General features: G+C 63.7%; 169 protein-coding genes, 1 rRNA gene, 5 pseudogenes and 1 CRISPR repeat array. Of the genes and pseudogenes, 93 read left to right on the forward strand and 82 right to left on the reverse strand.

The features are described 5' to 3' along the window. A partial coding sequence (locus tag IL252_RS13890; protein WP_208628624.1) for an integrase core domain-containing protein occupies positions 1-119 on the forward strand: 119 nt, incomplete at its 5' end. 552 nt (positions 120-671) lie between these two features. Here the strand turns inward: IL252_RS13890 and IL252_RS13895 are convergent. The 4 genes from IL252_RS13895 to IL252_RS13910 all read right to left on the reverse strand — a co-directional run bounded on the left by IL252_RS13895 (position 672) and on the right by IL252_RS13910 (position 3,456). Next, the gene (locus IL252_RS13895) at positions 672-1,229 is read right to left on the reverse strand and encodes a hypothetical protein (RefSeq protein ID WP_208628483.1); all 558 of its coding nucleotides are present in this window, start codon (positions 1,227-1,229) and stop codon (positions 672-674) included. Between the two features lie 151 nt (positions 1,230-1,380). Further along, positions 1,381-1,833: a universal stress protein gene (locus IL252_RS13900; RefSeq protein ID WP_153555049.1), complete on the reverse strand. Its 453-nt coding sequence runs from the start codon at positions 1,831-1,833 to the stop codon at positions 1,381-1,383. Between the two features lie 59 nt (positions 1,834-1,892). After that, entirely contained in the window at positions 1,893-2,501 is a 609-nt protein-coding gene (locus tag IL252_RS13905; RefSeq protein ID WP_194287007.1) for a metal-dependent hydrolase, read from the reverse strand. A 49-nt stretch (positions 2,502-2,550) separates the two neighbouring features. Further along, positions 2,551-3,456 carry a universal stress protein gene (locus IL252_RS13910; protein ID WP_208628484.1) on the reverse strand — a complete coding sequence of 302 codons (906 nt, stop codon included), beginning with the start codon at positions 3,454-3,456 and terminating at the stop codon, positions 2,551-2,553. A 214-nt stretch (positions 3,457-3,670) separates the two neighbouring features. On the opposite strand from IL252_RS13910, the gene IL252_RS13915 reads away from it, so the two are divergent. Continuing rightward, positions 3,671-4,105, forward strand: coding sequence for a pyridoxamine 5'-phosphate oxidase family protein (locus IL252_RS13915; RefSeq protein ID WP_208628485.1), 435 nt, complete (start codon positions 3,671-3,673; stop codon positions 4,103-4,105). A gap of 121 nt (positions 4,106-4,226) precedes the next feature. Here the strand turns inward: IL252_RS13915 and IL252_RS13920 are convergent, their stop codons facing one another. The 3 genes from IL252_RS13920 to IL252_RS13930 all read right to left on the reverse strand — a co-directional run bounded on the left by IL252_RS13920 (position 4,227) and on the right by IL252_RS13930 (position 7,872). Beyond that, positions 4,227-4,481, reverse strand: coding sequence for a hypothetical protein (locus IL252_RS13920; protein ID WP_244257182.1), 255 nt, complete (start codon positions 4,479-4,481; stop codon positions 4,227-4,229). A 10-nt stretch (positions 4,482-4,491) separates the two neighbouring features. Next, on the reverse strand, positions 4,492-5,946 hold the full coding sequence (locus IL252_RS13925; protein WP_208628486.1) for a DUF6498-containing protein: 1,455 nt from the start codon (positions 5,944-5,946) through the stop codon (positions 4,492-4,494). Between the two features lie 756 nt (positions 5,947-6,702). Then, on the reverse strand, positions 6,703-7,872 hold the full coding sequence (locus IL252_RS13930) for a hypothetical protein (RefSeq protein ID WP_208628487.1): 1,170 nt from the start codon (positions 7,870-7,872) through the stop codon (positions 6,703-6,705). A gap of 280 nt (positions 7,873-8,152) precedes the next feature. On the opposite strand from IL252_RS13930, the gene IL252_RS13935 reads away from it, so the two are divergent. Beyond that, the gene (locus tag IL252_RS13935) at positions 8,153-8,773 is read left to right on the forward strand and encodes a TetR/AcrR family transcriptional regulator (RefSeq protein WP_208628488.1); all 621 of its coding nucleotides are present in this window, start codon (positions 8,153-8,155) and stop codon (positions 8,771-8,773) included. A 48-nt stretch (positions 8,774-8,821) separates the two neighbouring features. On the opposite strand, the gene IL252_RS13940 is transcribed toward IL252_RS13935, so the two are convergent. Continuing rightward, positions 8,822-9,889, reverse strand: a complete 1,068-nt coding sequence (locus IL252_RS13940; protein ID WP_208628489.1) for a phytoene/squalene synthase family protein — start codon at positions 9,887-9,889, stop codon at positions 8,822-8,824. Positions 9,890-10,043: 154 nt separating this feature from the next. Here IL252_RS13940 and IL252_RS13945 point away from each other — a divergent pair, with 154 nt between their 5' ends. Then, positions 10,044-10,793, forward strand: a complete 750-nt coding sequence (locus tag IL252_RS13945) for an SDR family NAD(P)-dependent oxidoreductase (RefSeq protein WP_208628490.1) — start codon at positions 10,044-10,046, stop codon at positions 10,791-10,793. Positions 10,794-11,098: 305 nt separating this feature from the next. On the opposite strand, the gene IL252_RS13950 is transcribed toward IL252_RS13945, so the two are convergent. The 21 genes from IL252_RS13950 to IL252_RS14050 form a co-directional block, all read right to left on the reverse strand. Beyond that, complete coding sequence (locus IL252_RS13950) at positions 11,099-12,124, reverse strand: ABC transporter ATP-binding protein (protein ID WP_208628491.1); 1,026 nt, start codon at positions 12,122-12,124, stop codon at positions 11,099-11,101. Positions 12,125-12,157: 33 nt separating this feature from the next. Next, the gene (locus tag IL252_RS13955) at positions 12,158-12,976 is read right to left on the reverse strand and encodes an ABC transporter permease (protein ID WP_208628492.1); all 819 of its coding nucleotides are present in this window, start codon (positions 12,974-12,976) and stop codon (positions 12,158-12,160) included. Then, complete coding sequence (locus IL252_RS13960; RefSeq protein ID WP_208628493.1) at positions 12,973-13,875, reverse strand: ABC transporter permease; 903 nt, start codon at positions 13,873-13,875, stop codon at positions 12,973-12,975. Before IL252_RS13960 ends, IL252_RS13955 begins: the two co-directional genes overlap by 4 nt. Positions 13,876-13,888: 13 nt before the next feature. Continuing rightward, positions 13,889-15,034 carry an extracellular solute-binding protein gene (locus tag IL252_RS13965; RefSeq protein WP_208628494.1) on the reverse strand — a complete coding sequence of 382 codons (1,146 nt, stop codon included), beginning with the start codon at positions 15,032-15,034 and terminating at the stop codon, positions 13,889-13,891. Between the two features lie 164 nt (positions 15,035-15,198). Further along, positions 15,199-16,530, reverse strand: coding sequence for a glutamate-5-semialdehyde dehydrogenase (locus IL252_RS13970; protein WP_208628495.1), 1,332 nt, complete (start codon positions 16,528-16,530; stop codon positions 15,199-15,201). After that, positions 16,523-17,371, reverse strand: a complete 849-nt coding sequence (proB, locus tag IL252_RS13975; protein ID WP_208628496.1) for a glutamate 5-kinase — start codon at positions 17,369-17,371, stop codon at positions 16,523-16,525. Before proB ends, IL252_RS13970 begins: the two co-directional genes overlap by 8 nt. Further along, entirely contained in the window at positions 17,364-18,140 is a 777-nt protein-coding gene (gene proC / locus IL252_RS13980; RefSeq protein WP_208628497.1) for a pyrroline-5-carboxylate reductase, read from the reverse strand. The genes proB and proC overlap by 8 nt, the downstream gene beginning before the upstream one ends. A 90-nt stretch (positions 18,141-18,230) precedes the next feature. Further along, positions 18,231-18,584, reverse strand: coding sequence for a thioredoxin (trxA, locus tag IL252_RS13985; RefSeq protein WP_208628498.1), 354 nt, complete (start codon positions 18,582-18,584; stop codon positions 18,231-18,233). 202 nt (positions 18,585-18,786) lie between these two features. Next, complete coding sequence (locus tag IL252_RS13990) at positions 18,787-19,191, reverse strand: helix-turn-helix domain-containing protein (protein WP_170092890.1); 405 nt, start codon at positions 19,189-19,191, stop codon at positions 18,787-18,789. A 199-nt stretch (positions 19,192-19,390) separates the two neighbouring features. Beyond that, positions 19,391-20,509, reverse strand: a complete 1,119-nt coding sequence (locus tag IL252_RS13995; protein WP_208628499.1) for an aminotransferase class V-fold PLP-dependent enzyme — start codon at positions 20,507-20,509, stop codon at positions 19,391-19,393. A gap of 15 nt (positions 20,510-20,524) precedes the next feature. Beyond that, the gene (locus IL252_RS14000) at positions 20,525-20,863 is read right to left on the reverse strand and encodes a co-chaperone YbbN (RefSeq protein ID WP_244257184.1); all 339 of its coding nucleotides are present in this window, start codon (positions 20,861-20,863) and stop codon (positions 20,525-20,527) included. 107 nt (positions 20,864-20,970) lie between these two features. Continuing rightward, positions 20,971-21,597 (reverse strand): DUF1641 domain-containing protein, encoded by a 627-nt coding sequence (locus IL252_RS14005; protein WP_208628500.1) that lies wholly within the window; start codon positions 21,595-21,597, stop codon positions 20,971-20,973. A 2-nt stretch (positions 21,598-21,599) separates the two neighbouring features. Further along, a complete protein-coding gene (locus IL252_RS14010) occupies positions 21,600-22,745 on the reverse strand; it encodes an NAD(P)/FAD-dependent oxidoreductase (protein WP_208628501.1) in 1,146 nt (381 codons plus the stop codon). After that, positions 22,742-22,978: a sulfurtransferase TusA family protein gene (locus IL252_RS14015; RefSeq protein WP_208628502.1), complete on the reverse strand. Its 237-nt coding sequence runs from the start codon at positions 22,976-22,978 to the stop codon at positions 22,742-22,744. Before IL252_RS14015 ends, IL252_RS14010 begins: the two co-directional genes overlap by 4 nt. A 133-nt stretch (positions 22,979-23,111) precedes the next feature. Then, on the reverse strand, positions 23,112-24,362 hold the full coding sequence (locus IL252_RS14020; RefSeq protein WP_208628503.1) for a M20 family metallopeptidase: 1,251 nt from the start codon (positions 24,360-24,362) through the stop codon (positions 23,112-23,114). Between the two features lie 34 nt (positions 24,363-24,396). Further along, positions 24,397-25,455 (reverse strand): sulfite exporter TauE/SafE family protein, encoded by a 1,059-nt coding sequence (locus tag IL252_RS14025; protein WP_208628504.1) that lies wholly within the window; start codon positions 25,453-25,455, stop codon positions 24,397-24,399. Beyond that, positions 25,445-25,609: a hypothetical protein gene (locus IL252_RS14030; protein ID WP_208628505.1), complete on the reverse strand. Its 165-nt coding sequence runs from the start codon at positions 25,607-25,609 to the stop codon at positions 25,445-25,447. Before IL252_RS14030 ends, IL252_RS14025 begins: the two co-directional genes overlap by 11 nt. 366 nt (positions 25,610-25,975) lie before the next feature. Then, entirely contained in the window at positions 25,976-27,151 is a 1,176-nt protein-coding gene (locus tag IL252_RS14035) for an inorganic phosphate transporter (RefSeq protein WP_208628506.1), read from the reverse strand. 8 nt (positions 27,152-27,159) lie between these two features. After that, a complete protein-coding gene (locus tag IL252_RS14040) occupies positions 27,160-27,621 on the reverse strand; it encodes a YeeE/YedE family protein (RefSeq protein ID WP_208628626.1) in 462 nt (153 codons plus the stop codon). A 199-nt stretch (positions 27,622-27,820) separates the two neighbouring features. After that, a complete protein-coding gene (locus IL252_RS14045; protein ID WP_208628507.1) occupies positions 27,821-28,378 on the reverse strand; it encodes a YeeE/YedE family protein in 558 nt (185 codons plus the stop codon). Positions 28,379-28,386: 8 nt separating this feature from the next. Then, positions 28,387-29,676 carry an MBL fold metallo-hydrolase gene (locus tag IL252_RS14050; RefSeq protein WP_208628508.1) on the reverse strand — a complete coding sequence of 430 codons (1,290 nt, stop codon included), beginning with the start codon at positions 29,674-29,676 and terminating at the stop codon, positions 28,387-28,389. Between the two features lie 248 nt (positions 29,677-29,924). Between IL252_RS14050 and IL252_RS14055 the strand changes: the two genes are divergently transcribed. The 6 genes from IL252_RS14055 (at position 29,925) to gdhB (ending at position 36,673) form a co-directional block, all read left to right on the forward strand. Continuing rightward, on the forward strand, positions 29,925-30,170 hold the full coding sequence (locus IL252_RS14055) for a sulfurtransferase TusA family protein (protein ID WP_208628509.1): 246 nt from the start codon (positions 29,925-29,927) through the stop codon (positions 30,168-30,170). Positions 30,171-30,172: 2 nt separating this feature from the next. Beyond that, positions 30,173-30,745 (forward strand): DsrE/DsrF/DrsH-like family protein, encoded by a 573-nt coding sequence (locus tag IL252_RS14060; RefSeq protein WP_208628510.1) that lies wholly within the window; start codon positions 30,173-30,175, stop codon positions 30,743-30,745. 68 nt (positions 30,746-30,813) lie between these two features. Beyond that, on the forward strand, positions 30,814-32,001 hold the full coding sequence (locus IL252_RS14065; RefSeq protein ID WP_208628511.1) for an ABC transporter substrate-binding protein: 1,188 nt from the start codon (positions 30,814-30,816) through the stop codon (positions 31,999-32,001). Between the two features lie 273 nt (positions 32,002-32,274). Further along, entirely contained in the window at positions 32,275-35,133 is a 2,859-nt protein-coding gene (locus tag IL252_RS14070) for a bacterio-opsin activator domain-containing protein (RefSeq protein ID WP_208628512.1), read from the forward strand. Positions 35,134-35,234: 101 nt separating this feature from the next. Then, a complete protein-coding gene (locus IL252_RS14075; protein ID WP_208628513.1) occupies positions 35,235-35,378 on the forward strand; it encodes a rubrerythrin-like domain-containing protein in 144 nt (47 codons plus the stop codon). Continuing rightward, the gene (gene gdhB, locus IL252_RS14080; protein WP_208628514.1) at positions 35,378-36,673 is read left to right on the forward strand and encodes a glutamate dehydrogenase GdhB; all 1,296 of its coding nucleotides are present in this window, start codon (positions 35,378-35,380) and stop codon (positions 36,671-36,673) included. The genes IL252_RS14075 and gdhB overlap by 1 nt, the downstream gene beginning before the upstream one ends. A gap of 25 nt (positions 36,674-36,698) precedes the next feature. Here the strand turns inward: gdhB and IL252_RS14085 are convergent, their stop codons facing one another. Further along, on the reverse strand, positions 36,699-38,861 hold the full coding sequence (locus IL252_RS14085; RefSeq protein ID WP_208628515.1) for a PAS domain-containing protein: 2,163 nt from the start codon (positions 38,859-38,861) through the stop codon (positions 36,699-36,701). A gap of 153 nt (positions 38,862-39,014) precedes the next feature. Beyond that, a complete protein-coding gene (locus tag IL252_RS14090; protein ID WP_208628516.1) occupies positions 39,015-40,568 on the reverse strand; it encodes a globin-coupled sensor protein in 1,554 nt (517 codons plus the stop codon). 169 nt (positions 40,569-40,737) lie between these two features. Here IL252_RS14090 and IL252_RS14095 point away from each other — a divergent pair, with 169 nt between their 5' ends. The 6 genes from IL252_RS14095 (at position 40,738) to IL252_RS14120 (ending at position 46,779) form a co-directional block, all read left to right on the forward strand. After that, entirely contained in the window at positions 40,738-40,926 is a 189-nt protein-coding gene (locus tag IL252_RS14095; protein ID WP_170092880.1) for a hypothetical protein, read from the forward strand. Positions 40,927-40,930: 4 nt separating this feature from the next. Next, complete coding sequence (locus IL252_RS14100; RefSeq protein ID WP_208628517.1) at positions 40,931-41,704, forward strand: sulfite exporter TauE/SafE family protein; 774 nt, start codon at positions 40,931-40,933, stop codon at positions 41,702-41,704. Between the two features lie 2 nt (positions 41,705-41,706). Then, a complete protein-coding gene (locus IL252_RS14105) occupies positions 41,707-44,046 on the forward strand; it encodes a cation-translocating P-type ATPase (RefSeq protein WP_208628518.1) in 2,340 nt (779 codons plus the stop codon). A 143-nt stretch (positions 44,047-44,189) separates the two neighbouring features. Then, positions 44,190-44,507, forward strand: coding sequence for a halocyanin (locus IL252_RS17790; RefSeq protein ID WP_153555112.1), 318 nt, complete (start codon positions 44,190-44,192; stop codon positions 44,505-44,507). A 2-nt stretch (positions 44,508-44,509) separates the two neighbouring features. After that, positions 44,510-45,028: a cytochrome C oxidase subunit II gene (locus IL252_RS14115; RefSeq protein WP_208628519.1), complete on the forward strand. Its 519-nt coding sequence runs from the start codon at positions 44,510-44,512 to the stop codon at positions 45,026-45,028. A gap of 2 nt (positions 45,029-45,030) precedes the next feature. Next, positions 45,031-46,779: a b(o/a)3-type cytochrome-c oxidase subunit 1 gene (locus IL252_RS14120; RefSeq protein ID WP_244257199.1), complete on the forward strand. Its 1,749-nt coding sequence runs from the start codon at positions 45,031-45,033 to the stop codon at positions 46,777-46,779. Positions 46,780-46,806: 27 nt separating this feature from the next. Here the strand turns inward: IL252_RS14120 and IL252_RS14125 are convergent, their stop codons facing one another. Further along, positions 46,807-47,523, reverse strand: coding sequence for a helix-turn-helix domain-containing protein (locus IL252_RS14125; protein ID WP_208628520.1), 717 nt, complete (start codon positions 47,521-47,523; stop codon positions 46,807-46,809). 109 nt (positions 47,524-47,632) lie between these two features. Between IL252_RS14125 and IL252_RS17760 the strand changes: the two genes are divergently transcribed. The 3 genes from IL252_RS17760 to IL252_RS14135 all read left to right on the forward strand — a co-directional run bounded on the left by IL252_RS17760 (position 47,633) and on the right by IL252_RS14135 (position 50,414). Then, complete coding sequence (locus IL252_RS17760; protein ID WP_018258893.1) at positions 47,633-47,758, forward strand: hypothetical protein; 126 nt, start codon at positions 47,633-47,635, stop codon at positions 47,756-47,758. Between the two features lie 102 nt (positions 47,759-47,860). Then, on the forward strand, positions 47,861-49,435 hold the full coding sequence (locus IL252_RS14130; RefSeq protein WP_208628521.1) for a cryptochrome/deoxyribodipyrimidine photo-lyase family protein: 1,575 nt from the start codon (positions 47,861-47,863) through the stop codon (positions 49,433-49,435). Between the two features lie 214 nt (positions 49,436-49,649). Next, positions 49,650-50,414 carry a hypothetical protein gene (locus tag IL252_RS14135; protein ID WP_244257202.1) on the forward strand — a complete coding sequence of 255 codons (765 nt, stop codon included), beginning with the start codon at positions 49,650-49,652 and terminating at the stop codon, positions 50,412-50,414. A gap of 177 nt (positions 50,415-50,591) precedes the next feature. Here IL252_RS14135 and IL252_RS14140 read toward each other — a convergent pair whose 3' ends face one another. Next, positions 50,592-50,918, reverse strand: coding sequence for a hypothetical protein (locus IL252_RS14140; RefSeq protein WP_153555091.1), 327 nt, complete (start codon positions 50,916-50,918; stop codon positions 50,592-50,594). A gap of 1 nt (position 50,919) precedes the next feature. Next, entirely contained in the window at positions 50,920-51,267 is a 348-nt protein-coding gene (locus IL252_RS14145) for a helix-turn-helix domain-containing protein (protein ID WP_208628522.1), read from the reverse strand. Between the two features lie 204 nt (positions 51,268-51,471). On the opposite strand from IL252_RS14145, the gene IL252_RS14150 reads away from it, so the two are divergent. The 11 genes from IL252_RS14150 (at position 51,472) to IL252_RS14200 (ending at position 65,514) form a co-directional block, all read left to right on the forward strand. Next, on the forward strand, positions 51,472-52,419 hold the full coding sequence (locus IL252_RS14150; protein ID WP_208628523.1) for a hypothetical protein: 948 nt from the start codon (positions 51,472-51,474) through the stop codon (positions 52,417-52,419). Between the two features lie 346 nt (positions 52,420-52,765). Next, the gene (locus IL252_RS14155) at positions 52,766-53,206 is read left to right on the forward strand and encodes a DUF302 domain-containing protein (protein WP_170092875.1); all 441 of its coding nucleotides are present in this window, start codon (positions 52,766-52,768) and stop codon (positions 53,204-53,206) included. Position 53,207: 1 nt separating this feature from the next. Next, a complete protein-coding gene (locus IL252_RS14160; RefSeq protein WP_208628524.1) occupies positions 53,208-53,768 on the forward strand; it encodes a class I SAM-dependent methyltransferase in 561 nt (186 codons plus the stop codon). Between the two features lie 352 nt (positions 53,769-54,120). Beyond that, a complete protein-coding gene (locus tag IL252_RS14165; RefSeq protein WP_208628525.1) occupies positions 54,121-55,224 on the forward strand; it encodes a PQQ-binding-like beta-propeller repeat protein in 1,104 nt (367 codons plus the stop codon). 119 nt (positions 55,225-55,343) lie between these two features. After that, a complete protein-coding gene (locus IL252_RS14170; protein WP_208628526.1) occupies positions 55,344-56,588 on the forward strand; it encodes an ABC transporter substrate-binding protein in 1,245 nt (414 codons plus the stop codon). A gap of 154 nt (positions 56,589-56,742) precedes the next feature. Continuing rightward, positions 56,743-58,587: an IucA/IucC family siderophore biosynthesis protein gene (locus tag IL252_RS14175; RefSeq protein ID WP_208628629.1), complete on the forward strand. Its 1,845-nt coding sequence runs from the start codon at positions 56,743-56,745 to the stop codon at positions 58,585-58,587. Positions 58,588-58,868: 281 nt separating this feature from the next. Further along, entirely contained in the window at positions 58,869-60,239 is a 1,371-nt protein-coding gene (locus tag IL252_RS14180) for a diaminobutyrate--2-oxoglutarate transaminase (protein WP_208628527.1), read from the forward strand. Beyond that, a complete protein-coding gene (locus IL252_RS14185) occupies positions 60,236-61,747 on the forward strand; it encodes an aspartate aminotransferase family protein (protein ID WP_208628528.1) in 1,512 nt (503 codons plus the stop codon). The genes IL252_RS14180 and IL252_RS14185 overlap by 4 nt, the downstream gene beginning before the upstream one ends. Further along, positions 61,744-63,549, forward strand: coding sequence for an IucA/IucC family siderophore biosynthesis protein (locus IL252_RS14190; protein ID WP_208628529.1), 1,806 nt, complete (start codon positions 61,744-61,746; stop codon positions 63,547-63,549). The genes IL252_RS14185 and IL252_RS14190 overlap by 4 nt, the downstream gene beginning before the upstream one ends. After that, entirely contained in the window at positions 63,546-64,172 is a 627-nt protein-coding gene (locus IL252_RS14195) for a GNAT family N-acetyltransferase (protein ID WP_208628530.1), read from the forward strand. Before IL252_RS14190 ends, IL252_RS14195 begins: the two co-directional genes overlap by 4 nt. Next, positions 64,165-65,514 carry a lysine N(6)-hydroxylase/L-ornithine N(5)-oxygenase family protein gene (locus tag IL252_RS14200; RefSeq protein WP_208628531.1) on the forward strand — a complete coding sequence of 450 codons (1,350 nt, stop codon included), beginning with the start codon at positions 64,165-64,167 and terminating at the stop codon, positions 65,512-65,514. The genes IL252_RS14195 and IL252_RS14200 overlap by 8 nt, the downstream gene beginning before the upstream one ends. A 65-nt stretch (positions 65,515-65,579) precedes the next feature. Here the strand turns inward: IL252_RS14200 and glnA2 are convergent, their stop codons facing one another. After that, on the reverse strand, positions 65,580-66,917 hold the full coding sequence (gene glnA2, locus IL252_RS14205; RefSeq protein WP_208628532.1) for a gamma-glutamylputrescine synthetase: 1,338 nt from the start codon (positions 66,915-66,917) through the stop codon (positions 65,580-65,582). Positions 66,918-67,040: 123 nt separating this feature from the next. Here glnA2 and IL252_RS14210 point away from each other — a divergent pair, with 123 nt between their 5' ends. Together IL252_RS14210 and IL252_RS14215 are read left to right on the forward strand one after the other, a co-directional pair. Further along, a complete protein-coding gene (locus tag IL252_RS14210; protein ID WP_208628533.1) occupies positions 67,041-67,865 on the forward strand; it encodes an HpcH/HpaI aldolase/citrate lyase family protein in 825 nt (274 codons plus the stop codon). Beyond that, positions 67,838-68,125 (forward strand): hypothetical protein, encoded by a 288-nt coding sequence (locus tag IL252_RS14215; protein WP_208628534.1) that lies wholly within the window; start codon positions 67,838-67,840, stop codon positions 68,123-68,125. The genes IL252_RS14210 and IL252_RS14215 overlap by 28 nt, the downstream gene beginning before the upstream one ends. Before the next feature lie 69 nt (positions 68,126-68,194). Here IL252_RS14215 and IL252_RS14220 read toward each other — a convergent pair whose 3' ends face one another. The 7 genes from IL252_RS14220 to arsD form a co-directional block, all read right to left on the reverse strand. After that, complete coding sequence (locus tag IL252_RS14220; RefSeq protein ID WP_208628535.1) at positions 68,195-68,443, reverse strand: hypothetical protein; 249 nt, start codon at positions 68,441-68,443, stop codon at positions 68,195-68,197. Between the two features lie 150 nt (positions 68,444-68,593). Next, positions 68,594-68,950 carry a four-helix bundle copper-binding protein gene (locus tag IL252_RS14225; RefSeq protein ID WP_208628536.1) on the reverse strand — a complete coding sequence of 119 codons (357 nt, stop codon included), beginning with the start codon at positions 68,948-68,950 and terminating at the stop codon, positions 68,594-68,596. 495 nt (positions 68,951-69,445) lie between these two features. After that, positions 69,446-71,122, reverse strand: coding sequence for a transposase (locus IL252_RS14230; protein WP_208628537.1), 1,677 nt, complete (start codon positions 71,120-71,122; stop codon positions 69,446-69,448). Between the two features lie 32 nt (positions 71,123-71,154). Further along, a complete protein-coding gene (hcsS, locus tag IL252_RS14235) occupies positions 71,155-71,346 on the reverse strand; it encodes a halo-CC-star protein HcsS (RefSeq protein WP_208628538.1) in 192 nt (63 codons plus the stop codon). Continuing rightward, the gene (hcsL, locus tag IL252_RS14240) at positions 71,337-71,705 is read right to left on the reverse strand and encodes a halo-CC-star protein HcsL (RefSeq protein WP_208628539.1); all 369 of its coding nucleotides are present in this window, start codon (positions 71,703-71,705) and stop codon (positions 71,337-71,339) included. Before hcsL ends, hcsS begins: the two co-directional genes overlap by 10 nt. Beyond that, positions 71,702-73,633, reverse strand: a complete 1,932-nt coding sequence (gene arsA, locus IL252_RS14245; protein WP_208628540.1) for an arsenical pump-driving ATPase — start codon at positions 73,631-73,633, stop codon at positions 71,702-71,704. Before arsA ends, hcsL begins: the two co-directional genes overlap by 4 nt. Further along, on the reverse strand, positions 73,634-73,960 hold the full coding sequence (gene arsD / locus IL252_RS14250) for an arsenite efflux transporter metallochaperone ArsD (RefSeq protein WP_208628541.1): 327 nt from the start codon (positions 73,958-73,960) through the stop codon (positions 73,634-73,636). A gap of 333 nt (positions 73,961-74,293) precedes the next feature. Here arsD and IL252_RS14255 point away from each other — a divergent pair, with 333 nt between their 5' ends. The 12 genes and pseudogenes from IL252_RS14255 (at position 74,294) to IL252_RS14305 (ending at position 86,235) form a co-directional block, all read left to right on the forward strand. Further along, entirely contained in the window at positions 74,294-74,683 is a 390-nt protein-coding gene (locus IL252_RS14255; protein WP_208628542.1) for a metalloregulator ArsR/SmtB family transcription factor, read from the forward strand. A 102-nt stretch (positions 74,684-74,785) separates the two neighbouring features. Then, positions 74,786-75,211 carry a low molecular weight phosphatase family protein gene (locus IL252_RS14260; protein ID WP_208628543.1) on the forward strand — a complete coding sequence of 142 codons (426 nt, stop codon included), beginning with the start codon at positions 74,786-74,788 and terminating at the stop codon, positions 75,209-75,211. A 147-nt stretch (positions 75,212-75,358) separates the two neighbouring features. Further along, positions 75,359-76,591: pseudogene (locus IL252_RS17630) on the forward strand (VWA domain-containing protein); the annotation flags it as partial. A 997-nt stretch (positions 76,592-77,588) separates the two neighbouring features. Further along, complete coding sequence (locus tag IL252_RS17635; RefSeq protein ID WP_244257218.1) at positions 77,589-78,878, forward strand: ComEC/Rec2 family competence protein; 1,290 nt, start codon at positions 77,589-77,591, stop codon at positions 78,876-78,878. Positions 78,879-79,267: 389 nt separating this feature from the next. Next, a complete protein-coding gene (locus IL252_RS14270) occupies positions 79,268-79,903 on the forward strand; it encodes an IS6 family transposase (RefSeq protein WP_208628545.1) in 636 nt (211 codons plus the stop codon). Positions 79,904-79,911: 8 nt separating this feature from the next. Next, positions 79,912-80,463, forward strand: coding sequence for a hypothetical protein (locus tag IL252_RS14275; protein WP_208628546.1), 552 nt, complete (start codon positions 79,912-79,914; stop codon positions 80,461-80,463). A gap of 73 nt (positions 80,464-80,536) precedes the next feature. Then, a complete protein-coding gene (locus tag IL252_RS14280) occupies positions 80,537-81,226 on the forward strand; it encodes a hypothetical protein (protein WP_208628547.1) in 690 nt (229 codons plus the stop codon). 156 nt (positions 81,227-81,382) lie between these two features. Then, on the forward strand, positions 81,383-82,231 hold the full coding sequence (locus tag IL252_RS14285) for a hypothetical protein (RefSeq protein WP_208628548.1): 849 nt from the start codon (positions 81,383-81,385) through the stop codon (positions 82,229-82,231). Between the two features lie 357 nt (positions 82,232-82,588). Further along, positions 82,589-83,449, forward strand: a complete 861-nt coding sequence (locus tag IL252_RS14290; RefSeq protein WP_208628549.1) for a hypothetical protein — start codon at positions 82,589-82,591, stop codon at positions 83,447-83,449. A 104-nt stretch (positions 83,450-83,553) separates the two neighbouring features. After that, positions 83,554-84,558, forward strand: coding sequence for a PQQ-binding-like beta-propeller repeat protein (locus IL252_RS14295; RefSeq protein WP_208628550.1), 1,005 nt, complete (start codon positions 83,554-83,556; stop codon positions 84,556-84,558). Next, on the forward strand, positions 84,500-85,516 hold the full coding sequence (locus IL252_RS14300; protein WP_208628551.1) for a hypothetical protein: 1,017 nt from the start codon (positions 84,500-84,502) through the stop codon (positions 85,514-85,516). The genes IL252_RS14295 and IL252_RS14300 overlap by 59 nt, the downstream gene beginning before the upstream one ends. Before the next feature lie 278 nt (positions 85,517-85,794). After that, positions 85,795-86,235 carry a hypothetical protein gene (locus IL252_RS14305; protein WP_208628552.1) on the forward strand — a complete coding sequence of 147 codons (441 nt, stop codon included), beginning with the start codon at positions 85,795-85,797 and terminating at the stop codon, positions 86,233-86,235. 149 nt (positions 86,236-86,384) lie between these two features. Here the strand turns inward: IL252_RS14305 and IL252_RS14310 are convergent. Together IL252_RS14310 and IL252_RS14315 are read right to left on the reverse strand one after the other, a co-directional pair. Beyond that, positions 86,385-87,659, reverse strand: a pseudogene (locus IL252_RS14310) (IS4 family transposase). A gap of 310 nt (positions 87,660-87,969) precedes the next feature. Then, positions 87,970-88,803, reverse strand: a complete 834-nt coding sequence (locus tag IL252_RS14315; RefSeq protein ID WP_208628553.1) for an IS5 family transposase — start codon at positions 88,801-88,803, stop codon at positions 87,970-87,972. Positions 88,804-89,543: 740 nt separating this feature from the next. Here IL252_RS14315 and IL252_RS14320 point away from each other — a divergent pair. Both IL252_RS14320 and IL252_RS14325 read left to right on the forward strand, forming a co-directional pair. Further along, on the forward strand, positions 89,544-90,227 hold the full coding sequence (locus IL252_RS14320) for a hypothetical protein (RefSeq protein WP_208628554.1): 684 nt from the start codon (positions 89,544-89,546) through the stop codon (positions 90,225-90,227). Between the two features lie 40 nt (positions 90,228-90,267). Continuing rightward, a complete protein-coding gene (locus IL252_RS14325) occupies positions 90,268-90,624 on the forward strand; it encodes a hypothetical protein (protein ID WP_208628555.1) in 357 nt (118 codons plus the stop codon). A gap of 41 nt (positions 90,625-90,665) precedes the next feature. Here IL252_RS14325 and IL252_RS14330 read toward each other — a convergent pair whose 3' ends face one another. Both IL252_RS14330 and rnz read right to left on the reverse strand, forming a co-directional pair. Beyond that, positions 90,666-91,175, reverse strand: coding sequence for a macro domain-containing protein (locus IL252_RS14330; RefSeq protein ID WP_208628556.1), 510 nt, complete (start codon positions 91,173-91,175; stop codon positions 90,666-90,668). Positions 91,176-91,377: 202 nt separating this feature from the next. Then, positions 91,378-92,310: a ribonuclease Z gene (gene rnz / locus IL252_RS14335; RefSeq protein WP_208628557.1), complete on the reverse strand. Its 933-nt coding sequence runs from the start codon at positions 92,308-92,310 to the stop codon at positions 91,378-91,380. 456 nt (positions 92,311-92,766) lie between these two features. Between rnz and IL252_RS14340 the strand changes: the two genes are divergently transcribed. From IL252_RS14340 to IL252_RS14350, 3 genes and pseudogenes are all read left to right on the forward strand, one after another. Beyond that, positions 92,767-93,084, forward strand: a complete 318-nt coding sequence (locus IL252_RS14340) for an RPA12/RPB9/RPC11 RNA polymerase family protein (protein ID WP_208628558.1) — start codon at positions 92,767-92,769, stop codon at positions 93,082-93,084. A gap of 413 nt (positions 93,085-93,497) precedes the next feature. Continuing rightward, on the forward strand, positions 93,498-94,838 hold the full coding sequence (locus IL252_RS14345; RefSeq protein WP_208628559.1) for an RNase J family beta-CASP ribonuclease: 1,341 nt from the start codon (positions 93,498-93,500) through the stop codon (positions 94,836-94,838). A 51-nt stretch (positions 94,839-94,889) separates the two neighbouring features. Beyond that, positions 94,890-95,141 (forward strand): annotated as a pseudogene (locus IL252_RS14350) (phosphoribosyl-AMP cyclohydrolase); the annotation flags it as partial. Between the two features lie 82 nt (positions 95,142-95,223). Here IL252_RS14350 and IL252_RS14360 read toward each other — a convergent pair. Both IL252_RS14360 and IL252_RS14365 read right to left on the reverse strand, forming a co-directional pair. Next, positions 95,224-96,063: a DUF6036 family nucleotidyltransferase gene (locus IL252_RS14360; protein WP_244257220.1), complete on the reverse strand. Its 840-nt coding sequence runs from the start codon at positions 96,061-96,063 to the stop codon at positions 95,224-95,226. Beyond that, entirely contained in the window at positions 96,063-96,986 is a 924-nt protein-coding gene (locus IL252_RS14365; RefSeq protein WP_208628561.1) for a helix-turn-helix domain-containing protein, read from the reverse strand. Before IL252_RS14365 ends, IL252_RS14360 begins: the two co-directional genes overlap by 1 nt. 138 nt (positions 96,987-97,124) lie before the next feature. Here IL252_RS14365 and IL252_RS14370 point away from each other — a divergent pair, with 138 nt between their 5' ends. Both IL252_RS14370 and IL252_RS14375 read left to right on the forward strand, forming a co-directional pair. Continuing rightward, on the forward strand, positions 97,125-97,448 hold the full coding sequence (locus tag IL252_RS14370) for a hypothetical protein (protein WP_208628562.1): 324 nt from the start codon (positions 97,125-97,127) through the stop codon (positions 97,446-97,448). Between the two features lie 343 nt (positions 97,449-97,791). Then, positions 97,792-98,964 carry a Fic family protein gene (locus IL252_RS14375; protein WP_208628563.1) on the forward strand — a complete coding sequence of 391 codons (1,173 nt, stop codon included), beginning with the start codon at positions 97,792-97,794 and terminating at the stop codon, positions 98,962-98,964. A 403-nt stretch (positions 98,965-99,367) separates the two neighbouring features. On the opposite strand, the gene IL252_RS14380 is transcribed toward IL252_RS14375, so the two are convergent. From IL252_RS14380 to IL252_RS14395, 4 genes are all read right to left on the reverse strand, one after another. Then, positions 99,368-100,558 carry an ABC transporter substrate-binding protein gene (locus IL252_RS14380; RefSeq protein ID WP_208628564.1) on the reverse strand — a complete coding sequence of 397 codons (1,191 nt, stop codon included), beginning with the start codon at positions 100,556-100,558 and terminating at the stop codon, positions 99,368-99,370. 239 nt (positions 100,559-100,797) lie between these two features. Next, positions 100,798-101,826, reverse strand: coding sequence for a metal ABC transporter permease (locus tag IL252_RS14385; RefSeq protein ID WP_170095385.1), 1,029 nt, complete (start codon positions 101,824-101,826; stop codon positions 100,798-100,800). Further along, positions 101,823-102,611: a metal ABC transporter ATP-binding protein gene (locus IL252_RS14390; protein WP_208628565.1), complete on the reverse strand. Its 789-nt coding sequence runs from the start codon at positions 102,609-102,611 to the stop codon at positions 101,823-101,825. The genes IL252_RS14385 and IL252_RS14390 overlap by 4 nt, the downstream gene beginning before the upstream one ends. Before the next feature lie 7 nt (positions 102,612-102,618). After that, entirely contained in the window at positions 102,619-103,707 is a 1,089-nt protein-coding gene (locus tag IL252_RS14395) for a metal ABC transporter substrate-binding protein (protein ID WP_208628566.1), read from the reverse strand. Between the two features lie 342 nt (positions 103,708-104,049). Between IL252_RS14395 and IL252_RS14400 the strand changes: the two genes are divergently transcribed. The 3 genes from IL252_RS14400 (at position 104,050) to IL252_RS14410 (ending at position 110,827) form a co-directional block, all read left to right on the forward strand. Then, positions 104,050-105,216 carry an ABC transporter substrate-binding protein gene (locus IL252_RS14400; RefSeq protein WP_208628567.1) on the forward strand — a complete coding sequence of 389 codons (1,167 nt, stop codon included), beginning with the start codon at positions 104,050-104,052 and terminating at the stop codon, positions 105,214-105,216. 192 nt (positions 105,217-105,408) lie between these two features. After that, entirely contained in the window at positions 105,409-109,311 is a 3,903-nt protein-coding gene (locus tag IL252_RS14405; protein WP_208628568.1) for a PAS domain S-box protein, read from the forward strand. A gap of 259 nt (positions 109,312-109,570) precedes the next feature. After that, positions 109,571-110,827, forward strand: coding sequence for an ABC transporter substrate-binding protein (locus tag IL252_RS14410; RefSeq protein ID WP_208628569.1), 1,257 nt, complete (start codon positions 109,571-109,573; stop codon positions 110,825-110,827). Between the two features lie 22 nt (positions 110,828-110,849). Here the strand turns inward: IL252_RS14410 and IL252_RS14415 are convergent, their stop codons facing one another. The 3 genes from IL252_RS14415 to IL252_RS14425 form a co-directional block, all read right to left on the reverse strand. After that, positions 110,850-114,278 (reverse strand): UvrD-helicase domain-containing protein, encoded by a 3,429-nt coding sequence (locus tag IL252_RS14415; RefSeq protein ID WP_208628570.1) that lies wholly within the window; start codon positions 114,276-114,278, stop codon positions 110,850-110,852. After that, positions 114,275-116,344 carry a hypothetical protein gene (locus IL252_RS14420; RefSeq protein WP_208628571.1) on the reverse strand — a complete coding sequence of 690 codons (2,070 nt, stop codon included), beginning with the start codon at positions 116,342-116,344 and terminating at the stop codon, positions 114,275-114,277. The genes IL252_RS14415 and IL252_RS14420 overlap by 4 nt, the downstream gene beginning before the upstream one ends. A gap of 64 nt (positions 116,345-116,408) precedes the next feature. Further along, positions 116,409-117,653: a phage integrase SAM-like domain-containing protein gene (locus tag IL252_RS14425; RefSeq protein WP_208628572.1), complete on the reverse strand. Its 1,245-nt coding sequence runs from the start codon at positions 117,651-117,653 to the stop codon at positions 116,409-116,411. 231 nt (positions 117,654-117,884) lie between these two features. On the opposite strand from IL252_RS14425, the gene IL252_RS14430 reads away from it, so the two are divergent. Both IL252_RS14430 and IL252_RS14435 read left to right on the forward strand, forming a co-directional pair. Then, positions 117,885-118,565 carry a hypothetical protein gene (locus IL252_RS14430; RefSeq protein ID WP_208628573.1) on the forward strand — a complete coding sequence of 227 codons (681 nt, stop codon included), beginning with the start codon at positions 117,885-117,887 and terminating at the stop codon, positions 118,563-118,565. Continuing rightward, positions 118,565-119,869 (forward strand): hypothetical protein, encoded by a 1,305-nt coding sequence (locus IL252_RS14435; RefSeq protein WP_208628574.1) that lies wholly within the window; start codon positions 118,565-118,567, stop codon positions 119,867-119,869. Before IL252_RS14430 ends, IL252_RS14435 begins: the two co-directional genes overlap by 1 nt. A 66-nt stretch (positions 119,870-119,935) precedes the next feature. Here IL252_RS14435 and IL252_RS14440 read toward each other — a convergent pair whose 3' ends face one another. The 6 genes from IL252_RS14440 to IL252_RS14460 all read right to left on the reverse strand — a co-directional run bounded on the left by IL252_RS14440 (position 119,936) and on the right by IL252_RS14460 (position 124,047). Further along, positions 119,936-120,394, reverse strand: coding sequence for a hypothetical protein (locus IL252_RS14440; protein WP_208628575.1), 459 nt, complete (start codon positions 120,392-120,394; stop codon positions 119,936-119,938). Then, positions 120,391-121,230 (reverse strand): ParA family protein, encoded by an 840-nt coding sequence (locus tag IL252_RS14445; RefSeq protein ID WP_208628576.1) that lies wholly within the window; start codon positions 121,228-121,230, stop codon positions 120,391-120,393. Before IL252_RS14445 ends, IL252_RS14440 begins: the two co-directional genes overlap by 4 nt. A 132-nt stretch (positions 121,231-121,362) precedes the next feature. Beyond that, on the reverse strand, positions 121,363-121,494 hold the full coding sequence (locus IL252_RS17765) for a hypothetical protein (RefSeq protein ID WP_279634292.1): 132 nt from the start codon (positions 121,492-121,494) through the stop codon (positions 121,363-121,365). 53 nt (positions 121,495-121,547) lie between these two features. Further along, entirely contained in the window at positions 121,548-122,435 is an 888-nt protein-coding gene (locus IL252_RS14450) for a serine/threonine-protein kinase (protein ID WP_208628577.1), read from the reverse strand. Next, entirely contained in the window at positions 122,422-122,850 is a 429-nt protein-coding gene (locus IL252_RS14455) for a hypothetical protein (protein WP_208628578.1), read from the reverse strand. The genes IL252_RS14450 and IL252_RS14455 overlap by 14 nt, the downstream gene beginning before the upstream one ends. Before the next feature lie 156 nt (positions 122,851-123,006). Further along, entirely contained in the window at positions 123,007-124,047 is a 1,041-nt protein-coding gene (locus IL252_RS14460) for a restriction endonuclease (protein ID WP_208628579.1), read from the reverse strand. 319 nt (positions 124,048-124,366) lie between these two features. On the opposite strand from IL252_RS14460, the gene IL252_RS14465 reads away from it, so the two are divergent. Beyond that, the gene (locus IL252_RS14465) at positions 124,367-124,765 is read left to right on the forward strand and encodes an SHOCT domain-containing protein (protein WP_208628580.1); all 399 of its coding nucleotides are present in this window, start codon (positions 124,367-124,369) and stop codon (positions 124,763-124,765) included. Positions 124,766-124,885: 120 nt separating this feature from the next. Here the strand turns inward: IL252_RS14465 and IL252_RS14470 are convergent, their stop codons facing one another. Continuing rightward, complete coding sequence (locus IL252_RS14470) at positions 124,886-125,323, reverse strand: DUF1810 domain-containing protein (protein WP_170095403.1); 438 nt, start codon at positions 125,321-125,323, stop codon at positions 124,886-124,888. A 121-nt stretch (positions 125,324-125,444) separates the two neighbouring features. Here IL252_RS14470 and IL252_RS14475 point away from each other — a divergent pair, with 121 nt between their 5' ends. Continuing rightward, complete coding sequence (locus IL252_RS14475; protein WP_153554979.1) at positions 125,445-126,281, forward strand: TCP-1/cpn60 chaperonin family protein; 837 nt, start codon at positions 125,445-125,447, stop codon at positions 126,279-126,281. Here the strand turns inward: IL252_RS14475 and IL252_RS14480 are convergent. The 3 genes from IL252_RS14480 to IL252_RS14490 all read right to left on the reverse strand — a co-directional run bounded on the left by IL252_RS14480 (position 126,275) and on the right by IL252_RS14490 (position 131,227). Beyond that, entirely contained in the window at positions 126,275-127,903 is a 1,629-nt protein-coding gene (locus IL252_RS14480) for a serine/threonine-protein kinase (RefSeq protein ID WP_208628581.1), read from the reverse strand. The genes IL252_RS14475 and IL252_RS14480 overlap by 7 nt on opposite strands. 56 nt (positions 127,904-127,959) lie before the next feature. After that, positions 127,960-130,860 (reverse strand): PQQ-binding-like beta-propeller repeat protein, encoded by a 2,901-nt coding sequence (locus IL252_RS14485; RefSeq protein WP_208628582.1) that lies wholly within the window; start codon positions 130,858-130,860, stop codon positions 127,960-127,962. A gap of 82 nt (positions 130,861-130,942) precedes the next feature. Then, complete coding sequence (locus IL252_RS14490) at positions 130,943-131,227, reverse strand: hypothetical protein (RefSeq protein WP_244257223.1); 285 nt, start codon at positions 131,225-131,227, stop codon at positions 130,943-130,945. A 204-nt stretch (positions 131,228-131,431) separates the two neighbouring features. On the opposite strand from IL252_RS14490, the gene IL252_RS14495 reads away from it, so the two are divergent. Further along, the gene (locus tag IL252_RS14495; RefSeq protein ID WP_208628583.1) at positions 131,432-132,880 is read left to right on the forward strand and encodes a protein kinase; all 1,449 of its coding nucleotides are present in this window, start codon (positions 131,432-131,434) and stop codon (positions 132,878-132,880) included. Between the two features lies 1 nt (position 132,881). Here IL252_RS14495 and IL252_RS14500 read toward each other — a convergent pair whose 3' ends face one another. Further along, positions 132,882-135,704: a HEAT repeat domain-containing protein gene (locus IL252_RS14500; protein ID WP_208628584.1), complete on the reverse strand. Its 2,823-nt coding sequence runs from the start codon at positions 135,702-135,704 to the stop codon at positions 132,882-132,884. Positions 135,705-136,081: 377 nt separating this feature from the next. On the opposite strand from IL252_RS14500, the gene IL252_RS14505 reads away from it, so the two are divergent. From IL252_RS14505 to IL252_RS14520, 4 genes are all read left to right on the forward strand, one after another. After that, positions 136,082-137,224, forward strand: a complete 1,143-nt coding sequence (locus IL252_RS14505; protein ID WP_208628585.1) for a serine/threonine-protein kinase — start codon at positions 136,082-136,084, stop codon at positions 137,222-137,224. 5 nt (positions 137,225-137,229) lie between these two features. After that, positions 137,230-137,382, forward strand: coding sequence for a hypothetical protein (locus IL252_RS14510; protein ID WP_208628586.1), 153 nt, complete (start codon positions 137,230-137,232; stop codon positions 137,380-137,382). 218 nt (positions 137,383-137,600) lie between these two features. Beyond that, positions 137,601-138,143, forward strand: a complete 543-nt coding sequence (locus IL252_RS14515; protein WP_244257225.1) for a hypothetical protein — start codon at positions 137,601-137,603, stop codon at positions 138,141-138,143. A gap of 2 nt (positions 138,144-138,145) precedes the next feature. Next, a complete protein-coding gene (locus tag IL252_RS14520; protein WP_208628587.1) occupies positions 138,146-140,215 on the forward strand; it encodes a hypothetical protein in 2,070 nt (689 codons plus the stop codon). Between the two features lie 199 nt (positions 140,216-140,414). Here IL252_RS14520 and IL252_RS14525 read toward each other — a convergent pair whose 3' ends face one another. After that, a complete protein-coding gene (locus IL252_RS14525; RefSeq protein ID WP_208628588.1) occupies positions 140,415-141,137 on the reverse strand; it encodes a PP2C family serine/threonine-protein phosphatase in 723 nt (240 codons plus the stop codon). A gap of 137 nt (positions 141,138-141,274) precedes the next feature. Between IL252_RS14525 and IL252_RS14530 the strand changes: the two genes are divergently transcribed. After that, positions 141,275-141,520 carry a glutaredoxin family protein gene (locus IL252_RS14530; RefSeq protein WP_208628589.1) on the forward strand — a complete coding sequence of 82 codons (246 nt, stop codon included), beginning with the start codon at positions 141,275-141,277 and terminating at the stop codon, positions 141,518-141,520. Positions 141,521-142,402: 882 nt separating this feature from the next. Here IL252_RS14530 and IL252_RS14535 read toward each other — a convergent pair. Then, positions 142,403-142,759 (reverse strand): hypothetical protein, encoded by a 357-nt coding sequence (locus IL252_RS14535; RefSeq protein WP_208628590.1) that lies wholly within the window; start codon positions 142,757-142,759, stop codon positions 142,403-142,405. Between the two features lie 224 nt (positions 142,760-142,983). Between IL252_RS14535 and IL252_RS14540 the strand changes: the two genes are divergently transcribed. The 16 genes from IL252_RS14540 to IL252_RS14615 all read left to right on the forward strand — a co-directional run bounded on the left by IL252_RS14540 (position 142,984) and on the right by IL252_RS14615 (position 158,436). After that, a complete protein-coding gene (locus tag IL252_RS14540; RefSeq protein ID WP_208628591.1) occupies positions 142,984-143,184 on the forward strand; it encodes a ribbon-helix-helix protein, CopG family in 201 nt (66 codons plus the stop codon). 192 nt (positions 143,185-143,376) lie between these two features. Further along, complete coding sequence (locus IL252_RS14545; protein ID WP_208628592.1) at positions 143,377-144,012, forward strand: IS6 family transposase; 636 nt, start codon at positions 143,377-143,379, stop codon at positions 144,010-144,012. A 184-nt stretch (positions 144,013-144,196) separates the two neighbouring features. Next, on the forward strand, positions 144,197-144,559 hold the full coding sequence (locus IL252_RS14550) for a hypothetical protein (protein WP_208628593.1): 363 nt from the start codon (positions 144,197-144,199) through the stop codon (positions 144,557-144,559). A gap of 105 nt (positions 144,560-144,664) precedes the next feature. Beyond that, positions 144,665-146,455 carry a hypothetical protein gene (locus tag IL252_RS14555; RefSeq protein WP_208628594.1) on the forward strand — a complete coding sequence of 597 codons (1,791 nt, stop codon included), beginning with the start codon at positions 144,665-144,667 and terminating at the stop codon, positions 146,453-146,455. 82 nt (positions 146,456-146,537) lie between these two features. Beyond that, positions 146,538-147,512 carry a PLP-dependent cysteine synthase family protein gene (locus tag IL252_RS14560; protein ID WP_208628595.1) on the forward strand — a complete coding sequence of 325 codons (975 nt, stop codon included), beginning with the start codon at positions 146,538-146,540 and terminating at the stop codon, positions 147,510-147,512. A 113-nt stretch (positions 147,513-147,625) separates the two neighbouring features. After that, entirely contained in the window at positions 147,626-148,015 is a 390-nt protein-coding gene (locus IL252_RS14565; protein ID WP_208628596.1) for a hypothetical protein, read from the forward strand. Between the two features lie 36 nt (positions 148,016-148,051). Beyond that, complete coding sequence (moaA, locus tag IL252_RS14570; RefSeq protein ID WP_208628597.1) at positions 148,052-149,053, forward strand: GTP 3',8-cyclase MoaA; 1,002 nt, start codon at positions 148,052-148,054, stop codon at positions 149,051-149,053. Between the two features lie 166 nt (positions 149,054-149,219). Then, positions 149,220-149,888: a helix-turn-helix domain-containing protein gene (locus IL252_RS14575; RefSeq protein ID WP_153555002.1), complete on the forward strand. Its 669-nt coding sequence runs from the start codon at positions 149,220-149,222 to the stop codon at positions 149,886-149,888. Positions 149,889-150,193: 305 nt separating this feature from the next. Further along, the gene (locus IL252_RS14580) at positions 150,194-150,433 is read left to right on the forward strand and encodes a 4Fe-4S ferredoxin N-terminal domain-containing protein (protein ID WP_153555106.1); all 240 of its coding nucleotides are present in this window, start codon (positions 150,194-150,196) and stop codon (positions 150,431-150,433) included. After that, positions 150,426-152,936 carry a molybdopterin-dependent oxidoreductase gene (locus tag IL252_RS14585; protein WP_208628598.1) on the forward strand — a complete coding sequence of 837 codons (2,511 nt, stop codon included), beginning with the start codon at positions 150,426-150,428 and terminating at the stop codon, positions 152,934-152,936. Before IL252_RS14580 ends, IL252_RS14585 begins: the two co-directional genes overlap by 8 nt. Positions 152,937-152,938: 2 nt before the next feature. Beyond that, on the forward strand, positions 152,939-153,712 hold the full coding sequence (dsrO, locus tag IL252_RS14590; protein ID WP_208628599.1) for a sulfate reduction electron transfer complex DsrMKJOP subunit DsrO: 774 nt from the start codon (positions 152,939-152,941) through the stop codon (positions 153,710-153,712). Further along, positions 153,712-155,040 (forward strand): NrfD/PsrC family molybdoenzyme membrane anchor subunit, encoded by a 1,329-nt coding sequence (nrfD, locus tag IL252_RS14595; RefSeq protein WP_208628600.1) that lies wholly within the window; start codon positions 153,712-153,714, stop codon positions 155,038-155,040. The genes dsrO and nrfD overlap by 1 nt, the downstream gene beginning before the upstream one ends. After that, entirely contained in the window at positions 155,033-155,602 is a 570-nt protein-coding gene (locus IL252_RS14600) for a molecular chaperone (protein ID WP_208628601.1), read from the forward strand. Before nrfD ends, IL252_RS14600 begins: the two co-directional genes overlap by 8 nt. Before the next feature lie 188 nt (positions 155,603-155,790). Next, positions 155,791-156,459, forward strand: coding sequence for a hypothetical protein (locus tag IL252_RS14605; protein WP_170095261.1), 669 nt, complete (start codon positions 155,791-155,793; stop codon positions 156,457-156,459). Positions 156,460-156,538: 79 nt separating this feature from the next. After that, positions 156,539-157,159: an Atg14 domain-containing protein gene (locus IL252_RS14610; protein ID WP_240936982.1), complete on the forward strand. Its 621-nt coding sequence runs from the start codon at positions 156,539-156,541 to the stop codon at positions 157,157-157,159. A 38-nt stretch (positions 157,160-157,197) separates the two neighbouring features. Then, positions 157,198-158,436 (forward strand): 26S protease regulatory subunit, encoded by a 1,239-nt coding sequence (locus tag IL252_RS14615; protein ID WP_208628602.1) that lies wholly within the window; start codon positions 157,198-157,200, stop codon positions 158,434-158,436. 82 nt (positions 158,437-158,518) lie between these two features. Here the strand turns inward: IL252_RS14615 and IL252_RS14620 are convergent, their stop codons facing one another. Beyond that, entirely contained in the window at positions 158,519-159,175 is a 657-nt protein-coding gene (locus IL252_RS14620; protein WP_208628603.1) for a hypothetical protein, read from the reverse strand. A gap of 113 nt (positions 159,176-159,288) precedes the next feature. Here IL252_RS14620 and IL252_RS17640 point away from each other — a divergent pair. The 3 genes and pseudogenes from IL252_RS17640 to IL252_RS14630 all read left to right on the forward strand — a co-directional run. Continuing rightward, positions 159,289-160,146: pseudogene (locus IL252_RS17640) on the forward strand (serine/threonine-protein kinase); the annotation flags it as partial. Positions 160,147-160,899: 753 nt separating this feature from the next. Then, positions 160,900-161,304, forward strand: coding sequence for a ferredoxin Fer (gene fer, locus IL252_RS17645; protein WP_244257239.1), 405 nt, complete (start codon positions 160,900-160,902; stop codon positions 161,302-161,304). A gap of 166 nt (positions 161,305-161,470) precedes the next feature. After that, positions 161,471-162,715 (forward strand): inorganic phosphate transporter, encoded by a 1,245-nt coding sequence (locus IL252_RS14630; RefSeq protein WP_208628605.1) that lies wholly within the window; start codon positions 161,471-161,473, stop codon positions 162,713-162,715. A 34-nt stretch (positions 162,716-162,749) separates the two neighbouring features. Here IL252_RS14630 and IL252_RS14635 read toward each other — a convergent pair whose 3' ends face one another. The 4 genes from IL252_RS14635 to IL252_RS14650 all read right to left on the reverse strand — a co-directional run bounded on the left by IL252_RS14635 (position 162,750) and on the right by IL252_RS14650 (position 172,790). After that, complete coding sequence (locus tag IL252_RS14635) at positions 162,750-167,216, reverse strand: HEAT repeat domain-containing protein (protein WP_208628606.1); 4,467 nt, start codon at positions 167,214-167,216, stop codon at positions 162,750-162,752. A 2-nt stretch (positions 167,217-167,218) separates the two neighbouring features. After that, positions 167,219-169,120: a vWA domain-containing protein gene (locus IL252_RS14640; protein WP_208628607.1), complete on the reverse strand. Its 1,902-nt coding sequence runs from the start codon at positions 169,118-169,120 to the stop codon at positions 167,219-167,221. Then, the gene (locus IL252_RS14645; RefSeq protein ID WP_208628608.1) at positions 169,121-170,056 is read right to left on the reverse strand and encodes an AAA family ATPase; all 936 of its coding nucleotides are present in this window, start codon (positions 170,054-170,056) and stop codon (positions 169,121-169,123) included. It abuts the gene before it with no gap. A 175-nt stretch (positions 170,057-170,231) separates the two neighbouring features. Next, positions 170,232-172,790, reverse strand: a complete 2,559-nt coding sequence (locus tag IL252_RS14650) for a PQQ-binding-like beta-propeller repeat protein (protein ID WP_208628609.1) — start codon at positions 172,788-172,790, stop codon at positions 170,232-170,234. A 140-nt stretch (positions 172,791-172,930) separates the two neighbouring features. Here IL252_RS14650 and IL252_RS14655 point away from each other — a divergent pair, with 140 nt between their 5' ends. Next, positions 172,931-175,765, forward strand: a complete 2,835-nt coding sequence (locus IL252_RS14655) for a protein kinase (protein ID WP_208628610.1) — start codon at positions 172,931-172,933, stop codon at positions 175,763-175,765. Between the two features lie 1,400 nt (positions 175,766-177,165). Then, positions 177,166-178,509, forward strand: coding sequence for a Cdc6/Cdc18 family protein (locus IL252_RS14660; RefSeq protein WP_170095272.1), 1,344 nt, complete (start codon positions 177,166-177,168; stop codon positions 178,507-178,509). Positions 178,510-178,971: 462 nt separating this feature from the next. On the opposite strand, the gene IL252_RS14665 is transcribed toward IL252_RS14660, so the two are convergent. The 5 genes and pseudogenes from IL252_RS14665 to IL252_RS14685 all read right to left on the reverse strand — a co-directional run bounded on the left by IL252_RS14665 (position 178,972) and on the right by IL252_RS14685 (position 185,873). Continuing rightward, positions 178,972-179,316 (reverse strand): hypothetical protein, encoded by a 345-nt coding sequence (locus tag IL252_RS14665; protein WP_208628611.1) that lies wholly within the window; start codon positions 179,314-179,316, stop codon positions 178,972-178,974. 236 nt (positions 179,317-179,552) lie between these two features. Beyond that, a CRISPR array of direct repeats spans positions 179,553-179,909; the repeat unit is 31 nt; unit sequence GGTTTCAGACGGACCCTTGTGGGATCGAAGC. A 125-nt stretch (positions 179,910-180,034) separates the two neighbouring features. Beyond that, positions 180,035-183,394: pseudogene (grpE, locus tag IL252_RS14670) on the reverse strand (nucleotide exchange factor GrpE); the annotation flags it as partial. Between the two features lie 67 nt (positions 183,395-183,461). After that, a complete protein-coding gene (locus tag IL252_RS14675; RefSeq protein ID WP_208628612.1) occupies positions 183,462-184,484 on the reverse strand; it encodes a threonine/serine dehydratase in 1,023 nt (340 codons plus the stop codon). A 169-nt stretch (positions 184,485-184,653) separates the two neighbouring features. After that, on the reverse strand, positions 184,654-185,211 hold the full coding sequence (locus tag IL252_RS14680) for a MarR family transcriptional regulator (protein ID WP_208628613.1): 558 nt from the start codon (positions 185,209-185,211) through the stop codon (positions 184,654-184,656). Next, a complete protein-coding gene (locus IL252_RS14685; RefSeq protein ID WP_208628614.1) occupies positions 185,208-185,873 on the reverse strand; it encodes a hypothetical protein in 666 nt (221 codons plus the stop codon). The genes IL252_RS14680 and IL252_RS14685 overlap by 4 nt, the downstream gene beginning before the upstream one ends. A 300-nt stretch (positions 185,874-186,173) precedes the next feature. Between IL252_RS14685 and IL252_RS14690 the strand changes: the two genes are divergently transcribed. Beyond that, the gene (locus IL252_RS14690; protein WP_208628615.1) at positions 186,174-187,142 is read left to right on the forward strand and encodes a hypothetical protein; all 969 of its coding nucleotides are present in this window, start codon (positions 186,174-186,176) and stop codon (positions 187,140-187,142) included. A gap of 39 nt (positions 187,143-187,181) precedes the next feature. On the opposite strand, the gene IL252_RS14695 is transcribed toward IL252_RS14690, so the two are convergent. The 4 genes from IL252_RS14695 to IL252_RS14710 form a co-directional block, all read right to left on the reverse strand. Then, positions 187,182-187,469: a hypothetical protein gene (locus tag IL252_RS14695; RefSeq protein WP_208628616.1), complete on the reverse strand. Its 288-nt coding sequence runs from the start codon at positions 187,467-187,469 to the stop codon at positions 187,182-187,184. 167 nt (positions 187,470-187,636) lie between these two features. Continuing rightward, complete coding sequence (sod, locus tag IL252_RS14700; protein WP_170095279.1) at positions 187,637-188,239, reverse strand: superoxide dismutase; 603 nt, start codon at positions 188,237-188,239, stop codon at positions 187,637-187,639. 73 nt (positions 188,240-188,312) lie between these two features. Continuing rightward, positions 188,313-190,670: a cation-translocating P-type ATPase gene (locus IL252_RS14705; RefSeq protein WP_208628617.1), complete on the reverse strand. Its 2,358-nt coding sequence runs from the start codon at positions 190,668-190,670 to the stop codon at positions 188,313-188,315. A gap of 239 nt (positions 190,671-190,909) precedes the next feature. Beyond that, positions 190,910-191,653, reverse strand: a complete 744-nt coding sequence (locus IL252_RS14710; protein ID WP_208628618.1) for a helix-turn-helix domain-containing protein — start codon at positions 191,651-191,653, stop codon at positions 190,910-190,912. A gap of 255 nt (positions 191,654-191,908) precedes the next feature. Between IL252_RS14710 and sufB the strand changes: the two genes are divergently transcribed. From sufB to IL252_RS14745, 7 genes are all read left to right on the forward strand, one after another. Beyond that, positions 191,909-193,336 carry a Fe-S cluster assembly protein SufB gene (gene sufB / locus IL252_RS14715; protein WP_208628619.1) on the forward strand — a complete coding sequence of 476 codons (1,428 nt, stop codon included), beginning with the start codon at positions 191,909-191,911 and terminating at the stop codon, positions 193,334-193,336. 68 nt (positions 193,337-193,404) lie between these two features. Continuing rightward, complete coding sequence (locus tag IL252_RS14720) at positions 193,405-194,271, forward strand: winged helix-turn-helix domain-containing protein (RefSeq protein ID WP_244257227.1); 867 nt, start codon at positions 193,405-193,407, stop codon at positions 194,269-194,271. Positions 194,272-194,382: 111 nt separating this feature from the next. Beyond that, complete coding sequence (locus IL252_RS14725; RefSeq protein ID WP_208628620.1) at positions 194,383-195,567, forward strand: ABC transporter substrate-binding protein; 1,185 nt, start codon at positions 194,383-194,385, stop codon at positions 195,565-195,567. Between the two features lie 6 nt (positions 195,568-195,573). Beyond that, positions 195,574-196,686 (forward strand): iron ABC transporter permease, encoded by a 1,113-nt coding sequence (locus tag IL252_RS14730; protein WP_208628621.1) that lies wholly within the window; start codon positions 195,574-195,576, stop codon positions 196,684-196,686. Continuing rightward, the gene (locus tag IL252_RS14735) at positions 196,686-197,561 is read left to right on the forward strand and encodes an ABC transporter ATP-binding protein (protein ID WP_208628622.1); all 876 of its coding nucleotides are present in this window, start codon (positions 196,686-196,688) and stop codon (positions 197,559-197,561) included. The genes IL252_RS14730 and IL252_RS14735 overlap by 1 nt, the downstream gene beginning before the upstream one ends. Before the next feature lie 107 nt (positions 197,562-197,668). Further along, positions 197,669-198,619 (forward strand): hypothetical protein, encoded by a 951-nt coding sequence (locus IL252_RS14740; RefSeq protein WP_208628623.1) that lies wholly within the window; start codon positions 197,669-197,671, stop codon positions 198,617-198,619. A gap of 532 nt (positions 198,620-199,151) precedes the next feature. Further along, a 16S ribosomal RNA gene (locus IL252_RS14745) occupies positions 199,152-200,623 on the forward strand. Positions 200,624-201,004: the final 381 nt, after the last annotated feature.

The raw sequence follows: 201,004 nt of genomic DNA on the forward strand, positions 1-201,004 counted from the left end.
GGCGGGGCAGTCAGTCGAGCGCCAGACAGTGGTTACAACGCTTCAGACACCATTACAACCACGAACGACCCAACCAAGCACTCGACGGTCGAACGCCAGCTCAGGAGGTCCAGAACTAGACAGTGCCGTGTATACACAAACCTCGTCCAGCTAGCTACCGTCGTCGAGTCTGCCACTGCGGGCCGCTCTCGACGGGAGCACACCCTGCCCAGTGTCCTCGCTCGTCCGTGCTGTCGGTCACCCGCCGCAGAGCTTTACAGCACTAAGTGTGTAAAGCAAACCGTCGGCCGGTGACGATCAGTGCGGGACGTTGCCTCGCCATCTCGGCAACTCCGGTGTTCGTTCTTTTCCCATTACGATCCAGCATTGCTGGACTATCGTGCTGTCGTCCGGTATCGATCACTGTTCGTCGAGCGATGCTCGACCCTCGTCCGCTCGCTTCTCTAATACGGAACGAGATTCGTCTCTGTACGAGTCCTGTCTTGTATGGCCCGATGCCTATCACTGATGCTGTACAGGCGCTAGATAGCATCACTCGGTACGAAAGACTACCCAACACGTGCCGTCCGTCGCCGCCTCCAAGAGTCTCACCAGCCAAATGTCACTTTCGAGTCGTGTCTGCACGCACTCTCTCTACAGATCGCCGTTTTCTCCCAGCTTTTTCTGACTCGTCAGGCGTCCGTCGTCGCCAGATCCCCGAGAACGCGATCACCGAGTACGAGGACGAGCGCTGCGCCGACGAGGTCGAACAGCAGATCGAGCAGCGTATCGCGCTTGCCGTAGTTCACGAGGATCGGCTCGACGCCGATCTGATCGGCTCCGACGTGGATGGCGTACTCGACGAGTTCCCACAGCAGGCCGCCACAGGCGACGGCGGCGACGACTCTCGGACCGGGATCGCGGCCCGTCCGCCGACAGATCGCGAAGACGGCCCCGCCGAGAATCGTCGCCGAGTGGGTGTGGGTGACGTGGTCCCACCACCGAATGTCGTCGTACGGCCCCAGCATTCCCACGGCGTGAGTGATCATTGCGGTGTCGACGTACAGGTGGTGCCACGGCTGCAGTGTCACGCCACACGTTCGCTCGACGAACTCGGTCAGGTAGGTGCCGACCACGCCGACGGCGGCGTTGACGACCGTGCCGGGGTCGCGACGACGGAGCCCCAGGACGAACACCGCAACTAACCCGTATCTGATGGTCCGCTCGATCGCTCGTTCGTCCGGTGGCATCGTTCGTGGTCGTACTGCTCGGGCGACACACATAGCGGTGTCGTGTGCCACCGCCGCGTTCGTCGACGTGCTCATACTGCCGGCTGTCAGTCTGGAAAAATTCTTCGACCCCGTGGTCGCACATCTCTTGCAACAGTGACGGCCGGCAGTATCAGGACGATTCGACCGGCGTCTTCACGACCGTCACGGGCCGTTCCGACAGTCGAGCGACCCGTTCCGCGACGCTGCCGAGCAACCGACGGTACTCGCCGGCTCGGTTCTTCGACCCGACGACAGTCAGGTCGATGTCGGCCTCGTCGCCGTACGCGAGGATCTCCTCGTGTGGGACGCCGTGGCGGATCTCGCTCACCGTGTCGATCCCGGCGTCGGCCGCCGTGGCGGTGATCGCTTCGACCGCGTCGCGGCCGGCCTCTTCGAGCGCGTGTTCCAGCCCCTCGAACTCGTGGACGTACTCGTCGCCGGGGTAGGAGCTGTAGGCGTCGGCGTCGACGACGTACAGCACGTGGAGGGCGGCGTCGTACCGCTCGGCGGCGTCGATCGCGTGCTCGATCGCTCGGTCGACACCGGGGCTCATGTCTGTCGGGAGGAGGATTCGGTCGTACATCACCGCGGTGTTCGCCCAGCAGTCAGATAAATCGGTGGCATCGTTCCCGATCGCAGGGACTACCGACTCTCGCGGTAGCGTTCGGGGACGTACGACACGACGGGTGTCGGGAGCAGGCCGACGAGGCGCTCGGCCAGCGTCGCCAGCGGCTTGCGCACCAGGACGTACACGGCCGAGACCGCCAGCAGCGCGACGGCGACCGCGGTGACGGCACTGCCGGCGACCGCGGCGAGTGACACGGTCGCGATGCCGGCGACGGCGAGATCCTCGGGGGCACCGTCGTAGCGGACCCACCGCCGGGGCCGGATCCAGCGGCCGTGATAGTGGCTGTAGACGGCCCGGTCCGAGTCGGCGAGCCACGGCCGGAGTTCGAGGCCACCGCCCGCGGCGTCGGTGACGGCGTGGAGCGCCATCGCGGTGAGGCCCACGGCGACCCCGACCGTCACCGTCGAGGGCGTGGCAATCGCGAGTGCGACCGCCGGGACGGCGGCCAGCGGCGCGTACACCGGATAGTGCAGCGTCTTCCGGTGGCCGGCGTAGAGATCGAGGTCGGGAAGCAGACCGCCCACGAGTCCCGCTCCGAAGGCGACCGGCGCGAGTGTCGGCTCGCCCGCCAGGACCGGCAATGCGACCGCCATCCCCCAGAGCGCGTGCGTCGTCGCCATCATCGTGACCGCTCGTAGCCGACGGAACGGTAAATAGTTCTCGGCGGGGGGCTCACAGCTCCGTCATCGGGACACAGTAGACCGGCACGTCGGCGTTGCGAACGACTGTCTCGGTCACGCTGCCGATGAGGTACCGGTCGATACCGGAGCGGCCGTGGGTCCCCATCACGATCAGATCGATGTCGTGGTCGCCGCTCTCGGCGAGGATCACGCGCGCGGCCGGTCCGCTCCCAACGTTGCCCGCGACGCTGACGCCGGTCGCCCGAGCACGCCGTCGGACCGCATCGAGCGCGTCTCGGCCGACCTGTTCCAGCGCTCCGTGGATCTCGCTCGCTCTCTCGGAGCCGGCCAACAGGCTCGTATCGACCGAGTAGATGGTGTATACCATCGCACCGTACAGCGTCGCCAGCGTCATCCCCCAGTCGATCGCGACCGACGCGCCGTCGCTGTTGTCCGTCGGCAGCAGGACGTTCTCGTAGGTTCCGCCGCCGGGCTCGATCTCGTCGACGGTCGACGGGACTGCAACGACCGGAACGTTCGCGGTCCGAAGGACCTTCTCGGCGACGCTGCCAAGCAGGAGTCGCTGGAGACCGGTCCGTCCGTGGGTTCCCATCGCGATCACGTCGATATCGTGTGCCTCGACGTACTCGTTGATCGCCTGGAACGGCACCCCTCGTTCGACTGTTCCGGTGACTCGACCCGAGAGGTGTGTCTGTGCGAGCCCGGTGACGCTATCGACCGCACGCCTGGCCTCGTCTTCGAACAGCTGTTCTCGGTCTGAACGGTCCTTGCCACCGAACCGCGACAGCGACGGCTCGATCTCGCGGGTGTCGACCACTGACAGCACGTGTACGTCCGCGTCGGCCGTCGCCGCCAGGTCGATCCCGCGCTGTGCGCCGACTGTGGCTCCCTCGCTCCCGTCGGTCGGCACGAGAATCGAATCGATCGCTGGGCTCATACCGACTATTCGCTCCGCTGGGGTTTATACTGTTGGCTGTCACTTCGCGGCGATACTCACCACCCAGGGGTGGGAAATCGTTCGCAGATGGACAGCCGACAGTAGGGCTCTGGTCCGATCCCGCTGTGGCGACCCATTGCTCGGCGCTCGTCGTATGCGACGGCGACTCCCCACCGACAGTGGACTTATTGTGTTCCCCGCCATCCTGTCAACTATGTCGAAAAAGACCCCGGTCAATATGTCGGCCGCGGAGCGCGACGAGATCCTCGACAGCGGCGGGACGGGCGTCCTCTCGCTCGCTGCCGGGGACGAGCCACCGCACTCGATCCCGGTGTCGTACGGGTACGACGCGGCGGCCAGTACGTTCTACTTCCGACTGGCCGTGGGCGTCGACACCGCGAAGGGCGACCTCAACGACCGGCCGGCGTCGTTCGTCACGTATCGGGAGGAGTCGGGTGGCTGGCAGAGCGTCGTCGCCCGCGGCAGACTCGAAGACGTCGAGCGCGAGGGTATCGAGACCGAGACGCTAGCAGGGCTCGAACACGTCGACATCCCGCTGGTGGACATCTTCGACCGACCGCTCCGAGAAGTGTCGTTCGAGTTCTACCGGCTGGTTCCCGACGAACTGACCGGACGAACGGAAGTCTAACGATGACCTGAGAACAAAGGGAGAGATCGAACGAAAAACTCGATTATACAGATTCAAATATCACTATCTGTACAGAACACCTCTGGTATGTAGTTAGAAACTACGAAACCGTTGCTATCTGTCACTGTTCTCTGTCTACCTGGCAGTCATCACGGGGATCGACCGCCGCGTTCGCGGCGTCGCTGCCGTCGGTCGGGATCAGCACGTCTTCGAAGGGCGTCGGGCGCTCGTCGGCGTCCTCCACGAGCACCTCGTGTGCCGCGTGCTGACTCTCGTCGCCGACGGTGTGGTCCTCGCGCGCATCGACCACGGACAGGAGATGAATCGTCGCTCCGTATCGCTTCGCCGCCACGACGTTGCGAGCCGGTCGAGTCACACCGCTGTCGCTACACGTCGCTCTCGGCCGCTGTGCTCTCCTCCGGATACGCTCGCTTCCAGAGGCCCCGCAGCGGGAGGGTGGCGAACGGCAGCACGAACACCCCGTACAGCAGCGCCGTCGACGAGGACAGCGCCGGCACGAGCACGACGGCCACCGGAGCGAGGACGATCACGCCGACACAGCCCGCGACGACAGCGGCCACCCGCCGATCGATGGGCGCGAGTGCCGTCGTTCTGACGTGCAGGTCGAACGCCCTCACGAGGGCCTCGGCGTCGGCGACGGGTCCGAGCGAGCGCCGCGGATCGTCGCCCCAGCCCGCTGCCAGCGAGATCGTGCGCGTCCCCAGCAGCCGGTCGGGGAGCCGATCGGACACGACCTCGGCGTCGCGCAGCGACCCGATCGAGGCCCACCACTGGGGCTCGTCGAGCAGGCTGTCGTACGCGACCAGTCGGTCGTCGTACCGACGGTATTCGAGCGTCCCGTACCTGAGGTAGAACGTCCCGACACGCGCCGCCAGGAGTGCGACGAACAGACAGACCAGGACGAGACCGGAGCCGAGCGCGACTGCCCGAGAGGGCTCCTCTCCGCCGAGGATCACGAGCGAGAAGAGCCAGACGATGACGAAGGACGTCGCGTAGACGGGCGCACGCTCACTCAGCGCCTGGAGTGCGCCGGTGGACAGCACCGCGCGGCCGTCCGTCCGAACGCGCGCGTCCGGTTCGCCCGCGGGCACGTCGTCGACCGCTGGCGTACGGCCCGACTCGTCGGGTCCGGAGAGCCACCCGGTGAGTCGCCCGCCGTCGCCGTGGGTCGCCCGATAGCCCGACCACTCCACGAGGAGCTTGACGACGACGAACACGCCGAGCGTCGCAGCCGTGCCGGCCACGGCCGTCACCGGGACGACGAACAGGACGAACGCCAGGAAAAACGCCTGTCGGGCCGGCGTCTCGATCACGGCGTACGGCGTGGTCGTCTCGTGGTGTCCGTCCCGCAAGTCCCGCCAGGTCTCGACGGTCTGGCCGACGACCAGCGTGCCGACGCTCAACAGGACCTCCGGCTGGCTGACGACTGCCGCCACCGGGATCGGCCTACTGACCACGACGCCGATGGCCATTCCGAACCACGCGGCGACACCGCCGACGGCGAGGGCGAAGGGCACGTTTCGCGGGTAGACCGGCGGCAGCCACGGGACCACCGTGACGCTCCCGCGCTTTCTGGTCAGCTCGTCCGAGACGCTGACGACGGTCGACCCCTCGTGGTCGGTGCGTGGCGGTTGCTGTGCGAACAGCGCCTTCACGCCCGCCAGCGGGAACGCGAACAGCACTTCGAGCGTGTAGACGACCACCAGCGTCTCTGGCTCCCAGCCCAGTCGGACGACGCCGACCAGCGGGACCAGATTCGCGAGGACGACCGGCACGAACCCCGCCGCTGTCGGCAGGCGCTCACTGCTCGTGGAGGGCATCGCCAGGGAGTTACGGACAGTGGCTCATAAGCGTACTGACCGGGGAGAGCGTCGACGACACGGGAACGGGCGACGATCGCGACCGCGCCGCCAGCCACCGACAGAGCGAAGCAAACTGCTGGCAAGGCAAACCCAGCCAACCACCAGCAACCAACGACGACAGCAAAACCGGGATCATACTGCCGGCTGTACCTTCGTGACGATCTTCGCCACCCCGGGGTGGCGAAATCGTTCACAGACGTACAGCCGGTAGTATCAAAAAAGTAGAAAACGCAGGACCAAACTCAGACGAAACAAACATCCTCGCACTGAGACTACCGGAAAACAGAGACTGGGGAGACAACAACAAAGCATTAGGCAGAGACCACTACACCTGCAACTTCGGACTCCAACAACAAATCACAAGCTCAGACTACAAACCCACAGTCGACGACGTATTCACAAGCACCGGCAGCCTCATCGGAGAAGTCACAGACTGCGACTCCGGAACATGCTACATCGTCGCCGGCAGCAACTCAATCAAACCAATCACAGTAAAAACAAACGAAAAACAACCCACCGACAACATACAAACAACACTAGAAAAAGCAAACACAAACACCCAAACTAACATACCCACAAACAACATCTTCGGAACATTCCCAACAGGAGGCGGACTTGCAGGAACTGATTCTAGAGATCCTTTAGATGTATGCCAGCGATTCCATGGTTGTCCTACTTACGAGTGATGTATATTAAGAAGAAAGAGTGGAATAGTTATGAGGCTGTTGCTGGGTAGCCTTGTTCCCAGTTCCAGTCTGGTTTTTCTCTTAGTTCGAAGTCCCATCCATCAGCTGTTTTTTTCAACTCATCAATGACTACTGGGTTATCTACTTCGTCGTATCCTTCGTTCATGTATCTCTCGTTGATGGCCAATTGAAGATCCATTCTGCCATGTGTCCCCAATGGGTTACCTTCTTCATCATCCACTCTGTCTCCCTGCTCATAACCAATCTCATCAATCTTCTCATGGATATCCTTTGAAGCAGGAACGAGCATCTCATCTGGTCTGTACTCAAAACCGTCACTAGTACTGTGTCCCCCGGCAAATAACTGATAACCCATTAGAGGGGCACCAGACTCTGGAACATTCTCAGCCATATCAGAATCTCTTTCTCTCTCTTCTAATGCTTCTACGTCGTGTGGTGGGAGATCTGCATTGTTGTCGCTTTCTCGGACGCCGCTCATTGTTCTTTTGTATCCTGCGTTGCCTTTGTCTTCGCCTGGTGTGTGGGTGGTGTGGTTCATTGTTTCGTTGAGTGCGGCGTTGATGATTGCGTATTCGTTTTCTCCGGTGTCTGTTTTTTCTCCTGTCTGGACTTTGATTTCTGAGTATTGGAGTGTGGCTCCGACGGTTTGTGTGTAGTTCATGTTGGAGAAAATTTCGAAGTCCCATTGGCTGCCTTCTTTTTGTTCGAGTGTTTGGTGGAGTGCGGAGAGGATGTGGGTGTGGCGGTCTTCGTAGTTGTTGTTTTCTTGGTATTGTTCTGAGGCGGTTTCGAGTGCGTTTGCTATTGCTTGGTTTCTGCCGCCGTTTTCGATTCCTTCTTCGAGTGCGTTGTCGATGGCTTCGAAGCTTATGCTGGTGTTTTGTTGTGTGCCTTGTACTTCTTCGAGTATTTGGTCGTCTTCTCCGTGGATCCAGTTGAAGTAGTGTTCTCGCCCGGTCAGGTCCGGTTCGGGTGTCTCGGTCTGGGTCGCTTCGTCGGTTGTCTCGGTCGGTTCGGGCGTCGCCGTGTTCGTCGGCGTCGTCGTGTCCGTCTGCGTCGGCGTCGCCGTCGACTCCGGCGGTTCGCTCTCTGACCCCGAACACCCGGCGAGTGATCCCGCGCCAGCCAGCGACGCCGCGCCAGCGAGGAATCGCCGACGGTCCCAGTCTGCAGTCATGTTCTCCTCTATGTACAAACGGGCTAAAAAACATCCCGCCGGGCGTCGTTCATACTGCCGGCTGTAACTTCGTGACGATCTTCGCCACCCCGGGGTGGCGAAATCGTTCACAGATTTACAGCTGGTAGTATCATACTGCCGGCTGTATCAGGAACGCCGTGTTGCGAGGCTGTCGGGTTCGTCCCGCGTCGTCTGTCGAGTCCGCTCCGTTTCACGAGTGTGTCGCGTACGTCTTCCCGGAATCAAAAGCAACAGGCCACTCGCAGGGCAAATCCCTCCAATGAGCTTCGAAGGCTACGGTGAGGACATGGAGCCCGGCAAGCGGGACATCATGGAAGCCACCCACAGGGCCGTCAGGGAACACGGCTACAGCGACCTCACGATCCAGCGCATCGCCGACGAGTTCGGTCGCAGCAAGGCGTTGCTCTACTACCACTACGACGGCCGAGACGACCTCCTGATCGACTTTCTCGACTACATCCTCGGGGGCTTTCTCGCGAATCTCCCCGAGGGAGGAACGGCACCGCGCGAGGAACTCGACGCCCTCGTCGATCGCCTCCTCCCGACGACGGTCGACGAGGAACCTCATCGACTGATGCTGGCGATGTTCGAACTCCGCATGAACGCGCCCCACGACGACGCCGTGCGCGAGCAATACGTCGAGGTCGAAGCACAGCTGCGGGACATCCTCGAAGACATTCTCCGGCGGGGGATCGAGGCGAACGACTTCGTCGACGTCGACGTCGACGCCGAGGCGGAGGCGCTGCTCTCGCTGCTCGTCGGCACTCGTGCCCGCCGTCTCACGGTCTACGAGCCGGACACGTCCATCGAACCGCTGAAGCGAGCGATCGACGCCCACGTCGCCCGCATCTCGACGGCGGACGCCGACAGCGACGACTGACCCTCGCTCCGATCGGGCCGTCGTCGTGTGCTTGGCTACACCGATCCGTCAGTGAGAGAGTCGCTGCGGGACTGCTTCGAGCGGGCTCGCAGCAACCGTCTCGCGCAGCAGAGCGAGCCGCTGGCGATCGGTCGCCGACACCGCGCTCACGATCGTTCGCACCTCTTTCCGAGACACCTTCACCGCCTCCTCGGCGAACGCCGCTCCGGGGTTCGCGCGCAGTTCTCGCAGCGTCCCGACCGCCAGCAGGTACGGCACGGCCCACGCGACGACGGTGTTCCCGCCGCCCAGTGGCATCTCCTCGATGTACGACTGGGCGGGATCGAGATGCTGCTGTGCCCGGTCGAGTGTCCGTGACAGCACCACGACGGCCTCCGAGCGGAGGTCTTCGTCGACGACCCGATCCTGTGGCACTCCCTCGGCGGCCAGCCACTCCGCGGGGAGGTACACGTTGTTCTCGGCGACGTAGTCGTCGTGTACGTCCTTCGCGATGTTAACCAGCTGGAGGAGCCGGCCGAAGTGTTCGCCGTTGTGCCGCAGCGCCGTCTCCCGAGCCTCGGAGAGGGACTGCTCTGCGAGGAGGTTCGTGATCAGGGTCCCGACGGTGCCCGCGACGTAGTGACAGTAGCTGCGTAGCTCGGTGCCCGTCTGGATGCGAATCCCCGGCTCGTCGGCGTACCGCTCGACGAACCGAGCCATTCCCGTGGTCATCTCGCGGACCGGCGGCAGCATCGCCTCCCGCGTGGGTCGGTCGAACTGCTCGAATGCCCCCATCACGGTCGGTGCGTTCCCGACGAGTTCCCAGTCCGGTGAGGGGTTCTGGGCCGGTATCCACTCTCGGGCCTGCCGAGTGAACGACTCGATCGACGTCGACGAACCGGGCTGGAGGACCTCGCGATACGTCGCCAGGAGGTCCTGCTGTGTCGCCGCCGGGACGTGGTTCGCGTCCTCGACCGTGTCCGGAATCCGACAGAGCAGGTAGCCGACACAGATCTGGTCGGCCAGCGGCGAGTCGAGCGCGTCGATCGTCAGTGCGAACGTGCGCGAGACGCCCTGGACAGCCTCGTGACAGTACGCGAGGGGGGACTCGGACGGACCGGTGTGGTGGTGGGTCATTGTCGACGGGTGGCTTCGTCCGTTACGAAGAAATAGTCAATACTTATAGCTGCCGCCTTCGGAAAACGGCGAATCACTCGACAGGACTGGTCGTGTTCCCGCCTGAGGCCCGATACCAGAAACTACTTGACTAAATTTTCAATATAAGTATCTGATGTACGACTTCGAGAACACCGTCGCACTCGTCACCGGTGCAGGATCGGGGATCGGTCGCGCAACTGCCACGCGGTTCGCCGCCGAGGGGGCAACCGTCGTCGTCGCCGACATCGACACGACGGGCGGTCCAGCGACCGTCGAACAGATCGCAGCCGACGACGGCGACGCGACCTTCGTCGAGGTCGACACCAGTGAGAGCGAATCGATCGCCGCGCTCGTCGAGGCCACGCTCGACGAGTACGGTCGACTCGACTACGCGGTCAACAACGCCGCGATCGGGAACACGCCGGCCCCGCTCCCGGAGATCGACGAAGACGAGTGGGAGCGCGTCCTCGACGTGAACCAGACCGGCGTCTGGGCCGGCATGAAACACGAGATTCCCGCACTCTCGGACTCCGGCGGCGGCGCGATCGTCAACGTGTCCTCGAAGGCCGGACTCCGTGGCAGTCCCGGCCGGTCACCGTACGCCGCCAGCAAACACGGCGTCGTCGGCCTGACCCGGACGGCCGCCCTCGAAACCGCGACGGAGGGCGTTCGCGTCAATGCGGTCTGTCCGACGATCGTCGAGACGCCCGCGCTGGCGTCGATGTCCGAGGCGGAACGCACCGCGGCCGTCGAGGAGGTCCCGATGGGGCGGGCCGCTTCCCCGGACGAAGTGGCGAGCGCCGTCGTCTGGCTGTGCTCCGACGAGGCGTCGTTCGTCACCGGCCACGCCCTCCCGGTCGACGGCGGCGAGACCCAGCAGTAGACGGCGGACTCTCGCGTCCCAGAACGCTCGGCACCCCCTCGCTCCGGCGGCATAGCGTCGCCGTACAGCAACGGGCGTCCGCGATCGACGACTCGCCAGAATACAGCATAGCTCAGCTGCTAAGCTAATCTGAGATGTCCGCTGCTTCCGCCCTCACGACAGCAGAGCATATGCCCCAGGCGGGCGTCGCTCGGCCCATGACACGAGACGAGGAAGACTCCGAGACGGACGACGGGAAAATCGAGTGGCTGGATCGGCTCGTGAACTTCCTCGCGACCTACCTGCCCTGACCGAGTGTCCGTACGTCAGGCGGTGTCGACGACAGCGACGCCGTCGGGGTCGATCGCGACCGAAACTGTGGTCCCGACGGTCGTCTCCTCGGCGGTGCCGTTCAGGCGCAAGCGCAACTGCCGTCCGTCGGGCAACTCCCCGACGGCGCTGGTCGTCTCACCGAGATACTGGTACTCCCGGATCGTCACCGGGATCGAACCGCTGCCGACCGCGATGTCGTCGGGTCGGACGACGACCGTCGCGTCCCCGCTCGTGTCGTCCGCGACCGCGTCCAGTCGCGCAAATCCCAGGTCGACCGTGCCGTCGTCCAGCTGTGCGTCGAGCAGGTTCGCCGAGCCGACGAATCCGGCGACGAACTCGTTTGCGGGCGACTCGTAGATCTCGCGAGGCGTGCCGACCTGTTCGAGGCGGCCGTCGTTCAGCACCGCGATCCGGTCACACATCGCCATCGCCTCCTCCTGGTCGTGGGTCACGTACAGCGCGGTGACGCCCAGCTCGTCGAGCAGGCTCCCGATCTCGCGCCGGAGCCGATCCTTGAGCTTGGCGTCCAGTCCCGTCATGGGTTCGTCCAGCAGGAGGATGTTCGGCTCGATCGCGAGCGCACGCGCCAGGCCGACCCGCTGTTGTTGCCCGCCCGAGAGGGTCTCGGGCGCTCTGTCGGCGAGTTCGGCGATGTCGAGCAGCTCCAGCAGCTCCGTGGCGCGGTCCCGTCGCTCGGACTTCTCGACGCCCTGCATCTTCGGACCGAACGCGACGTTCGCGAGGACGCTCATGTTGTCGAACAGCGCGTACGACTGGAACACGAGCCCGACGTTTCGCCGCTCTGGGGGGACGTGGGTTACGTCCTCGTCGGCGAACCGGACCCGGCCGGCCGTCGGCGTCTCGAAGCCGGCGATCGTCCGCAGCGTCGTCGTCTTGCCACAACCCGACGGCCCGACGACGCCGAGGATCTCGCCGTCGGCGACGGTCAGGTCGAGCGCCTCGACCGCGACCTCGTCGCCGTAGGTCTTGCGAACGCCGTCGAGTTCAACGGCGACCATGCGTCTGCCTCCCGTGAGTGTGTGTTCGAGTGTTCATGTCGTAGTGAATCCGTGTCGACCGACGGTCTGTAGCACGAGGATGGCGGCGACGACGAGACAGAAGTACATCGAGATGGCCGCCGCCGACTGCAGGAACGGAGCGCGACTGATGTTCTCGTAGAGAAACAGCGAGAAGGGCTTTGGCCCGCGGGTGTACACCATGTAGGTGAAGTTGAACTCCGCAGCGGCCAGCGTCCACGTGATGATCGAGCCCGCGAGGATCCCGCCCCTGGCGTTGGGGACGATGACGGTGACGAACGTCCGTGGCCACGACGCCCCCAGCGAGCGGGCGCTCTCTTCGAGCTGGCGGAGATCCATCGACTGGAACGCGCTCTGGACGGTCAACACCATGTACGGCGACTTCAACAGCGCGTAGCCGACGACGAGTCCGAAGGCCGTTCCGGCGTTGTCGGGATAGGTCCGCAGGAACGCGATCCCGAGGATGATCCCCGGCACGAGCGGCAGGACCGCGAGCGTGTTCAGCCACTCTCGGCCCCGAAACTCGTAGCGGGTCAGCGCGTAGGCGATCGGCACGCCGACGACGAGGTTGACGACCATCCCGCCGGTCGCCAGGAGGACGCTGAACCACAGGCCGGAGCCGATCCCCCTGCGCGCGCCCACGTCGGTCAGGCCCAGCGCCGTCCGCCAGTGTTCGAAGGTGACGAAGCCGGTGGGAACGACACCGGTAGCCGACTGTGCGAACGAGGAGACGAACGTCAGCGCGATCGGGACCACGAGCACCGCGAGCACCAGTCCCGTCACCAGCGTGACCGCGGTCTTCCCGAGCGATCGGGGCGTCCGGAGCGTCGTCATCGCCGGATCACGTCCGCTTCCGTGTAGCGCAGGCCGACGAACGTGACCGCGAGGATGAACGCGAAGTACACCAGCCCGATGCCGGCGGCGATCTGGCTCTCGTAGCCGACCGAGATCACCTGACTGAGCTGGAGCGTCGCGACGTTCAACCCCTGCAAGACCAGGACCGTGCCGAAGATCGCCAGTGCCGTCCGGAACGTGAGCAACAACGCGGCGACGATCCCGGGACGGATCTCGGGCAGCGTGACGTAGTAGAACGTCCGGAGCGGATCGGCACCGAGCGCTCTGGCCGCCTGCTCGGCGTCGGTGTTGACCTCGGCGTAGGTCCCGCGCAGGACCATCGTCGCCCGCGGGAGCAGCGAGTAGACGTACCCCACGAACAGCCCCGTCACGGTCGTCGCGGTCGCCAGGTCGATCGGCCCCTGGCCGCTGAAGAACGCGACCGCGTTCGTCACCAGTCCCTGCCGGCCCAGCAGGGCGACGACCATGAACGCGACGACGATCCCGGGGAGTGCGATGGGGAACGAGACCACCGAGACGAGCACGCGTTCGAAGGGCAGCGAGTACTTCGCGAACGCGTGTGACACCGCGACGCCAAGCGCGACGCTGACGGCACTCGTCGCGGCCGCGAACCAGAGCGTGTTCACGGCGACCTGTCGATACAGCGGGTCCGTCGCCAGCGTCCGCCAGGCCGACGCCGAGAACCCGACGTTCGCAAACCGGTCCGCGGAGACGCTCATCCGGACCATCGTCGCCAGCGGGACGAACGCGGCCACCGCGGCCAGGACGAGGAAGGGCGCACACAGGACGAGAATGCGTCGCCGTCGCCGGTCGCGCTCGGTCTCGGGTGTGAGGGTGTCTCTGGCAGCCGACAGTTCGAACCAGGTGGAGGTGCTCATAGCTGCGCCCGAGTTACCCCTGGATGCCGGGGATGTCCGACTCCGAGGTCACCTGATCGATGATGGGCTCCTGTCGCTCGACGAGATCCAGCTGGTCGACGGTGAACTCCGCCGCCTCGTAGGTCGCCTGGTCGGGGAACTCGTCGGGCATCTCCAGCTCGCCGGCCCGGATCGGTCGGACGAACGCGTCGAAGAACAGCCGCTGGCCCTCCAGCGAGAGAACGAAGTCCATGAACAGCTTCGCCGTCTCCGGGTTCGGTGCGCCCTCCAGCATGCCGTAGCCGTACGGGATGTTCATCGCTCCGGCGTCGCCCTCGGGGCCGGGCAGGATCGCGACGCCGACGTTCTCCGCGGGCACCTCCTCGTGGTTGTACTTCATCTCCAGGGCGGTGTAGTCGTACTGGGCGACCGCCGAGACCTCGCCGCTAGTGAAGTCGCCGGTGATGTTGCGACGCACGTCTGCCCCCTCCTGGGCGATGTCGTTGTAGTACTCGACGACAGGTCCCAGATCGTCCATCGTCCCGCCGTAGGCGTTGTTGATCGACAGCGCCGTCGCCAGCCCGTTGGCCGAGTGTGGCGGAGTCACGCAGAAGTCCTTGGCGGCGTCGGGGTGTTTGAAGTCCTCCCAGCTCTCGGGCTCGCCCAGCCCGCGCTCCTCGTAGATGTCCTTGCGGTAGGTGACCGCCGTCGTCATCTGCCGGGTCGCCGTGAGGTGGCCGTTGTCCGTCTTCAGATCCGACGGGACGGCGTCCCAGTTGGCCGGCTTGTAGTCCGTGGTAAACCCCTCCTCCATGGCGGTGATGCCGAACGAGTAGCCGCCGTTGTACGCCGAGTGGGTGGGGTTCTCGGCGTTCGATCGGATGTGCGTGAGCGCCTCGCCGGAGGTGCGCTGGTCGTCGTTCAACTTGACGCCGTAGCGCTCGTCGAAGGCGTCCATGACGGCACCCCAGTTCGACCACCCCGTCTGGACGGCGTAGATGTAGAGTCTGTCCGAGGGGAAGTCGCTCTCGCTGACGGTCGTCTGGTAGTCGCCGTGGCCGACCTCGTAGGTCTCGCCGCCACCGCCGCCGATGGCTTCGGTGCCGCTACACCCTGCGACTGTGGCAGCCGCCGCCGAGCCCGCCACGGTCAGGAACCCGCGTCGTGTGTGATCAGTCACACGCGGTGGTCCGGCAATCCGGCTAAAGGTGTTTTATATTACACCTCTATACCGCGATCACCGGGTAGGGACGGTACGTCGTGGTACCGACCGGGCGTGAGGGCTATATAGACCCGGACCCCTGGGCCGGCCGAGGCGACGCCGCCGTCAGATCGACTGTCTCGCTACTCGTCGGCGAGACGGCCGGGCGTCCACTCGCCGTCGAAGTCCTCGTGGGTGAAGGCTCTGGCGTCGTCGCCCGCGTAGGTGGCCACGAGCTGGCCGTCGCCTTCGAGGTAGTACTTGTAGGTCGTCAACCCGGCCAGACCGACCGGGCCGCGAGCGTGGATCTTCCCCGTCGAGATGCCGACCTCCGCGCCGAGGCCGTAGCGGTAGCCGTCGGCGAAGCGCGTCGAGGCGTTGTGGAAGACGCTCGCGGCGTCGATGCCGGTCATGAACAACTCGGCGGTCTCGGCGTCCTCGGTGACGATCGACTCGGTGTGTTTCGAGCCGTGAGCGTTGACGTGCTCGACGGCCTCGTACACGTCCGAGACGACCTTGATCGACAGTTCGAGGTCGCCGTACTCGCTGTCCCAGTCGTCGTCGGTCGCCTCGCCCACGTCGACGATCTCGCGGGTCGCCTCGTCACCGCGGAGTTCGACGCCGACCGCCTCGTAGCGCTCGACGATGGCCGGCAGGAACGTCTCTGCGACGCTGTCGTCGACCAGCAGCGTCTCGACGGCGTTACAGACCGCCGGGTACTGGACCTTGGCGTCGAAGGCGATCTCTTCGGCCTGTTCGAGGTCTGCGGCCTCGTCGACGTAGACGTGACAGATCCCTTCGGTGTGGCCCAGCACGGGGATCTGGGTGTTGTTCTGGATGTAGGAGACGAACTCCGAGGAGCCACGGGGCATCAGCAGGTCCACCTTGTCGTCCATCTCCAGCAGCGCGTCGACCTCCTCGTGGGCTTCGATGAGCTGGACCCAGCCGTCGGGCAGCTCGGCGGTCGCCTCGCGGATGAGTTCGTAGAGGACGCGGTTGGACTCGCTGGCCTCGCTGCCGCCCTTGAGGATGACGGCGTTGCCGGACTTGAGCGCGAGGGCGGCGATCTGGACCAGCGCGTCCGGCCGCGACTCGAAGATGGTGCCGACGACGCCGATCGGCACGGCGACCTTGTACAGTTCGAGGTCCGCGTCCAGCTCTCGGGCCGCGAGCGTCTCGCCGAGGGGATCGTCCTGTTGGGCGACGCTCTCGACCATCTCGGCGATGCTCTCCAGTTTCGCGTCGTTGAGCTTCAGGCGATCGACGAGCGCCTGGGTGTACTCGCCGCGTTCGAGCATGGCCTCTGCCTCCTGTACGTCGGTCGCGTTGGCCTCGCGGATCTCTCCCTCGTGGTCGCGAATGGCGTCGGCGATCGACTCCAGCGCAGCGTCGCGGGTCGCCTCGTCGACGTTTGCCAGCCGCAGTGCGGCGTGCTGTGCGTCGGTCACCTGGGATTCGGTGTCGTACTCAGTCATCTGTGGCTCCGTTTATCGGGACGAATAGCGTGCCTACCGATTTGGCAGTAGCGATCCGTTCCAGCACGTCGCGGTCCGCCGAGCCGGCGATGATCGCCGGTGTGCCGTGTTCGCTCACGTCGCGCGCGCCCTCGACTTTCGTCTGGATGCCGCCGAACTCGGCGGTGGTGCTGTCGTCGACGAGCGACTGGACGGCGTCGTAGTTCGTGCCGACGGCCTCGATCAGCTCCGCGTCGTCGTCGTCTTTCGGGTTGCCCGTGTAGACGCCGCCGACGTCGGTCAGGGTCACCAGGAGGTCGACGTTGACGCCGATGGCCACCGACGCCGAGAGCATGTCGTTGTCGCCGATCTGGATCTCCTCGGTCGCGATCGCGTCGTTCTCGTTGATGATCGGCACGATCCCCCAGTCGAACAGGGTCTCGATGGTGTTGCGGACGTTCGTGAACCGTTCGGGGTTGGACAGATCGTGCTCGGTCAGCAGGATCTGTGCGACCGTCTGGTCGTAGCGGTCGAAGCTCTGGGTGTAGTGGCGCATCAGGTGGCTCTGTCCGACCGTCGAGAGGGCCTGGCTCTCCTCGACGGTCTCGGTCTCCTCGTCGATCAGCCCCTTGCCCGCACCGACCGCGCCCGACGAGACCAGCAGCACGTCCTTGCCCCGCTTCCGGAGGTCCATGATGTCGCTGACCAGCTTGTCGAGTTTCACGCGATCGAGCTGGGAGTCGGCGTCGGTCAGCGAGTTCGTCCCCGCCTTGACGATCACGCGCTGGGCGTCGGCGGCCTGCTCGCGGGCCTGCTCGACGGTCGCCTCGTCGACGGTCGCGATCGCCGACTGCTCACTCATCGTCGAACGCCTCGGCGAGTTCTCGGGACCGCTGCTCGGCGGCTTCGACGGCCTCGACGACGGCCGTGTCGGCGTCGCTGTCCCACAGGACTTCCATCCCCTCGATGGTCGTCCCGTTGGGCGAGCAGACGGCGTCGATGAGCTCGGAGACGCTCCGGTCGTCTCGGAGGACCGTCTCGGCTGCGCCCTTGAACGTCTGGGCCGCCAGCGTTTCGGCCTGCTCGGGGTCGAGACCGCCGTCGATGCCGGCCTCCTTCATCGCGTCGATGAGGTAGAAGGCGAAGGCCGGGCCGCTGCCGTTGACTGCCGTCGACACGTCCATCAGTTCCTCGTCGATCTCGACGAATTCGCCGACCGCGTCCAGCAGTTCCCGCACGTCGTCGTCGATCCCCGTTCGGGTGGCCGCCGCGGCCATGTCGCCGGTCTCGGCCGCCAGGTTCGGCATGATCCGGACGACTGTCGCGTCGGTCTCGCCCGCGACGAACGACCGCGGGACGCCCGCTGCGATGGTGAGAAGCGACTGGTCCGGTCGGAGATCGAGATCAGCGAGGACTGCCGAGACTGCCTTCGGTTTGACTGCCAACACGACGATCTCTGCTTCCCGAGCCGCGTCGACGTCGTCGGTCGTCTCGTCGGCGTCGTCGGCGACCGACGCCAGCGCCTCGGGATCGAGGTCGATCGCTGTCACTTCGTAGGCTCCGGTCTGGGCGAGCCCTTTCACGAAGGCCCCACCCATGTTACCACAGCCGATAACGCTCACGTGTGTCATCCTATCTCCACAGGGGAGACTGAGGTACATACCAACTACGGCTTCGTCCGAGCAGCGCGACGCTGCCGGGTCGAGCACACGTACCCGAACTCACGCGGTGTACTGTTCGACGAGCGACCGTAGCTCGTCTTCGCCCTGGACGCCGACGATCTCCTCGACCTGCTCGCCGTCGGCGAAGAGGACGAGCGTGGGCACGCCGCGGACGCCGTAGGCGGTCGCGAGCTGCTGGTTCTCGTCGACGTCGACTTTCGCCACGGCGGCGTCCGTCTCGGCCGCGAGGGCCTCGACGACCGGTTCGAGCATCTGGCAGGGGCCACACCAGTCGGCGTAGAAGTCCGCCAGGACGACGTCGTAGTCGGCGACTGCGTCGTCCAGCTCGGACTGTCCGTCGACGTGTACTGGCTCCGTCGGCGCGCTGGCTTCCGTTTCGATATCGGTTGTCATCACTCCATCGTAGGTGGCTCTCGTAGTTAAGAGTTTTGGACGTACTAAACAATACTACTGGCAGGCCCAGTCAGTCCTCGACGGGCTGTCGCACTCTCTCCAGCACGTGCGACTCGGGAGCACGAATACGGTGAAAATCCACAGCGGGCAGTCTCGGCGGGACTGGCGTCGTGTGGCGGGATCGAGGCTGTCGAACCGGAGCTCAGCTCTCGACTGATGGTGCCGTCGCGTCGCGATCTTCGTACTTCGTCTCGAACTCCTGGATGAGCTGGCCCATCTTCGCGTACCAGTCGTTGAGGAGCCGCTGCATGTCGTCTGCGATGTTCGCCGGGTCGGTCGGCTTGTAGACGTGGTAGTAACCACCCTGGTCGTAGTTGACCTGTTCTTTCTGGATGAATCCGGCCTGGAGGAGCCGCTGTACGGCCCGGTAGGCGGTCGATCGTTCACGGTCGACGGCGTCTGCGATCTCGTCGACGGTGAGCGCGTCCTCGGTGTCGACGAGCGACTGGAAGACCTCTCGATCGAGCTGTTTGAGTCCGTGGAAACACTCCAGAAGCCCCTCACACTCCATGTCCCGCTGAAGCTGTTCAGACATCGAATCTGGCATCGGTATCGAGTACACGTACGGTCTACCGCGTTAAAAGACTTGTGTGCGAATTCCACAATGCCGCACGAACTCCTGCCGGCAGATCGACGGCGTGAGCCAGTGGCGGACACCGTTGCTCGTCCGGCCGTCGATCTTGTCTCTTTCGCGAACTATCACCCGGCGGACGGGACCCTCCAGTCTGCACGACGGCCGGCAGGAATCAGGTCCACTCTGGTTCGAGCGCGTCGAGCAGGCTGTCGATCTCGCTGCGGGTGTTGACCGCGTGGACCGACGCGCGGACTGCGTTCGGTGTCGGCAGAGCGCGAACGACGATCCCTCGCGAGGCGAGGCGATCGACCGTCGCTTCGGGGTCGTCGACGTCGATCGTGACGAGTCCCGACTCCGGTTCCGCCGGACTGTGGAGTCGTTCGTTCGGGACGCCGTCGGTCAACTGCCCGGCCAACTCCTGAATCTGGCTCTCGATGCGGTCGACGCCGACCTCCTCGATCACGTCGATCGCCTCGGCCAGCGCGACGTGTGGCGCGGGGTTCGACGAGCCGACCTCGAATCGCCCCGCGCCGGGTACGAACTCGTATGGATCTGCCGTCGGTGTCTCGACGCTTCGGTAGCCGACTGTCGCGGGCCTGAGCGATTCTGCCGACGCCCGGTCGACGTAGAGGAAACCACCGCCCCACAGCCCAAGCAGCCACTTGTGACCGGCCGCCGCGACGGCGTCTGCGCCCCACTGGGCGACGTTCATCGGGAGCTGACCCGGCACCTGTACGGCGTCGACGAGCGCGAACGCGCCGGCCTCGTGGGTGATCTCGACGAGGTCCGCGACGGGCAGGCGAGTGCCGTGCGTCCACGTCACGGCACTGAAACACGCGAGCCGCGCGCCGTCGACGGCCGCGGCGAAGGCGTCGCGGTCGACCCGTCCGTCCTCGGTCTCGACGACGCGAACCTCGACGCCTTCCCGTTCCAGGCGTTGCCACGGGAGCGTCCCGGCCGGATGTTCGAGATCGGTCCGAACGACCACGTCACCGGACTGCCAGTCGATCGCGTTCGCGACGGCGTTGATCCCGGCAGTCGTACTCTCCGTGAGCGCGATCTCGGGGGGCGCTGCACCGACGAAGTCAGCGACCCGTTCTCGGGTCCGGTCGTAGGCGTCGAACGCCACGTCGTACGGATCGTTTCGAGCGCTCGTCTCGTACTCGTGTCTCCGGACGAACTCGTCGGCCGCTTCGACGACGTACCGCGGACTCGGCCCGTGAGCGCCGAAGTTCAGGTAGATGTCCTCGTGCAGGGCGGGCGTGTCGGCGCGAAGTTCTCTGGGATTCATGTCGTTTTCGATGAATCAGTCGCTATACCGGGCGATCAGGTCGCGAAGTGACTGTTCGCTCTGGCCGCCACGAAGCTGTTTCACCGGCTGCCCGTCGGCGAACAGGACGAACGTGGGTGTGCTCTGGGCACCGAACTCGATCGCGGTTTCGAGGTTCGATTCGATGTCGATCGTCAGGATCGTCGCATCAGTGTCGTTCGCGAGTGCTTCCAGAACCGGCTTCATTCGCTTGCAGGTGCCACACCACTCCGTGTAGAATTCCGCGAGCGCGACGCTACTGTCTTCGAGGACCGTGCCGATGTCGTCATCACCGAGTGAAACCACGCTGTCCGTCTCCGCTGTCTGTGTCGACATTACCGGGTACTACGCGCTGGCTGTTTAATAGTCTTGGGCCAACTATACAATACAATTGCGCGCAGTCCCCCTCTCGCCGGTGCCAAGAGCGACCGCATCGGTGTTCTCTAGCGTGACTCTCCGGTGGCGTGTTCGCGACCGATCGCGCCTGCAAGCGCCAACAGGTAGCCCAGTCCGTACTGGACATCCGGATCGCGCAGCCCGCGAAGCAATCCGAGGAGACCGACGCGTTCAGCCGGTTCTCGTTCCGCGCTACCGACACTCTCCAGTAGCGTCTCGATTCCGTCACGAGTATCGTCGTCAGCGGCCGTCTGTGCGACCTCGCCGAGCCCGGTGCCGGTGGCGGCCAGCGATCTGACCATCTCGTCGTCGAGCGCCGCGGTCGCCAGCGATCCGACCTCCGCCAGTTCCGCCAGTTCGTCGAGCGTTCCGCTCTCTTGCAGCGCGAGCAGGGTTTCGAGCGCGTCCTGTAGCTCGTCGCCGTTGTCGCCGACGGTCTCGGCCAGCGCGACGGTCTCGTCGGTCGCGAGCCCGTCTGCGGACTCGACGAGCGTCGATCCCGTCGACGAGAGCTCCCGTACCATCTCGTCGTCGAGGGCGCTCTCACCGAGCGAGAGCACGTCGAGCAGTTCGTTGACGGCGTCGAGACGTGCCACGAACTCGGCGACTGCCTCTGGATTTTCCTCGATCGCTGCTTCGAGCTCGGGTTGCTCAGCAGCGCGCTCTCCGGACATCGTCAGAGCAACCCCCGTGCGGTGAGCCAGTACGCCTCGTTGTACGCTAGCTTCGACCAGTGGAGCTTCTCCGACGGCGGTGCGGGCGCGGGCGGCGTCTCGTAGTCGAACTCGACGAACGACGCCGCGTCCATCCCCGTTTCGATGAAACACAGCGTCTTGCCGTCGTAGGTCGCCGTCGCCGGCCGACCGCGGGTCTCGCTTGCGAGGCGCTGGCCGACGACGCCGGCCTGGTAGTGGGCGACGCTGCCCGCGTTCGGGACGCCGGTGTCGGCGGTGTCGCCGAGCGCGTAGACGTTCTCGGCGGCCTCGGCTTCCAGCGTGTGCTTGTCGACATCGACCCAGCCGTCGTCGCCCAGCCCCGCCTCCTCGATGAGGTCGACGCCGCCGTGGGGCGGAATCGTCACGAGGAGGTCGTAGTCGAGTTCGGTCCCCTCCATGGACGTGATCGTCTCCGCCTCCGGGTCGACCGACTCGGCGTTGAAGAACGTCTCGACGTCGATGTCCCGTTCTTCCATGATCGGACGTGCCCACTCGGCGATGTGGGGATTGCCGTGGACGCGCTGGATCGGATACGTGTACGTGATCTCGACATCCTCGCGGAGGCCTCGCTCCCGGAGCCAGTCGTCGGCCATGAAGACGAACTCCAGCGGTGCCGCCGGGCACATGTGGGGCGTCCCGATGACGCTCAACACGAGCCTGCCCTCGGTCAGCGACAGCAGTTCGTCGCGCAGATCGACCGCGCCGGACTCGCTGTAGTAGTCGTGGCCGCCGTCGACGAGGCCCGGAATCTCCTCCGGTACGAGCGTCGATCCCGTCGCGAGGACGAGGTGGTCGTACTCGATGGTGTCGTCGCCTTCCATGCTCTCCAGGCGCTCGGCGTCGGTGTCGATCTCGGTCACGCGATCGATCCGGATGTCGACCCGGTCGTCCACGAGGTCTTCGAGCGGCCGCCGGCCGTCGTCGGGCTCGCGCTGGCCGAATGGGACGTACAGCCAGACCGGCTTGTAGACGTGGTCGGCGTCGTCGTTGATCAGTGTGATCCGCACGTCTCCAGCGTCGAGTTCGGGTTCGAGGCGGTCGGCGAGATCGTTCGCGAGGACGGACCCACCGGTCCCGCCGCCGACGATGACGACGTGCTCGGTCATGCTTTCTCCACGTAGAACTCGTGGTAGTCGTCCAGTTCTTCGACGGCGCGCAGTTCGTTGCCGGCTTCCTCGGCCCACTCGGGAACGTCGGACAGTGACTGCTCGTTGTCGCTCAGCAGGCGGATCACCTCGCCGGAGTCGGCGCTCCGAATGGCTCCGATGAGGTCCATCAGTGGGCCGGGGCAGGCTGCGCCCCTGGCGTCGACGGTTTCGTCGGGTTCGATGTCGGTCATAGATCGCTCACAGGTATTCGTTGGGTCTCGACCGTATTAGTATTGCACACCAATTCCAAGACTCTGGGAATCCAGAGTTCGGACGGACCCATCATGAGGAAGTCCGGCGACAGCGTGAACGAGCTGTCAACTGTCACTCGTTGGTCTGGGAGTGCCACGTCGCCGGCAGCTGCGTGTAGACGACCGCGTTGTCGACGAGCACGTCGACGGGCACGTACTCGTCGGGCGCGTGGACGGTGTCTGTGCCGAGCGCGAACTCGACGGTCGGAATGCCCGCGTGTCGGAGTTTCTTGGCGTCGCCACCGCCCGTCGCACTCCGTCGAAAGATCCGCGTTTCCGTCACGTCCGCCGCCGTCGACGCGACTGCTTCGACGAGCGGGCTGTCGGGTGCCTCGGCGGTGCCGACGCTCCAGGAGACGTCGGCGATCGTGATACCGTCGCAGCCGGCGACACACTCCCGAATGCCCGCCAGTACGTCGGGCGTGTGGACGCCCGCCGTCAGCCGCACGTCGATCTCGGCGCGGGCGGACTGTGGGACGCTGTTTATCGCGTCACCGCCCTCCAGGACGCCGAGATTGATCGAGGGGTACCAGAACAGTTCCCGAGCGACGCCTTCGCCCATCGAGGGGGCGTAGTACTCGACGGACTCTTCGACGATGGCTGCCACGTCCGGATCGATTTCGAGGCGTTGGGTTCCGAACCGCTCGCGCACGGTCTCGACGGCCTCGTAGAGCCGCTCGATCGCGTTGACGCCGACGACTGGCCGGGAGCCGTGGGCACCCTCGCCCGCTGCTTCGAGCGTCAGCCAGATGCTCCCTCGATCTGCGACCGTGACGGAGTGGCGGCCTTCCGCACAGGTCGGTTCGCCGATCACGCAGGCGTCGGCGTCGAGCATCTCTGCGTCCAGTAGCGCAGGCAGTCCGGCGTCGCCGCCGACTTCCTCGTCGCTCACGAACGCGAACTGGAGGTCGACGGGCGGGGTCGTGTCGGTGGTCACGAACGCCTGTATCGTGAACAGCATCGACGCCACGGCACCCTTCATGTCGGTCGCACCGCGACCGTAGACCCGATCGTCGGCGCGTTCGCCGAGTGGGTCCCGCGTCCACGCGTCGGCGTCGAACGGGACCGTATCGAGGTGGCCGTTGTACAGCAGCGTGCGGTCGGACTCGCCCGGAACTTCGACGAGCAGATTCGGTTTCGCTGGATCGACCGCGAACCGCTCGCTGTCGACCGAAAGCGGGTCGAGGAACCGCTCGATCTCGGCGACGATCTCGCGCGTGTCGCCGGGCGGGTTCGACGTGTCGACCGCGAGCAGATCGAGGGCGATCTCGCTCAGCTCCTCGCGATGTGCCCGAACGAACGTCGCGGGTGTCGTGTCGGTCATGTGTCTGTCTTGGTGTGGTCACCACAAAAACCGGCTAGTCGGCTGTCGACGTCTGCTGACGACGTGTCACGCGCAGCGACGACAGCGCCGTATAGATGATCGCCACGGCGACGACGACCGCCGCGCCGACGACGAGCACCAGTCCGAGCAGTTCGAGCGTCGGGCTCCCGACGTAGGACCCGATCTCGCCGACGCCGACGGCAACGGCACCGACCAGCAACATGCCGCCGAAGTAGATCTTGATGCCGTCGGCGTCGACGACGGCGGTCGCCGCCGAACCGATACGCGCACCGAGTGCGCTCCCGAACAGCAGCGGTGCGACGATACCGAGGTCGACGCCGCCACCCTGTCCGTAGAGGTAACTCCCGAGACCGCCGGAGAAGACGATCTCGAAGAGGTCCGTCCCGACGGCGACGGGCACGGGAACACCGATCGCGTAGATCATCGCCGGCATCCGGATGAACCCGCCACCGACGCCGAGAAAGCCCGACAGGAGACCGGTCGCGAAGGCGACGGCCGTGATGACCCACACGGACACGCGGATGTCGCCTCGGAGCGTCACCATCGGCGGAATCCGAACGGTTCGTTGAATCGTTTTGGCGACGTCGGGGATCTCGTACTCGTCGAGGTCCTTGTCAGTAGCCTCGTGATCGATGCTATCCCCGCCGTCGCCGCCCAGGGCGTCACGGGTCACCATCGCCCCGACGCCGCCAAGCAAGACGACGTACGCGACGCTGATGATCCCACCAGCCAGTCCCAGCGATTCGAGGTAGTAGACGCTGGCGCGCCCGGCCTCGATACCGATGGTCGTGCCGGTAATCATGATCACGCCCAGCTTGTAGTCGACCTGTCCGAGGTCGTGGTGCTTCAGGGTCGCGATGACGGCCGTCCCGAAGACGAACGCCATCCCGCTCCCGACTGCGACGGGGGCAGGGTAATCGAGCATCAGCAGGGCGGGGGTGACGAGGAACGACCCGCCCATGCCGAAGAATCCGAACAGGACGCCCACGACGAGGCCGAATCCGACGAACAGCGCGAGCATTTCGGGGCTCGTCCCCAGGATCCCGGACCCGCCGAGCAGGCTATCGAGCATTCGTCTCACCTCCGACCAGGAGTTCCATCAGATGGGGACCAAAGAGTCGTTCGAGACTCCCATAGCCCACGTACAGCACGATCGCCTCCAAGAGGATCGTGCCGATGAGCACTGCCGTTTCGGGGTCCCACGTGGGTATCTCTAGTCCAGCCATCGATTCTCCCTCTGACGTCCGACCGCGGAAATTCGTTGTCGGCACATTTCTGCTCACCTCTCTCTATCCGGTTCGTCCCTATAACGGTTTTGGGAATACTATACAATACTATATTCGAGTAACCTTCGCTGGAGTACCGATAACGTATAGAGAACGTATCCCCCTCTCGGCGGCGTTCCAAGCGCAACTCGTCGCCTGGACTGTGGCTGTCGCTGTCACACGTTGGAGTGCTCGACCGAGAGCTATCGTAACAATTGAAACGATTGACACACCGATCGCACTGCTGTCGTGCGATCGGGTATGCATTGACTTTCAATGGCTACTATACTGGGGTGTCTGTCACCGAGGGATATTGTGTCGGCCCTGCTACAGCAGCAGGTCCGCGGCGGCGTACGCGAGCACGAACGAGAGGCCGAACGACCCTGCCCACGCTCCCACAGTCACGAGTATCTTCCGTGCGTCGACCGCGTCGCGTCCGCCGACGGCGGCACCGCTTCCGATGATGGCGCTGACGACGATCTCGTTGAACGACACCGGAACGCCCAGCAGGACGGCCAGTTGTGCGATCAGGAACGACGGCACGAGTGCCGAAATGGAGCGTCGCGGTCCCAGCGAGGAGTAGTCCCGTGCTAGCGACTTGATCATTCGAGGCGCGCCCGTCCACGACCCGGCGAGCATCCCCAGCCCGCCGCCGACGAGCACGGTCATCGTCGACACCATCCCGATCTCGTTGAGCAGCGGCAGCAACGGCCCGACGGCGAGGCCGACCTGGCTCCCGCCCGCCGAGAAGGCGACGAGTGAGCCCAGCGCGAGCAGTACGCGCCGCAGGCCGCCGCGTTCGTCACGGCGAATGTCCCACCGGACGACGGCGGCGACGGCCAGCGCGGCGGCGCCGGTCACGACGAGCCCCGACGCGAGACCGTCCACCGCCAACACGCGTTGCCCGAGCCCGCGGACAGTTCCCGACGCGCTCCCTTCACCGAGAAAGCTGAACTGCACGTTCACGAGGACGGTCCCGACAAGGCCGGCAAGGACGGGAATACTGTACCGTTCGGGGACATCGGAACGCGGAAGCAGGCTTGCGATGACGAACGCGATGCCGCCGCCGACGACGGGCGTCAACACCCAGACGGCGGCGATCTGCTGGTACTTCGCCCAGACCGGCGTCCCGCCCAGCGCGAGGCCGACGCCGATGACGGCACCCGTCACGGTGAACGCGGTCGCGATCGGATACCCCGTCGTGATCCCGACCGCCATCAGCCCCGCGCCCAGCACGAGCACGAGGATGACGCCGGCGACGGGCAGACTGCTGCCGCCCACGAGACCGCTCCCGACCGCTTCCGAGACGCTCCCGCCCTGTGTGACCGCTCCTGCGAATCCGAAGATGCCGACCAGAAAGGCGGCCCGCATCGTCCCGATGGCGTTCGCGCCGACAGCCGGTGCGAAAGGGGTCGCGCCGCTCGATCCGGCACCGATGACCCACGCCATGAACAGGCTGGCGAGCGCTGCACCGACGAAGAGAGCGATGAGGGCGGGATCCATGGAACTGGTCAGTCCGCGCCCGTTACGGCGGTGTCACGTGCCTGGCTGCGGCTCCGCCAGTAGCCCTGAGCGTATGCGCCCAGGAACATCCCGGCCAGCGCCCAGAGGATCGTGATGTTGCCGACGCCCAGGCTCGCGTACGCGGCGCCCGGACAGATGCCCGAAAGCCCCCAGCCGACGCCGAAGACGGCGCCGCCGACCAGAACGTTCCGGTCGAACGGCTTCAGACGCCGCCCGTAGGGGTCGCCCGTGAGCGGTGCCGCGTCCCGAATCCGAGGCATCACTGCGAACGCGATCCCGGAGACGATAGCGGCCCCGAACATCACGAACGGCAGCCCGAGATCCTCGAACTGGAGGAAGTTCAGCACGACCTCCGGCCGCGCCATCTGACTGAACCCGAGCCCGAAGCCGAACACGATGCCGCCGACGAAGATCAGCGGCTTGAACAGCGGGTGGCGGTCGTCGCTCACGTGTCGCTCCCTCCGTTCGCTCCCGTTCGCGTCTGTCGAGGCCTCTCGCAGGTCGGCCTCGCTGCCCACGTGTCGCTCCCTCCGTTCGCTCCCGTTCGCGCATTCCGAGACCCTCGCTGCTCACGGCTCACAGTCGTTCGCCGTTCGCTCTTCGAGGTGCTCACTATGTTCGCACCTCGCACCGCTCGCGTCTCGCGCGTCACGGGCTCACCCCCAGCGCGGCGACGACCTGGGCGGTCCCGATGGCGACGGTCAGAAACGTCACCACGCCGACTAGCGACGTCTTCGACGCGGAGCCGACGCCGCAGACGCCGTGCCCGGACGTACAGCCCTTGCCGATTCGGGTACCGATTCCGACGAGGATGCCGCCGAGGAACAGCCGCCACGGCTGCACCTCTGTCATCCAGAGCGTCACCCCGGCGACCTCGTACAGCTGGCCGGTCGTCCCGGGTTCGTACAGCGAACTCGTGACCAGCCCGGACTGGACGGTCGCCGCGAACGCCAGCCCGCCGAGGATGATGCCGGCCGTGAACACGAGTCGCCAGTCACGCGAGCCGACGTACTGCTGGAACCGCGACTGGTCGGAGACGTACGACAGCGTCGACTCCAGGAACGTACTCGCCCCGGCTGGGATACCCGTCCCGATGTAAATCAGAACGGTGCCGAGCCCGACGAGCAGTCCGCCGACGGCGTAGCGGCTGATCCCGTTGGGAAACAGCTCGGCGGTCACCTGAAGCGCGAGTGGATCAGTCACCATCGCCCGCCTCAGTCATCCGCCAGCGAGCCCTGGCTGGCGGCGCAGTTGTTCGGGCCGAGTTCGAGCGTGAACGCCTCCTCGTCGTCGACGGTGTTCTGGCCGAGGTTCGTCGCGATGATCTCCTCGTAGTTGGCCGGCCGCGGCGGCATGTCCGAGAGGATCAGGTCGACGAAGTCGTCCTCGTCCATCGTGAGCGCGTCCATCTCGGCGACGAGCTCGCCGATGGGCGCGGTGTAGGTGCCGTCGTCGGCGGGCTCGGCGGCGTCGCTGAAGTGGGCACCACCGACGAGCGTGTCGTCGGGCAGCGCCAGCACGCGCTCCTGCAGGGATTCGTAGAGCATGCGCGCGGCGTCGGGCGCGCCGTCGTCGCCCTCTTCGAGATCGGGGCGGGCGACACTCTCGACGAACAGCCCGTCGCCGGTCGCGAGCAGGCTGTCGTCGATCAGATACGAGGTCATCCCGGTCGTGTGGCCGGGCGTGTAGACGGCCTCGATGGTGGCATCGCCGACCTGGAAGGTGTCGCCGTCCGCGGCCGTGGTCAGCTCGTCTGCGTCCTGTCGAGCCTGCGAGGCAGGGCTCGCGGAACTCCCGTCCGCGGCGTACGTGACACCGCGGTCGACGGCGGCCTCGGGGATGACGCCCTCGACGCCCTCGTCGTCGAGGTCGCGCACGCCCGAGATGTGGTCGGCGTGGATGTGGGTGTCCAGCGCGTACTGCAGATCGACGCCGAGTTCCGCGGCGTCCTGCCGAGCCTGCGAGGCAGGGCTCGTGGAACTGAGTTCCGCGGCGTCCGCGAGGTAGCGGTCGGTGAACGCCCGCAGCGGGTCGATAATCGCGGCTTCACCGTCGTCGTAGAGGAGGTAGCCGAGACAGCCCGAGGAGGGGCGCTGGTACTGCAGGAGCGTGCCCGCGCCGTCGTAGCGTTCGACCTCGACGACCTCGTAGATGCTCGCCCAGCCGTTCATCCCGTCTTCGAGGTGGTCCACGTCGTAGCCCTGTTCGACGAGCGTGCCCGCGACGTACTCGCTGGCACCGCCCTTCGCACAGAGGACCGTCAGCTCGCGGTCGTCGGGAATTTCGGCGAGCACGCTCTCGTCGATCTCGTCGTCGAGGAACTCGAAGTACGGGACGTTGATCGACGTGACGTTCTCGCCGTCGATCCGCCACTCTTCGTAGTCCGATTGCATGCGCGCGTCGAGGAGCGTGACGTCCTCGCCGGCGTCGATTCGGTCCTTCAGTGTCTTCGGTGCGACGCTCGAAACGTCTGCGTCCGGGGTCGGAAAGTCTTCGGCATTCATGTCGTACACCCTCAGCTATCGGGTCGATGCACAAAAGGGTTTGCAAAGAAATTCACTAACTGCACAATACAACATCCCGGGAAGGAGAGCAAAGAGCTGCTGAAAGCCATTTAACGGTATTTTGTGGGCGTCCATATCTATATTCGACCACATAGACTGTTGCAGTACACACAATAACCAACATTCTTTTAACCCCGAAGGCGGTATTGTGCGATAGCTCCAATACGAATCAACGGAGCAGATACACTATGAGTGCTGAATTCGACATCGCAGAGACGCTCGACGTGAAAGGTGCATCGTGTCCCATGCCAGTGGTGAAAACGAAGTCCGCTATCGACGACCTCTCCGAGGGTGAGGTTCTCGAAGTGCTGGCGACGGACTCCGGCAGTATGAGCGACATCGACGGCTGGGCCTCCGGAACCGAGGGCGTCGAACTCCTCGACCAGGCGGAAGGCGACGACGTGTACAAACACTACGTCCGCAAGACGGAGTGACGATGAGCACGGACACGCCAGACGCGCCCGGCGACGAGACGCCCTCTCGCGCGGAACTCGCCGCGCGCGTCGACGAACTGGAAGACGCGCTCGCCGAGGCCACCAGCGAGGACGACGGCAAGAAGATGAGCATCATCGCCACCAAGGGGACCCTGGACATGGCGTACCCGCCGCTCATCCTCGCCAGCACTGCCGCCGCCTTCGGCTACGAGGTGACGGTCTTTCACACGTTCTGGGGGCTGGAGATCCTCCACGAGGAGCGCTCGAAGGACCTCAAGCTCAGCTCTGTGGGCAACCCCAACATGCCGGTCCCGAACGCCGTCGCCGCGCTCCCCGGAATGGACCGCGTCACGACGAAGATGATGGAGAAGAAGATCGCGGACAACGACACCGCCACCATCGAGGAACTCGTCGAGACGAGCCTCGACATGGGCGTGGAGTTCCAGGCCTGTCAGATGACGATCGAGCTGATGGACTACGACGAATCGGAGTTCTACGACGGCGTCACGACCGGCGTCGGCGCTGCGACGGCGCTACAGGACATGGCCGATGCCGACATCCAGCTTCTCGTCTGACAGCGCTACTGGTTTAGGCTAACCTAAGGATGGAAACCGTTTTGTAACATTAGGCTGGCCTAAATTGTATGGGTGACGAGGCACATTCCGACGTACCGACTCGGCGCGAATACATGAAATACGGCAGTGCAGTCGTTGCTGGTGGCCTACTCGCCGGCTGTAGTGAGCAGTCCGGTTCTGACGCGACCCCGGCACAGTCGAGCACTCCGACGATGTCGACGCCGACGAAAACGTCGACGCCGGAGGACGAGAGCTACTCTGTCACGATGGAACCGGTCGGCACGCTCGAATTCGACGCTGTCCCGGAGCGAGTCGCACCGTTTACCGCCGATTACATCGACATGATGGTGGCGCTTGGTCACGGAGACGCCGCCCAGTCGATCTGGTACCAGGGTCGGTACAAGACACGCCACTACGAGGAACTCGACGGCGTTTCGATCGATCTCGACTCGCTCACGCAGATCTGGAACGACGGGATCTCCAAGGAGACGTTCTACGACATCGACGCGGATCTGCATCTCATGGATCCCTCCGCGCCCACCGACTGGTTCCAGGCCTGGGATCAGCAGGATCTCGAAGAGATCCGAAGCAACGTCGCCCCTTTCCTCGGCAACGTCATCTTCCGCCGGACGGACTCGTGGCACGATTACCGGTACTACTCGCTGTACGAGGCCTTCGAAAAGGTCGCCGAGGTGTTTCGGGAGCGCGATCGGTTCGAAGCGATCCGATCGATGCACGACGAACTGGTCGCGACGGTTCAGTCGCGTCTCCCGTCTCCCGACGAGCGGCCAAACGCCGCGCTCGTCTTTGCCGGCGAAGAGCCCGAAGAGTTCTCGCCGTACCGGCTGTCGGGCAACGGTGCGAACAAGGAGCACTACCACACGCTGGGGCTGTCAGATGCGTTCGCCGGGAGCGGCATCGACGGACTCTCCACGACCGACACAGGGACCATCGACTACGAAACGCTGCTGGAGATCGATCCCGACTCGCTGCTGTTGCGCTATCACAAGCAGGGCAAGAGTCGCGAGGAATTCGAGGCGTCGATCCTCTCGTACATGCAGGACCACCCGGTCGGCAGCCAACTGACCGCCGTTCAGGAAGGGCGGGTGTTCCGTGGCGGCCCGATCTATGCGGGGCCGCTTCACAACCTCTTCATGATCGAGCGCTACGCGACCGGCTACTTCCCAGAGGCGTTCACCGGGGACGAGCTGTTCGATCGACAACGCCTCGCCGACATCATTAACGGCAACGTCTGACCGCTATCCGATTCGGCGCTCACCTCGACCGTGGCCGTCGAGCGCGTGCCCGAGCACGCTGGGTGGTCGGGCTACTCGCGCTGTCTGTCGTCTGGCACAGCGGTTGTGCTGAGAGTGAGGCCGCTCGCAGCAGGCCACGGACCGTAGCGTTTTGTCTCCGGGGTTCAACTGTCAACCATCCATGTCCACGTCAGGTACGCTCGACGTTCGTCGTCGCCACTTCGTCTCGCCCCGCCACGACGCAACGACCTGCGGCTCACTCGCCGGTTGCTGATGGCTCCAGACACGCTTGCGTCTGCCCGAACTCTGTTGGTCGGGACCTCGGAGTGGGTCGACGACGCTGCGACGGCGTTCGACGAGCGGACGACGCTCCTGCGGGCCGACACCGCCGAGGCGGCGCTCACGCTGATCGCCGAGCGGTCGCCTGACTGTCTGGTCACGGCGTACGACCTCCCCGACTCGACCGGGGTCGACCTCCTGCGAGACGTTCGCGACGTGGCCTCGGCGCTCCCGGTCGTCGTCGGCGCGGCCGACGGCAGCGAATCGGCGGCCAGCGACGCGATCGCCGCCGGTGTCGACGACTACGTCGTGATCGACGAAGCGGCCGCGCAGCCGAGCGACGCCCTCCTCGACCGGACGGGAGCGGTGCTGGAAGCGACGCCGGACGGCGACGGTCACGAGCGACGGGCACGCCAGTTCGAGGCGGTGTTCGCGGACGCGCGGACCGCGACGTGGGTGCTCGATCCCGACGGCTCGCTCGTGCGATCGAACCAGACCGCTCGCGAGATCGGCGACGACGCGGCGTCGGCACAGACGGGGGCCCCGTTCTGGACGCTCCCGTGGCTGTCGGGCGACGAACGGACCAGGGCCGACGTGCGACGCCTCGTGGAGCGTGGCATCGATGGGGCTTTCGCCCACGCCGTCGTCACGCTGGCGGCGATCGACGGGCCGTCGCGAGTGTTCGACCTGTCGGTCCGGCCGGTCGAGGACGGCGGCGGTGTCGATTCGATCGTCGTCGAGGCCGTCGACATCACGGACCGGGTCGAACTCGAACGGGACCTTCGCCGATCCGAGGCGCTCCACCGAGTGACGCTGAACAACATGACCGACACCGTCCTCATGACCGACGAGGACGGGGAGTACACGTACGTCTGCCCGAACGTCCACTTCATCTTCGGCTACACGGCCGCGGAGATCCGCGAGCAAAAGCCCATCGAGGAGCTGCTCGGAGCGGACCTCTTCGACCGCGAGGAGCTGGCTCGACGTGGCGTCTGCAAGAACATCGAGTGTACGGCCACGGACAAGGCCGGACGCGAGCACACGCTCCTGGTCAACGTCCGGGAGGTGTCGATCCAGGACGGGACGCTCCTCTACAGCTGTCGGGACATCACCAAACGCAAGCGCCGCGAGGACGCGCTGGCCGCGCTGCACGGGACTGCACGGCGATTCCTCTACGCGGAGACCCACCAGGAGATCGCACAGCGCGTCGTCGACGACGCGCCGGCAGTCCTCGGCGTCGACGCCGTCGCGGTGTACCTGTTCGACGACGCGGCCAACGAACTCCGGCCGGCGGCGTACTCGCCGGCGGCGACAGAGCTACACGGCCCACTCCCGACGGTCGCGGTCGACGACGAGACGCTGCCGGGACACAGCTTCGTCGCGGACGACACGCTGTTTTTCGACGACGTTCACCACGCGGACCGACTGGACAACCGGGCGACGGAGTTTCGCGGGACGAGCTACATCCCGCTGGGTGACCACGGCGTGTTCGTTGCCGCCTCGCCCGAGGTCGGTGCCTTCGACGACGTGACCCGTGAGCTGGCGGACCTGTTCGCCGCGACCACCGAGGCGGCGCTCGATCGCGTGGCCCGCGAGGCACAGCTCCGCGAGCGAGATCGGCAACTCCAGCGCCAGAACGAGCAGCTGTCGGCGCTGAACCGCATCAACGACACGATCCGCGAGATCGGGCGGACGATCGTGCGAGCGGAGACCCGCGAGGAGATCGACCGAGCGGTCTGTGAGCGACTGACCGACGGCGACCGGTTCAGCTTCGCGTGGATCGGCTCCGTCGATCCCGCCAACGAGCGCCTCGAACCGCGGGCCTGGGCCGGCGACGAGCAGGGATACCTGGACTGCCAGTCGTTCGCCGTCGACGCGTCCGACGCCGAGCCGTCCGGCCAGGCCGCGGCGACGGACACCGCGGCTCTGGAGACGAACGTCGCGGCCGGACTGCGAGACGAGCCCTGGCGAACGGAGGCGCTCCGGCGCGATTTCACGTCCGTCCTCAGCGTTCCGCTCGTGTACAACGACCTCAGCCACGGCGTCCTCTCGGTCTACGCCGACTCCAAGGACGCCTTCGACGAGACGGCGCGGGCGGTGCTCGCCGAACTCGGCGAAACGATCGCGTCGGCGCTCAGCGCACTCGAACGGAAGAACGCGCTCCTCACGCCGTCGGTCACCCGCGTCGAGTTTACGGTCGACGATCCGACCTTCCTCCTCTCGCGACTCGCCGACCAGGCGGGGTGTATGGTCGGCTACCAGGGCGGCATCCGACAGACCGAAGCGGGCAGTGCCCTCTTTCTCACCGTCGAGGGCGCGCCGGTCGACGCCGTCGTCGACCACGCCGCCGAGATGGCGTCGGTCGACGAGGTACAGGCGGTCAGCGCCGACGAGAACGGCGGCGTCGTGCGGCTCGTCGTGGCGCGCTTTCTCGCACAGGAGCTGGCCGACCACGGCGCGCTCCTCCGGGAGGCCACCGCCAGTCGAGCGGGCACCGAACTCCGAGTCGACGTGCCAGAGCGCATCACCGTCCGGGAGATCACGGAACTGATCGGCCAGACGGTGTCCAACGTCGAACTCCGTTCCAGACGGAGCGTCGAGCAGCCCACACAGCACGACGTTCGCTCGACCGTCCTCGACGAGATGACCGAGCGGCAACTGGAAGTGGTCCAGACCGCCTACTACAGCGGGTTCTTCGAGTCGCCCCGAGAGACCAACGGCAAGGAACTCGCGGCGATGCTCGACATCTCCCCACCCGCGTTCTACCAGCACGTCAGGGCCGCCCAGCAGAAGCTGTTCACGGCGGTGTTCGAGGCACACGGACTCCTGGAGTCTGGTGGGTTCAATAGTTAACCACGCCCATCGCTACACCCTTCGATGGTGAACCACTGGATACTCCCTAAAACACCTAATACTCCTTAACCGAGTGCCGCCGCTGGCACTCGTGACCCTACATGAGAGATGTCAACCAGGAGCCCGAGGAAGAGACGCCGTACGAGTGCTTCGACTGTGGAACGATCGTCGTCACCGAGGACAACCCGACCGCCTGCCCGGACTGTGGCGGCGAGATACGGAACCGTCTGACACCGATCGAGTGATGGCCTCCGAATCAGTAGCGGCCGACCGCGACGACTCGGAGGCTGAGGTGGACACGGAGTCCGCCGTCGAGACGGCGCGCCGACAGCTCCACCGGGCCGCGGCCCACCTCGATATCGACCCCGCCATCGTCGAGCGGCTCAAACACCCCACGAAGGTCCAGGAAGTCACCGTCCCCATCGAGCGTGACGACGGCTCCGTCGAGGTGTTCACGGGGTATCGAGCCCAGCACGACAGCGTCCGTGGACCCCACAAGGGCGGCCTCCGGTACCACCCAGAGGTGACCAGAGACGAGTGTGTCGGCCTCGGGATGTGGATGACCTGGAAGTGCGCGGTCATGGACATCCCCTTCGGCGGGGCGAAAGGCGGGATCGCAGTCGACCCCAAGCGACTCAGCCCGTCCGAGAAAGAGCGCCTCACGCGTCGGTTCGCCGAGGAGATCCGCGACAGCATCGGCCCGAACAGAGACATTCCGGCCCCGGACATGGGCACCGATCCCCAGACGATGGCCTGGCTCATGGACGCCTACTCGATGCAGGAAGGCGAGACGGTGCCCGGCGTCGTGACGGGGAAACCGCCGGCCGTCGGCGGGAGCCACGGCCGCGACGAGGCCCCCGGCCGGAGCGTCGCGATCGTCACCCGCGAGGCCGTCGAGTACTACGAGATGGACCTCTCGACGACCACGGTCGCGATCCAGGGATACGGCAGCGTCGGCGCGAACGCCGCCCGACTCCTCGACGACTGGGGCGCGACGGTCGTCGCCGTCAGCGACGTCAACGGCGCGATCTACGATCCGGACGGCCTCGACACGCACTCGATTCCCAGCCACGACGAGGTGCCAGAGGCGGTGACACGCCAGTCGGTCCCCCACACGATCACCAACGAGGAACTCCTCGAACTCGACGTCGACGTGCTCGTTCCGGCCGCGCTCGGCAACGTCCTGACGGCCGAGAACGCCGCCGACGTGCGGGCCGACCTCGTCGTCGAGGGTGCCAACGGACCGACGACCAGCGCCGCAGACGAGATCTTCGCCGACCGTTCGCTCCCCGTGATCCCCGACATCCTCGCGAACGCGGGCGGCGTCACGGTGTCGTACTTCGAGTGGCTCCAGGACATCAACCGCCGCTCCTGGTCCAGAGAGCGCGTCAACGACGAACTCGAAAGCGAGATGCTCGCCGCGTGGCGCGACGTTCGCGACGCGTTCGACGAGCGAGGGATTCGGTGGCGCGACGCCGCTTACACCGTCGCCCTGGAGCGCATCGCAGCGGCCCACGAGGCCAGGGGACTCTGGCCCTGAGCTGTTTACTCTGGTCCTGAGCTGTTTACTCCGCCCTGCTCCCGCCGGGGACGACGAGCGTGACGACGCTCCCCCGTGGCTCGGCGTCGTCGAACTGGAGCGTGCCGTCGACGGCGGTCACGATTCGTTTGACCAGCCAGAGCCCCATCCCGCTGCTGTGTAACAGCGGCTCGATGCTGCTGTCCTCGGTGATGACCTCCCGTTCCCGGGCCGGGATTCCCGGCCCGTCGTCCGTGACGGTGATCTCCACCGACCCGGCGGTCTGGCGGCCGACCACCGACACCTCGGGATGATCGCGGTCGGAGTGGACGACGGCGTTCTCGACGAGTTCGCGGATCGCGCGCTCGATCTCGCCGGCCGTCGTCAACTGGAGACCGTCGTCGACGTCGACGGCGATCTCGGCGTCTGCGTGCTCTGCCTCTAGCTCGGCGACCAGATCCGTCACGATCTGCGTCAGGTCGAGCGTCGCGTGCGTCGGCGGTTCGGTCAACAACTCGACGATCTCGCGTTCCTTGTTCGCCTGCGTGAGCAGCCGCTCGACTGCGTCTTCGATCGGCGCTGCGAGTTCTGCGACCTCTTTCGAGGCACGAGCGTCGATGATCTCTGCCCGTCCGCGGATGACGTTCAGCGCGTTGTGCAGATTGTGCCTGAGCAGTCGATCCAGCGAAGCGAGCTGTTGTTCGCGCTCGACCTGTTCGGTCACGTCTCGCATCGTGGCGACCAGCCCCTGGATCGTCCCGCTCTCGTCGGTCAGCGGCGTGTACTGGACGTTGAACGTGTGGTCGGATCTGCCCGATCGCGTTCGTGTCGCGCGAAACTGGACCGTCTCGCCCTCGAAGCCCCGATCGAGGTAGGGCTCGACGGCCTCGAACTGTTCGGGTGCCAGGAGGTCGATCAGTCGCGTCTCAGTGACCGATTCCGGGTCCATTCCGTGGAACTGGCGATAGGACTCGTTGGCAAAGAGAAACTGGTAGTCGTGATCGACGGCGGCGATCAGCTCACTCGCACCCTCGATCGCGTGCTCGTACTGCCGGAGCTGTGACTCCCGTCGGCGCTGTTCCGTCGTGTCGTTTTGAATCGCGACGTACGACACCACCTCGCCGTCGTCGTCGGTCAGGGGAGCGATCGTCTGGTGGGCGTAGTACAGCGCCCCCGACTGCCGGCGATCACGGATCTCCTCTTCCCACACGTCGCCGCTCGTGATGGTCGACCACAGGTCCTCGTAGTACTCCTCGGACATCGTGCCAGAGGAGAGAACTGCGGGCGTCTTCCCGAGCACGTCGTCGCTATCGTAGCCCGTCATCTCCTCGAATGCGGGGTTGACGTAGGTGATCGTGCCGTCCGGGTCGGTCATGTAGATGGCGTGTCCGGCCGCCTCGACGGCGCGGCGAAACTGTCGGAGCATCTGCTCGTCGGCTCTCCGGTCGTCGATATCCCGCACCACCAGCACGGTCGCCGGGCCGTCGCTCCAGCGGACTCGCGTCGCGGTGACTTCGACCGACAGCTCTCGGTCCTCGCTGGTCGTCAGGGTCGTTTCGAACTGCTCGACTGGCTGGTCGCCAGACTGTACGGTAGCTAGCGACGCGGCGAGGTCTCGTCCGTCGGGCGGCGACAGCCACGACTCGATGGGATGGCCGGCGGCTTGAGTTCGGTCGTCGAGGGCCAGCAGATCGAGGCCGGTCGCGTTGACGTACTCGCAGTGACCGTCGCGAACGACGGTGATCATGTCGTTTGCAGCGTCTAACAACGTAGTTGCTCGCGTCTCTGGATCGAACAGGTCCTGTCGGCTGCGGTGGTAGTCGACCGCGTCGACGACGAGCGTCGCCAGCCGATCCCACTGGTCGTCGTGACGCCCTTTGATGAGATACTCCGTCACGTCGGCGGAGATCGCGTGGCTGGCGATCTCTTCGTTCCCTTCGCTGGTGAACAGCACCAACGGGAGCATCGGTGCCTGCGTCCGGACCGCTTCGAGAAACGCGAGCCCGTCCGTGTCGGGCAGATCGTGGTCGCTGACGATACAGTCAACACCGCTGTCGCCAGCGAGTCGTTCGATCGCCTCCCCGACGGTCTCCACCGTGGTGACGGTGAGGTGGTCGTGATCGCCGAGGTGGCGCTCACAGGAACTCGCGAACGAGGGGTCTGCCGTCACCGCGAGCACGCGCACGCGCTCACTCCTGTGGGAGGTCATACTCGACCGGAGTGGATTGACGGAGATATGTCTTTCACGACGGGCCGAATATGTTCCCAGCCACGGTCACGGGAATCTCGACGGTGTCGCCGACGGCCGCGTCGTGCGGTGATTCGTCCCCCGACGTGGCGACGTGCTGGACTGCCAGCAACGTCACTCTGCGAGTCGCTCCGCCGTCTCGCTGATCTCGTGGATCGTCTTCGTCTGCTCTTCGTTGGCGGCTGCCACGGCTTCTACCTCGTCTGCGACCTGGTCGGCCTGATCGACGAGTTCGTCGACCATGCCCGCCACCGCCTCCGCAGAGGCGGCCTGATCGTCGGTCGCGTCCGAAACTTCGTGGATCCCACGAGAGGCCTCGGCCACGACGTCGACGATCTCCTGGAGGGTCTCCGTCGCCGATTCGACCCGCTCGATCCCCCGGTCGACGTCGCGCGCGGTCGCTTCGAGACTGGCGACCGCGTTCTCGGTGTCGGCCTGGATCTCCTCGACCATCTCTTCGATCTCGCTTGCGTGTGTGCGAGACTCCTCTGCGAGGCTCTTGACCTCGTCTGCGACGACGGCGAAGCCGTCGCCGGCCTCGCCGGCACGGGCGGCCTCGATGGAGGCGTTCAGCGCCAGCATGTTCGTCTGATCGGAGATGTCGTTGATCATGTCCACGATCTCGTCGATCTCTGCGACGCGCTCTTCCAGCCGGTCCACGTCGCTGACGACGTCTCCGGACGACGCCTGAACTCGCTCCATCGCCTCGATCGCGTCGGCGGCGGCGGTCCGCCCGTCCTCGGCGAGTCGCTCGGCACGCTCGCTCGTGGCCGCCACCTCGTCGGCCGTCGAGGCGATCTCTTCGACGGTCGCGCTGACGTTGCTGACCTCGCCTCCGACGGTTTCGGTCGTCTCTGCCTGTTCGCGAGCGATGTCGCTGATCTCGTCTGTGCTGGTGGCCACGTCCTCGGCGGAGTCTCGGAGCGTCCGGATCGGATCTGCGAGGTCCTGCTCGATCTCCGCCATGAGCTGCTCGCGCTCTTCGATCGACTGTTCGAGTTCCTGACTGTATGAGTGGATGTACGTGTCGGCGACGACCTGCATGTCGAGGTTGATAATTCGCAGGACTGCGAGGATCTCTTCGAGGCCGCGATCCAGTTCTTCGCCGACGATCTCCCCGACTGACTCTCGGGTACCTGTCTCGACCGCCTGAGGACCGCCGTCGCCCGCGAGTGTCGCCGTGTCCGTCAGGCGGTCGACGAGCCGTTCCTCGATCCGGTCGAACAAGAGCGGGAAGATGAGGTCGTAGTAGACGCCGTACTGACCGATGTAGTGTTTCATCGGCATCTCGAGCAGATCGTGGATCTTGCCGATCCGCGCCCGGTCGCGGAAGTAGTCCATTCCGTACTCACCGCTCGCGAGGGTCACGAGATACGCGGACTGGGTCTCTTTGAGCTGCTGGAGAGACTTGTCCGACCGACCGATCACGTCGCTGGTCTGCTGGTGGTCGGTCAGGTTGTCGTAGAAGCCGTCTGCGATCTCGTCGGTGTGGGCTCGAAAGAGCTCTTCGAGTTCCGAGAGGTGCTGTTCGTCGGTCTCGTCGAAGCCGACGAACTCCTTTCGCCACTCGATCTCCGACTCGTCGATGCCACACGCGGCGACGAGCGAGTCGACGTCGAGGAGGGCGTTGAGGCCGCCGTCTCCGAAGGTGTTCGACCAATCTTTCATACCCCGAGAGAAAAAACGCCCGGAAGTAAGCTTATCCCTCCGTTCCCAGCAGTGATAATTCCAGCGCCACGTGAGAAATACGAGGGCACCACCAGCCAAAATCCGCCACCGCAGGGAGTTGTCGAGGGACAACCCCTGATTTAATTAGCGGTGTGGCGTACCGGAGCCCATGGCACGGATTCCGCTCTCGTGGCTGCCGCTGGTGGGACTGCTCACGATCCCGTCGGCGCTCGCGTTCGTGATCTGGCTAGAGCCCGTCGCGGTGCTCGCCGTCCTCAACACCGTCCTGATCGTGGCGGCCGTCCGCATCATGTTCGATTCGGCGGACGAACGGCGGCTGCCCGGCGGCCTCGCCTGACGCGATGTCCGTCCCGCAGGTGTCTGGTGCCCTCGCTGGCCAGGTCGAACTGGCCGTCTTCGCGCTGGTCGGACTGCTGGGTGGCGTCCACTGTCTGGGCATGTGTGGGCCGCTGGTGACCGTCTACGCCGATCAGATGGGGGCGGACGGTCCTGCGACCTGGCGGACGATCCGCCAGCACCTGCTCTTCAACCTCGGGCGGACCGCGAGTTACACCGCCCTCGGGGCGCTGTTCGGCGTGCTGGGTGCGCTGCTGTACGACGCCGCGGCGGTCGCGGCCGTCGCGAACGACGTTCGCGCGGTCGCCGGTCTGGTGATCGGCGGTGTCATCCTCCTCGTCGGCGCGAACTACCTGTTGACGGGAACTGGGGGACTGTTCGGTCACGCCCCGACACCGGCGGTCTTCGAACGGGTGAGTACCGCGTTGCTCGACCGGATCGAGCGGTGGGTTCGTGGCCCCCGGATCGTCGCGCTCGGCGCGGCTCACGGGGTCCTCCCGTGTCCCCTGCTGTACCCCGCGTTTCTGTACGCCTTCGCGACGGGGTCGCCGGTCCGTGGCGGCGTCGCGCTCGCCGTGCTGGGGCTGGCGACGGTGCCGACCGTCTTCGCCTACGGCGTCGCGTTCCAGTCGATCTCGCCGCGGTTTCAGGGACCGCTCCACCGCGTCCTCGGCGTCACGTTCTTGCTGCTTGGCTACCTCCCGCTGGCACACGGTGCGATGTTGCTGGGAATCCACCTCCCGCATCCGAGCGTTCCGATCTACCAACCACTGGGATAACTATGGGCGAGTGTACGCTCTGTGGCCTGTCGACGCCTGAGCCGCCCCACACCGCTCCGGACGTGGACGGTGCCTTCTGCTGTCAGGGATGCCTGACGGTCGCCCGTACGCTCGACGACGCGCCCGCCGACGCCGATCCCCAGACGGCCGTCGACACCGGGCCAGACGTGGACACCGTCGAGGGCGACCGGGCCTACTTCGACGTCGACGGGATGCACTGTGCCACCTGCGAGACGTTCCTCGAAGCCGCCGCGACCGACGCTGCCGGCGTTCGGGCCGCCGAGGCCAGCTACACCGCCGGGATGGTGCGTGTCGTCTTCGACCCGGCGACGGCCGAACCCGACGCGATCGCGGACCGCATCTCGGGGCACGGCTACGACGCGACGCGGGAGGGCACGGCGTCGGCCGACGACGCCCAGGAGACCGTCGGTCGTCTCATGGTCGGTGGCTTCTTCGGGATGATGGTGATGGCCTGGTACGTTCTCTTTCTCTATCCCGTGTACACCGGCGTCGCGCCGTCGTCGCTGCTCGTCGACCTGAACGGTCCCGCGGGTGGGTTCCTGTTCGCGAACGTCTGGGTCATGGCGACGGTCGTGGTGGCTTACACCGGCTATCCGCTGTTCCGTGGTGCGGTCGTGAGCCTGCGGGTCGGCCACCCGAACATGGACCTGCTCGTCGCGATCGCGGCGGCGACGGCCTACGGCTACAGCACGATCGCGATGGCGCTGGGCCAGACGGATCTGTACTTCGACGTGGCGGTCGTCGTCGTCCTCGCGGTGACCGTCGGCGACTACTATCAGGAGCGTGTCCGCCGACGGGCCATGGGCCGCCTCGCAACGGTCTCCGACGAACGAGCGGACACGGCGCGCTGCCGGACGGCCGACGGCACCGAGGCGGTCCCTCGGTCGGCAATCGACGGCGGCGACGAACTGGTGGTCAAAGGTGGCGAACCGGTCCCCGTCGACGGGACGGTCGTCGAGGGCACGGCCGCGGTCGACGAGTCACTGGTCACCGGCGAGTCGCTGCCGGTCTCGAAAGCCACCGGGGACGCGGTTCTGGGCGGGACGACGGTCACCGACGGTGGGATCGTCGTCCGCGCCGACGAGGACCCGACGAGCACTGTGGATCGACTCGCGGAGACGCTGTGGGACGTACAGAGCGCGACGCCCGGCGCACAGCGCCTCGTCGACAAGATCTCGGCGGTGTTCGTCCCGCTCGTGTTCGTCCTGGCTGTCGGGACGCTGGTCGTCCACCTGCTCGCGGGCAGCGGGGCGACCGCGGCACTGTTGACCGGCCTGACCGTGCTCGTCGTCTCCTGTCCCTGTGCGCTGGGGCTGGCGACGCCGATGGCCGTCGCCGCCGGGATTCGAGACGCTCTCGACGCGGGCATCGTGATCACCGACGACACGGCCCTGGAGACGGCACCGGCGGTCGACACCGTCGCGCTCGACAAGACGGGCACCCTCACCACGGGATCGATGACCGTTCGGACGGTCGCGGGCCACGACGAGGCCCTCGCGTACGCCAGCGCCGTCGAACAGTTCGCGACCCACCCCGTCGCGGAGGCGATCTCCGAGGCGGGGACACCGCCCGACCAGCCCGTCACGGCCTTCGAGACGATCCCCGGACGGGGCGTGCAGGCGACAGTTGGCGACAGGACCGTGCTGGTCGGCGACGAGTCGCTGTTCGCGGCGCGAGACTGGACCGTCCCCAGCGACGTGGCCGCCACCTACGACGGTGCCGGTGACGACGCGATCGCGAGCTACGTCGGCTGGGACGGGCGCGTTCGCGGTGCCGTCGTCGTCGGTGACGAGGTGCGCGAGGGGTGGCAATCGGTGCTCGATCGCCTCGCTGCCGACCGCCGCGTCGTCGTGATCACGGGCGACGACCGGGCGGCGGCCCAACAGTTCGCCTCTCACCGCTCGGTCGACGAGGTCTTCGCCGGTGTCCCGCCCGAGGCCAAGGCCGCGGTCGTCGATCGGCTGGGAGCCGACGGCACCGTGGCGATGGTCGGCGACGGGAGCAACGACGCGCCGGCACTGGGGGCGGCCGACCTCGGGATCACCGTCGAGAGTGGCACACGGCTCGCGTTCGACGCGGCAGACGTGGTTGTCACCGACGACTCCCTCGCCGCGCTGCCCGAGGTGTTCGCCACGACGGAAGGGACCCGCCGACGGATCCGCGAGAACCTCGGCTGGGCGTTCCTGTACAACGGGATCGCGCTGCCACTCGCCGTCGTCGGTGTCCTGAATCCCCTGTTTGCCGCCGTGGCGATGGCGACCAGTAGCCTGCTCGTCGTGCTCAACTCGACCCGCCCGGTCGGTGGCGAGGCGGGGTCGTAGCCGTCGACCACGGCGGGCCGTCGTCCCGAAGTTGTCCTGTGACAACCCAGAGTACATGTCAGTCCGCTCGGACCCAACCGAGTATGAGGGGTCTCGAAATAGCACTGGCCACAGCGTCGGGTGGTGGTTCCGGCGGGAGTCGCATGTTACTGCTGACGACCGCGATCGGCCTCGGAGTCACCGCCGGTATCCTGCTACTCAGCTATCGGTTCGGGTGGCACGATCGGCCCGACACGTCGTTCGAGTCGCACGGCGACGAGCGGACGGACACACAGCGAGCAGCCGGGGTGATGTACGAGTCGTCGGTGGCCGAATCCGAGACGGAGTCGGTCGACCACGACGCGTTCGACCCCGTCGGGACGGCGACGTTGCTGGCGCTCTACTTCGCCGTCGTCTCCCTGACCTGGCTGTTCATGTACTTCGTCGAGTTCCTCGACAACGGACCGACGGTGATCGGGTGACTATGCACGTCCACAGATTCGAACGCATCTGGCTGGTGGGATCGCTGCTGTTGATCGCTCTGTTCGTCGCGACGGTGACCTACGGGGCCGTCGGCGCTGGCTACGGGATGGTCGACGCGGGGGGTGGACAGGTCGACGGGACCAACCCTACTGCGAGCGAGAACTTCCGCGAACCCGGCGTCTACAACGGGAGCGAAGACGGTCACTACGACGTCTACGTGCGGACACAGCGGTTCCTGTTCGTCCCTGGAACGAACGAGCCCATCCGCGTGCCGGCCAACAGTACCGTGACCTTCCACGTGACCAGCAGCGACGTCCTCCACGGCTTCGAGGTCGTCGGCACGAACATCAACACGATGACCGTTCCGGGACAGAAGGCGATGGTCACGGCCGAGTTCGACGAGCCGGCCGAGTACGGCATCGTCTGTAACGAGTACTGTGGCAGCGGCCACCACACGATGGAGGGATCACTGCAGGTGGTCCCACCGTCGGAGTTCAACGAGACGAGTGAGGTGCAGTAACGATGGCACACGCACACGACGACCCGACCAGCGAGAACCGAGCACAATCTGAGCTGACTGCCGGCAACCGAGTTGCCTTCGTCGACCAGTATCCCACCGCGGCACGCGTGACGCGGCTGTGCTTTGGCGTCTCGTTTACCGCCCTGTTGATCGGTGCGGTGCTCGGGATCGTCCAGGCGCTGCACCGAACGAACGTCTTCCGGGGCGTGATCAGCTCGGTCGACTACTACACGGTGCTGACCGGCCACGGCGTCTTGCTCGCGCTGTTCTTTACGATCTTCTTCCTCTCTGGGGTCTTCTCCTGGGGCGTCGCCCGGAGTCTCGGCCGCGACCTCCTCTCGCGGCGCTTCTCGCTGTTCTGGTTCGGGCTCCAACTCGCCGGTGCCACCGCGGTCGCCCTGGCCATCTTCGGCGGCTTCGTCGGCGAGATTCCCTTCGAGGCAGACGTGCTCTACACCTTCTACGCGCCACTGCAGGCCCATCCGCTGTTCTACGCCGGACTGGCGGCGTGGCTCGTCGGCACGTGGCTCGCGGGTGCCGACTGGATCCGCCTGTACCTCCACTGGCGGCGTGACAACGGCGGTGAGCGGATCCCACTCCAGACGTTCATGGTGTTGACGACGACGCTGATGTGGTATATCGCTACCATCGGGGTCGCCGTCGAGGTGCTCGTGTTCCTCCTGCCGCTCTCGCTGGGGCTGATCGACAGCGTCGATCCGCTGCTCACTCGGACGCTGTTCTGGTACTTCGGCCACCCGGTCGTCTACTTCTGGCTCATGCCGGCGTACTTCGCGTGGTACACGATCCTGCCCAAGCTCGCCGGCGGCCGACTGTTCAGCGACCCACTCGCGCGCGTCGTGTTCGTCCTCTTCTTGATCCTCTCGACGCCCGTCGGGTTCCACCACCAGTACGCGGACCCCGGGATCGCGGAGGGGTTCAAGTTCGTCGCGATGACCAACACGATGTTCCTGTTGCTCCCGAGCTTCCTCACCGCGTTTACCGCCGTCGCGAGCATCGAGTACGGCGCGCGACAGCGCGGCGGGAAGGGCTACCTTCGCTGGATGACCGCCCTGCCGTGGTCGAATCCGGCCTTCGCCGGGTGTGCGCTCGCTGGCCTGATGTTCGCCGCGGGCGGGTTCTCCGGGATCGTCAACGCGGGCATGAACATCAACTCGCTGATCCACAACACGCTGTGGGTGCCGGGCCACTTCCACCTCACCGTCGGGACGGCCAGCGCGCTGACGATGATGGCGATCAGCTACTGGCTGTACCCACAGGTCACTGGCAAGCGCCTCCAGTTCTACGGCCTCGCACAGATCCAGCCCTACGTCTGGTTCATCGGGATGGCCCTGATGTCGAACGCGATGCACCGGGCGGGACTGGCCGGCGTCCCGCGTCGGACCGCCGAGCCACAGTACCAGCAGTTCTCCTTCGAGGCGGTCTTCGGATCGGTCCCGGAGATGCGACTGCAGATCGCAGCGGGGGCCATGCTGCTGACGATCGGTGCCCTGCTTTTCGTCACCGTGATGGTGGGCACCTGGCTCGCAGAGCGTGGCCGCGGACGGCTCCGCGTCGACAGTCACCTCCCCGAACCGATCTCCGGAGTCTCGGACAGCCCGCGCGTGCTGGACAACATGAAACTGTGGGTCGTCGTGGCCGTCGTGCTCGTGGCCATCGCCTACGGCTTCCCGATCTACTCGATGCTGGCAGACGGGGCCTTCAATCCGGCTGTTCCGCCGGTCCCCGTCTGATCTGGGACCCTCTCGGCCGATCCGCCGTCACGTCGACGAGAGGAAGGTGTCGACCAGTTCCGCCTCGGCTCGCCTGAGTCGGTACGAGACGGTCGAGCGGGGCTCGTCGAGGCGCGACGCGACCGCTTCTAGCGTCGTTTCCCGCGGCGTCTCGTAGTACCCCATCTCCGCTGCGAGTTCGAGCACGCGGCGCTGTTCGGGGCGCAGCGACAGCGAAGCCAGCGGGTCCGTCGGGGGCGTCGTGACCGTTTCGAGGTGTTCGAACCGGAAGGTAATCTCCTCTCTGAGCTTCCCGCTGATCGTGTCGTAGAGCAGTCCGATCCGCTCGTCGGTCTGCATCAGGACGCGCCAGCGCTCTTCCGGCCCCCGGCGCGTGACTTCGATGAGCACCGCACCCGGCAGATAGCGGTTCGCGACCAGCGAGACGGAGTCACAGCTGCTCGCGTCGACGACGTGCGTGTACACCGTCGCCTGGCCGGCCGAGGACGCGAGCACCTCGCTGTGGCGATCGCCGCCACAGCGCCTGTCGCTGATCGAGAACCCGCCGTACTCGTCGCTCGTGAGCAGCCCAGCCGCTCGTTCGACGGACTCCGAGCCGCCGCTGAGACGATCGAGCCGCCAGAACTCGCTGTCGGTCATCGGACAGATCAGCGTCGTCGCGTGCATCTCGGGAGCGTCGATGAACACGTCCATCACGGCGTCGGCCCCCTCCGCGTAGTTCAGTGTGAAGACGAACTCCCGCATCTAGCTGCACTGATTCCCCGAGGGGCCAGTCTCTTTCGATCTCTCTGTCGACGGGTGGTTGTCCTGAGCCAACGGAGGATTCACGTAGTCGAGTCCCTGACGGTGAGGTATGAGCGATACGGGCACTGGTGAACAGTCGATGCCGTGGTTTCTCAAGACGATCATCCTCGTCGCGATTCTCGTAGTGCTTTTCATCGTCGCCATCGACCTGCTGACCTTCGCGGGCGCGCTGTAACGGCGGGCCGGGGTGGCCGTGTACCGGCGTTTCCGTCGGCATCGTCCCCGCGTCACTCACGGCATCGTCAGTTGCATTCGGCTCCAGTCCTGAGAGCCAGTGATGAGCGACGGGCCGACGGCGGTGACACCCGGCGACGTGCCGACGACGACGAACGGCTGTGTCGTCTGGCACCGCCGCAATCTCCGGACGACGGACCACGGTGCGCTCTCGTACGCGAGCGAGGAGTACGACACCGTCTTGCCGCTGTTCGTCTTCGACCCACAGTTCTACGGTGACGACGGACTCGCCTGCGACGCCAGACTCCAGTACCTCCACGAGTCCGTCGAGAGTCTCCGTCGACTGTACGAGGCCGTCGGGGGGACGCTCAGCTACGCCCACGGTGATCCGCTGTCGGTGCTCTCGACTCTGGCAGCGGCCGGCTGGGACGTCGTCGCGACGGCCGACCCGACCGCACGCTACGGCCGCCAGCGAGACGACCGGGCCGCAGCACACTGCGACGTACGCTTCGTCGACAGTGACGGGCTGGTTCGTGACCAGGCGTGGCCGCGTGAGGGGTGGAGCGACCACGTCGAGGCGTGGTTCGAGTCGTCCCCGTACTGCTGGGACCCCGACGACGTTTCGTTCGCCTCGCTGCCGGAGACGGTGTCAGTCGCCGATATCGAGCGTACGTACGACATCCACTCGGCGAAGACGACGGTCCCTCCCGGCGGCCGAGCGGCGGGAGCCAGACGACTCCGACAGTTCGTCGCAGACATCGAGCAGTATCCCGGCAACATCTCCGCGCCGACGGACGCACGGACCGGTACGAGCGGGCTCTCGCCGTCCCTCCGGTTCGGATCGCTGTCGGTACGCGAAGTCTACCAGTACGTGATGGACAACGCACCGTCGTGTGCCGGCCGAGAGATGTTCGTCTCCCGACTCTACTGGAACAAGCACTACCACCAGAAACTGGAAGACTGGAGCGGCTGGACGACGACGGCGGTCAACCCCGCAATGCGCGACTGTCGAGCGGAGTCACACGACCCGGAGCTGGTGACCGCCTGGAAGCAGGGTACCACCGGCTTTCCCATGGTCGACGCGTCCATGCGGTGTCTCGTCGAGACCGGGTGGCTCAACTTCCGGATGCGAGCGATGTGTGCCAGCGTCTTCGCCGACCTGTTCCAGCAACCCTGGCAGATCGGCGCGGACTTCTATCACTACCACCTGATCGACGCCGATCCGGCGATAAACTACACCCAGTGGCAGTCACAGGCCGGCACAGTCGGGACGAACCTCATGCGCATCTACAACCCGATCAAACAGGTGCGTGACAACGATCCCGACGGCACGTTCGTCTCGACGTACGTTCCAGAACTGGCCCCACTCCCGACCGAGCATCTCCCACGCCCCGAAAAGACCCCGCTCCACGTTCAGGAAGCGTGTGGCGTCGAGATCGGCACCGACTACCCGTACCCGGTCGTCGAGTACGAGGCCGCCAGACAGCGCGCGATCGAACGCTACGAACGTCTCGAACCGGCCGCCCGTCAGGCCCTCGAAGAGCCGGCGGTCGCTCGGCGAGCGTCACTGTCCTCGCAGCCACGGCCTCCGGACGGGTCGGACGACACCTCGACGGCGACCGACGAGAGCCCACAGCAGCGCGGCCTGGACGCGTACACGGAGACGGACCGGAAGTGATACTGCCGGCTGTCACTTCGTGACGAGCTTCGCCACCCCGGGGTGGCGAAATCGGTCACAGATGTACAGCCGGTAGTATGAGCGACAGAGCCAGTTCGGCCAGCACGTCGGCGTGTGGACGGTCGGGGACGACTTGACGCCGTCTCCAGCGACGGTTTTCTGGCTCGGAAAAAGAGCGTCCGTGGTTATGTCGTCGGGCGTCCTCTGCCCATCCATGGGTGTCCTCCAAGCACTCCAACGTACGCCCGGCGCACTCAAGCGTGCCCCTGGGCTGTTGGTCCCCCAACTGATCGTGTTCGTCCTGTTGCTCCCCCAGCTGCTGTTGCAGTCGGCAGCGCCGCTCCTCTCCTCGCTGGTCTCGCTGGGCGTCTCCGGTATCTTCCTCGTCGTGACGCCCTTCATCCAGGGTGGGATGTTCGGCATGGCCGACGAGGCACTGCGAGGCCGTAGTTCCCTGTCGCGGTTCTTCGCCGACGGGAAGTCGAACTACGTGCAGTTACTGATCGCCTACGTCCTCCTACTGGTCGTCAACGGCGTGCTCGGCGTCGTCGCCGTGTTCGCTGGCGTCGGTGCGTTGCTGGGCCACGACACCACCGGACTGGTGCTCCTCGCCGTCGTCGCCGTCGTCGGCCTCCTGTACCTCCTCGTGACGTTCTTCGTCCAGTTCTACGGACAAGCCATCGTCGTCGACGGGGAGTCCGCGATCGCTGCGTTCGCGCGCAGCTACCGCGTCGTCCGAGCGAACCTGCTCGGAACGATCGGCTATCTGGTGATCGCGGTGCTCGTCGGCGGCGTGGCGGGCGGACTCTACGGGGGCCTGTCGGTGCTGGCGATGCCCGACGCCGCGGCGTACGGCTTGCCGGCACTTTCGACCCCGCTGCTCGTCGTCGTCGGCCTCCTGGCAGCGGTCGTCGGGAGCCTCGTCTCGGCGTTCTCGTTGACGTTCTCCGTCGCGGTCTACGACGAGTTCACCGCCTGATACTGCCGGCAGTGACGCCGTCGCGGGTCTGCCACTTCGAGTGGTCATCCGCTCCTCGGGCAGATCCACGCAGAGGTGCAGTCTCCTTCTGACAGCAAAGCTATCTCTCCGGATAACTGCCCCCTGAAAGCGTTCGAATCTGTGACAGCCATCGTGTCGGCTCTCCACGCCGCCGAGTCAGGTACGGCGGTACAGAGAGTAGAGGATGGTGACGAGGCCGACGACCTCGATCGTCCTGGTGAGAATCGGGACGTAGTAGCTGTAGACGATCGGCCCGAAGCCGAGGACAGTCCCGGCGGACGTGACGACCAACGAGACAACGAAGGGGACGACCGTGAGCAAGACCAGTCCGACCGCGAGCAACAGCATCGGCTGGCTGTCGTTGCGGCGGTACCCACGATACGCCTGGAACACGATCGCGAAGCTGAGCACCAGGCCAAGCAGCGTCACCGCCAGTAACGCGAGGTAGTGTACGTACAGTCCCGTGCTGCCGGTTTGTATCATGTTAGATCCCCTCCCAGAGGTTGGTAAAGCGGTCGGCGGGGTCCTCGGGTTCGCCCGCGTCGATCGTCACCGAGAGCTCTCCCTCGTCGAGTTCGACGGTGAGTCGATCGAGACACGCCTCGAAGACACTGTAGTGGTGGCCGTTCTGTCGCACTTTCGTCTGTTCGACGAGCAGGTCACACTCGACGAGCCGTTCGGTCCGCCGGTAGATCGTCGGCAAGGACGCGTCACATCGGTCGCTCAACGTTTTGGCTGACATCGGTTCGACACTCGTCTGAGTAAGGATCTCCCGTGCGTACTCGTCGTCGAGGAGTGCGAAGATATCCTCGTCGGCGGGACCCTCACTCACGGTCGCCCCTTCTGGACGGACCAAGTAATAGCTACCACTTCTTTTCCGGGTCGGAAAATCGGGTTGCGTTCATACTGCCGGTCGTCCGTCTGTGACGCTCTCGCCACGCTGAACGGGGCTGTGTCGGATACGCTCCCGTCGGTCGACTTCGCCGACACGGGGACACTCCGTAGAATTGAACTCAGGAGGTGACAAATCCCACGTATGGCCCTCCTCGTTCGACAGACGATTACCGGTGGTCTCGCACGTGCGCTCTCGCGAAACGGTGCTCTCCTCGTGGCGACGTTCTTCGCTGCGAGCCTCCTCCAGGGCGCGTTCATGTGGGTGCTGGCGACGACGTACATTCCCCTCGGCACGAGCGGAGCGATGACACCGGCCGGCGCGCCGGCACCCGGGACGGCGCTCCCAGCGTTGGCGTCGGCGGGCGCTGCGCTGCTGGGTGGACTCACCGGCGGGATACTCACGGTCCCCATCCAGGTCGTCGCCGTCCGTGCGCTCGTCGACGACGGGCGCGACCACATCCCCGAACAGCTGATCTTTCGGTCCCTCGGCTGGGCGACGCTGCGGCTGTTCGTCGCCTCCCTGTTGAAGACGGCCGCCATGTTCGTCCTGACGGTGCTCAGTATGATCGCCGTCTTTCTGGCGGCGATCGGGGTTTTCCTGGTGCTACCGGAATCACTGCAGACGACACTCCTCGGTTCGTGGTACGCGCCGCTGCTCCTGGTCCCGGTGTTCTTGTTGGCCGCCCTTCCGATCGCTGTCGTCGTCGTGGTGTTCGCTTTCGTCGAGCACGAAATCGTCGTCCGGGACGCGTCGGTCCCGTCGGCGTTCGTTCGGAGCTGGCGCGTCGTCGCCGGCAACCGACTGCGACTGGGGCTCGCACTCGTCGTTCCCTACGCGGTGAACATGGCCTTCAGCCTCCTCTTCGGACAGCTCACGCCCGACGTGACGTTCCAGTCGCCGATGTTCCTGGCCAGCCAGGCGATCTTCTCGCTTGAGTCTGCGGTGGTCTCGATCGTCGTCCTCGGTATCACCGCTCAGGCGTGGGTCCAGCTGACGGGTGTCGACGGCCCGCTCGAAGCCTACTGGAACGCGAGCGACAGGGAATCGAGTCCGGCTCCAGACGGCGCGGCGACAGATGCGATCGAGTGAACGCGGCTCCGTTCTCGACGGTATACGAGAAATTTCGGCAACGTCTCGATCCCTACGACACTGAGACAGCGAAACGAGCGCCCGACGAATGTGATCGACTTCTCGAATAGAATTTCATTATTATCACAATACTGTTGTCCGATGCGGTCGACTCTCTCCGACAACTGTCACTCTCTCGTGTCGTACCGTCGAAATGTATGTGCTATCTCGTACGGTTGTGTGGAAAAGGCGGCCAACACCGTCGCGCTTCCCGGCGTCACCTCGTTCGTCGGCACCGCTCTCGCTCGCCGCGCTGGGACGACGACGCCGAAAGAGTTTTTCTGAGTGGGCCCAATATTCCACAGGAATGACGCTCCCTATCGACCCGACACAGATCGACCCCGACGACATCGGCGAGGCCCAGACGACCCTGGAGATGGACCACGAAGACGCCGTCGAACACGTCCGCGAGGTGTTCACGGCTGCGGGCTTTGGCATTCCGGTCGAGTTCTCGCCGTCGGAGATGCTCAACGAGAAGGTCGACGCGGACCGGGACCCCTACTACGTCCTCGGTGCCTGCAACCCGGCCGTCGCGGATCGAGCGCTCGACGCGACCGACAACCGACTGGGTGCGCTCATGCCGTGCAACGTCGTCGTCTGGGAGGAAGCGCCCGGCCGACAGCGTGTCTACCACGTCTCGATCATGCGTCTCGCGCGCCTGGTCGGCATGGCTCCCGACGACGACGTGATGGCCGACATCGTCGCCGACACCGGAGAGATGGTCGACGAAGCCTTCGAAAACCTCTGAGATGGGGTTTCACACCTTCGACGCCGCGCGGGCGGACAAGCTGGAGGACGCGGCCCGCCGGTACCGCGCGCTCTCTGCCGAGGAACTGCTCTGGGCGCTGTCGCTGGACGGCGACGACGTGATCGCGGACCTCGGCAGCGGGACCGGCTTCTACACCGACGACGCTGCCGCCATCGCCGACACGGTGTACGCCGTCGACGTACAGAGCGAGATGCACGACTACTACCGGGAGAAGGGCGTTCCAGACAACGTCGAACTGGTGACCAGCGGCGTCGCCGACCTCCCGCTGGCGACCGACGCTCTCGACGCCGCGTTCTCGACGATGACGTACCACGAATTCGCGGACGAGGCTGCCCTCGCGGAGATCGCGCGGGTGCTGACCGACGGCGGGCGACTCGTCGTCGCCGACTGGGCGGCCAGTGGCAGCGGCGACGCCGGTCCGCCCCTCGACGAGCGCTTTACCGCGTCGCAGACGATCGACGCACTCCGAGACGCCGGCTTCACCATCGAACACGACGCCGTTCGCCCGGAGACGTTCCTCGTGATCGCCACGAGACAGTAGGCCGCCGTTCTTTCCAGTAGCTATTTTCGAACAGCCCAACACGTGCCCAGTGATGTCGCCTCCGTCCCGCCGCGATGCCCTCCGACTCGCCGGTCTCGCCGGTGTGAGTGCCCTCGCTGGCTGTCGTTCGGTGACGCCGTGGAGCGGACCGAACGAACAACCGCCACGATCGGTCGGTACGTCCTGGTCGCCGTCGGCTGAGACGTGGCGCTTTCCCCACGGCGACCTTCGAAACACGGCGAGTTCTCCTCACGGAGTACAGACCGCTCCGAGCGTCGCCTGGCAGGATTCTTTCGACGGCGGCCGCTCGACGACACCAACCGGTGCTATCGTCGCTGCAACGCCGGAGCGAGTGATTACCGCACGGCGGTTCGGTAGCGAGGTCCAACTGCACGCCGAAGACGCGACCGACGGCACGCGTCGGTGGAACCGATGGATCGTCTATCCACCCGACGGTCGGACGCCGACGTTCGGCGGTCTCGTCGATGGAACCGTCTACGTGACCGACGGCGGCACCGACCTCGTCGCCGTCGATGCGAGTGACGGCACAGTTCGCTGGCGTCGCTCGCTCTACGACCGCGTCGCCGACAGCGTTCCCGACAAATACCTCTCTGTCGCTGGTTCACCGGCGGAATTTGCAGCCCGCGCACTGGCGACGCCGGAGATCGTGTACGTCCAGAGCAGCTACGGCGTCCACGGAATCGCGCCCCGCGACGGAACCGAGCAGTGGCGGTTGTACCTGGGCGCACACCACGACGCCGACGCGCTCGAAGAACCTCGTGGGCTGGCAGTGGCTGATCGACGAATCTGGGCGGTTTACGATGGCACCGTCCAGTCGCTGTTCACCATCGAGCTGTCGGACGGGCAACCCGAGATCGAGCGGGTCCCCTCGCCGCTGCAGTCTCCGTCGAGGCCAGTGGTACCCGGATATCGGGATGCCGTCTTCACGCACGATATCGTGTGGGCGTCGAAGCCACAGGAGACGCTGGCAGTCGGGACGACCGACGAGGGGGCCGAGTGGGAGTGTCCCGGACACACGGGTTCGGGCGGGGTGGCGTACTCGTCGCTGGCGACCGACGGAGAGCGGGTGTTCGTCTGTGTGAGTCACGAACAGCAGGATCGATTGCTCGTGTCTGCCTTGCACGCGTCGACGGGCAAGCTGGACTGGCTCTTCCGTGAGCCGCTGGCCGATCGAGACGCATCTCCGAGTGATAGTGGGGAATTCAGGCTCTGCCGGCCCGCCGTGACCGGTGACTGTCTCGTCGTGGGATACGGGACCCTCCCGGAGACAGCGGCGGGGCGGGGCGAAATCGTCGCGATTTCGCGGACAGACGGGCGCGTCTGCTGGCGAACCTCTCTCCGGCTCGCGCCGCGTTCGGTGTCGATGACCAGCGCTCGACTCTTCGTCACGGGTCGACAGGGGGGCGTCGTCGCTCTCACCGAAGAGTCCGGATAGCCGTTCCAGGCACCCGGAGTCACCGTACGGCGCTGCCACGTTTGCCAGCTGTTGTGAGTTGCTTTTAGGCTGGACTAAAAACCGAAAGCCATTTATTACTTTAGGCTGGGCTAAAATCTATGGCAAGAGACGACGGAGACGAGCCACGACCGACGCGAAGAAAATGCATAGCGTACGGCACTACGCTGCTGGCCACCGGCTCGCTGGCCGGGTGTTCCGCACTTTCGGGCCAGGAGGCCGAGTCGACCGAGACGGAGACCCAGACCGGGCCGTCCTACTCGGGGACGATCGAACCCGTCGGCGAACGCAGTCTGGCGTCGGAGCCCGAACGTATCGTGGGCGGGTGGGGGTTCGAGGAAGACGTACTGACTGCCCTGGGCATGGCCGACAAGCTCGTCGCCGCCGAGGGCAACCAGTTCTGGTTCACCGGGTTCTACGACCAGCTGCCCGGCGTCGACGTGCCGGACCCGGCGTCACTGGATCTGGTCCGGACCGAGGACTGGTCGCTCAAGACGGAGTACCTGTACGAACTCGATCCCGATCTGTTCGCCACCGACCCGAACCGGTTCATCTCGTACTACGGTGCCGACGAGGCCGACATCTCCGAGATCGAGGACACGATCGCGCCGTTCTTCGGCAACGCCAGCCGCCGCAAGCGCGGGGCCGACTGGCCGACCTGGCCCGGTGACGAGTCCTACGCCTACTACGACATCCCCGAGTTCGTCAGCCGGTACGGCGACCTGTTCGGCAAGTCCGAGACGGCGGCGGCGATCAACGAGATCTACCGGTCGGCGATGGAAGACATGCGGTCGCGCGTCCCGCCCGAGTCCGAGCGCCCGAGCGTCGGACTGTTCAACGCACAGATCAATCCCGACACAGAGGGGGCGTTCCACGCGTACAACCCGAAGACCGAGATCGACAAGGCGTACGGAAAGAAGCAGTACCGAGACCTCGGTGTCGTCGACGCCTTCGAGGGCGAGTACGGCGGTCAGTCGGGGATCGAAGTCGACTACGAGACGTTGCTCGACGCCGACCCCGACGTGATCGTCTTCCACTTCGGCGTCAACTACCGCGACTGGAACGACGAGAACGCGCTCCGGAAGACGGTCGAGGGGATGCGCGACAGCCGACTGGGCCAGGAGCTCACCGCCGTTCAGGAAGACGAGCTGTACGTCGGCGGCTCGGCGTATCAGGGCCCGATCATCAACCTCTTCCAGACCGAGATGCTGGGCAAACAGCTCTATCCCGACGAGTTCGGCGAGTGGCCGGGCGAGGTCACCGCCGCCGAGCTGCCGACGATCCCCGAGGACGAACAGCTGTTCGACCGCGAGGCGCTCGCAGCGGCCGTCACCGGGTCGAACTGACCTCTGATCACGCGATCTTTTCGCCGTCTCGTTACACCGGTTTCTCTGCCGTTCCAGTCGCCCGAAACCACCGGACGACGACCCGATAGACGAAATCGAGGGGAACACTTATTACGTTTTAGGCTAGCCTAAAGATCAACGGGTGACATCCTACATGAGAGACGAGGCCAGTCGTGGCGTCTCGAGTACAGCGGTCGAGCGGCTCCGGACGACTCTGCAGACGGACCGCTGGCAGAGCGCCGATCGCGCGTTGCTCGCGAAGATGCTCGCGGAGTTCACCTACGAGCAACTCCTCGACCCCCAGGAGTACGCCGTCGACGGCGACTGGCGCGTCTATCGCGTCCCGCTGAGCGACACCACCTACGAATTCCGGGCACAGGAGCGGGTCTTCGACAGCTACCGCGTCGATCCATCGTCGATCCGGAAACGCGTCGGCGACGGTGCGTGGACGGCGGCCAGCGACGCCATCCAGTTCCTGCTCGACGCCCGCGAGACGCTGGGCATCGACGATCAGACGGCGAGTTACCTCGTCCGGGAGTACAACAACACGCTCCTGGCGGACACACACGTCGACGCCGACGACGACGCCGCGGACAGCATCCTGGATCTCGACGCGATGGAGATCGAAGGGGAGATGCGGGGTCACCCGTGGTTCACAGTCAACAAGGGGCGTATCGGCTTCGACTACGAGGACTACCTCCGGTACGCGCCGGAGAACCAGTGTCCCCAGTCACTGCAGTGGGTCGCCGTTCGTCGGTCCGAGGCGACGTTCGCGAGCGTCGACGGGCTCGATTACGACGGACTGATGGAGACACACCTCGGCGACCACGTCGAGGAGTTCGAACGGCTCGTCTCGGAGCAGGGTCTCGAACCTTCCGAGTACTACCTCATGCCCGTCCACGAGTGGCAGTGGCGAGACACGCTTGCCCAGCTGTTCGCGCCCGCGATCGCGGCCGACGAGATCGTGCCACTGGGGGCCGGTCCCGACACGTACCTCCCCCAGCAGTCGATCCGGACGCTGACCAACCGTTCGGACCCGACGAAACCACACGTCAAGCTCCCGATGCGGATACTGAACACGATCGTGTATCGCGGTCTGCCGGGCGAGCAAGCGCTGGCCGCGCCCCGCGTGACGGCGGCGGTCAAGGAGATTCGCGATCGGGACCCCTTCCTCAGCGACGAGTGTGACCTCGTGCTCCCCGGCGAGATCGCGAGCATCAACTACGAGCACCCCCAGTTTTCGCAGCTCTCCGGCGCGCCCTACCAGTACCAGGAGCTGCTGGGTGCGGTCTGGCGTGAGAGCGTCCAGTCGCTCACGACGGCCTCCGAGCAGGCGGTGCCACTCTCTGCGCTGTTCCACCGCGACGTCGACGGCTCGCCGATCGTCTCCGAGTTCGCCTCTCGGGCGGGGCTCTCGCTGTCGACGTGGATCGACGAGTTCCTCGACGTGCTCTTCGAGCCGTTGCTGCACTACCTGTACAAGTACGGACTGGTGTTCATGCCCCACGGGACGAACGTCCTCGTGATCCACCGGGAGGGACGGCCGGTCCGGATCGCGGTCAAAGACTACGTCGACGAGATCGCGCTGAGCGACGAGCGTCTCCCCGAGGCGTCCGTGATCCCCGACGACCTGTACGACCATCCCGACATCCTCCACCAGAAGGGGCCAGAGGCGCTGTGTCAGCACATCTTCGGGACCGTGTTCATCTGTGTCCTCCGGTACGTCTCCGACCTCCTCGAACGGGAAGCCGGCTACGAGGAGACGACCTTCTGGCGGCAGGTCCGGGACAGCATCGAGCGGTACCAGTCGGCACACCCGGAACTGGAGGGGCGCTTCGAGCGCTTCGATCTGTTCGAACCCGAGTTCACCCGCCTCTGTCTGAACCGCGGCCGCCTGACCGATTACGGGTACACCGACGGTCCCGAGCCACCGGGGGTGACCGCCCACGGGACGGTGACGAACACGCTCGCCGAGCTGGGCGACGATCGGCACGACTGATACGGATTGTTGTCGGTCGTTACCGAATCGATCGCACGCCGTCGTGGGGCCGGAAGTGTCGGGATTTCGACGGCTCCAGTCTCCCGCCGGCTGCTGACGGTCCGTTAGCCCCCAGCAGATTATTTCCAAATCCTCGAATCTTTAGAGCTTTTCTACGAACTTTTACTAGAACTCTAACTATTACCAGTAGCTTTTTGTTTTTAGGCTTGCCTAAAACAATCGATGACGAGCCATCACACGCTGTCCGGAGGGACGGCTTTCCGGACCGGAGGTGATCGTGAGTGAACTACGCTGACGCGACGGCCGACCAGTTGCTCGCCCAGCAGTCAGATCGCGAATCGAGCGCACGGACCTATCCGCGATATCTTCCGCTGGCGATCGAGAGCGCCTCGGGACTGACCGTCGTCGACGTCGACGGCGACGAGTACTACGACTGCCTCGCGGGGGCGGGAACGCTCGCGCTCGGACACAACCACCCAGCCGTCGTCGAGGAGATGGAGCGCGTGCTCGCGGACGGGCGAGCCATCCACACGCTGGACATCACGACGCCGGAGAAAGAGCGGTTCGTCGACACGCTGTTCGACTGTCTCCCCGACGAGCTGACAGACTCCGCGAAGGTCCAGTTCTGTAGCCCCGCCGGGACCGACGCGGTGGAGGCGGCACTGAAGCTCGTCAGGACGGCCACCGGAAACCGGCCGATCCTCGGCTTCCAGGGCGGCTATCACGGGATGACCGGCGAGGCGTTGAGCCTCATGGGCAACACCGGGCCCAAAGAGCCCCTGCCCGGATCGTCCTCGGCCGTCCACCACCTCCCGTACCCCTACACGTATCGGTGTCCGTTCGGGGCGGGGGGCGACGAGTGCTGGCGCACCAGCGCCCGGTACGTCGAACGCGTGCTCGACGATCCCGCCAGCGGCGTCGTCTCGCCGGCCGGGATGATCTTCGAGTCGGTCCAGGGCGAAGGGGGGTCCGTTCCCGCGCCGGTCCCGTGGCTGCGCGAGATCCGGCGTCTCACCGACGAGCACGACGTGCCGCTGATCGCCGACGAGATCCAGACCGGGCTCGGTCGTACCGGAGAGCTGTTCGGCTTCGAACACGCCGACATCGTCCCCGACGTCGTCACCGTCTCGAAGGCCGTCGGCGGCGGGCTCCCGCTCGCGGTCGTCGTCTACGACGAGGAACTCGACGAGTGGGAACCGGGGGCACACGCGGGGACGTTCCGTGGCAACCAGCTCGCGATGGCGGCGGGGACGGTGACGATGCGACACGTTCTCGACAACGACCTCGACGAACACGCCGCGGCGATGGGCGAGCGGCTCCGCGAGCGTCTCGCAGACACCGCTACGATCAGCCAGGCGGTCGGAGACGTTCGGGGACGGGGACTCATGCTGGGCGTCGAGTTCGTCGATCCGGCCGGCGAGCCCGGCCCGCAGGGCCAGTATCCGCCCGACGGTGACCTCGCAGAGCGCGTCCAGGCCGAGGCGTTCGATCGCGGACTCATCATCGAGACCGGCGGGCGCGACGGCGCGACCGCTCGATTCCTCCCGCCGCTGGTCGTCTCCCCGAGACAGGTCGACGACATCGCCGAGCTGTTCCACCGCAGCGTTCGCGCGGCGATCGACGCCGACGACCGCGCGGAGGTGCTCGCATGAGCGGCGGCGCTCCCGACGCGACCGAGGGCCTGGACCAGCCGCCGGTCGACGACGCGTTCCTCGGGAGCGACGACGGGAACCGCGCGTACGCGGCTGCGGCCGACGCGGCGACGCGCGCCGTGGTGACCGCGACCGACCGCGCGACGCCGTACTCCGGCGCTGCCCCCGACACGCTCCGCGAGCGGTTCGCGGAACGGCGTGTCCTCCCCGAGCGTGGACAGTCGGTCGAAGCGACGCTCGGCGAGGTCACGGACGAGGTGCTCTCGTCCGTCGTCGGCGTCTTCGACCCCGACTGTGTCGCTCACCTTCAGTGCCCGCCGACGATCCCCGGACTCGCGGCCGAAGCGCTCGTCGCGGGGACGAACCAGTCGATGGACTCCTTCGACCAGGCCCCAGCGCCCTCCGTCTGCGAGGAGCGGGTCGTCGACGCGCTCTGTGACCGCCTATCCTTCCCTGCCGGCGCTGACGGCGTGTTCACGAGCGGGGGCACCCAGTCGAACCTCCAGGGCCTGCTCTTGGCCCGAGAGTGGTTCTGTCGGGAGCGACTGAACTGTGACGTACAGACCGAGGGGCTCCCCGCCGACGCCGACGACCTCCGGGTCGTCACCTCCGAGGCGGCTCACTTCACCGCGGCCCAGGCCACGGCACAGCTGGGTCTCGGCGAGGACGCCGTCGTCGAGGTCCCGACCGACGACGGTCACCGGATGGACCCGGACGCGCTGGACGCGACCCTCGCGGATCTCAGCGCGGACGGGTGCCGACCGTTCGCGCTGTTCGGGACCGCGGGGACGACCGACCACGGTGCCGTCGACCCGCTCCCGGCGCTCGCCGACCGCGCGGCCGAGCACGACCTCTGGTTCCACGTCGACGCCGCCTACGGCGGCGCACTGCTGCTCTCCGAACGCGAGCGGTCGACCCTCGACGGGATCGAGCGGGCGGACTCCGTCGCAGTCGACTTCCACAAGCTGTTCTACCAGCCGATCAGCTGTGGGGCTTTTCTGCTCCGAGACGGCAACCAGTTCCGGCTACAGGACCGCAACGCGGCGTATCTCAACCCCGAAGCCGACGACGATGCGGGCGTCCCGAACCTCGTCGGGAAGTCCCTCCAGACGACCCGCCGGTTCGACGCCCTGAAACCGTACGTGACGTTCCGGACGCTGGGACGCGAGCGCCTCGCCGACTGGGTCGAGTACGTCGTCGACCTCGCGACCGCTGTCGGCGACGACGTTCGTGACCACCCCGAACTCGAACTGGTGTGTGAGCCGCAACTGAGCACCGTCCTGTTTCGCTACCGGCCCGAGGAGGGCGACCCGGACGAGATCAACCCGGCCATCCGCGATCGGCTGCTCCGAGCGGGGCGGGCAGTGATCGCTCGCACCGAGGTCGACGGAAGAGCGACGCTCAAGTTCACCCTGCTGAACCCGCGGGCGACGCGCTCGTCGCTCCGTGCGCTGCTCGCATCGGTCGTCGAACACGGCACCGAGATCGAACGAGAGAGATCGACATGACGCGACTGACACGACACCACGACGACTCGGCGCGCGAGATCGCGCGCCACGCCACGACGCACAGCTTCCTGAACTGCTACTGCCACGAGACCGCCAGTGGGGAGTTTCGACCCGGCGACGAGACGCCGATCGACGCCGAGGGGCTCGTCCTGTACTGTCCGCTCGAAGCCCAGGGCATCGACCTGTATGCGCCGGTCGCACACCGCTCGCCGACCGGTCGGCACCTCTTCGAGACGCCGGTGCAGTACCGCGTCGAGGGGGCGAACCACGACTGTGACTACCTCACGCTCGCGACGCTCCTGACCAAGGAACTCGAACTGACGCGCGGGGGCGACGCCGATCGGGACGAGCTGCTGGCCCGGGTCGTTTCGAGCTGTCGGGCGACAGCGCGGTTCGTCGACGCCCGCCGGGGCGACGACGCGCTCACCGATCCCGAGGCGACGTTCCGCGAGGCCGAGCAGTCGCTCGTGTTTGGCCACCTCATGCATCCGACCCCCAAGAGCCGGCGCGGGATGGGTCGGGACGGGCCACGCTACGCGCCCGAGCTCGGGACGAGCTTCTCGCTTCACTACGTCAGCGCCGATTCGGCCGTCGTCGATCAGGACTCCACGCGCGAGCACAGCGCCGCCGAGTGGGTCGCATCGGCGCTCCGAGACGATCCGACCGTCGCCGACGAGGTCGTCGACCGCCACGTCGACGACGGGCGCGTCCTCCTCCCGCTTCACCCCTGGCAGGCCCAGTACCTGCTCGACCGGGAGCCCGCACGGAGCTTGCTCGACGACGGGCGTCTCGAATCGCTCGGACCGATCGGCCGCGAGTTCGCACCGACCTCCTCGGTGCGGACGCTGTACGCGCCCGAGTCGCCGTTCATGGTCAAGGGCTCGCTGGCGGTCAAGATCACGAACGCCGAGCGGACGAACAAGCGCCCGGAGCTGGACCGCGGCGTCGCGATCTCGGAACTGCTCGACACCGAACTCGGGGACGCGATCGACGACCGATTCCCCGCGTTCGACGTGATTCGAGACCCCGCCTATCTGACCGTCCAGAGCGAGAGCGCCGAGTCGGGGTTCGAGGTGGTCCTCCGAGAGAATCCGTTCGCTCCGTCGGGCCGGCGGCGGGCGACGCCGGTCGCGGCGCTGTGTCAGGACGGCATCGCGGGACCGTCCCGCCTGGAGCGGGTCGTTCGCGACATCGCACAGCGAACGGGACACAGCCCCGACGCGGTGAGCGTCGACTGGTTCGAGCAGTATCTGGAGACGGCGATCAGACCGGTCCTCTGGCTGTTCCTCGAGTGGGGGCTCGGACTGGAGGCCCACCAGCAGAACACGGTCCTGACCCTCGACGACGACGGCTACCCGGACCGTGCCTTCTACCGGGACAACCAGGGGTACTACTTCCCGGAGGGTGCCTACGATCGGATCGACGCCGTCTGTCCCGGCGTCGGCCAGCGGGCCGACACGATCTGCCCGGACGCTGTCGCCGACGAGCGGATCCGCTACTACGTCGTCCTGAACAACGCCTTCGGCGTGATCAATGCCTTCGGCACCGCCGGTCTCGTGGACGAACAGCGACTCCTCGGAGTCCTGCGCGATCACCTCTCGTCGCTCCGGCAGTTCGACCGGCCGTCCTCGTCGCTGCTCGACCCGCTCCTCGAATCCGAGACCGTCCCGCGCAAGGCGAACCTGCTCACGCGGTTCCGCGGGCTCGACGAACTCGACGCCCCCTCGCTCGACGACCAGTCGGTGTACGCTGCCGTCCCCAATCCGCTGGTCGAGACGTTCCCACCGGCGGTGATGCGATGACCGCGCCCGCGACGTCCGTCGTTCGCGACGACAGCTTCCGGGTCCACGACGAGACGATCGACCGGACGGTCGCCTTCCGTCCGGTCTCGCTGTCCGAGGATCTCGGCCGACTGCACGCGTGGCTCAACGCCGACCACGTCCAGCCGTTCTGGGACCTCGCAGAACCGCTGTCGGTGTTTCGCGAGACGATGGCGGAGAAGCTGGCGACCGAGGGCGTGGGCTGTTACGTCGGCTCCGTCGATCACGTCCCGATGAGCTACTGGGAGTGTTACTGGGCAGCAGACGACGAGGTCGGCGAGCACTTCGACGCGAACCCGACAGACCAGGGGCTCCACCTCCTCGTCGGCCCCCCGGAGTTCGTCGGACAGGGGCTGGCCGTCCCGCTCGTCAGAGCGATGCTGCGCTTTCAGTTCACACACGCCGAGACCGACCGGATCGTCGTCGAGCCCGACGTTCGCAACGAGGTCGTCAGACACGTGTTCAGGCGCTGTGGGTTCGAACCGGTCCGGGAGATCGCCATGGCCGAGAAAGACGCGATGCTCATGTACTGCCACCGCGAGCCCTTCGAGGAGACGATCTGGCCCGACGGCCACGCGGCGGGGGAGGTGAGAGCGAATGACTGAGACCGACCGTGGCCACGTCGACGTCCTCGGTGTGGGACTCGGCCCGTTCAACCTCGGGCTCGCGGCCCTGCTCGCGGACACGGACGTCGAGGCGGCGTTTCTCGAACAGGCGTCGGCCTTCGCCTGGCACGAGGGGATGCTCATCGAGGGAGCGACCCTCGAAGTGCCGTTCCTCGCGGATCTGGTCACGCTCGCCGATCCGACCAGCGAGTACAGCTACCTCAACTACCTGCGCGAGAACGACCGGATCTACGAGTTCTACTTCTACGAGACGTTCCAGGTGCCTCGTCGGGAGTACGACGCCTACCTCGGCTGGGTCGCGGATCGACTCGACAGCTGTCGGTTCGGCCGCCGAGTCACGAGCGTCACCGAGACCGACTCGGGCTTCCGGGTCGAAGCCGTCGATCCGGAAACCGGCGAGCGGTACGCGTTCACTGCCGACGACCTCGTCGTCGGCGTCGGCTCACGGCCCTACGTTCCAGAGCAGTTCCGCGACTGCCTGGGCGACGCCGTCTTCCACACCGCACAGTATCGCGACCGCCGCGACGGCGCTCTCGACAGCGACGCGATCGCCGTCGTCGGCTCCGGCCAGAGCGCCGCCGAGGTCGTCCTGGACCTGCTCGAACGACAGGCCGATTACGGCTACCGCCTCGACTGGCTCACCCGCTCGGACGGCTTCTTCCCGATGGAGTACTCGAAGCTCGGGCTGCAACACTTCACTCCGGAGTACACGCGGTACTTCTCGGACCTGGATCAGGAGACCAGAGACGAGACACTCTCAGACCAGGACCTCCTGTACAAGGGGATCGACGTGCAGACGAGCGCTCGGATCTACGACACGCTGTACGAGCGGTCCATCGGTTCGGGCGAGCCCGACTTCGGGATGCTCGCGACGACCGCCGTCGAAGATATCGAGGCGACCGACGACGGGTACCGCCTCGCGTGCCACCAGACCCAGCAGGACGAGCGATTCGTCCACGAGGCGGCGACGGTCGTCCTCGGGACTGGCTACCATCGGCCGACGCCGTCGTTCCTGGGACCGCTGGAAGACGCGCTCGAACGCGATCCGAAGGGGCGGCTCCGCATCACCGAGGAGTACCGCGTCGAGAGCGACTGTGCGGGGCGGCTGTTCGTCCAGAACGCCGGGGTCTACACCCACGGCGTCGGCACCCCGGATCTGGGGCTGGGCTGCTACCGCAACGCCGTCATCGTCGAGCAACTCACCGGCCGCGAGGTGTATCCGATCGACGAGGACACCGTCTTCCAGGATTTCGCCGTCGAACGGTTCGTCGACGACGCCCCGGCGAGGCGAGCCCGCGAGCCCGCCCGTTCCGACGACTGACCGGCGTGGTCCGACGCGACCACTGCTCTCGACACCCCGGAAAGCCCGTGACGGTAGCGGCCAGCTCAGAACGTGTCGCGGAACTGGTCGCGTCTCCACGTGGCCCCGCTGTCGGTGAACGCCTCCCACTCGCTGCGTTTGACCGTGAGATACGACGCCGCGAGTGGCTCGCCCAGCGCCGACCGCAGCACCTCGTCGTCGGCCAACGCGTCGAGGGCCGCTCCCAGCGTCGTCGGCAGTCGATCGACGCCGCGCTCGGCCAGCGTCGCCTCGTCGCAGTTGGCCGGATCCGCTTCCAGCGGGGGGCCGGGATCGATCTCGTTTCTGACGCCGTCCAGCCCGGCCGCGAGCAGTCCGAGAACCGACAGGTACGGGTTGGCGGTGTTGTCCGCTGGCCGGAACTCGACGCGGGTCGCCGTGGCCCGTTCGTCGGGCGCGACCGCCGGGATCCGCACGGCGGCCTCTCGGTTGCCCACGCCCCAGCAGCCGTACGCGGCTGCGCCGGCCTGGGGCCTGAGGCGTGCGTAGGAGTTGACCGTCGGGGACGTGAGTGCGAGCAACGCCGGGACGTGCGCCAGAATGCCGCCGACGAAGTGCCGCCCCATCGGGCTCAGTGCCCGGTTGTCGTCAGTCGGTGCGAACCGGTTGTCGTCGTCCCACAGCGAGAGGTGAACGTGGCAACCGTTCGTGGCACCGTCGAACGGGTACGGGAGGAACGTGGCTCCCAGCTCGTGAGCGTCGGCGACAGCGTCCACGGTCTCCCGGAGGAACACGTAGTCGTCGACGGCCCCGATACCCCGGCCATACTCGGTCACGATCTCGTGTTTCCCGGCGGCGTACTCGGGATAGTACTTGGCTACGTCGATCCCCTGGGCTTTCAGGGCGTCGACGATGTCGAGGATCACCTCGTGGCCGTTGCGCATGCTCGCCGTCGAGTAGACGCCGCGGTCGCCGTGTGGCGACGGCTCCTCCTCGTCGGTGACGAGGTGGAACTCGCTTTCGAGCGCGAGTGCCGCTTCGAGCCCCTCCGCTGCGAGGTCGGCGAGCTGTCGCGAGAGCGCCGAGCGCGGGTCGGCGTCCCAGGGATCTCCGGAGTCGCGGTCTCGCAGCGAGCAGAGCACCGCTGCGACCCGATCCTCGTGGTCGAGTACCCTGAACGACGAGCCGTCGGGGACGAGCCGCACCTCGCCGACGGCGTCGAACCGAGCGTCTTTGACGCGGTGGCCCAGCGCGTTGAACGACTGTACCAGCTCCGGCAGCGGGACGCCAGCGTCGAGCGCGTCCCGAACGTGGTTCCGTTCGACCGCGTGGCCACGAACGACACCGTCGTTGCCGACGTACAGGAGTCGCAACAGCTCGACATCCGCCTTTTCACATCGATCCGCGATCGTCTGAGTGTTCATCGAACGTCTTCGTCTCGAACCCTCGACCATATAATTTTTAGGCTTGCCTAAAGTATACGCGAGTGTGTCCAGAGACAATTCTCACAGCGACTTCGACGACTGGCGGCGAGTGGGAGGCGAATCGTGAGCGGAACTGACCCCCAGCGGAACCGCCTCGCGGGACTGGGCGACGGCGAGCGCGTGTACGCGGGTGCCGCCGTCGAGACGGCAGCGGAGTCCCTGATCGAGCTGTACGGGGCGGTCGGTCTCGACTGGGTCTGGATCGATCTCGAACACAAGAACGCCAGTCCGCTGGACGGCCCGACACTGGAGCGACTGACCCGCGCGGGAGAGTGTAGCGGTGTTGCACTCGTCGTCAGACTCCCCGACGGCGATCCCGCGACCGTCCGGAAGGTGCTGGACGCGGGCGTGCGAACCGTCGTCGTGCCCCGCGTCGAGACGGCGGCCGACCTCAGACGCGCGGCCGAAGCCTGTTACTTCGAGTACGATTCTGGCGCCGGAGCACGCGGCCTCTCCCAGAGTCGATCGAGTGGCTACGGGACGGCCTACCTCGGAGACGAGTCCTACCACCGAACCGAGGACGCCGCGGTCCGGCTCGGTGTCCTCGTCGAAGACGAGCGGGCGGTACAGAACCTCCCCGCGATCCTCGACGTGCCGGAACTGGACTTCGTGTTTCCCGGTCCCGGAGACCTGAGCGTGTCGATGGGCCACCCACAGGAGTACGACCACCCGGACGTGCGTGCCCAGATCGAGTACGTCGAAGCGACCTGCCGTGACCGATCGATCCCGATGCTGGGGACGTACCACAGCACCTTCACCGGCCGGGACGGCACTCGACAGGCGATCGAGCGAGGGTACCGACTGCTCAGTGTCGGCAACGAGTACGACTTCGCCGCCGAGATCCTGCGCGAGCGTCTGTCGTGGTTCACCGACGACGAGCGAAGCTGAGCGTCCAGCAGGCGACGGAGCGGGTCCGGTCGTTGCTCGAAGACGACACGGCCCGCGAACAGCTGGGGGAACGCATGGCCCAGTACAAGAGCGCCAACAGCTTCGAACGGGTCGGTGCTCAGCACCGTCACATCTACCACCACGTCGACAGCCAGACGGTCGACGCGCTCGGCGACCCGACCGCAGAGTCCGAATCTACCCGGTCCGGACCGCTCCTCGGGGCCTGTAGCGCCGCCCGCGGGACGCCGTCCGACGACTGATACGCTGGCTGCTCTATGTTCACCATCACACCGGGGTGACGCCAGTCGTCACAGACCGAGCCGACAGCATCAGGCGTCGATCTTTTCGGCGATCTGCTCCGCCTGCTCCCGCGCCAGTGATTCCTCTCCGTCGACGAGAACGCTCTGGACCGTCCACTCTTCGCACCCACGCTCCTTCCCGATGCGGACGCGGGCACTCGACGAGACCGACCACGCGACCCACTGGGCCCAGTTGGGCTCTCTGACCGTCTGGAACGCGTCTGGATCGCGAAACTGTACGTGGACATACTCGTCTTCCCGTTCGACGATCTGTGCCATACCTGCTCTCTCGGCTCGAGCAGCAAAACCGGTCTGCAGGCACTTGCAAGCGATTCAAGGCGTGACACGCCGGACAGACACGTGGACCGTCACCGAGGTCGTCGACCCCATCGCAGAGGGACGCCGACCCGAGGGGAGCGCCCGACCTCGTTACGCGTTCGCCATCCGCCGACAGCTCTCGGCACACGTCTGCACGACGTCACGACAGACCTGACAGTGATCGGCGTCGTGTGTCTCACACTCCTGGGCACACGCTTCACAGACCTCGGCGCAGATCGCTGCGAGATCGGTGCTGTAGGTCGAGCCCCGTGCCACGAGGCGAGCGTGCAGCGACGCGATGTCGGCCACGTCACGGCACAGTCGGGCACACTCCTCCATCTCCGACTCCCCGAGACACTCGTCTGCACACCATTCACACACCTCGGCCGCCTCGTTGCAGTGTTCGATGCATTCGCGCTGTTCGTCGCTGAGGGTTTCGATCTTCGAGACCGTTTCTGTGAGAGACATTCCCGTGCGTCCTTCGACCGGAGGGTGAGAAACGGTTGGGCCTGCCATCGCAAGGAGCACTCGCTGGCCACACGCCGTCGGTCATCAGCCACGGCGTCGCCCCATCGGGTGTCGGGCCTCGTTCCACCAGGTACCGCATTCGCGCTTCACCGACGGCGTCGGGGTACGTCAATATGATCCTGATTATTCGTGTAATCACGTTCAGACGCTTATTTGCCTAAAGTTCCGAATTCCGGTAGTAACAGTGGTAATAGCCAAGAAACCGGATTTATAAATTATATATCGCTATACCAAACCTGAGCCGCCAGTAGTTGAGACTACAATGGGTATAGCAGGGCTGTAATGCGTGGACTTTGTCGATTTAGTCAGCGGAAACTACCTCAATTCACTCTACAAGCGGCCATTCTTGTTATACTTCCAACCGAAAGGGCGAATTTTCGAATATCCAACAGTGTAGCCACTCGGACCGCGGGCTAACCCAGACTGAGTGTCTCTCTAACCGATTCCAGTCTCCTTCTTCAGCAGCGTCAGTGTGTTATCTGCCGTCACCATCGGCGAGTGCTCGTAGTTACCAGTCAACGCGACCTGAACGAGCAAGTCGACGGATCGCCAGATCGAGTACAGCAGACACGCAAACGCGAAGTAGAAGAATCTAAGCCCGAAATTCTTCGACGTGGTAGCAGCCATGAAGCGTTTGATCGACTTGTATCCGCTCTCGATTTCCCAGCGGTAGCCGTACTCCGTGAGGTGTCCACTCCCTCGATTCGTCATGAACACCGAGTACTGCCGGTGATCGCCATGCTCGGAGTCCTCTTTCCGACGGTAGATAAGCGTCGTCTCGTGCCATTCGTTCTTCCCGAGATGGAGCTTCCGGTCGGTTTCGTATCGGTCCTGACCCCGTCGGAGCAACCGCTTGGCTTGGGCTTTTTCGCTGGTCTGCATCCGCTTGGGAACGACGTAGGAAAGCCCGCGCTGGCTGATCATCTCCAAGATGTGCTGACTGTCGAACTCTCGGTCCATCAGCACGTTATCGACGTAAACGAGGTCCTGGGCAGAGTCGAGCAGGTCCTCGACGATCTCCTTCCGTGACTCGCCTTTCCGTACTGGGCGGGCATCAAGGACGAGTGGAACAGCGTTGCCGACCAACTGGACTGTCGCCCACTGGTGGGCGTATTCGTCGTTCCTCTCTTTCGTTCCAATTATCTCGTCCTCGTGTCCGGTGCGGTCGCCTGTGAAGGGGTCGGCTTCGGTGATGTCGATGGCGACGATTCCGGCTCGGTAGAACTCTTCCGTCTCTGCGAGTTCGTTGATCAGCTGTCGGACCGCCTGTCGGTACATCTCGCGAATCTGGTGGATAGAGAGATCTCGAATGTGGTCGCGGTGGGCGTGTCCGAGTGGTGTTCGATTCCGCGAGGACTCATGAATGAAACTGCGGGCTCCTTCGTTCGCAGCCAGCCGCTCGCGCAACCCGAGATATGTCTGGAGGTCCCAGTAGGCGTTCTCGTGTATCTCACAGCCGTCCCCACGGTCCAGCGAAAACGCCGGGAACACGATGCGGCTGACGTGGTCGGTGATCTTCTCTGCCTGCTCCAACGTGGTTTGATCGGCTGGTTCTAGCTCACCAGGCTCGTCATCGTGGTGCCGAAGCTTTCGTTCCGGTTCACGCGGAATCCCGACACCTGCATTCTGGGCTTTGATGAGGATCGTTCGAGCCGCAGTTTCGACCGTCTCTCGGAGGTCAGGGGTGAACCGCTCGTGCCAGCTCCGCCATAGTGTTGACTGCTCTGGGATCGTCTCGAAACCCAGTTGCTCACAGAGTACAGGTCGGTTCTCTAGGTACTCGCCCAGTGCTGTCTCGTGCTCCAACTCGTGGAGTTCCTTCAGGACGAACACCCGAAAGAGGGAGTCCATCTCATAGCGTGTCGAGCGTGTGTAGCGATCGTGAGCCCCGAAGCTGAAGTAGGCCAGTGGAAGTACGAGGACGAACTGCTCAACCGAATCATGGTTGGGATGCGTAAACCAGGTTTCTGAGACGATCCGAACGTCCGAGCGTAATCCGGCAAGTGAGGTACGATCATAGATTGGTGTCGAATCATATGTTGGCCACTCAACGTGCGCTCGTTGTGCGATTTGTCTGAAAATAGCACGCCGGGACGCAGAGGTCGAAGCCATATAGAAATACTTAGAAAACACCAGAACTGGTGTTAGCAGCAGTCGCTTCCAGCGCCGCAGACCTCACCGTACTCGAGACCAATCTCGTCGTTGATCGCTTCGTTGCACTCGATCAGCAGCGACTCGAACTCGTCAGCCGTTACCTCCGATTGCGCCACATCCAGGTCTTCACCGAGCGCTTCAGCGGCGGTCAGAACTTCATCGTCGGAGGCGCTCAACAGCACCCACCCCCAAGAGACTGCGCGAACTCCTGCCTGATTTGTTCGCTGATGACGTCGTTCGTCTCTTCAAGTAGGGCGACGAGTTCCTCTTGTGCTCCTCGGTGCTGTTGGATGGTGTCGTTGTTCGAGATCTCGGATTGTAGCTCCTGTAATTCGCTCATGATCGACGAATCGAACTCGTCCGCCTGCAACTTCTGCTGTTTTTCTTGGTACGCTTCGAGTAGGGACTTTGCCTCCTCGTCGGCCTCGAGTTGTTCGTTCGCGTCCACGAACTGTTGATAGGTCGCTGAGTCGCGGAGCGTCTCGATGAACGCCTGAAGTGACTCCTCGACGGCTGTCGTTTCCGACACAGTTTCGCTCACGACGCCGTCACCTCCGGCTCAGTATCCTCAGTGATGTCGTCCAAGCCGGTTATTTCCTCACCGAACGCGCGCAATGCGTCCAGTCCGACCGGTTCGTCCTGACGCAGCGGAGCGAGCATCATCGGCACGTCGAACCGATCACTGATCTCGCCGAGGTACTCCGCCTGTTGGGCGCGGCGATTCTCGAAGAAGGCGTTGTTGCCGTATTCCTCGGGGAGCAGGTAGTTTGCGACCACCAGCGAGGTCTCGATCCCGACTTGATCTTTGAGGTCTGCGGCGGCCCGGTAGGCTTCCATCATTGGGGTGTACTCGGGGTACATCACGAATGCGAACGTACTCTGTTCAGGGTCCTTCATCGTCTCGATGACCTCGTCGTACTGGTCGCCTTTCGCGGGCGCGGCACCCTTCGTAAGCGAACCCAAATCCATGAAGCCCTTCCAGTCGGAGGGGAGTTCGAGCAGTCGGAGCGTGTGCCCCGTGGGGGCGGTGTCGAAGACGACGACGTCGTAGCCGTCTTCGTCGAAGTAGCTCACGAACTTCTCGAGGGCGGCCATCTCTTCGGCACACGGTGACTCCAGTTCCTCTTCGACGTTTGCGATTGCGGCGTCCACGTCGATCTGAGTGTCCTCTTTGTCCTCGTACATCTCGGTGACGTGGTCGAGGACCTGTGTGCGGTACTCTTCGAGCGCTTTCTCCTGATCGATCCGTGCCGCGTCGAGGTTTGCTTGACCGACCGAGGTCGGCTCGTGGCCGACCGGTTCGCCGAATATATCTTCGAGGTGAGCGGCCGGGTCGGTTGTGACGACGAGCGTTTCGTGGCCAGCTTCGGCGAGCTTCGTCGCCGCCGTCGAAGCGATCGTACTCTTGCCGACACCACCCTTCCCGGTGAAGAAGAGGTACCGTGTCTCGTCACCCGGTTGCAGCTGATCGGCGACTTCCTCGGCGTCAGCCATCGACTCGAAGTCGACCGCAGTCTCGGCGTCTACGTCGGTCGCCGTCCCGACATCGACGGTGGCCTCGTTGCCGTCGTACAGAACGCCGCCGACATCTGCGAGTAGGTCGAGACCGGCAATTTCACCGGGCTGAAGCGGATACGTCGCCATCGCATCGGCGTCGAATTCGGTTTGTGCTCGTTCAATGACTGCCTGTTCGTCCTCGCGTTTCCCCTCGAAGAAGGGGTCCTCACAGACCGACTCGGGGAGGTACCCGTTGACCACGAGGAACTGGGATTCGATGCCCAGTTCACCGAGGTCCGACGCGCTGCGTTCGATCTCTTCGAGTGAGGAATCCTCTGGCTTGCCGACGAACGCGAAGGTCGTCCGTGCTTCATCCTGAAGGGTGTCGATGGCTCGCTCGTACTGGGCCTTCTTGTCCTCCATGGAGGCGGCGGGACCGATACAGGTCGAGCCGCCCTTCTCGAGTTCGGCGTTCCAGTCCGAAGGGAGCTCCATCAGCCGAATCGTGTGGCCGGTCGGCGCCGTGTCGAAGACGACCACATCGTACTCTGGGCTGTCCATGAAGTCGACGAAGTTGTCGAATGCCGCGATTTCTTCGACACACGGGCTGTTGAGTTGTTCTTCGACTGTCTCGATTTGCTCGTCGTCGAGCAGTTGTCGCATCGGCTCGATGGTCTCCTGCCGGTACTCTTCAGCCGCCGTGTCGGGGTCGATCTCGATGGCAGAGAGGTTGTCGATGTCGTTGATCTCGGTTACTTCGTGGCCAATGTCCTGCTCGAAAATGTCCGAGAGGTTCGGGGCTGGATCTGTCGTTACCAACAGTGTCTCGTAGTCGTTATCGGCCAGCCACGTTGCCGTGGCACAGCTAACAGTGCTCTTGCCGACGCCACCCTTCCCGCTGAAGAATACGAACTCTGTATCCTCGTCATTCGGCTCGACAACGTCTTTTGCTGGTGTTTGTGTGGTGGTCATCTACGCTTTTTGTGGATCGGCGGAGTTATCGATAGTTGATGCGAGTTCGTCGTAGGAGAGATACGCCTCTTTGGCGACGATCTCGTCGTCGACGACGGTAATCGGGAGAATCGACGGGCCGTGCTCCTCGACCAGATCAGCGATTTGCTGGGTTTCGAGGAACTGCTCGATGTTGTGTTGCATATTCGCACGGGATACATCGACATCGAACTCCGCTTCGAGTTGGTCGAGGGCGGCACTGACCTCGACGAGTTCGTCGTCCGGATCTGGTCCACAGACGCCTGTGGAACAGCACATCGCTTCTTCGTACAGGGTGAGTTCAGTCATTCGTGTGTTGATAGCGTTTGTTCAATTGAGTTGGCGATACGCCGAATCTAGTTCCTGTCGTGTTCAGGATAATCTGATTCGTCTCGTTTGATTGTTTGTTCAGATGTGTATAAGCGCTTTGGTCGGCGTCCCTACAAGATAACAGTCGCCTGAACAGCCCAATAAGCGTGATTGTGCCCATACCGTAGTTATAGATACTACCCCTCTCAGCGAGACGGTTGCCTGTGCACAAATATGAATGAGGATATTCTAAGCAACCAGACGCGCAATATCGCTTGTACACCCATGACTCAGTACACAACATTTACTTTATCATATGCTCAAATCTATCCTATGTCTTCAACCGAGCGGTTACAGCGATATCTTACAGACGAGCGCGATGGCTGTGGCGATGAAGCGGTGGCCCAACGACTAGATGAGCTTGAAGAGCTAGACGCGGCGGCTGGTGGGCCTGCGCTTGAGGCGGACGTAGGTGTATTGTCCGCCCTTGCCAACGAAACGCGGTACAAGATAGTCCGTATCCTGCACATAGCGGGTGAAGAACTCTGTGTCTGCGAGTTCTCGCCACTTCTCGATGTCAGCGACAGCGCGATTAGTCATGCGCTCTCGCAGCTCACCGACGCTGGACTCGTGACACGTCGGAAAGACGGGAAATGGCGAAAATACCAGACGACTGTGCGGGCCGACGCACTCCTCGTCGCACTCAACGGGTCCCGCAGATGAGGCGGCCCCACGCGAGGCTCCCGGATGGCTCTATTGAGAGATATGGTGGGTCCTATAGTACACATACGAGCGCTAAAGACTGCGACACTGAATCGAGTAACCATGTCTACTGATTCGACAACGTTCGCGTTCGTGTGCGTCCAGAACGCCGGCCGCAGCCAGATGTCGACGGCGTTCGCGGAACGGGAGCGAGAGCGACGTGACCTCGAAGATAGCGTCGAGATTCTCACCGGTGGTACCCACCCAGCCGACAACGTTCACGCGGAAGTCGTCGACGTGATGGGTGAAGAGGGATTCGACCTCTCCGACCGGACGCCGCGTGAAGTCTCGACCGCCGAACTCGAGTCCTGCGACGTCGTTGCGACAATGGGCTGTTCGACGCTCGAACTCGATGCGGAGTCGGTCGATGTCCGCGACTGGGCACTCGACGACCCAGATGGCCAAGATATGGACCAAGTCCGGGAGATTCGAGACGATATCGAACAGCGCGTCGTCGCCCTGTTCGACGAGTTCCATCCCGAAGACTGATCGTCCATATCGGCCATGGACTATTGTCGCCGCCCAGCGAGTGGCAGGAAAAGCGTCTGTGACTGAGTCGACGGCACTGCTCTTCGAGGTTGATAGACTGAGCTATCCCCCGATAGCGACCGCGACGACCTGCTCGACGGTGAAGAGATCGAGGAGTACGGGACGAACGCGACGGACCCGGACACCGACGACGACGGCCTCGACGACGGTGCGGAGATCCGACTCGGCACCGATCCGCTGGTCGCTGACACCGACAGTGACGGCGTCCTAGACGGCAACGAGACGTTCGAGACAGAGACCGAAAACAGTTCGCTGGGCGTCTCGCTGGAGCTGACTGGCGAGGGCGACGTGGCAAACGACACGACCATCGCTCCGCAGAACGACTCGATGTTCGATACTGGCCGCGTCGACAATATGAGCCAGTCCCCGGTCGTGGAACTCACTGCCGACCAGGAGTTCGACTCTGCCAACGTCACGATGGAGTACGACGACACCGGCCTCGAGAACGAATCTCAGGAGGTTGCCATCTTCACCTACGACCCAGAGGCAGGTATCTTCGTTCCGTTGAATTCCACTGTCGACCCCGCAAACGACACCGTCACCGCACAGACGGAGCACTTCTCGACGTTCGCGGTGTACAACATCGAAAACTGGGCCTCAACGTACGATGCGAAGGAACCTGTCCGGGAGACGGGCGATGATGGGGTGACACCAGTCGACGTGGTGATGCTGATGGACGTTTCGGGGTCGATGAAATCTCAGGACCCCGATCGGCTGGCCAAGGACGCGGCGCAGCAATTTACCAGCGGTCTGCTGGACAGAGACCGTGCGGCTGTCGTCTCGTTCGCAAACTCAGGACACGTCGAACAGCCTCTCACGAGTGACTTCACAGCAGTTAATCAGTCAATTCGGAACCTGAAGTACGAGGGTGGCAACGGCGGAACCGACTTCGCGTCGATCGGTGCCGCCAACGAGCACTTCATGGAGCGCAGCAGTCCCGACCGCGGAAAGATCATGATCTTCCTGACCGACGGGAGGTCGCTCTACGCCGACGGGACCGAGAAGGCAGCTGAAGCGGCGGAGAACAACGTCACGATCTACGCGATCGGGTTCGGTGGTGCGAGCAGGAGCCAGTTGGACCCAATCGCGGAACGGACTGGCGGGAACGTCTCTCTGGTCGACAGTGCAGCGGATCTCCCCGAGGTCTTCTCTCGTGTCGCCGAGAACACCACGACGATCAACGACACTGACGGTGACGGGCTCAGTGACGAACGCGAAGTCTCTGGGATCGTTCTCGGTGGCCCGGACGGCGAGGTCGTACGCACCGATCCCACGTCGAACGACACCGACGGAGATGGGCTGTCTGACAGTCGAGAAGTAGGGGAATTCAGGACGGTATCATTTACTTCCAATGGCCAAGAGTACGAAGGATCGTACTTCGATTACACTGCGAATCCCACTACTCCCGATACTGACTTCGATGGTGTCGACGACGGGAAAGAGGTTCACACGCTGGAGACTGATCCACGTGACAGGGAAACAGATAACGATGGTTTGATCGACTACGTCGATCCCGATCCACGCACGCAGAATTTACCTCCAGAATTCGGCTATAGTTCGTGGGATACACCACAAAAACCTCCACTAGTGCCAAACCCAACTACTCTCTTGAAACATACTACAGATGCTATCTCGGTTAACGCTCGGTCCGAAAGTCCTAACTCAACTATCGAGACGATCCGAATCAGGCAGAGAGTTGATCCCGATGTACCATTCACGGGGACCGTCACTGGGTGGAACAACAGAACATACAATGTTACCAGCCAAAATGGCTCAGATGAACCTGTTACCGTCACTACGACCTATGGAGATGTAGTGGGACAGATCGCTCCGGATTACGTCAAGGTGGAGGTGATCGATAGCAACGGCAACTACGCAGCGTACGGCGAAAACACGACAGAGTACAGTCGCTACTTGGCAACTGGTAGCTCAGGTGCGAAGTCCGCGCTCCCCGCGGTTGCCGTCGGCGGGACTGCAGGCGGGACAGCAGCAACTTCAACGGGCACTGGTATAGCGTCTGGTGTCGGTCTTGGAGCAGTCGGAACTGCTGCTGCCGGCGTCGTCGTTGTAGGAGGTGTCGCCGGCGGCACCGTCGTCATCATCGAGACATCTGGATCGGCAGGTGCCGTCCAGCAGAATTTCGAGCGAACCACTCCGTACAGCGAGACGGTCCAACAGTGGGAACTTAGTGAACTCTCCAGTCAGTACGACAGCAGCGGATTGCCGGAAGGACTCGCTTTGCGTGCAGGTGCGACCACTCCGGGTGGAGGATATGGAGCAGAGCACGTCTACGAAACCTCCCCTCTGGAGACGCCCGGTGACGTCGAGTACGTACTCTCCAACGTCGCTGCCACATCAACGTCGGTACGACATCGTCATCGGTGCGAACCTGAACGGCGATGGCCACATCGCACTGTCCATACTGGGCTCGACGATCGTCAGTGCCACCAGCGTCGAGACAATTGAAGATACGATCGAGAGAGAAAAAGAGGACGAACAGAGTGACGAGGAACTCACGGACGAAGAAGAGATCGACGACGCACCGGGAACTGAACAGGACTGGAAGCTCAGCGAGCGCCAGAAACTGTGGATCAGGACTGTCGGTGACTTCGCCCTCGACGTCTACAAGGCGTCCAATATCTACGATCAGTATCTGGATGACGACGATGATGACGAAGATGACAGTGCTCAGTTGGAGACGACGGCCATCGATATGGGCAAAGGACAGAGTACATTGATCAAAGCTCCTGCCGAAGGGCGCGATAAGACGCTTCTCGTGGGCGCCGGCTCAAGCGTGAGTACTTCACGTTGGAATGATCACTACCGAAAGGATTTGACTTCACGACTCCCGACAAACTCTGAGGGGAACTATGTCATTGATCATCTTGTTGTGAGTCACAACCACACTGATCACATCTCGTATGTTGATGAGATAATCAAGAACAACAATATAAAGGTCAAGAATATATATTTCAATGGTATAACCAATGTCGACAGCAATGGTAACACCATTGAGGTGCAAACTGAAATTGATGATAACCTAAATAGAAACACAAACTCCCACATCGCAGGCGAAGGAGACACATTCTCGCTTGGTGAGAGTACGGTTGAGGTTTTTAGTCCCAATGGTTCGGTAGATAATATCGAGAGATCCGCCAATTCAGAGGTTCACGACAGCTATTCTATCGTTCTACACGTACAACATTCGAGCGGTGAGTTGTTGACAACTGGGGATATTCGAGGCTCTGAAGAAGACTATATTGCTAATAGGTACAGCTCTGAGTTAGGAAACGTTGATGTCCTCATGGCAAGCCATCACGGAACAAGTAGTGGTGGGTATAATGTCACAAAAGAGGAAATATTGAAAGTGACTTCGCCTCGGGCAGTGATAATATCTAACAGTAATGAAATGAGATTTTCACCGACTGACCGTTATGCTCCAGACTGTGCTATCTTTGACAGGGTCAGTAGTCACGGTTCAGCACTTTACTGGACTGCTATTCACGGTGATATTCAATTCAATGGAGGATCGTATAGAGGGGCAGACAAAGAGGCCACGTCCGATGCTGAGGAACTCCAAATTGAGTTACCATACCAGTGTGACTGATGGCTGAGGTATAACACCGGCAAATCGGACGACCCAATATATGTCAAAAATAGCCGATAAGTAACTTAGTATTGGCCTTTGTCTAAGCAAATAAATGGCGTTCGTTGAATTCACCTTTACTGCTTGGGAAGAGGAGAATGCGGCTGAAAATTTCGTTCACTTGACTGGAAAGCCCAGTTTTTTCTCACTGGATTTCAACAAAGAGCATCTGCCAAAAAGACGTTCAACCGGAGCAAACTATCACATTGAGGTAACACTGACTTCTGACAGACAGGAAATCAGTAGCGACATCGGACCGAATATAGATGTACATAAATGTAGGGCTGAAGTGCACTCGGTCGTGTTTAGTTAAGCGTGAAAAGTGAGGCGGGAGAATTTCTTGGTGCTCTATGCCAGAAATCACCCGCCTCAGTGGGAGTAGAGAGTGGATTGATTTGGATTTTATGGAGCGTGAGCGGACACCCGAACCGGCGATGGCGCTGGGTATTCAGTCCCATCTTGCGGGACTCTCGCTGTCGAATACCGTCGATTTGCTCGAAGCTCTGGGTGTCCAACGCAGTCGGAAGGCGATCCACGATTGGGTTCAGAAAGCCGATCTACAGCCAGACTCTGGCCGATCTCCGAATCAAGTTGCGGTGGATGAAACAGTGATTCGGATCAACGACGAGCAATTTTGGCTGTACGCCGCCGCAGATCCCGCCACAAACGATCTGCTTCACGTTCGTCTCTTTTCGACTACCACGACTTCCCTCACCGAAATCTTCCTGCGCGAACTCCGGCAGAAACACGATGTCGAAACTGCCGAATTTCTCGTTGATGGCGCTCAACACCTCCAAACTGCGCTACAACGTTCAGGACTGCGATTTCAAATATCTCGCCACGGAAATCGGAATGCTGTCGAACGGATTTTCCGCGAACTGAAGCGCCGAACCTCGTCGTTTTCGAACTGCTTCAGTCACGTCGAACCGGAGACAGCCGAAAATTGGCTCCAAGCCTTCGCCAGCTGGCACAATGCTCCAAACTAAACACGACCGTGCACTCTGAGGAAGGATTTTTACAATTAACTGATCAACACGGGGTCTTTGGGACATTCTCACTTGAACCGTTCAATTATGAACCGGCGGGTGTGCATAGAGCAGGTGTTGATTGGGACCCCGAGAACTGTTATGTGAAGTTGCAAATTAGGCATGATACGGGCGACGAAGTCCGACTTAGCAGTGATCTAAAGGTGGATTATCGTGGCCGAATAACCGGGTCCAAAATGGAGCAACGCTTTACTAACCCAATCCGCAACTGTATCATGTATAAACAAACTGCATTAGTTGTACTTAATCTGAATGAGGAGGGCGTTACCGAGCCCACATGTCATTCCGAGGATGGGGAAAATCTCTTTGCCATCGATCCAAGCGGTGAAATTACGTGGCGTGGCCAAGTCGTTACTCTGGGCGACGAGCAATTTTTGCACCGAATCCACTGGCTCGTCGGCGATCATCTGTTTTCAAAGATGGCTTCTATCGACACCGGAGAGAGGATAGTTGCTGAACTTGATCCGAAGACGGGAAAAATAATGGCAACAGACATCTAAACGGAGACTGCTTCGGTTGTAGTGAATCACCAAACTATGCGCCATATAATGGTTTCACGGCTAGTGTGGTGTTGTGAGCGACACATTCCGGGATGAATTCGTGCACAGTCATCAGATTCTGGAGTTGATCAGTGCGTACACTGAGGAAGCCAAGGAGCGACATGGTGACGCGGAATTCGAAACAGCAGCTGAATACTATACAGCCGCAGGCTACGGTGAGTTGATGCTGTGTAAACAGCTACCAGACCACGCCGACACTGGCGACGTCACACTGCCATCGGCTTCGCCACTCGCCCGGTTAGGATACGGGATGAAACGGCTACTTGCGGCGTGTCTCTGCTATCGGCTAGCTGGACGTCCTGCCCGCTGTCAGAACCTCTCCGAACGTGCACGCCTCACACTCACAGACAACAGCGAGTGGCTATTCACGGAACGACCGAAGGTCGGACTCTGTCACGAGATTCGAGGCGACTTCATGATCGTCGCTGGGAACGAGGATTTCCACGCGGCCTACGATACTGCGGCGTTGCAGTACGAGGACATCGAATCGGACTTCGGCTGGCAGATGGAAGACGGATTCGGGGACTTTACACAGATCGTCGAGGAGTTGGCTGCCGACGTCGGTTACGACCTCCCGGATGACGTGACAGAACTGGTGTATAAAAATTCTCTCGACGAACGAATCGAGTACAAACGCACACACTTTCCGGATATCATCGACCGGGTCATAGCGTCCGGAAACTGGAATTCAGACGTACTCTGACAGTATTCTATAGTCACCAGCACCAAGCAGTCAAGTGTAATCCAGTGGTCCGTGCCACACTACTCCCGACAAGGGTACGAAGCAGAGCACGTCTACAAAACCTCGCCTCTGGAAACCTGATCTAAATTTATATTACCACTGTATGTGGCTATTATAATGTCACTCGCAAAGCTGTCTGGTACTGCGATAATCGAGAAAGAGACTCAGGACGGTTTTTTTGATATTGGGGGGGCCGGGGAGGCGATCAGCCTCGCTCTGACACCAGACTTGTTTCCTGAACAGGGACAATATGTATCTGCTTGGTATTGGGTCACCGTCGAAATTACTGCTGACCCACAACGTTCCAGTGATCATATGGACTCAACGGCAGCTGTTCACGAATTTCGAGCAAAGCAGGTGGCCAATGGTAGGGCCCTCCGTCTCACAAAAGGGCCTAATGACACGATTGGTGGCTCACTGGATATGGAGCCATTTTATCTGTCCTGGACGGACGAAGACGGCGTTGATTGGCTCCCTTCGGAGTGTTTCGTGACGGTGACATTGAACTACGATACCGGAAAGAGCTCTCCACCGGCCGAAGACAATGGAGAGTCCACAGATGAGGTACATCAGGTGACCGCCTTTCCGGAGTTCGATTGCCAGATAGACTATCAAGGCCGGATCGAGGGTCCAGATACTCAATTACGACTCCCCAGTAGAGTCAGAGATATATTGCCGGTCAACGGTGTGCTGGTGATGGTTCTCGATTCCGAGATGGATATGGATATGAGAGACATCCCGAGCCTCAAACCGACCCGGAATCTGCTTGCGATCAAATCCGGTGGCGAGGTCGCCTGGACGGCTCAGTCGAGAACTGACGACACCGGTGTACAGTATACATATCGAAGAATTTGGGTTTACAATGACCGTCTATTCTGCTCTACCGCGGGGCTAAACGAAAGCGCAGGGAAGCCGACAGTAGAAATTGACATAGAATCGGGAGACATTATTGCGACGGATGCTTAAAATCATAATCACAGTTTGGAGCTTCATCGGGTGAATCGCGTTCAATGATTTCGCACTGAGACCACCATGAAGAAGGATATCATTCATAGTGTTCACATTTACTGCTGGAACAAGAAGATCAGAGCTACTGATGTGGCCACCGAAAAGCTGGATGAAATCCTCCGCCCAGGGTCAGCGTTGTCCGACTGGGTCGCGTTCAAACGACGGCGTTTACCAGAAGTTATGAAACAACTGGAAGAGCAGTCTGCCTGGTCGTACGTATTCTGAGTTTACAGTATGTCAGGCCCCAATTCGGAAAGCAATCAATCTCATACTGTAGTGGATAAGTTCTTGATATAAAATCCTCTCCTGATAAATATGATACAGATGGAAGATTTCGCCACGGCAGAGAAAGAAGAGGTCGAAGGGAGATTCGACCTCTCGACAACGGCAGTGCCCCCAATACAAATAGCAAAAGAGTTCTTACCGAGCCGGGGTCGATACCTTCGAGCGTGGTACCGAATCGCAGTCACCATCGACCCTGATTCGGCCAAAGAGAAATCTGAGTTAACTAGTCCCCAAATCGCTATCAAACAGCTTTGGGGAGATGTCTGGAAGAAGAATAACAAGATCTATCTCTACTCTAATCCTGAAAGCGAAGACGTTCGCGGATATCTCAATCTTGAGCCGTTTATGCTCTCGTGGACGCAGGAGAAGGGCATGGAGCGCCTACCAGCAGAGTGCCAAATTACACTTGAGATCGAGTACGACCCCGGCAAAACACTGAATCGGACATCATACAAAGAGGTAGTGAGAGAGGCAGACCCAGAGATTGGGTATAGAACAGAGTTTTCGGAGACTGGGATTACCGTCGATTATAGGGGCCAAATTCAGGGTGGAGACTGGGATCACCGGCTCCCGATGGATATCAAATACGCGTACCCGGTTGACGATGGGTTACTCGTCATGCTCCAGAAGGGGACCGGAGGCGTTATTGATCCAAATATCGAGTGTGTTTTCTCCCAAAATATCTTGAAATTCGACTCGAGAGGTGATATTAAATGGAGGGCCCAACCGACCAAAGGCGACGATGATGAGTATACGCACTATCGCTACCTCTGGCGGTACGACGACCGACTGATGACGAGGACCGCCGCTCAATCATACGTAGAATTAGATCCTGAAACAGGATCAGTCGTTCAAAATATTCCCAGGTACACGGATCAGGAAGAAACGTAAATACGAGTTAGGGTGGAATGCTCAATAGGCTCTACAATCTGTGTCGACTCGCTGTTGTCTCGATATAATACCACTCGGTCGTTATCTCATAACGAGTGTAATCCATGACGAATCCGACCCACCGAAACGAGACGACGGTTGCAATTCCAACTGGTGATCTCACCGTTTCCTGGCAGCTTGAGCTGGGTAACACGATTAGAACCCTCACTGCAGGCGGTGAGCAAATTTACGCGGGTACCAGTAACGGGCTCGTTGCTGTCGAGGACAACGGCACCGAAAGGTGGCGTATCGATGGCAAGGCATCCGGGGCAACCCCAGCTCATTGTGATGAAGTAGTATACGTCCCCATTTGGAGAGAAAACCCTGGCCTTCACGCAGTCGATACACAGACTGGTGAAACGATGTGGCACTATTCGACTGAAAATCCGCGCTCACCCTGTGTAGTAGGGGACACAGTCTACGGTGCCGGAAGGGACTCGGTGTTCGCACTTGATCGCACATCGGGCGAGCAGATTTGGTTGTGTGAGGTATCAGGTAGTGTTGACCTTGCAGTAGCAGATGGTCGAGTTTTTAGCGGATCAGCTGAACTCGAAATGTATGCGATTGATGCAGGTTCTGGCGAACGTCTGTGGACAGCTAACATCGATTCGATGCCAGCTGAGGGCGGTGCTACAGTCGTCGACGGAATACTCTATTCCACCGGCCACGCGGGCCTTGGCCCGGAGCGCCAGACCTACGCAGCTTCGGCTGAAACAGGCGCACTCGAATGGGTGTCGGGTGACATCGGGTCTGACTCCGGAGCACCAGCTGTCGTCGACGGGGTCGTGTACACTGCGGATTGGGGCTTGTCTGCTCTGGATGCTGACTCGGGGGATGTTCTGTGGCAGTACGGGGATGAGACACTATTTAATCCATCACCTTTGATTGTTGACAACACTGTTTTTGTCGGCGGCCGAGATGCTCAAATCCGTGCTGTGAACGCAACCGATGGCACAGAGCGGTGGACCCTCGAAACTGCCGGTGAGGTGAAAGCGCCACCTGTTACTGCCGATGGAACACTCTACGTTGCCGGTGGGAGCCATTTGTACGCTCTTAGTGCAGACGAGTGAACACAGCGTTCAAACGCAACAATGTTCAAAAAAGAGGCCATCGTTCGATATCGTTAAAGAAGCAGACGAAAACGTCAACGTCACTACGACCATGCATCACGGAAGCTCCAGCACCGATTACCTACCACCAGACAACACTGTCGAAATGCACTTTCTTGCATATGCGGAGGATGCAATAGATGAGGGTTGGTATGGTCTAGGGAGTCGGTCATACGGCATTGGGCTCTCAGAGACTCTTTTGCCTGATCGGGGTCGATATGAGGGTGCAAATTATCGTATCACTTTGATTTTCCATGACCTCGAGCAAGGCTTTGAGACCCAGATTGGCTCAACATCGACAACCATCGAGCTTTCCTGCGAAGTGACGAGTACAACAGTTGATTTTCTTGCTGAGGGTAATATGCAGGGATACATCCCGATCCATGAGTTCGAGTCTACTGACAACCATCCGGCGGTTGAATGGGAACCGTCTGACTGTCATGTGGTGCTTCAGTTGGACTACGATCCTGGGATGAGTTGCACACCGTCGCGTCTAGAACAGGACCCGCCGCTAGATCCGAATCTTGATTACACGACACAGCTGACACCAGATATTCAGATAGACTACCGTGGCCGAGTGACGGGTACTGAAACTGAACAGCGATTTCCCAAGGCAATCGATCATTGTCTTCTATTCGATGACCTGGTGATAGTCGGTCTTGATCCAGATTCTGATGGTTTTGATGATCCGTCATTTCAGTACGAGAAGGCACAGAACCTAGTCGCTATCGATTCGACTGGCCAAGTCGCCTGGGTTGCCGAACCAGCCACGAGCTACGAAGGGGACAGAGGGTACTATTATACGCTCTGGCGGATCGATGATTCACTCTTCGCCAAGGTGCGAGGACTCGGAAAGGCGGGTCGAATGACCGTCGAATTGAATCCCGAGACGGGTGAAATAGCTACTACCGACATCTAAGGAGAGTGATTGAATTATGATGGATTCCGACACTAACGGTCCCGTCAGAACACCAACTCTCGAAGAAGTTGGGGGACAACGGGTAGATTCTCTCCATAAATCGAAGTTGATTTAGAAACCGGAAATAGTATCGAGATCATCACGAAATATTCTGAGCTGGAGGATGTTTTGCGAGTTCTTGATACAGGGGCCGCTCTCTCTTACCACGGTAGCCCGATTTTGTATTGACAGGAATCAGGTACAGGCTTAAGGGGGTAACCTGTATTTACCTCCAGATAATGGGTTCGACTCCAGCTGTCTATCTTGCGCCGTGTAGTAATAGCGACGCACAAGAACATCTTGAGCGAACGGTCGTTGAAGGAGTCGAGGCTGAGCAATATGGTCAGTACACGTCCGTGGATTTCGGAGACTCTGTCTCTATTTGGGGCGTCAAAGAAGGAAATCAGTCCCACTGGGATCAACTGACTGCCGGTGACTATCTCTTCTTCTATACCGGAAACGAGGAGTATTCTCAGGTTGCAGAGGTCCTTGCTACTGAGCAAAACGAGGATCTCGCGAACCACCTATGGCCCGGATTTGACGATACCTGGAAGTATATCATCTACCTCAGCTCTCCGATTCCGGTCGAAATAGATTCCAGTGAGGTCGCTGATTACGCCGACTACAACCAGAACTACATCCTCGGTCATCCGTCTTTAGCTAAGAGAACAACCACATGACAGCGGCGGCTTATCGAGGCTACTTTTTGAGAGGAATGAGGAGGAGAAGTCTGTGCACAACCCTCGCTCCTCATCGAGAATTATGCGTCGACTCACTACGCTTTTTCCATCTGAGCTCCTTGAAGAGCACGCCGAGCATTCGTCTTTAGCTAAGACTTACACCTCGGTTGTGTAGCGGTAGCGAGCGTCTCTTGTAAGATCGGTCGTTGTTGGTGTATCTTCTGAGCATCCTCGATCAGCCGCTCCAGCAACGGCGGTGGCGAGTAGCCGAGGAACTCACCGAGTTCGTGAAGGATGAGCTGGGCGTGCGACCGGAAGGTCGCCGCCCAGCGTTCCGGCGGAAACACGATCTCATCGTCGGCCTGCTCGGTGACCAGATCCAACAACTCACGACTCACTAGCAGTGACAGCAACGCCGCGTACAGTAGAATCCTTACGACATCTGGGTTGCTCGTATCAAACTCGTCCAGTTCATACTGCGTCTTCAACTCACGGAACAGCGTTTCTACTTCCCATCGACACCGGTACAGCGTCGCTAGATCTGACGGGAGGAACTCCTCTCTCGGCAGATTCGTTATGTAGAGATGGTAGTCGTCGGCGTCCTCGTTGCGGACGCCGACGACGCGGAATCACTTCGTATCGAGCGACTGCGTCCCGTTGTACGGCCCGCGCTTGAACTCCGCTTCGACCTCTACGTCGATGTATTTCCGCAAGAGGTCATCGACCACATCCTGGATCTGCTCGCCTGCCAAGGGAATGGCGCGCCCGCGCCATTCCCGTAATTCCTCTGTTATCACCGGATTCGCGTTCTGCTTCAACCGGCTGACGAAGTAGCCGTCGTTCTCGTCGATCAACGCGAACCGTCGGTACTTGAAATACGCCAGATCGAACAAAACGAGGCGTCCGTGCAGCCACGATCCCGTCTGGAACAGCGTGCTATCGTGTGTTTTCTCGTCGGTCACGTCGAGGCGTTCGATCGTCTGGTCGGTGGCGTTGTGGAGCAGGTGGAGCTTCGCTCCAGCCTGCTCCTCGTGACGGGCTTGGAACTCATCAGAGAGAAACTCGTACAATCGCAACACGGTTCCATCTGCGATCATCACGTCCCTGAATCGGTCGATATCCGCGTCAACAGCGTCGGGAACAGCGACCTCGTCGAGGCCATGCTCGACGAGGTCGCGGAGGTACTCTGCGAGTGTCGGTGTCAGACGGTGGTAGAAGCCGCCGGGCGAGTTCGTCTCATCGGCTGTCGAGTTGTAGCTTCGCCTGAAGCCAGCGAGTGTTCGGCTCTCGCCTGCGGCGAAGCCGAACACGAGCGCCCACACGAGGACCGGAATCTGGAGCTTCCCCTCTCGCTCGACCACGCCGAGTTCCTCGGCGTGCTCTTCGAGGAACTCGGAGGGAAACAGTGTAGTGAGCCGACGCATAATTCTCGATGAGGAGGCTCTGTTGGACACAGCTATCGCCTCCTCATTCCTCTCGAAAAGAAGCCTCGATAAGCCGCCGCTGTCACGCGGTTCTTCGCTTAGCTAAAGACGGATGTTTGTTACAATGTAGCTACTAAAGAGTTACCAGAAGGCCATATCCCCTCTTAATCCGGATTCCTGATCTCAAAGTCTATTTGTCCCTAACTTGTTGGTGCCAACCATCCGCTTGTTTGTAGAAGTCCAAACTGCGCAGTCGGAGCGTGTAGTTTCCGAATCCTCTGCCTTGTTGAATCCACGGACGGCGTAGCGATCACCACTTGATGGCTTGTTCGAGGTTGTAGACGGCGACGGTGAGCACCAGTTCTTGAAATTCGCGGTACCAGGCGCTCGGCCTGACAGCGGACCCGAATCGGCGCTTGATGGCCGAAAACGCTGTCTCGGCCATCCATCGCTGCCCGTAGAGATCGCTGTCCAACCGTGCGTTGTGTGCGTGATCGTAGTGCGCGAACAACCGGTGTCTGATGACCGGCCGGACGCCTTTGGCGCGGAGTGCGTCCCGCAGCGACTGATCGTCATAGCCTTTATCGCCGGCGAGACTCTCGATTTCGTCGGTATTGCGCAGTGCTACCCGACGGCCCACCTGTGTATCGTGGGGCCAGTGTGCCGAACAGTGGAGGTCGAGGACGGCACACGACTCTGTATCAACGAGGGCCGTCGCTTTCAGCGTCTGTATGTGGCGATCCGACCGGTCGACGTAGTAGCTGGATGCCGCTTCGCGGTCGAAAAACGTCGCATCCATCGCTCCGTGTTCACCGGGATCGCAGCGGGTCGCCGACCGACGGAGCAGTTGCCGCCAGATCTGGGTTGGCACCCGCTCGAAGGACCGCCACAGCGTCGAGGGTGCCGGGAATGCTGAGCGAGCCAACTGCAACAGGCCACGAACGCGATCCATCTCGCTCGCCCAATCGACGATTTCGCGGTACGTCGCGTCCATGTGAATCCGCAAGAAATGCAGCGTCAGGTGTTTCCAATCCGCGAATCCGTTGCCAGCCGGGTCACTCACCACCGCCGTGGGGCTGGCGGCACAGCGCTTTTGAGCCAGCGATGCGGCTTGTTTAACGAAGCGGAAGAGTACTCTAGTCACATTCACTCTTTCCGCTTCGCTTCCACCTTCACAACAGCGCTATCCTGCTGCCGTCATCGGATTCAACAGAGCACTACCGTCTATAATTACGATCCGTCCTCGCTCTCTGACGTTCGATTGATCGGCTACACTGAACCGGAATACGATTATCTGCGGCGAATCGCAGACGCTGTTCAGTCATCGTAATACGGTCGATTACCCCTTTCACGCGTTTCTTGATCGGGTTCGCAGAGACGGCCACATCCATCCATCTAATTGATACTTCATCAGTAGCAGGTCGACGAGATCTACTTCCAATCTAGTCGAGTTCCCGCCAAGTGCCGAAACGTATTTGCCTGAGACGAGACAACGGTTGGTTGAACTCGGGCTTGGTCCCGTCCTTTTCCGTTCGCCCATCGGTTCGCCACCACAGCGGGGGCGTCCTTCGATGGTACTGCTCTGAAATGCGCCGTGCCGGATGCCGCGCCGTTTTGGTGACCACCGATTGGTCCGACGGGACGTGGCTCCCACTCTCTCTATACATGATACACGAAATAGATATCCCCTGTTCGGACTGCGGGACCGCTCTCGTCGAACGAACCGTTGCTATCGACGAGTTGCCGGTTGCGACGAACGTCGGCGGAGAGGTTGCACTCGCCGAATGCCCGGTCTGCGAAGCCAGGTACTACCCCCGCGAGACGCTCACTCGATTGTCGGGTACATCGAACGATCCCCATGCAAGAGGTGACAACTAATCCCTCATGGACGGGTCCTCCGAGTCACCGCCAAATCGTGACGGGGATCAAATCAACCCGTTCCCGGACGGACTGGCCGGCTCGACAGTCCTCCTCGCCGGAACAGTCGAGCCCGCCTCGTACGATGTTGGGCTCCGAGCACTCTCGCGATACGGTACTGACGGTGATACTGCGCTCGTCGTCGCTACTACGGAGAGTGCTGACGAGACAGTTGCGCGGTACGATGCGCTCCTTCCAGACGCAGGTGGGCCGAAACTCGGTCTCGTCGATACGGCTTCCGAGCAAAAGTCCGTCTCGGCGCGGTACGGAGAATATCCAATCGTCTATATTCCGGCACCGAACGACCTCGAGCGACTCGTCATCGGACTGTCCGACCTGACAGGGGATCTGCCCCCATCGAGCGGAACGCGCCATCTTCTCGTTCGTTCCCTCACACCGCTTCTCCAGAGCAGTTCGGTCGAAACCGTGTCCCCGATTCTCGAACGGATCAGCGACCTTCGAACGGAGTCCGGCCTCACACTCTTCTCCATCGATTACACGGCTCACAGCGAGGACATGTTAGAGAAGCTGTCCGAACACGTCGACGGGATACTCTGGGTTACCGAGCAGTCGGGAACGCTGTCATTCGAGTATCATCGGACCGATGGTCGACATAATCGTCCTGCAGGGATCGGTGATCTCGATAACTAAATCTCCCATCGATCTTCCCTCTGATTGGACGAAGCGGAGTATGAATGAACGGGCGAGAGAGCCACTAGCAGTGTTCCAATATCAATCACCCAATGACACGACGTTCATCGTCGCCGTTCAACAACCGGAAGAGATCGACGGCTACCAGCTCCGGCTATCCACCGTCGTCCCAGGGTCGAAGCAGATCAGACACGATTACCCGGTCCAAACGTACGAAACACAAGCGGCGGCGCTCGCGGGGGCTGAAGACTTCATCGAACAACTGTCCACGAGATTCCGTGACGGATCACTCTCCCGAGATTCACCGAGCATCGAAGCGACACAGGCGGCGGTCCGGGATTTTGCCGACCACAGACCGTTCCCTCTGTTCCGTCGCCTCGTACGTATTCTCAGCTGATAAGTCCAGTTTGCGTTCCCGTTACCGGTTCCGCTGAACTATCACGGTGTCCGGACTTCGTCGGCGATTTCCTGTAGTGTCCGGTACTCCGCTTCGGTGTAGCCGATGACGCGGATGTCTTCTAGCGTCTCGGGTTCGTACTCCCAGACAGTTTCACAAACGATCGTTGCTCCCTCTTCGAACGGAAATTCGGCTGCACCGGTTCCCACGATCGGGAGTACTATCGATTCGCAGTCCATTTCGTCGGCAGCTTCGAGTGAATGTCGAGTCGCATCGCGGATGCTCTCCGCCGATGCCCGACCATTACCGTAGTGTGGCATCGCAGCGGCGTGGATGACGTGCTCGGCGTCCAGTTGATACGCGTTCGTGACGGCGACATCACCGAGGTCGATCGGTCCCTTCGAGACGGCCTCCTCATTGATCGGACCACCGGCCGCTCGCCGAAGAGACCCGGCGACACCGCTTCCCATTTCGAGGCTCGTACCGGCAGCGTTCACGAGAGCATCCGCCCGTTCGTCAGCGATATCACCCTTGACGACTCGGAAGTCCATGTAGGTAGGTACACAGTCCACGCGGTAAAATATCAGTCATTTTTAATTGAATTCTGACATACTGGGCACTGCTGCTCACCCTCGTCTTCCTCTAGGTCAGATTCGTTCCCTGTTCACCCGCAAGACGGACACAATGAGATTGCAGAGGCCATATCCCGAATGATGCAGGTAACAGACAGATACGACTGGTGTCAACCTCGCATTATCCCTTCGATCTGACATCATCATATTGAATGGAAATCGAATCGCCATTATCGGGGAAGAACGCATTGGATCCGAAGATATCGGTTGCACTCTCCGCCAGTGGTTCGATATCAGTTGCGTATCGTGAAGAGATGTGTGTTAACGCGAGGCGCTCGACATCGGCTTCAACTGCCAGTTTTGCAGCTTCTCGTACGGTCGAGTGTCGTGTCTGCTGTGCCCGCTCGACGCGATTGTGAGTGAACATCGCGTCGTGGATCAACAGATCGGCGTTCGTGGCGACTGATTCAGTCGATGCTGTTGGTCGTGTGTCACCAGTGTAGACGACTCGTCTGCCCGGACGCGGCGGTCCAACGACCTGTTCGGGATCAATGACAGTCCCATCGTCGAGTTCAACGGGCGTCCCCTGGTGTAGTTGCCGGAACTTCGGTCCGACGGGAACACCCAACTCTTCGGCGCGTTCTCGATCGAAGCGGCCTTTTCGGTCTCGTTCGACAAGAGCATACCCAATCGATCGAGTACGATGATCTGTCTCGAACGTCTGTATCGTGTATTCGTCGTGTTCGAGGGCAGTGTCACCGGGACAGATATTCCGAATCGTGAGGGGATAGCTGGGATCCGTAGCGGTCGCATCAAGGAGTTCTTCGATATCGCCGCGCGTTCCAGCCGGAACGTAGATTGAGAGGGGATCTGTTCGATCGTTAAACTCCATCGTCTGGAGCAGGCCCGGAAGCCCGAGGACGTGGTCTGCGTGCATGTGTGTCAAAAAGATCGCAGAGACACCGAATCCCGTCTCGAAACGCATCATCTGACGCTGCGTGCCCTCACCTACGTCGAAGAGGAAGCGTTCCCCTTCTCGGCGAAGCAAGATCGAACTCGTGTTCCGTTGGATAGTCGGGACTGCTCCGCCAGTTCCGAGAAAGGTCACTTCCATGGAACGGGCTCGTTGGCCGAGAGTGAAAGCGGCTTCGAGAGCGGCTCACGCCGAGCAGGATACTCAATTATCTAAGTGAGAGCCGAACCCAGAGAAGTGTTCTAGATATCCCCAGTAGCATCCAACCGTGTCCTGTTACTGTGGAATTCCGAGGGCGCAACCGGTTTCTGAGTTCGCGAGACTAGCAGACACTGTGGCTCTCGACGATGCACTTTGGGATCGCATGATCCTCGTCGGCGGTAAGGTAACGGGCGTCGAGTGTCCGGATTGCGAGTTCGACGGTCGAATACTGGATATCGACTCACACTCGACGGAAGAAGTCCTTTGTCCGGTGTGCGGAGCGATCATTCTCACCTCGGATCAAAAATCGGAACTTCGCAGAATGGACAAACTCTGAAATCCACGACGGATCGGAAGTTAACACATATATCTGGCACCCGTGTCTTCCTCCATTATATGCAATTCTGTGACGAGTGTGGTTCGCTGATGCACACGGAGGGCGACACGTGGGTGTGTCGTTCCTGTGAGAATGAGGCGTCGCGGGACTCGCACGCAGAAGCGGCGATGACAACCCAGGATGGACAGCGCGACGACGGGGCACCCGCCGTGGCCGACGCGACCCAGGACTCTGGCGAGACGATGCAAGAACCCTGTCCGGCTGAGGACTGCGACAGCGACCGGGCCTCCTCCGAGATGATGCCGAAGCCAGGTGGCTCCTACGAGGTTCGGCTGTTCACCTGCGTCGAGTGCGGTCACAAGTGGCGAGAGTCCTGACGGCGCAGTCGCGACTTCCGCCGTTTAAATATGCACAGACCGCCACAGCAGACTCTCTACTCCCGGGGCGATCAGTCTCAAGTGGAGCCACAGATCGACTCCTGACCGCTCCGACAATGTTCTCGAGGCTCTCAACAACCGCTGTCACAAGAGCCAGCAATGAAAATAAATCCTGGGAGAGTCCCAGAGGTTGCAGTCTTCTAAACATGTCTAGTCCCGTTCCACGGGGTATTTACGTCGGGCCGACCGACTCAAACATAACCGAAACACGTGCTGTCCCCGGGCAGGTCGTCGTATCGGGGGACATCGCCGTCATCAGACGTTCGATCCTCTGGATATCGAGTCAGTCCTGCTCTCCGTGTCACGGCGAACTCCTCGTCGAGTTCTGGGATCGCCCTGATCGGATCAGACACATGGAAATCGAAATCGCAACTATTGGCGGCTACGAGGAAGTCGGACGCCAGATGACAGCCATCCGTGCCGGAGACGACATCGTCGTCTTCGACATGGGCCTGAACCTCTCGAAGGTACTGATTCACGACAACATCCAAACGGAGGGGATGCACTCGCTCGATCTCATCGACATGGGGGCGATCCCGGACGATCGCATCATGTCTGAACTTGAGGGAGACGTAAAGGCCATCGTCCCGACACACGGCCACCTTGACCACATCGGCGCTATCTCGAAACTCGCACACCGCTATGACGCACCAGTTGTCGCGACGCCATTCACGCTCGCATTAGTAGAAGAAGAGATCAACGACGAGAACAAGTTCCACGTGCAGAACGATCTCGTTGAGATGGACGCCGGCGAGACGATGTCCATCGGAGATCGGTGTGAACTGGAGTTCGTCAACGTCACGCACTCGACGATCGACGCGATCAATCCTGTCCTGCACACGCCCGAGGGAGCGATCGTCTACGGGCTGGACAAGCGTATCGATCACACTCCGGTGGTCGGCGACCCCATCGACATGAAGCGGTTCCGGGAGCTCGGTCGCGAGGGCGTTCTCTGTTACATCGAAGACTGCACCAACGCGAACCGGAAAGGGCGCACACCGAGTGAGTCAGTCGCTCGCAGTCAGCTCAGGGACGCCCTGATGAGCATGGAGGACTACGACGGTGGTATCGTCGCGACCACGTTCGCGTCCCACATCGCGAGGGTGTCGTCACTCGTCGAGTTCGCCAGAGAGATCGACCGAGAACCCGTTCTCCTCGGTCGCTCGATGGAACAGTACTCCGGGACGGCAGACCGAATCGATGCGGTCTCGCTTCCTGCCGATCTCGGGATGTACGGTCACCGAAAGTCCGTCGATCGTGCGTTCGAGCGTATCATGAACGAAGGGAAAGAGCAGTACCTGCCCATCGTGACTGGCCATCAAGGAGAACCGCGCGCGATGCTCACCCGGATGGGACGGGGCGAGACGCCCTATGAGCTAGAGAACGGTGATAAGGTCATCTTCTCGGCGGGGATCATCCCGGAGCCGACCAACGAGGGACAGCGCTATCAGGCGGAATCGTTGCTGAAGATGCAGGGCGCGCGTATCTACGACGACATCCACGTTTCCGGACACCTCCGCAAGGAAGGTCACTACCAAATGCTCGACGTACTCCAGCCACACCACATCATTCCGGCCCATCAGGACATCGGTGGATTCTCCGGCTACGTCGACCTGGCGACGGATCAGGGTTACAAGCTCGGTCGCGATCTCCACGTGACCAGTAACGGAAACCGGATTACACTCGTCGAGTAGGGACGTGGCCGAACGGTAACTCGTATCCCGCTTCCCTTCTGGCCACTATACATGGTCGACGAGCAACTCACAGTAGAACTAGAGTTTGGCGACGACGGCCTGATCCCGGCTGTTGCTCAGGACGCAGAGACGGACGAAGTCCTCATGCTCGCATATGTCTCGCCCGAAGCCCTGACCGAGACACAGAACACCGGACTGGCTCACTACTACTCTCGCAGCCGCGAAGAGCTGTGGCAGAAAGGCGGCTCCAGCGGTCACGTCCAACGGGTTCGTGAGATCCGTGTCGATTGCGACGGTGATGCAGACGGGAAAGTTCGAACGTGAGGTATGACGGCGACGAGATGTGCGCCGACGTCTCTTTAGCTTGAATCTGTCCCCACTGCAGCTACCATCGAGCTAGTTCCCGTATGCCGAATCGCTGGGAGATGATCCCGAGGAACGTTACGACGCCAATCAGGGCAGTGCCCCCGCCAACAAGGAAGACCCACGCCATTCCAACGCTATCCATGAGATAGCCACCGAGCAACGGTGCGAGCAAGGCACCCGGCCGCCAGACGAGACCACGGATTCCGATACTACTCGTGATCCCACTCCCCTTCCCCTCGTCAGCGAAGAGCGCCATACTGGCCGGCTCACGGGCGCTGTCAGCGATGCCGAGCAGGGCCTCGTTCGCGAACGTGGCGAACTGATCGTCCCCCAGGCGTTCGATCTGGGCTTCGAGTTCATCCCGGACGACATCGTAATCGAGGCCGGCCTGCACGAGCATATTCATGTCCTCGATGTCGTCGTCGCGGCCTGCGATCGCCTTGAACAGGAAGATATCCTCGTTGCTGACCAGCCGGACCGTCAGTCGATCCGTGTCGAGGAACGGCTCGCTGCGCTCTTGCATCCCGTCGGTGAGCACGAGCTTGTTCGCGACCTGCTGGTTGAAGATGTCGAGGCGACACCCGTCGTCGTTCTCGACGCAGCTCGTCGCCCCCAGCGCCCGGTAATCTGGATCCAGCGACTGGACCTCCGCATACCCGAGGTCCATCAGGACCGCCCACAGCTGACCGTATGCGTCGCCATCCGGGACGACCAGGTCGATGTCTTTCGTCGCCCCCTTGAGGTCGCGCAGCGACATCGCGCCACCACCAATCAGGTAGACCGTGAGCGGGGCTGAGAGGCCATCCCCGATGCGCTGGAATTCGTTCTCGATGTACTCGCGTCCGAATGTTGGTCTCATTATGGTAGTGGCACCTCGTAGTCAGCCGCCAACTCCTGGAACTCGTCCCACTCCGGGAGCCGGTCGTCGTCGACCTCGCCGTGCGTCTCGAGGTAGCGCAGCAAGGCGTCGATTTCGTCTTCGAGGCCATACTTCGCCGCCTGCTCTCGGAGGTCCGCCTCGTCGACGTCGACGTGGCTGAGCAGGAGGAGACAGTACGAGCGGTGGCGACTGCCGTCGTCGATCAGCAGCGTGTGACAGCAGAGCTCCGCCGGCGAGACTGCGTCGAGGTCTTCGGAGTAGACGTAGTAGCGGTGGCCGGTGAGCAGGAACTGGAGGTCGAAGGCTGCGAATCGAGCGAGGCCGGTTTCGTGGAACTCCTCTGCATCGATCTCCGTCTCGGCCTGCGCGAGGAATTCGTCGTAGTCCTCCCAGAGAATCGTACCCTTCGGGGCAACGGCTTCGAGGCGCTGGCGATGCAGATGGTGTGCGAGTTCACGGGCGAACTCGTGGAGGCGGTCGAAGTCGGCGTTGAACTCGTAGTGGCCGTCGGCCGTCCCGACAAGCCCACGGTCACGAAACCGCTTGAGGACGCGGTTAACCGTGTTGCGGTAGTTATCGCTCCGGTCGGCGATCTCAGAGACGGTTCGCGGCTGGTCGAGGTAGTACAGCACCTCGAGTGCCTTGCCCGTCAGCAGTTCGGGGAAGTCGATGTGGGAGTGCTGGCGGACGAGGTCCTGGTAGAGTTCGACGGCACGAGCATCCGACGGGACGACTCGTTTTCGCCGCCCGTCGCGTTCCGTGTAGACGAGTCCCTTCTCGACGAGTTCGGCGACAGCACGAGAGAGGTAACTCTCGCTGTGGTTGAGCTTCGTCGCGAGTTCGGAGATCGTGTCGCCGCGGTCGACCGTGGCGAGGACCTCGAGTTCGATGCGCCGGAGCACGGTGTAACATAGTACGAAACTTATATATAAAAAAATTTCGAGTAGTGTTACAGCCAGCAGGCACGAGAGCCGTCTCCATCGTCTTAACCAACAAAACTATGAATTCGTGGGCCGTGTTGGTTAACACGAGATTAGCCGATGTCCTACGAACCCCCGACCCCACCAGCGAACCTCCCGACGGAGATCGTCAACACGCTCAACGAGTCGGACCCGGAGCAGCTCCGAGACGTTGCGACGTACGCTGAAGCGCTCGCCGAGCACAAGGAACGAGAGGCCCGTCTCGAGGAGTCGGCAGATCAAGAAGAGGTCGAAAAGCGACCGGACGATCTCCCGGACGACGTCCCTGCCAAAGCGACGATCACGATCAAGGAAATCAACGACAATCGCTACTACTACTGGCAGTGGCGGGAGGGTGATTCAGTGACCTCCAAATATAAAGGGCCAGTCAATCCGGATGAATGAACCAGGAAAGGAAGACAACGGGTTGTACAGGAACTCTATCTAGGGCTAGAACTTGATGCTACCACTCCATGTGCAAAGTGAAAATAGAACGGAGCTGTATCACCATCCAGCGCCCTCCACTATTTCCGAAGCAACAGCGTGTCATAGAAGTCTTCACATGGTACAGTCAGATATATCATCTTTTCAGAGCGTTACAGTTGCAGAAACCCGTGCACTAGGTGCACGGCGCTTAGAACTCCCCAAAGATCCTGAGTAGTTGTAACAGCGCAATCAGCCAGACTGTTATTTTGATTTAGTGCCAAAAATACCAATAGTGGTGGGCGTATTCGTAGGGATACCACTAATGGAGCGAGATGACTTCGACGAGGCAGCACCCGGTGAGATCGTTCCCACGACGACGTCGAAGGGGACGTATTCGGCGTTTCAACCTGACCCGCTTCCGCCCTCAATCAATACTGAACAGCTCATTACACCGCTGGCGGAGGCGACACAGGCACTTGGCCGACTTCACGGCATCGGTCCACGTGTCGGCTCAAGGGAGATCCTGATCGAGCCGTTCATCCGAAAAGAAGCGCTGGAGTCCTCGCAAATCGAGGGCACACATGCTACTCTTTCAGACATCTACGCCTATGAGGCTGGACAGGAGGCTCTCATCGACGAAGACAGGCAGCAGGGCACCCAAGAAGTCGTGAACTATCTACACGCGCTGACGCACGGATTGGATGCGATCACAGCTGGCGATCCAATCACCGTCGAATTGCTATGCGAGATGCACGACCGGTTGCTTTCGGGTGTCCGTGGGGATGAGGCTGACCCAGGAGAACTCCGTACGACTCAGAACTTTATCGGCAGTACGCCATACATCCAAGACGCCAGGTACGTGCCGCCGCCCCCGAACGAGATCCCCGACCTTCTCGAAGACTTGCTCGAGTATGCGAACCAAGAGACAAATCTGCATCCACTTCTCCGAATCGGGCTGATCCACTACCAGTTCGAGACGATTCACCCGTTTCTCGATGGGAACGGACGACTCGGGCGGCTATTGATCAGTCTCCTTCTGCAACGTGATGGTCTCTTGCCCGAGCCGTATCTCTACCTGAGTTCGTATTTTAACGCACGACGGTCAGATTACGTTGATCATCTCTTGTCAGTCAGTCAGCACGGTGAATGGGAAGAGTGGCTCCTGTTTTTCCTGCGTGGCGTGCAGTCGCAAGCAGATGAGGCCCACCAGCGGGCCAACCTGCTAGTCGACCTCCGAGAAGACTATCAACAGCGCTATCAGAGCGAGCGGTCTGAGAATATCCTTGAACTGGTGATGCGGCTCTTCGAAGATCCGTACCTGGACGTGAACACAGCAGCCGACTGGTTGGATGTCGAATACAGCACGGCTAACCGACTGATCGGACAACTCGAAGATGACGGAATACTCGAAGAACTCACCGGGAAAGATCGGAATCGGTTCTACCGGGCGAGCGAAGTCTTCCAGATCATCAACAAGCCGATCGATCAGCTCTGAACGGCTGAGCAGAGAGGGCTTGAGGCATACGCATTGAGACAACCGGTCTCAACTTCTGCAGCATGGGGAGATGTGCTACTTCGGAGGATAGTGCTCTGTTCATCCACAGACGACAGGAAATGGTGTCGCTCCGAAGATAGAATCAGTGGAGAGAGAGTAACGTCGGCGATTCACTCACTGCGGACACGCACAACGCGCAGTTGAACACGGTCTCTACGGGCAACGGTTGATTGCCGAGACGACGTTTTCGGCCATCAAACACCGATTCGGTCCGCTGTCTGGCCAGCCGCGTGTACCGCGAATTTAGAGAACTGGAGCTGACCGTCGCCGTCCACACCCTCGAACAAGCTATCAGAGAGTGATCGCTCGCCCTCTGTCGAATCAGAGACGACGGGACAGGACTCTAGAAGTCCCCGTTGATGATGTCTGCGACGCGTTGACGGTCAAATAGTTCCGTGTCGCCCGTCACGTCCCCGAACACGTCGGGGTAAATCTGTTTCGCGGCCCGTTCGGTCAGAAACAGGTTGTGGATCGGCCCTTGATGGAGGTATCCGCCGCGGTAGACGCGACCGTTCTGGACGGCCGTCAGTTGGCTTCCAACCGGATGGTCTTCCATGTACGCGAGGACGGTGTCCCGGAACTCTGCCGCCGACATCTCGGCAAAGTTTCGGAACAAGATCACGTCCGGGTCCAGCTCGAGCAGCCCCTCGTAGTCGAGATCCGTGTTCTCGGTGGTACTCTGATTCTCGATGTCCGTCCCGCCGAGAGCGTCGTTCACGCCGAGGTCACGCCACTGCTTCTTGCTCGTTCCCCTATCATTGAGTCGGTACGGTGTGAACTCGTCGGGTTCCTCCGTGACGCCGTATGTGAGGAAAACGTTCGGTCGCTCATCGGCTGCCGGGAGTTGGGTCTGTATGTCCGCAATGAACTCGTCGTGGAGTCGCTTGAACGCCTCGTAGCGTTGTTGTTCTTGGAACACTTGGGCGACCTTCTCGAAAGCCTCGTACAACGTATAGTACCGATAGTCGTGCCAACTGTCCGATCGGCGGAAAATCAAGTTGCCGACGAAGGGGGCGACGTTCGTGGAAATTTCCTCGATGTCCGACTCGTCCCAGTCGAACCAATTGATGAGCATGTATGGGTCATATAAGTGGACATCATTATCGAGCTCGTAGAACTCTTCTTTTGTCCGAACTTCTGGAGAACTTTCAATGGGATCGGTATCGACCGTCACACCTGGTAACTCGTCGTACAGGTGTGTATAGTATCGATCAGCCCCACCAATGCCGGTCATACCGTCGGCTTGGCCCAATGCGACCCCCATATCTGCGTAGCTGCCATCGTAGGCAATCCACCGTTCGGGGACTGAGTCGAACTCGACGGTGCCCGTCGGTTCCATCGTTACAGAATAGCTAGTGGATTCAGTAGATGTCTCGGTCGACTCTTCAGTCGTATCGTTAGTCGGAGTTGATTCAGAGTCAGAACCGGACAATCCCGCACAACCCCCCATCAATCCGCTACCTGTAACAGCACCGCCGTACTTGAGCACATCTCGCCGCGTCGGTGTCTTCTGAGAGTTATAGCTGCCGGCCATACATTTTAGGCCCGCCTAATCCTACTTAAAAGTGGTGTTTTAGGTTAGCCTAAATATTGTGTCGGGTGGATGTTCTATTTAGGTCCCAGAGACGATCTCCAGAGTGTCTATACGATTCGGACGGGTGGCTCTCTGTATGCCCTCCCGCCGTTCGTTTCTCGCCACTGGTGGTGTGCTCTTGGCGGGGCTGCTCGGAGACGACGCCGTCAGAAACGCCGAAGAGGATGCGATGAACCGCGTCAGCTCCCAGGCCGGTGTTGCTCACCCTTCGATGCGGATTCGCCCATGTCGATACTGCCCATCTCGGGAGTCGCTTCCTCGCCGAAGGCGGTCTGGAGCTTCCCGAGCACGACGGCGACGACGTAAATCGCGACCGCGACGAGGACGATAACACCTCCGGCAGTCGCCTCACCGTAGTACGACGCTCCGATGCCGAGAATAACTGCCAGTTCGGCAAGCACGACCGAGATCAGGAGGGATTCGTTGAAACTCCGTGCGACCTGGCTCGCGCCAGCGACGGGGACGACGAGCATCGCCGCGACCAGGATGACGCCCATGATCTGCATCGCGCCGACGACGACCATCGCAGTCAGCATCACCGTGATGCGGTTGTACCAGCTCACCGAGAGACCCGACACCGCAGCGGCCGTCTCGTCGAAGGTGACGTACAGTAGCTGGTTGCGTGTGAGCCCGATCACGCCGATGATGATGCCAAACAGCGCCAGCAGTATCGCCGCACTCTCGTTCGAGACGGTAGAGAGGTTGCCGAAGAGGAACTGATTCACGCCGACAGCGAGCCCGCCTGCGTTGATGCTGATCAGTGTCGTCCCCAGCGCGAAGCCCGTCGAGAGCACGATCGCCATCGAGACATCGTTGTAGGCGTCCGTCGCCTCCGAGATGAGCTCGATGAGCAGGGCTGCGATCATCGCAACGACGACGGCCGTCAGATACGGCGAGACCCCCAGGTCGATGACGGCGTTCAGGAACAGGCCGATCGCGACGCCAGCGAATCCCGTGTGGGCGAGTGCGTCACCGATGAGCGCGAGCTGGCGGTGGACGAGGAACGTCCCGATCAGCGGTGCCATCACACCGATACAGAGACCGACCAGAATCGCCCGGTGCATGAAGCCGTACTGGAGGATTTCGAGGCCGGTCTGTCCGGCGAGCCACGACATAATCTCCGACCAGTACGCCAGAAACCAGTACAGTGGCCCGAGCACAGAATCCAGCAGTCCCGTTTGAAGCGAAAGAGCAGCGAGGAGGGTCATCGAGAACCACCCAGCAGATTCGCCGTGGTGCCGAACGCGCGAGCCAGCGCGTCACTCTCGACGAACTCACTAGCCGGTCCGTCGAAGTAGATTTCCCGGTTGAGACAGACGACGCGTTCGGCGTGTTCGGTGACTGCACCGAGGTCGTGCTCGATGAGCAAGACCGTGATACCGTTGTCGTGCAGCGAATCCAGGAGGTCGTAGAACGCCTCGACGGACTCCATGTCGACGCCGACGGTCGGCTCGTCGAGCACGAGCAGGTCAGCCTCACCGGCGAGCGCACGGGCGATGAATGCCCGCTGGCGCTGACCGCCCGACAGCTGTGTGACGCGACGATCGGCGAACGCCGTCATACCGACGGTGGCAAGCGCCTCGTCTACGATGACCCAGTCCGCGCCCGAGAGCCGACCGAAGCCGACGTGTGGGAACCGACCCATCTTCACGACTTCGCGGACGGTGATCGGCATCTCTTTCGAGGCACTGGCGTGTTGGGCGACGTAGCCGAGACGAGAGCCGTCGTCGAACTCGTGGGAGGGCTCGCCGAAGAGCCGAGCGATGCCCTCGTCCGGTCGAACCAGCCCCAGCAGCAACTTCATCAGCGTCGACTTGCCCGACCCGTTCGGGCCCACGATCGCAACGTACTCACCGGGGTCGATCCGAAGCGAGATGTCCTCGACGACGAGGGTAGACGTGTACCCGAAGTCGACGCCGGACAGTTCGACGATCGACTCGGTACTGTTGGCTGACTCTGCGCTCGTGGTGCTCTCGGGGTTGTGTGTACTCATTGGATGCTCACTCGAAGTTCAGCCACTCGTCGGCCCAGCCGTCGGGTCCGGCTTCCTCGGGTCGTTTGTTGCCGAGGACGACCTCGAACGTGGGCATGTTGATGTTGTAAGCGATCTCCTCGTAGCCCCAGTCGTTCTCGACCCAGTCCTCTCGGACCCCCGCGTAGGGGGTGACGGGGAGATAGCCAGTGACCTGTGTTTCCGCGAGCAGTTGCTTGGCCGGCTTCCGTGACTCGAAGACACCGTTGGCGATGTAGTCGATGTCGTTTTCCTCGATGACCGCCTTCGCCTCGGCGATGTCAGAGGGCTTGACGTCGCCACTGGCTGCGAGGTTCGTGACCAGGGGTACCATCTCGGCGTCGTACGTGACCCCGATGTACTGGAAGGCGTTGTGTGCCGCGAGTTGCACGACGTTTCGGTCGGCGGCATCGAAGATGGCCCGGTAGTCCCGGTCGATCCGTTCGAGGGTCTCAGAGTTGTACGTCTCGGCGTTTTTCCGGAGCGTCTCTGCCTGTTCGGGTGCGAGTCGTGCGAGTCCGTCGGCGATGTTGTCGACCGATTGCTTCGCGCGGTCGGGATCGAGCCAGAAGTGTGGGTCCTTCCCCTGTTGCTTTCCGACCCCCTCTTCGTCGGGATCCAGCGTCGCGGCGAGATCGACCATTTCGACGCCCTCACGGACGTTGATCAACTGTGTGTCGACGTCGTCGTCTTCGAGTGTCTGAATCGCGCGGTCGGCCCACGGCTGGAACCCCGGCCCGACGTGGAGAAACGCGTCCGCTTCGATGATGTCTTTCGTGACGCTCGCATTCGGCTCCCACCCGTGACCGTGCAATCCGGTCGGAACGAGATTTTCCACCTGGATTGGCGTCCCGTCGACGATGTTCCGTGCGAAGTCGTAGAAGCTGAAGAAGGAAGCGACTGCAACGGTGGGTCCGTCTCCGTTCGCGCCGTCCGCGTCGCTCGTGGGTCTGGTATCGTTGCTACCGACACTGGTCGTACAGCCGGCGAGGCCGGTGGCGAGAAGTCCGGCACCGGCAGTGATGGCTCTTCGACGTGAGAAGCTGTGCTGCGTTCGCGACTGCGTCGTATCGTCCATCGTCGACTAGCTAGAGATTAGTCAAACTATATAATAGTATCTATCAAAGATAAAGATTAGACTAGTCTAATTCGTGGTCGCGGAATCCTCCGCCGAGGTATCGCTGCCGGTGATACTGCGGTATCGTGTGAGCAACAGTGTTCACAGCGACAGCTTCGAGGCATCCCTCGGCCGGCGTGACGAGCCCTCGAAGTGGAAGCCGGCCGCAACTGCTGGCACACCCACGGACGTATCGCTGGCAGTGGCTCGGGAAGTACCGGAACGCTTTTGATAGATTAGGCTAGCCTAAAACGCATGGAAGACGACAGCAGCGGTCGGTAGCCACCGACACGACGTGAGTACATGAAGTGCGGCAGCGCAGTCATCGGCGGAGGTTTGCTCGCCGGCTGTACGGGCGACGGCGGGTCCGGCAGTGACGGCGAGTCGACGGACGCCGGGACCTCAACGTCGGCGGTCACAGCGACAGAAACGGACGCCGACACCAGTTACTCGGTAACGATGGAGCCGATGGGTACCGTCGAGTTCGACGCACCGCCCGAGCGCTGGGTGAGCTATCTCAGTACGTACGGCGACATGGGCATCGCCCTGGGCAAAGCCGACAGCCTGCAGGGATTGTGGGACCCCGACGGAATGCCCGACGTGTTCTACGACGCGCTGCCTGGGGTCGACATCTCCTTCGAGGACGTCTCGCCGATCTCCGGTGACGGCGAGTTCGACAAGGAGATCTTCTACGAGCTAGACGCCGACATGCACCTGCTCGATCCGAACTGGATCGGCGTGTTGGCCGACGACTGGGACGAAGACGACGCCGAAGAGATTGCCACCGGCGTCGGTCCGTTCCTCGGGAACTACATTCGGCGGCGTGGCGACGACTGGCACGGCTACCCGTACTACTCGCTGTATGATGCCTTCGAGATCGTCGCGGACGCATTCGACGAGCGAGAGCGCTACGAGGCGCTCGCGTCCGTCCACGACGACGTGCAGGCGACTATCGAGGAGCGGCTGCCGCCGGCAGCGGAGCGACCGACCGTCGGTCTCGTATCGGTCAACTCGCAGTTCGAGAACGCCACGTTCTACGTCTATCCCGTCCAGGCGGGGAACAACCACAAGCAGTACCGCGACCTCGGGATGCGCGGAGCCTTCGACGACCACATCGAGGGAGGCTACGGCCAGTTCGACTACGAGCAACTGCTGGAGGTCGATCCCGACGCGATCGTATTCCAGTACGGCTTCTCACACGTCTCGACCGAGGAGTTCGAGTCCCGAATGGAGACGATGCGTGCGGATCCGGTCGGCAGTCAGTTGTCGGCGGTTCAGAACGACCGGCTGTATCGCGGCGGCACCGCGTACCAGGGGCCGATCGTCAACCTCTTCCAGACGGAGGCGGCGGCGAGACAGTTCTACTCCGAGGCGTTCGGCGAGTGGAACGGGATAGAGACACTTCGGGAGGAGTCGCTCACGCTGTTCGATCGACAGCGGGTCGCAGACGTCATCGGCGGGGACTTCTGATACTACCGGCTGTAAATCTGTGACCGATTTTGCCACCCCGGGGCGGCGAAGATCGTCACGAAGTGACAGCCGGCAGTATGAGCGTACTCGGGACGGGCCGAGAGACAGTCGTCGACTCGATCGAGACCTTCGACTATCAGGAAAGAGAATCGGTGCACGTGATTGATTAAACAGCACCGCCTCTGTACAGTAATGAATCATACAGAGAACGCCACGTCGGAGGAGATTCGTCTTCTGTATGTGAACGACGACACCGACTTCGTCGATCTGGCACGCACCAAACTCCAGAATCACTCTTCGGCGTTCGAGATTTCGACTGCCGGCACCGTCGCAGCCGCCCGTGAACAGATCGAGACAGCGGCCATCGACTGTGTGGTCACTTCCTACTCGCTGCCGGACGGAACTGGAATCGAGCTCATCGAGCAGCTCCGATCGGCAGACACCGAGTTGCCGACGATCCTGTTTACCGGCAGAGGCAACGAGCGGATCGCCAGCGAAGCGACGCAGGCGGGCGTCTCGGACTACATCCCGCTGCGGGCAGACCAGCACAACTTCGAGCTACTCGCACGCCGCATCCACACGCTGGTCGAAGCCACACGCAAAGCGGCCATCGCACAGCGGCTCTCCGACCGGTTCCAGCGGACGCTCGAACGTGCCACAGACGCGATCTACGCGGTAGACGACGACTGGCGGATCGAGTACATGAACGAGAAGATGGCCGACCGGATCGGCAGGGACCCAGAGAGCATCGTCGGCAGCAGAATCTGGGACGAGTTCCCCTCGATCGTCGGCACAGAACTCGAAGAGCGGTATCGGACTGCCATGGAGACTGGCGAGCCGGTGTCGTTCGAACAGCGCCTCGGCGACCCCTTTGACTACTGGGTCGAGGTGCGGGCGTTTCCCGACGATGACGGCCTGACCGTCTTCTCGCGTGAGATCACCGAAGAACGGGAGCGAGAACGAGAACTGGAGCGCAGCGCGGCCATCCTCGAAAACATCCACGACATCGTGTTCGTCGTCGACGAGGACGGCGTCGTGAAGTTCGCGAACGGAGCCGGAAAACGCCTGGTCGGGGGGAACCAGTCGACGACACTCGATGGGCGACAGATCGACGCGGTCGTCGAGGAGCGACTCTCCGACGACGAGGCAGAGCAGCTACAAAGCGTCATCGACGCCGCGCTCGACGGGCCAGAGGGCGACGGTGGCCTGACCGGCCTGTACGACTCGGACCTACAGGTCGATATGGCGGTCGGAAACGACGAGCGGACCTTCGACATCCGCGTGACGCCGTTCCGGAGTGGCACCAGCGAGCAGGTCCTCGTCGTCGCCCGAGACATCACGGAACAGAGCGAAGTCGAGCAACGAGTAGAGCGAGAGCGTGACGCGCTCCGAGAGCTTCAGAGCGTCATGGCAAAGAGCGACATCTCGGGCGAGACCCGACTCCGGGAACTGCTGGCGGTCGGCTGTCGGACGCTGGACCTGGAGATCGGGATCGCATCGCGCGTTCGGGGCAGCGAGTACACCGTCGAGGCAGTCCACGCACCGGAAGCCAACATCGAACCGGGAGCGCAGTTCGAGCTCGAAGCGACGTACTGTGCGGAGGTCATCGACGATGACGGGATCTGTGCGTTCACCGACGCGGTCGCCGACGGAAAGCGGACCCATCCCGCCTATCGCGAACTCGGACTGGAGTCGTACATCGGTGCGCCGCTCGTCGTCGACGGTGAGCGCTACGGAACGATCAACTTCTCGAGCCCGACCACACGAGTCACGCCGTTCGGGGTGGCCGAGCGGACATTCGTCGAACTGTTGTCGGAGCTGGTGAGCACCGAAATATCCCGAAGTCGCGACCAGACCGAACTCGAACGGCAGGACTTCCTCTTCGAGCGGGTACAGGACATCGCAGAGATCGGTGTCTGGGAGTACTTCCCCTCGACTGGCGATCTCGAGTGGTCCGACGGCGTCCGTCGAATCCACGGTGTCGATGACGACTACGACCCGTCACTCGAAAACGCGCTCGACTTCTACCATCCCGACGACCGGGAAACGATCGCGACTGCTGTCGAGCAGACACTCGAACACGGCGAGGCTTACGACCTCGACCTCAGGATCGTTCGAGCCGACGGCGAGATCCGGGACGTGCGCGTGTGGGGCGAACGCGTCGACAGCACACCCCACGGCACGACCGTACTCCGTGGCGTCTTTCAGGACATCACCGAGCGAAAAGCCCAGGAGCGCGACCACCGAGAGCTCGCAGAGGAGTACGAGGCGCTGCTGGAGACGTCCGGTGACGCGATCTTCCTGCTGAACGTCGATACGACCGGCTCGGAGCCGGCATTCGAGTTCTCACGGCTCAGTTCGGGATACGAGAATCAGACCGGGCTCACGACCGAGGCCGTTCGCCACCAGACGCCAAGCGAGGTGTTCGGAGCGGAACGCGGCGCAGCGCTCGAATCGAACTACAGCCGCTGTGTCGAGCAGCGAGAGCCGATCTCGTACCGCGAAGAACTGGCCATCGACGAGGGCGCGCGGTTCTGGGAGACGAGCCTCGCACCGGTGATGGTCGACGGTGAGATCGTCAAGATCGTCGGTATCGCACGCAACGTCACCGAACAGGTCGAACGTGAGCGGGATCTCGAAGCGACGAACCAGCGGCTCGAATCGCTCATCGAAGCGACGCCACTCACGGTGATGGAGATCGACCGTGGCGGCACCGTCGTCCGCTGGAACGACGAGGCCGAGAAGATGTTCGGCTGGTCGCGAGCAGAAGTGCTCGGGGAGCCGAACCCGATGATCCCCGAAGACAGGCAGGCCGAGTTCGACGAACACCGACAGCGAGCGCTGAGCGGCGAGCGGATCCGCGGCAAAGAGATACGACGAGAGACCAAGGACGGCGACGAACTGGACCTACTCTTGTCGGTCGCCCCGATCAGCGATCCCGACGGCGAGGTGACGAGCATCCTCGCAGTGCTCGAGGACATCACCGAGCAAAAAGAACTGGAGACAAAACTGCGCTCGCTACAGGAGACGGCCCAGCGGCTCAGCAGGGCACAATCCAGCGACGAGATCGGTGAGATCGCTGTCGAGACAGCCGTCGAAATTCTTGGCTTCGAGCTGACGGGAATCTGGGAGGCAGACGAACGAGCGGACGAGCTCGTTCCGCTGGCGTCGAGTGAGGCCGTCGGGGACCTGCTCGGCGAGTTGCCACGGCTCCAGCCCGATGAGAATCTGGCCTGGGAGGCGTTCGAGTCCTCGGAGCTGCGGACGTACGACGATCTCCAGGCGGAGCCGGGAATCGACGAGGCAGACGCGCTGCCGGCGAGTGGGCTGTTCGTTCCACTGGGTGAGTACGGGCTCGTCGGCGTCGGGACCTCGAACGAGCGAGGGTTCTCCGAGACGGACGTAGACCTGTTTCGCATCCTCGGAGCGACCGTCGAAGCCGCCTTCGGTCGGGCGAACAGGGAGGCGAAGCTACAGCGCCAGAACGAACGGCTGGACCAGTTCGCGAGCGTCGTCGCCCACGACCTCAGGAACCCGCTCAGCGTCGCGATCGGGTTCACCGACATCGTCCAGCAGACACAGGATCCGGCACACTTCGAGAAGATCGAGACCGCACACGAGCGCATCGAGCGTCTGATCGACGACCTGCTCACGCTCGCGCGTGGCGAGTCGACCGTGACCGAGACCGAGGAGATCGACCTCGAGACGATCGCGACGGAAGCGTGGGGGTACGTCGACACGAGCGCGGCGACGCTGACGGTCGAATCTGTCCCGGTCGTCGCGGGCGACAGTGGTCGCTTGACCCAACTGTTCGAGAATCTCTTTCGGAACGCCGTCGAACACGGCGGCGAGGAGGTTGCAGTGAGCGTGGGACGACTGGCAGAGACGGACGGCTTCTACGTCGAAGACGACGGTGTCGGCATTCCGCCGGAGAAGCGAGCGACAGTGTTCGAACACGGCACCACCACCAACGAGGGCGGCACCGGCTTCGGACTCTCGATCGTCGAAGACATCGCGAAGGCCCACGGCTGGACGGTCAGTGTCACCGGCGGGACAGCGGGCGGAGCGCGGTTCGAGTTCGAGATGTCCCCGTGACACTGCCGACGGTCTGTCACGAATGGCTCCGTCCGACGAGATCGGACGGCGACAGCAGTCCACCAGTCCCGACGGCGACCAGCGACAGACGTGGGGGCCGCAGTAATACTACCGGCTGTCCATCTGTGACCGATTTCGCCACCCCGGGGTGGCGAAGATCCTCACGAAGTTACAGCCGGCAGTATAAACAGGGTGCCGTCGAGAATGTTTGGTCAGCCTAAACCGCAGTCCCTTTATATCTTTAGGCTAGCCTAAAAGCATGGTCGAAGACGAGACATCGACGCGACGTGACGCGATCAAGTACGGGTTCACCGTCGCCGCATCGGGCCTGCTGGCCGGCTGTACCGATCAAGAGAGTTCGGGTTCGGACGTGACCGAGACGGCGACGCCGACCCCCGAGCCGACGGCGACGGCGTCGAAGGAGGACACGCCCACCGAACAGTCGTACACGGCGACGATGCCTCCCGTCGGCGAGGTGACCCTCGAAGCGCCGCCGTCCTCGTGGATCGGCGGGCTCGGGTTCACTGCCGACGTACTGACGGCGCTCGGGCAGGCAGACGGCGCGGTCGGGATGGTCGACCCGAGCTTCTGGTACACCGGGTTCTACGACTTCCTCGACGGCGTGACCGCACCGTCGACGGACGACCTCGCCCAGATCACGACCGAAGACCGGGAGACGGACATCGAGATGGTGTACGAGCTGGATCCGGACCTCATGGCCGTCGACCCGAACGCCCTGATGGGCATTTACGGGCTCGACGAAGAAGGGGCGCGCCAGATCGAAGCGGACGTGGCCCCCTGGTTCGGCAACGAGAGCAGGCGAAAGCGCTTCGACGGCTGGACGCACTGGCCGGTCGGAGAGCCCTACGACTACCTCTCGCTCCCCGAGTACATCCCGAAGTACGCGGCGCTGTTCGGCGAACGAGAACGGGGGAACGCACTGCTGGAGCTGTACGAACCGTTCGTCGAGGAGGTCACCACTCGGCTCCCACCGGCCGAGGAGCGGCGATCGATGGCGCTGGTCAACGGCCGGTACAACCCCGAGAACCGGGACGGATGGGTCGTCTACAACCCGAAATCCGAGGTCGAAGCGACGTGGGGCAAAAAACAGTATCGGGACCTGGGCGTCGTCGACGCGTTCAAGGGGGCCTACGACGGCCAGTCCTCGGTGACCGTCGACCACGAGGGACTGCTGGAGTACGATCCGGACGTGATCATCTTCAACTTCGGGATCACCTACCGGGACTTCGACGGCACGAACTACATCCAGCAGCAACGCGAGTTGCTCGAAGACCACCCCGTCGGGAGCAGAGTGACCGCGGTCGACAACGGGGACCTGTACGTCGGGGGCACGCCCTACCAGGGACCGATCATCAACATGTTCCAGACCGAGATGGCGGCAAAGCAGCTCTACCCCGAGGAGTTCGGCGCGTATCCGGGCTACGGAGAGCTGTCGGCTGACGAACAGCTGTTCGATCGACGACGGCTGGCAGCGATCGCGACCGGCGATTTCTGATACTGCCAGCGGTGCGAACGGCTCACGCGAACCGCGCGAGCCACGACTCGATGTCGTCGACCGGCGCGGTGCCGGCCGTCGAGTCGACGCGCTCGCCCACGAAGGTGATGTGCCCCCGGACCGTCGCGTCGTCGAGCTGGCGTTCGAGCAGCCAGGCGTAGAAGGCAGTCTGGAGCGCGTATCGGTCGCGGGTGGCGTCGGTGTCGGCGAGGACGAGCTTGATGTCGTCGACGTACCACGTGCCGTCCGGGGCGCGCGAGACGATGTCGGCGTGGTTCCGGGTCTCGATGGTGTGGTCGGCGACGGGAATCACGGCGTCGAGTGGCTCCTCGACGTAGACGGCGCTCGACTGCAGGCGCTCCCAGACGCCGGTCGCGGCGAACTGCGGACAGACGGTCTCGCGGACGTAGCGCACCACCTGCTGGCGCTCGCGGCCCCCGACGGCGCGGCACTGCTCGTCGATGGCGGCTTCGAGCCTCTCTGCCAGCGGTTCGGCACAGTCTTCCAGCGTCGCGGTCGAGACGCCTCGCTCGACGGCGGTCGTGAGCACGTCGTGTGCGATCGTGCCGAGGTCGTCGGGACCGACCGCGTCGAAGGCCAGCGGGAGGTCGTCGGCGGGAGCGGGGCGCTCGCTGTGAAGTGAAGTCCCTTTGAGGTGGTCGAGCCAGTGCTCGTCCAGTCCCGTCGCCAGCGGGTAGAGCGTACTGCCGTTGACGAAGCGCGGCGTCCGGCCCGTCCGGGTCGGCGACGACGCGAGCGCGGTCCGTGGCGTCGGGCGACGCGACGGCGAGACGCTGGCGTCGTAGGCCACGTCGAGACAGCCGATCGTAAGCGGGTACTCCCCGGTGGGTCGCTGGAGCGCGGTGTCGATCCGACCGCGCGAGAGCGAGTCGGGGAGATCGAGTGCTCGCCGGATCGTCGTCACCCAGCTGTCCTGTGGCGGGGTTCCGACGCTCGTCGCGTCCCGTGGCACCGAGAGGACGAGGTGGTCCCGAGCCCGCGTCATGGCGACGTACAGCGTCCGCCAGCGGTCCGCGCGGTGTGCGGCCGCGAGTTCGCTGAACACCGGCGGGCCGCCGATTCGCGGCTGCTCGTCCCCGACCCAGCGGTTCGTCGCCCAGCGGAGCCGCGGCACCGACTCGACGCCGTGGGCACCGGGTTCGTCGATCGGGACCGACGGCGCGGTCGCTGGCGGTGCGAGCGCGAGCGTCTCACCGCGGGCCACGAACGAATCGCGGTGCGGGCCGTTGACTCCGAGCGGGCGGCTCAGATCGGCCAGACAGACGACGTCGGCCTCGTCGCCTTTCGCGTTGTGGATCGTCCGGAACACCACGTCGTAGTCGCTGGCGTCGGGGACCGGAACGAGCGGCCCGTGAGACGGGGACGCACGGTACTGCTTGAGGACGCCGGCCAGCTCGGACAGCGCGTAGCGGTCGGTCCCCTCCCATTCCTCGACGGTCTCGACGAGGGTGTCGAGGACGGCGAGACAGCGCCGCGGATCGTCGACCTGGTCGAACGGATCGGTCGCCAGGGCCAGCGTCTCGACGACGTTCGCGACGCTGAGCGCCCCCGGATCGGCCGTCCGTCGCGCGAGCCGCCCGCGGAGTTCGGCGAGGCCGTCGAAGAACGTCTCGACGCGGGCCGGGAGTCGATCGTCGGTCCCGATCTCGTCGAGGCGGTAATCGGCGGCCGCAGCGATCTCGTGGAGGGTCGTCCCGTCGTCGCAGGTCACCGCTGGAACCGCACCGTCGAGGAGCGCACGCGTTCGCTCCGGGTCGAACGGGTCGACGAGCCACTCGACGACGCCGACGACGAGTTCGACGAGCGGGCTCTCGAACAGCAGTTCGCTGGCGTCGGCGACGGACAGCCCCGTCGCTTCCAGGCGGGCGGCGAGCGAGCGCATGTTCGTCCGCGTCGGGAAGAGGACCTCCACCGGGCCGTCGGCGTCTCGGCTCGCGAAGCCGTCGTCGGCCAGCGCACCGTGGAGGTAGTTCGAGAGCGGCGCTGCTTCGCTCTCCTCGAACCACGTGGTCGTCCCCGGTGAGCCCCGCGCCCGGTAGCTCGCGACGTGGACCGCCGGCTCGCTCGTCGGCTCGCGGTCGGTCTCGACGAGCGTGTAGTCGTCGCCGGTCCGGTGTAGGCCACCGCGTGCGGGATCGGTGAACACCGTCTCGAAGACGGCGTCGACGGCGGCCGAGACGTCCGGTCGCATCCGGTAGGTCCGTGCGGCGTCGGCCCGCTCGTGGGGCGTCCAGGATCGCCCGAAGTACTCCCCCGCCTCGAACGCCCGCGTGAACAGCGCCGGCCGGGCGTCGCGCCAGGCGTAGATGCACTGGTCGGTGTCGCCGGCCAGCAGGACGCGGGCGTCGTCGGGGACCAGCGGCGCGAGCGCGTCGTGCTGTGCGACGGACACGTCCTGGGCCTCGTCGATGACGAGCGTCTGGAGGGCGTGCGCGTGGCGCTGTCGGACCCGCTCGCGGAACGGGTCGTCGCCGTCGCCAGCGTCCTCGAAGAAGTCGGCGACCCAGTACGCCACGTCCTGGTGGGCGAGCACGCCGCGCTCGCGACACCGGCGGTCGTACTCGGTCTCGTAGGCGGCCACGAGCGAGCAGAACTCCTCGACGCGCGCACGCCAGCGGTCGAAACACGTCCGGGACTGGGCCGTGACCGCCGCCTCGTCGTCGTGTCGCTGCCGGAACGCCGCCGCGGTCTCCTCGTCGAAGAACCGCGCCACGTCACGGACCACGGCCTCGAACGTGGCCGGGCGACCGTCCGGGTAGGCCTCGTCGATCGCGCCCAGGAGTCTGTCGCGGAACTGCTCGTCGGAGAGTCTGCGGGCCCGCTTGGCCGAGCGGGCCGCTTCGAGCAGCGTGTCCAGCGTGCGCTCGTCGGCCCCCCGTCCGTCGCTGGCCGTCTCGTCGCCGTAGGCCTCGTCGAGACGCTCGAACCGGGCCGTCAGTGACTCGCGGTCACGCAGGACGTCAAGCGCCGCCTCCCGGAGCGAGGTGAGGTGCGCGTCGTTACCGACCGTCGGCATCTGGTCGAAGCCGTACTCGGCGTGAATCTCCGTGAAGACGGTGCGAAAGATGCTGTCGATGGTCCCGACGTGGTCGGCGTGGCGGACCCGCTCGCGGAGCCGCTGTGAACGCTCGGGGCTGATGGTCGTCGCCGTCGCCTGCTCGTCGTCGGCGAACGCGGCCAGCGCGGCAGTGATCCCCGGAACGATGCCGGCAGCGTCCTCGCGGGAGAACGAGACCACGCAGAGCCCCCGTTCGGGAGCGGGCTCGCAGGCGGCCGCCTCGACCAGCGCCTCGGCGGCGACGCGCTCGACCGTCGTCGACTTGCCGAACCCCGCCGTGCAGTTCAGGACGAACAGCCCCCGGTCGTGAGCGAGGAACGCGTCGCGAATGCGTTCCTGTGCGCCCTCCAGGGGCGGGACGCCGTCGGTCACCGGCCACCACCCCCCACGCTCGGGCCGTCGTCGATCCAGTCGTGGAGCGTCGATGCGTCGCCGGCCCGCAATCGACGGACCCGCTCGGGCGCGAGGCGGTCGGCGTCCAGATGGGCAAGCAGCGGCGACCGCTCGTAGCGGACGCCGTCCACGTCACTGGTGTAGCGAGTGACGATGAGGTGGTCGGTGGCAGCCCGGACCGCGTCGGCGAAGTGATCGAGGTCCCGCTCGGTCGACCAGGCCCCCCGAACGGGGAACTGACGGGCCGACCGTGTCTGGCCCCGGACGATCGCCGCCCGCAGCTCGGCCGGCAACTCCCCGTGGGGACGCTGGGGCCACTCGCCGTCGACGAACCCCAGCGCGACCACGAGCGGGTACGTCCGGAGCCAGGCGTCCGTCGCGTCGAGCACGTCGATGCGCTCGGCGTTGGCGTGTTCGCGCCGACCGGGTCGAGCGGTCGCGAGCGCGTCGAGGACCGTCAGGACGGTGTCCCACGAGCGGTCGAGGTGGCCCCGTTCGAGCCAGTCGGCGTACTTCGCCCGCGTCTCGCGAAGGAGGTGATCGCCGTCGTCCGTGCCGGCGACCCGCTCGACGGCGCGGGCGGTCTGGGCGGTCTCGGTGTAGTCCGGTCCGTCTGACGCGGCCCGGCGGGGCAGGACCGACTCGTCGAACGCGTCGACGACAGGCACGAGGACGGGACAGATGTCGGCCGGCGCGGGCTCTGCGGGCTGCTGGCCGATCCAGTTCAGCAGGCCGGCCGCCGCTTCGCGTGCGGTCGTGTCGACGCCGTCGAGTTCCCGGACGGCCGTGAGCCATCCGACCCGCGAACGGGACGCGCCGTCGAGCGCACGGCCGAGCGCGTGGACCGTCGACGGTGGCGTCGGGCGGTCGTGACCGCCGCGGGGCGGGGTCCACTGGAGTGCGAGCGGTTCCAGCAGCGTGTCGGCGGCGATGTCGTCGGTCGCGGCCGCCCCCAGCAGTTCACAGACGGCGACGACGAGCCGGTAGGGGAGCGTCCGCGTCAGCGGAAGCTGCGTCCAGACCGACGGGTGCCGTCCGTACGTCGACAGCGCGCGCCCCACCGGCCGCTCGTAGCGATCGACGTCCCGAGCGACGAGCGCGACGTCGTCAACGCTGGCACCCGCTTGGAGGGCCCCGTCGACGATCGCCGCCGCGGTGCGAGCCTCGTCGTGTCTCGTCTCGACCGCGATCTCGGTCGTCCGCGGCGGCTGGTCGAGCCGGCCGTCGGGCGACTCGTCGACGCGATCCGGAGCGGTGTCGGCGATCCCGGACCGGGTAGCCAGCCGACGGGCGATCCGAGGGCCGGTCCCGGCCCGGAGGTAGTAGTGTACGTCGACGTCGGTCGCCGCCTCGACCGCCGTGAGAAAGTCCCGGACCGGCGCGCCGAGGGTGCTGACGCCAGCAAGATCGATCCGCTCGATCGTCGGGAACGTCGCCGACCACACTGCGCCGTCGGTCGCCTCGATCGCGCTCGCACAGGCCCGAAAGACAGCCCCGGAAGCTGGATAGGCCGCGACACGCTCGTCGAGAGCGTCGACGAGAGCACCCACCCCGGTGCGGAGCGCGCGTGTGTCGGCACTGGCAGCCGCCGACAGCGACGAGCGAACGTCGTCGAGCGCCGCCGCTCGGTCGGCTCGCCCGCCGGTCAGGAGCTGGAGCTCCTCGCGAGCGACCTCGATCGACTCGGCGTGCTCGGTCAGCGCCGTGCCGTAGACGGTGGTGAGCGCCTCGACGCCCGCGGGCGGCTCGTCGAGGAGCGTGCGGAACAGCCGGAGCCGGTCGAGCCGATCGAGCGTCTCGACCGCTCGGCCCTCGTGGGTCGAGAGGACCCGCGACGCCACGTCGATCGGCGTCCGAAACAGGACCGACGAACGGGGCCGGCTGCGCTGTGCGAGCGCCCGCTTGCAGTTGCGCTGGTGGAGCTGCTCGGGCGTCATCACGATGTCGAGCGGGTCGCGGGCTCGCTGCGGGCGTTCCAGAAGAGACTGCTCGTCGTGGACGTGGACGGCGGGCGAACAGCGCCGGGCGGCGGCAGCGTCGTCCATACCTGTGAGAGAAGTGCAGTTGTGCCCTAAAGGTGCTCGCCTCGAAGTGAAAGTAGACGCGTCGTCACTCGGTCCCGCCGGTGACGGTCCCCTCCATCTCGTCGAGGGCCTCCGTCGCAACGTCGCCGAGTTCGCCGGCCTCGATGTGTGAGTAGCGCTCGCGGATCATCTCCTCGGAGTTGTCCAGATAGCGGGCGGCGACCGTGTAGCCGAAGGCCCTGACGAGTACCTCGCCCATGCCGCGCCGCCCGCCGTGGGGCGCGAGATAGTCGTGTTTCGGGTGGTCGACGTCGATCGCCGCGTCGTCCGAGAGCCGCTGGAGGATCGAGCGAGCGCCGTCGGTCGTGATCGACGGCGGTCGAACGTCCGCGTCGAGGGCCAGCAACAGGTCCCGAGCGAACGCGTCTCGTCGCTCGCTGATCTCGTCCGGACGTTCCCCTCGGTCGGCCAGCTCGTCCTCGACGAGGCCCCCGAGCGTCCGCTGGTCGAACGTCGGGAAGACGGGCCACCGCTCGGTCGGCGGAGCCAGCAGCCGGCGGTAGCTCCGCAGCGGCGATATCACCGGGTCGGGGAGGCTGGCGGCGTCCCACTGCTGTTTCTTCCGATACACGTCCATGCTGCCCTCGTCGAGCGAGAGTTCCCCCCAGCGGACGCCGCGCCGACGCGGATCGTTGGGATCCCGGAGAACTTCTCCGACGCGGACGGCCGTGTACGCGAGGACGAACACGAGGGCGCGGTCGCGGGCCGCCTTCAGCGCAGCGTAGCGGGCTCGCTGCTTGTCGAGGGGGTCGGTGTCCGCCGGCAGCGTGGTGTAGGTCTCGATGGCCGTGCGGGCACGCTCGTCGACGTGTCGGGTGAGCGCGTGGCGCTGCTGGGCGGTCCAGGCCTGCTGGTCGCCGGGCTTGCGGCCGTCGTCCTCGGGCAGCGGGGCCATCGCGCTCGCCCGCTGGGCGTAGTGGGCTCCGAGGTACCCCTCGTTGACACACCAGCCACACCACGCCGAGACGTAGCGGTAATAGGTGTGGACGGTGTTTTGCTTGAGCCCGCGATCACCGGCGAGGTGGCGGGCGTAGGCGCGAAAGACGCGTTCGTCGAGGTCGGCGAAGGTGGGTCCCCGGTCGGCGTCGTCAGCGATTCCAGGCCAGTCGTCGGAACCGGCGTCGCCAGCGGCCCACGCGGCGAATCGATCGAGCTCGCGCGCCGCGTTGCGTCGGTAGTTGCCCCCCTCGCCGCCGCGACCCTTCCCCTTGTCCGTGAGATAGCGCTCGAAAGTCTCGGTCAGCGGCGTCGAGCGCGACCGATCAGACACCGCTGGTCACCTCACGACTCCGGCAGGACTTCGGCAGCGTCGAAGCGGCGTCGGCGTGTGGCGGTCGCATCGTTCGTGCGCCCCGACGACGCGGGGCCACTTCAATCTGGTCGTGATTACCGGAAACGGCCGCTCGGGTCCGTGACGTGCTGGCAGACCAGTGGTGAGCGTCGCTCAAAGCGAGATTGGAGCCACCGCCGCTCTCTTGTGTCGGTTACTGCAAGCACCCGCATGAACAGACGAGAGTCCCTCGCCGCGTTCGCGGGGGTCGCCGCCGCGCTGGCCGGCTGTAGCGGGTACGGCAGCGCCACCAGCGAGTCGACGCCGACAAGGGCAGCCGAGGGCGGAATCGACACGGACGCGCCGGGGGCCGGGTCCGCGACCGACCCCGAGCTGATCCACGTTCGTGGGGCGACCGAACGGGCACCGCTCTGGCTCGCCGATCCAGACGGCGAGACCGAGCGAGAGCGCAGGTCGCACCGCGAGCGGCGTCGACACTCGCGGACCGTCGTAGACACGCCGGCCCGAGCGGAACGGCTCAGGGTCGCCGACGGCGTCGACGCCGACGGGCTCGACTCGTTCCTGTCGGAGACGGACCTCGACAGCCAGACGCTGTATCTGGAGAGCGTCGAGGTCCGGGCCTGCTTCGAGCTGACGCTGTGTCGGATCGAGTGGCAGCCCGACGAAGTGTCGACGGACTACGCGCGCACCCAGCTCCCCTACGATACGCGCTGTGGCGTCGACGACCACGTCTTCGAAGCCCGTCTCGTCCGCATTCCGGCCAGCCTCTCTGCCGACGAGGTACGTGGCTACGGCTCGTCGATCGGCACGGCCGGCTGTGCGAGACGGAATCGGGCCGAGGCCGGGAGCGGCGACGGAGCGAGCGCCGCGTCGACGGGAGGTGACCAGTGATGGGCGACGACGCTCGGAACGTGGCGGACCGACAGCGCCTGACTCGTCGCGGGCTGCTGGCCGTGGCCGCGACGGGTGCCGTCGCCGGCTGTCAATCGATCGGCGGGCTGAGCGACGACACAGACGAGCAGATCAGCGTGTTCGACCTCCCCGACCTCGACCGGGAGTCGATCCCGTCGCCGATCGTCGCCCGATCGGTGCCAGTCGACATCGCGCCCTCGCACCTCACGGCGGCCCGCGAGCGCGTCGACGCGTTGCTCGGCGAACTCCCGACGCCGATGGGACCCGACGACATTCCCAACGGGTACGTCCGCGAGCGTCTGACCGACAGCGCCAGCGACGCGACGGACGCGCTCGACGACGCACGCACCGCCCGGACGGAGCTGGAAGCGCTGACGGCGCTGGGCGAGGCGCGCGAACGAGCCAGATACGCGGCCGCCGGCTGGGCGATGGCCGACGATGGACTGTCAGTCGATGGTCTCCGCGGCGAGCACGGTGAGATCGTCTCGAACGCCCACGCGTTCTGGGACGAGCACACGTACCGCGGGACCGACCCCGTCCGAGCGGCGCTGGTACACGCTCGCATCAAGGACGCGTTCGATCGACTCGCCCAGATGGACGGCCCACGGACCCACGGCGACGGGGTGCTGCTGACCGTCGCCGAGTGGGGCGAAACCGTCGAGTCGGCACAGGTCAGTCTCGACGACGCCCGCCACATCGACAGTCAGTTCACCGAGTCGCTGCCAGCCGACGCCGGGACCGTCGAGGACGCGCTCACCAGCGGCGCAGAGACGCTACTGGCCGACGTTCGATCGCGTCAGTCCCAGCTCCCACCGGAACCGACGCCGGAGGAGTGGGGCGTCGCCGAGAACCTGGTCGCGGACCTCCGGCGATCGATCGAACGCGGCCCCGCCACCGTCGAGGACGCCAGCGGACCGGCCAGTGCCGTCGTCGACGCGACCGGACGGGTGGCACGGTCCCGAGCGCTAGAGCAGATCCAGGAGCGGATCGATGCCGGCGAGATCACCGGCGTCGAGAGCGCCGACGAACTGCGAGCACTGCGGACGACGGCCTACGACGCGCTCGATGCCGCCCTCGAAGCGAGTAGCGACGCCGCGCTCGCCCGGACTGTCGTCAGCGACGTGTCCTGGGCGGTGACCAACGCGGACTGGCGGCTCGCTCGGTTCGATCGCGACGTGAGGCCAGACCGTCTGGACGATATCGTCGAGGGATACCTGCTCGCGACGGCCGTCACGCGGGCCGTCCCACCGGCGTGTGACCAGACGATCGACGCCCTGAACTGAGCCCGAGAGCGCCGACGTTCACTGTCGGCCGTCGGAGAGACGCGCCGTCCGGCAAAGTGACAGCTGTCAGTCCCAGCCGTAGCCCCAGCCTTCGAGCTCGGCGACGACGAGCTCCGGGTGTTCCTGTGCGACGACCATCGCGGCCTCGGTCACGTCGGTCTTGTACACGTCCTCGCCGAACTCGGCTTCTACCGTGGCGACGAGTTCGTCGATGCCCGCCTCGACGTCGTCTCTGAGAAAGACCGGGCGCTGGGTCCGACCGTCCTTGACGCCGTCCCGAGCGTGGATGTAGGGCAGCGAGTGGCGTTGCTGGTCGTCGGACTGGCGATCGGCGGGCCGCTGGCCGCTTTGCTGGCTCGACGGCTCGGAGTCGAGTGACGGGTCCGTCCGCTCGTTGCTCTCGAGATCGCTCAGCGACGGGTCGGCAGCGTCGCGTTCCTCGCCGTCGGTCGGTTCGTCGGCCGTCTCCGCACTCTCGCCGTCGGGGTCGTCGGCGAACGGATCGTCGGTCGAACCCTGCTTCATGCTTCCACCGCCCGCATCTCGCGGATGTGTGCCGCCAGCTCGTCGTACTTTTCGAGGGTGTCCAGTTCGTGGTCGCGTTCGCGCTCCCGGTGGACATCGATATAGCGGAATGCGGTACATTGCTCAGCCCAGCACCCTTCCAGCAGCGACGACCGCTCGCGGAACTTGATCGGCAGCTCCCAGCCGTCGGCCGCCAGTTCGTCGAGGAACCGATCCTGGTCGTTCATCCCCTTGTAGCGGTTCGGGACGACCGAGAGGACGCCGACCTCGATGTCGAGCTGGTCTTCGAGTCCGCCGACCAGCTGATCGAGTCCCTGCACGGATTCGTACCCCTTGCCGCTGGGCTCGAAGGGGATGACGACGTGGCGCGTCGCGTGGATCGCGTTGTGGAGTTTGATGTCCGCGCTGGCGGGCGGGTCGACGATCAGCGTGTCGTAGGTCTCGTGGACGCCGGCCTCCCGCAGGACGCGGAGGAGTTGCTTGTTCGGGTTCCACGACTCTCCGAAGTCCGCGGCCTCCTCCTCTCGTCGGCGCAGGTGTTTCGAGGCGTATTCGAGGATGTTGTGGGCCGGCACGACGTCGATGCCCTCGCTCGTCCGGACGAGATCGGAGAACTCCCCTCGCGGACGGTCGATCATGTGCCGCAAGAGACTGTCTGCCTGATCGTTGTTCCGGTCGTCGGCGACGTCGAGCAGGTGTGACAGCGACGCCTCCTGCGTGTCGAGGTCGACGACGAGGACGCGCCGATCGGCCCGAACCTCGGCCTTCGCGAGGTTCGCGGCGAGGGTCGTCTTCCCGACCCCGCCGGCCTCCGAGTACACTGTGTAAGCCAGCATAGCTACCCAGTCGAGCGCCGCAGCTATAAAACTCAGTCAGACGACTCGGCCAGCTAAGCTAGCTGAGTTACTCAGCTAAGCTGATTAGCTGAGTTATCTAGATATTCAAAATAGCTAACCCAAATAACTATCCTACTCAGCCAGCAGAGCCAGGTGTGCGAACCAGTAGAGCGAGCCACCGGAGAGAGTTCGCCGGCCGACCCAGCCGGCCGGCGACCCCGGAATCGAACGCCCGGTGTCGAGCGTCGGCTCTCGATCACCCATAGACGACCCAACGATGCGCGTCGGCGACCATAAAACTGCACACAGGCGGCCGTCTAGTCACACAGCGCGTCCCAGAACTGGTCGAGACGGTGCAAGACGGGCCTGATGTCCTCGTATCGGTCGGCCGGAGCGCGCTCCAGACAGCGGAGAATGACATCTTCGAGCGCTCTCGGAACGCCGGGACGGATCTCCGCGGGTCGGGGCGGCTCCTCGTCGAGGGCACGCTCGGACGTGTTCCCGTACGGATGGCGGCCGGTAAAGAGTACGAAGAGGAGGATGCCGAACTGGAACACGTCGACGCGCTTTTGCTGGCGGCTCTGTACCCGTCGGGCGTGCTGTTCCGGGGCCGCGTACCGGGGCGTGTACTCGCCGATCGTATCACTCGGCCCCAGGAGCGCGCTGGCGGTCCCCCAGTCGCCGATCTTCGGGACGTTCCAGCCGTCCTCGACGGTCCGAAACAGGACGTTCTGTGGCTTGATGTCGCAGTGAGCGACCCCGCGGTAGTGGGCTTCCTCGATGCCGCTGGCGATACACCGGGCGATCCAGAGCCCGTGACAGAGCGACTGGACCCCGTCGCGCTCGACGAACTCGCCGAGGTGGCCACCGTCCATGTACTCCATCGCGATCCAGGGCTTTCCCTTGCTCTTCCCGTGATCGACCAGGCTGACGACGTGGTCGTGGCCCTCGAACTCGGCCCAGTTCTCGGCCTCTTGGAGGATGCGCTCGATGCGGTCCGCCGTGTCGATCGTCCCCGAGGTGTCGGGCACCTTGACGGCGATCGCAGTGCCGTCCGAGAGCGAGTGTCGATACACCTCGCCGCTGGCCCCCGTCGCGATCCTATCTGCGAGCTTGAACGACAGCACGTCGAGTTCCGCCGAGAGATCGACCGAGATCGGCGGCACGTCCGGAATCTGCTCCGGGACGGACTCACTCGCCGTCATCGAGCACCACCCTGTCGCCGGCTCTCGTCAGGTAACCGTCGCCACACGCCCCACAGCGGTCGCCGACCGACGCGGCCGACGGGTCGAACTCCGTCCCGCAGTTGGGGCAGGTGAGAGATCGATCCGTCTCGGCGTCGTCGTCGTCGGGCGCTGTGTTTGCTGCCGGTGTCTCGAACTCGCCGACATCGACATCAGGAGTCGAAGGCTCGGAGTGCCACGGTGGGATTCCGTAGATCGCGACCAACGTCGCACCGACGAGAACGACACTGGTGATCGCGCCAGCGAGACTGGTTTGCAGGGGAGTGAACGAGAGGCCGAGGACGTCGACCACCATCGATACGACGAATCCGATACCGAGGCTGACGACGAAGACTGCAGGGAAGACGACTTTCGTCGACGTGCTGAGTCGGCCCATCTCAGTTACGAGTTGCTTGCTGGATGACGGTAATAAAGGTGCCTACCGCCACTCAAGACGGCCGGAGTGGAGATCCCTCGGGCGACGGGCTCCGACGCCGCTGGGACACGTCGTCGACTGCACCGGGCGAGGCTGGCGGCTGGGAGAGTGGCTGCCCTACAGCGACGGGACGAGCTGTGAGCGCGTCAGCAGCTCACAGAGTCGCTCACCGTCGACGAGGCGGACCTGTTCGCTCATCCGTTCGACGCTCTCTCTGGCGTTGTCGGTGAAGCTCGAACTGGTGACGACGGCGACGGAGTCGGCGTCGAACTCGACGAGCAGTCCGGCGGTCCGCTGGACCGTGCGCACCCCCACTTTGTTGCCCGGCTCGTACTGTTTGGCCTGGATCAGTTCGCGCGTGCCGTCGGCCTGGGCGATGACGTCGACGTTGTAGTCCTGGACGTACTTCGTGGTCCGGGCGTCGAACCCGCCCTCTCGCCAGAGATCCGCGATCAGCACCTCGAACTCGCGGTGTGAACAGGACAGCAGATCGTCGCTGGTCCACTCGCCGTCGGTGGCGGCGTTCAGCCGTTCGGCGACGGTGTCGATGCGGTCCGTGTCGCGCTCGGCGATCGCCTCGTCCAGTGTCCCCCCGAGAGTGGCCTCGGCGCGTCCGAGCTGTGGTTCGCCGACGGCCGACAGCGCGGCGAACAGCTGGTCGGCACGGCGGACCACGACGGCGGTGCGATACAGCTCGTGGCCGGCCGACCGGAGCGACGAGAGACCGCCGCTCAGATCGTCCGCGACGGCGGCGTCCCCGGCGTCTCGGAGTCGATCGACGGCCGTCGCGACCGGCGCACTGGGATAGCGCTCCTGGAGTTCGAACGCCAGCGCGGCGAACGCGAAGAGAGCGTCACAGTAGTCGAGAACCGCGGCGCGCCGACGCGCTTCGATCGACTGGTCGTTGGCCACGTCGACGAGTCGTTCGGTGATCGCCTCGATGGGCAGTGAGAGAGACTCCTGCTCGGACAACGTCTGTCCGCGTTCGATCGTCGAGCGAAAGCGTCGTTTGCGGCGCTCTCCGACGGTCTCGCGTGGCTCGGTATCGTCGAGCGCGGGTTCGAAAAACTCCGTGAGGTCGAAGGCGGGCTCGACATCGGAGTGGGCAGCGTACTCAGCCGTCAGGGTCTCGACAGCCCTCGCAACCGAATCGAACATTGCCGGAGGTATGCCACCGTGTGCGCATAAAACGTCTCCATAGCGCCGTCACGTCGCCCCCGTGCGTCTGTACACTCGCGGTGAGCGTCGTCGTTGCGAGGAGAGTACGGTATCGCTTTCGTATCCGCTGTCAGAGTGGGTTTTCACCTTTCTTTCACAGGTTTCTTCGCCACCACACAGTGGTTTCCAAGCCGCAATCGCATTGAACCGTGAGGACGTAGTAAGAACTGTCGCGGACAGACCCACACCCGATCGCACGACGGCAGTGTGCCCGGTGCAACGGAACCAGCACGAGACAGACGGTCCCTGGAGGAACGATATGTCACACAACACAGACAACACACGACAGGTCGCGATCCTGCTCCTCGTCGTCGGAGCGGTCGTCGTCTTCCCGATGATCGTCGCGGGCCTGCGGACGGTCGGATTCGGGTCGATGATGGGCGGTGGGATGATGGGGAGTGGAACCTGGAGCGGCGGGATGATGGGCGACGGAACGATGTCGGGGTGGATGTACGGCATCGCCATCGTGGTACAGTTTCTGCTCCTGGCTGCCCTCGCGGGCGGTGGCTACCTCGTCTACAGAGCAGCGGCGGGCAGTGAGAGTGGGTCGGATCGAGCGCTCGAAGAGCTCCGAGCCGCCTACGCACGCGGCGACCTGACCGACGAGGAGTACGAACAGCGACGAGAGACACTCGAACACGACGCGGAGTCAGGGTGAGGGCGACCGGCGACGGACGGACCGATGTCCGCTCGGCGTTCGGCCCGACCCTCGAATGCTGTTCCTTCGAGGGAAAGAGTGGTTCGAGAGGAGCGATGGAGAGCCCACCACAGGCAGCGTTCAGCTGTCGTCCAGCAGATCGAGTGTCTTCTGATCACGGTCACCGTCGTAGTACCGTTCCAGTGCCGTGGCGAACGGCGTCGGATCGTCGGCGACCGTCTCGAACAGCGTCATGGACGACCGGAACTTCAGATCGTCCGGCGAGCCGAAGATGTCGTTCGCGGAGCGCCCTTCGAGGTCGTTGACGATCGCGGTACACTCGCGTAATCGGGCTCCGAGAGTGGGATGGCGCAGGTAGGCGTCGGCTTCCGCTCGCGAGGCGATGGCGAACCGCTGGGCCATCTCACTCCGGCCGAGCCCGGCGACCTGAGGGAACACGAACCACATCCAGTGGCTGCGTTTCTGGCCCGACCGGAGTTCCCGCTTGACCGTCCCGATGACCGACTCCTGTGCCTCGACGAAGCGCTGTAGGTCGTGAGGGTCCGCTGCACTGGGCATCGAGTGTCCCGTTCGACGCACTGGCGCTTAGTTGTCCCGGCGTCACCGTCGAGACCCGTCGGTAACACGGCGGGGGCGCGCAGACTCAACAGTTTTGGCGCTGGCGTGCCGTCGTGGGCACATGGCAGGACTCGACTCGGAGATGGAGCGCCGTTTCGACAAGTCGATATCTGAGTTACAGGCCGAAGCCGACCAGTTCAAGACGCGGGCCCAGTCCGACCCGGCGGTCGTCGCTACGTACCTGCCACGGCTGCGAAAGCTCCTGGAAGCCGCGGGCTACAGCCGCGACGAGATGATGGTCAGAGACGACGTGCAGCGGACGATACTTGCGATCGCGGACCAGCGGCCGGAGGCGCTCGCCGACGAGTACCCCGACCTGGTGGCGGCGTTCCTCGACACGCGCGAGACGAGAGTCCTGGCCCAGCGACTCCTGCACAACTGCGCCGAGCTCTGGGCCGATGGCGTGACGCGCCAGGAGATCACCGACGGGCTCGACGTGGTGGAAGGCGAGATCGTCGATCAGCTCGCAGACATCGCAGAGCAGGTCGACGACGACGGCCGGGTGCCGGGCAACGGTGCCACGGCGATGGTGCTCAGCCAGCGGGTGGCCGACTTCGCTCACAGCGTCGCGGGCCGCCAGCAACTCGTCGTCGAGGCCGCCTCCGACGCGCTGTTCGACCTCGTCCGGTTCCACGCCAGCGAGAAAGGAGTCGACCCGATCGACGGAGCCGTCGATCTGCGATCTCGATACGAGACCGCCAGCGAGCCGTTCGTACGCGGCTTCTCCGATCGGGGGACGATCGAAGCGATGCGAGAGACCGAGGAGACCCAGACGAAGAACTACGTCCTCCGCTACGTGGTCGACGCACTGGTCGGCACGTCCCTGATCGTCAGCGTCGAGCGAAGCGAGGCCCGAATGCTACGGATCGAGGCGGTCCTCGCCGAGCGAGATCAGTGATCGGGAGCGTCCATCGCGGCGAGCACCGCCGCGAGAGACCGATCGTCGCACCTGTCGATCGCGTCGGCGAGTGACAGCTCGGCGGTACTGGAGTCGATTCCGTCGATTGCCGCCGCGAGGTCTCGCTCGCTGCCCTCGGGGAACGCAGCCGGGTCGAACCAGCCGTCGGTCCGCAGGTCGCCACTCCCTCCAGCGTCGTCCTCGGACGTATCGCCGTCCGTCTCGGGGCTGTCGTCCGAACCATCGTCCGAGGGTGACTCGCCGTCCTCGGACCGTTCCTCTCTGATCTGCTCGACGCGTTCCCTGAAGCTCAGATTCTCCTCCTCCTCGCTCTCGTCCGCTTCGGCGGTGTTCGTCGTGTCGTCGTCCGAGGGTGATTTGCCGTCCTCGGACCGCTCCTCTCTGATCTGCTCGACGCGCTCCCTGAAGGTCAGATTCTCCTCCTCCTCGCTCTCGTCCGCTTCGGCGGTGTCCGAGTCGTCGTCTGGCGATGGTTCGCCGTCCTCGGACCGCTCCTCTCTGATCTGCTCGACGCGCTCCCTGAAGGTCAGGTCCTCGTCGGGATCGTCGGTGTCCGTGTCCGTCGCGTCGTCATCGCTGGAGGTAGCTTCGGTCGACTCGGCGTCCGTAGATGTACTCTCGGCGGCGTCGACGCGGGGCGAGCGGTCGTCTGCCGAGAGGCGGTCGGCGACGATGGGAGGGAGCGCGCGATCCGTCCGGGCCGCCCGGAGTGCCTGCCTGAAGATCTGGATGGCGTCGTAGCGGTCGCGCTTGCTCGTTTCGAGGGCGGTCGAGACGATGGCGTCGAGTGCCGGAGACACGTCGTCGCGGTGCGCGCTCGGCGGTGCTGGCTGGTCACCGTACACGACGTCGTGCATGACGCTCATCCGGTTGCCGGCGTAGGGCGGGCGACCGGTGAGCAGCGCGTAGACCAGCGCTCCGACCTGGTACACGTCGGTCAGCATGTCCGGGTCGCCGAACTCGTCGGGTTCGAACTGCTCGGGCGCGGCGTAGGTGACCGAGAGCCCCTCCATCGTGCGGGTGTGTTCCGAGAGCGAGCGGGCGAGCCCCCAGTCGGCGAGCTTCGGCACGTCCCAGGCGTCGCCCGCCGTGGTTCGAAACAGCACGTTCGACGGTTTGACGTCGAGGTGGGCGACCCCGTAGTTGTGGGCGAGTTCGATCCCGCGACAGACACACTCGCCGATCCACAGGGCTTCGTCCAGTGCCAGCCCGTCGGTGCCGTCGAGGCGCTGAGCGAGGTCGCCGCCGTCCATGAACTCCATCGCGATCCAGGGCAGGCGCTCGCCGGTGTCGATCACGCCGACGACGTGCTCGGAGTCGGCCCACCGGCGCTTCTCGCGCTCGCGACGGTCGACCAGCTCCCAGGTGCGGGCCTCTTCCAGGAACGTCTCGACCACGTCACCGGTCAGCGTTCCGGGGTCTGCGGGCTCCTTGAGAGCGATCCGATCGGGCGGCTCGTCGTCCGGGACGGCCGCCTCGTAGACGAGTGCCTGTCCACCGGCGTCGAGCGGGGACTTCGCGGCGTCGATCGTCCGGTAATCGAGGTCCCGACGCGGCGGACTCGCGACCGCCGAGCGGTCGGGAATCCGAGGATCAGTCATTGGCCAGGTGTTGGGCAGAGAGCGACATCAAGCTTGGCGACGACAGCGACCGTGGTCTACTCCTCGCCGAGCGCGGACACGACGCCGTCGTGCGTGGCGACGTACACTGTCCCGTCTGCCACTGCTGGCGACCCGTCGATGAGACTGCCGGCCCGGTAGTGCCACCGCTCGTCCCCCGTCGCGGCGTCCAGCGCGTACAGACACTCGTCCCAGCTCCCGACGAAGAGGGTGTCGGCGGCGACGACCGGCGCACTGTTGATCTGTCCCGTCGTGTCGTAGCGCCAGCGTTCGGTGCCACTGTCCGCGTCGATCGCGATGACGTAGCCGTCGATACTGCCCGCGTACACGGTGTCCCCACAGATCGCCGGTGCCGACCGGCCGTTACCACCGGCGTCGAACGTCCAGCGCTCGGTGCCCGTGTCGGCGTCGAGGGCCACGACGCACCCGTCGTTGGTGCCCGTATAGAGGACGCCATCCGAGACCGCCGGTGTCGACATCGCCGGTCCGCCGGTGGGGTAGCGCCAGAGGTGCTCGCCGGAGTCGGCATCCAGCGCGGCGAGGATGCCGGTCCCACTGGAGGCGTACACCGTCCCGTCGACGACGGTGGGGACCGCGCCGATCTTGCCGTCGGTCTCGACGACCCACCGCTCGTCTCCCGTCGCGGCGTCCAGCGCGTACACGTGCTTGTCGTAGCTGCCGACGTACACGGTGCCCTCTACCACTGCGGGCGCGGCGTCGACCATCCCGCCCGTTTCGACCGCCCAGCGAGTCTCTCCGGTCGCGGCGTCGAGCGCGTACACGTGCTTGTCGTGGCTGCCGACGTACACCGTCCCGTCGACGACCGTCGGCGGCGACTGGACCGGATTGTCCGTCTCGTAGCTCCACCGCGTCTCGCCGGACTCCGTCGCCAGTGCGTAGACGGCCATATCGTCGCTCCCGACGTACAGCGTGTCGTCGACGACGGTCGGTCCGCCCTTGATCGAATCGCCCGCCTGGAACGTCCAGCGTTCGGTGACGGGTGGCGAGGGACCGACCGCACTCTGTCGCGGACCGGACCGCGACGCGCTCCCGTGAAGGGTCGGCCAGTCGCGGTCGTCGGCCGTCGACCGCGAGCGGTCCGTACTCGTCGTTTCCGGCGCGGAGTGATCGGTCGTCGGAGTGGAGTCGCGGTCTGCCGTCGCGGGCTCGGTCGCGCTCTCCGGGTCGTCCGGCGTCGACTCCCACTCCCCAGCGATCCGCTCCAGGGCGCGACGGAGGTCGATCGTCGCTTCGTACCGATCGGCCGGGTCCCGCGCCAGTGCGCGCTCGAACACGTCGTCGAGAGCGGCCGGCAACTCTGGACGGCGCTCGCTGGGCGGCCTGTGATCGGCGTCGAGGACGCGCTCGATGCGCTCCCGCTGCGGGGTGGCCGCGAGGTCGTCGACGAACGGATGCGTCCCGGTGAACAGCTCGTAGAGGACGATCCCGAGCTGGAACTGGTCGGTCCGCTGGTCCGTCGTGCCCTGGCCGTCCTGTTCGGGGGCGCAGTAGCCGGGCGTCGAGATGCCGACGGCGGCCCCCTGGCCCAGCAGCGACCGGGAGAGCTCCCAGTCGGCGACTTTCGGAATCGGCCACCGGTCGGGCTCGCCGGAGGTAAACAGGACGTTCGACGGCTTCAGATCGAGGTGAACGACGCCGCGGTGGTGGGCGTGCCAGACCGCGTCGACGAGTCGCTGTGCGGTCCAGAGTGACTGCTCGACGGTCGCGTCCTCGGCGACGGCGCGAAGGTCCGGTCCGTCGACGACCTCCGTGGCGATCCAGGGCACCGGCGCATCGCCGCGGAGCCAGGGGAGTGGGTCGTACCCCCAGTCGATCACCGAGACGACGTTCGGGTGGTCGTCGAGGCCGGCCCACTGGCGGGCCTCGTGATCGAACCCGTCGATCGTCTCCTCGGTCAGCGTCCCGTGTCGAGCGGGGTGTTTCACGGCGATGTCGTCTGGCCCGTCCTCGCCGGGGCGACGGACCCGATGCACGACCGTCGTCGCGGTGCGGCCGATGACGTCGTCGTGGCGCAGTGCGGACGGGTCGAGCGACACCGACGGCGTCTCTCCTCCCTCGTCGAGATCTGGTTCGTGAGCAGAGTCCATGGTCGTGGTTCGTTGGTGTTGCTGGCGATTCGACGCAGCCTGAGCGGTCTCTTCGGCGGCTGCGCTCTCGACGGAGTCACCGTCGAGCACCGCAAGCGCCCGTTCGGCGGCTTCGCGTACGCGCTGGTCGTCGTCGTCGAGTGTGTCCTGCAGATCGTCGACGGCCGGTTCGATCGCAGTCGGTCGTTCGCTGGCGACGTTTTGCAACGCCTCGGCGGCCGCAGTACGTGTCGCGGCTTTCTCCTCGTCGAGGAGTGTCAGAAGCGAGTCGACGACGGGGACGACCGATCCGGGATAGACGCTCGCGACGTTTTTGAGTGCGATGGCACCGGCGGCACGCGCCGTGTCACGCTCGTCGTTTCGCAGCGACCGGAGCTCCGCGACCAGCGGCTGGATCGATTCGGGATACTCTGCTGGCGTCACAGTGGCGCGTGTCGCGTTGCGCGCCTCATAAAGGAGCGTCCGGAGGTCGGGAACCGCCGGTCGGACCTCCTCGGGGTGTCCCTCCGCGACCGAAGCGAGTGCGAGGGCGGCGTTCCCACGTAAACCCGGATGGGTGTCAGTGAGGCACTGTCTGAGACCATCCACGGCAGGAACGACGGCGTCTGGTCGGTCCCGAGCGACGGTCGCAAGTGCCAGAGCCGCCCCAGCGCGAACGTCCCCGCCGTCCAGAGGGGCCTCGGCCGATTCAGCGGGCGATGCAGGAGCTGTCGGTTGGCGATACTCCAGCAGTTCAGTGAGTTCCTCGATCTCGTCTGCAGTGACAGTGTGGCGCTCGGAGTCGGCTTTAGATCGGAGACGAGACACCCGCTGCAGTGCATCGACACGCATTCTCTCACCGAACCCTCATCTCTCAGAGAGTACGTCGGAACGGGTGTTGAACGTTTTCGTGAGAGAGTGACGGCCGACGGCGTCAGTTGATCTCCGGTTCGATCGTCAGCATCGTCCCCGAGATTCCCAGCGCCGCTCCGATGCCCGCCAGGACGACGATCAGTCGCTTCTCTTCGAACGTCAGCGAGAACAGCTGTGCGCCGATAGTCGCCTCTGCGTAGACGACGATGCCGCCGATGACCAGCCCCGCGATGGCCCCGAGCAGGATGCGCTGCTCCATCAGCGTGAACACGCCCAGTACGAGGACCGCACCGAGGACGAGATTGACGAGCAGTGCCAGCGCCAGCGTCCACAGTGGTAGTGCCATATTGGATCGCTCCCAGTACATCGTCCGATGCACACCAGATACATAAAGATTTAGCTTTGAAAGATGCAATATTGAGTCTCTGAAGTGGAGACAAATGAGATCAGAACCGCGACGGACCACCGTCGGAAAACGCGCGTCGAAACGCCGGAGCGATCCCGAACACTCGGGACAAGCTATTACTTTTGGCACGCGGATGCTGTGATAATGACTGATTCCGAGGAAGAGGAGACGCCGACGCTCACGGAGATGTTCGAAACGGTCGAGAGCGAGGCCGAGCTCACCGGGCGGAATCTGACCGTGCTCCGAACCGTCCTCGAACGGGAGCCCGCGGGGATCACTGATCTCGCCGAAGTGCTTGACCACCCCCACCACGAGCTCCGATACTCGCTGCGAGTGCTGGAAGAGGAGAACCTCATCGAGCCGACGGCAGAGGGCGCGGTGACGACCGGTGACGTCGTCGGGACGATCGAAGCGGCAAACGCCGGGCTGGCGGAGCTTCAGTCCGGACTCCGGACGTGTGCAGCCGCCTTCGGCTCGGACGAGGGACAGTCGAGCGAGGCGACGGAAGCGGATGCCCTCGAAGGAGAGAGACGGACGGAAGCGACAGCAGGCCAGGACACAGAGCAGGCGGGAGGACAGCAAACGACCGACGCGTCGCCGGACGAAGCGAGCAGCGAGTCGGCGTCGACGGCCGAGACGGAATCGGCGGCCGAGAACACCGAAGAGACCGAATCGACGGCGGCCACCGAGGCGTCGGCCGACGCGCAGTCCTCTACTGCGACGACGGTCGAGACGGCCTCGAAAGTGCCCGACGTGGCGAGCGTGCAGAGTCCGGCCCGAGAGGAGCTGGCGTACGCCGATTTCGAGATCGAGGAGCAACTCGGACACGGGGGCAGCGGCGTCGTTCACGAGGCACAGTACCGCGTCGACGGTGAGCCGACGACGGTCGCGCTGAAGGTACCGAACTTCGAGGGGACGATCACGTCGTCGGTGATCGAGGACTTCGAGCAGGAGGCGGAGACGTGGTCGTTGCTGTCGCCCCGGGACCACGTCGTCGGCGTCGTCGACAGCGGGACACAGCCCAAGCCCTGGATCGCCATGGAGTACATGGACGGCGGCACGCTGCGCGAGCGGCTCTCGGAGTTTTCCATCGAGCAGGCCGTCTGGACGTGTGAACGGATCGCGCAGGGAGTTCGCCACGACCAGACGGGCGTCCTCCACCTGGATCTCAAGCCCGAGAACGTCCTGTTTCGCCGGACCGGCGAGGGGAGCTGGGACGTGCCGAAGATCGCCGACTGGGGGCTGGCACGCACGCTCGAAGAACACCAGCCGACCGTCGAGGGCATGTCGCCGACCTACGCCGCACCCGAGCAGTTCGACGCCGAGGAGTTCGGCGACCCCAGCAGCAAGACGGACATCTACCAGCTCGGCGTCCTCATGTACGAGGTACTGACCGGCCGGCCGCCCTTCGAGGGCAACAGCGTCGCGCTGATGAACGCGATCCTCACCGAGGAGCCCGAGCCACCGGCGGCGGTCGACGATCGCGTCCCGCAGGCCGTCAGTGACGCCGTGATGAAGGCGCTGCGAAAGGAGCCAGCGGAGCGGTTCAGTACCGTCGAGCGCCTCCAGTCCCAGCTCCGGGCACAGCTCTGAGCTACAGCTCGTCGAGGTGGGCCTGCAGCCGCGACTGCAGCCGTTCGATCGTCTCGAATCGGTGCTCGGGCTCCCTGGCGAGGGCCGTTTCGACGGTGTCGTCGATTCCGTCCGGGAGAGCGTCGACTCGCTGGCCCGGTAGTTGGGGGTCCTCGGACAGAACGCTCTGCATCACGGCCACGTCGGAACCGGTGAAGGGAGGCTCCCCGACGAGGAGTTCGTAGAGGACGACCCCGAGCTGGTAGATATCCGTCTTGCTGTCGGGCGTCCCGTAGGTGTCGGGATCGAACTGTTCCGGTGCCGCGTACGTCGCGGTCATCCCGCCGGCAGTCGCGCCGTGCTCGTTCAGCAGTCGGGCGATTCCCCAGTCGGCGACCTTCGGCACGTCCCAGACGCCCTCGGGCGTCGACTCGAAGAGGATGTTCGCGGGTTTGAGATCGAGGTGTGCCATCCCGGTCTGGTCGTGTCGAACCGCCTTTGCGACGCGCTCACAGATCCACAGCGCCTGGCGGTCGTCACACGCGCCGACCCTGTCCGCCAGCGATCCTCCGTCCATGTACTCCAGGGCGATCCAGGGGAGAGGCTCGACGTCCCAGTCGATGACGCCGACGACGTGAGCCCGGTCGGAGAGTCGTTCCCACTGCCGCGCCTCGCGCTCGAAGGCGGCGATGTCGTCGGCCGTCTGTGTCCCCTCCGTGACGGGCTCTTTGACGGCGACCGTCCGCGACTCGCCGTCGATCTCGACTGTCCCCTCCCGGACGATCGCGTTGCCGCCACGGCCGACGACTCGGCCGGTCTCCACGTCGCCGTAGTCCAGCGACAGCGACGGGGCCTGTGTCGGCTGGCCGGTCGGTATCGCCGTCGAAGCGGACTCGCTGGTGGTCGCCGACTGCTCGTCGCGGACCCGGTGATCGGTCGCCTCGGACCGTGCCCCCGCCGGGCGCTCCGAACCGGAGGCCGCGTCGGCCGGCGACTCCGCATCCCGCTCGGTCGAACCGTCGGGGTCGTAGTCGAGCGCCGCGAGTGCGGCCTGGGCAGCCGCCCGCACGTCGTCGTCGTAGTGCGTGCGGAGTGGCGCAATCTGCTCGGCCGCCGACGCCGCGCCGAGCGCTGCGAGCGCCCCACAGGCTTCGACGCGGGGACTGGGGTAGTAGTCGTCGAGCAGGTCGACGAGCGGATCACGCGCAGCGCGGAGCGTGCGACCGCCCTCGGCGAACGCGCCGATCGCCTCGGCCGCGGCCGCCCTGACCATTGCGCTTACGTGTCCCAGCCGAGTGACGACCGACGAGACGTGATCGTCGGTCACCACGTCGGGATGGGCCTCGCCGATCTGGCCGAGCGCCTGGAGCCCTCGTTGCTCGACGTGTGGGTCGCCGTCGTCGACGGCCGCGAGAACGGCGGGGAGCACGGCGTCGACCAGTTCGCGATCGGCCGCGCCGATCCGTCCGAGGGCGTCGACGGCGTCCGCCCGGACCGATTCCTCCGCGTCGTCGAGGAGATCGAGGTGGGGAGCCGTCCCGGCCGAAACGACCGCTCCCGTGGCGTGCTGGTCGATCAGCGGTCGAACGGCCGCTGGGCGTTCGCTGCCGAGTCGACCGATGGCAGAGGCCGCACTCGATCTGGTGGCCCAGGACTGGTGGTCGAGGTGGTCGACCATCCCGTCCAGCCCGTCGACGACCAGGTCTGGACAGTGCTCGGCCAGCCGGCCCAGCTCGCCAAGCACCGTGCTCTTCTCGAAGTCCGGTGCCGACGACAGCGCCGAGAGGTGCGCGCGTGTCGCGCGCTCGGCTGCCTCGGCCAGTCGGGACTCCAGGGGCGCGAGGGCGGTCACGACCGTTCGGCGTATCTTCGGATCAGAATCGTCGGCGGCGGCTACGAGGTCGTCGGTAACGCGTTCGAGGACGGCCGGCTCCGTCTCGCCGAGCGTCCCGAACAGGTCGATCGCCCCCTTCCTGACCATCGACTCGTCGTCCGTCAGGAGCAGCGTGAGCCGGTCTACGTGGGGATCGAGGAGCGCCGGCCGGTCCTCGGCGATCGTCTCGAGTGCGCCGACGACGTGCCAGCGGGACGCCTCGGAGACCGCGCTCTCGACGCCGCTTTGCATCGTCGCCTCGACCAGCGGCTCGACGAGCGACGCCCCCGAGTCCGAGCGGCAGATCACGAGGTTCCGCACGCCGTACACCACCCCTTTGTTCGGGAGCGCGCCGCGGTCGAGTTCGCGCTCGAATCGTTCTACGACCTGCGCGCGCACCTGCTCGTCTTTGCCCGCGATCGTCCCCAGCGCCTTCCCGGCGGCTTCACAGAGCAGTCCGAGATCGTCCTCGGTCGGTTCCAGACAGTCGAGCAGCGTGGGGACCGTGTCCCGGACTTGCTGGGGAAAGAGGTCGTAGATCGCGGCGAGTGCGGCCGCCCGCTTCGAGCGGGCGAGCTCCTCGTTTTCGGAGTCGGCCAGCGTTCGGTGGTACTGACCGACGGGATCGGCTCGCGCGACCGGCGTCCGGTCGAACGCTGGCTCTGCCGCCGCGACTCGTGTGCGATCGAACTCCGCGATCGCACCCACCAAGGGTGGACGGCTGATCCGGTCGGTGTGAACGATCGCGTCGATCAGCGGTTGTACCAGCGGTGCCATTGCCTCTGGGTCCCGTGCCGTCGCCTCCCGGACCAGTTGCGCCGTGACGTGGACGACGCCGTGGTTGTCCGACAGCAGCAGCTCCTCGATGCGCGACCGGTCGGCCTCGGTGTACGCAGCCGGGTCGTCGGGCAGCGTCGCGAGGAACGCGCGAGCCTCGTCGAGTTCGACCTCGCCCTCGTCGGTGTCGCTCACGAGTCGCCCCTCCGCTCGCTAGGGGCCGTTCGACAGTCGCCGAACGGCTCATACTGCCGGCTGTCACTTCGTGAAGATCTTCGCCACCCCGGGGTGGCGAAATCGGTCACAGATGTACAGCCGGTAGTATCACTCCTCGGTGACATCGGTCACCCCATCGACGGTGAGGACCGAGATCCCGACGCGCCTCCCGGCGTCGATAGCTTCGAAGTCAGCAGCCATGGTCAGAGTGACCAGTGGACGGATGTTAAAACTAGAACTCTCCGCGAAGCACAAGAGTTGAGACGGTGGCACGGAAACAGTGGCGACGACAGAATGGTCCAAACATCGTGCGGAACAGGCCTCGTCGGAACCGCCAGCTTCCAGCGGAGCGCGCGATGACGGACGACGAGCCGCCGCGGTTCGTGACGACGACAGAGCAGTTCTCGACGGACTTCGGGACGACGACGGTCGAGTCCGAGCCGGTGCTCGTCCACAGCCTGGCGGGCGAAGGCGGCCAGGCGGTCGTCGGGGTCTACTCGACCGAGATCCACGAGGGCGAGTGTCACCTGGCGGTCGGGATCGACGAGACAGTCTCACGGAAGACCGCCGAGCCACAGAACTCAGACACCGCAGCGAACGACGAGCCCGACGCCGCGGCGACGGTCGCCAGACCCGCCGAGAAGGTGCCCGAGCCGGTCGAGCCGCCGCTGCCCGAGTCGGTCACCTACAGCGAGCTGACGATCGGCGAGCGCGTCGGCGACGGCGGCTTCGCAGAGGTCAGGGCGGCGACGGTCGAATCGTCCCCGGACGCGGAGCTCGCGGTCAAGCGCCTGTCCGACGAGGGGACGCTGGCCAGAGCGACGATCGACCAGTTCGTCGAAGCGGCGAAGCTGTGGGGCCAGTGTGACGACCACCCCCACGTCGTCAGCGTCGTCGACTGGGGGAAGGTACCGCGGCCCTGGATCGCGATGGAGCGTCTGACCGGCGGCGACCTGCGCCAGCGCCTCCAGACCGCCGACGACGGACTCGCGATCGACGAGGGGCTGTGGATCGCGAGCGTGCTGGCCGAGACCCTCGCCGACGTCCACCACCTCGGCGTCCGGCACTTCGATCTCCGGGCCCAAAACGTCCTCTTCGCCCCGACGCCCGAGGGCGTCTGGGACCTCCCCAAGATCGGCGACTGGGGCGTCGCAAAGACACAGCGCAGCGGCGACGATCCCGCGGCGCTCGATCCCCGCTACGCCGCCCCCGAACAGTTCGAGTCCGACCGAGAACTCGACCACCGGACAGACATCTATCAGCTCGGGGCAGTGCTCTACGAACTGCTGACCGGAGCGGTGCCGACGGCGACAGGAGCCGAGGGCGAGTCGGTCGCCGAGCGGTCGCTCCCGACGCCGCCGTCGGAACTGCGCCCCGAACTGCCGTCGTCGGTCGACGAGGTCGTCCAGACCGCGCTCGCACCGGCCCCCTCGGAGCGGTACAGTCGGGCGATCTACCTCGCCGACGCGCTGGACGATCTCGTCGACGACACGCCGTAGCAGCCGTGTCGAGTGACTTGCGCCGGGCCGACGAGTATCTCGCCGCCGTCGCAGACGCACTGGCAATCGACGATCGGTACCTCCCCGACTGGTCGCTCGATTTCGAGGTGGCCGACGACGAGTGGACGCTGGACGACGTGATCGACCTGTGCGAGTGACGTGACACCCACCGAGCGGCCTGCGAAGCGGGGTGAGCGCGAAGGTGTCGGAGCCGACGCGTCGCACCCAGATTCCCGGCCGACGGACAATTGTGTCCAATGTGGAGAAATTGTTTATAGTTGGAGACGGAACGTTGTACCAGAGAGATGAGAGACGCGACGAATGGGTGTGTGAGTCGGTCGACGCCAGCCGGCGTCGCGACGGAGCACCCGGATCAGTGGAGGGCAGCGCCGAGATGAGCGAGGACGGTGCGCACCTCGTCGTCGTCGACTACGAAGACGAGCGCGAGCGAAAGCGCGCGGAGTACCTGCTCGACAACTGGGAGGACGGGACGATCGAGTCCCTCGACGGCATGTCTCGCGTCGTGCGAGACGTCGACATCGACGAACTGTACGACCAGCTGGCGGCGAAAGTGCCAGAAGAGGAGCTGTCGGCGTACGAACTGAACCGCGTCGACACCGAGGCGACGCAGGTCCAGGCGACGATCGACGAGACGTTCGACGACGTCGATGCCGAACGCGTCGAGTGGGCGATGGAGTCGATCATGAAAAAGCGAAAGGCCGTCGACCAGGGGTCGACGGCCGACGGCGAGAGTCTCTGGGCCGTCTACACGAAGAAGGGACGAGCCGAGATCCAGTACGACATCCGAGAACGAGAACAGAACGCGGTCCGACTCCACGTCGTCATCGACGGTTTCGGAGAGGCACCGGAGTTTCTCCGCGAGTTCATCGAAGAAGAGATCGGGTACATGATTGCCTAACAATGGGAACGATCAAAGACAAGCGCGAGGAGCTGACGTATCCGGCCCACCAGGTCTTGCAGAAGGACCTGGTCGAACTAGCGAACTACTCGGCACAGCGCCGACGAGACCTGTACAACCAGCTCGAACAGAACAAAGAGGAGTACGAGTGGGACTTCTACCCCGAACACCGGGAGTCGATCCCCGAGGCGACGAAGGAAAACGAGCTTGCCTCCTTCGAGGCCGCGAAGTTGCTCCTGGCGACTGCGATCGAGGAAGCGTCCGAGACTGACCCCGAGTCGAAGGGGTTCGTCGACCAGTTCGAGGCGGGAGAACGCGAGTTCGTCAGGCAGTTCGACGACTTCCGACGGAAGTTCAAGCAGATCGACGAGGAGAACCTGGAGACCAACATCAAGAACAAGGACGGGAAGGTCCACGAGTTCGTCACCGAGGAGCTCGAGGCCCAGGCCGACCTCAGAGAGTCGCTGCTGGACACGTCGTCGAACGAGATCCGCGGGGCGACGATCTCGTACTTCCAGCAGGAGTTCGAGGAGTTCTTCGAACTGGCCGACGAGGCCGTCTTCCTCTACATCAAACACCACGGGCTCCCGAACACCATCGAAGGTATCGTCAGTGCCGCGAAAGCGGCCCGGGACGCGAAATCCGAGCGAGAGGCCGTCGAAGCGACGGTCCGGGACGAACTGGAGTCGCTCTCGGAGACGATCCACCACAGCCTCCGGGATCAAGAGCGAGCCCTCCGGACCGAGATGAGCCGCCTCCAGTCGGAGATGGCGACCGGCGGCGTCGACGCAAACGCCGTCGAAGGCGAACTCGACGAGATCAAAGACCAGATCGCGACCCTCTCGGAACAACGCTCCGCGGACAGACGGGAGATCTCGGAGAAGCTCGACACGATCTCGACGCTGGAAGACGATCTCGAAGCCCAGATCGACCAGCTAGAGGCGGCCCGCGAGGAGACCCGCCAGGAGCTACAGGACGAGGCCGCGTCGAAAGCCGCGTCGCTGCTCGAAGACGAGCTCGAACGCCTCTCGGAGCGGAAAGGCGATCTCAGCGCCGAGATCCAGCGGCTACGGAACGAACGCGAGCGCCTGGAGACGACCGGGGATCGACTGGACCAGGAGTTTGGCGACCTCGAAGAGCGGGTCGCGACGGCCGAACAGCGGGTCGACCAGGTCGACGAGCTGGACGACCGCGTCAGTGAGATCGCCGAGTCCGTCCGGAGCCAGCGCGAGGAGCCCGACGGGAAGGCGATCCGCGCGGAAGTGGCGCGGCTGTACGAGATGGACTACGTCACGCGGTTCGAGACCTCCGTCGAGGAGGCGAGCCACCTGACACTCCCCGGTGGCGAGCGCTTCGAGATCCCGGAGGGGTTCTGGGAGGACCGACGGCGACACTTCACCGGTGACCATCGATCGATCGTCGCAGACGTACTGGACGACGAGACCACGGTCGACCGGTACCCGGTCGGCCGGTTCTCGACCTACCGCGTGCGGACGAACAAGTTCGTCGCGTTCTCGGAGACGAAGCTGGTCGTCGAGGCCGTCGTCGCCGCCAACCTCGAAGCCTTCGCCGCGAACGGCTTCGACGCGCGACCCGCCGGCCTCGACGACCTCATCGATGTCGTCAACGAGACGGTCGCCCGCGCCGAGTCGAACGACACGACCCACCTGATCGGCATCGCCTCACCCACCGGCTGGACCGACGACGTGGAAGCGTTCGTCCAGAACGAGGACGCCGCCCGGTCCCGGTTCGACCAGCAGGTGAGCGTCTGTCTGGTCGACATCCAGTCCAACGAGTTGCTCTACGACCGGAACGACCGCCTCGTCTCCGAGAACGTCGATCTGTTCACGCGTGCGGTGGACAGCGAGCGCGTCGCCGACTGCATCGAGGTCCTGCGAAACGACTACGTCGACGACCCGATGACCGAAGTCGTCCAGCACCACGCGGTCGTCGACGAACACGACTTCGGCCCACACATCGTGCGGGCCGCCTTCGAACGACTGGCCGACGACGGCTACGGCGAAACTGGCTACCCCAACGCCGCCGACGGGCTCTGTTTCGTCGTCGACTGAGACGGATTGCTGTCACCGTTTTCCCGGTTGACCGCACGACTGCGTGCAGTCGATCGGGGAAAGATCGACAACCATCCGTACGAGACTGGTTCCGTGAGTGGGAGGTGTTCGCCACTCCGGGGCCGCGAACTGCCCGGCAGACGCGGCCGGCGGGCGGGTGCAGTCCCCGACGCGGCGACGAAGCGGACACCACGTGTGGCTACGCCGTGTCGGTTCGACAGAGACCGACGGTGACGTTGTCCGGTCCGCCTCGATCGTTGGCTTCCCGGATCAGATCCGTCCCCGCGGCTTCGAGCGACGTGGCGTCGAGACAGGTCGCCTCGATGGTGTCCTCCGGAACGGGGTCGGTGAGCCCGTCCGTACAGAGCAGGAGCCACCCCTCCGAGATCGACTGTGTGTACAGGTCGACATCGAGGTCGTCGGCGGTCCCGATCGCCTGGGACAGCACGTGACTCATCGGGTGGTTCGAGGCCTCTTCTGGCGTGATCTCGCCCGCCTCGACGAGTTCCTGGACCTGTGATTGGTCGGTGGTTACCTGCCGGAGTTCCTCGTCGACGTAGTAGGCGCGGCTGTCCCCGACGTTGGCGATCGTCGCGGTGTCGTCCGCGACGAGTGCAGCGACGAGCGTCGTCCCCGGCGTCTTGCGCTCGCCCGCCGCGAGGTCGGTCACGGCGTCGTGTGCGGCCCGGAAGCCGCGTTCGAGCAAGTCCGCCGGCCGGTCGGCGTCCTCTGGCGTCTCCGACGTGACCGTTTCGAACAGCCGCTCGACGGCCGTTGCACTCGCCTCGGCACCCTTCGGGTGGCCTCCCATACCGTCGGCGACGACGACGAGTTCGCGCCCGTCGTCGAGCGACGCACAGCGAGACGCATCCTCGTTTTCGGTACGTTGCTGGCCGACGTTGCTGTGACAGTAAGAGATCATAGTTGAACTGCGACGAACGGATCGTGACCGATCGGTTATCACGCGTCGCAGATAACTGTACTGCCGGGCGAGGGGACGACGGTTCGGTGGCCGGGCCATCGCATCGGTTTTCACGCTGCTGGACCAACACCGAGACGATGGCGGACACGACAGTGACGGTGTACACCCGGGAGGGATGTCACCTCTGTGAGGACGCACTCCAGACGATACGGACGGTGACACAGTCGGTGGCTCGGTCGGTCGACATCGAAGTCGTCGACGTCGACAAGGCGTCGCTGGGCGAGGAGTACGGCGATCGCGTCCCCTACGTGCTCGTCGACGGCCGACCGGCGTTCAAGTTCCGCGTCGACGAACGGGAGCTACGACAGAAGCTGGTGGCCTGACCGCTCGCGCTCGATCCGGCCAGCGGACTGGTCGGTTTTTGTGTGGGAAGGTACACGGTGGCGTTCGCCCGGCTAGCGTTCCTCGGTTTCTCTACCAGACAGGACTCTGTCGCGCGAATATCTCCGGCAACAGAGGAACGGTCGGCGACGTAGTCGTCGAGAGCGCCACAGAGTAAATGTGTCGTCTGAAGGTGAATACAGCTCTCCGGCCATCCTGTTTTCCTCGAAGACGACGACACTGTTTGCCTACCGTAGAACAGCTGTTCACCGAGCGAAAGACTGCCACGAGTGATGTACACCCACATGAACACCAGAAGGCTGGCAAGCATCCGAACAGACACGAACATCATCCTGTCGACGGGCGTGAGAGCAGTCAACTGAAGTGCGATCGTCGAGGGGATCGCATGCCCGACTATGCCTGGCCAACGAGTACGGGATCGAGTACTCCCGCCGCATGAATTCCGATCGACAGCGTCGTGGACTGTGCCGCTGCGCTCATAGACGGCCGACGCCGGGCACCGGTATATCAACGGAGCGAAGTGAACTGAACGCGGCACTTGTGACCAGGTTCATCGTCGAAAGACCTCGTGAAACGCTTTCGTCGGCAGTACGGGGTGACGAACGGAAGTGAACGGATCGGCCGCAGTCTGGCGATTTCGGTCTGAACGGCGCATCATCGAATCGTTCTCGCTACACCCATTCTGTCGGATCTACGTCGAAGCGACTGTTCGCTGGGCGTACGTGGGATCGTGGTGTCGTCAAGCAGAAATGAAGATGCTATCTCCACTTACAGGAGTATGAACGTCTGCAGCAACTAGATAATCTGTGTGAGGTGCCGAAAAAAGCGAGGGTGCAGTGCATCCAGCGAGTGGATCGCTGCACTCAGTAACAGTTGAACTCTACTTCAACGCCGTCGTCGACATCGATTTGTGCATCTCCCCTCGACATTTCGAACGTGTAGTAGGCGTGCTCGCCCACATTTGGTTCACCGTCAACCTGACCTGCGAGGAGATATGTTTCCCCGTCCTCGTCTTCGAAGACGGTATTCCCATCAGTGGACCCTTCTACCTGCGCTTCAACCTCTTTGGCATTGAATATGATCTCGTAGTGACCGTGGCCGCTGATCACGATACTACCATCCGTATTCACACATACCTCACTGGGGTCCGGCGTTCTCTCTTCTGCCGCTGCCTGGCCAGAGAGGGTTGCTGCGCCGACAGTGAGTCCGGTCGCGGCCATAGCGCCTCGTTTGAGCACTGTCCGACGATCAATTTCTGCAGTGGAGTTTTCACTCACATTTCCAGTTGTGTAATGAAGTACTATTTTAATCTATATTCTAGGAACATTATAGACATTAACCAAAAGAGCGTGTCATAGAAGAGTTCACATGGCTTGGTGAATCAGCTTAGACAAATTGAAACCGCCGTACACTTGGTGCACGCTGTTTTTAGATGGTTTTAGCTATGGCGAAAGAGAAGTTCGGCGTCGCTGTTGACGAGGAAATCGTGCGAGAAGTGGATGAACTGGTCGATGAGTGTGACGATCTCGGAGCCAGCCGCTCCGAGATCGTCGAAGCCATCCTCACAGCATTCGTTCAATCCGAGACGAACCACGTTGAACGGGTGCGAGAAGTCATTATTCGGAAACGAAAAGGCACTCTCTAACTGATTTTGAACTACGTGCACCAAGTGCACGTAGTTCTAAGCTAATAATCTGCTATAACAGTAACCAGACTGACTATAGTGTGTGAAGAGCTCTATGACACGCTCAAAAGGAAATAATAGTCATTTTCCCTCTTACTGGGGTCGTGTTCAGATAAGGATGAAGAGTGAGGCGGTTCGTTTTCTAAGTTGTCTATGCCCGAAAACGACCGCCTCATCGGGAATTTAGACGAGATCGACTTAGAGTTTGTTGAACGAGAAGCGACACCACGATTTCTGATGAAATTCAGTATTCAGTTGCATCTTGCTAGATTATCGCTTTCGAATACTGTTTCAGTTCTTGAAATATTTGGTGTCGAACGTGCTCGATCTACTGTTCATAATTGGGTTCACAAGGCCGAGCTACAGCCAGAATCTGGCCGATCTCCGGATCAGGTTGCGGTCGACGAGACGGTGATCCGAATCGACGATGAACAGTACTGGCTGTACGCCGCCGTCGATCCTGGCTCAAGCGAATTGCTACATACAAAGCTTGAGCCGACGCGTACGAACGCTATTTCTTACGCATTCTTTGCCGAGTTGCGCGAGAAACACGACGTCGACGATGCCGTGTTTCTCGTCGATGGTGCGACTCCGTTGAAATACGCGTGTTCACGTCACGGTCTCGATTTCAAATACCAAAAGCATGGAAATCGGAATAGCGTCGAACGTGTCTTTCGTGAAGTGAAAAGACGAACCTCTTCGTTCTCAAACTGTTTTAGCCACGTCGATCCAGACACAGCTGACGACTGGCTCAGATCATTCAGCTTCGCATGGAATCAGCTAATCTGAACACGACCCTTACTGGTGAGTAATCGCTCTTGGAACTATGCGAGAACCTATGCTCACAGGAGGTCTTCCTCAAGGTCAGCCAGCTCACTCTTCTGAAGCGACACAATTTCAGGCGTCAGTAGTGCATCCACCCGCTGGATCCCGCCAGTGTTGGTTAAACTCACACTGCCCGATCGGCAAGTTCGTGGAACCAACCGGCCTCGTCACTCTCGACCGGGACACCGCCGCCGGAGGACTCGATCAGATCGGCGTCGACGATCTCGACCAACACAGCCGCGCCGCCCAGGAATCGCTCTTCGAGGACGCCAAGGGAAACCTCGGGACGCACAAGCGACTCCTGCTCGATATCGTCCAGGCGGCAGGGGAGATCAGCGGCTCCGAGCTGCGCGCCGAGTACGAGAATCGCACCGGAAGCCCGAACTCGGGTTCGACACGACGCCGGATGCTCAACTCGCTGAAAAGCTATAATATGATCGCCGACAACGGTCGGAGTGGCCCTGCTCGACGCTACTACACCGTCGATGAAAGCGGGTGGAAGTCTGGATGATGAATCCGCACACCCTCTGACCTGAGCATGATCGCATAATCCTCATGGAGAACCTAATAGAGTCAAATAAAGGATATATAAGTGCCGAAATCGTGTAATCGACAAATGGCACGATGGCACCTCTCTTTTGATCGCAACTCTGACGAAAGGGCATATGAAGTCTGTGAAAAAGCAGGACTGCAGGTTACTGGGGCTAAGAAAGAAAACCGCTATTATCTTCGCACGTATGGGAAGCGAGCGATTGATAATGTAAATTTTATTGATTTTGGAGATGACTGGATATGTGTAGCTGGAACAATCATTTCGAACGGTTCGCTTGGCGAAGCAGCTCTCAAAGACTTCTACGACAAATTCGTTGGCGAAGGGCTCGCTGCAGCACGGGAGAGTGTGATTGGACATTATGCGATAGCAATTCAGCACGACGGCCAGATTACGGCATTCACTGATCCACACGGTGCATATCGACTATATTATAGTACATCACACCCAGTAGTCACAAACTCACTTCACGTTGCTGCAGAACTCATCCCGACATCTGCTGTGGAACAAATGGGGGTGCTTGCACACTCGGCACAACCTCGGTCGACAGGTGAACAGACGCTTTTCAACGATATCAAGCGGCTGTACGGTTCGCAACTATTGAAGATGGATCCAGAGTCAGGTGTGGTATCAAGTGAATCACTCGACTTGGGAATCGATAGTGTTGGTGGATATAACTCTGTCGAGGAAGCTGTCGAGCGATATCAGTTGCGGGTCGACGACGTCTTCTCACACTTCGACGGCATTGATTCACTTGCAGTTAGTGCGACCGGCGGTCTCGATTCTAGAACGATCCTTGCTTCGCTATTTCAACAGGGAATCAAGCCACAAATCGTCTATGGCGTTGGAAATAGCAAGTTGACGAACACAAAGAGGCGTGATCGTGAGGTTGCAGCTCAGCTCGCATCGAGGTTCAATCTCCCATTTTATGAGATGGACTGGTCTGGTGACCATCCACACAGCCAAGAAAAGATGCAGGAAGGGTTTCAGCAGTACGGTTTCAAGTACACGACGTACGGTCTCCCCGAAGCACTTATCTCTGAAATGAACGGCGGAATAACCCCGTACCCGGACCTACAAATTTCTGGATACGGTCCAACGTTCACCAATTCGAAGATTTGGGCTCGAGACGATGATCCATATTCGTTCGAAGATCTGGTAGAAGATTACATTCGGGACTTTGCTACTGAGCCCATGTTTAATTGCTATCCAGAATATCATAGATATATTGAAGAAAGTATACGATCAGCACTAGATCACTCTCCAGTTGAGTATCCAGACCAAGGAGCATCACTTGCCACTTTTGCACAAACGAAGATGTTTCTAAAGGTTCGTATTGCAGCGGGTGGAGTCAATTTCTTCAATGAGTTTGGGTACTATATTGCCCCGTTCTTAATGAAGAGATTACATGATCCATTGCTTAATGTCCCGATGAAGTACAGAGAGAAGGACACGTTCCAGATCCGAATGATTGAGAATATGGAGCCCTCGTTACTTGACATTCCGCTATATTCTGGAACGAAACCGGCAACCGTAGACCGAAGGTCCCAAACAATGCAACGACCACGCAAATATCGTATTAAGAACGGGCTGATCCAGGTCGCAGGTGCGGTTTTACCTCAGAGTATCAAGCCGAAAGCGAAGGATCTCTACCTTCGGATGACAGCGGATCCAGGGGATAATATGACAGTCAATGATCTGATCCGTGTCAGCGGGTCAGAGTTCGTCTTATCGAATCGGCTCGTCGGTGACTGCTTCGAGAACTCTGACTGCCTGACGCTCCGGGATCTAAACCGTCTCCATCGCAATCTGGTCGGAATACATAGTGTGCAGAACGAGGATGACCCGGTGGTTTGAATATAGGCGATCAGTATCGATTCTATCACCCATATCAAACCAATGCATTATTTAAAAACCGGTCATAGGGTCAATACATAATATGTATCGACACTTTACGAATGAAGCTGGATCATCGCCATATGAAGTTGGTGATCCGGTACTATCCCTAACCGGAAATACACCTCTGATTAAATATCCGAGTGATACCTCTGGAAATATTCACGTCAAGCTGGAGATGGAGAACCCAACGCGGTCGATGAAAGATCGAGTGGCACTCGGGATGATCCTTGAGATGCAAGAACGGGGGCAGATCAATGCCGACGACACGATCGTCGAGGCCTCCTCGGGAAATACTGCCGGCGCGGTCGCAATGGTCTGTAACCGACTCGGATACAAGAGCGTGATTACGACACCGGAGACGACCAGCAAACAGAAAAAAGCGTATATAAGAGCATTAGGTGCTGAATTGGTCACCTGCCCACCTGTTGACTCAGACGAACCGAACCACTACAGAACAGAGGCAGAACGAATCGCCCAAGAGCGAGATGGGGTCTTCCTCAACCAGTACCAAAACCAGCTCAACCCAGAAGTTCACGAGAAGTGGACAGGCCCGGAACTTTGGCAGCAGGCAGACGACATTACACATATTGTCTGTCCGATGGGTACGGGTGGAACGCTATCCGGGATTGCAAAATACATTAAAGAGGTCGATGAAGAAGTTACAATAGTTGGTGTTGATGCAGAGAAGTCTAACATAAGTACAGTGTTTTACGATAAATCTCCCGTTGAGTATGATACAACTATTGAAGGACTGGGGAAAGGTAAAAAAGCACCAACGATGTGGTTCAACTATATCGACAAAATTGTTTCTGTCGGGGACAATGAAGCTATAGAGAACTCTCGCCGCGCTGCACGGGACGATGGCCTTCTGATTGGAACGTCGTCGGGTGCAGCACTGAGTGTCGCAAAAGACATTGCAACTAAAAATGGTGATGCAACAGTTATTCTCATCGCTTGTGATGGTGCAGAACAATACTTCGACCGTCTTGTCCCGCAAACGGACAACAGCCAGTAGTAATTGATAGATATAGTTACCAGTTTCGCAAACACTGCTAGACGACGTAAACGACCAAAACCCGGTCCATTTTGGTCACACGACTGCACCCCACTCTCAATGGAGGTGAAAACGTGGGAGATGACCGAACGCAGATCAACATCCCCGACGAGCTGTACTCCGACGCCCAGGCGATGAAGTCGAAAAACGACATCCGCGACAAAGAGGCGATCGAGCGACTGGTCTCCGATGCACTCGGACACGAGGACTTCGCCCCGGTCGTCGACGCGATGTTCTCGGCGTGGCGACAGATCGGCCACAGCACCGACGCCGAGTCGAAGGAACTCATGATCGAAGCGATCCGGCTACAGAACGAACCTGGCGTCTCCGAGCAGGACGTGATCGAGACGCTCTCCGACCGCGCACTGCCGCTGCCGGCAACATCCACGAACGAGAGCACATTCATCTGTGACACAGTCCACTTCTGTTGTCCCGCCGTCCCGTTATCGATGCGTGAGAACTGAACGGGGTGTTTTCAGGCCGTGTGAGAAAGCGACAGTATGGTCCTTCAGGACGACTTTGGGCGGGCAGTGACGGAGGTTCGTGTCTCGCTCACGGACCGCTGTAACTTCGACTGTGTGTACTGTCACAACGAGGGACTGGGAGAGACGCGAGGACCGGCAACACCACGCGAGGACGAGCTTTCGGCCGAGGAGATCCGTCGGTTCCTCGGCGTCGTCCGCGAGTTCGGCGTCGACGCCGTGAAGCTCACCGGCGGGGAGCCGATGTTGCGCTCGGATCTGGAGGCGATCGTCCGCCAGGCCCCGGACGAGATGGAGGTCTCGATGACGACCAACGGGACCTTCCTCCCGGGCCGCGCGCAGGCCCTCGTGGACGCCGGTCTCGACCGCGTCAACGTCTCGCAAGACGCGATGGACCGAGAGGCGTTTGCCGATCTCACTCAGAGTGGTACCTACGAGACAGTTCTCGAAGGCGTCGAGGCCGCACTTGATGCCGGGCTATCGCCGGTGAAGCTGAACATGGTCGTCTTCGAGCCGACCGCTGGCTACGTCCCAGAGATGGTCGACCACGTCGCCGAGCGCGACGGGCTCCGGCTCCAGCTCGTCGAGTACATGCCCGAGCTCGCCGGCCACCCAGAGTGGGCGATCGACATCGACCGCGTCCACGGCTGGTTGGAGGACCGCGCCGACTTCGTCGAGACCCGCGAGATGCACGATCGACGGCGGTACCACGTGCAATCACCGGACTCCGAGAGCACGGGTGTGGTCGAGATCGTCGATCCCGTAGAGAACCCGCAGTTCTGTGCGAACTGTCATCGCATCCGCGTGACCCACGACGGTCGGCTGCGGGGCTGTCTCAACCGACGTGACGATCACGAATCGATCCGGGACATGTCTCGGGCCGAGATCCGCGAGGCGTTCGTCGAAACGGTGAGCAACCGCGTCCCGTACTACGGAGAGTACCTCGTCGAGGAAGATGGCGACTGGGTGCGCAACGAAAAGTACGTCGAGACGACTGCTGCAATCGGTTCCTCAGATTGATACTATCGGCCGTCACTGTTTCGAAAATTTAGAGCAGCGAGATCGCGAGCTGCGAACCGACAGACGGCGACGGTATCAGATACGTCAACGTCACCCGTTCGTTCTCAGTGAGTGAGAACCAGCCGGGTTCGTATACCTGCGTTGGCTGTAGATACACCTATTGGATATGCAAGGTACCACGACAAAACAGCGAGACGACGGCCGGGATCTGTATGTCGCCTTCGATATCAGACCCGTGCTCGACAGTGACTGTCCGCTCGACGAGTTCGAAGACGCCGACGGCGACGTCGTCGAGGTACGACAGCAGTTACTACACGACCAGTGTCAGACCGAGATGACGATTCAGTCGGAGGAGGCTCCCGCGTCTCCGGGTTGCGAGGAGGCGGACATCGTTCACTCGGCGAGTGAGGTCGACGGAGCCTGTTTCTGTGCTGTCTTCGGTGCGTTCGACTGTATCCCGGAGATCGTCGACGTCACCGAGGAGTCGGTCCGCGTCGAGACGTATCTGCCCGACAGGAACCGGCTCACCGAGTTAGTCGAGTCGTTGAGGGACGTAACGAGTGAGTTGCATCTGCGACAGCTGAAACGAATCGACACGGGTACGGACGAGACGAGCGGACAGACCGTCACACTCGCTCTCGACGACGTTACGGAAAAGCAGCGTGAGGCCGTTACGCGGGCCGTCGCCGCCGGCTACTACGCGACGCCACGCGAAACGTCGCTGGAAGAGCTGGCCGACGATCTCGACATCTCGAAGTCGGCGTGCTCGCAGCGTTTGAACGCCGTAGAGTCGACGCTTACCGTCGGGGCATTTGCGAACGCGACCACCAACTAATACGGCCGGCTGTACGTCTGTGAACGATTTCGCCACCCCGGGGTGGCGAAGATCCTCACGAAGTTACAGCCGGCAGTATAAAGATTGCACCGGTCGAGCGACGACGACCAACACCGCCAAGCCTTCGTTTGTGACGCATTTCGGCAGTCCGAGGCGACGAGTTCTGTCAAACGGCGAGAGTGATCTCGGCGGCCGACGAGACGCGACACGTCCCGCTCGACGACGATGTCGACAGCACCCCCTACTTGAATCCCTTCATAATTCACAAGAAGGGATATCGACGAGAGCGGGCGATATTGAAACGTATGACAAAAGAATCGCAACCAGCCCACGAGCCGATACCAGAGTGGGACGAGGTTGCCGACGAGATCCTCGACGGGTGTGGATACGACCCGGATCTCGGGAAGCGGATGGCCGAAGACGCCATCAAGATCACGAACGGTGAGCTAACCGAGGAGGAGTTCCACGAGAAGTATCACGAGGAGGTCAAAGCAGAGTTCGGAACGGACGAGCGACCCACGAAACCGGAGGGATTCGATGACTGACGACGAGTTCACGGCCTCTCGCCGGGACGTTCTGAAAAGCGGTGCCGTCGCCGCGGTCGGACTCGGCGGCGCGGACAGCGTGCTCTCGACGCTCCAACCCGCCGACGACTCGGGAGAAGCCGTCAACCAGGTCACCAGCTTCCTCGGTGAGGACCAAGTCGTGAAGACTGCCTGTTCGCCGAACTGCCGCGGGAAGTGTCCGCTGGACGTTTACGTACGAGATGGACAGGTGAAGAAAGTTGAGCAGCAGGTACCTGCTGCGACTGACTTCAAGCGTGGCTGTACGCTGGGCATCTCACACTTACAGCGGGTGTACAACGCGAAACGGTTGAAGTATCCGATGAAACGCGCCAGTTGGTCGCCAGATAACCCCCAGCCCGGCAAGCGCGGTGAAGACGCAAGCTTCAAGCGAATCAGTTGGGACGAAGCACTCGACCTAGTGGCTGAACAGATACAGACCACCAAGGACGAACACGGCCCGGAAGGCATTTTTTGGCACTCCGGTTCGGGTGACGGTGGGACGACTGGCTTCGGTCGCCTGAAACAACTAGTCGGTGGCATTCAGGACAGTTTCGTCTTCGGGATCGACACTAACGTCGGCCAGGGCTTCAACCGAGTCACCGGCGAAGGTGGCGTCTTCATGCCACCGACGAACACCGCCGAAGACTGGGTCAACGCCAGAACGATCATCATCTGGGGGTCAGACATCTTCGCGAGTCAGTTCCAGATGGACGCCGAGTGGGTCCTCGAAGCCAAGCGCAACGGCGCGAAGCTTGTCGTCGTCGACCCCATGTACACGAACACGGCGGAGAAATCGGACCTCTGGTTACCGATCCGCCCGGGGAAAGACACGCACCTCGCCCTCTCGATGATGCACTACATCTTCGAGAACGAGGTTTACGACAAGTCATTCCTCCGGCAGCGGACAAACGCACCAGCACTCGTCAGTACTGAAGACGGAACACTTCTTGACCCAGCCCGGGTCGTCGACGATCCTGCCGATGACGCAGTCGTCGTGATGAACGAGGAAACTGGCGAACCAGAGGTTGTCGGCGCTGAAACTGGAGGTCCATTCGCGCTCACGGGCGAGTGGTCCATCGACGGGACGACTGTCCGACCCGGGCTAGTGGCGCTCCGTGAGCAAGCCGCGAACTATCCGCCGGACAAGGTGGCTGATATCGCCGGACTGACGACTGAAGACATCGAGACGGCAGCCGACTGGTTAGCTACTCGTGGCGCAGGCGGAATTATGCCGAGCTACGGTGTTGGTCGGTACCTGTACGGACACGTGTTCGGACAGGCCTACGCGACGCTGCTGGCACTGACCGGCGACTACGGCCGTCACGGAAACATTCACGCACAGCACCCATCGTACAACGGCTCTTACCTTCAGACAGGTGATTGGGGAAGTCCAGACGATGCGGTCGGTGTCGAGACGTATGGGTACCAACGCGTCCTCGACCTACTGGAAGACGGTGGCCCCGCTCAACCCCGGTTCCTCTATGGGATGAACTCGAACATGCTCGGGAACCAGTTCCCAGACAGGGACCGCTGGCTAAACGCGATGGAGAACCTCGACACCATCGTGTGGGCGGACATGTACCATACGCCGACTACGCAGCAAGCAGATATCATCCTGCCAGCCGCTCACTGGTTCGAAACTGAAGACTTGCTCACGACGTACACTCACCCCAATCTTAGTTACCGGCAGCAGGCCCACGAACCACTCTGGGAGGCCCGTGACGACTACTACATCATGGCAGGATTAGCCGAGCGACTCGGCCACGGGAACAAATTCCCCGACGACAAACACGAAGTGCTCGACAGGTTCGTACAGAACGACGAACGACTCTCGTGGGAGGCGCTTCGAGAGAACGGAACCGTCGCGACTGACGAAACTCCGGATGTCGCGTACACCGACGAGTTCGGAACAGAATCCGGTCGAATCACGGTGTACGACGATGACGCGCCAACTGAGAAGGGGCCGGGACTGCCCGACGAGGGAGTCTCGCTCGAAGTTCCGGAACCATTGGAAGCCAGAACCGACGACAACTGGGAAAAACAGGATGAGTACCCACTGGTGTTCATGCAAAAACATTCGAAGTGGCGGATCCACTCCCAGTGGGCGAATGTCCCGTGGCTCAGAGAGGTCAACCGAGAGCCACAGCTTGACATCCATCCGAAAGACGCCAAGCGTCGAGGCATTTCAGATGGGGATTACGTGCGCGTCCACAACGACCGTGGCTCGGTAGTAGTTCGTGCGAAGTACAACAAGGGGATTCGTCCTGGGCTCGTGAACACGGACCAAGGATGGTGGGCAGAGGACTTCGTTGAAGGTCACTACCAGGATCCGATCTCCGCGGAGACTGCAAAAGTCGGACGCACATTCGCCTTCTACGATTGCAGAGTAGAAGTCGAACCCGCAGCTGAGGAGTACCAGTCTAACCAGTACACGCAAGACAATCCACGCGGTACGGCTGGCAGTTCGGCTGGAGGTGATTAGTAATGACAAACTACGGACTCGTAATCGATCAGGAGCGCTGTATCGGCTGTCACTCCTGTGCGATGAGCTGTAAGCAGGAGAACAACGTCCCGATGGGACAGGCCTGGAACCGCGTGCTGACCGTCGGTGGCGACCACATCGACACACCCGAAGGCTCGTATCCAGAAGATGGAGACGACGGAACGTTGGAAATGAGCTATCAGCCGACGGCCTGTCAGCACTGCGAGAACGCACCCTGCGTGAAGGTCTGTCCAGTCAACGCGACGTACAAGCGCGACGACGGCATCGTGGAGATCGACTACGACAAGTGCATCGGGTGCCGGTACTGCATGGCTGCGTGTCCCTACAACGCTCGGGTGTTCAACTGGGACGAACCACAGCACCTCCCAGAAGAGGGGACTGGAGACGTCGAAGAACGACCCCAGGGCGTCGTCGAGAAGTGTACGTTCTGTAGCCACCGCGTCGAGGAGGGTCTCGATCCGGCGTGTGTCGTAAACTGTCCCGCCGATGCCCGAATCTTCGGGGACCTCGACGACGATGGGAGCACCGTCTCACAGTACGTCGCCGAGTACGATACCAATCAACTGCTCGACGAGAAGGGCACCGATCCGAAAACGTACTATATCCAAGGTGAGATGTCACCCGGTCGGCCCTGGAAGGGCAAAGAACTCGAATCGGAACTCGACGAACAGCCGACGGCCGAGGAGGCCGGCGATCCCGACAGCGAGAAGTCGATGCAAGGAGCCACTGCCGATCCAGTGTGGGGTGACGACTGATGAGTGGTGAAGTGACCGAGAGATCGGCGACGTCGACGGCCCGCAGCCCCGTGTTGTCCTCGTTCGGGGTCGTTTCGAAGGTCTGGCTCGGCCTCCTGGGCGTGCTCCTGGTCGCCGGACTCGGAGCGTGGGCGTACCAGCTCCAGCAGGGGCTGGTCGTGACCGGGATGCGGAACGTGTTCTCTTGGGGGCTGTACATCATGCTGTTCGTGATGTTCGTCGGGCTGTCGGCGGGCGGGCTCATCATCTCGAGCGCGCCGAAGTTCTTCCACTCGGACCGATACGAGGGGTTCGCACGGCTCGGTGTGCTCGTGAGTCTGGCCTGTATCATCGTCGCGGGACTGCTCATCCTACCCGACATCGGCCGCCCAGAGCGGCTGTATCAGTTCTTCACGTCGCCGGACTTTCGTTCGCCGATGGTCTGGGACTTCGGGATCGTCGTCCTGTACGGCGTGTTGAACGTCTGGTACCTCTGGTTGCTCACCCGGCGAGACCTCGCCGCCCGCGGATCGCGACTGGCCTTCGGGGCCGAGGACACGCAGGCCGGCCGGGATCGGGACCGGAAGCTGCTGTTCTGGACCGCCGCGGTCGCGTTGCCGACGGCAGTGATGCTCCACTCCGTGACCGGCTGGATCTTCGCGACGCAGGTCGGCCGCGGTGATTGGTTCAGCCCGCTGGTCGCACCGGTGTTCATCGCCAAGGCGCTCGTCTCCGGACTGGGGCTCCTGCTCGTGGTCTCGATACTGGCAGACCGCTACACGGGCTTCGACGCCGATCGGGACGAGCTGACGAGTCTGGGGAAGATGCTGGGTATCTTCCTGGCGTTTCACGTCGTCTACCTCCTGGCTGCCGAGCGCCTGCCACACGCGTGGGCAGACCACTTCGGCTTCTGGGCGATCACCAGCGAGTTCCTCATCGGAGACTCGATCTACTTCTGGCTCTGGACCGGCGTCGGCGGGGCGCTACCGCTGGTGCTGTTGGCGACACCGCAACTCAGGAAGCGACTGTCCGTGATATTCGTCGCGGGCGTACTCGCCGTGTTCGGCACCCTGTTCGAAGGGGTTCGGCTGGTGTTCACCGGCTACGAGAGCGTGAACATCGACGCCGCGCCGGGCATCTCGCTGGGCGGCGAGTACGCGGGTGTCACGACGGATATCTGGGCCACGACGGGGGCGTACACGCCGACGGTGATCGAGCTGGTGGTGACCGCAGGTATCGTCGCATTCGGCGCACTGATCGTCACCGTCGGGCTCCGATACGTCCCGCTCCAGCGACAGACCGAGCAGGAGAGATACGCCCCAGACGGCGGAGGTGGCGGGTGTGACTGACGACACCGCGACGGCGGTCGACGACCCGGCGGGAGAGACGAGACTGCCGACAGCCGACACGCTGGGCACCCTGGCGGTGTGCTGGCGCGAACCGTCAGAGGAACTGCGTACCGCCGTCGAGTCGGATGCGATCGCGTGGCTCGACGAGAGCGAGGCAGCCGTCGATCTGGACGAGCTGCGTGTCGAGTACACGCGACTGTTCATCGGCCCCGGCCCCGAACAGTGTCCGCCCTACGAGAGCGTCTATCGGGACGGCGACCACGACGACGAGCAGAGCGTCGGTCCGGTGTACGGGCCGGCGACACAGGCGGTTGCGCGCTGGTACGCCGAGTACGGACTGGAGTTGCGGGACTCGAGATCGGCACCCCCAGACCACATCGCGACGGAACTCGAATTCGCCGCCTACCTCGCCGCCACAGAGGACGACGACACGCTGGAGCAGTTCCTCGACGAACACCCGCGCACGTGGATCGAACCGTTCGCGGCGCGACTCCGGGAGAACGATCCGGGGCCGTTCTACCGGGCGATAATCGAGCGAACGATCGAAGTCCTCACTCGGTGACCCGCCAGTAGCGCACCGTCGATGTCACCCTCCGCGACGGACGACGGCGTCCCTCGCAGGGTCGGTCCACGAGTCGACCAGTTCGCGCGCCGTGCAAAGAGCTCCGGGCCGCCGTCGCTGATACGACCGTTCTCGTGTGATAGCCACTTGCACGCATATTTATGCATCTGTGACTAAAGATAGCAACTATGTTTGCTACCGTGAAGTCGTGGTTCGGCTCACTGTTTGGCGACAGTGACGACGGCCACCTGCTCGATCGTCCGAAAGAGGACCATCAGGTCAAACGTCAGGAGGCCGAACGGAAGCTCGACGAACTCAAGAGTCGGCGAGAAGAGCTGAAAGAAGCGCTCGAGGACAAGCGCTCGAAGTACGAGTCGGCGAAGGAAGCCGGTAACGAAGAGCAAGCACAGGACTTCCTTCGCGACGCAGAAGAGATCAAAGAGGAGCTCGAAACCGTAAGAGGGCGTATCGACGAGACGAGCAAACAGCGGAATCTGGCCTCGAACCTGGCGAACATCAAGGAGATCGGCGAGAGCCGGGGCGACGACTACTGGAGCCAGCTCCGGGAGATGGAACAGAGCGAACTGGTCCGGCTGTTCCAGCGAGAGGAGATGAAAAACGAGGAGCTACACGACGTGCTCGGTCAGACAGATACGCTCTCTTCGAACACCCTGGACTCGTTCAGTGAGGGCGCGAGCCAGCTCCACACTGGCTCTGAACTCGAAGAAGAGTGGAGCGACGACACCCCCGAGACCGACGAAGAAGTGAGCGAAGAGCCCACAGCAGTGGGGGACATCGAAACGGAATCGGACACACTGAGCGAAGACGGCGACGACGAGACCGTCGAGTTTTCGTAGCGGTTTTCTCCGATATGGAGATCCAGTAGAGTGGGTTTAGTGCCAAAGTTTTATTATGGTGCCTACCATGTACTCGTATATGGTTCAGTTCAGAGACTGGATACCAGGTAGCTGGGGCGGAAGTTCGAACGAGCTCATGGAGAAAGACGCCGACGAACTCGATCTCGAAGCGCGGACCTTCGAAACTCAGATCGAGCTGAAAGAACAGGAGCTCGAACGGCTGGATCACCAGTTCGAGCAACTGGTCGAGAAGGGGCGGAAGGTCGCCGGACCTAAAAAAGAGCGACTGAAGCGAAAGGCCAAGCAGCTCAAGCGGGACTACGAGAACAAGGAAGCCGCGTGGCAGGAGATGCTGGAAGAGTACACCACCCTGCTGGCTGCCAAAAACGCCAAAGAACGGCTCGAAGAGCAGCCCCAGTCGTCGCTCCGAGATATGAGCGAGGAGGACGTACAGGCGTTCATGAACGACATCGTCCGCGAGATCGAGAAGCGCAACAAGGACACGGAGTGGATCCAGCGCAAGGGAGACCAGCTCAACCGGACCCTCACCAGCGTCTCGCAGGACTTCGGGGCGACGATGGAGGAGTCGGAGATCGACACGCTGTTCCAGGACACCAACGAAGACCCGGTCTCGCTGAGCGAGCTCACGAAGGAAGAAGACGAGAGTGAGGACATCTTCAACGAGGAGCTGGGTCGCTAACGCGCTCGCCGCGTTCCCATCACACTAATTTTGTAACTATGGATCTCGGACAGTACAAAGAGGACATCCTACAGGAACAGTACGAGGAGTACCTCAAGAAGGGGAAGTCACACCTCGATCAGGAGAACCACGAGAAGGCCGCGAAAGCGTTCTCACAGTCTCTCGATCGGTTGGAAGAGCTCGAAACGATCCGGGAGACGACGTATCCGGATCGCAAAGAGCAACTGGAGTCGTCGATCTCGAAGCTAAAGAGCGGCGAGTCCCTCTCCGAAGAGGACATCGGCGAGGACCACGGCGGCGAGGCCGAGGACGCCGAACAGCCGGAGTCGGACTTTCGTGAGCAAGTCGAATCGTTCATCTCCCAGACGGAGGTCACGTGGGACGACATCGGGGGCCTCGACGAGGTCAAAGGCGAGTTGAAGCGGACGATCACGCTGGGGGGCATCGACGACAAGCCCGACGCCGTCGCCGCGACCGATCGCGTCCTCCTGTTCGGCCCGCCGGGAACCGGGAAGACGCTGCTGGCGTCTGCGGTCGCTGGCTCGCTCGACGCGACGTTCTTCGACGTCAAGCTCGGCGGGCTGCTCTCGAAGTACTTCGGCGAGACGAGCAAGCAGATCACCGCACTGTTCGATCTCGCCGAGGAGATGAGTCCGAGCATCGTCTTCCTCGACGAGATCGACGCGCTGACACAGTCCCGCGAGTCCGACCTGGACGAGACGTCTCGGCGCGTGTTGAACACGCTGCTGTCGGAGCTGGACGGGATCGACAAGAACGACGATAGTTTCGTGATGGTTTTGGGCTCAACAAATACCCCTTGGGACCTCGATCAGGCGATCCGTCGTCGCTTCCCGCGGCGGGTGCTGATCCCGCTGCCCGACGTGGGCGCGGCCGAGGAGATCGTCGCGATCAACACCGTCGAGGGCGGAATTACCTTCGAGGGAGAGCCCTCTGCGTTCCAGTTGTCAGACACCGGGCGACGCGTCGATACACCAGTCGAGGCGATCGCCAGCGAGTGTATCCACCGCGATTTCACCGGCAGTGACGTGGAGGCGGTGTGTCGGGCCGCCGTCAACGCCATGATCAACCGGTCGAACACGGGGCTGGCGTCCGTCGCCGACCGCGGCTTCGACGCCGTCAGGGAGTACGAGCTCTCGGTCGACGCCGTCCGGCCACAGGACGTGCGAGAGGCGTTCGAACGCACCTCGGCCTCGCTCTCCGAGGAGAGCGTGCGGCGCTTCGACGAGTGGGACCGAGAGTTTGGCTCCGGCGCGTGAGAGGACAGTGGCGTGATCCGCGGACGCCGCCCGCTATCGAGAGCGGTCCGGAAGCGAGAGGGCGACGACGCCGAGATGGGCGTTACGAGCTGAGGAAGTAGTTGCGAGCCCGTTTGGTTGCACTGGAGACTTTCTGGACGGCCTCGGTCGGTAGCTCGTCGCTTCTCGTGTTCTCGACGTTTTCGAAGGCCGTCTCCACGTCGGCGAGGATGTTGCGGTACCGCTCGTCGGAGATCGAGGCCTCGTGCATCATCGCTTTGAGTTCGCGCAGTTCGCTCTTGACCTCGTTGGTCGACCGAACGTCACAGATCTTGAGCACGAGGTCGGCCTTGTACGGGATCGGACGATCGTCACCACGGGACTGCTCGATCTCGACTTCGAGTGCCGTACTGTAGCCGATCTGTACCGTGCAGTCGCCGGTGATCAGCGAGGGGTCGCCGTCGGAGAGGTCGATCTCGCCGAAGGCGTTTTGCTGTACCGTCTCGCTGCTCGACCCCGCGTCCTGGACGTACAGCTGGCTGTCCTCCTTGTAGAACTCGATGTATCCGGGCTCGCCGTCGTCGTCGAACTCGCGGGACACGGAGATGTCGTGGACGCCCAGCGAGGTGACGGATCCGTCCTTGTCGGCGACGACCGCCTCCCCGCGCTCGGGGACGCGGTAGACGCGTACAGCCGACTCGTCTGTGACAGAGAGAGACGCCGTCGACTCGGGATCGGCCGCACGGATCGTTGCACGCATACCAGGTAGTTAGCAACCGGTCAATTCAATCTTACGAGTCGCTCACGAACCGACGAATCAGCCCCGGATACACCAGAAAAAGATTAATGAGAGCCAGCCAGACAGCAGAGACGATGAGCGATCGGAAGCCACCCGATGTCGAAGCGGTCACCAGTCCGCCGCGTCGGTCGTTGCGATACGAGCACATCGAGACCAGCGACGAGCCGATCGGGCGAGGGGGACAGGCCGTCGTGTACGAGGGACGGGTCACCGACGAGGAGCCACCGGACAGAATCGCACTCAAGGAGCCACCCCGAGCCGGGACGCTCACCGGCGACGCGATCGAGCGGTTTCTCAGCGAAGCCCAGCGCTGGGAGACGGTCGACGGTCGGGAACGGAACAAGCAGCGCTGGACGGAGTCGGAGCACATCGTCGGCGTCGTCGACACCGGCGACCGGCTGCCGTGGATCGCCATCGAGTACATGGGCGGTGGCACGCTCGCCGATCGCCTCGACGCGAGCGACGGCGGACTGGAACTGCCCCACGCGCTCTGGATCGGCGAATCTCTCTGCCGGGGCCTGGCCGTCGCCCACGCCTACGGGATCGTCCACCTCGATCTCAAACCGGCGAACGTCCTCTTTCGCGAGACGGCCGCCGGAACGTGGGACCTCCCCAAGATCGGCGACTGGGGGCTGTCTCGGGTCCTCTCGGAGCAGACCGGAACGATGGACGGACTGTCGGTGGCCTACGCCGCGCCCGAACAGTTCGAGTCCGACGAGTTCGGCGATCCCGACACGCTGACGGACGTGTATCAGGCCGGTGCGATCGTCTACGCGCTGCTCACCGGCGAACCGCCTTACACCGGGAGTCAGACCGGGATCATGCACGACATCGTCTACGGAGATCCGCCGACGCCGCCCAGCGAGTACCGTGACGACGTGACCGAGGCCATCGACGCGGTCGTGTTGACGGCGCTGGAGACCGAGAAGCGGTCGCGATACGAGAGCGTCCAGTTGTTCGAGCGGGCGCTACACGCCGTCCGGAGCGGTGGGCGGCTGCCGACGATCATCGCAGAACGGGTCGAGGAATCTGGTGGAGCCCCCGATAGGGGAGGCCAGACAGAACAGTCCGGCGGATCCGAGAGCGGCCGGGACGAACAGACGAGCGAACCGGATCGTGACCACCACGAGGAGTCGAACACGACAGCACAGCGGTACACGACGACGGTGCTCGCAATCGTCGACGAGCTCACCGACAGCGGGGAGCGGACGGTGTCCAGCGAGACGGTAGCAGAGCACGTCGAGAGCGGACGACAGTCGGTGCTGGATCGGCTCGACGAACTCAAGCAGGCGAACCTGGTCGAGTACACCTCCGACGGCCCCTCCGGCTACCGGCCGACGCGGCGCGGGGTCGAGCGCGCGAAGACGATCGAAGTCGACGTGTCGAGGACGGACCAGAGTGGGGAGAGCGACGGTCGTGAGACCAGCGAGTCTCAGCACAGAGCGTCGAGCGTCGGTGTCGAAGCCGTCTACGAGGCGATCAGGGAGCGATCGCGGCGTGGAACCACGCCAGTTTCGAGCGTCGAGTTGAGCCGCGATCTCGACGCGAGCCGCGGAGCCGTCCTCGACGCGCTCGACGACCTGAAAGACGACGGCCGCGTGGCGTATCGTTCGGACCCTAACGGCGGCTACCACCGCACGGGCTCGCGGAGTTCGGTGGAGCGATCGAGCGACCGGGGTTCGACGGTGTCGTCCTCGCGGACGGCGACCGTCGAGTACCTGAACGACGAAGTCGTCGCAGATCGGGGGTGGGACCCACAGAGTGAACGGGCGTTCACGCGAGCGGCCGCGAGCGACCTCCCGCCGGAGGACTACGGGACGATCGAGGTCGAGCGTGACGAGTACGTCCTCGAAGCCGCCGAGGCGGCGGGGCTCGATTGGCCCTTCTCCTGTCGTGCCGGGGCGTGTACGAACTGCGCGGCCGTCGTCGTCGAAGGCGAGATCGACATGGAGATGCAGCAGATCCTCGCCGACGAGGAGGTCGAACAAGAGGACATGGTCCTGACCTGTATCGGGACGCCCGCGACGGACCACGTCAAGCTCCTGTACAACGTCAAGCACAGAGACCGGCTCCAGAACAGAGTGATCTGAGAGCGGCGACGCTCGGGCGGCATCGACTCGGAGCGGTCGGCAGGAGTTATATGCGTGCCGGGCGACGGTGATCCATACCGTTGGCTATACTCGTTTCGATCGGGACGGCTCTCGTGATATCGGATCGCTTTACAGACGAACAGACGCCAGTATCGGGAGGAACACGATGCTCGGAATCCTGACCGTCGTCGGGATCGGCGTCGCCGTGTTCGTGGGGTTCAACATCGGCGGCTCGTCGACGGGGGTAGCGTTCGGCCCGGCAGTCGGCTCACGCCTCGTCCGGAAGACGACAGCGGGAGCCCTGTTCGTCGCGTTTGGCTTCCTGGGTGCCTGGACGGTCGGGCGAAACGTCATCGCGACGATGAGCAGCAGTATCGTGCCGGCAGCCCAGTTCACGCCCGTCGCGAGCGTCGCAGTGCTGTTCTTCACGGGCGCGTCGCTGTTGATCTCGAATCTCTACGGCGTCCCGGCCTCGACCTCGATGACGGCCGTCGGCGCGATCGTCGGGCTGGGGCTGGCCTCTGGCACCCTCAACCAGGCGCTCATGTTCGTGATCGTCTCGGCGTGGATCGTCGCGCCGCTTTTGTGCTTCCTCATCGGCGTCGTCGTCGGACGGTACGTCTACCCGTATCTCGACCGCTACGTCGCGTTCACGAAGTTCGACCTCCACTTCGTCCAACTCGACCGCTCGGGGACGATCCCGCGTCCGTATCTGAACGTGAACGCGTCGCTACAGGACATCGTCGGCTCGCTGCTGGTGATCGTGATCGCCTGCTACATGGCGTTCTCGGCGGGCGCGTCGAACGCGGCCAACGCCGTGGCCCCGCTGGTCGGGGAAGGTGGCTCGCTCACCGTCAACCAGGGCGTCTTGCTCGCGGTGGCGGCCTTCGGGCTGGGCAGTTTCACCATCGCTCGGCGGACTCTGGAGACGGTCGGCGACGACATCACGGAGCTGCCGATTCTCGCGTCGCTGATCGTCTCCGTGGTCGGTGCCTCGGTGATCACGGTGCTGTCTTACTTCGGGATTCCCGCGAGTCTCGCGGTCAGCACGACCTCGACGATCATCGGACTGGGCTGGGGCCGGGCGAGTCGAGCCGCGACGCTGACGGAGTTGGCGACGCCGACCCCCGAGCGTCCGGATCTGGATGTCGCGACGGGCGCGCTGGTCACCTCACGCGCCGAGGAGGCACCCGCCGGTCCGACCATCGGAGATATCGCCCGCGAGGAAAAGCCCGGGGAGAAGCCCACAGACATGCCGGACGTCCCAGACGTGGGCGCGGAGGGGCCGGCGGATCTCGACGAGCGGAGCCTCTTCGATCCGGGCGCGGCGAAGCGGATCGTGACGATGTGGCTGTTGACGCCGTCGCTGGCGATCGCCGCCTCGTATCCGGTCTTCCTGTTCCTGCTGTGAACGCCACGCGGCGGAGAGATTCCAGGGCGGGTGATTACTCCCGGTCGTCCAGCTCGGAGAGACACGTCCGGAGGTCGTCGGCCACCTCGCCGTCGGCCCGCGCCGCCCGACGTTCGAGTCGCTCGCGGTGGGCAGCGAGTGGCTCCGGATCGATCGCCGCGAGCGCGGCGAGGTCCTCGCCGGCCCGCTCTCTCGCCCAGCGGTCCGAGTCCGACAGCGCCGCGAGCAGAGTCGCCACCGCTCGCGAGCGGACGGTCGCGTGCCGCGTCGCCAGTCGCCCGAGCAGCCAGACGGCGAGTCGACGACGCGCTGGGCCGCCGCGTTCGTACCGGACGGCCATCGCGGTGGCTACCGTCTCGGGCGTGCGTTCGGCGTGGCCCAGCAGGTCGAGGACTGCGTCGGCGATCGCCGCCTGCGTTTTCGGTTCCCGCCCGGGCTGTCCCAGCAGGTGACCGATCGCCTCGTCGGCCGGGAGCACCGCGGTGGTTCCCAGCGTCGCGAGCGCCTCGATCGCGTTGACCCGCACCTCCCAGTTGTGGGCCTCGCAGGCGTCGAGCAGCGTCGCGACGCCGCGGCGGTGCAGTCGCTCGTCGTCGCTCAGCGGGAGGAGCCGGGTGAGCGACGCGAAGACGGCCTCGTAGCGGTGGAGGTTCACCGACTGGGAGAGCAGTGCCGCCAGAACGTCGTCGCGGTCGGCGGGCGAGAGGGCCGTCGCGACGTGCTCGAACGAACGCGTCCGAGTGGGTTCGTCGGCGAGGACGAGAAACTGCGCGACCACCGTCGGGTCGAGGGCCGGTTTCGTCGGCTCGTCCGGCCACGATTCGAGGATCGTCTCGTAGGACGAGTCCCCGCCCAGTCCCGCCGCTCGCGCGGTCACCGTCGTCAGTCCGTCCGTGGTGACGCTGTCCCGCGGGAGATCGTAGTGCGGTGACGCCGCCGCGGGCGAGGTGAGAAAGTCGACGGTCTCGGCCAGCGCCCACCCGAACGACGCTGTCACCGTGTGGTTGGCCCGCGCACAGGTGGCGACGACGCGAAAGAGCCAGTACGTCGACAGCGGGCTGGTCGTGATATCCTGGAAGTTGGTGACGATCTCGTCGTCGTACTCCTCGTGGAGGCGCTCTCCGACGGCGTGCAGCTGTCCGTGGACGGTGCCGGGCGTGTCCTCGGCGGCGGCGACGAGCAGGCGACCGGCCGCCCGGGTGACACACGGCGGCGTCTCGGCGACGAGCGCGGTGAGTGGCAAGCACCGCGAGCCGTCCGGTTCGTCCTCGCGAGCGCGCGTGAGGGAGTCGAGCGTCACCGCGTCGTTGGTCCAGAGCATCGACACCACGGGGAAGAGTGCGGGCCAGGTCACGCGATCGGCCCCGATGCGATCACACAGCGTGTCGGCGACGGGTGCGAGAGTCCCGGGATCGGCGTGTCCGATGCGGGCGAGTCCGCCGGCCGCGGAGCGCCTGACCCCGCGTTCGCGTGCCCGCAGGTGGGTCGTCAGTTCCGCGACCACGCGGTCGGTGACCGACGGCTCGGTCGCGCCACAGCGGCCCAGCGCGTGACAGGCTGCGACCGCGACGTACCGCGGTCCGTCGACCGCGTCGACGAGGGCGTCGACGAGCGACGGCGTGACGGAGAGCGCGTCCCCGACCAGCGCGGCGGCCGTGTGTGCGGCCTGAGCGCGAACGGTACCGGACGGATCTCGCAGTCGCTCGATCACCACGCTCGCGAGCGCTGCCGACTCGTCCCCGCCGCGGACACGCAACGCGGACAGCGCAACGTCTCGGACGCCGGGCGACGGCGCGGCGGCGTACTGACAGAGCAGCGGGGCGACGCGCTCGGCCGGCGGTACCGACGAGCGGGCTCGCCCGCCCGGTTGATCTGGACGGGGCGCGAGCGTCGACAGCGCGCCCAGAACGGCGGTCGGCGCGGCCGTCTCGGAGAGGGCGACGGAGCTCGCGAGGAGGTGCTGTCGGACGGCCGGGCGCAGCGACGGGTCGCGTGCGGCGATCGAGACCAGCCGCTCACACGCGCGCCGACAGCGGGTGGGATCTGTCGAGGCGAGACGGGACGCGACCTCGGCGACCGTGTCCGTCGTCGCCGCGCTCGGATCGACTGGGTCCGGTCGATCGGCGGCCGCCTCGCCGTCCAGCAGCCCACGGGCGGCGTCCCTGACCGCGGGGTGGGGATGGCGACGCCAGGCGTCGGTACCAGGGAGTGTGTCGGCGCGTCCCATCGTGTCCAGCAGCGACGCCGTCAGCTCGCCGTCGTCGGTCCAGAAGCGGTCGGCGAGCCAGTCACGCGCCGGGACAGTCTGGGGAGCGTGTTCGGCCAGCGCCGCCGGCCACGCCGTCTGGCTGGCCCGTTCACGAGAGCGAGCGCCGTCGGGGAACGGCGACCACCCGGTTCGACACCGAAGCGAGAGCCGCGGGTGGGCCGTGACGAGAGCCGCCAGCCGTTCGGCCCGCGGAGTCGAGAGGGATTCTGCCGGCGGATACGAGCAGAGGATCTCGGCGACGACGACCGGGTCGTGATCGACCAGCAGGGAGAGACACGCGAGCAGCGGCGTCTCCTCGCGCCGCTCGGCCAGCGAGTGCAGGCGGTCGCGCGCCCGTCGCTGCACCGCTTCGTCGCCCCCGAGAAAGAGCGCCGTCGAGAGCCACGCGAGCAGCGGCGGGGAGACCGACGCCGATCGAACGACAGCCTCGATACGACGAACCGTCTCCGGGGCGAGTCGCCCGCCCTCGGCGACGGCGGTCGCGAGCGCGGTCGCGACGCTCACGTCACCCTCCTCGGAGAGGAACTCGACTAGCGTGGGGGCGGCGTCGGTGACGGCCCGTGGCGTGGCCTCGGCCAGTCGCTGGAGCGGGCTGGACTCGGGCTCCGAGTCGACGATGTCGAGGCCGTCGCCGTCGTCCTCGGCGTCACGGCGCTCGCGGAGGACGCGACACTGCACGGCGACCGGTCCCAGACGATTCCGGGCGTCCGTCTGCCTGGTCGCGACGAGCACCGCCACGGCCCGCGGCCGCACCGCGGGATCGTAGGCGGCGACGGGCCAGGCAATTTGGCCGAGGACCGGAGACAGAGCCGGGGTATCCTCGGCGAGTCGCTCGAACACCGACAGCACGCGCCGCCGGACCTGCTCGTCCTCGTCGGCGAGCAGCGACTGCAAGACGCCGACGGCCGCGAGTCGGTGGCTGTCGGCGTGACAGGCGATCGCCTCGCAGATCGAGAGGCTCGCGTGTCGGAGCCCGCTGTCCTCGGCGTCCCGCAGAGTGCGCGCGACCTGGAGGTACCGGTCGCGGTCGACGACGCCGACGAGTGCCGATCCCAGTTCCTCGATCGGGTCGGGAACGCCCAGCCCGCCGTGGGGCGAGAGCTGGAACCACACGAGCACGTCGACGAGATACCGCGCCGTCTCCGGGTGGTCCGAACGCAGTGCGCGGGCGGCCGCCAGGAGCGCGTCGACGGCGGCCCCGGCGACGTCGTCGTCCCCGTCAGTCAATCGCCCCACTGCGTAGCGCAGGAACCGGTCGCGGTCGAACGCCGACGGCTCGAACGTGTCCGCGATCGCGTCGAGGGCCGCGATCCGGACCCGCCGGTCGTCGTCCGCCGTCGCGGTCAGGAACAGCGCCGAGTCCGTCTCCGCGAAGCGGGGCTCGTGTCGCGCCACCTGCCCCAGCGTCTCGACGGCCGCTGCTCGGACCGCCGGGTCCGAGTCGGTCCCACGGGCGGCGACGCGGTCCAGAAACGGCTCGACGCGGGCCGGCGCTGGGACGCCAGTGTCGAACTTCGCCCCGCGGCCAGCGGTGTCGCCGAGGGTCTCGACGGCGGCGGCCCGAACCTCGGGAGACGGGTGATCGAGCAGCGACGCGACCGTGTCCAGTCCCGCGAGGTGATCGGGGAGGAACTGCCCGATCCGGCCGAGCTTCCCGAGGGCCTCACAGACGGTGGCCGGGTCCTCGCTGTCCAGATCCCAGACGAGGCCGGCGACGAGCGGGCGGAGCATGGCCGGTTCGCTCGCCGCGATCCGCACGACCGCCCAGGCGGCCTCGACCCGGTGTTCCGAGTAGTCGTTGGCGGTCAGCGCGACCAGCGGCCCCAGCAGTGGCTTCACCACGCCGGGAGCCGCCGTCCCGATATCACCCAGCAGCGCCGCGAGCGCGCCGTGGTCGATGGTGGAGTCGTCGGGGTGTGCGAGCGGTCGCCGGAACGTCTCGACCAGCGGCGTGAACGCGCGCGGTCGGTCACAGCCGAGATCGCCAAGCGCCGCCAGTTCGGCCCGCGTCGGGATCGCGCCCGGCCCGATCGAGGACTCGACCGCGTCGAAGATCTCGGTCGCCCGCTCGGGTTGCGAGTCGGCGGCCACCGTGAGTGCCGCGAGTGTGGCGCGTCGCCGCCCGATCGTCGCCGCGTCCAGCGCCGGAAGTGCGCGGTCGATCACGGTCTCGCCAGAGACGCGCCCGGTCTCGAACCCGACGCGGAGCGCCCGCGGCGTCCGGTCGAACACGGTCAGGCCTCCGTCGAGAACAGCGCCCTGACGAGGCGCTGGATCGTTCGTGCGAGCGTGTCCGTCTCCGCGTGGACGATGCGGTCGAAGTACTCCGTGTGGGTCCCCGGTTCCGACCCGATGTAGACGCCGAACACCGGAACGGTACAGGCCGCCAGTTGGGACCGGTAGCGGTCGGGGTGGTCGGGCTCGCCGTCGGTCACGACGACGACGAACGGGTGAGACCCCCGCCCGTCGGCGAGGCGCTCACGGGCGACGGCGACGGCCGTCGAGAGCGGCGTCCCCCAGTCTGCGCGTTCGGTCATCAGGCGGTCGACGTGCTCGGACGGGCGACCCCCGAAGGGGAGTTCCAGGCACGGGTACCCCTCCCAGATCGACAGCACCGACGCGTCGACCCCGACCGCGAACAGCGCGTGGACGAGCTGGGCCGTCGCAGTCTCGGCCGTCCGGATCGGTTCGCAGTCCATCGATCCCGACCGGTCCAGCACGACCAGACAGGAGTAGTCTTTGGCCGTCCCGGACTCCCGGCGGGTGAAGACCCGCTGGGTCCCGTGGCTCGCGTCGACGAGTCGTCGCCCGTCGAGTCGGCCAGTGCGATGGCCGGGCGCGTCTCTGGGACGGCGCTCTCGACGTAGCTGCGTCGAGAGGTCCCGCTGGAGCTGCTTCGAACGCCCGACCGCGTCGTCCCAGCGGTCCCGGTCGCCACCGTCCTCGGCGGGGTCGACGACGATCACTTCTTCGAGGGCCGTCGACTCGTCGTCGACGACGGCGAGCAGTTCGCGAGCCTCGCGTTCGAGAGGCGACCGGCCCGAGCCCGCCCGGTTCGACTGGGCGCGCACGCGCTGTCGCCGGACCCGTCTGACCGTGTCGGCCTCGACGCGGCCCGGCGGCCGACGGTCCTCGTCCCGATCGGCGACGCTTCCTGCATCGTTGGTCCTGGAGGCAGCACGCCCGTCGGCAGAGCGGTCTCCGTCGACGTGGGCGCTGGCTGCACCGTCGTCTGGCAGCTGGTCGGCCGCGTCGGCGGTCCAGCCGGCGCGGGCCCGGGCGTCGCTTGGCCGGACCGGCGCGGTCTGGAGCCGGCCGTTCTGTCGCGGCGGGAGCCCCGCGAGGGTGTCTCTGGCGGTCTCGAAGAACTCGTAGGCCCGCTCGACCCGCCGGGTGCCGTCGGGCTCGGAAAGCACGTCCGCGACGAACTCGTCCATCGCCGGGACGAGCTCGCGGACCGCCTCCCGCTGGCCGTCGTAGACGACACGCCGGTCGTCGTCCGGGTCGACGATGGCGGCGAAGCGACCGCTGTCGACGAAGCCACGGTCCAGCAGTCCCACGGCCAGGGCCTCGAAGACGGTGTAGGACTGGACCGGCTCGCCGTCGGCGGTCGCGAGGTCGAACAGCTCGACGTACGCACGGTGTCGCTCGTCGGCCCGCGAGACGAGCACGTCGTTGAGGACGAGAAAGTCGTCGCTGACGGTGAACTCGTTGGCGATCTGGGTCTCGACGACGCCGTCCTCGGCGGTGTTGTACACCATCCGAAACAGGTCGCGCCAGCGCCCGTCGACCCGCTCTAAACAGTCGCCGAACCGGTCGAAATCGGAGTAGTAGACGTGGCCCAGCTCGTGGAAGAGGAAGGCGACCTGGATCGAGCGATCCCACAGCCCCGGCGGCAGCTCCGTGCCGGGTTGCTCGTATTTCTCCGTCGGCAGCACGATCTCGTAGGCGTCCGGGCTGCCCTCGACCGGCCGAGCGAACGCTCGCTGCTCGTCGAAGGCGATCGAGATCGTCGTCTCCCTGTCCGTACACAGCGACGCGAGCCGTTCGAGCTCTCGGCGGCGCTCGCTGGACGCTCGCTCGGGCGTCGAGAGCGCGGCCAGATCCGCCGCCTCGGTCTGTGCTGTCAGTCGCATCTACAGTCGTTTGTCGATGAGCGTCCGGACCAGCGACTCGTCGTACTCGTCGACGCGCGCGACGAGTTCGCTCCTGGCCGCCTCCCCGACGGTCATGAAGTCGTCTTCGACGAACCGGGCGATCCGAACGAGTTCCCGGGTCGTGACCGGCGTCGACAGCTCGCCGTCGACGTACGCCTCCCGGAGGCGGCTCGCGAACGACACCAGGTCCCGGATCTGTGCTGCTTTCCCCCTGTCGAGGTCCGTCCGGTCGAAGACGAGTTCGACCTCGACCGATTCCGGGAGATACGAGAGTTTGACGTGGCGAAACCGGTCCTCGAAGGCGTCGTTCAGCTCGTAGGTCCCCTGATAGCCGGGGTTCGAGGTCGCGACAACGCGAAACTCCTCGTGTGGGACGATCTGCTCGCCGGTCTGTGGGATCGTCAGCGACCGGGTCGCGCGCTGTTCCATCACGGCGTTGAGAGCGGCGACGGTGTTGGCGTCGGCGGCGTTGATCTCGTCGAGCAAGAGGACGGCCCCCTCCCTGACCGCGCGAGTGAGCGGCCCGTCGATCCACTCCGTGACCGTCTCGCCGCCGTCGCCGCTCACGAGGTGGAGGTGGCCAAGCAGGTCCTCGCGGTACGTCGTCTCCGACAGCGTCACGCGGTACAGCGGCCGGTTGGTCATCGCACAGACGTACCGCGTGAGAAAGCTCTTGCCGACGCCGGGCGGGCCCTTGAGGACGACGTTCATCCCCAGTTCCAGCGCCCGCGTGACGATCTCGACGTCGGTCCGATCGCCCTCGATCTGGCGGTGGTGGTAGTCGTCTCGCCCAACGCCCGGCACCTTCTCGTGGCCGACGTCTTCGAGCACCGAGAGTTCGCTGAAGGTCTCGTCCGTCCGGGAGCCGACGGTACGACCGTCGGCGTCCGACTCGGCCGCCGTCTCCGGGCTCATAGACGCCGAGCGACTCCCTTCGACGCGGCGGTCGTGTTGCGATCGTGCGACAGGACGGACGGCGTTGCTGAAAAGACCACGTTGGGTGCCACGTTCCGATTCGACTACTAAATGCTTTGTTCCGGGGTGTGATCGACACCCATCCGGGAGGGGACCGTGCGGTCCCGACGCGAAGTCAAGACTGTTCGATGAGTGCGCAAAGAGTCCCCTCACGCGTCGCGGCGAAGAGGTGCCCGTCGACGGGGACGGGCGAGCCGGCGACGGTCGAGTCCAGTTCCCGCCGCCACCGTTCTCGGCCAGTCGCGCCGTCGAACGCGACGACCGTACCGTCACCGAGGCCCGTGTACACGGTCCCGTCCGCGATCGCCGGGGTCGTGTCGGTTCCGAGGCGGCTCGTCGATCCGTCGAACCCGTAGGAAACGACCTGTTCGCGGCTGTAGATCTCGATGCCTCTGACCTCGGCGTCCGTCACGTAGTAGGCCGTCCCCTCGGCGACGGCTGGCAGCGACCGGACCCCACGGGCGAGCGTGTCCGAGACCGTCTCCCGCCGGAGATCGACCAGCGTGTCGCCGATCAGGACCGTCCCGGAGTTGTGGGGTGCGACGATCGGCGTACGGATGCGTCCTCGTCCGCTCAGGTCGACGCTGGCTTGCTCGGAGCCGCCCTTGGTGAGGACGTGGACAACGCCGTTGTCGTCGCCCACCAGCAAGCGCCGCCGGCCGTACTGGGTCACCGGCACGCGGATGCCCGGCGTCGTCTCCACGGTCCACATCTCGTTGCCGGTCTCGGTGTGGATCGCCCTGACAGCGCCGGAGCGAGACGTGACGACGACGCGGTCGTTCGTCACCAGGGGCGGCGCGTAGATCCCGCTCCCGGTGTCGGAGGCCCAGCGCTCGGTGCCGTCTTCGCGGTCGATCGCGTACACGTGGGCGTCCTTGCTGGCCACGTAGAGCGTGTCTCCAGCCACCGCTGGCGCGGCGACGACGGCGTTCTCCGTCTCGAAGTGCCACCGTTTCTCCCCGGTTCGCGCGTCGACGGCGAACACCAGCCCGTTCGTGGTACCGGCGTAGACGACACCGTCAGCGACGACCGGCGACGCTTCGAGCCCGCTCCCGATCTCCGACTCCCAGACTACGTCCGGCGAGTCGTCGGGCCCCTGCTGATCCGGCGTGTGGAACGTCCGTCCTCGATCGTAGCCAAATCGCGGCCAGCTGCCGCGTATCGATCGGTCGCTGGCGGTCGCCGACGACGATTTGGACGCAGCCTGGGCGTCAGAGCGTCGGGTGGCGTCGGACTCGCCAGCCTCTGCCGCGTCGGCCTGGTCGAGTTCGTCGACCGGCACTACCTGCGAGATATCACTCGCCGTCGGATCGGATCCCTCGTAGCGAAGTGCGACCGCGTCACCGGTCTGGAGGGTCGCCTCGATACCGCTGAGGTAGAACACGCCGTCGTTGGCGAGGGCGGTCTCGACGGCCGCCTTGCTGTCGCCGGTCGTGTCGACGACGACGCCCTCGCCGAACGTCTCGCTGTCGCCCACGGCGGGCGGGCCTTCGTCGCTCTCGACGGGCTGGACCTCGATGATGTCGCTCGCTCCCGGATCGTCTCCCTCGTAGTAGAGCGAGACCCGTTGGGTGGGTTCGAGATCGTGGTCGGTATCGCTCAGGTAGAAGGTCCCGTCGTCAGCCAGTTCGGTCCTGATCGCCGCCGCCCCGCGGGCAGTGGTATCGAGGACCACGCCAGTGCCGACGCCGACGCCGTTCCAGTCGGCCGTCTGGGTCGTCTCCGAACGGGAGTCAGGGCGGGTCTGGGCGGTCGGGTTCGGCTCCGGGTCGTCGTCTCGCCCGATCGCACGCAGGTCGTTCCGGACCTGCAGCATCGCCTCGTAGCGGTCGTCGGGGTCCTTTGCCAGCATCGTCAGGAGAACGTCGTCCAGCGCCGACGGCAGCACGGGTCGACGCTCGCTGGGCCGGACGGGATCGTTCTGCAGGATGCCCGTGATCAGTGCCGCTTCGGGAGCAGACTCGGGACCGTCGACGAACGGGTGTGTCCCCGTGAACAGTTCGTACAGGACGATTCCCAGCTGGAACTGGTCGGTGAGCTGGTCGGTCGACTCGTTGTGGGCCTGTTCGGGCGCGACGTACTGTGGGGTGGTGACGCCGACGCTGTCGGAGTGGTTCAGGAGCGTCCGGGCGAGCTCCCAGTCGGCGATCTTGGGCACGTCCCACTGCCGGCCGTCCGTCTCCCGAAAGAGGATGTTCTCGGGTTTCAGATCGTGGTGGATCAGGCCGCCGCCGTCGTGGTGTGCGTACCAGACGGCATCGGCGAGTCGCTGGGCGACCCAGAGCTTGCCCTCGACGGAGAGTCCCTCCGTGTACTCTCCGAGGTCCCCGCCGTCCATGTACTCCATCGCGACCCACGGAACGTCGGCGTCGTGGTGGAGCCACGGCAGCGGGCTCTCGCCCCAGTCGACGACGCCGACGATGTGAGGGTGGTCGGCGAGCTGGGCCCACCGTTTGCCCTCCCGTCGAAACGAATCGAACACGTCCCCGCCCAGGGTCCCGTGGGTCGCCGGGTGTTTGACTGCGATCGGATCGTCCGATCCGATCCCGATTCGGTGGACGACCGTCGTGGGAGTTCGGCCGATCACCGCCTCGTGATCGAACGAGTCGGGCGACAGCGACCGCCGACTCGGACTCTCGACGGTCGAGGGGTCCGGTTCCCGTGAGTCACGCATCTGCAGGTCGTTGGACTGGGAGTGGCTTCAACGTACTGACCGAGCGGAACGTGACCGATGAGTGTCCGTATTCGCTCCAATTCGAGACGTGTTCTAGTGGGAAGATAATTTGAACTGGAAGTCCTACGCCGAGAGGAGTGATGGACACCGACGAGGATTCGACTCGCGAGATCGACAGTCTGCGGCGTGACGCCGATGCCGCTCCGGCCCGGGTAGATCTCGACGCGGCCGGTCGGTTTCTCGATAGCAACCAGCCCGAGAACCGCCAGACAGCGACCTACGTGTTCAAGCAGGTCGCCAAATCAGACGCACAGCGAGTGAGCAGCTATCTCGACAGGCTCGAACCGCGTCTCGACGATTCGAACGGCAAGACGCGAAACTTCACGCTGTTCGCGTTCAGCGAGGTCGTCGAAGTTGCCCCCCAGCGGGTGAACGACTATCTCGACGCGATCGAGCCACGGCTCGACGACGAGAGCGAAAATACGCGAAATCTCGCGACCTACGTCTTCAAGGAGGTCGCTCAGGAGGACCCCCGGCAGGTGATCGACTCTCTTGACGCGGTCGAACCACGGCTCGACGACTCCGAGGAGTCGACACGGAACTTCGCGGTCTCGATGTTCAGCGAAGTGGTCGAAGTCGACCCCCGGCGAGTGAGTGAGTATCTGGACGCGATCGAGCCACGGCTCGACGACGAGAGCGAGAATACGCGAAATCTCGCGACCTACGTCTTCGGAGAGGTCGCCAGGGAAGAGCCCCGACAGGTGATCGACTATCTGGACGCGATCGAGCCACGACTCGACGATGCCAAACGATCCACCCGGAACTTCGCGACCACCGCGTTCAGCGAAGTCGTCGAAGTCGCCCCCCAACCAGTGAGTCGTTATCTGGGCGCGCTCGAACCACGACTCGACGACGAGAGCGAGAACACGAGACACCTCGCGGCCTACGTCTTCAAGGAGGTCGCCAAGGAGAAGCCGCGGCACATGAGCGGCTATCTCGACGCGCTCGAAGACTGCCTCGACGACCGGGAAGAGAAGACGAGGAACTTCGCAACGTACGTCTTCAAGCAAGTCGTCAAAAAGGAGCCACGCCTCGCATATGACTATCTCGACGCGCTCGAAGACTGTCTCGACGATCAGGGCCAAGAGACGAGAAACTTCGCAGCCTACGTCTTCAAGGAAGTCTCCAAGGAAGATCCACGGCTGACGATCGACTATCTCGACGCGCTCGAAGACCGCCTCGATGACGAAAGCCAAGGAACGAGAAACTTCGCAACCTACGTCTTCAAGCAAGTCGCCGACGAGAAACCGAACCGGGTTCTCGACTATCTCGACGCGCTCGAGGACCGCCTCGACGATGCGAGTGGGAATACGCGGAACTTCGCGACCACCGCATTCGGCGAAGCCGCCGAGGTTGCCCCCCAGCGAGTGAGTAGTCATATAGACGCGCTCGAACCACGGCTCGACGACGAGAGCGAGAATACGCGAAACCTCGCGGCCTACGTCTTCGGAGAGGTCTCCAAGGAAGAGCCCCGGCAGACAATCGGCTACTTAGACGCACTCGTACCACGGCTCGACGACCCCAAACGACCGACGCGTAACTTCGCGACCACGTCATTCAGTGAGGGCGTCGAGGTCGCCCCCCAGCGAGTGAGTGGCTATCTGGACGCGCTCGAACCACGGCTCGACGACGAGAGTGAGAACACGCGGAATCTCGCGACCTACGTGTTCACCGAAGTGGCCAAAGAAGAGCCCCGGCAGGTGATCGACTATCTGGACGCGATCGAACCGCGACTCGACGATCCGAAGCGATCGACACGAGAATTCGCCGCCTCCACGTTCGCAACCGTATCCGAAGAAGATCCGTCACAGGTCGTCGACTACCTCCCGTCGATCGTCCCACTGCTGGCAGACGGGAACGACACCATCGAGGACCGCGCGGGATCCTGCTTCGCCCAGGTCGCCAGACACGATCCCGAGCCGTTGCGAGACCTGGTCCGCTCTTCCGAGTCGAAGCAGTTCGGAGAGGCGGCGGTCGAGCGAGTAGCAGCAATTCTGGCTGCAAACACGTCACAGGACGACGAGGACGACATCTCAGAGTCGAGCCACGTCGACGAACACGTCGACGAACGGCGACCGGCAGACATCCCAGGTGCGCCAGAAGCGGAGATCGCCCTCGACGAGATCGAAGAGGAACGGACGATCGGACAGGGAGGCAACGCCGACGTGGTGGAAGCGTCGGTTCCGGGGACGGTGGACAGGTCGATCGCGATCAAGAGACCGCGGATGTCGGGGACGATTCACGGCGAGACGATCGAGCGGTTGCTCGACGAAGCCGAGCGGTGGGAGAGGCTGGACGGACACGATCACATCGTCGGCGTCGTCGACTGGGGGGCGAGCCCGGTCCCGTGGATCGGAATGGAGTTCATGGACGGCGGACACCTCGGCGAACGGGCCGGGGAGATGAGTCTGGCCCAGAAGCTCTGGACCGCGCTCGCAGTCACGAAGGGCGTTCGCCACGCCCACAAACACGGCGTCGCTCACCTCGATCTCAAGCCCGAGAACGTCCTCTTTCGGGCGGTCGAAGACGCCTGGGACGTGCCGAAAGTAGCGGACTGGGGACTCTCGAAGCAGTTGCTCGAACACTCCCAGAGCGTACAGGGACTCACGCCACAGTACGCCGCACCGGAGCAGTTCGACGACGACTACGGGACCAGCGATCACAGCACGGACATCTATCAGCTCGGCGCGGTCTTCTACGAGCTGTTCACCGGACAGCCACCGTTCGACGGGAATCCATCGAAGGCGATGTACCAGATCCTGGAGAGTGAGCCGACGCCGCCCAGCGAGATCGCAGCGGTCCCACCGCGCGTCGACGAGATCCTGTTGACGGCACTGTCCAAATCGAAGACCCAGCGGTACGACGACATTCTCTACCTCCGGGACGCTCTACAGGAAGCGTGTGAAGACCTGTAGCCGTCGATCATTTGGACCACTCGAAGTGGAGGGGAATGGGGACGGTAACGGCACGTAAGGAAGACATGGGAGAGAGCAACACGAAAAGAAGACAGAAGAACGTCGGGAGAGAGCGTAACAGGAGAACGAGAGAGCGTAGCGAGAAGAAAGAGACAACAAAATACAGAGGGCGAGTTGTTCGGTCGGTGCTGTGGTGATACTACCGGCTGTACATCTGTGAACGATTTCGCCACCCCGGGATGGCGAAGATCCTCACGAAGTGACAGCCGGCAGTATGAGGAGAAGCGCGAGTGAGTGGATGAGTGGGTAAGTGGGTGAGTGAACCCCCTCACCCCGTGTGCGATATGAAATCGGTGAGAGAGTGGGGGTGGGGTGTTAGCGAGAGCGGGCGAGTTGAGACGGAAAACACCAGATATTGGCGTTTTTAGCAGGGAGAAGGTCTAATAAGACAGGATAGAAAATAAGCTATTGTATGGGAAAGATTTATTTATAAGAGTGTGCAACCATAGCCGTACTGTAAGTCGAAGACAGAAATATAGTAAATATATTGTTATCATTAGGTAACTTGGGCTAGATAGTTTAGACGATCTAGATAGAATCTATCGATCGTCAATTACCTCTAGATACACTTCTCCACATCTCAACCACAGATTTTCGGCTGTTCCGGCGGTATCTGTCGCCGACTCTGACTGGAGGGGGACTCTTTCTCTTTCCCAATTTCATCTCGCACACGGGGTGTGGGGGTCACTCTCCGCTTTCTTTCACCCATCTCTTCTTTCCCTTCCTCTTCCCCGCTTTACCCCTTGTTGGCGGAAAAAGGGCGACGACAATCCGTATCACTCCACAGCGCTCGGACTTCGGGACAGTTCACCAGTCTGTCCTCCGCTCCGATTCACTTCGCACACGGGGTGTGGGGGCGGCGGATCTCGACTGCTGTCGTGATTCGACTTTCTACCAGTACCTTCCCCGTTCGTCTACATTTCATTTCGCACACGGGGTGTGTGGGTTCACATGTCATCCGAATCCGGACGCACTCCGGGCTCGCTGGGACGACGTTTCCTCGATCTTCACAGTCGTCGTGGTTTCCGGATTGTCGTTTCATCTCGCACACGGGGCCCGTGACCTATCACGTTCGTCCCTGATACTGCCGGCTGTACCTTCGTGAGGATCTTCGCCACCCCGGGGTGGCGAAATCGTTCACAGATTTACAGCCGGTAGTATGAACACATCCATACCTGGACATCTGTGTATTTGAACACGATCGAATTTGACTTTGCCCACGGTATGTCCCACCACTCTCATTTCGTAGACATTAGCCACTCTCTGCAGTATATTCGCCATATTTAATCTCGCAGGCGGTTCCAAATCTTTATCTGCGAAGTGGGCCATATCACGGTATCATGGGCGACGGCGACGACCAGCAGTCACTGTCCCAATCTATCAAGGGACGGCTTCAGGAGGGCGTCCAGGACTCCGTTTTCAGGGACAAGGGTCTCCTCGATCCGGATGCCGTTATCGACGAGGACCGCATCGTCGGTCGCGACGACCAGCTCGAAGACATCATTACCTATCTCCGGCCGGCGCTGCAGGGCAATCGCCCGCCGAATATGCTGCTCTACGGCCCGTCCGGGACCGGCAAGTCCCTGATCATCAACGCCGTCTGCCAGCAGGTGCTCGAACTGGCAAACAGCCAGGACATCGACTTCGGCGTCGTCGAAATCAACTGCCAGACGCTCAAGTCACACGACCGGGCCGTCTACCAGCTCGTGGAAAACGCCGCGGCGAAAGCGGGCGTCGAGGTCGGCGTCCCACAGAGCGGGGTCTCGACGAGCCAGAAGCTCAACCGCTTCTACGATATTCTGAGCGAACACTTCGAGTCGGTCATCATCATTCTCGACGAGGTCGACCTGCTCGTCGGTCGCCAGCGGGATCCAAACGACGAACCGGCGTACTCGAAACTCCTGTATCAGCTGTCGCGGGCCTCCCAACTTGGCCGGATCGACCAGCACGTCTCGGTCGCCGCGCTCACGAACGATCCGCGCTTCATGGAGGAACTCGACGGCCGTGCCGAGAGCTCGTTCAACCCCCAGGATGTGGTGTTTTCCGACTACGACGCCAACCAACTGCAGGCGATCCTGGAACGCCGACGCGACGCGTTCCAGGAGGGAGTCCTCGAAGACGGGATCATTCCGCTCAGTGCTGCCTTCGCGGCACAGGATCACGGCGACGCGCGGAAGGCCATCGACCTGTTCCGGACGGCAGGCGAGATCGCGGATCGTGCCGGCGACGACACGGTCCACGAACAGCACGTGCGCGACGCACAGGAAGAGGCCGAACGCGACCGGACGCTGACCCAGATGCAGGGCCTCTCCTCGCAGAAGAAGCTCTCGCTGTACGCGACGGCGATCGTCCCGGTCTACTCGAATCGCACCCTCAACGCCGTCCCGAGTACGGTCGCCTACCGCGTCTATCAGTACCTCACGGACCTTCTGGACACGGACGAGAAGTCTCGGGACTCCTACCTCCGGTACATGGGCGAGGCCGAGACCTACAACTTCGTCACCTCGGAGAAGCGGGGCCGTGGCTACGGCAGCGGCGTCCACAAAGAGTACACGTTCGTCGACGACCCAGAGGTCGTCGCCGAAACGCTACGCTCGGACATCCGACTCGAAGAGGTCGAGCAGGACGAGTCACTGATCAAGTCCGTCGTCAACGCTCAGATCGAGGACTTCTTCGAGGGGTGAGGGCGCGTGACTTCTGATGCCCTCCGGCCCAGCTCGCATACGCCGGACGATCTCTCTCGCTCGCACTGACAGTTTCATCTCGCACACGGGGTGGTCATCTCGCAGACGGTGTGGTGCCGATCTCGTGGCCTATCGTTTCGCAGACGGAGAGCGCCCAAGTCATTTCGCACACGGGGTGGGTGTGTATCACTCACTGGCGGCGGCGACACGCCTCCGGCGTGCACCCAGCACGGGACTCCGTTTCACTTCGCACACGGGGTCGGTCCCGCTCTCGTCGAGATTCATCTCGCACACGGGGGGTGGTGCTCCGGACACGACCCGAGAATCACTTCGCACACGGGGTGTGTCACACTCCTCATACTGCCGGCTGTCACTTCGTGACGAGCTTCGCCACCCCGGGGTGGCGAAATCGTTCACAGATTTACAGCCGGTAGTATCAGCCACTGTCGCCTCGGGCGACGACTACGCCGGATCAACGGGACCTTCGTACTGCGAACGGATCTGTTCGCCGTCGCGCCACTGCCAGTAGTAGTAGCGGTTGTCGTTGATCTCCTTGACCGTGATCGTCGCCTTCGACGGGACGCCGTCGGGAGGGTTCTCGGGTCCGTCCTCCCGTTTGTGGGCTCTGTCGGCGTGCTCGCCGTCGCCGTCGTCGGCCCCATCCAGACGATCGTTCCGTTCGCGAAACGCTGCGAGCGCCTCGGCGTACTCCGCGACCTGGCGGAGACGAGTCAGCGAACACTGTTCGAGTCCGTCGCCGAGGTCATCGGGCAGGTCTGCCGGCGGCGTCGGTGGCTCGTCGCTCACTTCGATCTCCCTGTTAACCAACACGGACTCCAGCACCGTCGTTCTGTTGGTTAAGACGGTCGGACCGATCCCTCTGTCGCCGGTTTCCCGCCACGTCGACCGTGTCTCGCCTGCGTACTGATCGAGAGAGCACGCGTTTCCATCGACCCCCAGGGGGTTCGAGGGGTATCGAGGGTCGACGGAAACCATGAAATGCAAACGGCAAATAGCGATGTATACGTGGTCAAATCGGCCATGGTTTCAGACGGACCCTTGTGGGATCGAAGCTCTGCCTGTCGAGCGCCCACGTCGTCGATGAAGCGGGTTTCAGACGGACCCTTGTGGGATCGAAGCGGATTCTGGAAACCGAGGGTGGGAAGGACTCGTTCGGTTTCAGACGGACCCTTGTGGGATCGAAGCCGCGCCGGGGCCGACTTGCTCGCGCACCAGCGGTTTCAGACGGACCCTTGTGGGATCGAAGCGCTTACGGCTGGCGCGGCAATCTGTTTGAAGAACACAGTTTCAGACGGACCCTTGTGGGATCGAAGCCTCCGTCACTGGGATATGTAGGTTATCTAGCTCGGGTTTCAGACGGACCCTTGTGGGATCGAAGCTAGCCGGTATCGTCCGGCGACTTCCACAGCGCTTCCAGATCGTCCCGCAGATACCGGATCGATTCGTACCGATCCCGCTTTGCCGTCGCCAGCGCCGTGCGTACGATCTCGTCGAGTTCGGGCGGCACGTCGTCACGGCCGTCACTCGGGGCTGGTGGTGGCCCGTCGTCGCGGACGATCCGCTTGCGGACGGCGAGGCGTCCGCCGCTCACGGGGGGCTCGCCGCGTAGCATCGCGTACAGCACAGCGCCGACCTGGTAGATGTCCGTGACCGGGTCCGGTTCGCCGAAGGCCTCGGCGTCGAACTGTTCGGGCGCGGCGAAGTGCCGGGAGAACCCCTCCATCGAGTCGGTTCGGTCCCGCAGTTTTCTCGCGAGGTCCCAGTCGGCGAGCTTCGGCAGGTCCCAGCGTGACGGTGCCGTTTCGGTGAAGAGGACGTTCCCCGGCTTGACGTCCAGGTGGGCGATCCCGTACTCGTGTGCGACTTCGAGCGCGCGGCAGAGACACTGCGCGATCCACACGGCCTCTTCGACCGCCAGCCCGTCGGTGCCGTCGAGTCGATCGGCGAGGTCGCCGCCGTCCATGTACTCCATGGCGATCCACGGGCGGGTGTCCCCGACGTCGACGACGCCGACGATGTACTCGTGGGAGCGCCACCGGCGACCCTCTCGCTCGCGGTCGTCGACGGTCCGCCACGTCTGTGCCCGCTGGAGAAACGAACTGATCGCGTCGTGTGTCAGGGTCCGCTCGCCGCGAGCCGGTTCTTTCAGCGCGATCCGGGCCGGCGACTCGATTGCGGGATGGGTCGTCTCGTACACGACCGCCTGGCCGCCGGTCCCAAGCGTCGCTGTGATCTCGAAGTCCTCGTAGCTCACCGACCGTCGCGGTGGGCTCGGGAACTGTTCGACAGCCGGGGCGCGCGCGTCTCTGATCGCCTGATCGAGTGTGGCGCTCGACCGGTCGGGATCGGTCTGCTCCGTGGCCGCTGTGACACGTTCCGCTGGAGAACCGGCGCTGACGATCACCTTCGCCTCCCGGCGCACCGCTCCGTCGCGCTCGTATCCGATCTGCTGGACGGAGACGATTCGCCCCTCCGGGACGGAACTCTCGGTCGAGGAGACCACCCGATGGCGGTACGGGTCCGTTTCGGCCCCGCCGTCGGGATCGACGAGCACGAGTCCCGCCGCTTCGAGCCCGCGGTCGATCCGGTCGACCAGCCCTTCGAGGTCGTCGAACGCCAGCCCCGTCGACGTGTCCTCGTCGAGCAGTGCCCGCAGCGACTCCTCGACGGCCGCCAGCTCGTCGACGAGCCGGTCGGCTCGCTGGCTCTCGCCCTCATTCTCGTCATGGCTGTCTGCTCTCTCCGCGTTCGTCCCGAGAATCGACTCGACGTTCTGGGCCGTTTTTTCGAGATTGTCGCGGAGGTCCGCCACGTCGTTGTCGATCGACCGGCGACAGTAGAGGACGCCCCGGTGGAGTTGGTTGCGCACGTCGAGGGTCTCGTCGATCAGCGTCTCCAGATCCCTCGGGGCGCTCGTCTCCCGGCTGGCGTCGGCTGCCGTCGCCTCGTCCTCGTCCCGAGCGGCAACCAGTCGGGGCGCTGGCCGTTCCTGTTCGGACTGCCGTCTCGTTCCATCCTCCGGCGGTAGCTCCGTCGTCGGATCGATCGTGATCGATTCACTGCCGCCGTCGTGGGCTGCCTCGACGTTGATCCACCGGTTCTCGTCGATGCTCACCGTGACCTCGATCGCCGGTGTCCCAGCCGAGGCCGGTGGCACGTCGGTCAGGACGAACTCGGCGAGCAACTCGTTCCGTGTGGCGGTTTCGTGTTCGCCCTGGAACACGCGTATCGGCACCGCCGTCTGGTCGTCCACCGTCGTGGTGAACACCACTGACTCGACGGTGGGGATGGTCTCGCCTCGCTCGACGATGCGCTCGAAATCACCGCCCTCGACCGCGATGCCCAGCGGCAGGGAGGTCACGTCCAGCAGCACCACGTCGTCGACCTCGCCCGAGAGGATGCCAGCCTGCACGGCCGTCCCGAGTGCGGTGACCTCGTCTTCGTTGACGCGTCTGGTCGTCTGCTGTCCGACCAGCGCCTCGATTCTGTTTCGGACCTGCGGGAGCCGGCTCGCGCCGCCGACGAGGAGGAGCTCGTCGATGTCGTCTGCCTCGTGTCGACTCTCATTCAGGACCGCGCTGGTCGACTCGACGACGCGCTCGACGAGGGGCTCGGTCAGTGACTCGTAGGCGTCACGATCGAGTGTCGCGTTCAGGTCCAGCGGACCGTCGTCCGTCGTCGCGACGTAGGGGGTGTCGATCCGCGTCCGCTCGCGCGAGGCGAGTTCGATCTTCGCGGCCGCCGCTGCGTCGGCCAGCCGTCTACGGGCCTGTGGGTCCTCGCGCAAATCGATGCCGTGGTCCGCCTCGAACCGATCGGCGAGGTGGTCGACGATCGCCGCGTCCCACTCTTCGCCCCCCAGCTCGTCGTCTCCGCCGTTGGCCACGATCTCGTAGATGCCGTTCTCCATGTCCAGCAGCGAGACGCTCAGCGAGCCACCGCCGAGATCGCAGACCAGCACGGTCTGTTCTCCGTCGCTCCCGTAAGCGTATCCCATCACCGCCGCCGCCGCGTCGTCGATCGTCCGTTCGATCTCCAGCCCGGCGATCTCGCCGGCTCGCTCGATGCGGCTCCGCTGGCGAATCGACGCCACCGCGGGGACGGTGACGACCGCCTTCTCGACGGGCCGCCCGAGGGCGCTCTCGGCGTCAGAGCGAAACTTCTCGAAGAGCGATCCCGCCAGCTCTACGGTCGAGTACTCTCGCTCGCCCAGCTCGACCGTGCTGCCCTCGCCGAGGAGGACGCGCTTGACCGACGTGACGGTCTGTTCCGGTCGGGAGACCGCTCGCTTCCGGGCCGCTTTGCCCACCAGCAGGGCTCCGTCGTCGTCGACGGACAGCGCGGTGGGTGTCGCACGGTCCCCCTCGCTGTTGACGACGATTTCGGGCTCGCCGTCCACCGGCACTGCACAGACGCTGTCGGTCGTCCCCAGATCGACGCCGAGTATCACGTCGTCGGTCGGGCCTGCGCCGGTCCTTCCTGCCGTCTCGACCGCGATGTCGTCGAACTCACGCTGTCCCTCGATCTGGAGTGTCGCGTCGCCGGTCGCGTCCTGGACCGAGACCCGCAGGGTCCCATCGCTGTCGACGGTGAACATGACTGCTACTTCCGGCACGCCCGCGGGGGCGGGTGCGAGGCCGGAGACCGTACACTCGCCGAGCAGCTCGTTTTCCTCGACACGTTCATGCTCGCCCTGGAACACACGAATCTGGACCGTCTGCTGGTTGTCCTCGGCCGTCGTGAAGGTCTCCCTCGCCGACGCCGGTAGCGACTGCCCTCGGGAGAGCAACTGCTCGCAGTGACCGCCATCGACTTCGATGCCGACGCTCGCGGCCAGCGTCGCTCCTGGCTGTGTCCCTCCCATTCCGTTGTCTGCCTTCTCTGGCTCCTCTGAGATAGGTATTGGGGAGTGTCCCCGCGAGCCCGGCCGATCAGGGCGCGCCGTCGAGGATGTCGGTCAGCTTCTCGGGCTCGATGTTCCGGCCCGAGATCGGGAACACGACCGTCGATCCCGCCAGTTCGTCCGCGCGCTGTCTCATCGCCGCCAGGCTCGTCGCACAGGCACCCTCGATGGGCACCCCCTCGTTTACGAACAGATCGCGAACGCCTCGCCGGAGGGCCGCATCGCTCACGAGCCGGAACTCGTCGAGTCGCTCGCGGAGGACCGTCGTCGTCAGCGCGAAGGGGACGCGCGTCGCGACGCCCTCGGCGAACGTCTCCATCCGATCGTGGGGTTCGAGCGTGTCCTCGGCCCAGGCGCGGTGCATCGCCGGTGCCGCCTCCGACTGGGCTCCGATCACGGTGGCGTCCGTGAGCGCGCCCACCGTCAGACAGTAGCCGGCGGCACTCGATCCGCCACCGACGGGACAAAACAGGTAGTCGAGATCCGGCAGCGTCTCGACGATTTCGAGGCCGGCGGTCCCGACCCCGGCGACGAGACTCGGCTCGTTCGCCGAGTGGACGTATCGATAGCCCGCCTGCGCGGCCAGGGACTCGGCGTGCTCCCGGGCCTCGTCGAAGTCCGCGCCGTGGAACTGTACGTCGGCACCGAGCCGTTCCATCGCGGCCACCTTCGCTGCGTTGGCCGCTTCGGGCACCACGATCGTCACCGGCACGTCGAACGCGCGGCCGGCGTAAGCGACCGACTGTCCGTGGTTGCCGGTGCTCGCGGCGATCAGGCCCGACTCGCGGAACTCGTCGTCGAGGCGCGACGCGAGGGTGACGCCACCGCGGACCTTGAACGCCCCCGTCGGTAGGGTGTCCTCGCGCTTCAGGTACACGTCGGCGTCGAACTCGGCCGAGAGGAACTCGCTCCGGACGAGCGGCGTTCGCGGGAGGTGGTCGTCGACGACGGGACGGGCCTCGTACACGTCGGCGGTCGCTGGTGGGGTGAGATCGTGATACGGGAACACGGTCGTCGCATCGGGGGAGGGAACAGGGCTGTACTCGCTCACGGGGGCCTGTTACAGGCGCTCGGAATTAACCTTTCACATCGTCTGGCCGACGGTCCCGGTCCCGCAGCCAGCGAGGTCGACGGTCGATCATACGGACCGTTGTCGCGATGTACTGGTGAGCATCGACCCCGTCCCAGCGCTCACCGGGAAGCAACGACAACTGTCCGTCTCAGGTGAGGACGACGACGTTCCCCATCCCGCGGCGCTTGCGCTCGATGAGGTCCCGCGCTTCGAGGTTGTCCAGCGCTCGGCTGACGGTCGCTTTCGACACGTCCGTCTGCTCGACGATCTCGCTCTGTGGGAGCACGCCGTCGGCGTCGAGTACGGCCTCGTAGACGATCCGCTCGTTGTTCGCGAGCCGGTCTGCCACTTCTTCCCACTCGCTGCGCCGGGCCGCCAGCAGTTCCGACGGCGCTGTCTGCTCGTCGTCGTCGGCTCGGCCGTCCGGCTCTGGGACCGGTCGGTCCGCTGGCGACGCAGGCTCGCCCTCGACGAGGAGGACGGTCGCACTCGCGCCAGCGGCGAACGCCGCGATCGTGAGTGCGATCGCGCCGCCGGGGCGAAGCGACGGACCCAGCGTCCCGGCCCGCACGGTGGCGTCTCCCATCGCGACCGTGATCGACGGCGGCGTGGCGAGGCGGGCGGCCAGCGCGACCGTCACGGCCGTCGCGGCGACGAAGGTCCCGGCGGCGACGACCGTTCGTCGGTCGCGGCTCTCGTTGTTCATCGTCCACGAGGGGACCCGCTGGCCCCCTCTCTGAGTCGGACGAACGCGTCGACCGTCTCGTTCTCCAGATCGACGACGACGCTGTACCGCGTCGCTCGTTCGACCGGATCGACGACCACCAGCGCCCGCCGGTCGCTCATTCGCCGTTCGGTTCGCTCGACGACGACGCCGTCCGCTCGCTCTCGCAGGGTGAACGCGGAGTCGTTGGCCGGCGCGAGCTGCGTCCACGCCGTCCCCGGGTCTGCTCCTGCCACTGCGGCGGTGTCGCTTCGAACGGACTCGGGGATCGGTCGGATCGTGTACACCGCGCCCTCCGGCGTGGACTCGTCGGCGAATGCCCCCGTCGTCGTCACGATCTCTTTGGCACGCTCTCGGGTCGCGAGCGGGAGCTCGATCGGCTCACGCGGCGTCGTCGTCACGACGAGGGAACTCCCGTGACCGGCGATCTCGACCCGCTCGACGGCACGCAGATCGGCGACTACCGTCCGGTCGCGCTCGCCGCTCGTTTCGACGAGCTGTCCGCCGTCGATCGCGAACTCGTGTTCCGCAGGTGGCGTGACCGCCGCAGTGACGCCGGTCACGGTCGCGAACACCGCGATACTGCCGCCGAGGACGCCGAGTGCGAGGACCAACACCACTCGGGACCGCACGACCGTCTTCATGTCTTCCGAGACCGAACGTCCTCCCAAGAAGGTGCTGATTTCCACCGGTTCGAAACGCCTGAAACGGGACTGAAACGCGTTTCACGCCTGTTTCACGGCTGTTTCCAACGGACGCTTACAAGCCCTTTCTGTCAACCCACGGGTGGCGCGATCGGGTCAGTCCCCTGCCGGCGGCTGTTCCCCGAGACGAACCCCGTCACACGTTCCCCCTCCACGAGCCGCTCTCGGCCGCTCGCGGGCTGGTCTGATCGCCACACGAACACATGACACGATCCAGTCCCCGCCAACGGAGTGGTACAGATGCGACGTGAGTACCGGCTTGCAGCCTACGCGCTGGCCGTTTCGGCGCTCCTCCTGGCCGCCAGTGGCGCGGTCGTCGTCGCCGACGGCAGCGTGACCGACTCGACAGACGAGTCGCCCGAACCGACGAACGGCACCGTCACCTCGTCCGGCACCTACACCGACGCCGACACAGAGACCGTCGACGTATCGGTCACCAACACCAGCGCAACGACGTTCACGGTCAGCGAGGCCGGCCGAACGTGCAGCGGCGCGCTCCGGGTCGACGCTCCGAACCGGACCCGGACCGACGTGCGCGTCGACGGCGTCACCGTCACGCTGATCGAGGCACACGGCGGCGAGGCCTTCGACGAGATCGACCGCCAGCGATTCGCGGCGCTGGTCTGGGACGAGTTCTCGACCAGCGCCGGACTCAGCGAGTCCGAGCACGTCGAACTCCGGGTCAACCAGTACTACGAGAGCGTCGACCGCGAGGAGCCGACCGACACCGTCGGCGTCCGCGCCAGTCCCGCCGACAGCTGTCTCCCGAGCGTCGCGGGGACGGTCTCGCTCGACAACGAGTCGGTCGACGTGCGCTCCGCACAGCCGGCACTCGACGATCTCGACCTGACGATCACGGACACGATCGGCGTCCTCGACGACGAGGAACGGACGCTGGTCGAGCGACTCGTCGAGAACGACTCACAGGCCAGCTACACCGTCCAGCAGCGGTTCGACGATCCCAGCGCGCTGGCGGCGACCGTCGTCGAAGCGACCAACGACGGCGAGGTCGCACTCGAACTCACGGCGTCGTCGTCGGACAGTCCGACCGTCGTGGTCCGGATCGATCTCGAAACCGAGAGCGTCGTCACCGCCTACACGAAGCTCTCGATCGAGGTCGTCGACGAGACCGATACCGTCGTCGTCGACGGCAACGAGACGGTGACCTTCGAGACGAACGGTACCGCGTCGTCGGCCAGCGGCGACTGACACCCACACGTCGGCGCTTTTTGTTCCTCTGTCGTAGTGCTATGCGGTCGTCTCGGCCCAGAACCGCCGACAGAGCCGTAGCTGGTCGACGACGCCCCGGACGGTGCGGCCCCACATCGCGGCGACCGGCGCGGCGGTCTCTCCGTCATCGTATCTGGGCTGCGTGAGAACGCTGGTCCGACACTCGGGGCAGCGATAGCGGGTCCGGCGGGCCGTCTCGGCGACGTTCCACTCCCCGGTCGCCGGACTCCGATGGTCACACTCCGGGCAGTACAGCGTCGATTTCCGTGGCGTGTCCTCGCCGGTGGCTGATCGCCGTCGCCTCATCAGGAACACACAGTGGTCCGACGGGTAAACCGTCTCCCATTGTCTGCATCTCTGGTGCAGGAATCGGCGGGAGAGTGGTAACAAACCGAGAGTCGGGAGCGTCGAACGGCACTCAGACCGTCAGCGCCCCAGCGCCGACGTGATGCCACACAGTCGCCTCAATTGCGCTACTCGAACTGCTCGACGACCTGCTCGTAGCGCTGGCTGGGCTCTTCCCAGTCGACGACCTCGAAGAAGTTGTCGACGAACTCGCCGCGGGCCGGCCCGTAGTCGTGGTAGTAGGAGTGTTCCCACACGTCCAGCGCGAGGATGGGGTGGCTCCCCCAGAGTGCGCCCTGGTCGTGCTTGTCGACGACGACGTTCCGGAGCTGGTTGCTGAACGAGTCGTACACCAGCAGCGCCCAGCCACCGGCGGCCGAGGCGGCGGCCTCGAACTCGCCTTTCCAGGCCTCGTAGGAGCCGAAGTCCTCCTCGATCCGGTCGGCCAGCGCGCCCGACGGCTCGTCGCCGCCGGTCGGGCTCATGGACTGCCAGAACAGGTCGTGGAGGACGTGCCCGGAGCCGTTGTGCGTGACGTTCCGGAGTGCGCCCGACGAGGAGGAGAAGTCGCCCGCCTCGCGGTTCGCTTCGAGTGTCTCCTCGGCGGCGTTCCAGCCGTTGACGTAGCCCTGATGGTGGGTGTCGTGGTGCCAGGTCAGCACCTGTTCGCTGATGTGTGGTTCGAGTGCGTCGTAGTCGTACGGCAGCGGCGGCAGTTCGTGTTCGCTCATCGTGCGTTCATCGGTACGCGCGAAAGCGACTTGAACGTTCTCTGAACGAGATTTTTGTAGCCGTACTGACCGCTCAGCCGTCGAAGAACCGACCCGGATCGATCCGGGACAGTCGCATCGCGTTCCCGGTCACGCCGAGGCTCATCCCCATGTCACCGACGACGACCGCCAGCGCGACGCTGACCAGTCCCAGGGGCACCCCGAGTGCCAGCACCGCCTTCACGCCCAGACTCGCCCAGATGTTCTGTCGGATGACGCTGTTTGCTTCGTTCGACAACGCATACAGATACGGAAGCTTCCCGATGTCGTCCCCCATCAGCGCAATGTCCGCCGTTTCGAGAGCGGTGTCGGTCCCCGCAGCGCCCATCGCAACCGCGACGTTGGCGGTCGCCAGCGCGGGCGCGTCGTTGATCCCGTCTCCGACCATGGCCACCTCGCCGTGGCTGGCCTGCAAGGACTCGACGGCGTCGACCTTCTCGTCGGGCAACAGCTCGGCGCGGTACTCGTCGACCCCGACGCGCTCGGCGATCGCGCGGGCGGTCCCCTCGTTGTCGCCGGTGAGCATCACGACGTGTTCGACGCCGAGTTCGTGTAGCCGCTCGACCGCTCGTGACGCCGCCGGGCGAACCTCGTCGGCGATGGCGACGACGCCGAGCAGTTCGGTGGCCGTGCCGACGAGGACGACCGTCTTGCCCTCCGCTTCGAACTGCGAGAGCGTACCGGCTTCGAGGTCGGCACAGTCGTCCCGGTCACACTCCTCGTCGGTCGCCTCGACGACGGTGCCGCCGTCGGGCCGAGCGTGGGCGTGTGACAGATCGAAGCCCAGCTCCTCGAACAGCGCGGGCTTGCCGGCGTAGTACGTCTCGCCGTCGCTCTCCGCGCGGAGCCCCTTTCCGGTGAGGCTCTCGAACGCCTCGACGGCGGGTAGCTCGCCGACCCCCGATTCCCGGGCGCGCTCGCGGATCGCCTCGGCGATGGGGTGCTCGCTGCGCTGTTCGAGGGCGGCGGCGTACCGGAGCAGCTCCGTCTCGCTCGCCTCGCCGAGGGGAACCACGTCGGTGACGGCGAGTTCGCCCTTCGTGAGCGTCCCGGTCTTGTCGAGGGCGACGGCGTCGACGCCGCCCATCGCTTCGAGGTGGTTGCCGCCCTTGATGAGGACGCCGTTCTTGGCGGCGCTCGTGATCCCCGAGACGACGGAGACGGGCGTCGAGATGACGAACGCGCACGGGCACGCGATGACCAGCAGCGTCAGCCCGCGGACGAACCAGGTCTGCCAGCTCCCGACGAACGTGTGGCTGAGCCCGGCGACACTGACGGTCGCGCTGCCCTCGACGAGCAACGGCGGGAGCGCGGCCGTCAGGATCGCCAGCACGACGACCGTCGGCGTGTAGTAGCCGGCAAACCGGTCGACGAACTGCTCTTTCTCGGTCTTTTTCTCCTGTGCGCCCTGGACCATCTCGATGATCTGGGAGAGCGTCGACTCCGAGGCCGACGACGTGGCCTCGAACTCGAAGTACCCCTCCGCGTTGATGCTGCCGGCGTACACCTCGTCGCCGACGTTCTTGTCGACGGGGACGCTCTCGCCGGTGATCGGCGATTCGTCGACCGCGCTGGTGCCCTCAACGATCGTGCCGTCGAGTGGGATCTTCTCGCCCGGGCGGACGACGACCGTCTCGCCGACGGCCACGTCCTCGGCGGGCACGGTCTCCCCGTCTCCGTTCCGACGGACGGTCGCCTCGTCGGGGGACAGCTCCATCAGTTCACGCAGCGAGTCCCGCGCCCGATCCATCGCGTAGTCTTCGAGGAGCTCTGCGATGCTGAACAGGACCGCGAGCGTCGCGGCCTCCACGAAATAGCCGATCCCCGTCGCGGCGATGATCGCCGTCCCCATCAGGAGGTCGATGTCGAGGCTCCTGTTTTTCGCCGAGTAGTAGCCCCCGCGGACGACCGGGTAGCCACTGACGACGATCGCGACGAGGAACAGCCCGTCGGCGAGATGGATCGGGAGCTCGAAGACGCTCCCGAGAGCGACGTTCTGGCCCCCGAGGACGAACTCGAAGAGGAGGCCGAGCGTCACGAACGCGGCCCCGATCCACGTCTTGACGGCCCGTGAACTCCGCCAGATCTCTGCCGGGGGAGCGACCTCGATCCCCTCGCCGGACGAGTCGCCCGGCTCTCCGCTGACCTCGTAGCCAGCGCTCTCGATGGCTCCGACGACTTCGGCCTCGCTCGTCTCGGCCGTGTCGATGGTCACGATCGCCGTTCCGGTCGTCGGCTGGAGGGTCGTCTCACGCACGCCCTCGACGCGCTGGAGGCTCTTGTCGACCTTCTGTGCGCACGACGGACAGTCCATCTCGGGGACGGTCACCCGGACGGTCGTCTCACCGGGGTCCTGTCCACCGTCTCCCGCCGTCTCCGATTTGCTCGTCATTACGTACTCGTTCGGGCCACAGTTCGATAAGCCCTTGTTGGAATATTCCAACTGCGCCGTCGGTCGCGCTCGCTCGCCGGCTCACGCCGTCGACCGTCTCCTTCTGGCGCACCCCGCTCGGCGTTCCGCCCGTCGTCGCAGGCCAACAGCCTGCAATCACATACTGCGAGCTGTCAGCGTTTCTCGCCGGCCGTCACACGGAGGTGACGCCCGTCGTCGCAGGCCGACAGCCCGCAGTATCAGTCGTAGCTCGCCAGCTCACCCATCAGCTGCTCGTCGGCCACGTACTGCTTTGCCAGTCGCTCTTCGGCCCGTCGCAGCCGGTAGGTGAGCGTCGACCGCGGCACGTCCAGGTGGGTGGCGAGTTCGCCCACGTCGACCTTGCGGGGCGATTCGTAGTAGCCGTGTTCGACGGCGGCCCGGAGCGCGGCCTCCTGTTCGGCCGAGAGCGACCCCGATCCGCTCGTCTCGCTCTCCGTCGACGTTTCTGCCGTCCGGAGCATCTCCGTCCGAGCGCAGTCCCCGACCGCCGCTTCGAGCGCGTCGAAGAAGGTCGTGACGTCACCCGCTCCCGAGTGTATGATCCGCCAGGTGTAGTGGCGACTCTCGTGGCGCGTCTCGAAGAGGACGCCGTTGCCGAGGTGGTCGCGCGCGATGTGGGGCACGGAGTCACAGTCCGGCGTCCGCTCCCAGTTCGAGTAGAACACGAGCGTGTCGTCGTCGTGATCGAGCACCTGCGTCGTCTGGGTCGCGCCACAGTGGTCGGTCGCCAGACAGTCCGCGTAGTAGTCCGCGTCCAGAAAGGCGTCTTCGAGGGCGCTGAGTGCCTCGGGAGATCCGGTGGCGTGGTCGACCCGCCAGAGCCGATCCGCGGTCGCGTGCAGCGAGAGCGACCGAATCCGAGCCTCCGGGTGGTCGGCGAGCGTGTCGGCCACCCTGTTGCAGCCGGGTTCGTACTCCAGAGCGAAGACGAGTTCGCGCATACCCTCGCTACGGGTCCCCGTGACTTGACGGCTTCTCTGTGCACACTCTCTCGGCGACGCCGCCGGAGACCGGGCGATTCGCCGCTGCCGAACCGCTTCGGCACAGGTGTCTTGCCCCCACTTCGGGAACTAGCACGGGATGACCGTCGCGATCGCCCTGCGAGATCGGCCGCTCGACCGACTCCGTCGATGTCGTTCGGTGGAACCACAAGCGACGCCTCGAACGAACACCCTCTCTCGATCGCTCTGTCAGCCATGACTGAACACGACCGACTGGAACGGACCGGATCGGGGACCGACTTCGACTTCAAGAACGACGTGCTGGCCGAGTTCAAGTCCCAGACCGGCTTGACCGAGCAGACCGTTCGGCTCATCTCGGCGGAGAAAGACGAGCCCGAGTGGATGCTCCAGCGGCGGCTGGACGCTCTCGAACGGTACCGACAGCTACCGATGCCCGAGGGGTGGCCTGGACAGCCCGACCTCTCGGAGATCGACGTCGACGGGATCGTCCCGTACCTGCGGCCCGATCTGGAGACCGACGACAGCGTCGACTCGTGGGAGGATCTCCCCGACGACATCGCGGCCACGTTCGACAGGCTCGGTATCCCGGAGGCCGAGCAGCGGGCACTCTCGGGAGCCGGTGCGCAGTACGAATCCGAGGTCGTCTACCAGAACATGCAAGACCACCTCGAAGAGCAGGGCGTGATCTTCTGTGATATGGACACGGCGGTCCAGGAACACCCCGAACTGGTCCGCGAACACTTCATGACGACGTGTGTCCCACCGTCGGACAACAAATTCGCGGCGCTACACGGTGCCGTCTGGTCGGGCGGCTCGTTCGTCTACGTTCCGGAGGGCGTCACCGTCGAGATGCCCCTCCAGGCGTACTTCCGGATGAACGCCGAGGGGATGGGACAGTTCGAGCACAAGATCGTCATCGCGGAACCGGACTCGGAACTGCACCTCATCGAGGGCTGCTCGGCACCCCACTACGGCACGCACAACCTCCATAGCGGCTGTGTCGAGGTGTTCGTGGGTGAGGGTGCACACGTCCAGTACTCGACGGTCCAGAACTGGTCGACGAACACGTACAACCTCAACACCAAGCGTGCCATCGTCGAGGCCGACGGGACGATGGAGTGGGTGTCCGGTTCGATGGGGTCGAAGGCGACGATGCTGTATCCGGCGTCGGTCCTCAAGGGTCCCGGCGCGACGGACAACCACATCACGATCGCCATGGCCGGCGAGGGCCAGAACATCGACACCGGCGCGAAGGTCTACCACAACGCGCCCGACACGAAGTCGACCATCGAGTCGAAGTCCATCAGCAAGGACGGCGGCCGGACGAACTACCGCGGTCTCGTCCACATCGCCGACGGGGCCGAGAACGCCTCGACGAGTGTCGAGTGTGACGCGCTGATGTTCGACAACGAGTCCACGTCGGACACGATGCCGTACATGGAGATCCAGGAGTCGAAAGTCGACGTGGCCCACGAGGCGACCGTCGGCAAGATCGGCGACGAGGACGTGTTCTACCTCCAGAGCCGCGGTCTGGACGACGACGACGCAAAGCAGATGATCGTCGCCGGCTTCATCGAGCCGATCACCGAAGAACTGCCCATCGAATACGCGGTCGAACTCAACAGGCTGATCGAACTCGAAATGGAAGGGAGCCTCGGGTGATCGTCGCCCACTCGCGCCGCCGCTCCGAGTAGCAAACTGTTTAGGGCCACCTAAATTATCTGTGCCTTATGACGGCGGCAAACACGGACGAACAGATCGAAAACAGTCACGAACCGGCATTCGGGGACGACGCGATCGAGGCGGTGGCGTTCCTGGCCCGCTCGGAGCATCGGCTTCGCGTTCTCGCACTGCTCGACGACGGCGTCCACTCGCGTCCCGCGCTCGGCGAGCACACGGGCGTCTCGCGTGTCACGCTCAGTCGCATCCTCAACGACCTCGCCGACCGCACACTGATCGAGCACGATCCGACGGAGAACACGTACGCACTGACCGGCTTCGGCGAACTCGTCTACGCGGATTTCGCCCGCCTCCTGGGCACTGTCTCCGTCGGCCAGGCGGTTCCCGATGTCGTCGATCGACTGCCCACGGAGTGGTTCGACTTCGAGCTTCGGTGTCTCAGCGAGAGTACGCTGGTGGCCCCCGACAGCGACGACCCGCTCGCTGCCGCGAGGATCGTCGCCAACGCCGTCCAGGATGCTTCGAGCTTTCACGCGCTGCTCGGGACGTTCATCTCGCTGCCGATGTACACGTTCGAGGACGCAGTTCGATCCGGCGATCCGCCCGACGGTGTGGTCCTGTTCGACGCGAGCCTGACGGAGACGATGGTCGACGACGCCGACCTCCGCAATCGGTGGCGACACATCGAAGCCGAGATCGGTTCGACCGTCTACTACACGGTCGACGACCGCGTCCCCTGTAGTATCGATCTCATCGACGGCGAGACGGTGTTTCTGACCGTCGACCGCGAACAACACAGCGGCTTCGACATCCTTCGCTGTACCCATCCGGCAGTCGTTCGCTGGGCCCGAGAGACGATCGAGAGACAACTGGCGGACGCGACCCCGCTCGATCGGTGTCTCTCTCCACGAGCCTGAACAGCCGCCTGTACACACACCGCTGGCTGTAACACGGCGTGAACGGCGTAAACGGACCCGTTACACCACACGGCGAGAATTACTAATGCCGTTTAGGCACGCCTAATCAATATGGTACGCAGACGGCAACTACTCGCAAGTGGTGTCACCCTCGTCGGAACAGCTCTCGCCGGTTGTCTCGGCGACACCAGCGGCTCGGCGGAGCCGACGACCACCGCGACCACGGACCAGTCGACGACGACTCGATCCCGATCGACGGACGAGACGGCGTCGTACACGGTGACGGTCGAACCGAACCCATCGTACACGTTCGAAACAGTTCCCGAGACCTACGCGGCGATTCCGAGCGTCTGGATGGACATCGGCATGGCACTGGGCATCCAGCCGACCGCGACAGCCAGTCTCGAACGCGCGCCGCTGAAGTTCTACGACGCTCTCCCGAACGTCTCCTTCGACGAAGACGAGGTGGCGAAACTCGCGTCCGACTCCGAATCCGGCTACGACAAGGAGAACTTCTACGCCGCCGACTGCGACGTTCACCTCATCGATCCGCGGATGTTGAAGTTCTTCGCCAACTGGAACGACTCCGACATCGAGGAGATCCGGACCGGCGTCGGGCCGTTCCTCGGATCGAGCATTCGGTTCGCGTCCTCTTCTGCCGTCGGCCGCGAGCCGTACTACCGACTCTACGAGGCCTTCGAGAAGGCCGCGGAGATCTTCCAGCGCCGCGAGCAGTTCGAAGCGTGGCAGTCGTTCCACGCCGACTTCATATCGACGATCGAGGCGGGCCTCCCACCGGAAGACGAGCGGCCGACAGTCGCCGCCATCTGGCGCGGCGTCAGGCCGGACTCCGGACAGTTCCGTATCGCACCACTGGACCCGCTCCAGAACAACACGCTCACGTACCGCCGGCTGGGCATGCGAGACGCCTTCGCCGGCAACGTGCCGGACGGTCCCATCGGGTACGAGGAGCTCCTCGACGCCGACCCGGACTACATCGGCGCTGTCGGTGGGCTCACGTCGCTCACCCACGACGAGTTCGTCGAGACCGTCGTCGAACCGTTCGAAGCCAACTCGAACGGGCAGGATCTGACCGCCGTCCAGGAACGCAACCTCGTCCGGACCGGCGGCCAGTTTATGGGTCCGATCGTCGATCTCTTCTCGACGGAGGCACTCGCCAAGATGGTCTATCCGGACTCTTTCGGCGAGTGGCCGGGATCGCCGGACGCGATCGAGCCGTCCGAGCAGCTCTTCGATCGGCAGGCTCTCTCAGAGATCATCAACGGGAACTTCTAGGCATCGATGGCGAAGGTACTCGACGAACTCGCCCAGCGATACGCCGTCGGGCGTGACTGGTACGCGACCTCCAAACTCGCCGCACTCGCGCTCTGTAGCCTGGGGATCCTGCTGGTCGTCACCCTCCTGCAGGTGAGCTTCGGCGCGTACCCGCTGACGCTCGGCGAGGCGTGGGCGACCGTCTTCGACCCGGCGATCCTGTTGAACGGGGACGTCTGGCACGCGTTTCTCCTCAGTGGCGACACCCCGGAGTGGTTCACGCGCCGACAGCTCGTCGTCTGGAACATCCGGCTCCCGCGGATCCTCGTTGGCGTCCTCGTCGGTGCGAACCTGGCGGTCTCGGGCGCGATCTTCCAGATCGTCACGCGCAACGAACTCGCCAGCCCCTACATCCTCGGCGTGAGCGACGGCGCTGGCCTCGTCGTGCTCCTCACGCTGACGGCCTTCTCCGGGCTGCTCCCGCTGTTGCCGGTGTTGGCCGCAGCCGGCGGGGGCGCTGCGTTCTTGCTCGTCTACGTCATCGCCTGGAAGAACGGGACCAGTCCCGTCCGCCTGGTGCTCGCCGGAGTTGTGGTCGGGACCGTCTTCGGGTCCGTCCAGCGAGCACTGTTTTTCTTCATCGACAACCTCGGCGTCGTCATGTCGGCCCAGACGTGGCTCTCCGGCTCGCTCCTGGGAACCGACTGGGCACAGGTCCGTATCGCGCTCCCGTTTACCGTCCTCGCGATGCTCCTGGCCTTCGCCGTGACCCGAGAGCTCGACGTGTTACTGCTGGGCGAAGAGACCGCCGAATCGCTCGGCATGCCCGTCGAGAAGGTTCGCTTTGCCGTCGCCGGCATCGCTATCCTCTCGACGGCGGCCGCAATCGCCGTGGCGGGGCTCGTGGGCTTCGTCGGCCTGATCGTCCCACACATGGTGCGCAACATCGTCGGCAGTGATTCCCGCCGGCTCCTCGCCGGTTGTCTCTTCCTGGGGCCGACGCTGCTGGTCGGTGCCGACGTTGGCGCACGTCTCGCCCTGAGTCCGATACAGCTCCCCGTCGGGATCATCACCGGGCTCGTCGGCGGTCCGTACTTCCTCTATCTGATGCGCAAGAAAGAGAAGCTGGGTGAGGTCTGATGGCGGGCAATCACCGTTCGCGCCAGTCGAGGACCGGCGACCGCACGGACGACGCGACACCCGATCGAAGCCCGCCGGCCACGGCGGTCCGTGGCACCGATCTCGTCGTCGGCTACGGCGACACGTCCGACCCGGTCATCGATGGCGAGTCGATCGACATCCCGACCGACGAGGTGACCGCGCTCATCGGGCCCAACGGCAGTGGGAAGAGCACTCTCCTGAAAGGGCTCGCACACAGGCTCGAACCGGACCGCGGGACGGTCCTGCTCGACGGGCGAGCGGTCGACTCGTTCGGCACGAAGGAACTGGCCCGGAAACTGGGGCTGCTCTCTCAGGAGAACGTGGCACCCGACGGGATCTCGGTCGCGGACCTCGTCGAACGCGGTCGGTATCCTCACTGTGGCTTTTTCGACTCGCTGTCGAACGCGGACCACGCCGCCGTCGACGACGCGATACAGCTGGCCGGCATCGACCACCTCCGGGAACGGAACGTGGGCAGTCTCAGCGGCGGCCAAAAGCAGCTCGTGTGGATCGCGATGGCGCTCGCACAGGACACCGATGTCCTGTTGCTCGATGAACCCACGACGTTCCTGGACCCCCACCACCAGCTCGAAGTGATGCAGATCGTCGAGACGCTGCGGGACGAAAGCGACACGACCGTCGTCCTCGTTCTCCACGACATCGGGCAGGCAGCCCGCTACGCCGATCACGTCGTGGCGCTCAAAGACGGGTCGGTGTACGCCCGCGGACCCCCCGAGTCGATCGTGACGCCGGCCCTGCTCGCCGACGTCTTCGAGATCGAAGCGACGGTCGTCGAGACCGAACACGGCCCTCGGATCGTCCCGCTCGATCCCATTCACGACGACTCCACGTAGGGCGGCCAGGAGACGACAGTAGAGTGACGAGCGTGCTGTCTTCGTGGACTCAAAGCCGTCTTTGAATCTTCCACAGACCAACGACGTTCCCACTCTGACACAGTAGTATGGAACGCAGAGCGTTTCTGACGACGGTCGGTGTCGGACTGACGGCGGTCAGTGGGTGTCTCTCCGCCGGGAGTGCGGACTCTCAGGCCACAGACTTTTCGACGGACACGACGCGCTCGACCGAGCGTGATCGATTCGAGGGGACACTCGTCGAAACTGACGAGACTGTCGAGCGCACTGTCGGCACGGGGACTCTCGAAGAGCGCGGCCGCCGTCGACCCCACCGCGTCGCGGTCACGAACTCGGGCGACGAGCCCAAACAGGTAACTGTCTCTCTCGAACGGTCGGGTACTACTGTTCTGGAGGAGGTGTTCACACTCCGATCGGCGGCAACAGTCGGCATCGCGTTCACGGAACTGGGCAGCTACGACCTCACAGTGACCGTGCCAGCAGCCGACGCGACGGAGGCGATCTCTCTCGGTCCCGATCGCTTCACCTGTAACGTGACGAAAACGTCGATCGGGATACAGGGCGATGGCTCTCTTGACGTACTGTCTACGTCCACGCGCATGGCTTGCCCCGGTGTCGTCACCGAACGCGTCTCAGCCGACGCCGTCGCCTCACGTACGCTCGGGGACGATTCGACTGACGAGGACCCGGAGGAGACGACGCACGGCGTCGCCCTCCGGAACGAATCCGACCGGACCTGGACGGCTCGTCTCCTCGTCGACAGCGACGCCGGTCCCCTGTTCGACGGGGCGTACACCGTCGCGCCGGGCGGACGTGTCCGACTCACGCTCGCCGAACGTGGCAGCTACTCTGTCTCCTTCGACGTGCTCGAAACCGGTGGGACTGCGACCGAACCCGTTCCGTCTTCGTCGTTCGACTGCAACGAGTCCTCGACGCGGGCGACGATCGACGCCGACGGCGAACTGTCCGTGAGTACGATGACGACGCTCGTGGCCTGTCCCGAGTCGACCCCGGATACGACGACGAACTCCTCGTCGTAGTACGACTGGGCAACTCTACGTGCTGTTTTCGCTCGCCAGGGTGTCCCAGTGCTGTTCGCCTCCCGGACATCGTCCGGTCGATCCTCCTCACGTCGCCGTGAGTGCCTGTCGTCTCTGAGAAGTTCTCCGAGCGTCCCCCTACACCCCCAAATCGGCGACTCCGCCCTCGATACCCTCACGGCCGCTGTCCTGTGGTTTCACTACCCACGCCGTGTTCGAATCGTTGGCCTTTTATAGTCTCCTCTCTCACGATTATATCCGTACGAGGGATGACGGACGCCGGGTCGCTGCCCGCTACGTCACCCCGGCTCTCGGCGACTTCGGTCGTCGGTGAGTAGCGAGCGTGTCTCCGATCGCCGCTTCGCGGTGATCGGCACGCTCGCGAAGGATGAGGATCTCACCCCTGCGGTCCGCCGTCAAGATGAGATCTGATGTGAGCCCTGACGGACCCAACACGATGTAGCTGGGGAGGGATACCCCAGCGTTTGCTTCCGACGGAGTGATACCTTTCCGCCGCTGACTATGTCAGCACATTCCGGTTGATCCTGCCGGAGGCCATTGCTATCGGAGTCCGATTTAGCCATGCTAGTCGCACGGGCTTAGACCCGTGGCGTATAGCTCAGTAACACGTGGCCAAACTACCCTATAGACCATGATAACCTCGGGAAACTGAGGCTAATCGTGGATATCGCATTCACGCTTGAACTGCCGAATGCGAGAAACGTTCCGGCGCTATAGGATGTGGCTGCGGCCGATTAGGTAGACGGTGGGGTAACGGCCCACCGTGCCAGTAATCGGTACGGGTGGTGACAGCCAGAACCCGGAGACGGTATCTGAGACAAGATACCGGGCCCTACGGGGCGCAGCAGGCGCGAAACCTTTACACTGCACGACAGTGCGATAGGGGGACTCCGAGTGCGAGGGCATATAGCCCTCGCTTTTCTCGACCGTAAGGTGGTCGAAGAATAAGGACTGGGCAAGACCGGTGCCAGCCGCCGCGGTAATACCGGCAGTCCGAGTGATGGCCGCTGTTATTGGGCCTAAAGCGTCCGTAGCTTGCCATGCAAGTCTATCGGGAAATCGACGTGCTCAACGCGTCGGCTTCCGGTGGAAACTGCACGGCTTGGGGCCGGAAGACTCAGCGGGTACGTCCGGGGTAGGAGTGAAATCCTGTAATCCTGGACGGACCACCAATGGCGAAAGCACGCTGAGAAGCCGGACCCGACAGTGAGGGACGAAAGCCAGGGTCTCGAACCGGATTAGATACCCGGGTAGTCCTGGCCGTAAACGATGCTCGTTAGGTCTGCCGTGCACTACGAGTGCACGGTGAGCCGAAGTGAAGACGATAAACGAGCCGCCTGGGAAGTACGTCCGCAAGGATGAAACTTAAAGGAATTGGCGGGGGAGCACCACAACCGGAGGAGCCTGCGGTTTAATTGGACTCAACGCCGGACATCTCACCAGCCCCGACAGCAATAACGACGGTCAGCTTGACGAGCTTACCCGAGTTGCTGAGAGGAGGTGCATGGCCGCCGTCAGCTCGTACCGTGAGGCATCCTGTTAAGTCAGGTAACGAGCGAGACCCGCATCCGTAGTTGCCAGCGATACCCTGAGGTAGTCGGGTACACTACGGAGACCGCCGACGCTAAGTCGGAGGAAGGAACGGGCAACGGTAGGTCAGTATGCCCCGAATGGACTGGGCAACACGCGGGCTACAATGGTCGAGACAATGGGTCGCGATACCGAGAGGTAGAGCTAATCTCCCAAACTCGGTCGTAGTTCGGATTGTGGGCTGAAACTCGCCCACATGAAGCTGGATTCGGTAGTAATCGCGTGTCAGAAGCGCGCGGTGAATACGTCCCTGCTCCTTGCACACACCGCCCGTCAAAGCACCCGAGTGAGGTCCGGATGAGGCCATCATGCGATGGTCAAATCTGGGCTTCGCAAGGGGGCTTAAGTCGTAACAAGGTAGCCGTAGAGGAATCTGCGGCTGGATCACCTCCTACTGAACGGGACCAGGCCGACGCGCCTGGCCCACCTGCTGTTACCGTTGGTCGAGCGCGACCAACAACTGGTCGGAAGACCGTGTTGGGCCGTCAGGGCTCACAAGACCTATCCGAGGCGGATCTCCCCTTCGGGGAGGCTGGGTGCAACTCCCAGCGGGTCCGTACCTCGTAGCAGTTCCGAACCGAGCCCCTTAAGTGTGGGACGGCGCTCGGATCTGGTACGAAGACCAGTGCACTACCCCGTGCAAGCGTGGGTAGGAAGGGTCGATGTACAGACCGGGTCGCACCGGCTGTACTGATGACACCGCGTGTACGTGCGATCCAGGCGTCCACTGGACTCGTGCAATTTCATCGAGTCACAACCAAATTTGACGTTGGC

It is taken from the genome of Halomicrobium sp. IBSBa, assembly GCF_017612575.1.
GTDB lineage: Archaea > Halobacteriota > Halobacteria > Halobacteriales > Haloarculaceae > Halomicrobium.

Bases quoted from the DNA above. Each gene is read 5' to 3' on its own strand.
- proC (WP_208628497.1), bottom strand. From the start codon at position 18,140: ATGACACACGTGAGCGTTATCGGCTGTGGTAACATGGGTGGGGCCTTC.
- IL252_RS14610 (WP_240936982.1), top strand. From the start codon at position 156,539: ATGGTTCAGTTCAGAGACTGGATACCAGGTAGCTGGGGCGGAAGTTCG.
- IL252_RS14030 (WP_208628505.1), bottom strand. From the start codon at position 25,609: ATGGCTGGACTAGAGATACCCACGTGGGACCCCGAAACGGCAGTGCTC.
- proB (WP_208628496.1), bottom strand. From the start codon at position 17,371: ATGAGTGAGCAGTCGGCGATCGCGACCGTCGACGAGGCGACCGTCGAG.
- IL252_RS13900 (WP_153555049.1), bottom strand. From the start codon at position 1,833: ATGTACGACCGAATCCTCCTCCCGACAGACATGAGCCCCGGTGTCGAC.
- IL252_RS14490 (WP_244257223.1), bottom strand. From the start codon at position 131,227: ATGGCACTACCACTGTGGACGCTGGCGCTGGCACTGCTCGTCAATCTC.
- IL252_RS14575 (WP_153555002.1), top strand. From the start codon at position 149,220: ATGCAAGGTACCACGACAAAACAGCGAGACGACGGCCGGGATCTGTAT.
- IL252_RS14260 (WP_208628543.1), top strand. From the start codon at position 74,786: ATGTCTACTGATTCGACAACGTTCGCGTTCGTGTGCGTCCAGAACGCC.
- IL252_RS14160 (WP_208628524.1), top strand. From the start codon at position 53,208: ATGGGGTTTCACACCTTCGACGCCGCGCGGGCGGACAAGCTGGAGGAC.
- IL252_RS13955 (WP_208628492.1), bottom strand. From the start codon at position 12,976: ATGACGACGCTCCGGACGCCCCGATCGCTCGGGAAGACCGCGGTCACG.
- IL252_RS14225 (WP_208628536.1), bottom strand. From the start codon at position 68,950: ATGTCTCTCACAGAAACGGTCTCGAAGATCGAAACCCTCAGCGACGAA.
- IL252_RS14395 (WP_208628566.1), bottom strand. From the start codon at position 103,707: ATGGACGATACGACGCAGTCGCGAACGCAGCACAGCTTCTCACGTCGA.
- IL252_RS14020 (WP_208628503.1), bottom strand. From the start codon at position 24,362: ATGACCGACACGACACCCGCGACGTTCGTTCGGGCACATCGCGAGGAG.
- IL252_RS14455 (WP_208628578.1), bottom strand. From the start codon at position 122,850: ATGGGCCGACTCAGCACGTCGACGAAAGTCGTCTTCCCTGCAGTCTTC.
- IL252_RS14435 (WP_208628574.1), top strand. From the start codon at position 118,565: ATGGGCGACGACGCTCGGAACGTGGCGGACCGACAGCGCCTGACTCGT.
- IL252_RS14000 (WP_244257184.1), bottom strand. From the start codon at position 20,863: ATGTCGACACAGACAGCGGAGACGGACAGCGTGGTTTCACTCGGTGAT.
- IL252_RS14740 (WP_208628623.1), top strand. From the start codon at position 197,669: ATGGAACGCAGAGCGTTTCTGACGACGGTCGGTGTCGGACTGACGGCG.
- dsrO (WP_208628599.1), top strand. From the start codon at position 152,939: ATGACAAACTACGGACTCGTAATCGATCAGGAGCGCTGTATCGGCTGT.
- IL252_RS14330 (WP_208628556.1), bottom strand. From the start codon at position 91,175: ATGGACTTCCGAGTCGTCAAGGGTGATATCGCTGACGAACGGGCGGAT.
- IL252_RS14580 (WP_153555106.1), top strand. From the start codon at position 150,194: ATGACAAAAGAATCGCAACCAGCCCACGAGCCGATACCAGAGTGGGAC.
- IL252_RS14155 (WP_170092875.1), top strand. From the start codon at position 52,766: ATGACGCTCCCTATCGACCCGACACAGATCGACCCCGACGACATCGGC.
- IL252_RS14055 (WP_208628509.1), top strand. From the start codon at position 29,925: ATGAGTGCTGAATTCGACATCGCAGAGACGCTCGACGTGAAAGGTGCA.
- IL252_RS14390 (WP_208628565.1), bottom strand. From the start codon at position 102,611: ATGAGTACACACAACCCCGAGAGCACCACGAGCGCAGAGTCAGCCAAC.
- IL252_RS14695 (WP_208628616.1), bottom strand. From the start codon at position 187,469: ATGAGGCGACGGCGATCAGCCACCGGCGAGGACACGCCACGGAAATCG.
- IL252_RS14035 (WP_208628506.1), bottom strand. From the start codon at position 27,151: ATGGATCCCGCCCTCATCGCTCTCTTCGTCGGTGCAGCGCTCGCCAGC.
- IL252_RS13945 (WP_208628490.1), top strand. From the start codon at position 10,044: ATGTACGACTTCGAGAACACCGTCGCACTCGTCACCGGTGCAGGATCG.
- IL252_RS14585 (WP_208628598.1), top strand. From the start codon at position 150,426: ATGACTGACGACGAGTTCACGGCCTCTCGCCGGGACGTTCTGAAAAGC.
- IL252_RS14540 (WP_208628591.1), top strand. From the start codon at position 142,984: ATGGCGAAAGAGAAGTTCGGCGTCGCTGTTGACGAGGAAATCGTGCGA.
- IL252_RS14340 (WP_208628558.1), top strand. From the start codon at position 92,767: ATGCAATTCTGTGACGAGTGTGGTTCGCTGATGCACACGGAGGGCGAC.
- IL252_RS14375 (WP_208628563.1), top strand. From the start codon at position 97,792: ATGGAGCGAGATGACTTCGACGAGGCAGCACCCGGTGAGATCGTTCCC.
- IL252_RS14175 (WP_208628629.1), top strand. From the start codon at position 56,743: ATGAGAGACGAGGCCAGTCGTGGCGTCTCGAGTACAGCGGTCGAGCGG.
- IL252_RS13960 (WP_208628493.1), bottom strand. From the start codon at position 13,875: ATGAGCACCTCCACCTGGTTCGAACTGTCGGCTGCCAGAGACACCCTC.
- IL252_RS14640 (WP_208628607.1), bottom strand. From the start codon at position 169,120: ATGCGACTGACAGCACAGACCGAGGCGGCGGATCTGGCCGCGCTCTCG.
- IL252_RS14140 (WP_153555091.1), bottom strand. From the start codon at position 50,918: ATGATACAAACCGGCAGCACGGGACTGTACGTACACTACCTCGCGTTA.
- IL252_RS17760 (WP_018258893.1), top strand. From the start codon at position 47,633: ATGAGCGATACGGGCACTGGTGAACAGTCGATGCCGTGGTTTCTCAAG.
- IL252_RS14070 (WP_208628512.1), top strand. From the start codon at position 32,275: ATGGCTCCAGACACGCTTGCGTCTGCCCGAACTCTGTTGGTCGGGACC.
- IL252_RS14385 (WP_170095385.1), bottom strand. From the start codon at position 101,826: ATGACCCTCCTCGCTGCTCTTTCGCTTCAAACGGGACTGCTGGATTCT.
- IL252_RS14295 (WP_208628550.1), top strand. From the start codon at position 83,554: ATGACGAATCCGACCCACCGAAACGAGACGACGGTTGCAATTCCAACT.
- IL252_RS14420 (WP_208628571.1), bottom strand. From the start codon at position 116,344: ATGGACGACGCTGCCGCCGCCCGGCGCTGTTCGCCCGCCGTCCACGTC.
- glnA2 (WP_208628532.1), bottom strand. From the start codon at position 66,917: ATGAACACTCAGACGATCGCGGATCGATGTGAAAAGGCGGATGTCGAG.
- IL252_RS14620 (WP_208628603.1), bottom strand. From the start codon at position 159,175: ATGCGTGCAACGATCCGTGCGGCCGATCCCGAGTCGACGGCGTCTCTC.
- IL252_RS17790 (WP_153555112.1), top strand. From the start codon at position 44,190: ATGTTACTGCTGACGACCGCGATCGGCCTCGGAGTCACCGCCGGTATC.
- IL252_RS14220 (WP_208628535.1), bottom strand. From the start codon at position 68,443: ATGGCACAGATCGTCGAACGGGAAGACGAGTATGTCCACGTACAGTTT.
- IL252_RS14535 (WP_208628590.1), bottom strand. From the start codon at position 142,759: ATGGCCGCGACCGGACTCACTGTCGGCGCAGCAACCCTCTCTGGCCAG.
- IL252_RS14090 (WP_208628516.1), bottom strand. From the start codon at position 40,568: ATGAAAGATTGGTCGAACACCTTCGGAGACGGCGGCCTCAACGCCCTC.
- IL252_RS14170 (WP_208628526.1), top strand. From the start codon at position 55,344: ATGGCAAGAGACGACGGAGACGAGCCACGACCGACGCGAAGAAAATGC.
- IL252_RS13995 (WP_208628499.1), bottom strand. From the start codon at position 20,509: ATGAATCCCAGAGAACTTCGCGCCGACACGCCCGCCCTGCACGAGGAC.
- IL252_RS14130 (WP_208628521.1), top strand. From the start codon at position 47,861: ATGAGCGACGGGCCGACGGCGGTGACACCCGGCGACGTGCCGACGACG.
- IL252_RS14075 (WP_208628513.1), top strand. From the start codon at position 35,235: ATGAGAGATGTCAACCAGGAGCCCGAGGAAGAGACGCCGTACGAGTGC.
- IL252_RS14060 (WP_208628510.1), top strand. From the start codon at position 30,173: ATGAGCACGGACACGCCAGACGCGCCCGGCGACGAGACGCCCTCTCGC.
- IL252_RS14530 (WP_208628589.1), top strand. From the start codon at position 141,275: ATGGCGGACACGACAGTGACGGTGTACACCCGGGAGGGATGTCACCTC.
- sod (WP_170095279.1), bottom strand. From the start codon at position 188,239: ATGAGCGAACACGAACTGCCGCCGCTGCCGTACGACTACGACGCACTC.
- IL252_RS14360 (WP_244257220.1), bottom strand. From the start codon at position 96,063: ATGAGACCAACATTCGGACGCGAGTACATCGAGAACGAATTCCAGCGC.
- IL252_RS14705 (WP_208628617.1), bottom strand. From the start codon at position 190,670: ATGACGAGCAAATCGGAGACGGCGGGAGACGGTGGACAGGACCCCGGT.
- IL252_RS14680 (WP_208628613.1), bottom strand. From the start codon at position 185,211: ATGAACAACGAGAGCCGCGACCGACGAACGGTCGTCGCCGCCGGGACC.
- IL252_RS14710 (WP_208628618.1), bottom strand. From the start codon at position 191,653: ATGCGCGAACTCGTCTTCGCTCTGGAGTACGAACCCGGCTGCAACAGG.
- IL252_RS14380 (WP_208628564.1), bottom strand. From the start codon at position 100,558: ATGGCCGGCAGCTATAACTCTCAGAAGACACCGACGCGGCGAGATGTG.
- IL252_RS14285 (WP_208628548.1), top strand. From the start codon at position 81,383: ATGTCACTCGCAAAGCTGTCTGGTACTGCGATAATCGAGAAAGAGACT.
- IL252_RS14095 (WP_170092880.1), top strand. From the start codon at position 40,738: ATGGCACGGATTCCGCTCTCGTGGCTGCCGCTGGTGGGACTGCTCACG.
- IL252_RS14430 (WP_208628573.1), top strand. From the start codon at position 117,885: ATGAACAGACGAGAGTCCCTCGCCGCGTTCGCGGGGGTCGCCGCCGCG.
- IL252_RS14470 (WP_170095403.1), bottom strand. From the start codon at position 125,323: ATGCCCAGTGCAGCGGACCCTCACGACCTACAGCGCTTCGTCGAGGCA.
- trxA (WP_208628498.1), bottom strand. From the start codon at position 18,584: ATGACAACCGATATCGAAACGGAAGCCAGCGCGCCGACGGAGCCAGTA.
- IL252_RS14615 (WP_208628602.1), top strand. From the start codon at position 157,198: ATGGATCTCGGACAGTACAAAGAGGACATCCTACAGGAACAGTACGAG.
- IL252_RS14085 (WP_208628515.1), bottom strand. From the start codon at position 38,861: ATGACCTCCCACAGGAGTGAGCGCGTGCGCGTGCTCGCGGTGACGGCA.
- IL252_RS14685 (WP_208628614.1), bottom strand. From the start codon at position 185,873: ATGAAGACGGTCGTGCGGTCCCGAGTGGTGTTGGTCCTCGCACTCGGC.
- IL252_RS14655 (WP_208628610.1), top strand. From the start codon at position 172,931: ATGGACACCGACGAGGATTCGACTCGCGAGATCGACAGTCTGCGGCGT.
- IL252_RS14050 (WP_208628508.1), bottom strand. From the start codon at position 29,676: ATGAATGCCGAAGACTTTCCGACCCCGGACGCAGACGTTTCGAGCGTC.
- IL252_RS14645 (WP_208628608.1), bottom strand. From the start codon at position 170,056: ATGAGCCCGGAGACGGCGGCCGAGTCGGACGCCGACGGTCGTACCGTC.
- IL252_RS14450 (WP_208628577.1), bottom strand. From the start codon at position 122,435: ATGACGGCGAGTGAGTCCGTCCCGGAGCAGATTCCGGACGTGCCGCCG.
- IL252_RS14370 (WP_208628562.1), top strand. From the start codon at position 97,125: ATGTCCTACGAACCCCCGACCCCACCAGCGAACCTCCCGACGGAGATC.
- IL252_RS14520 (WP_208628587.1), top strand. From the start codon at position 138,146: ATGGGAACGATCAAAGACAAGCGCGAGGAGCTGACGTATCCGGCCCAC.
- IL252_RS14725 (WP_208628620.1), top strand. From the start codon at position 194,383: ATGGTACGCAGACGGCAACTACTCGCAAGTGGTGTCACCCTCGTCGGA.
- IL252_RS13950 (WP_208628491.1), bottom strand. From the start codon at position 12,124: ATGGTCGCCGTTGAACTCGACGGCGTTCGCAAGACCTACGGCGACGAG.
- IL252_RS14475 (WP_153554979.1), top strand. From the start codon at position 125,445: ATGGCAGGACTCGACTCGGAGATGGAGCGCCGTTTCGACAAGTCGATA.
- IL252_RS14720 (WP_244257227.1), top strand. From the start codon at position 193,405: ATGACGGCGGCAAACACGGACGAACAGATCGAAAACAGTCACGAACCG.
- sufB (WP_208628619.1), top strand. From the start codon at position 191,909: ATGACTGAACACGACCGACTGGAACGGACCGGATCGGGGACCGACTTC.
- IL252_RS14440 (WP_208628575.1), bottom strand. From the start codon at position 120,394: ATGAAGCAGGGTTCGACCGACGATCCGTTCGCCGACGACCCCGACGGC.
- IL252_RS14100 (WP_208628517.1), top strand. From the start codon at position 40,931: ATGTCCGTCCCGCAGGTGTCTGGTGCCCTCGCTGGCCAGGTCGAACTG.
- IL252_RS14105 (WP_208628518.1), top strand. From the start codon at position 41,707: ATGGGCGAGTGTACGCTCTGTGGCCTGTCGACGCCTGAGCCGCCCCAC.
- IL252_RS14010 (WP_208628501.1), bottom strand. From the start codon at position 22,745: ATGACCGAGCACGTCGTCATCGTCGGCGGCGGGACCGGTGGGTCCGTC.
- IL252_RS13970 (WP_208628495.1), bottom strand. From the start codon at position 16,530: ATGACTGAGTACGACACCGAATCCCAGGTGACCGACGCACAGCACGCC.
- IL252_RS14290 (WP_208628549.1), top strand. From the start codon at position 82,589: ATGATACAGATGGAAGATTTCGCCACGGCAGAGAAAGAAGAGGTCGAA.
- IL252_RS14460 (WP_208628579.1), bottom strand. From the start codon at position 124,047: ATGTTCGATTCGGTTGCGAGGGCTGTCGAGACCCTGACGGCTGAGTAC.
- IL252_RS13895 (WP_208628483.1), bottom strand. From the start codon at position 1,229: ATGCCACCGGACGAACGAGCGATCGAGCGGACCATCAGATACGGGTTA.
- IL252_RS13935 (WP_208628488.1), top strand. From the start codon at position 8,153: ATGAGCTTCGAAGGCTACGGTGAGGACATGGAGCCCGGCAAGCGGGAC.
- IL252_RS14255 (WP_208628542.1), top strand. From the start codon at position 74,294: ATGTCTTCAACCGAGCGGTTACAGCGATATCTTACAGACGAGCGCGAT.
- IL252_RS14345 (WP_208628559.1), top strand. From the start codon at position 93,498: ATGGAAATCGAAATCGCAACTATTGGCGGCTACGAGGAAGTCGGACGC.
- IL252_RS13925 (WP_208628486.1), bottom strand. From the start codon at position 5,946: ATGCCCTCCACGAGCAGTGAGCGCCTGCCGACAGCGGCGGGGTTCGTG.
- IL252_RS14660 (WP_170095272.1), top strand. From the start codon at position 177,166: ATGGGCGACGGCGACGACCAGCAGTCACTGTCCCAATCTATCAAGGGA.
- IL252_RS14690 (WP_208628615.1), top strand. From the start codon at position 186,174: ATGCGACGTGAGTACCGGCTTGCAGCCTACGCGCTGGCCGTTTCGGCG.
- moaA (WP_208628597.1), top strand. From the start codon at position 148,052: ATGGTCCTTCAGGACGACTTTGGGCGGGCAGTGACGGAGGTTCGTGTC.
- IL252_RS14115 (WP_208628519.1), top strand. From the start codon at position 44,510: ATGCACGTCCACAGATTCGAACGCATCTGGCTGGTGGGATCGCTGCTG.
- IL252_RS14195 (WP_208628530.1), top strand. From the start codon at position 63,546: ATGACCGCGCCCGCGACGTCCGTCGTTCGCGACGACAGCTTCCGGGTC.
- IL252_RS13940 (WP_208628489.1), bottom strand. From the start codon at position 9,889: ATGACCCACCACCACACCGGTCCGTCCGAGTCCCCCCTCGCGTACTGT.
- IL252_RS14025 (WP_208628504.1), bottom strand. From the start codon at position 25,455: ATGCTCGATAGCCTGCTCGGCGGGTCCGGGATCCTGGGGACGAGCCCC.
- rnz (WP_208628557.1), bottom strand. From the start codon at position 92,310: ATGGAAGTGACCTTTCTCGGAACTGGCGGAGCAGTCCCGACTATCCAA.
- IL252_RS14630 (WP_208628605.1), top strand. From the start codon at position 161,471: ATGCTCGGAATCCTGACCGTCGTCGGGATCGGCGTCGCCGTGTTCGTG.
- gdhB (WP_208628514.1), top strand. From the start codon at position 35,378: ATGGCCTCCGAATCAGTAGCGGCCGACCGCGACGACTCGGAGGCTGAG.
- IL252_RS14525 (WP_208628588.1), bottom strand. From the start codon at position 141,137: ATGATCTCTTACTGTCACAGCAACGTCGGCCAGCAACGTACCGAAAAC.
- IL252_RS14200 (WP_208628531.1), top strand. From the start codon at position 64,165: ATGACTGAGACCGACCGTGGCCACGTCGACGTCCTCGGTGTGGGACTC.
- IL252_RS13930 (WP_208628487.1), bottom strand. From the start codon at position 7,872: ATGACTGCAGACTGGGACCGTCGGCGATTCCTCGCTGGCGCGGCGTCG.
- arsA (WP_208628540.1), bottom strand. From the start codon at position 73,633: ATGACCACCACACAAACACCAGCAAAAGACGTTGTCGAGCCGAATGAC.
- IL252_RS14605 (WP_170095261.1), top strand. From the start codon at position 155,791: ATGTTTGCTACCGTGAAGTCGTGGTTCGGCTCACTGTTTGGCGACAGT.
- IL252_RS14005 (WP_208628500.1), bottom strand. From the start codon at position 21,597: ATGTCCGGAGAGCGCGCTGCTGAGCAACCCGAGCTCGAAGCAGCGATC.
- IL252_RS14065 (WP_208628511.1), top strand. From the start codon at position 30,814: ATGGGTGACGAGGCACATTCCGACGTACCGACTCGGCGCGAATACATG.
- IL252_RS14305 (WP_208628552.1), top strand. From the start codon at position 85,795: ATGGGTTCGACTCCAGCTGTCTATCTTGCGCCGTGTAGTAATAGCGAC.
- IL252_RS14505 (WP_208628585.1), top strand. From the start codon at position 136,082: ATGACGGACGACGAGCCGCCGCGGTTCGTGACGACGACAGAGCAGTTC.
- IL252_RS14320 (WP_208628554.1), top strand. From the start codon at position 89,544: ATGGACGGGTCCTCCGAGTCACCGCCAAATCGTGACGGGGATCAAATC.
- IL252_RS13915 (WP_208628485.1), top strand. From the start codon at position 3,671: ATGTCGAAAAAGACCCCGGTCAATATGTCGGCCGCGGAGCGCGACGAG.
- IL252_RS14400 (WP_208628567.1), top strand. From the start codon at position 104,050: ATGAAGTGCGGCAGCGCAGTCATCGGCGGAGGTTTGCTCGCCGGCTGT.
- IL252_RS13910 (WP_208628484.1), bottom strand. From the start codon at position 3,456: ATGAGCCCAGCGATCGATTCGATTCTCGTGCCGACCGACGGGAGCGAG.
- IL252_RS14410 (WP_208628569.1), top strand. From the start codon at position 109,571: ATGGTCGAAGACGAGACATCGACGCGACGTGACGCGATCAAGTACGGG.
- IL252_RS14405 (WP_208628568.1), top strand. From the start codon at position 105,409: ATGAATCATACAGAGAACGCCACGTCGGAGGAGATTCGTCTTCTGTAT.
- IL252_RS14120 (WP_244257199.1), top strand. From the start codon at position 45,031: ATGGCACACGCACACGACGACCCGACCAGCGAGAACCGAGCACAATCT.
- IL252_RS14560 (WP_208628595.1), top strand. From the start codon at position 146,538: ATGTATCGACACTTTACGAATGAAGCTGGATCATCGCCATATGAAGTT.
- IL252_RS14045 (WP_208628507.1), bottom strand. From the start codon at position 28,378: ATGGTGACTGATCCACTCGCGCTTCAGGTGACCGCCGAGCTGTTTCCC.
- IL252_RS14465 (WP_208628580.1), top strand. From the start codon at position 124,367: ATGTCACACAACACAGACAACACACGACAGGTCGCGATCCTGCTCCTC.
- nrfD (WP_208628600.1), top strand. From the start codon at position 153,712: ATGAGTGGTGAAGTGACCGAGAGATCGGCGACGTCGACGGCCCGCAGC.
- IL252_RS14325 (WP_208628555.1), top strand. From the start codon at position 90,268: ATGAATGAACGGGCGAGAGAGCCACTAGCAGTGTTCCAATATCAATCA.
- IL252_RS13990 (WP_170092890.1), bottom strand. From the start codon at position 19,191: ATGCCAGATTCGATGTCTGAACAGCTTCAGCGGGACATGGAGTGTGAG.
- IL252_RS14650 (WP_208628609.1), bottom strand. From the start codon at position 172,790: ATGCGTGACTCACGGGAACCGGACCCCTCGACCGTCGAGAGTCCGAGT.
- IL252_RS14135 (WP_244257202.1), top strand. From the start codon at position 49,650: ATGGGTGTCCTCCAAGCACTCCAACGTACGCCCGGCGCACTCAAGCGT.
- IL252_RS14015 (WP_208628502.1), bottom strand. From the start codon at position 22,978: ATGACCGACATCGAACCCGACGAAACCGTCGACGCCAGGGGCGCAGCC.
- IL252_RS14230 (WP_208628537.1), bottom strand. From the start codon at position 71,122: ATGGCTTCGACCTCTGCGTCCCGGCGTGCTATTTTCAGACAAATCGCA.
- IL252_RS14445 (WP_208628576.1), bottom strand. From the start codon at position 121,230: ATGCTGGCTTACACAGTGTACTCGGAGGCCGGCGGGGTCGGGAAGACG.
- IL252_RS13905 (WP_194287007.1), bottom strand. From the start codon at position 2,501: ATGATGGCGACGACGCACGCGCTCTGGGGGATGGCGGTCGCATTGCCG.
- IL252_RS14555 (WP_208628594.1), top strand. From the start codon at position 144,665: ATGGCACGATGGCACCTCTCTTTTGATCGCAACTCTGACGAAAGGGCA.
- IL252_RS14300 (WP_208628551.1), top strand. From the start codon at position 84,500: ATGGAACACTCTACGTTGCCGGTGGGAGCCATTTGTACGCTCTTAGTG.
- IL252_RS14270 (WP_208628545.1), top strand. From the start codon at position 79,268: ATGCCAGAAATCACCCGCCTCAGTGGGAGTAGAGAGTGGATTGATTTG.
- IL252_RS14735 (WP_208628622.1), top strand. From the start codon at position 196,686: ATGGCGGGCAATCACCGTTCGCGCCAGTCGAGGACCGGCGACCGCACG.
- arsD (WP_208628541.1), bottom strand. From the start codon at position 73,960: ATGACTGAACTCACCCTGTACGAAGAAGCGATGTGCTGTTCCACAGGC.
- IL252_RS14495 (WP_208628583.1), top strand. From the start codon at position 131,432: ATGACTGATTCCGAGGAAGAGGAGACGCCGACGCTCACGGAGATGTTC.
- IL252_RS14545 (WP_208628592.1), top strand. From the start codon at position 143,377: ATGCCCGAAAACGACCGCCTCATCGGGAATTTAGACGAGATCGACTTA.
- IL252_RS14190 (WP_208628529.1), top strand. From the start codon at position 61,744: ATGACGCGACTGACACGACACCACGACGACTCGGCGCGCGAGATCGCG.
- IL252_RS14125 (WP_208628520.1), bottom strand. From the start codon at position 47,523: ATGCGGGAGTTCGTCTTCACACTGAACTACGCGGAGGGGGCCGACGCC.
- IL252_RS14150 (WP_208628523.1), top strand. From the start codon at position 51,472: ATGGCCCTCCTCGTTCGACAGACGATTACCGGTGGTCTCGCACGTGCG.
- IL252_RS14185 (WP_208628528.1), top strand. From the start codon at position 60,236: ATGAGCGGCGGCGCTCCCGACGCGACCGAGGGCCTGGACCAGCCGCCG.
- IL252_RS14485 (WP_208628582.1), bottom strand. From the start codon at position 130,860: ATGCGTGTCGATGCACTGCAGCGGGTGTCTCGTCTCCGATCTAAAGCC.
- IL252_RS14730 (WP_208628621.1), top strand. From the start codon at position 195,574: ATGGCGAAGGTACTCGACGAACTCGCCCAGCGATACGCCGTCGGGCGT.
- IL252_RS17765 (WP_279634292.1), bottom strand. From the start codon at position 121,494: ATGGGTGATCGAGAGCCGACGCTCGACACCGGGCGTTCGATTCCGGGG.
- IL252_RS14480 (WP_208628581.1), bottom strand. From the start codon at position 127,903: ATGACTGATCCTCGGATTCCCGACCGCTCGGCGGTCGCGAGTCCGCCG.